Consider the following 230686-nt stretch of genomic DNA (forward strand, 5'->3'; position numbering starts at 1 on the left):
CTTGCATGTGTTAAGCACGCCGCCAGCGTTCGTCCTGAGCCAGGATCAAACTCTCCGTAGATGATTTGATCGCAGCTGAGAACCGAGAACTGGACGCTCTCGATATCAATCAACCAAAGGAATCCCAAACCAGAACCCCGAAAGGCCCCGGCACGGGGTATTACTTGGCACTGACTTTCGGCACGCTGTTGAGTTCTCAAGGAGCGGACGCGCACAAAGTCGACCCTCGCGGGCTTCCCTCGTGGCTGGATGTCCAACTCTACGCCGTGCATCGCAGCGGTTGAACCCGGGGGCTCATCCGGCTGGCCTTCCGGCCGCGCGGCGCATCGAGAACCATACACGAGTCCGAGGCTCCTCGCACAGGGGGTCCCGGGCCCGGCCCGGCCCCGGTTCAGAGGCCCAGCAGGCTCTCGATCCCCACGGTGAGACCCGGTCGGCGCCCGATCTCCCGCACCGCCAGGAGCACGCCGGGCATGAACGACGCGCGGTCGTACGAGTCGTGCCGGAGGGTCAGTGTCTCCCCCTCCGCACCCATGAGGACCTCCTGGTGTGCCACCAGGCCGGTCAGGCGCACGGCGTGCACGGGCACGCCCTCGATGTCGGCACCCCGGGCACCGGGCAGGGAGTCCGCCTCCTTGGTGGCGTCGGGAGCGGCCGGCAGGCCGGCGGCCCGGCGGGCCGCGGCGATGAGGCGGGCGGTGCGGACCGCAGTGCCCGAGGGCGCGTCGACCTTGTTGGGGTGGTGCAGCTCGACGATCTCGACGGACGGGAAGAAGCGCGCTGCCTCCTGGGCGAAACGCATGAGCAGGACGGCGCCGATGCCGAAGTTCGGGGCGATGACCACGCCGAGGTCGGGCTTGGGCTCGAGCCATTCGGCGATCGTCGCGAGCTTGGCCTCGTCGAAGCCGGTGGTGCCGACCACGCAGTGGATGTTCTGGTCGATGCAGAACCGGATGTTGTCCATCACGACGTCCGGCCGGGTGAAGTCGACGACCACCTGGGCGCCGGCGTCGGCGACGTTGAACAACCAGTCGCCGTCGTCGACCATGGCGACGAGCTCGAGGTCGGCCGCGGCGTTGACCGCCTTCACGACCTCGGTGCCCATCCGCCCGCGGGCGCCCAGCACACCGACGTTGATCACGGGTTCCTCCCGCTCGGGAACGAGAGAGTCCTGCTGGGCCGGGGTGGAGGTGCTCGTCGTCACGCGGTCAGGCTTCCTGGCGCACCGTCCCCGCGCAACACCGCCCGGGCCGACCCGCCGGGCGATCAGCCGGGTGGTGCTCCGCGCTCGGTCAGCCGCCAGAGCAGCAGGCCGGCGAGGATCCCGACGACGTCTGCCAGCCAGTCGGCCACCGACATCGTGCGCGCCAGCGGCGTGAGCCCCTGCGCGAGCTCGCTGACGACGGCGTAGCCGACCAGGGCCCCACCCAGCAGCGCCTGCCCGATCCCGGCCCACCGCCCGGTCAGCGCGAGCGCGAGGAACAGCAGGGCGTGGACGACCTTGTCGACGCCGGGTGGCGCCGTCGGCACATCGGAGGCCGGGGCGAACAGCACGGCCAGCGAGACCAGCACCATGACCGCGAAGGCGCCCCGCGCGAGGGCGCCGTGCACCTGCAGAGCCGGTCTCACAGCCGGTCGAGGTCGGACTCGCGGTAGGGGCCGACGACGGCGAGGCAGGTGTCGCGGGTGAGCAGCTCGGCCGCGACCGCGCGGACCTGCGTCTCGTCCACGGCCTCCAGCCGGGCGAGCACCTCGCGCACGGGGAGGTACTCCCCGTAGGACAGCTCGCTCTTGCCCAGCCGGCTCATCCGCGAGCCGGTGTCCTCGAGCCCGAGCACCAGGTTGCCCTTGAGCTGGCCGCGGCCGCGGACCACCTCCTCGGTGGTCAGCCCCTCGGCCGCCACCCGTGCGAGCTCCTCGCGGACCAGCCGCAGCACCTCGGGAACGCGCTTCTTCGAGCACCCGGCGTACACCGAGAAGGAGCCCGTTCCTGCGTAGTGGGTGAGGGCGGACCCGACGCTGTAGACCAGGCCGCGCTTCTCGCGGATCTCCTGGAACAGCCGCGAGCTCATGCCGCCGCCGACCGCGGCGTCGAGCACGGCCGCGGCATACCGCCGGTCGTCCAGCCGGCCCATGCCGGGCAGGCCGAGCAGCAGGTGGGTCTGCTCGGTCCGGCGAGCGATCAGGCCCGCGGGGCGGGCCGGCTTCTCCGGCGCCACGTCACCCAGCCGCAGCGGGGCGGGGCGCGCGTCCCCCGCCAGCCGGCTCCCGAACGCGGCGGTGACCAGGTCGAGCACCTGTTGGTGCTCGACGCGCCCCGCGGCGGTGACCACGATCGAGGGCATCGCGTACCGGGCGCGGTACCACCCGTCGACGTCGTCCCGGGTCAGGCCTTCGATCGACTCGACCGTCCCGAGCACCGAGCGACCGAGCGGGGTGTCACCGAAGAGCGTCTCGGAGAACAGGTCGTGCACCGCGTCGGAGGGCTCGTCGTCGCGCATGGCGATCTCCTCGAGCACCACCGTGCGCTCGGACTCCAGGTCCTCGGCGGTGTTGCACGCCTCGGTGACCAGGTCCGACAGCAGCGTCACGGCCAACGGCAGGTCGCTGGCCAGGACGTTGGCGTAGTAGCAGGTGTGCTCCTTGGCGGTGAACGCGTTCATCTCACCGCCGACGGCGTCCATGGCCGTCGCGATCTCCAGGGCGCTGCGGCTCGTCGTCCCCTTGAACAGCAGGTGCTCGAGGAAGTGCGACGACCCGGCGACGTCGGGGCTCTCGTCGCGCGAGCCGACGCCCACCCAGATGCCGAGGGTCGCCGAGAGAACGCCGGGCATCGTCTCGGTCAGCACGCGCAGGCCGCCCGGGAGCTCGGTGCGCTCCACCCGGCCGCCGAACTCGTCGACGTCGAGGAGCTGCGTCTGCCCGACCGGAACGGGAACCGGGGCGGACGCCGCAGCGCCCACCCCGGTCCCGATCACGCTCGAGCTGGATTCAGCCGTGTTCACTCACCCGCGGGGGCAGCAGCGGCGTCGGCCGGAGCCTCGGCAGGAGCACCCTCGGCGGCGCCCTCGACCGGCACCAGGCTGATCTTGCCCCGGGCGTCGATGTCGGTGATCTCGACCTGCAGCTTGTCGCCGACGTTCACGACGTCCTCGACCTTGCCGATGCGCTTGCCGCCACCGAGCTTGCTGATGTGCACCAGCCCGTCCTTGCCCGGGAGCAGGGAGACGAAGGCGCCGAACGGCGTGGTCTTGACGACCGTGCCGAGGAAGCGCTCGCCGACCTTGGGCATCTGCGGGTTGGCGATCGCGTTGATCCGGTCCACGGCGGCCTGGGCCGAGGGGCCGTCGGAGGCGCCGACGTAGATCGTGCCGTCGTCCTCGATGGTGATGTCGGCGCCGGTCTCGTCCTGGATCGCGTTGATCATCTGGCCCTTGGGGCCGATGACCGCGCCGATCTTGTCGACCGGGATGCGCACCGTGGTCACCCGCGGGGCGTACGGGCTCATCTCGTCGGGACCGTCGATGGCCTCGCCCATGACGTCGAGGATGTGCAGGCGGGCGGCGCGGGCCTGGGTCAGCGCCTGGGCCAGGACGTCGGAGGGGATGCCGTCGAGCTTCGTGTCCAGCTGGAGGGCCGTGACGAAGTCCTTGGTGCCGGCGACCTTGAAGTCCATGTCACCGAAGGCGTCCTCGGCGCCGAGGATGTCGGTCAGCGCGACGTACTCGGTCTTGCCGTCGACCTCGTCGGAGACGAGGCCCATGGCGATGCCGGCGACCGGGGCGCGCAGCGGCACACCGGCGTTGAGCAGCGCGAGGGTCGAGGCGCAGACCGAACCCATCGACGTCGAGCCGTTGGAGCTCAGCGCCTCCGACACCTGGCGGATCGCGTAGGGGAACTCCTCGCGGTCGGGGAGCACCGGCAGGAGCGCACGCTCGGCGAGCGCGCCGTGGCCGATCTCGCGACGCTTGGGCGAGCCCACGCGGCCGGTCTCACCGGTCGAGTACGGCGGGAAGTTGTAGTTGTGCATGTAGCGCTTCTTGTTGTCCGGGCTCAGCGTGTCCAGCTGCTGCTCCATGCGGAGCATGTTCAGCGTGGTGACGCCGAGGATCTGCGTCTCGCCGCGCTCGAACAGCGCCGAACCGTGGACGCGCGGGATGACCTCGACCTCGGCCGACAGCGGCCGGATGTCGGTGACGCCGCGGCCGTCGATGCGGACCTTGTCGCGGAGGATGCGCTGGCGGACGACCTTCTTGGTCACCGCCCGGAAGGCACCGGAGATCTCCTTCTCGCGGCCCTCGAACTGGCCGGAGAGCGCGGCCTTGACCTCGTCCTTGAGGGCGTCGGTCGCGGCCTCCCGCTCCTGCTTGCCGGCGATCGCCTGCGCGGCGGCGAGCTTCTCGGCGGCGTGGGCCTCGACGGCGGCGTAGACGTCGTCCTGGTAGTCGAGGAAGCGGGGGAACTCCTGGACCGGCTTGGCGGCCTTCGCGGCCAGGGCGCTCTGCGCCTCGCACAGCGCCTTGATGAACGGCTTGGCGGCCTCGAGACCCTGGGCCACGACCTCCTCGGTGGGCGCGGGGGCGCCGCCGGCGATCAGCGCGATCGTCTTCTCGGTGGCCTCGGCCTCGACCATCATGATCGCGACGTCGCCGTCGGGCAGGACCCGGCCGGCCACGACCATGTCGAAGACGGCGTCCTCGAGCTCGCTGTGCGTCGGGAACCCGATCCACTGGCCGTCGACCAGCGCGACGCGGGTGCCGCCGACCGGACCGGAGAACGGCAGGCCGGACAGCTGCGTGGACGCCGAGGCGCCGTTGATCGCGAGCACGTCGTAGAGGTGGTCGGGGTCCAGCGACAGGACCGTGATGACGACCTGGACCTCGTTGCGCAGGCCCTTGGCGAACGTCGGGCGCAGCGGGCGGTCGATGAGCCGGCAGGTGAGGATCGCGTCCTCGGACGGGCGGCCCTCGCGGCGGAAGAACGAGCCGGGGATGCGCCCGGCGGCGTACATCCGCTCCTCGACGTCGACCGTCAGCGGGAAGAAGTCGAACTGCTCCTTGGGCTGCCGCCCGGCCGTGGTGGCCGAGAGCAGCATGGTGTCGCCCATGCTGGCGACGACGGAGCCGGCGGCCTGACGGGCGAGCCGGCCGGTCTCGAAGGTGACGGTGCGGCTGCCGCGGCTGCCGTTGTCGATGACCGCGGTGGCGGTGTAGACGCCGTCCTCGGCGTCGAAGTCGGTGGTGTCTGTGGTGGGTGCGGACATGTGTCCTTCTCTCTTCTCGTCGCATCGGCCTCGTGCCGGTCTGCGACTCCTCTGACGGCCAGTTCTTCTGGTGCTGTGCCGTCCTGCGTCCGGGGCGACCGGTGCTCGATCGAAGCCCTCGGGCGGCGCCGTTCCCGTGCTGGGCCCGGGCGTCCCGGGGGCCACTACCGAGGACCGGCCCTCGAGGGACGCGGCCGGCGGGTGGCCGGTGACCCGTGCGGCGGGTGCCGCACGGGAGAGGGGACCGTCCCGGGTTCTTCCGGGAGCGGCCCCCTCGACGTGCTAGCGGCGCAGGCCGAGCCGCTCGATCAGCGAGCGGTACCGCGTGATGTCGGTCTTCGCCAGGTAGTTCAGCAGCCGGCGACGCCGGCCGACCAGCAGGAGCAGGCCCCGCCGGCTGTGGTGGTCGTGCTTGTGCATCTTGAGGTGCTCGGTGAGGTCGCTGATCCGACGGGTCAGCATCGCGACCTGGACCTCGGGCGAACCGGTGTCGTTCTCGACCGTGGCGTACTCGGTCATGATCTGCTTCTTGACTGCGCTCTCGAGCGCCATGGATCGCCTCCGGGGCGGGTCACGTGTGGCCCTCGGTCTGAATCACGAGGGCAGCTCTCACACATCGTCGGGTGACCGACGACCCCACGAGGCTACATGCCGAGGATCTGGCGGGTGTCGGAGACGTCCTGGGCCATGGCGGCCAGGAGCCCCTCGACGTCGGGGAACGCCGCCATCGGACGCAGCCGCTGCACGAACTCCACTCCCACGTGCTCGCCGTAGAGGTCGTCGTCGTAGTCCAGCACGAACGCCTCGACCGTGCGCCGACTCCCCTGGAAGGTCGGGTTGGTCCCGACCGAGATCGCGGCCGGGAAGCGATCCCGGCTGGCGCCGCTACGCGGGTCGCGGGTCACCAGGTGCCCGGCGTACACGCCGTCGGCCGGGATGGCGGTGAACGGCGGGCTCTCCACGTTCGCCGTCGGGTAGCCGAGGTCCCGGCCCCGGCGGTCGCCGCGGACGACGACGCCGTCGACCCGGTGCGGGCGGCCGAGCGCGCGCGCCGCCGACACCATGTCCCCCGCCGCGACGCAGGCCCGGATGTAGGTGGAGGAGATCGTCACCGCGCCGTCGTCGGAGGTGTCCTCGGCCAGCGCGACCGGCTCCACGGCGAACCCGAACCGCCGTCCCTCGACCTCCAGCGTCTGCACCGTGCCGGCGGCGCGGTGGCCGTAGGTGAAGTTCTCCCCCACCACGACCTGCGCGGTGTGCAGGTGCTCGACGAGCACGGTGTGCGTGAACGTCTCGGGCGAGAGCCGCATGAAGTCCGGCGTGAACGGCAGCACGCACATGGCGTCCACCCCGAGCTCGGCGACCAGCTCGGCCTTGCGGTCCATCGAGGTGAGGATGGCCGGGTGCGAGCCCGGGCGGACGACCTCGGCCGGGTGCGGGTCGAACGTGAGCAGCAGGCAGGGACGGCGCATCGCCCGCGCGCGCGCCACCGCGGCGCCGATCAGGGTCTGGTGACCGAGGTGGACGCCGTCGTACATCCCGATGGTGACCACCGTCCGGCCGAGGTCACCCGGGGTCGCCTCCAACCCCCGCCAGCGCAACACCGTGTCTGTCCCCGCCCGCCCCGTCAGGAAACGCGGTGCAGCCAGCCGTGGGTGTCGGCCACCCGCCCGTGCTGGATGTCGAGCAGCGACTCGCGCAGCTTCATGGTCAGCGGCCCGGGGGTGCCGTCGCCGACGGTGAAGTCACCGGTGCGCGCCTTCACCTCGCCGACCGGCGTGATCACCGCGGCCGTGCCGCACGCGAAGGTCTCGGTGACGGTGCCGTCGGCCACACCGGCGCGCCACTCGTCGACGCTCCAGCGGCGCTCGGTGACGGTGTGCCCGAGCTCGCGGGCCAGCGTGATCAGCGAGTCACGGGTGATCCCGGGCAGCAGCGTGCCGGTGAGCTCGGGGGTGACCAGCTCGGCGTCGGCGCCGGAACCGAGGACGAAGAACAGGTTCATCCCGCCCATCTCCTCGACGTAGCGCTTCTCCACCGCGTCGAGCCACACCACCTGGTCGCAGCCGGCCTCGATGGCCTGCTCCTGGGCGAGCAGGCTGGCCGCGTAGTTGCCGGCGCACTTGACGTCGCCGGTGCCCCCGGGCGCGGCGCGGATGTAGTCCTCGGAGAGATAGACCGACACCGGCTGCACGCCCCGGGGGAAGTAGGCACCGGCCGGGCTGGCGATGACCAGGAACAGGTACTCGCTGGCGGGGCGCACGCCGAGGAACGGCTCGGTCGCGAGCTGGTAGGGCCGCAGGTAGAGCGTCTGGTCGGCGCCGGTGGGCACCCAGTCACGGTCGGCGTCGACGAGGGCGTCGACGGCGTTGAGGAAGCCGTCCTCGGGCACCGGCGGCATCGCCAGGCGCCGGGCACCGCGGGCGAACCGGGCGGCGTTGGCCTCCGGCCGGAAGGTGGCCACGCTGCCGTCGGGCTGGGCGTAGGCCTTGAGCCCCTCGAAGATCGACTGCGCGTAGTGCAGCGCCGCGGTGCTCGGGTCGAGCTGAAGCGGGCCGTAGGCCGTCAGGCGGGCGTCGTACCAGCCCTTCCCGGTCTGGTAGCGGGCCACGAACATGCGGTCGGTGAAGTACCGCCCGAAGCCGGGGTCGGCGAGCATCGTGGCGCGCTCGGTGGACGGCCTGCCCTGCACGTCCTCCACCACGAGCGGCACGTCCTCGGTGAACATTCGAGAGGAGGTGCGGCTGTCGGCGAGCGTGTCGGTCATGTCTCCCACCTGGGCGTGCGACGGATCGGCACCGGCCCCGCCCCGGGGGCCGATGCCGTCACACTAGCCGCCGTTCGTAGGACGTCCTCCTACCCGGCGTGCGGCCCGGTGGACTCGATCACCGCGTAGGACCACAGGTGGTGCGAGTCGCTCGCCGCCGGCGCGAGGTCGTCGCCGCCGCCGCCGTGGGAACGCGCGAAGTCCTGGCTGGACTCCCACGCCCGGTACGCCTCCTCGCTGCTCCACCGGGTGTAGACCAGGTACTGGTCGGTGCCCTCGAGCGGCCGGAGCAACTCGAACCACTCGAAGCCCGGCGTCCGCTCGACGTGCCCGCCCCGACCGCGGAAGCGCTCCTCGAACCGCTCCTGCCTGTCCGGCGGGACGACGATCGCATTGATCTTGACGATGCTCATGTCGTTGCCCTTCCCGCTGGGACCGGCGGCCAATCCCGCATGCTTGACCGGTGAGCACGCACCGCATCGCCGACATCGGGTTCGCCCGGCTGGACCTGGACCGGGCGGCACGCACCGGCGCGCCGGAGGTCGTCTACGCGGCCGGCAAGACCCCGGCCGAGACCGTGGCCTGCCTGGCGGCGCTGCTCGACGGCGGAGCGCCGCTGGCCTTCGCCACCCGGGTGGACGACGCCACCGCCGCCGCCGTCCGGGAGCGCTGGGCCGGGGCGCGGGCCGACGAGGCGGCCCGGGTGGTCTACGTCGGCGACCTGCCCGAGCCCGTGGGCGAGGTGCTGGTGGTCGCGGCCGGCACGTCGGACGGACCGGTCGCCGCGGAGGTGGCCGCGACGCTTGCCGCCCTGGGCATCGGAAGCCGCCGGGTCGACGACGTCGGGGTCGCCGGGGTGCACCGCGTGCTGGAGGTCGCGGGCGAGCTCGCCGCCGCGGACGCGGTCGTCGTCGTGGCCGGCATGGACGGGGCGCTGCCCGGGGTGGTGGCCGGGCTGACCGACCGGCTGGTCGTCGCGGTGCCGACGTCGGTCGGCTACGGCGCGGCGTTCGAGGGGTTGGCGCCGCTGCTGACCATGCTCACCGCCTGCGCGCCGGGCGTCGTCGTCGTCAACATCGACAACGGCTTCGGGGCCGCCGTGGCCGCAGCCAAGGTGGTGCGCACTCTTCACCGATAGCGGCGGCCACAGTGGTGGTCGGGTTCAGCGGTAGCGGACCGGATCGGGCAGCAGCTCGTTCATCGAGCCCGACCGGAACCCGCGCGGGTCCACCTCGACCCGGGCGAAACCGCGCACCGCCGCGAGCAGATCGGGCCGGTCGGTCAGCTCCGCCACCCGGGTCGCGTCCACCTCGATCCGGGCGGTGTCGGCACCCAGGTCGCGCACCCGCAGGTCGCGCACCGGCAACCCGGCGGCCTCCAGCGCCGCGCGCAGGTCGGCCTCGGCGTGCTCGACACGGGCCAGCCCCTCGGCGCTCACCGGGACCCCGTAGGCGATCCGGCTGGCCAGGCACGCCGCGGCAGGCTTGTCGGCCAGCGGCAGCTCCCAGCGGCGGGCGGCGGCCCGGACGTCGTCCTTGGTCAGGCCGGCCCGGGCCAGCGGAGCCCACGCCCCGCGGGCGGCGGCCGCCGCGATGCCGGGGCGGAAGCCCGCCGTCAGATCGTCGGCGTTGGTGCCGGTGACGACGTCGGCGATCCCGAGCCGCGCCGCCAGCGGGGTGAGGACGTCGACCAGTTCGGACTTGCAGAACGCGCAGCGGTCCCCCGCGTTGGCGACGTACCCCTCCCGGGAGAGCTCGTCGGTGCGCGGGAACTCGTGACGGACGCCGAGGGAGGTGCCGAACTCCGCAGCGGCGGCGCGCTCGGCGGCGGGCAGGCTCGGCGAGACCGCGGTGGCGGCGACGACGCGGCCGGCACCGAGGGCCCGGACCGCCGCGGCCAGGACGACGCCGGAGTCGACCCCGCCGGAGAACGCGACCAGGACCCCCGGCAGCGGGGCGAACTGCGCCGCGAGAGCGTCGAGGCGGTCGTCGAGGGAGCTCACGTACCGCAGGCTATGACGCGGGCGGGAAGCCCACGGCCACCCGGGCGGTGGCGCCGGCGTCCTCGACGAGTGCGACCAGCCGGCCGGCCGGGTCCACGGCCGCGTGCGGCCCGGCGATCCCGGTGGCGGTGATCCGTTGCCCGTAGGCGAGCGCGGTCGCCTCCTCGGTGGAGACGGCCCGCACCGGGAAGACGGTCGCGGCCGCCTCGGTCAGCGGGAGCACGCCCGGCCCGCCGCCCGCGGCGAGCGCTGCTGCGGCCTCCTCGACGGGGGCCGCGCGGGTGACGTCGAACGGGCCGGAGGCGGTGCGCCGCAGGGCGGTGAGGTGGCCCCCGACGCCGAGGGCGGCCCCGGCGTCACGGGCGATGGCGCGGATGTAGGTGCCTGCGGTGCAGTCGACCGTGACGTCCACGTCGACCAGGTCGGGGGTCGGCCGGGTGATGCCGCGCACCTCGAGCCGGTGGACGGTGACCGACCGGGGGGCGAGTTCGACCGTCTCGCCCGCGCGGACCCGGTCGTAGGACCGGCGGCCGGCGACCTTCACCGCGCTCACCGACGACGGCACCTGCTGCAGCGGGCCGGTCTGCGCCGCGAGCGCCGCACGGACGGCGTCGTCGTCGATCCCGGCGGCCGACGTCGTGGTGAGGGTCTCCCCCTCGCGGTCGTCGGTGACCGTCGTCTGCCCGAGGCGGATCGTGGCCTCGTAGGTCTTGTCGTGGCCGCCGACCAGGCCGAGCAGCCGGGTCGCGGCCCCCACCCCGAGGATCAGCAGGCCGGTGGCCATCGGGTCGAGCGTGCCGGCGTGGCCGACCTTGCGGACCGAGAGCACCCGTCGGGCGCGCGCGACGACGTCGTGCGAGGTCATGCCGGGCGCCTTGTCGACGAGCAGCAGACCGGGCGGGACGTCGGCGTCGGGCTTCCGGGGGCTCACCCGGTCACTCTCACAGGTGCCGCCAGCCAGCGATCACCCGCCACCCGCCACAGCACCGCGACCAGCCGCAGGGCGATGAAGAGCACCAGTCCGGTCCAGATCCCGGCCAGTCCCCAGCCCATCGGCGCGGCGAGCAGCGACAGCGGCAGGAAGCCGACGACGGCCGCACCGATGGTGACCGTGCGCAGGTAGCCGACGTCGCCGGCGCCCATCAGGACGCCGTCCAGGGCGAACACCACCCCGGCGAGCGGTTGCATCCCGGCGAGGAACCACCAGACCAGCCCCGCTCCGGCGAGCACCGCGGGGTCGCTGCTGAACAGCGGGGGCAGCACGTCGCGCAGGGCGACGAGCACGGCGGCGACCACCACCCCGGTGCCCAGCCCCCACCCGGCCACCCGGCGCGCGGTGGCGCGGGCATCGGCCGGGTGGCCGCCGCCGAGTGCCCGGCCGACGAGGGTCTGGGCGGCGATGGCGAAGGCGTCGAGCACCAGCGCGAGGAAGAAGAACAGCTGCAGGGCGATCTGGTGCGCGCCGAGGTCCGCCGCCCCGGCCCGGGCGGCCACGCCGGCGGCGACCAGGAACGACAGCTGCAGGACGGCGGCGCGCAGCAGCAGGTCGCGGCCGATGACCAGCTGGGAGCGGAGGGCGGGCAGCCGGGGACGCCAGTCGGCGCCCTCGCGCACGAGCGCGCGCAGGAACAGACCGGCGGTGAGCGACTGCCCGACCACGTTGGCGATCGCCGACCCGATCAGGCCCAGCCCGACGGGGTGCACCAGCAGCGGGCAGAGCACCAGGCTCAGCAGCGCTCCGGCGAGCACGAAGTGCACCGGCCGTCGCAGCTCCGCGACCCCGCGCAACCAGCCGTTGCCGGCGAGGGAGACGAGCAGGAGCGGGGCGCCGAATCCCGCGACGCGCAGCCACTGCTCCCCCGCCGCGGCCACCGGACCCGCCCCGCCGGCGAGCAGCCGGGTCAGCGGCCCGGCCAGGAGCTGGAACAGCAGGAGGACGGCGACGCCGAGGGCGAGCGCCAGCCAGGTCGCCTGGACCCCCTCGGCGACGGCGCCGGCCCGGTCGCCGGCGCCGGCCCGCCGCGCGGCGCGGGCCGTGGTGCCGTAGGCGAGGAAGTTGAGCAGGGCGGCCGACCACGCGAGCAGTCCCCCGCCCACGGCGAGCCCGCCGAGCGGGACGGTGCCGAGGTGGCCGACGACCGCGGTGTCGACCAGGAGGTACAGCGGCTCCGCCGCCAGCACGACGAGCGCCGGCACGGCCAGACCGACTATGGACGGGCCGCGGCGCGGGGGCCGGAGGCCTCCCGACGCGGAGCCGTGGTCCGGCTCAGCGCCCGTGGGGGACGGCACCTGGACGCGGTGGTCGGCCGGAGGCCGCCAGTTCACAGAGCTCCCGGCGCAGGGCCTCGACGGTCTTCTCGCGGTCGAGGTAGGAGCTGTAGCCGGCGGCGAGCACGTGGCCCCCGCCGCCGAGGGCCGTCGCGACACGGGCGAGGTCGGTGCCGCCCCGGGAGCGCAGGGACACCGACCACGAGCCGTCGTCCTGACCCTTGAGGACGCAGGCCACGTCGGCCTCCTCGGTGGAGCGGACGACGTCGACCAGCGCCTCGAGCTGCTCGCCGGCCAGGCCGTGCTCGCCCGCCTCGGCGGTGCTCGACCAGGTCCAGACCAGGCCAGCACCGACCTCCGGCTCCAGCACGGCGCGACCGGTCACCACCGACAGCAGCCCGAGCCAGCCGAACGGAGCGGTGTCGAACAGGCGCCGGCTGATGTCGGAGTGGTCGATGCCGGTCGCCAGCAGGCGGGCGGCGAGCTCGTGGGTGTCGGGCCGGGTGTTGCCGAAGCGGAAGGACCCGGTGTCAGCGGCCAGCCCCGCGTACAGCAGCGTGGCGAGCTGGTGGTCGACGGTCACGCCGAGCTCGTCGAGCAGGTCGGCGACCAGGGTGACCGTGGCCGGGGCATGACCGTCGATGAGCCGGACGTCGCCGAAACCCGGGTTGCTGGCGTGGTGGTCGACGACGACCGACGTGCCCGCGTCGTCGAGGAGCACGGCGAGCTCGCCGAGCCGGCCGGGCGAGGCCGCGTCGAGGCTGACGAAGACGTCGGGCGAGGCCGGGACCATCGACGACGCCACCAGCCCCTCGGCTCCGGGCAGCCAGCCCAGCGACGCGGGCAGGGTGAACGGGTCGGGGAACGTGGTCAGGACGCGGGCACCCCGGCGCCGGAGCCCCTCGGCGAGTGCCAGGGTGCTGCCGAGTGCGTCGGCGTCGGGCTGGACGTGCCCGGAGAGGACGACGGTCGCGTGCGCGTCGGCAGCCTCGGCGAGGACGCCGGCCGCGGTGCGGGCGGACGAAGCGCTCACGGGTTCAGGCGTCCGGTCCGGGGTCGGCGACCGGCACGGCGTCGGACTCCTCGCTCACGTCCCCGCCACCGACCGGGTACCCGGGGCCCGCGGCGTCGGGCTCGTCGGAGGCGATGCTCGGCGCGGCGCCGATCTCGCCGTGCTTGCCTCCGTCGGTGGGGTCACCGGGGGAACCCTGCTCGCCCGCGGGCTCGTACGGGTCCGGGTCCACTTCGCTCATGATGCGCTCCTGCTCCGGACGGCGACGTCGTCGACATCCTCATCGGCAGTCGCGACGGCGTCCGTGCCGTCTTCGTCGTCCTCGTCCTCCGCGGGCTTGCGGTAGGGATCCGGCTCGCCGGCGAAGGCGGCGCCCTCGCGGGCGCGGGCGAGCTCGGCGTCGGCCTGCCGGGCACGCTCGAGCGCCTCCTCGAGCTCCCGGGCGGTGTCCGGGACGATGTCGGCGACGAACGTCAGGGTCGGGACGAACTTGATGCCGGTCTGCTTGCCCACGGCAGAGCGCAGCACGCCGGTCGCGCTGGCCAGGGCCTTGGCCGAGTCGGCGATCTGGGTCTCGTCGCCGTAGACGGTGTAGAAGACCGTGGCCTCGCGGAGGTCGCTGGTCACGCGGGCGTCGGTGACGGTCACCATGCCCAGTCGAGGGTCCTTGATCTGCATCTCGATCGTGGCGGAGACGATCTGACGGATGCGCACCGCCAGCTTGCGTGCGCGGGCCGGATCGGCCATCGAAGGACCTCCTGAGTCGGGGCGTCGCGAGGACGCCGGGTGGACGGCGGGCGGGGTCCGGGACGGGGACCCTTCTTAATCGGTGTCGCTGAAGAGCTGCCGATGCGTCGAGAGCAGCGTCACCTCCGGATGCTCGGCCAGCAACCGCTCGCAGGCGTCGAGGACGTCGGACACCTGCCCGGCGTCGCCGGCGACCGTGGCGACGCCGACCTGCGCACGGCGGTGCAGATCCTGGTCACCGACCTCGGCGGCGGACACGGCGAAGCGACGCCGCAGTTCGGCCACGATCGGCCGCACCACGGCGCGCTTCCCCTTGAGCGAGTGGACGTCGCCCAGCAGCAGGTCAGCGGTCAGCGATCCGACGAACACCGGATCACTCCCCTGCTGCTGGGCGACCAGTCACTTATGTGCGCGGGATCTCGCGCATCTCGAAGGTCTCGATCACGTCGTCGACCTTGATGTCGTTGAACGACCCCAGGCCGATACCGCACTCGTAACCCTCGCGGACCTCGGTCGCGTCGTCCTTGAAGCGACGCAGCGACTCGACGGTCAGGTTGTCGGCGACCACGGCACCGTCGCGCATCAGCCGGGCCTTCGAGTTGCGGACGATCGTGCCGCTGCGGACCAGCGAACCGGCGACGTTGCCGATCTTGGGCACCCGGAAGACCTCGCGGACCTCCGCCGTGCCCAGCTGGACCTCCTCGTAGACCGGCTTGAGCATGCCCTTGAGCGCGGCCTCGATCTCGTCGATGGCCTGGTAGATGACTGTGTAGTACCGGACGTCCACCCCCTCGCGGTTGGCCAGCTCGGTGGCCTGACCCTCGGCCCGGACGTTGAAGCCCAGGACGATGACGTCGTCGGCCAGCGCGAGGTCGATGTCGCTCTTGGTGATGCCACCGACGCCGCGGTGGATGACCCGCAGCGAGATGTCGTCGTCGACCTCGATCTTCATCAGCGCCTCTTCGAGCGCCTCGACGGTGCCCGAGTTGTCGCCCTTGATGATCAGGTTGAGCTGACGGGTCTCCTTGAGCGCCGCGTCGAGGTCCTCGAGGCTGATCCGCTTGCGCATGGAGGCGTTCTGCGCGTTGCGGATGCGGGCCTGGCGGCGGTCGGCGATCTGCCGGGCCACCCGGTCCTCCTCGACCACGAGGAACGTGTCACCGGCGCGCGGCACCGAGGTGAGCCCGACGACCTGCACGGGGCGGGCCGGGAGGGCTTCCTTCAGCTTGTTGCCGTGCTCGTCGAGCAGCGACCGGACGCGACCGTAGGCGTCGCCGGCCACGATCGAGTCGCCCTGACGCAGGGTTCCGCGCTGGACCAGCACCGTGGCGACGGGGCCGCGGCCCTTGTCCAGCTTGCCCTCGATGACGACACCCTGCGGGTCCTGCTCGGTGTTCGCGCGCAGGTCCAGCGAGGCGTCGGCGGTCAGCAGGACAGCCGTGAGGAGCTCGTCGAGACCCTGCCGGGTGATGGCCGAGACGTCGACGAACATCGTGTCACCGCCGTACTCCTCGGCCACCAGGCCGTACTCGGTGAGCTGCTGGCGGACCTTGGCGGGGTTGGCCCCCTCCTTGTCCACCTTGTTCACCGCGACCACGATCGGCACCTCGGCGGCCTGGGCGTGGTTGAGCGCCTCGACCGTCTGCGGCATGACGCCGTCGTCGGCCGCGACGACCAGGACGACGATGTCGGTGACCTTGGCCCCACGGGCACGCATCGCGGTGAACGACTCGTGACCCGGGGTGTCGATGAACGTGACCGGCCGCTCGTTGCCCTCGAGCTCGGTGACGATCTGGTAGGCGCCGATGTGCTGGGTGATGCCACCGGCCTCCTTCGACACCACGTTGGTGTCGCGCAGGGCGTCCAGCAGCTTCGTCTTCCCGTGGTCGACGTGACCCATCACGGTCACGACCGGCGGACGGGCCTCCCAGTCGCCCTCCTCGCCCTCTTCGTCGCCGAAGGTCAGGTCGAAGGTCTCGAGCAGCTCGCGGTCCTCGTCCTCGGGGCTGACCACCTGGATGACCCAGTCGATCTCGGCACCGAGCAGCTGCAGCGTCTCGTCGTTGACCGACTGGGTCGCCGTGACCATCTCGCCCAGGTGGAACAGGGCGGTGACCAGGGCGGCCGGCTGGGCGCCGATCTTCTCGGCGAGGTCGGTCAGCGACGCACCTCGCGGCAGGCGGACGGTCTGTCCGTTGCCGCGCGGCAGCGAGACGCCACCCATGCTGGGCGCCGCCATCGAGTCGAATTCCTGACGCCGCTGCTTCTTGCTCTTGCGACCGCGGACCGGGCCACGCCCGCCGGGACGACCGAAGGCACCGGCCGTACCGGCACCGGAGCCGCCGCGACCGCGACCGCGGCCACCGCCGCCACCACGGAAGCCACCGCCGGCCGGGGCGCCGCCACCGCCGGGGGCACCGCCGCCACCACCGGGTCGGAAACCTCCGCCGCCGCCGCCACCGCCACCGGGACCACCGGGACGACCACGGCCGCCGGGACCACCGGGACCACCGCCGCCGGGACGGCCGCCGGCCGCCGGACGCGGCGGCATCATGCCGGGCGAGGGACGCTGCGGCATCATGCCCGGGTTGGGGCGGGGCCCACCGGGGCCGGCCGCCGGGCGGGGACCGCCGGGACGCGGACCGCCGGCACCGGGTGCCGGACGGGGGCCACCGGAGCCGGGGGCCGGACGCGCACCGCCAGGACCGCCGGGGCCGGCGGGACGGGCGCCGGGGGCGGCCGGACCGGGACGGGCACCGCCGGCCGGAGCCGGACGCGGCGTGCTGCTGAAGGGGTTGTTGCCCGGGCGGGGCGCCGGACGCGGGCCGGGCCGGGGACCGGCCGCACCGGGGGTCGCCCCACCGGCCGGACGCGGAGCCGCCGGCCGCGGGGCCGACGGGGCCTGCGGGGCAGCGCTGGCCGCCGGAGCCTGCGGCGCCGGAGCCTGCGGCGCGGGAGCCTGCGCCGCCGGAGCCTGAGGTGCCGGAGCCTGGGGCGCACTGGCCGCCGGGCGCGGGCCGGGAGCCGGAGCTGCCGGACGGGTGGGCGCGGCCGGAGCGGATGCCGCCGGAGCAGGAGCCGCGGCGGCGGGAGCCGGGGCGGCGGGCTTGGCTGCGGGGGCGGGACGGGCGGGCGCGGCGGCACCGTTGCCGGCACCGGTGGCCCCGCCGAGGGCCTCACGGAGCCGCCGGGCCACGGGGGCCTCGACGGTGGAGGACGCGGACTTCACGAACTCGCCCTGCTCCTTGAGCTTGGCGAGCACGGTCTTGCTGTCGACACCGAACTCCTTGGCGAGTTCGTGTACGCGGGCTTTGCCTGGCACGGGTCTCCTCTTTGTGAGGCCGGCGGCTTGCCCGCTCGACCTCGTCGTTAGTGGTGCATGGTCATCGTGGGAACTTCACGGCTGACTCATCCGACGGTGTCCTGTCGACGTGCGGACCGGCCTGGTGCCGGTCCGACTGGGAACTGCGGTTGCTCGCCCGCTCCGGCTCGCACCCGGATTCCTCCGAGGAGGACCCGAGCACGTGGTGCCAGAGCGGACCGGCCTCCAGCGGCGCACCGCCTCCGGGGAGGCGGAGCGCTCGTGGGAAGGCCCGGCGTCGTTCGGCTGCGCGCAGGCACTCCGGTGTGGGGTGCACGGAGGCTCCCCGACCGGGGAGCCTTCGACGTGGATCCGGGACCAGGGCCCCGGACCGGACGACGACTCGCAGCAGTTCATCGGCCGGCGCGCGCTTCCGGCACCCCACGCACGTGCGGACCGGAGAAGACGTTTCGACCACCGAGCAGTCTAGCGCGTGGCCGGTCCCGGATGTTCCGCACGGCGTGGTGGCGGCCGGTGCGCGGGCGGACGCCCCCCCGACGGGGGGAGCGGCGCACCCGATCGCAGCGGCGGGCGCCCGACCCCCGGAGAGGGGGTTGCGGCGTCGTCCTCGGTCTGCGCGTCGCTGCGGATGTCGATCCGGCATCCGGTCAGGCGCGCGGCCAGGCGGGCGTTCTGCCCTTCCTTCCCGATGGCCAGCGACAGCTGGTAGTCGGGGACGACGACCCGCACGGCCTTCGCCTGGGGGTCGACGACCCGGGCGCTGCTGACCCGCGCCGGGCTCAGCGCGGACGCCACGAACGTCGCCGGGTCGTCGGACCAGTCGACGATGTCGATCTTCTCGCCGTGCAGCTCGCTCATGACGTTGCGCACGCGCTGGCCCATCGGGCCGATGCAGGCGCCCTTGGCGTTGAGCCCGGGCACCTTCGTCCGGACGGCGATCTTCGAGCGGTGCCCCGCCTCGCGCGCCACCGCGACGATCTCGACGCTGCCGTCGGCGATCTCGGGCACCTCGAGGGCGAACAGCTTGCGCACCAGGTGCGGGTGGGTGCGCGAGACGGTGACCTGCGGGCCGCGGAAGGTGCGGGCCACCGAGACCACGTAGGCCTTGATCCGGCTGCCGTGGGTGTACTCCTCCCCCGGCACCTGCTCGGCCTGCGGCAGGACGGCCTCGACCTTGCCGATGTCGATGAGCACCGTGCCCTGCACGTTGCGGCGGTCGTGGGCCTGCACGATGCCGCTGACGATGTCGCCCTCCTTGCCGGAGTACTCGCCGAAGGTCTGCTCGTGCTCGGCGTCGCGCAGCCGCTGGACGATCACCTGCTTGGCGGTGCTGGCGGCGATCCGGCCGAAGTCGGAGGGGGTGTCGTCCCACTCGCGCACGACCTCGCCGTCGGGCCCGAGCTCCTGGGCGAGGACGGCGACCTCGCCGCTCTTGCGGTCGACGTGCACCCGGACGTGCTTGGCCGCGCCGTCGGCGTGCCGGTAGGCGGTCACCAGGGCGGACTCGATGGCCTCGATCACCGTGTCGGCGGGGATGCCCTTCTCCCGCTCGACCGCCTTCAGCGCGGTGACGTCGATGTTCACAGTTCTCCTCCGTCGTCGTCCGCACCCTCGGGCAGGCCGTCCGACCCCGTCTCGGCGCGGCCGAACTCGACCTGCACCCGCCCGGCGCCCAGCTCCGCCCACGGCACCTGCCGCGATTGGGGCGGCCGCTTCTTCGCCCCCGGCTTGCCCTTCGTCTCCACCGCGAGGGTCACCCCCTCGCCGGCGACGGCGGTGACCCGGCCGGTGACCGTCTCGGCCGAGCCGGAGGGGCCCACGGCCACGGTGACCAGCCGGCCGGTGTTGCGCCGCCAGTGCCGCGGCTCGGTCAGCGGGCGGTCGACGCCCGGGCTGGTCACCTCGAGCACGTAGGGCGCGCGACCCATGCCGTCGTCGTTCGCGTCGAGGACGTCGGAGACCGCGCGGCTGACCTCGGCGATGTCGTCGAGGGTGACGCCCTGGTCGCGGTCGACCACCACCCGCACCACGCTGCGGCGGCCGGCGGGGGTGACGACGAGTTCCTCGAGGTCGTACCCCGCCGCGCCGACGACCGGCTCGATCCACCCCGCGAGCCGCGCGGTGGCCGGGTCGGTGCGCTGGGTGCCGCGAGAGGCGGACACGGTTCCTCCTCCAGGCTCGGTCGTGCGCACCGTCCGGTGCGCACGCCCCTCGTCGATCACGCGCCGGCCGTTGCCTCCGGCGCTGGTCGGACCCGGGATCGGGGGGAAGACGTCAGGCTACCGCCCGACCGGAGCCGCCGAGACCGGGCACCGGGGCGGCTGCCGGCCGCCCGACGCGGACGCGCCCTCGGTCGCGCCTGGCGGCCGGGGGCGGCCCCGGCTGAGAGGATGGGGCCGATGTCTCCGACCGCCCTTCCCGTCCCGCAGGGGTTCACCCGGCGCACCCTGCTGGCCGCCTCGGCGGCCGGCCTGGCCCTGCTCGTGGCCGGGTGCACCGAGGAGCCGGCGGACCCACGGGAGCAGGTGACCAGCGAGCAGGCCGACGAGCTCGCCGCGCAGGTGGCGGTGCAGGAGGCACTGGTCGCCGCGTTCGCCGCGGCGGGAGCCGCCGACCCGGCGCTGGCGGCCGCGGTCACCGCGCAGGCGGAGCAGGCCCAGGCGCAGCTCGACCGCCTGCGGGAGGCGTCCCCCGGCTCGTCGTCGGCCACTTCGTCGTCGGCGTCGTCGTCGCCTGCGGCCCCGGCCGGCCCCGAGGCGCGGGCGTGGCTGCGCAGCCGCGTGGCGGAGGCGGCGGAGTCGCACGCGGCGGCGTGCCTGGACCAGTCGGGGGCCCGCGCGGCGCTGCTCGGCTCGATCGCCGCAGGCCTGCGCGGCCAGGACGGAACGCTGGCGTGAGGGGACACGGCCGTGGCTGACGACACCGAAGGCTCCGGAGGGCTGGACGCCGGCACCGAGACCGCGGCGCTGCGCGAGGCGCTGGTCGCGGAGCACGCGGCCGTGTGGGGGTACGGCGTGGTCGGCGCCGCGCTCGACGAGGGGGCGCGGGATCCCGCGACGGAGGCGGAGACCGCGCACCGCGACATCCGCGACCAGCTGACGGCGCTGCTCGACGACCGGGACGCCGAGCCGGTGCGCGCCGAAGGTGCCTATGCCCTGCCCTTCCCGGTGCTCTCCGCGGTGGACGCCGCGAGGCTGGCCGTCGTCCTGGAGGACGGCGTCGCGGCGGCGTGGGTGCGGGTGCTGGACCAGGCCGCCGAGCGGCCGGCCCGGGAGCTCGCCGTCGGTCAGCTCAGCGCCGTTGAGCGACGCGCGGTCGCCTGGCGCACGACGGCCGGTCAGACGCCGGTGACGAGCGCGTTCCCCGGCCTCCCCGAGGACTGAACCGGTCCCCGAGCGGGCCTCCAGTCGTTTCCAAGTACGCCGCAAGCACGCGGTCCGACGCTGTCGGCACCGGAGGACACCCCGTCCTCCGAGCCACGCGAGAGGACCGCCTTCGATGAGCACCACCACCTCCCGGCCGGCCACCGGACACCTGCTCGACCTGCCCGGCCAGGCGCACGTGGCCGAGGGGCCGCTGGACCTCAACGGCATGTACATGGCCCACCACGCCTTCCGCCGCGACCTGGTGCGCTTCGCCGTCGCCGCCCGGCAGACCCCGCTGGAGGACGCCGAGGTGTGGCGTGCGCTCGCGGTCCGCTGGGAGCAGTTCAGCGGGATCCTGCACCACCACCACACCACCGAGGACGACGTCCTGTGGCCGCAGCTGCTCGAGATCGTCGACGCCCGCGGGGACGCCGCCGGTCGGGCCACCCTCGAGGCCATGGAGGCCGAGCACTCGGTCATCGACCCGATGCTGGCCGGCTGCGCAGCCGGTTTCGCCGCCATGGCGCAGACGCCGGACGCCGCCACCCGGGACCGGCTCGCGCAGACGGCCGAGACCGCCCGCGACACCCTGTCCGACCACATGGCTCACGAGGAGCGGGAAGCGCTGCCGCTGGTCCAGGAACTGCTGCCGGTCGAGGGGTGGCAGCGGGTCGAGAAGGCCGCCGGCTCCGGCAAGGGCCTCAAGGACCTGATGTTCCTCGTGCCCTGGGTCGCCGACGGGCTGACCGCCGAGCAGCTGGAGACCGCCTTCCGCTCGGTCGGGAAGCCCTTCAAGTGGCTGCTCGCGCTCACCCGGGGCGGCTACACCCGCCGCGAGGCGATCGCCTTCCGCTACGTCTGAATCAGGCCGGAGAAACCGCAGCCATGCGCATCAGCGCGGGTATCCGCGCCGGATAACCGCAGCCATGCGCATGAGCGCGGCGACCGGGCCCCGAGCTCAGCCGATCCCGCCGAGGAACGCGTCGGTGACGCCGACGGCGACGCTGCTGGAGCCGCCGCCCTCGACCAGCACCGCGAACGCGATGTCGCCGGACCCGCCACCCAGCCGGTAGCCCATGAACCAGCCGTGGGCCTCCGGCGGGGTCGCGTCCCCGAACTCGGCCGTGCCGGTCTTGCCGTAGACCTCGCCGCGGTCGGACAGTGCGGTGGCCGTCCCCGAGAGCACCACCTGACGCATCATCGGCCGCAGCGCGTCGAGCACGGCCGCACCGGGGCCCGCCGGCACGTCTCCGGCCGGGTCCGCGCCCACGACCTCGACCGGCGGGGCCGGCGTCCCACTGGCGATGCCCGCCGCGACCAGCGCGAGCTGCGCCGGGCTGATGAGCACCTGCCCCTGCCCGATCGCGTCGGCGGCCTTCGTCGTCCCGGTGGAGTCGGCGGGAACGCTGCCGCCGAAGATCCCGACCGGCAGCTGCCACTCGCTGCCCACCCCGTAGGACGCCGCGGCCTCGGCGAGGGCCGGGTCCGGCAGCTCCAGCGCCGCCTGGATGAAGGTCGTGTTGCACGACTGCGCGAAGGCCTCGATGAACGGCACCGTGCCGAGGTCGAACTGGTCCTCGTTCTCGAACTCACGGCCGTCGACGACCGTCGTCCCCGGGCAGGGCAGCGCGGTGTCCGGCGTGACCGCTCCGGCGCTCAGCAGCGCCGTCGCCGTCATCGTCTTCATCGCCGATCCGGGCGGGAAACGGCCGGTCAGCGCGTTGCCGGGATCGGCAGCCTCGTTGGACGAGACCGCGAGGATCTCCCCCGTCCCGGGCCGGACGACGACGATGTGCGTGGGCAGCGGCTGCGCCGCGACGGCGGCGTCGGCGGCGTTCTGGATCGCCGGCACGATCGGCGTCTGCACGGGCTCGCCGGGCACCGGCTCGACCGCATCGATCTCCCGGCCCTCGTCGGCGGTGTTCTCGTCGGTGCTGACCACCCGCACGGTGAAGCCGGGCGTGCCGGTGAGCTGCTCCTGGAAGGCCCGCTGGAGCCCGGACAGGCCGAGCTGGTCGGTGGCGGCGTAGCGCGGCGCGCCGTCCTCGCTGCTCTCCTCGATGACCTCGGCGGTGGCCGCACCGACCCGGCCGAGCAGGGCGACGGCGAAGCGGGCGCTGGGGGCGAGCAGCCGGGTGTCGGTCGGGAAGACGGCCCCGGGCAGGTCGAAGACCTGGGCGCGGATCGCCTCGAAGTCGGGCCGGCGGAGGGTGATGACGGGCACGAACTGTCCCGCGGGGGCGGCCTGGACGTCGGCGGTGATCTCCTCGGCCGGGATGCCGGTGGCGGCCGAGAGCGCGGCGGCCAGCGCCGGCAGGTCGGTTACCTGGGCCGGGTCGACGCCGACGTTGACCACCTCGGTGGGCGTGAACAGCGGTGCCCCCGATGCGTCGGTGATCGCGGCCCGCTCGGGCAGGCTCCGGGCCAGCTCGAGGTGCTGGCCCTCCCCCAGCTCCGGATGCACGAGGGCCGGCTCGGCGACGACCGCCCAGCCGTCCTCGCCCTCCCGCAGCTGCAGGCTGGCGTCGTAGGACCACTCGGGCGCGGCCGCGAGGTCCCAGGTAGCGGTCCAGGCGAGGGTCGCCGTGGCGTCCTCGATCGTCGGCGTGCCCGAGTAGGCGGAGAGGACCGCATCGGGCAGATCGTCGGCCGCCTGCTGCAGCAGGGCGGTGGCCAGCTCGGGATCGGTCGTCTGCGCCGCGGCCGCCTCGAGGTCGCCGGCGGCCCAGTCGGCGAGGAACGCGTCCGCCGCCTCGATCACGTCGTCCTCGGCGCTGCCGGAGCACCCGGCGAGCATGGGCACCGCCATCAGGAGCGAGGCGAGCAGAACAGGTCCCCGACGAGTCACGTCCTCAGGTTGTCAGACGGACCGGACGGTTTCAGAACAGCACGCTGGCGTACTGCCCGACATCGCGAAACCCGACCCGGCGGTAGGCGGCGCGCGCGGGCGCGTTGAAGTCGTTGACGTACAGGCTCACCACGGGCGCGATCGACGCGCGGGCGTACTCGACGACCGCGGCGGTGCCGGCCGCCCCGATGCCACGCCCCCGGAACGCCGGGTTCACCCAGACGCCCTGCACCTGGCAGGCGGCCCGCGACACGGCGCCGATCTCGGCCTTGAAGATCACCTCGCCCTGCTCGATCCAGGCCAGCGACTGGCCGGCCCGCACGAGCTCGGCGACGCGGGCCCGGTAGCCGGCTCCGCCGTCGACCCGCAGCGGGCTGACGCCGACCTCCTCGGTGAACATGGCGACGGCGGCCGGGAGCAGGGTCTCGAGCTGGTCGGGGCGCACCGGGTGCACGCGCGGTTCCGCGGGAACGGCCGGCGGGCCGTCGATGGCCAGCAGCGGCTGGCGCGGTCGGTGGTCGCGGGCCGGTCCCCAGACCGGCGCGAGCAACTCCCAGAGCGGGGCGACCGCCGGGGCGGGACCCACGATGGTCGAGCAGCGCCGCCCGGCGCGGCGGGCCCGCTCGGCGAACGCGGCCGCCGACGCCCGCTCGGCGCCCGGCAGCGCGAAGGGGATGAGGTTGGCACCCGCCAGGCACACCGCGTCGAGCGTGCTGCCGGCCCCGAAGCCCCACAACGGCGCTCCGAGCGCGGCCGCGCCGGTGCCGGCGGACTCGACCCGGCCGGCCAGGACGCACGCGGCGACCGGATCGGTCGCGAGCAGGCGCGCGACGGCCCGCTCGTCGCCGTCGTCGAGGACACGGGCGGTGGGAGTGCGGAGCATGGCCGTGCGGCGTGGGGGTCAGCCGACGCTGACGACCGGCGGGCCCGACGGCTCGCCGGCGTCGACCTGCTCGGCGGCGATGCGCATGGCTTCCTCGATGAGGGTCTCGACGATCTGCGACTCGGGCACCGTCTTGATCACCTCGCCCCGGACGAAGATCTGTCCCTTGCCGTTGCCCGACGCCACGCCGAGGTCGGCCTCGCGGGCCTCGCCGGGGCCGTTGACGACGCAGCCCATGACGGCGACCCGCAGCGGCACCTCCATGCCCTCGAGCCCGGCGGTGACTTCGTCGGCGAGCTTGTAGACGTCGACCTGCGCCCGCCCGCACGACGGGCAGCTGACGATCTCCAGGCCGCGCTGGCGCAGGTTGAGCGACTCGAGGATCTGGGTGCCGACCTTGACCTCCTCGACCGGCGGGGCCGAGAGGGAGACGCGGATGGTGTCGCCGATGCCCTGGGAGAGCAGCGCGCCGAAGGCGACGGCGGACTTGATCGTGCCCTGGAACGCCGGACCGGCCTCGGTGACGCCGAGGTGCAGCGGGTAGTCGCACTGGGCCGCGAGCAGCTCGTAGGCCCGGACCATGACCACCGGGTCGTTGTGCTTGACCGAGATCTTGATGTCGCGGAAGTCGTGCTCCTCGAACAGCGAGCACTCCCACAGCGCCGACTCGACGAGGGCCTCCGGCGTCGCCTTGCCGTACTTGGCCAGCAGGCGCTTGTCGAGGGAGCCGGCGTTCACGCCGATCCGGATCGGGATGCCGGCGTCCTTCGCGGCCTTGGCGATGTCGCCGACCTTGTCGTCGAACTTCTTGATGTTGCCGGGATTCACCCGCACGGCCGCGCAGCCGGCGTCGATCGCGGCGAAGACGTACCGCGGCTGGAAGTGGATGTCGGCGATCACCGGGATCTGCGACTTCTTGGCGATCGCCGGCAGCGCCTCGGCGTCGTCGGTGTCGGGGACGGCGACGCGCACGATCTGGCAGCCGGCCGCGGTGAGCTCGGCGATCTGCTGGAGCGTGGCGTTGATGTCGGCGGTCTTCGTCGTCGTCATCGACTGGACGCTGACCGGGTGGTCGCTGCCGACACCGACGCCGCCGACGTCGAGCTGCCGGGTCTTGCGACGGGGAGCGAGCACGGGAGGGGGCGCAGCCGGCATGCCGAGACTGACGGGGATCGCCATGGCTCCCAGTATCCCTTGATCGGCCGAACGCGCCGCAGAGCCGGCTGTGACCCGCGTCAGGACGCCGCCGTGCTGGCAGGCCCCGCGAATGCGACGAACTCGTGGTGATCAGCTGCTGATGGCCACGAGTTCGTCGCACTCGGGGTCGGGGTGACGGTCAGCCGAGGGTGATCGGGTTGACGATGTCGGCGACGAACAGCAGCGCCGACAGCGCCAGGAACAGCCCGGCGACGACGTAGGCGACCGGCATCAGCCGGGCGATGTCGAACGGGCCCGGGTCGGGGCGCCCGCGCAGCCTCGCCACCGTCGAGCGCGCCTTCTCGTAGAGCGCTCCGGCGATGTGCCCGCCGTCGAGCGGGTAGATCGGCAGCAGGTTGAACAGGAACAGCACCAGGTTGACGCCGGCGAGCAGCTGGAAGAAGTAGCTGATCTTCTCGGTCGTGGTGAAGGACTCGAACGCGAACACCTCGCCGGAGATGCGGCTGACGCCGACGACCCCGATCGGCCCCTGCGGGTCGCGCTCCTCGCCGAGGAACGCGGCGCCGAACAGCGCCGGCACCCGCTGCGGGATCTCGACCAGCTTGTCGACCGACCGGGCGACGACGTCGCCGAGGAACGCCGGCACCTCGGTGATCGACTGCTGCACGTAGGTCTGCGCCGGGCTGATCCCGACGTAGCCCACGACGCTGGTCTGCTCGCTGTCGGCCGACAGGTAGACCCGGTTCTCGATCGGCGTGACGGTGAGGTCTCGCTCCTCTCCGTCGCGCTCGATCGTGAAGACCACCCGCGTGTCGGCGCTCCGCCGGATCGCGTCCTGCACCTGCTGCCAGCCGACGTCGGTCTCGCGGGAGATCGGCTCGCCGTCGAGGGCGAGGATCGTGTCGCCGGCGCGCAGGCCGGCCCGCGACGCGGGACTCTCGGCCGGCAGTGCGCAGTCCGGTTCGCCCTCGGTGCAGATCTGCCCGGCGTCCGCGCCCGTGGTCACGATCGGGACCTCGCACGCGTCGGCGCGCCCCGCGCTCTCCGCGCCGGCCGGCAGCACGCAGTCGGGCACGCGGGCCAGCGTCGTCGTCGACTCGGGGACGCCGAAGCCCACGAGGACGACGGTGAAGAACAGCACCGCGAGGATCAGGTTGTGGAAGGGCCCGGCGAACATCACGATGACCCGCTGCCACCACGGCTTGGCGTAGAACACGCGGCCGCCGTCGTCGGGCCGGACGTCGTTGAGCGCCTGGCCGCGCACCTCGGCGATGAACTTCCGCATGCGGGTGGCCCGCTTGCTCTCGCCCTCCTCGGCCGGCGGGATCATGCCCACGATCCGGATGTAGCCGCCCAGCGGCACGGCCTTGAGGCCGTACTCGGTCTCCCCGCGGGTGCGCGACCAGATGGTGGGCCCGAAGCCGACCATGAACTGCGGCACGCGCATGCCGAACTTCCGGGCCCAGAAGAAGTGCCCGGCCTCGTGGAAGCCGATCGAGAACAGCAGACCGAGCGCGAAGGCGACGATCCCGAGGATCGTGAGAAGGATCCCGCTCAGTTCAGGCCTCCGGTGATCACGCCGCGGGCGTGCTCCCGGGCCCACTTCTCCGCGGCCAGCACGTCCTCGACGCAGGTCGGTGCGCCGAGGTCCGGCGCGTCGTCGAGGGTACGCGCGACGAGGTCGACGATGGCCCGGAACGACAGCCGACCCGCCACGAACGCCGCCACGGCCTCCTCGTTGGCGGCGTTGAAGATCGCCGGCGCGACCCCGCCGGCCTCCCCCGCGCGTCGGGCCAGCCGCACCGCCGGGAAGGCGTCGTCGTCGAGCGGGGCGAACTCCCAGGTGCTGGCCGTCGACCAGTCCAGCGCCGGCTGCACGTTCGGCAGCCGGTCGGGCCAGGCCAGGGCCAGGGCGATCGGCAGCCGCATGTCGGGCGGGCTGGCCTGCGCGATCGTCGCGCCGTCGGCGAAGGTGACCATCGAGTGCACGATCGACTGCGGGTGCACCACCACGTCGATGTCGGCATAGGGGACGTCGAACAGCAGGTGCGCCTCGATCAGCTCGAGACCCTTGTTCATCAGGGTCGCGGAGTTGATGGTCACGACCGGCCCCATGTCCCAGGTGGGGTGAGCCAGCGCCTGCTCCACGGTGACGCCGTCGAGCTCGGCGGCGGACCGGCCCCGGAAGGGGCCGCCGCTGGCGGTGAGCACCAGCCGGGCGACCTCACCCCGGGCGCCGCCGCGCAGGCACTGGGCGAGCGCCGAGTGCTCGGAGTCGACCGGGACGAGCTGTCCGGGTGCCGCGGCCGCCGTGACCAGGTCGCCGCCGGCGACCAGCGACTCCTTGTTGGCCAGCGCGACGGTGCGCCCGGCCTTCAGCGCGGACAGCGTGGGGCCGAGGCCGATCGAGCCGGTGATCCCGTTGAGGACGACGTCGGCCGGGCGGGCGGCGAGCTCCTCGGCGGCCCGCGGGCCGGCCAGGATCTCGGGCAGGTGGTACTCGCCCTTCGCCCAGCCGCGCTTCGAGGCCTCCGCGTAGAACGCCAGCTGCAGGTCCTGCGCGGCGGTGGCGCGGGCCACGGCCACGGTGCGGACGCCGAGGGTGAGCGCCTGCTCGGCCAGCGCGGCGACGTCGGACCCGCCGGCGGCCAGGGCCGTGATGCGCAGCCGGTCGGGGTTCTGCCGGGCCACCGCGATCGCCTGCGTGCCGATGGAGCCCGTGGAGCCGAGCACGGTGACCTCGCGGGGGACGGACATGCACGACATCCTCCCCGACGCGCCCGCGCTCCCTCGTGCGGTGCCTGAAGGCGGGGCCTGCCAGAATGCGGGACGTGAGCACTCAGCGGGTCAACCAGCCTGGTCGCGAGGAAGCCCTCGTCCGTGACGACGCCCACCCCGTCGAGCACGAGCGCCCCGAGGACTGGGGCTGGCACGGGGAGACGGGCAAGCTGGGCCGCGCGGGCGCGTGGTTCGCGATCCTGATCCTGCTGGCCTACCTGGTCGGCAACCACGAGGGCCGGGTCGAGGACCTCTGGATCATCGGCATCGCCGCCGTCATGGTGATCATCCTGCTGTGGGACATCCGCCGACGGAAGAACGCCTGGCGCAGCCGCTGACGCGGTCGGCGGCTCAGCTGCCGCCGCAGACCGACGACCGGAATTCCTGAACGGTCCGCCGGTCCACGATCACTTCTCTGGAGCCGCCGAAATCTCGGTGGAGCAACTCCCCCGGCTCCAGCTCGGTCAGGAGAGTCCCCGGAAATGCGAACGCGCTGGAGACCGGGGACCTGAAGTCGATGCCGCGCTCGTCGCTGGTGAGCTGCCCGGCCCGGAGGTCGTAGCCGTACGTCTCGTCCTCGACGCCGCTCCACGCGGCGACCACGGTCCACTCGTCGCCGGGGTCAGCCGCCGTCAAGGGGAGGGACGTCGCGTCGTCGATGTCCCCCTCGTGCCTCCACGTCGCGGTTTCCTCGTCATCACTCCTGGCCAGAGGGCCGGCTCCGAGTTGGACGCCCTCGTATTCAGCCCCGCACGTGGCGAAGACGACCAGCAACTCCCCGTCTCCACTCCGGGTCACAGCGAGAGCTCCTCGAACGTCCGGGGAGCAGCCAGCGATGGACGCAATGGCGAAGACCGCGGCAATGAGCACCCCTCCGCGCGCAGCAAGACATGCGATCAACCCGAAGTCACCATTCCAAGAGCAGTCGGCGTCCGATCGAGTCGCCATTTCGACAGCAATGCTACTGGCCTGCCGATTTTCGAGCATTGTGTCGCATTGTCCGAGGATGAGCGTCCGTTGTTCTTCGGCTGAACAACGGGACCGAGCAAGGACCCGGCAACTGGGATCTGACTGGTAGCCTCATCCCATGAAGGCCACGATCGACTCCGTCGGGCGCATCGTGCTTCCGAAGGCACTGCGCGACGCGCTCGGGCTCGCTCCCGGCTCCACGGTCGACATCTCTCGTTACGGCAGCGGGTTGCAGGTGGTTCCGTCCGGACGCACCGCTCGACTGATCCGGGAAGCCGGAGTCCTCGTCGCCACCGGCGACACCGAGATCGACGACGACGACGTCTTCGCCCTCATCGACGCCGGCAGGAGATGACCCTCCTCGCCCTGGACACGAGCGTCGCCGTGCCCCTCCTGGTGAGCCGGCACCGGGCCCATCGTGAGGTGGTGCGCTGGTGGGGCGGACGCGAGATCGCGCTGTGCGGGCATGCGCTGGCCGAGACGTACTCCGTGCTCACGCGACTGCCTGGCGATCTCCGACTGACGCCGGCCGACGCTGCTGAGCTGATCACCCAACGCTTCGCCCCGCCACTGCTGCTCGGCGCGGAGAGGACGAGCGACCTGCCGCGGTCGCTCGCGCGGCTGGACGTCGCCGGTGGGGCGGTCTACGACGCGCTCGTCGCGCTCGCAGCGGTGGAGCATGCCGCCGAACTCGCCACGCGCGACGGACGAGCGGTCGCGACCTACGAGGCCGTCGGGGCGAGCACGATCATCGTCTCGTGACCGTCTACCCGGGGCCGGGCTGGGGTGCCGCAGGTCAGGCGACGCTGACCCCGATCAGCGCCCCGATCGCGTAGGTGATCCCGGCGGCAGCAGCGCCGAACAGCAGCTGGCGCAGGCCCGAGAACCACCACGGCTTCGGCGTGAACCGTGAGGACAGCGCCCCCGCGAGCACCAGCCCGATGCCGCCCGCGACCAGCGCCGCCCAGAGCACCGAGAAGCCCAGCAGGTAGGGCACCAGCGGGAACGCCGCCCCGACCGAGAAGGTGAGCAGGGACGAACCCGCCGCCACCCACGGCGACGGCTTGTCGTCGGGGCTGAGCCCCAGCTCGTTGATCACGTGCGTCCGAAGGGCCTGCTCCGGGTCGCGGGACAGCTGGGTGGCGACCTGCCGGGCGAGGTCGGCGTCGAGCCCGCGGGCCCGGTAGATCTCCGCCAGCTCGGCGAGCTCGCCCTCCGGGTTGCGCTGGAGCTCCCGGCGCTCCCGGTGGACCTCGAGGTCGAGCTGCTCGTTCTGCGTCTTCACCGACGTGTACTCGCCCATGGCCATGGAGATCGCGCCCGCGATCAGGCCGGCGACGCCGGACAGGACGATGGTCCGCGGCGCGGCCCCACCGCCGCCCACGCCGGCGACCAGCGCGGTGTTGCTGACCAGCCCGTCCATCGCGCCGAAGACCGCCGCGCGGAGCCAGCCGCCGGACACGTCGCCGTGCGTGTGGTCGTGCGCCTCGGCCGTGTCGGTCGCTTCGCTCATCTCAGTCGTCCCCTTCCGCGCCCAGCTCGACCGGAGGCTCCACCGACGGGACCGGGACGGCCACGCTGGGCACGCCCTCGACCCGATCGGCCGCCGCGAGCTGGCCGCACGCCCCGTCGATGTCCTGACCGCGAGTGTCGCGCACCGTCGTCGCCACGCCCGCGGCGCGCAGCCGGGCCACGAACTCCCGCTGCGCAGGCAGCGGGCTCGCGTCCCAGGGGCTGCCCGGCGTGGGGTTCAGCGGGATCAGGTTGACGTGCGCCAGCCGCCCGGCCAGCAGCTTGCCGAGCAGGTCGGCGCGGTGCGGCTGGTCGTTGACGTCGCGGATCAGCGCGTACTCGACGGAGTAGCGGCGGCCGGTGCGGGCGGCGTAGGCGTCGGCGGCCTCGACGACCTCGCCCACGTTCCAGCGGGTGTTGATCGGCACGAGCGTGTCGCGCAGTTCGTCGTCGGGGGCGTGCAGGCTGACCGCGAGGGTGACGTTGCGACCCTCCTCGGTGAGCCGGCGGATCGCCGGGACCAGGCCGACCGTGGAGACCGTCACCGAGCGCTGCGAGAGTCCCAGCCCGTGCGGCGCCGGGGTGAGCAGCGCGTCGAGGGTCTTGCGCACGCGGGCGTAGTTGGCCAGCGGCTCGCCCATGCCCATGAAGACGACGTTGGACAGCCGTCCGGGGCCGCCGTCGATCTCCCCGTTCGCCATGGCTGCCGCGGCGGCGACGGCCTGGCCGATGATCTCGGCGGCCGACAGGTTGCGGGTCAGCCCCGCCTGCCCGGTCGCGCAGAACGGGCAGGCCATGCCGCAGCCGGCCTGGCTGGAGATGCAGACGGTGGCGCGGTCGGGGTAGCGCATGAGCACGCTCTCGACCAGCGCGCCGTCGTGCAGCCGCCACAGCGTCTTGCGGGTGCGCCCGTTGTCGGCGGTCTGGTGCCGGACGACGGTCAGCAGGCCGGGCAGGAGCGCCTCGGTGAGCGTGTCGCGGACGCCGGCGGGCAGGTCGGTCATCTGCGCCGGGTCGGTGACGCCGCGGAAGTAGTGCCGATAGAGCTGGTCGGCCCGGAAGGGCGGCTGGCCGAGCTCGGCGACCGCCGCGCGGGCCTCCTCGCGGGTCAGGTCGGCGAGGTGGCGCGGGGGTGTGCCGCGGCGCGGGGCGTCGAAGACGAGGGGCAGGGCAGTCATGTCGCCGTCCATGGTCCCACTACCGTGCGGCGGGTGACCGACCCCGAGACCGAGCTCACCCCGCTCGACACCGTCGGGGTGGGCCCGTGGGCCGGTCCGTGGCCGGAGGACCCGCGCTACGACCCCGAACTGCTCGAGCACGGCGACCGGCGCAACGTCGTCGACCGGTACCGCTACTGGACGGTCGACGCGATCGTCGCCGACCTCGACACCCGGCGGCATCCCTTCCACGTCGCGATCGAGAACTGGCGGCACGACCTCAACATCGGGACCGTCGTCCGCACCGCCAACGCCTTCCTGGCCGAGGCGGTGCACGTCGTCGGTCGCAAGCGCTGGAACCGGCGCGGAGCGATGGTCACAGACCGGTACCAGCACGTGCGGCACCACGCCGACGTCGCCGGGCTCGCGGCCTGGGCCCAGGAGGCCGGACTCCCCATCCTGGCGATCGACAACCTGCCGGGCGCCGAGCCGATCGAGACCGCCGCCCTCCCCCACGCCTGCGTGCTGCTCTTCGGGCAGGAGGGCAGCGGGCTGAGCGCCGAGGCCCGGGACGCCGCCGACGGCGTCCTGTCGATCGCCCAGTTCGGCTCCACGCGCTCCATCAACGCCGGTGTGGCCGCCGGGATCGCGATGCACGCCTGGATCAGACTCCATGCACTGTCATCCTCCGGATGACACCGCGACCAGGTGCCGTCCCCGGTGAGCTGAGCCGCTGAGTCGTCCCTGCGCGGGACCCTCCGGGCCCCACTCGGGACGACGGCGCTTTCAGCGCCTCCGCGCGGCCACCGTCAGCAGGGCGAGCAGCACCAGGTCGACGGCCATGAAGCCGAGCGCCTCGGGCTCGTCGTAGACGAACAGCTTCACGAAGCTGAAGGCGATCTCGACGACGAGCAGCCCGGCCGTGATGCCGGCGATCCTCCGGTCACCGGCGCGCAGCCGGAAGGCCGCGACGATCAGGGCCGTCGCCAGCGCGAACGACCACGCGGCCACCAGCCAGTCGCCGACGCCCTGCGGGTCGCCGCCCTGCGCGGCGGTCGCCAGGAACGTGAAGTAGAGGGTGCCGTAGAGCTTGAAGGCACCGAACAGGCCGAGCAGCACGCGGATGCCGATCATCAGCGGGTCGCGGCGGGTGGTGGCGGGAGCGGTGGCGGTCACGGGGTCCTCCGGGTCGTGGGAATTCGGTGCCGGGGACGCTAGGAACGGCGATACCGGCCCGGCATCGACCCGAGGGCTGTTTCCTCGCTCAGCCCGTGGGTTGATGTCAGGACCGCATCGCGGCCCTACATTGCGCGTTCGTGGCCACTCCCCCGACCCGTCCGCCGCAGGCCGACGTCGTCCTGGCGGCCGTGTTCCTCGGCCTGTCGCTGGGCCAGGTCGTCATCGCCCCCCTCACCACCCCGGCGCTGTCGGTGCTGATCGCGGTCGGCTCGACGGTCCCGCTGGCGTGGCGGCGGGTGTACCCGGTCGCCGCCGCCCTCGTGATGACCTCGGTCTGGCTGATCCCGACCACGGGCTTCCTGTTCCTGGGCTACGTCATCGCCGCCGTGATGTTCTTCTCCGTCGGCGCCTACAGCCGCCGGACGTGGGTCGTGGTGGCGGCGTCCACGGTCTGCGCGACGGTCGGCGTGGTGATGACGCTGCTGGGCCCCGAGCCCGAGCCGGCCGCGATCGGCGCGGCCCTCGTCGTCGTCGGGCCGGTCGTGGCCGGGCGCCTCGTGGCCCGCCAGCGGCGTCAGACGGCCCTGCTGGAGGAGCTGACGGGGCGGCTGGTGCAGGAACGGGCCACGGCCGAGCGGGCCGCCGTCGCCGAGGAACGCGCGCGGATCGCGCGCGAGCTGCACGACGTCATCGGCCACGAGGTCACCGTGATCGCGCTCCAGGCCGACGCCGCCGCGGCCGCGCTGGCGAAGGCCCCGGAGCGGGCGGCCGCCCCGGTCGCGGCGATCCGCCGGTCGGCCACCGAGGCGCTGGCCGAGATGCGCCGCGTCGTCGGGATGCTGCGCGCCGCCGAGGAGGACGACCTGCACCCCCAGCCCGGGCTCGACGACCTCGCCGACCTGGTCGAGCAGTCCCGCGCCGCCGGCGCGCAGGTCGATCTCACGCTGCGCCCGCCGGTACGGGCGACCCACGCGAGCGTGGAGCTGGCCGCCTACCGGCTGGTGCAGGAGGCCCTCACCAACGCCCGCCGCCACGCGCCGGGCGCGCCGGTCGACGTGCGCGTGGTCGGCGACGAGGCCGCGGTCGTCGTCGAGGTGGTCAACCCGCCCGCCGGGGCCATCCCCGCTCCCCGGGCCGGTGGCTCCGGGTTCGGGCTCGTCGGCATGCGGGAGCGGGTCAGGATGCTCGGCGGCCGGCTGGACGCGGGGCCGACCGCCCGCGGCGGGTACGCCCTCACCGCCCGGCTCCCGCTCGACCTCCCGGGCGCGCCATGACCTCCGTGGTCCTGGTCGACGACCAGCAGCTGGTCCGCGACGGCCTGCGCCTGATCCTGGAGCTCGCGGGCATCGACGTGGTCGGGGAGGCCGCCGACGGGGCCGAAGGTGCCCGGCTGGTGCTGGAACTGCGACCCGACGTCGTGCTGATGGACCTGCGCATGCCGCACGTCGACGGCATCGAGGCCACCCGCCGGATCGTCGCGGCGGGCAGCACCACCCGCGTGCTCGTGCTGACGACCTTCGAGGGCGAGGAGCTGACCTTCCGCGCCCTGCAGGCCGGGGCGTCCGGCTACCTGCTCAAGGATGCCGGCGGCGCACGGCTGGTCGCCGCCGTGGAGGCCGCGGCCGCCGGCGAGCGCCCGCTGGCACCCGAGGTGGTGGCGCGCCTGGTGGCTTCCTACGTGCAGCGGCCGCCGGCCGGTCGGGACGACGGCGCCCGGCTGGCGGCCCTGAGCGACCGGGAGCGCGACGTCCTCGCGCTCATCGGCGCCGGCCGCTCGAACACGGAGATCGCCGCCGAGCTGTACATCTCGCTGGCGACGGTGAAGAGCCACGTCCGGCACATCCTCGCCAAGCTCGACCTGCGCGACCGGCCGCAGGCGATCGTGCTCGCCCACGAGTGTGGTCTCGTGGCCGACGGCGCGCCACGCTGAGCGAGACCTGCCAGGCTCGTGCCCATGAGCCGCCTCCGGGACGTCGACCTCAGCGTCCGGCTGTCGAAGAAGGAAGCCAAGCACCAGCTCAAGGAGGCCCAGGACCGCCTGGTCCACCTGCGGCTGCTGCTCGGCGGCCTGATCGGCTCCGGCGAGATCGGGCCGCCGCTGTGCGTGCTCTTCGAGGGGTGGGACGCCTCCGGGAAGGGCGGGGCGATCCAACGCCTGGTCGCCGAACTCGACCCCCGGCACGTGCGGGTGGCCCAGTTCGGCGCGCCCTCCTACCACGAGAAGCGGCACCACTTCCTCTGGCGGTTCTGGCCGTCGCTGCCCGGGTGGGGCGGGATGGCCGTCCTCGACCGCACCTGGTACGGCCGGGTGCTCGTCGAGCGGGTGGAGGGCTTCGCCCCCGAAGCGGACTGGCAGCGGGCCTACAGCGAGATCGTGGATCTGGAGACGACGCTGGCCGCCGAGGGCATGATCATCGTCAAGTTCTGGATGCACGTCTCGTCGAAGGAGCAGCTGCGCCGGTTCGAGGCCCGGCGCGACGACCCGTACAAGGCCTGGAAGCTGACCGACGAGGACTGGCGCAACCGCCAGAAGCGGGCGGCCTACCGGCAGGCGGTCGAGGACATGCTGGAGCGCACCGACCACCCGGCCGGACGCTGGCACGTGATCGCCGGCGACGACAAGGGCTGGGCGCGGGTGGCCGTCGTCCGGACGGTCTGCGAGGAGATCGAGAAGGCGCTGGCGGCCCGGGGCATCGACGCCGACCCGCCCCTCACGCCGGCACCGTGATCCCGTCGGTCTACGTCCACCTGATCGAGCCGGCGGACTGGCGCGCCGCGCTGACCGCGGGCGCGGTGCGCCCGCCGTCGCTGGCGTCCGCCGGGTTCGTCCACCTGTCCACCCCCGAGCAGGTGCACCTGCCGGCCCAGGCGCTGTTCCCGGGCCGGCGGGACCTCGTGCTGCTCGTCGTCGACCCGGCCCGGCTGACCGACCCGGTGCGGTTCGAGCCGGGGATGCCGCACGACCCGGAGAGCATGCGCTTCCCGCACCTCTACGGTCCGCTGCCGGTGACCGCGGTCGTCGCGGTCGTGCCCTACCGCCCACCTGCGCCGGTCGTGCTGCCCGCGCCGGACGATGCGCTCGGGCGGGCCCTGGCGTTCTTCACGTCCCTGCCGATCCGGCGCGCGGTCGGCCTCGGCGACGTCCCGGGCGGGGTGGCGGTGCTCGACCCCGACTTCCCGCACTCCCGCGACAACAACCGGCTGCTGGTGACCGCGCCGGTCGATGCGGCGACCGTCGAGGCCGCCGCGGCCGAGGTCGCCGGGAACGCGGGCTGGCTGCACCGGGCGGCCGGCCTGATGTGGCCCGGCGCCGACGACGTGGCCGCCGAGCTGGCCCGGCGCGGCTGGGAGACCGAGCAGCTCGTGGTCATGGCGCGGCCGACGGGCGGCGCCCCGGACGGTCCGCGCGCCGAGGTGGTCGACCAGGGCGAGGTGCACGGCTTCTGGGCGGAGTCGTGGCGGGAGGCGCTGGCCGCCGAGCCGGGCCCGCGGCTCGACGCGGCCGTGGAGCAGCTGGTGGGCCGCGAGCACCTCAACGACCGCGTCGTCGCCGTCACCGACGTCGTCGTCCGCGAGGAGGGTCGGGTCGTGGCGGCCGGTCAGCTGCGGGTCGACGGCGCGACCGCGGCGATCGACTCGGTGCTCACCCACCCGTCCGCCCGGGGCCGCGGGCATGCCGACGCCGTCCTGGCGCGCGCCCTGGACCTGGCCACCGACGCCGGCTGCGACCTCGTCGTCCTGGAGGCGGCGGCGCAGGACTGGCCCCGGCACTGGTACGACCGGCGAGGCTTCGAGGTCGTCGGGTCGGTGTGGAACGCGGTGCGGGAACCCTGACGCCGGATCAGGCCGGGACGAGGACGGCGAGCAGCAGGTAGGCGACGGCGGCCGAGGGCAGCAGCGAGTCCAGCCGGTCCATGAGGCCGCCGTGCCCGGGCAGCAGGTGCCCCATGTCCTTGATGCCGAGGTCGCGCTTGATCAGCGACTCGGCGAGGTCGCCCAGCGTCGCCGACACCGCGATCGCGGCGCCGAAGATCAGCCCGGCCCACCACGGACCGTCCAGCCAGAGCGTGATGATCAGCGTGGCCATGCCCATGCAGGCCGCGACCGACCCGGCCATCCCCTCCCACGACTTCTTCGGGCTGATCGACGGGGCCATCGGGTGCTTGCCGAAGAGCACGCCGGCGGCATACCCACCGACATCGCTGCAGACCACGGTCGCGATGAAGGCGAACACCCGCGCGGAGCCGTCGTCGGGGGCGAGCAGCAGGGCCGCGAACCCGGCCAGCAGCGGCACGTACAGCGCGACCAGCACGCCGGCCGACGCGTCCCGCAGGTACCCCGCCGGCCCGTCGGCCAGCCGCCAGAAGACGACCGCCAGCGCGGTGGCGAGGAAGCCGGTCACGAGGCCGGTGGGCCCCCGGCTCCAGGCCAGGGCCAGCATCGCCACCGCCCCGACCAGCAGCGGGACCAGCGGCGCCTGGAACCCTCCGGCGCGCAGGGCACGGGTCAGCTCGATGACGCCGACGAGCACGGCCGCACCGAGCACCCCGAGGAACGCCTGCCGCCAGATCAGCAGCGAGGCGACGATGACCGCGCCGAGGGACAGGCCGACGACGATCGCGGCCCCGAGGTTGCGCCCGGCCCGGCCCGCCGCGGGGGCCACCGGGGCGTCGGTCGTGGGCAGGTCGGCGTCGGCGATCTCGGGGCGCGCCGCCGGCGGCGGCGGGAACGGGCGGTCGCCGACGATCGGCACCGGGCCGGTGTCGCCGTCGGGATCGCCGGTCCGGACGCCGGGCCGCGGGGCGGGTGAGGAGGTCATGAGCGCAGCGGGTCGTCGGGTCAGACCTCGAGCAGCTCGCTCTCCTTGTTCTTCATCGCCTCGTCGACGCTGTGCACGTGCTGCTCGGTGAGGTGGTCGAGCTCCTTCTCCGCGCGACGCACGTCGTCCTCGCCGGCCTCGCCGTCCTTGGCGATGCGGTCGAGTTCTTCCTTCGCCCGGCGGCGGATGTTGCGGATCGCGACCTTGGCGTCCTCACCCTTCGCGCGGGCCTGCTTCACCAGGTCGCGGCGGCGCTCCTCGGTGAGCTGCGGGAACACCACGCGCAGGATCTGGCCGTCGTTGGTCGGGTTGACGCCGAGATCGCTGTCGCGGATGGCCTTCTCGATGGCCGACAGCTGACCGCTGTCGTAGGGCTTGATGACCGCCATGCGCGCCTCGGGCACGGTGATCGAGGCCATCTGCGGCACCGGCGTGTAGGCGCCGTAGTAGTCGACCATGATCTTGTTGAACATCGACGGCGCGGCGCGGCCGGTGCGCACGGAGCCGAGGTCCTCACGGGCGACCGACAGGGCCTTGTCCATCCGCTCCTCGGCGTCGAGCAGGGTGTCGTCGATCACGGGTCTTCCCTCCGTCGGCGGCGGGAACTCCTCCCGCCGTCGTGTCTCGTCCGGCTGCCGATCCGTCGTCCGTCGGTCAGGACGGCTGGCTGATCAGCGTGCCGATCCTCTCACCTGCGACGGCGCGCGCGATGTTGCCGTCACGCAGGAGGTTGAACACGACGATCGGCATCTGGTTGTCCATGCACAGGCTGATCGCCGTCGCGTCGGCCACCTTGAGCTGCTTGGCGAGCACCGTGGCGTAGTCGAGGTCGTGGTACATGACCGCGTCGGGGTTGGTGCGCGGGTCGTCGTCGTAGACACCGTCGACCCCGTTCTTGCCCATGAGCAGCACCTGGCACTCGATCTCCAGGGCGCGCTGGGCGGCCACCGTGTCGGTGGAGAAGTAGGGCATGCCGGCCCCGGCGCCGAAGATGACCAGCCGGCCCTTCTCCAGGTGCCGGATGGCCTTGCGCGGGATGTAGGGCTCGGCGACCTGACCCATGGTGATCGCCGACTGCACGCGGGTCTCGAGGCCGGCCTTCTCGCAGAAGTCCTGCAGGGCCAGGCAGTTCATGACGGTGCCGAGCATGCCCATGTAGTCGGCCTTAGTGCGGTCCATGCCGGCCTGGGAGAGCTCCGCGCCGCGGAAGAAGTTGCCGCCACCCATGACCACCGCGACCTGGGTGCCCTTGGCCACGACCTCGGCCAGCTGCTCGGCGATGCCGCGGACGATGTCGGCGTCGACACCGACCTTGCCGCCGCCGAAGGTCTCACCGGAGAGCTTGAGCAGCACCCGGTGGTAGCCGCTGTGGTCGGCCGGCCGGAACGCGGTGGGCGCGGACAACGGTGGGGTGGTGTCGGTCAACGCGTCATCCCTCGTTCGGTGTCTGGGCTGGGGGTGATCCTGCCGCACGGACGAACGGCCCCGCTCCCGGTGACGGGAACGGGGCCGCTCGGCACTGCTGCGGTTCCGGGCTCAGGCCTGGCCGACCTCGAAGCGGGCGAACCGCTCCACGGTCAGACCGGCCTCGTCGATGATCTGCTTGACCGTCTTCTTGGGCTCGGTGATCGACGGCTGCTCGAGCAGGACGAAGTCCTTGTAGTAGGCGTTGACCCGACCCTCGACGATCTTGACGATCGCCTGCTCGGGCTTGCCCTCCTCCTTGGCCGTCTGCTCGGCGACCCGACGCTCGGTCTCGACCGTCTCGGCCGGGACCTCGTCGCGGGTGAGGAACTTCGGCCGCGCGGCAGCGATGTGCATCGCCAGGCTGCGGGCCGCCTCCTCGCCGCCACCGCTGTACTGCACGGCGACACCGATGGCCGGGGGCAGGTCGGTGGCGCGCTTGTGCAGGTAGATCGCCGTGGTGCCCTCGAAGGCGGCGAACCGGCTGAGGACGAGCTTCTCACCGATCCGGGCGGACTCGGACTCGACCAGCGCGGCCACCGTCTGGCCGTCGACCTCGGTGGCGAGCAGGGCCTCGGCGTCGGCCGGCTTCTTCTCCAGCGCGATGTCGAGCAGGCGCTCGGCGAGCTTCACGAAGTCGGCGTTCTTGGCGACGAAGTCGGTCTCGCAGTCGAGCTCGAGCAGCGCGCCGTCCTTGCTGACGACGACGCCGTTGGTGGTGGAGCGCTCGAGGCGCTTGCCGACGTCCTTGGCGCCCTTCACCCGCAGGAACTCGACGGCCTTGTCGTAGTCGCCGTCGGCCTCGGTGAGGGCCTTCTTGCAGTCCATCATGCCGGCGCCGGTGGCGTCGCGGAGACGCTTGACGTCGGCAGCGGTGAAGTCAGCCATGTCTCTTCCTCTTGGTCTGTCGGTGGATCGAGTTCGGGGTGCGGGCGTGCCGCGGCGCCGTCCCCAACCGGCTCGGGCGGGGACGGCGCCGGCGGATCAGGCCTGGGCCGGGGTCTCGCCCGCGGCGGGCTCGGCCGGGGTCTCCGCGGCCGGGGTCTCCGCGGCCGGGGTCTCCGCGGCCGGGGTCTCCGCGGCCGGCGCCTCGGCGGCCGGGGCCTCGACGTTCCCGGCGCCACCGGTCAGCAGCTCGCGCTCCCAGTCGGCCAGCGGCTCGTCGCCGCCGATGACCGGCTCGGCGCCGTCCGCACGGCCGGCGTTGGCCTGCGACGCCGAACGGGCCATGAGGCCCTCGGCGACCGCGTCGGCGATGACGCGGGTCAGCACCGTGATGCTGCGGATCGCGTCGTCGTTGCCCGGGATCTTGTAGTCGACCTCGTCGGGGTCGCAGTTGGTGTCGAGGATCGCGACGACCGGGATGTTCAGCTTGCGCGCCTCGCCGACGGCGATGTGCTCCTTCTTGGTGTCCACGATCCAGATGGCGCTGGGCACCTTCTGCATGTCGCGGATACCGCCCAGGCTGCGCTCGAGCTTGGCCTTCTCGCGGGACAGGACCAGCTGCTCCTTCTTGGACAGGCTGACCAGCACGCCGGTCTGCTCCATGTCCTCGAGCTCCTTGAGCCGCTGGAGGCGCTTGTGCACGGTCTGGAAGTTGGTGAGCATGCCGCCCAGCCAGCGCTGGTTGACATAGGGCATGCCGACCCGCTGGGCCTGCTCGGCGACGACTTCCTGCGCCTGGCGCTTGGTGCCGACGAAGAGGATCGAGCCACCGTGGGCGACCGTCTGCTTGACGAACTCGTAGGCGTTGTCGATGTACCCGAGCGTCTGCTGCAGGTCGATGATGTAGATGCCGTTGCGCTCGGTGAAGATGAAGCGCTTCATCTTCGGGTTCCAGCGACGGGTCTGGTGCCCGAAGTGGACGCCGCTGTCGAGCAGCTGCTTCATGCTGACGACTGCCATTGCAGCCTCTCTCGTTCTGCGCGCGCCCCTGGGGGCGCGCTGTTCGGTTGTCGCGGTGACCGGGGTGGTGCACCGCCCTGGCGTCCGAGCGGCGCCACGCACCCGGCGGTTGCCCGTCGGGACCGAGGTGGCGACTGCCCCGCGTTGGCGGGAGGAGGACGCGCGAAGTCGACCCGTCGGAACGGGCCGCACCGGACAGCATACGCGAGGTGCGGAGCGGGTTTTCCCCAGCGGTCCGGGCATCCACAGATCACGGCCGGCCGCCCCACCGACCGGTCCTCTCCCCCAGTGTCCCGGGCATGCGCGTCGCGGTTCTCGTCGTCCTCTCGGTCCTGTTCCTGACCGTCCCGGCCCCGGCGACGGCCGAGCCGTCCGGCCCACCGCCGGCGGTCGCGCTGTGGGCCTCACCGGTCGGCGAACCCACCGTGACCCGGGCCTTCGACGCGCCCTCGTCGCCCTACGGTCCGGGGCACCGCGGCGTGGACCTCGCCGGCGCCCCGGGGGCGGCGGTGCTCGCGGCCGGCGACGGCGTCGTCGTCTTCGCCGGGATGGTGGCCGGGCGGCCGGTCGTCAGCATCGACCACGCCGATGGCCTGCGGACGACGTACGAGCCGGTGGACCCGTCGGTCGCGGCGGGCCAGCAGGTGACGCGGGGCTCCCCCATCGGCACCCTGCTCGCCGGCCATCCCAGCTGCATGGCCGCCGCCTGCCTGCACTGGGGCCTGCGCCGTGGCGAGACCTACCTCGACCCTCTCGCGCTCCTGCGACCGCCGCGGGTCCGTCTGCTGCCGATGGGCAGGTCGGTCCCGCGCGGCCGGGGCCCACCGCCACGGCCCTGACCTGGGCCTCGCCCGCTGGCCGGCGTCCCACTAGCCTCCGGCCATGCCGGACGACGACGCGACGACCGCCCGCTGGCCCCGGTTGCGTGCCGGCCGTGGTCACTACGAGAGCTGGTACCTGCGGGCGGTCCACCCCACCGAGCCGCGCGGGCTGTGGATCCGCTACACGGTGTCCGTCCCTCCGGGCGGCACGCCGACCGGCCAGCTGTGGTGCACCTGGTTCGACCGCTCGGTGCCCCACCCCCGGGCTGTCCGCATCGACGCCGGCCCGCCGGCATCCGGGAACGACGCCTGGATCCGGTTCGGCGAGAACGTGTTCGGCCCGGACGGTGTCGTCGGGGAAGCCCGGTCGGCGGAGTGTGCGGCCCGCTGGTCCCTGCGGTTCACCGGCGGCGCCGAGCCGCTGCGCCACCTGCCCAAGCCGTGGATGTACACGGCCAGGCTGCCGCGCACGAAGCTGCTGTCGCCGCTCCCGACGACGGTCTTCGACGGCACCCTCGAGATCGACGGCGAGACCGTGGACATCGCCGGGTGGCCCGGGATGGTCGGGCACAACTGGGGCGAGCAGCACGCCGAGCAGTGGATCTGGCTGCACGGGCTGGGCTTCGCCGACCGTGGGACGGACACGTGGCTGGACCTAGCGGTCGGCCGGATCCGGGTGGGCCCGGTGACCACGCCCTGGGTCGCCAACGGGGTGCTCAGCCTCGACGGCGAGCGGATCCGGCTGGGCGGGCTGGGCCGGCGCGTCGCGGTCACGGCGACCGACGACCGGTGCGTCGTCCGCGTGCCCGGCGCCGGGGCCACCGTGACGGCGTCGGTCGCGGCTCCGCCGGAGGCCTTCGTGGAGTGGGACTACGCGAACCCCGACGGGTCGATGCACCGGGTGGTGAACTGCTCGGTCGCCGACCTCGACCTTCGCGTGGAGCGGCGCGACGGGACACCGGTGGCGCTCACCGCCGCCGGTCGGGCCGCCTACGAGCTGGGCCGGCCCGACCACCGTTCATGACGCCAGGCTCTCCCCCGAACCTGCTCAGGCGATGTCGGCGAGCTTGGTGCGCAGGTGGAGGACGGCCTTGGTGTGCAGCTGGCAGATCCGGCTCTCGGTGACGCCGAGCACCCGGCCGATGTCGGCCAGCGTCAGACCCTCGAAGTAGTAGAGGCTGACCACCACCTTCTCCCGCTCGGGCAGCTGCTCGACGGCGCGGGCCAGGAGCTGGCGGGCCTCGCCGTGCTCGGCCATCGCCTGCGGGTCGAGCGCGGTCGAGTCCTGCAACGTGTCGCCCAGCCGCGGGGAGCCGCCGCCGTCGTCGTCGGTGAGCAGCTCGTCGAGGGCCACGACGTTGACCAGCGACAGCTGGCCGAGGAACTTGCGCACCTCCTCGACGTCCATCTCCATGTGGTCGGCGACCTCTTCGTCGCTCGGCGTGCGCTGGAGCCTGGCCTCGAGCTCGGCGACGGCCCGCTCGAACTGCCGGGCCTTCATGCGCACCGACCGCGGGATCCAGTCGGTGTTGCGGAGCTCGTCGATGATCGCGCCGCGGATGCGGGCCATCGCGTAGCTCTCGAACTTCACCTCACGGGTGGGCTCGTACCGCGTGATCGCGTCGATCAACCCGAACGTCCCGTAGGACACCAGGTCGGCCTGCTCGACGTGCGCCGGAAGACCGCTGCCGACGCGGCCGGCGACGTACTTCACCAGCGGCGCGTAGTGCAGGATCAGCCGGTCGCGGAGGCCGGGATCACGGCCGGCCACGTAGTCGGTCCAGAGCTGGGCCAGCAGCGCGTCGGCGTCGTCCCCGGATTCGTCGAGCTCGTAGATGGTCGCCTCAGACACTCAGCCGTCCTCTCAGGCCCGGGGATGCGCTTGCGCGTGGACCGCACGGAGCCGCTCGACCGTCACGTGCGTGTAGATCTGGGTCGTCGCGAGGCTAGCGTGACCCAGCAACTCCTGGACCGACCGGAGGTCCGCGCCGCCCTCCAGGACGTGCGTCGCCGCCGAATGGCGCAGCCCGTGCGGTCCGATGTCGGGGGCGCCGGGAGCCGCGGCCACGGCCCGGTGCACGACCCGGCGCGCCTCCCGCGCGTCGAGGCGGTGCCCCCGGACCCCGAGCAGCAGCGCCGGACCGGAATCGGGCCCGGCCAGGGCAGGGCGGCCGCGGGTGAGCCACGCGTCGATCGCCTGCTCCGCCGGGACGCCGTAGGGCACGCTGCGCTCCTTGCGGCCCTTGCCGAGCACGCGCAGCAGCCGGCGGGAACGGTCGACGTCATCGACGTCGAGACCGACGAGTTCGCTGACCCGGATGCCGCTGGCGTAGAGCAGTTCGAGGACGACGGCGTCGCGCAGCCCGGCCGGCTCCTCGGCGCCGGCAGCCGACTCGACGACGGCGCGCGCCTGATCCGGGGCGAGGACGTCGGGCAGGGTCCGGTGGGCCTTCGGGCTGACCAGCCGCTGACCCACGTCGTCCGGGGTGAGCCCGGAGCGGCGCAGCCAGCCGGTGAAGGACCGAGCGGCGGCCGCGTGGCGGGCGGTCGTGGCCCGGCTGTGGCCGCGGGTGCGCCCCTGGGCCAGCCAGCTGCGCAGGGTCGCCAGGTCGAGGTCGTGGACCTGACCGCCACCGCGACGAGCCAGGTGGTCCAAGAGCATCACCACGTCGGTGACGTATCCGCGGACGGTGTGGGCGGAAAGGTCCCGCTGGGCCAGCAGATGCTCCTCGTAGCCGGCCAGCGCCTCGGCGAGGGGTGCCGGCAGCGCCGCACGCACGTCTGCTGTTCCGGCGACCACCCGCGCACCGTCCGATGCCGCCCGTCCGGCGTCAAGCCGCCGCGCCGCGCATCAGCCCCTCCCTGCCCCCTTCGGTGGCGGTGCGAGCCGCCACCCCTCGCCGGTCCACTGCACCAGCTCGGCCAGCTCCAGGGCCGGCAACACCTTCAGGACGTCGAGGACCTCGCACCCGGCGACGGTGGCCAGCCGCTCCGGGCCGACCCCGAGCCGGACCGGGCAGGCGTCGAGCACCCGGATGGCCACGTCGGACAGCCCGTCCCGCGGGTTGGACGGCCGCTCGAGCGTGTCGGCCAGGTCGTCGCCGAGCCGGCCGACCACCTCCAGCACGTGCGCCGCCGAGGTGACCAGGTGTGCCCCCGACTTCTCGTCGGTCCCGCGCAGGAGTTCGTGACAGCCCACCGACATCGCCGAGGTCACCGGCCCGGGAACGGCCATCACCTGCTTCCCCAGCTTGCGGGCCCGGTTGGCGGTGGCCGTCGCACCCGAGCGTGCGGCGGCCTCGACCACCACGGTGCCGCGGGTCAGACCGGCGATGAGGCGGTTGCGGACGAGGAAGCGGTGCTGGTGCGGGGCGGCGCCCGGCGGCCACTCGCTGACGACGAGCCCGCCCTCGGCGATCCGGTGCAGCAGGGCGCCGTTGCCCGCGGGGTAGGGACGGTCGACGCCGCACGCGAGCACCGCCACGGTCGGCCCGTCGGCGGCCAGCGCCCCGCGGTGAGCTGCGGCGTCGATGCCGTACGCACCACCCGACACGACGGTCCAGCCCCGCTCGGCGAGCCGGAAGCCGAGCTCGCCGGCGACGTGCTCGCCGTAGGCGGTCGAGGCCCGCGAACCGACGATCGCCACCGACCGGTCGGCCAGGACGTCGAGCCGGCCCGGGCCTCGGACCCAGAGGGCCAGCGGTGGGACGGGGGCCAGCGTCCGCTCCGACTGCTGCTTCGGGTCGTCGGGCTCCTCGGCCGTCGCCACCGTGAGCGCGTGCAGCGGGAACGCCGGCCACTCGTCGTCCTCGGGCACGAGCAGCCTGGCATCGCAGCGCTCGGCCCGGCGCAGGTCGGCCAGGGTCTCGTCGCGCTGTGCGCGGGCGCCGACGAGGCGCAGGATCCGGGGCGGCGCCGCGCCCGACCGGATCAGGCGGGCGGCGTCGACGGGGCCGTGCCGGTCGACGAAGCGCCAGAAGTCGACCACCCCGGGCTCCACCGCGCGGCTGAGCCAGGCCCTGGCCCGCCGGAGGCCCGGGTGGACCGGCTGCGAGGAACCCGCTCGGGCGGCGTCCTCGAGGTCGTCGTCGAGGTTCACGCCGCCACCCGCTGCAGCCGCATGCCCAGGACCTCGGCCACCCGGCCGCCGGGCAGCGCGAGACCGTACGACGACAGCAGGTCGTCGGGCAGGTGCGATGACCTCAGACGCTGCGGAGGCTCGCCACGGCGACCGGGAGCCGCAGGCCGAGTTGCATCAGCACGAACTCCGTCATGATCGGCACGACGGTTCCCGCCGCTTCGCCCCAGGCCTCCCCGCGCTGAACCCGCAACCACGCCACCGCGAAGACGACCGTGTTGGAACAGGCGACGCAGACGACCGCAACCGTGATGGCCGTCCCGGTCGTATCGGACAGCGCCAGGACCGTCAGCCAGCCCGACACCCACACGGTGAAGGCGACGAGGTAGACCCAACTGTACGTCCGGCTCACGGTTGGTGATCCTCGCCCATCGGCCCCCAGGGAGACCGGAGGACTCGACGATCGAGCCGGCGAGGTTCATGCCGCCACCCGCTGCAGCCGCATGCCGAGGGCCTCGGCGACCTCGTCGGAGCCGGGGACGGTTCGGCCGGCCAAGTCGCTCAACGTCCACGCCACCCGCAGCACGCGGTCGAAGCCCCGGACCGACAGGGCGCCGCGTTCGAGCGCACGTTCCACGAGGCCGAGCGACGCCCGCGGGACGGCGAACCGCTCGCGCAGCATCCGCCCGGGCACCTGGCTGTTCGTCGACAACCCTGTCCCGGCCAGTCGAGCGGCCGCCGCCCGGCGGGCCGTCGCGACCCGCTCGGCAACCACGGCCGTCGGCTCGGGATCGTCGAGGCCGTCGAGCCACGCCGCCCGGGTGACCGGCGGCAGCGTGACCCGCAGGTCGATGCGGTCGAGCAGCGGGCCGGACAGCCGTGACTGGTACCGGCGTCGTTCGAGAGGGCTGCAGATGCAGGCGGTGTCGCCGGCAGCGCTCGCACAGGAGCAGGGGTTGGCCGCCAGCACCAGGAGCGCGCGGCAGGGGAAGGTCGCCGACCCGGCCGCCCGCTGGATGGTCACCGACCCGCGCTCCAGGGGCTGGCGGAGCGTGTCGAGGACCGCGCGCGGGAACTCGGGGGCCTCGTCGAGGAACAGCACGCCGCGGTGGGCGCGACACAGCGCGCCCGGGCGGATCTGGCCGGAGCCCCCGCCGATGAGTGCGGCCATCGTGGCTGAGTGGTGCGGCGCCTCGAAGGTGGGCAGGGTGACCAGCGGGGCACCGGCCGGCAGCGTGCCCGCGATGGAGTGGATGGCGGTCACCTCGAGCGCCGCCTCGTCGCCGAGCGGGGGCAGCAGCCCCGGCAGCCGCTCGGCGAGCATGGTCTTGCCCGCGCCGGGCGGGCCGGTCATGAACAGGTGGTGGCCGCCGGCGGCCGCCACCTCCAGTGCCCGCCGGCCCGCCGCCTGGCCGACGACGTCGCCCAGGTCGGGCGGGGGCGCCGGCTCCGGCAGGGGGCCGCGGACGTGCCGGGTCAACCTGCGCCGCCCGGAGAGGTGCTCCACCAGGTCGGAGAGCGTGCCGACGGGGAGCACCTCGATGCGCTCGACCAGCGCCGCCTCCGCCGCGTTCGCCGCGGGCACGACCACGTGCCGATGCCCGGCCCGGGCGGCCGCCAGCACCGCGGGGAGCACACCCCGGATGGCCCGGACCGAGCCGTCGAGCCCGAGCTCACCGAGGAGCACCAGCCGGTCGACCGCGGCCGCCGGCACGGTGCCGGCCGCGGCCAGGACACCGGCCGCCAGGGCGAGGTCGAACCCGCTCCCCTGCTTGGGCATGGACGCCGGCGAGAGGCCGATGGTGAGCCGCCGCTTCGGGAACTCCCCGCCGGCATTCGCCACGGCGGCGCGCACGCGGTCCACCGACTGCCGCACCACGGCGTCGGGCAGGCCCACGAGCACGACACCCGGCAGGCCTGCGGCCATGTCGACCTCGACCTCGACCATCGCGCCCTGGACCCCGGCCAGGCCGACCGACCAGGTGCGGGCGAGCGTCACTGGAACGCCGCCCGCAGGTGAGTGACCAGCGCCGGGCGGGAGGGGCGCACGAGCACCCCGACGACGTCGAACCGCAGATCGGGCGCGTGCTCGTCGTGCGCGGCCAGCCAGCGCTGCGCCAGCGTGCGCAGCCGCCGCTGCTTGGTGGGCGTCACCGCCTCGACCGGATGACCGAAGCCAGTGCCCCGTCGCGTCTTGACCTCGCAGAAGACGAGCGCGGAACCCTCCCGGGCGACGATGTCGAGCTCGCCGTCGCGGCACCGCCAGTTGCGGTCGAGGACCTGCAGGCCTGCGCGGGTCAGGTAGGCGGCGGCGATCCGCTCGCCGTGGACACCGAGCTCGATGGTGGTGGGCACGGATCGACCATCGCGGCCCGGCGGGCGCGGGGACAGCGGTGACGCCGTTCTGTGGACGGACGCCGTGGCTGTGGACGGTGCGCCCGCCCGGCGGGGCTACCGTGCCGAGGATGTACGTGGAGACCGTCGTCCAGGTGAACGACCACGACACCTATCAGGCCAGCGTCCGCCTGCGGTCGGCGGCGGCCAGCAGCCGCCCGCCGATCGACGCGCTGGTGCGCTTCTCCCCCGCCGGCTGGTTGACCATGAAGCCGCTGGCCGGGGGCCGGGTCACCGTCGTCTCCGCTGCGGAGGTCTTCGACGTCAGCAACATCGAACGCGTGCAGGCCGGCGAGGAGCCGCTCAGGTGATCCGCGGGTTGTCCGGCAGCTCGAGATCGGGCTTGTCGAGCTCCTCGACGTTGACGTCCTTGAACGTCAGCACGCGCACGTTCCGGACGAAGCGCGCCGGGCGGTACATGTCCCACACCCAGGCGTCGGAGAGCTTGAGCTCGAAGTAGACCTCGCCGCCGGCCTCGCGCACCTGCAGGTCGACGGAGTTGGCCAGGTAGAAGCGCCGCTCGGTCTCGACCACGTAGGTGAACTGCCGGACGATGTCCCGGTACTCGCGATAGAGCTGCAGCTCCATCTCGGTCTCGTACTTCTCGAGGTCCTCGGTGCTCATCGAAGCTCTCCGGGCAGAAGCTCTCCGGGCACGGGGCTCAGCGAGGGGGACATGACCCCATCATCGACCATGCCGGGCACCTCGGTGACATGGAGGCCTCGCGCGGCGTGCGCATCCCGGGCGCTGCGCACGTTGACGAAGCGCATCCGGTGCTCCGGGCAGGGGCCGTGCCGCTCGAGCGCCGCGCTGTGCACGTCGGTGATGTAGCCCTTGTGGCCGGCGAAGTCGTACTCGGGCCACCGCTCGTGCAGGCCCTGCATGATCCGGTCCCGGGTCACCTTGGCCAGCACCGAGGCCGCGGCGACGCAGGCGGCCACCCGGTCGCCCTTCCAGACGGCGAGGCCGGGCTGGGCGAGACCGGACACCGGGAACCCGTCGGTGAGCACGTAGTCGGGGGCGGGGTCGAGGGTCGAGACCGCCCGGCGCAGCGCCTCGATGTTGGTCACGTGCATGCCGCGGGCGTCGAGCTCCTCGACCGGGATGACGACGACCGACCAGGCGACGGCCCGCTCGACCACGTCCGCGTAGACGCGCTCGCGCGCGGCGGCGGTGAGCAGCTTGGAATCGGCCAGCCCGGGGACGCGGCCCCGGCGGCCGACCGGCAGCACGCAGGCGGCGGCCACCAGGGGCCCCGCGCAGGCACCCCGGCCCGCCTCATCGGCCCCGGCGACGGCGCTGAAACCCCGTCGGCGCAGCGATCGCTCCATGTCCCAGAGCGCGTCGGGACGGTCGTCGTCGACGATCGTGCGGCGGGTCCGCGCAGCCGGGGCGGCGCGGGTGTGGGTCGGTCGGGCAGCCATCGCGCACCGACACTACGACGGCGTGCGGACACCGCCGCGGCGGGACACCGGACCGGGAACGCACGACGGGCCGGCCCCCGTACGGGGACCGGCCCGATGTGCCGGAGCTGGAGGGCGGAGCCGGGTCAGACCTCGGAGGAGCCGATCTCCGCCGAGGACAGGCTGTGCGCGCCGCAGGTGCACTGCGGGCTGCGCGAGGACAGCACCAGCGAGACGGCGTGCGCCCGGTCGCGGGCACCCAGCTTGCGCAGGATGGCCTTGACGTGGGACTTCACGGTGTCCTCGCTGATGAACAGATTGCGGCCGATCTGCCGGTTCGACTGCCCCTGCAGCAGCTCGTCCAGCACGTCCTGCTCCCGCCGCGTGAGCGGGACCTCGGGCGTGAAGGGCTTGGCTGCGGGGGTGGCCGACGGCTCGACCCGGCGGATCTGCGGGTCGACGACGGTGCGCCCGGCGCGGGCGGCCAGGATGGCCCAGCCCAGCAGGGTCGGCGAGGTGTTGATCATGAGGTAGCCGGCGACACCCGCGGCCAGCGCCTCGTTGACGACGGCCGGGTCCTCGGACGTGGCCAGCGCGACGATCGCGACACGGGGGAAGCGGCGCCGCAGGTCGCGGCAGGCGTTGAGGGTCGCGGCGCGGCCGGAGCCGAGCTCGACGACGACCGCATCGGGCCGGGCCGACTCGGCCAGCGTGAGAGCGCGGCGCAGCTCGCCGGGCGTGCCCACCGACTGCATGCCGGCGGTCTCGTTGATCATGCTGACCAGACCGCGGCGCAGCACGGGGGCGTCGGCGAGGAGGAGCACGCGGGTGACTCCGCGGGCGGTGCTCGCCATGGGTGCAGACACAACTGACTCCGTTTCGACTCCGGGAACGTGCAATTGCTCCATCGGAAGGGTGAAACGGTTACTTGAATACTTTCCTGGACATTTTTCCGCTGTTATCAGTGTGTCCCCGATTGGTCCACCGGTGTCACACGAGTAACAAGATGTCGAGAAAGTCCAGGTAGGACGCCCGTGGAATGGTCAGCCGGTGCGGCGTTCGCGGCGCCACAGCGCCACCGGCACGGCCCCGGCGAGGCCTATCGCCAACGGCGCCACCGAACCGACGACGCCTGCTGCCGCCGCCTCGACGCCCTGGATGTCGGGTGAATCGAGGGTGCCGAACCGGCTGATCGGCCACACGATCAGCGCCGCTTTGCCGATGACGTCGTCGACGGCGATGGTGCCGGCGTAGCGGTCACCCATGTGCTGCTTGGAGTCGGCCGAGGCGGAGCGGTGATCCCCCATCACCCACAGCCGGCCCTCGGGAACCGTCACCGCATCGAACGCGCGCTGCTCGATGGGCGTGTTCTCGAAGATGTAGGGCTCGTCGAGCGGCTCTCCGTCAACGGTGACCCGCCCCTCGGCATCGCAGCACTGGACGGTCTGGCCCTCGGTCGCGATGACCCGCTTGACGAAGTCGTCCTCGCTCGGCGGCGCGACCCCCACGGTGCGGCCCAGCCAGAGCAGCGCACCGGTGAACCAGTTGGAGGGCTCGTCGACCGTGACCTCGGGAGTCCAGGTGTCGGGCCCCTTGAACACCACGATGTCACCGGGCTCGGGCTCGCCGAACCAGTACGGGATCTTGTTGACGAGCACGCGGTCACCGGTGCAGCCCGGGCAGCCGTGCAGCGTCTGCTCCATGGATCCCGACGGGATGAAGAAGGCCTGCACGAAGAACGTCTTGACGATCAGCGCGAGGACGAAGGCCACGAGCAGCAGGACCGGCAGCTCGCGCAGCAGCGACCCCTTCTTGGGTCGGTGCGCGCGCCGCCGGCCGCGGCGGGCTCCCTCGGCGGGGGTCGACGCGGCGGCGCCGTCCCGCGTGCTGCGCGCGCCCTCGCTGGGCTCACGGTCCTCCGGAACGACCTCGGCGGGCCCCCCGGGCCGATCGTTGCTCATCGAGAGCAGCGTACGGCGCGGGAGACCCGCCGTGGTCACGCCGGTCCGAACCGGCGCCGCGGACGTGTCAGCGAGCGATCGGCTCGCGCTTCTCCTTGATCTTGGCGGCCTTGCCGCGCAGCTCGCGGAGGTAGTACAGCTTGGCGCGGCGGACGTCACCGCGGGTGACGACCTCGATCTTCTCGACGACCGGGGTGTGCACCGGGAAGGTGCGCTCGACGCCCACGCCGAAGCTCACCTTGCGGACGGTGAAGGTCTCGCGGATGCCACCGCCCTGCCGGCGGATGACGACGCCCTGGAAGACCTGGATGCGCGAGCGGTTGCCCTCGACCACGCGCACGTGGACCTTCACGGAGTCGCCGGGGCGGAACTCGGGGATGTCGTTCCGCAACGAGTCGGCGTCGAGCGCGTCCAGGGTGTTCATCTCGGCAGTCCTCAGTCCTAGCAGTGGCTCATTCGGTGCAGACAGCGGAAAACCCGGCCGTCCGAATCTGTGGCTGCGGCACCTCGTCGGAGCCACCGTCGACCCACGCCGACGGTCTGCAGCAGCTCTCTACTGTGCCACATCGTCAGTCGACGATGCGCGGCGGCCCCGACCATGGCCCGCACAGCAGCTCCGGGAGCAGGCCCGGCAGCTCGGCGGGCACGAGCTGCTCGCCGCCGGTCAGCTCGTCCAGCGCCCACCAGCGGTGCGGTTCGTCGGCCAGCAGCTCGAGCTCGGTCAGCGCCACAGGCGCCACCTCGTGCACGACGTCGCGCAGCACGAAGAACGTCTCCCGGGAGTCGAGCGAGGTCCCGGCGAACGTCCAGACGTGCCGGCGGAACCAGACCGGGCCTTCCAGCCGGTTGGGCTCCACGACCAACCCGATCTCCTCAGCCAGCTCGCGGACGGCGGCAGCCCGCAGGCTCTCGCCGTCCTCCACTCCCCCGCCGGGCGTGTACCAGAACTGGACGTCACCCGGCGGCTTCCCGGAATCGACGAGCCGGGAGCCGAGCAGGAGCACCCGCCCGTCGGGGTCGAGCACGAGCACGCGGGCCGCGGGCCGGACGATCGGCCGATCAGGCATCGCCGAGCACATCTCTCTCGGCGTCGGTGAGCGCGTCGGCCGGCAGCGCGGCGAGCAGGTCGGGACGACGGGACGCGGTGCGCCGCAGCGACTCCGCGCGCCGCCAGCGGGCGATCGCGGCGTGGTCGCCCGACAGCAGCACCGGCGGCACCTCGTGGCCGCGCCAGGTCGCCGGCCGGGTGTAGGAGGGCCCCTCGAGCAGGCCGTCGGCGTGCGAGTCGTACTCCACCGACTCCCGGTTGCCGACGACGCCGGGCAGCAGCCGGGTCACCGCCTCGACCATCACCAGGACAGCGGACTCCCCGCCGGCGAGCACGTAGTCGCCGATCGAGACCTCCGACACCGGCCCCGCGTCGGCGGCCCAGTCGGCCACCCGCTGGTCGATGCCCTCGTACCGGCCGCAGGCGAAGACCAGCCCCGGCTCGGCGGCCCACGCCGCGGCCATGCGCTGCGTGAACGGCTCCCCCGCCGGGGTCGGGACGACGAGGCGCGTGCCCGCGGGCCGGACGGCGTCCAGGGCCTGCCCCCACGGCTCGGGCTTCATGACCATGCCGGCGCCACCGCCGTAGGGGGCGTCGTCGACCGTGCGGTGGACGTCGTCGGTCCACTGCCGCAGGTCGTGGACGCCCACCTCGACCAGGCCCCGCTCGACCGCCTTGCCCAGCAGCGACTGGCGCAGCGGGGCGAGGTACTCGGGGAAGATCGTGATGACGTCGATGCGGAAGGACATCAGAGGTCCAGCAGACCCTCGGGCGGGTCGACCACGAGGAAACCGCCCGCGACATCGACGGTGGGCACGATGGCCGCGACGAACGGGACGAGCGCCTCACCGCCGTCTGGGCGGCGCACGACCAGCAGGTCCTGGGCCTCGTGCCGGACCGCGGTCACCTCGCCCAGCACGCTGCCGTCGGCGTGCCGCGCGGCCAGGCCCACCAGCTGGTGGTCGTAGAACGAGTCCGGGTCGTCGATCTCGGGCAGGTCCTCGACGGCGACCACGAGCTCGGTGTTGCGCAGCTCCTCGGCCGCGGTGCGGTCCGTCACGCCCTCGATCCGGAGCAGCAGGGTGCCGCTGTGCCAGTGCACGCCGGCGATCGTGAGGGGCCCCCGGGACGCCGGGTCGGTGGCGAGCACGGCACCGGGGACGAACCGCAGGTCGGGGTCGTCGGTGCGCACCTCGACGGTCACCTCACCACGGACACCGTGGGGCCGGCCGATGCGGCCGACCACCACGGTGTCGGTGGAGGAGTTGCGGGGCGTGCTGGTGCTCAACGCCCGTCGGTGTCGACGACGTCGACCCGCAGGCCGCGGCCGCCGACGCCGGTCATCACCTGACGCAGGGCCTTGGCGGTACGACCGCCCCGGCCGATGACCTTGCCGAGGTCGTCGGGGTGGACCCGGATCTCGAGGGTCTTTCCGCGGCGGTTGGTGAGCAGGTCGACCGTCACGTCCTCGGGATGGTCGACGATGCCCTTGACCAGGTGCTCGAGCGCGTCTTCGAGCACGTCTTACTCGGCGGGCGTCTCGGCGGGGGCCGGGGTCTCCTCGGCGGGAGCCTCGGCAGCCGGGGCCTCCTCGGCAGGAGCCTCGGCCGGGGCCTCGGCAGCAGCCTTCTTGGGGGCGGCCTTCTTCTTCGCGGTGGTGGCGCCGGCAGCCGGCTCCTCGCCCATGGCGTTGCGGACGGCCTCCTCGTAGATGGCCTTCTTGTCCGGCTTCGGCGCGGCGACCTTCATGGGCGGCGGCGCGGCCTCGCCCTTGAACTTCTGCCAGTCACCGGTCACCCGGAGGATGGCGGCGACGGCCTCGGTCGGCTGCGCGCCGACGCCCAGCCAGTACTGCGCCCGCTCGGAGTCGACCTCGATGAAGGACGGCTCCTCCTTCGGGTGGTACTTGCCGATCGTCTCGATCGAGCGGCCGTCCCGCTTGGTGCGGGCGTCGGCCACGACGATGCGGTAGTACGGCGCGCGCATCTTGCCCAGGCGCATGAGCTTGATCTTCGTTGCCACGGTGGGTGGTGTACTCCTCGAACGCGTATGTCGTTTGCTCGCCGGAGCGACGTGTGGGGGTACGCCGGGGCGGAGCCAGGGACACGGTCAGCGACGGTGAGAGGGCCGTCGGAGCCGTGTTCGACCGCTCATTGTGCCAGAAGGCGCGAGGACGCCGTCACCGCGGGATCAGACCCCGGGAGCCGCCTCGGGATCACCGGTCACCACGAACCCGCCCCACCCGTCGTAGACCCCCTGGTGGCGGTCCAGGATGCCGATGACCTCCCGGGTGAAAGCGGCCGCGTGCTCGTGGTCGACCGGGGTCACGGCGCTGAACTCCAGCCACACCGTCAGGAGCCGACGACGCACGGAGTCGATCCGGTAGCCGGCGACCTCGAGGTCGGCGGCGGCGGCTCGCGCGGCCGCGCGGGAGCGGAACGCCGCGAGGTGGTCGATCTGCCTCGGCCGGTCGACGTGGTCGCCCACGGTCAGGTTCTGCTCGACCACCTGCGCGGTGAGCGCCAACTGCTCGTCGATGTCATGGGGCACCGCCCGAGTCCACCATGCATCGAGCGGGTCAGCCGGGAGGCGGGCCGCCGGGTTCAGCCCCGGACGGCCGTGAGCACCGCGGCGGCGGCCTCGGCGACCGGGACCTCCTCGCGCTCGCCCGTCGCCCGGTCGCGCACCTCGATCGTGCCCTCGGCCAGGCCGCGCCCGACGGTCACGATGGTCGGCATCCCGAGCAGCTCGGCGTCCTTGAACTTCACCCCGGGCGAGACCTTCGGGCGGTCGTCGTACAGGACGGTCAGACCGGCCGTGACGAGCTCCTGCGACAGCGCCTCCGCGGCCTCGAAGATCGCGGGGTCCTTGCCGGTGGCGACGACGTGGACGTCGGCGGGGGCGACGGCGCGGGGCCACACCAGGCCCAGCTCGTCGTGGGTCGACTCGGCGATCGCCGCCACGGCCCGGGACACCCCGACGCCGTAGGAGCCCATGGTCACCGTGACCAGCTTGCCGTTCTCGTCCAGGACCTTCAGGTCGAGGGCCTCGGCGTACTTGCGGCCGAGCTGGAAGATGTGCCCCATCTCCACACCGCGCGCCAGCTCCAGCGGACCGGAGCCGTCGGGCGCGGGGTCGCCGGGGAGCACCTCGGCGGCCTCGATGACGCCGTCCCAGGTGAAGTCCCGCCCCGCCACCAGGTCGAACACGTGCTTGCCGGGCTCGTTGGCGCCGGTGATCCAGCGGGTGCCGGCCACGACCCGCGGATCGACCAGGTAGCGGATCTTCGCCTCGTTGGTGCTGCCGAGCACCTGCGGGCCGATGTAGCCCTTGACCAGCAGCGGGTGCTTCGCGAAGTCGTCGAAGGGCGCCACCTCGGCCGGGGCGACCTGCGCCTCGAGCCGCTTGGCGTCGACCTCGCGGTCGCCAGGGAGCCCGATGACCAGCGGCTCGCGCGTGCCGTCGGGGTGCACGAGGGTGACGACGACGTTCTTCAGCGTCGACGCGGCGGTGTACCCGGCCTCGGGGAACAGCTGCTGGGCGACGGCGACCAGCGTGTCGATGGTCGGGGTGTCGGGGGTGTCCTCGACATGGGCGGCCGGCAGCCCGTCGAACGGGATCTCGTCGGGGACGACGGTGGTCACGGCTTCGACGTTGGCCGTGTACCCGCCCGGCGAGCGGACGAAGGTGTCCTCGCCGATCGGGGTCGGGTGCAGGAACTCCTCGCTCTTGGAGCCGCCCATGGCGCCCGACATGGCCGAGACGATCACGTAGTCCAGGCCCAGGCGGTCGAAGATCTTGATGTAGGCCTCGCGGTGCGCGGCGTAGCTGCGGTCCAGCCCGGCGTCGTCGACGTCGAAGGAGTAGCTGTCCTTCATCGTGAACTCGCGGCCGCGCAGCAGGCCCGCGCGGGGCCGCGCCTCGTCCCGGTACTTGGTCTGGATCTGGTACAGCGAGAGCGGCAGGTCCTTGTACGACGAGTACAGGTCCTTCACCAGGAGCGTGAACATCTCCTCGTGCGTGGGGCCGAGCAGGTGGTCCACGCCGCGGCGGTCCTTCAGGCGGAACAGGTTGTCGCCGTACTCGGTCCACCGGCCGGTCGCCTCGTAGGGCTCGCGGGGCAGCAGCGCCGGGAAGTGCACCTCCTGGGCGCCCATCGCGTCCATCTCCTCGCGGACGACGCGCTCCACGTTGCGGAAGACCCGGTAGCCCAGCGGCAGCCACGTGAAGCCGCCCGGGGCGGCCCGCCGGATGTAGCCGGCACGCACGAGCAACCGGTGACTGGGGACCTCGGCGTCGGCCGGGTCGTCACGCAGGGTCCGGAGGAACAGGGTCGACATCCGCAACAGCACGATGACATTGTCGGCCTACCGGCCAACACCGCGATCAGGTGCCCCCTTGCGCTGCCCTGAGCGCGCCTGCGCCTCTGGATGGGCTGGTCAGTCGTCGGAGCCGTGGCCGCCGCCGTCGCGACCGGACGAGTCGTCATCGACGTCGTCGTCCGTTGACCCGGGCGACGTCGTCGGGCCGGGCGTGACCTCGATGCCGTCGTCGTCCCCGCCACGACCACCGCCGTCGTCGGCGCGCGGGCCCTCGACCGAGAACTGCGGACCCCCGGGACCGCAGACGACGTGCACCTCGAGCTTCTGCGTGCCGTTCTCGAACTCGACCTCGCCGGGGTCGTCGGAGTCGTCGATCCACCAGCCGGCCGCCGGCGCCCCGGCGAGGACGGGCTGCCCACCGGTGCAGTTGGCGAAGACCGTGCCCGCCTCGGTGGCGTGCTCCCCGGTGGCCGAGCCGGCGGACGGCGTCGCCGTGGGCGTCACACCGGGCGGCGTCACGGTGGCCGAGGCGGCGACGCCCGTGGTGCCCGGGGAGGCGGACGCGTCGACGAGGGAGATCGCGAGGAAGCCCAGCCCGACGGCCGCGGCGGCCGAGGCGATCCAGACGGCTCCGAGTGCGAGGGTTCGCTTCATGGGGCGCAGCGTGCCCTCGGCCGGGTTAAGGGGACCTCAAGACGGGGTCAAGACCCGGCTCGGGTCCTTCGCGGGGACCGCTCGCGCGGTTAGCGTCGCGGCGTGGCCCAGCTCCTGGTCGTCGAGGACGACGAGCGCATCCGCACGGCGCTCATCCGGGCCCTGCGCGAGCGGGGCCACGCCGTCAGCTCCGCGGGCACGGCCCTGGAGGGGCTGCGGCAGGCGGTCGAGGACCGTCCCGACCTCGTCGTCCTCGACCTGGGCCTGCCCGACCTGGACGGCCGGGAGATGCTGCGCATGCTCCGCGCGGTCTCCGCCGTGCCGGTCATCATCGCCACGGCCAGGGACGACGACGACAGCGTGGTGCAGGCCCTCGACTCCGGCGCCGACGACTATGTGCTCAAGCCCTTCCAGGCCGGCCAGCTCGAGGCGCGCATCCGGGCCGTCCTCCGCCGCGCGGCCGGTGGCGCCGACGCCGCCTCGGCGGCGGTCACCGTCGGCGAGCTGAGCGTGGACCCGCGCAGCCGCCGGGTGACACAGTCCGGCCGGCCGGTGGACCTCTCCCCCAAGGAGTTCGACCTGCTGGCCTACCTGGCCGCGCGCGCCGGCACCGTCGTCACCAAGCGCGAACTGCTCGCCGAGGTGTGGCAGCTGCCGTACGGCGGCTCGGACAAGACCGTCGACGTCCACCTGTCCTGGCTGCGCCGCAAGCTCGGCGAGACCGCCGCGGAACCCCGGCTGCTGCAGACGGTGCGCGGCGTGGGGGTCCGGCTGGCCGAGCCCGAGCCGTGAGGCGCCGCATCACGCTGCTGGTGGCCGCGACGACCTCGATCGTGCTGCTGGCGTTCCTGCTGCCGGCGGCGTCGCTGGTCGCCCGGGTCGCCGAGGCACGCGCCCTGGACGCGGCGCAGGCGCAGCTGCAGTTCCTCACCCCGTCGGTCGGCCTCGACGATCCGGAGCAGGTGGCCGCCAGCCTCATCGGCACGTCGAACGACCTGCGCACCGGCGTCCGCCTGGCCGACGGGACGTGGCTGGGCGACCCGCAGCAGCCCGACATCGAGGTGCCGGCCAGCGCGGAGGAGATCCGGTCCGACGCGGGCATCCTGCTGCTCCAGCCGGTCCGCCGGGAGGGCGACACCGCGCTGATCGAGGTCTTCGTGCCGTCCGAGGTGCTGCGGGCCGGCGTGACCCGGACCTGGCTGGTGCTCGGCGGGCTCGGCCTCGTCCTGCTGCTCCTGGCCCTGCTCGTCGCCGACCGGCTGGCCCGGTCGCTGACCCGGCCGGTGACCGAGCTGGCGAACACGGCGCACCGCCTGGGCGCCGGCGACCTCTCGGCCCGGGTGCAGCCCGCCGGACCGCGGGAGGTGCGCGAGGTGGGCACTGCGGTCAACCAGCTGGCCCGGCGGATCGGCGAGCTGCTGGCCGCCGAGCGCGAGGGTGCGGCCGATCTCGCCCACCGGCTCCGGACGCCGCTGACCGCCCTGCGGCTGGACGTGGAGGGCCTGCCGCCCGGTGACCGCGACCGCCTGATGGACGACGTCGACGCGCTGAGCCGAGGGATCGACGAGGTGATCAACGAGGCGCGCCGTCCCGTCCGCGAGGGCGTGGGCGCGGAGTGCGACGCGACCGCCGTCGTCGTGGAGCGGGCCGAGTTCTGGACCGCGCTGGCCGCCGACGAGGGCAGGAACCTGCAGATCGAGTGGCAGGCGACCCCGCTGCCGGTCCGCGTGCCGGCGGCCGACCTGACCGCGGCGGTCGACGCCCTGCTCGGCAACGTCTTCGCCCACACGCCGGAAGGCACCGGGATGCTCGTCGACGTCCGCGCGCGGGACGGCGGCGGTGCGTCCATCGCCGTGTCCGACGAGGGGCCGGGCATGCCGGAGGACGCCGTCGAGCGCGGCCGAAGCGGCGGCGGCTCCACCGGCCTCGGCCTCGACATCGCCCGCCGCACGGCCGAGTCCTCGGGCGGGTCGATGCGGATCGACACGTCGCCGCGCGGGACCACGGTCACCCTGGATCTCGGCCCCCCGGCCTAACCCACCACTCGCCCGCGCAGGATCATCCGCTGGGGCCGCTGCAGGACGTCGAGGTCCGCGCGCGGGTCGGCGTCGTAGACGACCAGGTCCGCGGGCGCACCCTCCTCGATGCCGCCCAGCCCGAGCCAGGTCCGCGCCGACCACGACGCCGCAGCCAGCGCCGCCTCGGCGGGCAGGCCCGCCGCGTGCAGCGCCCGGACCTCCGCGGCGATCGACCCGTGCGCGACGCCCCCGCCGGCATCCGTGCCCGCGTACACCGGCACCCCGGCGTCGAACGCGGCCCGCACCACCGCGCCGGCCTGGGCGTACAGCCGCCGCATCGTGCTCGCGTAGGCGGGGAACTTCTGCTCGCCGGCGGCCGCGAACGCCGGGAAGTTCTCCACGTTGATCAGCGTGGGGACGACGGCGGTGCCCCGGGCGGCCATCTCGCCGATGAGCTCCTCGGTGAGCCCGGTGCCGTGCTCGATGCAGTCGATGCCGGCGCGGATCAGCCCGGGGAGCGCATCCGTGCCGAACGTGTGCGCCGTGACCCGGGCGCCCTCGTCGTGGGCGGCCGCGATGGCGGCGGCCAGTGCGTCGTCGGGGAACTCGGGAGCCAGATCGCCGCGGCCGCGGTCGATCCAGTCGCCGACCAGCTTCACCCAGCCGTCGCCGCGGCGGGCCTGCACCCGCACCTCGGCGGCCAGGTCGGGCGGCTCCACCTCGACCGCCATGCCCGGGATGTAGCGCCGCGGCGCACCGATGTGCTGGCCCGCCCGGATGATCCGCGGGAGGTCGGGTTGGTCGTCCAGGAAGCGGGTGTCCACCGGGGAGCCGCAGTCGCGCAGCGCCAGCACCCCGACCGCCCGGTCGTCGAGCGCCTGCTGCCGGAGGTCGGCAGGGTCGTCGACGTGCGCCCCACCGGGCCCGACCCCCACGTGGCAGTGCGCGTCGACCAGCCCCGGGACCAGCCAGCCGCCCCGGCTGACCGTCTCCGCGCCGGGTACCGGCTCGAACGTGAACCGCCCGGCCCGCACCCAGACGTCGCGGTGCTCGCCCTCGGGCAGCACCACCCCCGCCAGGTGCAGCGACTCCCCCGCCGCAGCGGTCACCGGCCCGGCCGCTCGTCCTTGAACTGGTCGAAGTTCAGCTTCGAGAGGTCCGGCAGCGCCTGACCGGGCGGCAGCCCGGGCATCCCGCCCGGCAGGCCGCCACCGGGGAAGCCGCCGCCGGGGAAGCCTGCACCGGGGGGCAGGCCGGGCGCGCCCGTCGGGCGGCGGGCGGGGCCGCCCTTGCCCTTCCCCTTGCCCTTCTTGCCCTTCTTCGACTGCGCCTGCATCTGCCGGCCGCGGGCCTTCTTGGACATCGGGCCCATGCCGGGCAGACCCATGCTGCCGGCCATCTGGCCCATCATCTTCTGGGCCTGCGCGAAGCGCTCCAGCAGCTGGTTGACGTCGGTGACGCTCACGCCGGAGCCGTTGGCGATCCGGACCCGCCGCGAGGCGTTGATGATCTTCGAGTTGACCCGCTCGGTCGGCGTCATCGAGCGGATGATCGCGGCCGTCCGGTCGAGGTCGCGGTCGTCGATCTGCTTGAGCTGCTCCTTCATCTGCCCGGCGCCCGGGAGCATGCCGAGCAGGTTGGCGATCGGGCCCATCTTGCGGATCGCCATCATCTGCTCGAGGAAGTCCTCGAGGGTGAAGCCCTCGCGGCTGGCCAGCTTGCCGGCCATCCGCTCGGCCTGCTCGGCGTCGAAGGTCTTCTCGGCCTGCTCGATGAGCGTGAGGACGTCGCCCATGCCGAGGATGCGCGAGGCCATGCGCTCGGGGTGGAAGACGTCGAAGTCGCTGAGCTTCTCGCCGGTGGACGCGAACATGATCGGCTGGCCGGTCACGTACCGCACCGAGAGCGCGGCGCCACCGCGGGCGTCGCCGTCGAGCTTGGTGAGGACGACGCCGGAGAAACCGACGCCCTCCTGGAAGGCGGTGGCCGTCGTGACCGCGTCCTGGCCGATCATCGCGTCGACGACGAACAGCGTCTCGTCGGGCCGCACGGCGTCGCGGATCGACGCGGCCTGCGCCATCAGTTCCGCGTCGATGCCGAGCCGTCCGGCGGTGTCGACGACGACGACGTCGTGCATGGTGCGGCGCGCGTGCTCGATCGAGTCGGCGGCCACCCGGACCGGGTCGCCGATGCCGTTGCCCGGCTCGGGCGCGTAGACGTCGACCCCGGCCTGGCCGGCGACGACGGAGAGCTGCTGCACGGCGTTGGGGCGCTGCAGGTCGGCCGCCACCAGCAGCGGCGTGTGGCCCTGGCTCTTCAGCCAGCGGCCGAGCTTGCCCGCGAGCGTCGTCTTGCCGGAGCCCTGGAGGCCGGCGAGCATGATCACGGTCGGCGACTGCTTGGCCAGCCGGATGCGCCGGGTCTCGCCGCCGAGGATGGCGATGAGCTCCTCGTTGACGATCTTGATGACCTGCTGGGCGGGGTTCAGCGCCTGGGAGACGTCGGCCCCGCGGGCCCGGTCCTTGACGGCGGTGATGAACGACCGCACCACCGGGAGCGCGACGTCGGCCTCCAGCAGCGCGATGCGGATCTCGCGCGCGGTGGCGTCGATGTCGGCTTCGGTCAGCCGGCCCTTGCCACGCAGGCCGGTGAAGACCTTGTCCAGGCGGTCGGAGAGGGTCTCGAACACAACACGTCCTCAGCAGTCACGGGCGCGAGACGAGTCGCGCCACCTGACCGCCAGCCTAACGAGCCTTCAGGCAGCGATGCCGACGCGCGCGGGTTCGGCCGGCGCACCGGCGTCACCGATCACGAACGCGGTGCCGCAGTCGGCGCACGCCCACTCCGGGCACTCGCCCCCGTCGCCGGTGTGCCCGTCGGTGCAGGGCGGCTGCACGAACACGCGCACTTCGTCACAGGCCGGGCAGGGCCACAGGCGGCTGTCCACGGGTGGGGCTCCTCTCGTCAGGCGGGACCGGTCCGTCCCCTCCACCTGACGGTGGCACGGGCCACTGACAGAACGGAGGACCTCACCCCGGCGTGTCGACGGCGACGGGGGGTGTCGCACCCCGGGTCGCCTCGACGAGGGCCGCCTCCACCCGCCGGCGCTGGCCGTCGTCGACCGGCGTCCCGGAGGGGTTGCAGACGTAGAAGGAGTCGACCGCGTCCCCGCCGAGGGTCTCGATCCGCGCGGAGGTGACGTCGAGGCCCTCGCTCGCCAGCGCCGCGGTCAGCCGGTAGAGCAGGCCGGCCCGGTCGGCGGCCCGCACCTCGACGATGCCGGTGTCGGCGCCGCTCACCTCGCTGTCGTGCCAGGAGATGCGCGGCGGCGCCGTCCGGACGCCGCCCTGCTGGTAGTCCGCCTCGCGCTGCCGGAGCCGGTCGACCAGCGGCAGCGTGCCCTCGAGGGCCGCCCGCACCGCGTCGGCGAGAATCTCCGGCACCGGGGGCCGCCCGAACCGGGGGCGGACCGCGAAGACGCCCGTGGCGTAGCCGGCCTCGATCGACATCTTGGCGGCCCGGACGTCGAGCTGGTTGAGGGCGAGCACCCCCGCGAGGATGCTCAGCAGCCCGGCCCGGTCCGGTGCCCCGATGGTCACCTGCTGGCCGTCGGCGACGTCCTCGACCCCCACCGTCACCGCTCCCCCGGCGACGTCCAGGGGTGCCGCGGTGACCTGCGGCTGGGTCGGGCTGAGCACCGGCTCCGGCGCCGCCGACGGCGCCGACCCGAGCTTGGTCTGGACGCGGGCGACGAGGGCCGCGACCAGGTGTGCCTTCCACGGCGACCACGCCGACGTACTCGTCGCCGCGCCGTCGGCCTGGGCCAGCGCGTGCAGCAGCTGCAGCACCGCCGGGTCGTTCCCGATGGTGGCCGCGACCCGGTCGACGGTCGCGGCGTCGTCGATGTCGCGGCGGGTGGCGGTGTCGGGCAGGAGCAGGTGGTGGCGCACCAGCGTGGCCAAGGTCGCGACGTCGGGCTCGGAGAACCCCATGCGGGCACCGATCGCCGCCGCCACCGGCTCCCCCACGACGCTGTGGTCGCCGGGCCAGCCCTTGCCGATGTCGTGCAGCAGCGCGGCGACCAGCAGCAGGTCGGGCCGGTCGACGTCGCGCGTGAGTTCCGCGGCCGCCGCGGCCGCCTCCACCAGGTGCCGGTCGACGGTGTACCGGTGCCAGGGGTGGCGCTGCGGCAGCGAGCGCACCGAGTCCCACTCCGGCAGCAGGCGGGAGAGCAGCCCCTCCTGGTCCAGCTGCTCGAGGACGGCGACCGCCGACCGACCGCTGGCCAGCAGCCGGAGGAACGACCAGCGGACCTCCGCCGGCCAGGGCTCCGGCACCGGCGGCGAGTGCACGGCGAGCACCTTGAGCGTGTACGGCGACAGCAGCAGGTCCGCGCGGGCCGCGGCCGCCGCGGCGCGCAGCAGCAGCCCGGGGTCGGCGGCCGGCTTGGCGCCCTGGGCCAGCACGACCTCGTCGCCCTGCCGGACGACGCCCTCGGCCAGCGGCTCCCGGCGCACCCGGCGGTAGCGGCCGCGGGGCCGGCGGACCAGCGACGACTCGACCCGGCGCCACGTCTCGTCGGCGACGAACGCCAGCTTGCGCCCGGCGAGGCTGACCTCGCGGAGCAGGGCGTCCTCGTCGGCCAGGCCGAGAGCCGCCGCGACCGGCCGCTGCTCCTGGCGGACCAGCACGTCGACCGGGCGACCGGCCCGGCGGCGCAGCTCGTCGCGCACGTCGAGCAGGAACGCGTAGGCCTCCTCGACCTCGGCCGAGGGCTCGTCGGCGAGCTGTGCGGCGGCGGCGGCGCGCAGCACCTGCCCCTCCCGCAGGCCGCCGTAGGCCTCCTTCAGATCCGGCTCCAGCAGGAACGCCAGTTCCCCCACCTGACGGGCGCGGGCGCGGCGCAGGTCGCGCAGCTGCGGCAGCAGGCGGGAGGCGGCCTGGCGCCAGCTGGCGAGGGTCGCCGTCCGGAGCCGCGCGGCCAGGTCGGCGTCCCCGGCCACCAGCCGGGCGTCGAGCAGACCCAGGCCGGCCTTGACGTCGGTGGAGGCGACCGACACCGCCTCGGGGATCGAGCGCACCGAGTGGTCCAGGCGCAGGCCGGTGTCCCACACCGGGTACCAGAGCGCGTCGGCGAGGGCGGCGATCTCCGGCCGCCCCTCGTGCACGAGCACCAGGTCCAGGTCGCCGTAGGGCGGCATCTCGCGGCGGCCCAGGCTGCCGACGGCGACCAGCGCGAGACCGTCGGTGCCGCGGCGGGGTGGCGACCCGCCCCGGCGCTGGCGGGGCGGTGGGGTGCCGGCCACGGCGTCGGCGAGCAGGCCGGTCAGCCACGCGTCCAGCGCCGCGACCCGCTCCGCGCGGGACATCGCGGGCAATGCCTCGAGGTCGAGCACCCATCCCCCTCGCACAGTCAGCCGTCCGACCGGAAGCGCACCGGCCGGGGCAGCGGTCGAGCCGCTCCCCCGGCCGGTGGGCGTACGTGCAGAACTACCGGGCCGGTCAGCTACAGCGCGTCGTCCCCGCGCTCACCGGTACGGACCCGGACGACCTCGTCGATCGTGGTCACCCAGACCTTGCCGTCGCCGATCTGGCCGGTCGAGGCGGCCTCGACCACGGCGTCCACCACGCGGGCGGCGTCGAGCTCGCCGACGACGACCTCGATCCGGACCTTGGGCACGAAGTCCACCTGGTACTCCGCCCCGCGGTAGACCTCGGTGTGGCCCCGCTGGCGGCCGAAGCCCTGGACCTCGCTGACCGTGAGGCCGGCGATGCCGATCAGCTCGAGGGCGTTCTTGACGTCGTCCAGCTTGAACGGCTTGACGATCGCGGTGACGAGCTTCATGCCCCAACCCCTTCAGTACTCCGGGCCTCGGCACGCGCCTGGCCGGCCAGTGGTGCGGTGGAACCGCTGCTCCCGAGGGAAGCGAAGTCGTAGCCCGACTCCGCGTGGACCACGTTGTCGATGCCCGTGACCTCGTCCTCCTCGGTGATCCGGAAGCCGATCGTCTTCTGGATGATCGTCCCGATGATGTACGTCGCCACGAAGGAGACCACGAGGACGGCCAGCGCACCGACCACCTGGCGCCACAGCTGGTCGACGCCACCACCGTAGAAGAGACCGTCGACACCCGCCGGGGCCTCGGCCGTGGCCAGGAAGCCGATCAGGATCGTGCCGACCAGGCCGCCCACCAGGTGGACGCCGACGACGTCGAGCGAGTCGTCGTAGCCGAACCGGTACTTCAGCCCCACGGCCAGCGCGCAGAGCGCCCCGGCGATGGCCCCGATCACGATCGCGCCGATCGGCGAGACCGAGGAGCAGGACGGCGTGATGGCCACCAGGCCGGCGACCACACCGGACGCGGCGCCCAGCGAGGTCGAGTGACCGTCGCGGATCTTCTCCACCAGGAGCCAGCCGAGCGTGGCCGCGGCCGTGGCGACCAGCGTGTTCACCCAGGCGACCGCGGCGGTGTTGTTGGCCGCCAGCGCGGAGCCGGCGTTGAAGCCGAACCAGCCGAACCACAGCAGCCCTGCGCCGATCATGACCAGCGGCAGGTTGTGCGGCCGCATCGCCTCGCGGCCGAAGCCGCGGCGCTTGCCGAGGACGAGGGCGAGCGCCAGGCCCGCCGCGCCGGCGTTGATGTGCACCGCGGTGCCACCGGCGAAGTCGATGGCCGCCAGGTTGTTCGCGATCCAGCCGCCGGTGTGGGTGACCGTCCCGTCGTCGTCGGTGAGGGTGAAGTCGAAGACCCAGTGGGCGATCGGGAAGTAGACCAGCGTGGCCCACACGCCGGCGAAGAGCATCCACGAGCCGAACTTGGCCCGGTCGGCGATCGCGCCGGAGATGAGCGCCACGGTGATGATCGCGAAGACGGCCTGGAAGCCGACGAAGGCCATCGTGGGCAGGCCGCCCTCCTCGCTGGTGACGTCGGCCATCAGTCCGTCGAGGCCGAAGAACTCGCCCGGGTTGCCGAGCAGGCCGCCGCCGATGTCGTCGCCGAAGGCGACCGAGTAGCCGTAGATGACCCAGAGGACGCTGATCAGCGCCAGCGCCCCGAAGCTCATCATCATCATGTTCAGCACGCTCTTCGCGCGGACCATGCCGCCGTAGAAGAGCGCGAGCCCGGGGGTCATCAGCAGCACGAGCGCCGCGCTGGTGAGGATCCAGGCGGTGTCGCCGGTGTTGACCACGGCAACCTCCTGAGGGGGTCGTCGGCCGGGGGCCGCGTCGGTGGGGTGTCGATCGGGAACACGGCGCCGCTCCGGGGGCGGAACGACGCGGTGTTCACGGTGCCGTCGCCGTGTTTCCACCCGCGGCCCCGAGACGTTTCGGGACGGTGAACTCCGGCCCGCGTGTCCCCCTGTTGCATTGCGCGCGTGTTGCGCGGGCCCCGGTCCGTGGCGCGGTTCACAGGAAGCGGTAGCGTTCCGGCGTTGTTGCGAATAACTTGCAACAAGCCCGCGCTCCACCCGACCGAGCCGACGAGGATGCATGGTCTCCCAGGTGTCACCGATGGTCCGTCCGGCCGTCGCGCCCCCGCGGGGCGGTTTCAGCCGTCGCGAGTGGCGCTCCATCGGCGGGATGAGCGCCTTCGTCGTGCTGCTCCACGTCGTCGGCTGGGGCGTGCTGGTCTTCGCCGTCGCCCCGCACGACTACCAGCTCGGGAGCACCGGGGTCCTCGGCGTCGGCGTGGGTCTCACCGCCTACATGCTCGGCGTGCGGCACGCCTTCGACGCCGACCACATCGCCTCGATCGACAACACGACCCGCAAGCTCGTCGGCGAGGGCAAGCCCTCGGTCAGCGCCGGGTTCTGGTTCTCCCTCGGCCACTCGTCGGTCGTCTTCTTCGCCAGCCTGCTGCTCGTGGCCGGGGTCCGCTCCATCGCCGGCGTGTTCCAGGACGAGAACTCCCAGGTCGGCCAGACGCTCGGGCTGATCGGCACGCTCGTCGCCGGCACCTTCCTGGTGGCCATCGGCCTGATGAACCTCGGGGCCGCGATCGGCATCGCCCGGATCTTCCGCCGGATGCGGGCCGGCGAGTTCGACGAGGCCGAGCTCGAGCACCACCTGCACAACCGCGGCTTCCTCGCCCGGCTGCTGGGGCGCGTGACCCGCCGGGTCAGCAAGGCGTGGCACCTGTACCCGGTCGGCCTGCTCATGGGGCTGGGCTTCGACACCGCGACGCAGGTCGCCCTGCTGGTGCTCGCCGCGGGCTCGGCCGCGTTCGTGCTGCCCTGGTACGCGATCCTCGTGCTGCCCGTGCTGTTCGCCGCCGGGATGAGCCTGTTCGACACCGCCGACGGCGTGCTGATGTCGCGCGCCTACGGCTGGGCGTTCCTCAAGCCGATCCGCAAGGTCTTCTACAACCTCACGGTCACCGTCCTGTCGGTCACCGTCGCCCTGGTCATCGGCGTGCTGGTGCTCACCGGCCTGCTGGTCGACCGCCTGGAACTCCACGCCGGCCCCCTGGTCTGGATCGCCTCGCTCGACCTGGAGCTCGTCGGCTTCGCCGTCGTCGGGCTGTTCGCCGTCACCTGGGCGGTCGCCGTCGCCGTGTGGCGCTTCGGACGCATCGAGGAGCGCTGGGCCCCCGACGTCCGCTAGCCGGCGGGCCTACTCCTGGCCCACCAGGCCCTCGGCGAACGCGCGCGGCTCGAACGGCGCCAGGTCGTCGGGCCCCTCGCCCAGCCCGATGAGCTTCACCGGGATGCCGAGCTCGCGCTGCACGGACACGACGATGCCGCCCTTCGCGGTGCCGTCGAGCTTGGTCAGCACGATGCCGGTGACCTCGACCGCCTCGGTGAACACCCGCGCCTGGACGACGCCGTTCTGCCCGGTCGTGGCGTCGAGGACCAGCAGCACCTCGGTGACCGGCGCCTGCTTCTCGACCACCCGCTTGACCTTCCCGAGCTCGTCCATGAGGCCGGACTTCGTGTGCAGCCGCCCCGCGGTGTCGACGACGACGGTGTCGACCTCGGCCTCGTTACCGGTCTTCACCGCCTCGAACGCGACCGACGCCGGGTCCCCACCCTCGCGCCCCCGCACGGTGAGCACGCCGACCCGCTCGCCCCACGTCTCGAGCTGGTCGGCGGCGGCCGCGCGGAAGGTGTCGGCGGCCCCGAGGACGACGCTCTTGCCGTCGCCGACGAGCACGCGGGCGATCTTGCCGACCGTCGTCGTCTTGCCCGCGCCGTTGACGCCGACGACGAGGACGACGCCGGGGTGCCCGTCGCGCCGGTCGGTGCCCAGCGTGCGGTCCAGATCGGGGCCGAGGACGGCGGTGAGCTCGCGGACCAGCAACTCGCGCAGCTCGGCTCCGGAGGCGGTCGCGAGCACCATCGACTGGGTGCGCAGCCGCTCGACGATCTGCGTGGTGGCGGTGACGCCGACGTCGGCCGCCAGGAGGGTCTCCTCGATCTCCTCCCAGTCGTCCTCGGTCAGCTTCTCGCGAGCCAGGACGGTGAGCAGCCCGCGGCCCAGCGAGGACTGCGAGCGCGCCAGCCGCGAGCGCAGCCGGACCAGCCGGCCGGCCGAGGGCGGCGGGGTCTCGAAGACGAGGCCGGGCTCCGGCTCCGCCGGCGGCAGCTCCACCGCCGGTGGCGCCTCGGGGACGACGGCATCGGGCTGCTCGACCGGGGGCGCGGTCGGCGGTGCGGTCGGCTGCGGGGGACGCGGCCGGGTGAGGGTCGTGCCGCCGAGGGCGTCGTCGTCGAGGCGGGTGGTGCGCTTCCCGCGGCCCACCAGCAGGGCCGCTCCCACGACGAGCGCGAGGACGAGGATCGCGACGGCGATCAGCACGAATTCCATGCCCGCAGTCTCCCAGCCGCCGCTCCAGCTCACAGGGGCGACACAGGCGCCGCCCAGGCTCGTGCGGAAGTGTGTCCCCCATGCCCCCGTCGTCGCCCGCTGAGCCCGCCCTCGTCCTCGGCCCGCTGCTACGGCACGTCGACCCCGTGTCGGCGACCGTCTGGGTGGAGACCGACCGTGCGTGCGAGGTCGACGTGCTCGGTCGCCGGGCGCGCACCTTCTGCGTCGGCGGCCACCACTTCGCGCTGGTCCTGGTCGAGGGGCTCGAGCCCGGCAGCACCACGCCGTACCAGGTGCACCTCGACGGGACCCCGGTCTGGCCGCCGCCGGAGAGCGAGTTCCCCCCGAGCCGCATCCGGACGCCGGGCCGCCCGGTGCCCTTCCGGCTGGCGTTCGGCTCCTGCCGCTACGCCAGCCCGCGCACCGTCGAGGACTCCGAGGGCATCCCGCCCGATGCGCTGGACCTCTACGCGAGCCGGGTCGCGGCGCTGCCCGAGGACGAGTGGCCCGACGCGCTGGTCCTGCTCGGCGATCAGGTCTACGCCGACGAACTGACCACGGAGACGAAGTCCTGGCTGCACCGCCGCAGGCACCGCCGGCAGGCGGACGAGATGCCGGACGAGCAGGTCGCCGACTTCGAGGAGTACACCCGGCTCTACGCCGAGTCGTGGGCGGATCCGCAGGTGCGGTGGCTCCTGTCGACCATCCCGTCGTCGATGATCTTCGACGACCACGAGATGATCGACGACTGGAACACGTCGGCCGCCTGGCGGGCCACGATCACCCGCGAGCCCTGGTGGCGCGGCCGCATCACCGGCGGCCTGGTCAGCTACTGGGTCTACCAGCACCTGGGCAACCTCAGCCCGCAGGAGCTGGCCGAGAACAAGACCTGGCAGGCCGTCCGAGGGCTGGGCGAGGACAGCGACGACGCGGAGCCGCTGCTGCGGGAGATGGCCCGACAGGCCGACGAGGACCCGGCGAGCATCCGGTGGAGTTACGTGCGGCACTGGGGCGAGGCGCGGTTGATCATGATCGACAGCCGGGCCGGGCGGGTGCTGGAGGAGTCCGAGCGCCGCATGGTCGACGACGCCGAGTTCGAGTGGATCGAGGCGGCCATGGCCCGCGCCGCCACCGACGGCGTCGAGCACCTGATCCTCGGCACCTCCCTCCCCTGGCTGCTCCCGCACGCCATCCACAACCTCGAACGCTGGAACGAGACCCTCAACGTCCGCCACCTGGGCCGGTGGCGGGGACGCCTCGCCGAGACGCTGCGGCAGGCCTCCGACCTCGAGCACTGGGCGGCGTTCGGGCGGTCCTTCGAGCGGCTGGGGGCGGCGGTGACCGACATTGCCCGCGGTGCGCGCGGCCGACCCCCGTCGACGGTGCTGGTGCTCTCCGGCGACGTGCACCACGCCTACGCGGCGGAACTGGTGCAGCCCGGCGACCTCGCCTCCCGGGTGCACCAGCTCACCGTCTCCCCCCTGCACAACCAGGCGCCGCACCCGATCCGGGTCGGGTTCAAGATCGGCTGGAGTCGGCGCGCGCGGAGGTTCACCGAGCGGCTGGCCCGGTTGGCGAAGGCGACGCCCAGCACGCTCGAGTGGGAGAAGCAGGCCGGCCCGTTCTTCGGCAACCAGATCGGCGAACTGGTCCTCGACGGCCGGTCCGCCCGCTTCCTGCTGTCGGTCAGCGAGAAGGGGGCCACGCGGCTGGAGCAGGTCCTCGACATCCCGGTGTCCGCCGCCTGAGAGGCTGCAGGCCGTGACAGGCGCCCACGGCACCAAGCCCTCCCCCGGCCCCGACCAGCCGCCGATCCCGGTCCGGCTGGTCACGTTCAACACCCACCACGGCGTGGGCGAGGACACCAAGCACGACCTCGCGCGGCTGGCCACGGTGCTGGCCGCCGCCGACGCCGACGTCATCTGCCTGCAGGAGGTGGACCGGCACTTCGGCGACCGCAGCGAGGGCGTCGACCAGGCTCTCCTGCTCTCCCGTGCGCTGGACATGCAGCTCGCGTGGGGTCCCGCGATCGACGAGTCACGGCCCGACGGAGGACCCGACCGCGAGTACGGCAACGCGGTCCTCTCCCGGCTGCCGATCCTGGTCAGCGACGTCCACCGGCTGCCCGGCAAGGGCGAGCCCCGCAGCGTGCTGCGCACGATGATCGAGCTCGACGGCGGCACGCTCTGGGTCATGAACACCCACCTGAGCACGGGCAACCCCGAACGGCGGGGGCACCAGGTGGCTGCCCTCGCCGGGCTGCACACCGACTCGATGGGGGCCGGTGTCCTCGTCGGCGACTTCAACGCCAACCCCGACGCACCCGAGCTGGCCGCGCTGCGCGGGCGCTTCGCCGACGCCTGGGAGCTGGCCGACGAGCGCGACGACCGGTCCGGGTGGCGGTTCTGGCAGCACGACGAGGGCCTGACCCACCCCGCCCACTCCCCGCACCGGCGCATCGACCAGGTGTGGGTCACCCCGGGCGTCGGGGTCCGCGGCGCTCGGGTGCTCGACGCCCGGGGCGCGTCGGACCACCTGCCGCTGCGCGTCGACCTCGCCGTCCCGAGCGGCGTCTAAGGGTCCCGATGTGTGGCCCCTAGGAGGCCTCGAGCTCCCGCAGCCGCTGGCTGATGACGCCGGTGATGCCGTCGCCGCGCATGCTCACCCCGTAGAGGGCGTCGGCGATCTCCATCGTCCGCTTCTGGTGCGTGATGATGATCAGCTGCGACGTCGACCGGAGCTGCTCGACCAGCGTCAGCAGCCGGCCCAGGTTGACGTCGTCGAGAGCCGCCTCCACCTCGTCGAGGACGTAGAACGGCGAGGGGCGCGCCCGGAAGATCGCGACGAGCAGGGCCACGGCGGTCAGCGAGCGCTCGCCGCCGGAGAGCAGCGAGAGCCGCTTGACCTTCTTGCCCGGCGGGCGGGCCTCCACCTCGACGCCGGTGGTCAGCAGGTCGTCGGGCTCGGTGAGCACCAGCTTCCCGTGTCCGCCGGGGAACAGGGTGGCGAACACGGCCTCGAACTCCCGCGCCACGTCGGCGAAGGCGGCGGCGAACACGTCGTGGATGCGCGCGTCCACCTCGCGGACGACGGTGAGCAGGTCGCGGCGGGTGGACTTGAGGTCCTCGAGCTGCGTGGCGAGGAAGCCGTGCCGCTCCTCCAGCGCCGCGAACTCCTCCAGCGCGAGCGGGTTGACCTTGCCGAGGGTGGCCAGGTCCCGCTCGGCACGGGCGGCCCGCCGCTCCTGCACCGCGCGGTCGTAGGCGACCGGCTCGGGTACCGGCTCCCCCGCCGCCTCGGCGGCCGCGACCTCGGCCGGCGACGGCGGGACGGCCGCGCCGGGCCCGTACTCGGCCAGCAGGGTGGGCAGGTCGACGCCGTACTCCTCGGCGGCGCGGCCCTCCAGGGCCTCGATGCGGTAGCGCTGCTCGGCGCGGGCCACCTCGTCGCGGTGCACCTCGTCGGTGAGCCGCTCGAGCTCGGCGGCGGCGGCCCGCACGCGGGTGCGGACCTCCAGCAGTTCGGCCTCCGCGGAACTGCGCGCCGTGGCGAGAGCGTCCCGCTCGGCGGCGGCCCGGGCGACGGACGTGGCGACGGCGGCCAGCGCGGCCTCGGCGACGCGACGGACGGACGCCGCGACCGCGGCCCCCCGTTCCCGGGCCACGCGGGCCGCTGCGGCCCGCTCGCGGGCGGCACGTTCCTGCCGGGCCTGGCGGCGCAGCGACTCGGCCCGGCCGTGCAGGGCCCGGGCGCGCTCCTCCGCCGTCCGGACGGCCAGCCGGGCCTCGGTCTCGGCCTGGCGGGCCGCGGCGACCTCGGCGCGCAGCCGGTCGCGCTCCTCGGTGGGCGGCTCCTCGTCCACCGGCGCGGCCTCGGCGTCGGCCAGCCGGCGCTCGAGGTCGGCCAGCCGGACCTCGGCCTGCTCCACGTCGCCCTCGGCGCGCACCCGCGCGGCGACGTGCCGCTCGGCCTCGGCCTCGGCCGAACGAGCGGCCGCCCCGAGCGAGGCGAGCTCCGCGGCCACCGCGGAGCGGCCCTTGTCGGCCGCCTGGCGGGCGGCGAGCGCGGTCTCGACGTCGGCGGAGCGCTCGCGGGCGACGTCGCGGGCGGCCGCGAGCCGCTCGGCCAGGTCGGACGCTCGGGCGACCGCGGCGGTCAGCTGCGCCTCGGCGTCGTCGACCCGTGCCCGGACCTCGAGGTTCGACGGCGGGTTCGCCTGGCCGCCCGCGGCCCAGTCGGCGCCGATCAGGTCGCCGGCCGCGGTGACGGCCCGCACCCGCGGGTGGGTGCGCACCAGCGACACCGCGGCCTCGAGATCGGGGACGACGGCGACGCGCTCGAGCGCCCGCGCCAGCGCCGGCTGCAGCGCCGCGGGACCCTCCACGACGTCCAGGGCCCAGCGCAGCCCCTCGGGCAGCGCCGGCCAGCCGTCGCGGGGCACGGGGGGCAGCCCGCCGGTGACCAGCAGGCCGGCCCGGCCGCCGTCGGTGTCCTTCAGGTGGGCCAGGGCAGCGGCGGCCTCCGCGACACCGGCGACGACGACCGCGTCGGCCATGCCTCCCAGCGCGGCCGCCAGCGCCACCTCGTCGCCGGGCCGGACGGCGAGCTGCTCGGCGAGCGGGCCGACGACGCCGGCGAGGTCGGCGCCCAGGACCGCGGCTGCTCCGTCGGCCGGCGCCAGCCCGAGGGCCAGGGCGTCCCGCCGGGCCTGCCAGGAGGCGCGGTCCCGCTCGGCGGCCCGCTCGGCCTCGGCGAGCTCGGTCACCGTCCGCGCGGCGGCGGCGTGCGCGGCGACGGCGTCCTCGTGCGCGGTCACCAGGGCGACGTCGGAGTCCTCCTGGTCGCTGACCTGGCCCCGCCGCTCCGCCAGCCGCTCGGCGGCGACCTCGGCGCGCTCGGCGGCCTCCCCGGCGGCGGCGGCCAGCCGGTCGATCTCGCTGCGGCCCGCGGTCACCCGCGAGCGCGCGGCCGCGACCTCGCCGGAGAGGCGGGCGAGCCCCTCGCGGCGGTCGGCCAGGGCCCGCGCCGCGGCCACCCACGCCCGCTCGGCCTCGGCCAGAGCCGTCTCCAGCTCGCCGCGCGACGCGACGGAGGACCCGAGCCGCGCGCGCTCGGCCTCCAGCCCCGCGGCGAGCTCGGCCTCGGTGGCGGCGACCCGCTCGGCCTCGGCGTCCAGCTGGTCGGGATCCCGGCCCGGCGCCGACGAGGGAGCCGCGGCCGAGAGGTGCCGGTGCCGCTCGGCGGCGAGCTGGGCGATGCCGCGGAACCGCTCGGTGAGCGCCGAGAGCCGGTACCAGGTGTCCGAGGCGCCCTGCAGGACGGGCGCGGACTCGGCGAGGCCGCGCTCGAGCTCCGCCTCCCGCCGCGAGGCCACTGACAGGTTCTGCTCCACCTGGGCCCGGAGGGCGCGCGCGGCCGTCTCGTCGGCGACCTCGCGGTCCAGCGCGTCGCGCAGCTGCACGAGGTCGTCGGCGAGCAACCGCAGCCGGGCGTCGCGCAGGTCGGCCTGGACGCCCGCGGCCCGGCGGGCGACCTCGGCCTGGCGGCCCAGCGGCTTGAGCTGCCGGCGCAGCTCGGCGGTGAGGTCGGCCAGCCGGTCGAGGTTGGCCTGCATGCCGTCGAGCTTGCGGAGCGCCTTCTCCTTGCGCTTGCGGTGCTTGAGGACGCCGGCCGCTTCCTCGATGAAGGCGCGACGGTCCTCCGGGCGGCCGGAGAGGACGGCGTCGAGCTGCCCCTGGCCGACGATGACGTGCATCTCGCGGCCGATGCCGGAGTCGCTGAGCAGCTCCTGCACGTCGAGCAGGCGCACCTTGTCGCCGTTGATCTCGTACTCGCTCTCCCCGGAGCGGTACATGCGTCGGGTGATCGACACCTCGGTGTACTCGATCGGCAGGGCGCCGTCGGAGTTGTCGATGGTGAGGGTGACCTCGGCGCGGCCCAGCGGCTGGCGGCCGGCCGTGCCGGCGAAGATGACGTCCTCCATCTTGCCGCCGCGCAGGCTCTTGGCGCCCTGCTCCCCCAGCACCCAGGAGATGGCGTCGACGACGTTGGACTTGCCCGAGCCGTTGGGGCCGACGACGGCGGTGATCCCGGGCTCCAGCCGCAGGGTCGTCGCGGACGCGAAGGACTTGAAGCCCTTGAGCGTCAGGCTGGACAGGTGCACAAGACAGGCACGCTAGTCGAGGAAAGGCTCCCGGCCCCGCATCTGCGGGACATCAGGGGACCTTGTGACGGACGAGTTCAGGCCAGCGCGGGCTCGGCGGTGTCGCCGGCCATGGACAGCAGCTCGTGGGCGATCGCGGCGTCCCGCTGGGCACGCAGCTCCTGGAGTTCCTGCTCCAGCCGGCGCACCTTGGCCCGCAGGATCGCGTTCTCCTCGACCACTCGGAGTTCCGCGGGTGCTACGACGTGACCGAACAGGGCCTTGGCCATGACTGCAACGGCCTTTCCTGGCGAGATGGTGAGCCCGGCGCCCCGGTTGCGGTCGGCGCGAGCTGTTGTATGTCACAGGGTGACAGGCCCCGACACGCAGGTCAACGCCAACGTCCCAGCCCCCCGTTCCGGGGTGATGTCGCGTTCGTCACGCCACCGTGAAGCCGCTGCTCCCCTGCGCCGGCTCGTCCCGGACGTCGACGCGCGTCACCGAGCCCGGGGCGTCGCGGCCGTCCAGCGCGGCGACGACGGAGCGCACCGCGGGGTCGTCCCCCTCGAGCACGACCTCCACCCGGCCGTCGGGCAGGTTGCGGGCGGAGCCGGCCAGGCCGGCCGCCGTCGCCAGGCTGCGGACGAAGTACCGGAAGCCGACGCCCTGCACGTGCCCGGAGACGACGGCGACCACGCGAACGCTCACGACCGTGCTCGCGGGCGGGGCTGGCACTTTGGGCAGCTGTAGCTCGACCGGTTCATGAACGACTCCCGGCGGATCGCCGTCCCGCAGCGCGGGCACGGCCGGTCCCCCTGTCCGTACACGGCGAGGAAGCGGGAGAAGTACCCGCTCTGCCCGTTGACGTCGACGTAGAGCGAGTCGAAGGAGGTACCCCCCTGGGCCAGGGCCTCGCCGAGGACGTCGCGGACGCCGTCGAGCAGGTCGGCCACCTGGCCGCGGGTGAGCTTGTCGGTGGGGCGGGCCCCGTGCAGCCGGGCCCGCCACAGCGCCTCGTCGGCGTAGATGTTGCCGACCCCGCCGATCAGGGTCTGGTCGAGCAGCGCGCGCTTGACCTCCGTGCGGCGGCGCCGCAGCGCGGCGGTGAAGGCGTCGACGTCGAAGGCCTCGTCGAGCGGGTCGATCGCGATGTGCGCGAGCCGCGGCGGGATGCCCCCGTCGGAGCCGAGTTCCTCGACGGCGAGGCCCCCGAAGGTGCGCTGGTCGACGAAGCGCAGCTCGCGGCCCCCGTCGGTGAAGGTGAACCGAGCGCGCAGATGGGTCTCGTCGGGGGCCGAGGGCTTCTCCACGAGCAGCTGCCCGCTCATGCCGAGGTGTCCCACCAGGGCGCGGCCGGCCGGCGCACCGTCCCCGTCGTCCAGCGGCAGCCACAGGTACTTGCCGCGCCGGTGGGCGGCGGTGACCGTGCGGCCGGTCAGGGCCTCGACGAAGTGGTCGACGCCCTCGAGGTGGCGCCGGACGGCCCGCGGATGCCGGACCTCGACCGCGGCGACGGTCCGGCCGGCGACCCACTGCTCGAGGCCCCGCCGCACCACCTCGACCTCGGGAAGCTCGGGCATCCGGTCACTCCTTCGCCGACAGCGCCCGCCAGGCGGCCTCCGCGGCCTCCTGCTCGGCGGCCTTCTTCGTCCGCCCGGTGCCCCGCCCGTGCACGGCGCCACCGAGGACGACGGCGGCGGTGAAGGTCTTCGCGTGGTCGGGGCCGTCGTCCTCGACCTCGTAGCTGGGGGCGCCGAGCCCCTTCGCGGCGCCCAGCTCCTGGAGGCTGGTCTTCCAGTCCAGGCCGGCGCCCCGGGTCGCCGCCTCGACGAGCATCGGGTCGAAGAGCCGGTGCACGATCGCGGCCGCGGCGTCGAGGCCGCAGCCGAGGTGGATCGCGCCGATGAGCGCCTCGAGCGCGTCGGCCAGGATCGAGTCCTTCTCCCGGCCGCCGGTGGTCTCCTCGCCGCGGCCGAGCAGCAGGTGCGGGCCGATGCCGCCGGTGCCCAGCCGGCGGGCGACACCCGCCAGCGAGGTCATGTTGACCACCGAGGCGCGCAGCTTGGCCAGCTGGCCCTCGGGGAGGTCCGGCTTGCTGCGGTACAGCTCGTCGGTGACGACCAGGCCGAGCACCGAGTCGCCCAGGAACTCCAGGCGCTCGTTGGTCGGCAGGCCGCCGTTCTCGTACGCGAAGGACCGGTGGGTCAGCGCGAGGACGAGCAGGTCGCCGGGCAGGGCGACGCCGAGGGCGTCGTCCAGCCACGACGCCGCACGGGTCGCGTGGTCCTCACCGGCGGCGACCACCGCGGGGACGGCGGCCGTCAGACCGAGAGGACCTGGCGGCCGTCGTACTGGCCGCAGTTCGGGCAGGCCTGGTGCGGGGGCTTGAGCTCGCCGCAGGCCTTGTTGGGGCACGGCGACAGGGTCGGCGCCGTGGCCTTCCACTGCGACCGGCGGGAGCGGGTGTTGGAGCGCGACATCTTCCGCTTCGGAACGGCCACGGTCAGTTCTCCTCTGGGGTGGGGTTCTCGCCGGGGGTGCCCGGCGAGGAAGTAGTTGCGAACCGCTCGGTGAGAGCGGCCCAGCGCTGGTCGAGCACCTCGTGCGCGTGGTCGGCGGGCAGGTCGTCGAGCCGCTGGCCGCAGTCGACGCACAGGCCCGCGCAGTTCTCGGTGCAGACCGGCGCGAGCGGGAGGCTGAGGACGACGGTGTCGCGCAGCAGCGGCTCCAGGTCGAGGAAGTCGCCCTCGACGCGGCGCACCTCGTCCTCCTCGCTGGTCGCCTCGGTGGTGCTGCCCTCGTAGGCGAACAGCTCCTGCACGTCGAGGGACAGCCTGTCCTCGACCGGCTCGAGACAGCGTGCGCAGGAGCCCGTGACCGGTACGTCGAGCTCGCCGGTGACCAGCACGCCCTCCATCACCGACTCCAACCGCAGGTGCAGGTCGACGCCGGCGCCCTCGGGCACGCCGATCAGCTCCACACGCCAGTCCGCGGGCGCCGGGATCGTCCGGTCCAGCTCCTGCAGCGCGCCCGGACGCCGGCCGAGCTCCCGGAGGTCGATCTTCCAGGGGTTGGCTGCGGGACGCCGGGCATCCGCGGGTCGGTGACCCGGGGAGCCGGCGCCGGAGCGGTGCGGAACGGCGGCAGGCATGTCAGTACTCGCGGTAGGCAGTGGGAGAACCCGGCCGGGGCGGGAAGCCTCCGGCGGTCGGGCTGGAGGTCGAGACTACCCGATCCCCGGAGAGCGACGGTCGGGGCGGCTCAGGGTCGGCTCACGGCTCGCGCAGCGTGATCCGCGCCTTCTCCACCGAACGCAGCATCCGCTCCAGGGTCGTGCCGAACTCGGCGAGCCGGCTGTCGACGTACTCGTCGACCTCACCCCGCATGCGCGCGGCGTCGGCGTGCGACTGCGCACCGAGCTCGTCGGCGCGCGAGACGGCCCCGCGGTAGACCTCGGTCTCGGTGATCAGCCGCTCGTGCTCGGCCTGCGCCGCAGCGACCATGTCGGCCTGCTGCCGCTGCCCGTCGGTGATCAGGGCGTCGCGGTGGCGGCGGCCCTCCTCGACCAGCCGCGCGACCTCCGCCTCGGCATCGGCGAGCAGCTGTTCGGCGTCCGCCTGGGCCTCGGCGAGGAGCTCGTCGCGCTGCCGGCGGGCCGTGCCGAGGATCTCCTCGCGCTGCCGCCGGGCCTGCCCGAGCAGTTGCTCGCTCTCGCCGCGGATCCGGCCGGTCAGGCTCTCGGCCTCGGCCTGCGCCTGCTGCAGGATCTCGGTCCGCTGCTCGACGATGGCCCCGGCCGCCTGGACGTCCTCGGGGAGGGACTCGCGCAGATCGTCGAGCAGGTCCAGCAGGTGGTCGCGCGGCACCATGCAGGAGCCCGACATCGGGACGCTGCGGGCGTTCTCGATGACGGTCGTGAGCTCGTCGACGGTCTCGTAGAGCCGGTAGACGACCTCGTTGTTCGCCGTCCTGGTCGGCCTGGTCACGACGTTCCCCGCTCGGCGCGCACCTGCAGCAGCCGTTCGTGGACCGCCTTGGGCACGAGCCGGGACACGTCGCCGCCGAACATGGCGATCTGCTTCACCAGGCTCGAGGACAGGTGCCCCACCTGCGGCGCGGTCGGCACGAAGAGCGTCTCGATGCCGGCCAGCTCGCGGTTCATCTGCGCCATCTGCAGCTCGTACTCGAAGTCGGAGACCGCACGCAGGCCCTTGACGATCACCGGCAGGTCGTGCGCGCGGCAGTAGTCGACCAGCAGGCCCTCGAAGCTGTCGACGGTGACGTTGGTCAGGTCGGCGACGCTCTCGCGCAGCAGGTCCATGCGCTCGGAGACCGAGAACAGGCCCGCCTTGCCGGGGTTGACCAGGACGGCGACGACCAGCTCGTCGTACAGCCCGGCGGCGCGGTTGATCACGTCGACGTGGCCGTTGGTGACCGGGTCGAACGAACCGGGACAGACGGCGCGTCTCACGGAGAGCGACCGTACCGGAGCAGAGCCTCTCCGTACCGGCGGTCGCGCAGCCCGGTCAGGGGTGTCGGCCACTCCCAGGCCGGCTCGCGGCTGCTGCGCTCGACAACCAGCACCGCGCCGGGCGCCAGCCAGCCGCCCTCGGACAGCGCCGAGAGCACGCCCAGCACCTCGTCGACCGGCGTGGCGTACGGCGGGTCGGCGAGCACGAGGTCGAACGCCGCCGGGGAACGTCCGGCGACCACGGTCGGGACCGAGCCGGCGACCACCCGCCCGCCGGGCAGCCCGACGGCGGCGACATTGGCCCGCAGCACCGGGAGGACCTTCGGCGAGGACTCGACGAACACGACGCTGCCGGCACCGCGCGAGAGCGCCTCGAGACCCAGGGCTCCCGAACCGGCGTAGAGGTCGAGGACGGTGGCGCCCTCGAGGTCGAGCAGCGCGCCGAGGGAGTTGAACAGGGCCTCGCGGGCGCGGTCACCGGTGGGCCGCACGCCGGACGCCGGCACCTTCAGCCGCCGCCCTCCGGCGGCGCCGGCGATCAGCCTGGTCATGGACGGCTCACGCCTTCTCCAGCCACTCCGCGCGCTCGTCGGTGGCCAGCGCGGCGACCTCGGCGGCCAGGCCCGGGTGGTCGGCGAGGCCGCGCTCGGTCGCCAGGATCGCGGTGGTCTCGGCCCGCGCGGTGGCGATGAGCTCCTCGTCCTCCAGCAGCGACAGCAGCCGGATGCCGGAGCGGCGTCCCGACTGGGCGGCCCCGAGGACGTCGCCCTCCCGGCGGGTCTCCAGGTCGAGCCGGGCCAGCTCGAACCCGTCGGAGGTGGCCGCGACGGAGGCGAGCCGCTGCCCGGTCGTCGAGTCCACCTTCGCCTCCGTGACCAGCAGGCACAGCCCGGCGTGCTTGCCGCGGGCGACCCGGCCGCGGAGCTGGTGCAGCTGGCTGACGCCGAAGCGGTCGGCGTCCATGACCACCATGACCGTGGCGTTGGGCACGTCGACGCCGACCTCGACGACGGTGGTGGCGACCAGGACGTCGATCTCGCGGGCGGCGAAGGCCCGCATCCGGGCCTCCTTCTCCTCGGGGGTCAGGCGGCCGTGCAGCACGTCGAGCCGCAGCCCGGCGAGCGGGCCGCTCGCGAGCATCTCCGCGACGTCGAGCACCGCCAGCGGCGGGCGGCGGTCGTCGGTCGGCGGCGCACCGTCGGCGTCCTCGGGCTCGTCGTCGGCGCCGGTGGTCTCGCCGATCCGCGGGCAGACCACGTAGGCCTGCCGGCCGGCGGCCACCTCCTCGCGCACCCGCTGCCAGGCGCGGTCGAGCCAGGCGGGCCGGTCGTGCAGCGGGACCACCGAGCTCGAGACGCCGCCGCGGCCGCTGGGCAGCTGTCGGAGCGTGGAGACCTCGAGGTCGCCGTAGACGGTCATGGCGACGGTGCGCGGGATCGGGGTGGCGGTCATGACCAGGACGTGCGGGGGGCGGCTGCCCTTGGCCCGCAGCGCGTCGCGCTGCTCGACGCCGAAGCGGTGCTGCTCGTCGACGACGACGAGGCCCAGGTCGGCGAACTCGACACCTTCCTGCAGCAGCGCGTGCGTGCCGACGACGATGCCCGCCCGGCCCTCGGCGACGTCGGCGCGCGCCTCGCGGCGGGGACCGGCCTTCAGCGAGCCGGTGAGCAGGGTGACCCGGGTGCCGGCCGGGTCGCCGTCGAGCTCGCCGGCGCGGCCGAGCGGCCCGAGGAGCTCGCGGATGCCGCGCGCGTGCTGGGCGGCCAGCACCTCGGTGGGGGCGAGCAGCGCGGCCTGCCCGCCGGCGTCGACGACCTGCGCCATCGCGCGCAGCGCCACCACGGTCTTGCCGGAACCGACCTCGCCCTGCAGGAGGCGGTGCATCGGCTGGTCGCGGGACAGCTCGGCGGCGAGCTCCTCCCCCAGGTCGCGCTGCCCCTCGGTGAGCGTGAACGGGAGGGCGGCGTCGACGGCGTCGAGCAGCCCGCCGGCGCGGCGCGGCCGGGCCGTGCCGGGTTCCAGCGCCGCGGCCCGGCGACGGGCGGCGAGGGTGAGCTGGAGGGTCAGCGCCTCGTCCCACTTGAGCCGGTGGGCGGCGCGCTCGACGTCCTCGGTCGTGGTGGGCCGGTGGATGTCGAGCAGTGCCGCCGGCAGCGACAGCAGCCCGTGGCGGGAGCGGATCTCCTCGGGCAGCGGGTCCTCGACCAGCTCGGCCAGGCCCCCGCCGGCACCCAGGAGCGTCTTCACCGACTTCTGGATCACCCAGCTCGAGACGTCCTTGCTCGCCGGGTAGATCGGGATCAGCGCCCGCGCCCAGTCGTCCTCCTCGGTGTCACCGCTGATCAGGTGCATGTCGGGGTGGGTGAACTGGAGCTTGCCGTTGTAGGTGCCGACCGTGCCGGCGAACATGCCCCACGCGCCCTCGACGAGCCGGGCGTGCTTGTAGTTGAAGAAGACCAGCGACATGGAGCCGGCGCCGTCGCCGACCGTGACCTCGGTGATGGTGCCGTGGCGCTGCTTCATGCGCCGGCTGCTCACGCGGGTGACCTGGGCCAGGATCGTGACGCGATCGCCCTTCTGCAGGTCGTCGAGGCGGGCCATCTCGCCACGCCGGGCGTAGCGGCGCGGGTAGTGCCGCAGCAGGTCGCGGACGGTGTGCAGCTCGAGCTGCTCGGCCATCCGCTCGCCCGTCTTGGGCCCCAGCACCCGGGTCAGCGGGGTCTGCATGGTCACCGACATCACTCGACCCCGATCTGCAGCGGCACCCCGCCCGGGCCGCCGGCGTAGCGGGCGACCTCGATGGTGGGGTGGGCGGTGGCCAGGTGCGCGCACACGGTGTCGGCGAGCGCGGCGTCCTCGCCGACCACGAGGGTCGCCATCTCCCCGCCGGCCGAGAGCAGCCGGTCGAGCAGGTCGCAGCACACGGCGGCCAGCTCGCTGCCGATGACCACGACGTCGCCCTCGGCCGAGCCCAGGACGTCGCCGGGGCGGCAGCGGCCGGCCGAGGTGAGGGCCTCCTGGTCGGCGACGAACACCTCGGCCCAGCGGGTGGCGGCGGCGGCCTCGGCCATGGCCACGACGTCGTCACCGAAGCGGGTCGTCGGGTCGGCGACGGCGATGGCGGCCAGGCCCTGCACCGGCGAGCGGGTCGGGACGACGCCGACCTCGCGGCCCTCCGCGCGGGCGCGGGCCGCGGCGCGCGCGGCGATCGGGATCAGGTCGCCGTCGTTGGGCAGCACCATGCACTCCAGTGCCCCGGAGGCGAGGATCTCGCGCAGGACGTCGTCCTCGCTGACACCGCCGGGGCCGCAGGTGACCACGCGCACCCCCTCACCGCTGAACACCTCGGCGAGGCCGTCGCTGGGCACCACCGCGACGATCGCGCGGCCCCCCGCCTCCGGCGCGGGTGCGGGCAGCGGCGCGAGCGGGGAGACCGAGATGCGATAGGGCCGGCCGGCCTCGATGCCCGCCTCGATCGCGGCGCCGACGTCGGCGACGTGGACGTGGACGTTCCACTCGCGGCCGGTCGGGGTGTCCACCCCCACCACGACGAGGCTGTCGCCGAGCTCGGCCAGCCGGACGTGCAGCCGGGCGACGGACTCGTCGTCGGCATCGGCGAGGAGGTACTGGACCTCGCTGCCCGGGCCCGGCGGCGGCTGGTGCGGGGCGTGCTCGCCGCTGTGGTCGTGGGCGGCGTGCCGGCGGGCGAGCGCCGGCCGCACGGGTTCGACGCCGGTCACCGTCGTCACCAGCGCGTCGAGCACGAGGCAGAGCCCCGCGCCGCCGGCGTCGACGACCCCGGCGTCGCGGAGGGCGGCGAGCTGGCCGGTCGTCTGGTCCAGGGCCACGCGGGCGCCGTCGGCGGCAGCGCGGACGACGTCGGCGAGCGCGGCGCGCCCCGCGTCGACCGACGCGACCGCGGCGTCGGCACCGGCCCGGGCGACGGTGAGGAAGGTGCCTTCTTCCGGGTCGGCGACCGCCGTGTAGGCCGTGTCGGCCGCTTTGGCCAGGGCCGCGGCCAGGGCCGGACCGTCGGTCGCCGGCTGCCCGGCGAGCTGGTCGGCCAGGCCGCGCAGGAGCTGGGCGAGGATCGTGCCCGAGTTGCCGCGCGCCCCCAGCACCGCGCCGCGGGCGAGCACCGACCAGGCGGACTCGGTCGTGCGGGCGCCCTCGGCGTCGAGCGCCGCGACGGCGGCCTGCGCGGTGAGCAGCAGGTTGGTGCCCGTGTCTCCGTCGGGCACCGGGAACACGTTGAGGTCGTCGAGCCGGGCACGGGCCTCGGACAGCGCCTCGACCGCGGTGCGGTACCACTGACCGACCGCGGCATCGTCCAGCGCCGGCAGCACGGGCGGAGGGTACCCACCGGGGCCGACAACGGGACCGTTCCAGGGGCAGAGCGACGTCCCGCGCCGGGAACGGTTAGACTGCTGGACGGTCTTGATGCGGGTGCTGTCCGTACCCCGCCTTTGTGAACGATTCTCTGGGAGTGATCAACCGTGGCTGCCGTGTGCGATGTGTGTGGCAAGGGGCCCGGTTTCGGTATGTCGGTGTCGCACTCGCACCGCCGCACGCCGCGCCGTTGGAACCCGAACATCCAGTCCGTGCGGGCGCTGATCGCCCCCGGCAACCGTCGCCGGATCAACGCGTGCACCTCGTGCATCCGCGCCGGCAAGGTCGTGCGCGCATAGTCCGCGCATAGTCGGAGCGCGCAACCGAGCGACGCAGAACCCCGGAGGTCACCGACCTCCGGGGTTCGTCGTCTGCGCCGGGTCCAGGCGGCGCTCCAGCAGGGTCACCGGGTGCCGGCCGCCGTCCCGATCGGACCGGCCGACCTCCTGGAATCCCTGCTCGCGGTAGTACCGCCGCAGGCGCTGGTTGGTCTCGACGCAGTCCAGCCGCAGGTGGCTGCGGCCTGACCGGGCCGCCCGCGCCCCGGCCCACCCGAGCAGCCGGCCCCCCAGGCCGGCCCCGCGCAGCGACCGGTCGACCGCCAGGCCGTGGACGTACAGGGCGTCCGGCGGCCGAGGACCCCAGACCTCCTCGTCGGCGTCGATGACGCGCAGGGTGCCGCGGACGACGCCGTCCACGCGGTGGACGAACCACTCGCCCGCCTCGATCTGGTGCCGGACGGCCTCGACGCGCACCTCGCCCGGCGCCCACTGGACGATCTCGCTGTCGACCATCCACCGCGCCGCGGCGTCGCGGAGCGCGACCACGGCCGCGGCATCGGCGGGCCCTGCCACCTCGACCACGGTCAGGCGCCCCCGATCCCCCGGTCCCGGGCCGCCGTCACCACCAGTTCCACCACCGTGTCGACGGCGAAGGCCGTGCTGTCGACCACCAGGTGGTAGTGCGCCGCCTCGGCCGGATCGCAGCGGTAGAAGTGCCGCACGTAGGCCTCCCGGGCGCGGTCGTTGGCCTCCATCTCGCGGCGCACCTCCTCCCGCGGCCGCCCGGACCGGGCGGCGGCGAGCTCGAGGCGGCGCTCGAGCGGGCCGTCCAGGCGCAGGTGCAGCGCGTCCGGCCGGTCCTTGAGCACCAGCGCCCCCGCACGGCCGAGCACCACGCCCCCGGCGCCGTCGGCGATCTCGGCGAGCACGCGCTCGGTCTGCTGCCGGTAGGCGCGCGCGTCGGGCAGCGTGGCGGTCGGCAGGACGCCCCCCACCGGGTCGGGCATGGTGCCGAGCGAGGCGACCAGCCGCCACAGGCCGCGGACCACGGTCTCGTCGTTGGCCTCGGCCTCGGCGACGGACACCCCGAGCCGGCCGGCGACCTGCGCCGGGATCGCCCGGTCGTGGAACGGGAGGCCGAGCCGATCGGCCACGGCGCGCGAGATCTCCGCGCCCGCCGCCCCGTAGGCGGCCGACACCGTCACGATGCCCATGACCGCTCCTTTCCCTCGCCCGGCCCCGCGGCGTCCTGACCGGGGGCCGGTGCCAGATCCTTGCCCAGGAACACCGCTCCCGGCGAGCAGGCGTAGACGCCGTACCCCTGAACGGGCGAGTAGCCGAGGTCGGCGTAGAGGGCCAGCGCCTCGGGCTGACGGTCACCGGTGTTCAGGACCACGCTGCGGTGGCCGGCCGCCACGGCGCTGCCCTCGAGCGCGGCCACGATCAGCTGCGCCAGGCCGCGCCGGCGGAAGCCGGGCTCGACGTACACGCGCTTGATCTCGATCCCACCCGGCGGGTACACCCGCCACGCGCCGCAGCCGGCCGGCTCCCCGGCCACCTCCGCCACCAGGAACAGCCCCTCCGGCGGGACGAACTCCGCCGGGTCGACGGCGGCCTCGTCGGGCCCGCCGTAGCGCGTCACGTACTCCTGCTGCACCCGCCCGACCAGCAGGGTGGCCACCGGGTCGTCGTAGGGCACCGCCCGGAGGGTCACCGCGGACCCGTCCCGCAGCTCAGCCGAAGTGGACATGCCCGGCTCCCTCCGCCCCGACCGCCCGCACGACGTCGGCCGCCGGCTCCCCGCCCACGAGCACCCCGGTCCGCTTCCCGCCCGGCCGCACCGACCCGATCACCGACCAGCCCGGCGGCAGCACGGCCGTCGGGCGGAACGTGGCGACCAGCGCGTGGTCCTCCCCGCCGGTGAGCACCCACGCCAGCGGATCGGCCCCGAGCGCGGACGCGACCTGCTGCAGCGGGCCGGCCGGCTCGAGGAAGGTGCGCACCAGCGCGGCGCGGTCGAGGTCGATCAGCACCCGGCTGGCGGTCGCCACGTGCCCCAGGTCGGCCAGCAGTCCGTCGCTGACGTCGCACATCGACGTCGCCCCCGCCTCGGCGGCGGCAGGTCCGGCCGCGTACGGCGGCACCGGGCGCCGGTGCGCCGACACGACGGCCAGCGGGCTGGTGAACCCACGGCGCAGCACCGCCAGCCCGCAGGCGGCCCACCCGAGGCGCCCGGCGACCGCGACGACGTCACCCGGGCGGGCCCCGGAGCGCAGCACCGGGGCGCGGCCGCCGAGGTCGCCCAGGGCGGTCACCGAGAGCACCACCGAGGCGCTGTCGGTGGCCGCTGCCACCAGGTCGCCCCCGACGACCGCGGCACCCAGCGGGGCGCACTCCTCGGCGAGCCCGGCGGCGACGCCCTCGAGCCAGCTCGTCGGCGTGGTCGGCGGGCAGGCCAGGCCCACCAGCAGCGCGGTCGCCGTCCCGCCCATCGCGGCCACGTCGGCGAGGTTGGCCGCCGCGGCCTTGTGCCCGATGTCCTCCGCCGACGACCAGTCCCGGCGGAAGTGCCGGCCCTCCACGAGGACGTCGACGGTGGCGACCACCCGCCCGTCGGTGGTCCGGAGCACCGCGGCGTCGTCACCGGGCCCCACCTCGGCGGCCCGCGAGGTCCCGGCGTGGGCGAGCACGCGGGCGATCACCCCGAACTCGCCGACGACGCGGACGCTGTCCGCCGGGTCCCCGCGCGGCACCAGTGGGCGGGGGCGAGTCATCGGTTCCCTCCGGCGGCTGAGGTAGGTTCGCTCCCTGTCCGCCACCCGGCGGGGACGACGTTCCGGCAGCGCTGCCCGAGGAAGGGTCTTCCGTGGTCCACGCCTACATCCTCATCCAGACCGAGGTCGGCAAAGCCGCCCAGGTCGCCAAGACCATCAGTGAGATCACCGGCGTGACCAAGGCCGAGGATGTCACCGGTCCCTACGACGTCATCGTCCGGGCCGAGGCCGAGAGCGTCGACGAGCTCGGCCGCCTGGTCGTCGCGCGCGTCCAGTCGGTCGACGGCATCACGCGCACGCTGACCTGCCCGGTCGTCAACCTCTGAGCGACGTCGAGCTGAGCGACGACGCCCCCGCGCCCGATCGGGCACCGGAGAGCCCCGAGGAGCGCGCTCCCGAGGACCCGCTGCGGAGGGTCGCGATCATCGCGACCGCCGTCCTGGTGCCCGTGGTCGTGGCGGTGGTCGTCCTCGTCAACGTGCTCGGCGGTTCCTCCGGCGACGACCCGCCCGCCCGGGTGGACGCCTCGACCCCGCAGCGGGCCGAGCTCCCCGTGCTGCCGCTGGAGGTCCCGCCGGTCACGCCGGAGGCCGACGCCTCGTGCCCGGCCCTGATGGAGCAGCTGCCCCTCGAGCTCGCGGGCGAGCAGTCGCGGCGTGTGCGGTCGGACTCGCCGTTCGCCTACGCCTGGGGCGACCCCGCCGTCACGCTGATCTGCGGCGTCGACCGACCGGCCGGGTTCGCACCGGATTCGGCGCTCTACCAGATCAACGGGGTCTTCTGGCTCGTCGACGACTCCGACCCCGACACGACCGTCTGGACGGCCGTCGACCGGCCGGTCTACGTGGAGCTCCGGGTGCCGGCCACCATCGACAGCGGTCCGGCGACCGTCCTGTCGACGACGATCGCCGCCACCCTCGCCTACCAGGAGCCCGACCCGAGCCCGTAGGTCCTCAGCGCGGCGGCAGCAGCTCGAGCTGGCGCGTCACGACCTCGCGGACCTCGGCCTCGGCCGCGTCCACCGAGTCGGAGACGGCGGTCACCGCCACGCTGAACACCCCGTGCCCGCACCAGGCGAACGCCGCCGGGCCGCCCAGCCCCAGGTCGGGGTCCGGGTCGTCGACGGTCAGCGACCAGCAGTTGCCCGGCAGGCCCGCGGGGTCCTGGCGCAGCATCCCCCGGTAGTGCTCGGTGTCGTTGCGGGCGAGGTCCGCGGCGTACGCCCCGGCTCCCGCGCGGTGCTCGAACTGGTCGACGAAGACCCCCGTGACCGGTCCGCTGCCGTTCGCGTTGCCCCAGAAGCGCTCCCAGCCGTACCGGTACCCGTAGTCCGCGAGCACCTCGCGCTCCCGGTACGGGTCGTCGGCGTACGCGGCGACGTCGTCGACCGTCTTGGCCCCGGCCGGAGGGTGCAGCTCGTCGTCGGGCAACCGGGCCAGCCCCGAGGGCACCTCCGCGACGATCAGCGCCTCGAGGTCCGACGCTGACGACGGCGTCGCGGTCACCGCGGCGGCCGTCGCCACGCCGTCCACGGAGCGCGTGCAGCCGCAGGCGGCCAGCGCGGCGGGGACGAGCAGGACGAGCAGCCGCCCCGCCCTCACCGGACGGGCCGGGAACCGGTCGTCAGGGCGCTCGCGATCAGCCGGTCGACCAGCTCGGGGTAGCTCACCCCCGAGGCGGCCCACATCCGCGGGAACATCGAGATCGGCGTGAAACCGGGCATCGTGTTGACCTCGTTGATGACCAGCAGGTCGCCCCCGTCGGGCGACGTCCCGAGGAAGAAGTCCACGCGGGCCAGGCCGCGGCAGTCCAGGGCCAGGTACGCCCGTCGGGCCGCGTCCTGCACGGCCGCGGTCTGCTCGGGGCTGAGGTCGGCGGGCACGTCGAAGTCGACGGCGTCGTCGAGGTACTTGGCCGCGAAGTCGTACCAGTCGGTGCCCGGGCGCAGCCGGATCTCCGCGGGCAGGCTCGACTCCGGCAGCCCGTTCCCCCGCGCGGCCAGCACCCCGCACTCGATCTCGCGACCGGGCACGGCCGCCTCCACGATCACCTTCGGGTCGACCGCCGCCGCCGTCGCCACCGCCTCGGGGAACTGGGCCCAGTCGGTGACCTTCGTGATCCCGATGCTCGACCCGGCCCGCGAGGGCTTCACGAACACGGGGAGCCCGAGCCGCTCGCGCGTGGCCCCGTCCAGGACGCCGGGATCGGGGCAGACCGCGCCCGACGCGTCCCGGAGCACCACGTGATCACCCTGCGGCAGGCCGGCCGCGGCGAGCAGCTTCTTGGTGAACTCCTTGTCCATCGAGGCCGCGCTGGCGAACACGCCCGACCCCACGTAGGGCAGGCCGGCCATCTCCAGCAGCCCCTGGATCGTGCCGTCCTCGCCGAACGTGCCGTGCAGCACGGGGAACACGACGTCGACCTCGGTCAGGGCCCGGCCGACCGCGGCGCCGGGTTCCAGGACGGCGAAGCCGCGGCCCTCGGGATCGCCGACCAGCGACACCGCCGTCCCCCCGGTGACCTCCGGCAGCGTTCCGTCGCTGATGGCCATCCGCTGGTCGCCGTCGGCCAGCACCCACCGGCCGTCGGTGGCGATCCCGACGGGCACGACCTCGTAGCGGTCGGGATCCAGGGCGGCGATCACGCTGCCGGCCGACACGCAGGAGATGGCGTGCTCCGCGCTGCGACCCCCGAACACGACCGCCACGCGCAGCTTGTCTGCCTTCCCGCTCATCGTCGCGACCCTAGCCGAGCCGGTCGGCGCGCCCTGATGTGACAGCCTCAGCGCGTGCACCAGGACACAGCCACCCCCTCGTTCTCCCGTGGGTTCCGGCTGGCCGGGGCCGCCGTGCACGTCTACACCGCTGCGGGCACCGTCGTCGGGCTGCTCATCGTGCTGGCCGCGATCGAGGGCGAGACCGTCACCGCGCTGTGGCTGTTCTTCGTCGCGCTGTTCATCGACGGCACCGACGGCACGCTGGCGCGCCGGTTCCGCGTCAAGGAGACGATCCCCTGGTTCGACGGCGCCCTCCTCGACAACATCGTCGACTACCTGACCTACGTCTTCGCGCCGATCGTGCTGCTCTGGACCACCGATGCCCTGCCCGACGGAGCGGTCGGCTGGGTGGTCGCCGCGCTGCCGCTGCTGGCGTCGAGCTACCAGTTCTGCCGGGTCGACGCGAAGCTCGTCGGCGGCACGGGGGACGACCACTTCTTCCTGGGGTTCCCCAGCTACTGGAACGTCCTCGCGTTCTACGCGATCGTGCTCGACGCGTCGCCGACCGTCGTCGCCGTCGCGCTGGTCGTCTTCTCCGTGCTGGTCTTCGTGCCGGTCCGCTACCTCTACCCGTCGCGGATGACGACGCTGCGCACGACGACGCTGGCGCTCAGCGCCGTCTGGGCGGTCACCTACGTCGTGCTCCTGGTGCAGTACCCCGACCCGCACCCAGGGGTGGTGGCGGTCTCCCTGGCCTACCTCGTCTACTACAACGGCCTGAGCGTGTGGTTCACGGTGACCGGCGCGCGCGCCCGCAGGAGATCAGGCGAGGACGGCGAGCGCGCCGGCGAGGTCTGAGACCAGGTCGTCGGTGTCCTCGATCCCGCAGGACAGCCGGACGAAGCCCGGCGCGACGGCGTCGGCGCCCCACTGCGCCCGCCGATCGATGGTGCTGTGCACGCCGCCGAAGCTGGTCGCGGCCGTCCACAGCCGGCTGCCGGCCACCAGCCGCTGCACCGCGTCCGCGGAGGCCAGTTCCGCCGACACCACCCCGTTGGGGCGCAGCATCTGCCGGGCGGCCAACTGGTAGGACGGGTCGGACTCCCGCCACGGCCACCGGACGCCGGTGACGGCGGACGACGCGGCCAGCACCTCGGCCACCGCCGCCGCGTTCGCCGCCTGCCGGGCCAGCCGGAGGTCGAGCGTGCTCATCGAGCGGTGCCCCAGCCACGCCTCGAACGGCCCCGGTGTGCTGCCGCTGTGCCCGCGCCAGGCCGCCAGGCGGGCGAACAGCGCGTCGTCGGTCGTGCTCACGTGGCCGAGCAGCAGGTCGCTGTGCCCGGTGAGCGCCTTGGTGTCACTGGCGACGGCGAGGTGCGCACCGAGCTCCAGCGGCCGCTGCCCCAGCGGCGTGGCGGTCGTGTTGTCGACGGCGACCAGCGCCCCGGCCGCGCGCGCGGCGCGGGCCACCGCCGCGATGTCGCAGACGTCCAGCAGCGGGTTGCTCGGGGTCTCCAGCAGCACCAGCCGCACGCCCTCGAGCCGGCCCGCGGCCGCGTACGCCTCGATCTCCGTCGTCGCGACGTACTCGGCCGCGATGCCGAACCGGGCCATCTCCTCGGCGGCCAGCAGCCGGGTCGTGTAGTAGCCGTCGGACGGCAGCACGACGCGGTCGCCGGTGCCCGCGCAGGCCAGCAGGACGGCGGTCAGGGCGGCCATCCCGGTGGCGAAGGACAGGCACCGGCCGCCGTCGAGCTCGCCCACCGCGCCCTCGAAGTCGCGCAGCGTGGGGTGCTCGGTGCGGGCGTAGGCGTCCGCACCGCCGGCCCGGGGAGGGAGGTCGCCCAGGTGGAAGGGCGCGGCGAACACCGGGGAGGGCCGCAGCGGCGCGCCCGCCACCGCGGGCTGCTCCCCCGCACGCACGGACCGGGTGCCGTCTCCCCAGCTCACTCCGGCATCCTCACTCCGGCTTGGCCTCGCGCGACATGATCTCCTTCACCAGCCGGCCCGGCGCCGCGCCCTCGTGGCAGACCCGGACGACGGCCTCGGTGATCGGCACGTCGATGTCGTGCGCCCGGGCGAGATCCAGGACCGAGCGGCAGCTCTTCACACCCTCCGCCGTCTGGCGGGTGCTCTCCTGGACCTCCTCCACCGTCATGCCCTTCCCGAGCTTCTCGCCGAAGGTGCGGTTGCGCGACAGCGGGGAGCTGCAGGTGGCCACCAGGTCACCGAGACCGGCCAGCCCCGCGAACGTGGTGAGCTCCGCGCCCAGCGCCAGGCCCAGGCGCGCGGTCTCGGCCAGCCCGCGGGTGATCAGCGAGGCGCGCGTGTTGTCGCCGAAGCCCAGCCCCTCGGCGATGCCGGCCGCCAGCGCGATGACGTTCTTCACCGCCCCACCGAGCTCGCAGCCGACCATGTCGGGGTTGGTGTAGGGCCGGAAGTACGCCGTGTGGCAGGCGGCCTGCAGGGCGGCGGCGCGGTCGGTGTCGGCGCAGGCGATCACGGTCGCCGCCGGCTGCTCCTCGGCGATCTCGCGGGCCAGGTTGGGCCCGGAGAGGACGGCGATCCGTTCGAGTCCGGCGCCGGTGACCTCGCAGATGACCTCGCTCATCCGCTTCGTCGTGCCCAGCTCGATGCCCTTCATCAGGGAGAGCAGCGTGGCGTCGTCGGGCAGCAGCGGGGTCCAGCGCTCGAGGTTGCCGCGCAGCGACTGCGACGGCACGGCGAGGACCACGATCTCGGCCCCCTCGAGGGCCTCGCCGGGGTCGGTCGTGGCCCGGACCGCCGAGGGCAGCGTGATCCCGGGGAGGTAGTCGGGGTTCTCCTTGGTGTCGGTGATCGCCGCCACCAGCTCGGCGCGCCGCGCGTGCAGGGTGACCTGGCAGCCTGCGTCGGCGAGCACCTTCGCGAACGTCGTCCCCCAGGAGCCGGCGCCGAGCACCGCCGCCCGCGTCATCTGGCTCATGCCGCGCTCCCCGGTGCCCCGGAGGCGTCCCCGCGGAGCTCGCGCGCCGGGCGCGGGTGGAAGGTGGTGGGCGGGGTCTCGCCCCGCAGCTCGCCGAGCTGGTCGCGCACCCGCGCCATGATCTGGTCGGTGGTCTGCCGCAGCAGTTCCACGCTCAGCGGCCGGCCGGCCCGCACCTCGGCCCGCAGGGCGGAGAGATCCACCGGCTCGCCGACCAGGTAGTCGGCCGGAGCCCGGAAGCGCAGCCGGAGCTTCTTGCGGTGGTAGTCGTGCACCCGGTGCGGCCCCCACTGGGCGACCGGCAGGACGACGGCGTCGGAGGTCAGCGCCAGCCGGGCGACGCCGGTGCGGGCCTGCATGGGCCACCAGTCCGGATCGCGCGTGACCGAGCCCTCGGGATAGATGACGACGACGTTCCCCCGGTCGAGGTCGGCCTTCGCGGCGTCGAGTGCACCGTGCGCCTCCGCCGAGAAGCGGGCCACGGGGATCTGGCCGGCGCTGCGCAGCAGGGTGCCGGCGAAACCCTTGAACACCGACTGCTTGGCGAGGAAGTGCGGCAGCCGGCCGTTGTCGAACACGAGCCGGGCGCAGGCCAGGGGGTCGAGGACGGAGACGTGGTTCGCGACGAGGAGCACCGGCCCGGTCGGCGGGATGCGCTCACCGTGCCGGTAGCGCAGCCGGAACAGCAGCGAGGCCGCCGGGTAGATGACCACGATCGCCGCGACCATGCCGTAGGTGAGGCGACCGCGCGTCCGCCACCTGGCCGGGCGGGTCGCGGGCCGGCCCTCCACCGCCGCGCTGTGCGCGGACGACTTCTCCGCCACGGGCCCCCTTCCCCTTGCCACGGGACGGCGGTCGCCGTCGTCCCTGCCTGTGACCGTCTGCTGTGATCCTGCCCATGATCGACCCTGGCCACCTCCGCGGACGGCACCGGGGTCCCGGCGTGTGCTCACATGGGTCGGTGCACAGGTGGTCGGTGGTCGTCCCGGCGAAGCGGCTGGCCGTCGCCAAGACGAGGCTGCGCCCGGTGACGGCCGGCGACGCCGCCGCGCACGCCGGCCTGGTGCTGGCCCTGCTGGCCGACACGGTCGCCGCCGCCGTGGCCTGCCCGGTGGTCGACGCCGTCCTGGTGGTCACCGACGATCCCGATGCCGCGGCCGAGGTGTCGCGGCTCGGCGCCCGCATCGTCACCGACGAACCGGACAGCGGCCTGAACCCGGCCCTCGAGCACGGGGCCCGGGCCGCCGGGGGCCCGGCGGTCGCCGCGCTGTCCTCCGACCTGCCCGCCCTGCGACCGGCCGAGCTGGCCGCGGCGCTGACCGCCGCGGCCGCCGCGCCGCGCTGCTTCGTCGCCGACGCGCACGGCACCGGCACCACGCTGCTCACGGCGGTCGGGACCGGGCTGCGTCCGTCGTTCGGGACGGGGTCGGCGGCGGCGCACCGGGCCGGTGGCGCGGTTCCGCTGACCGGCGCCTGGCCCGGCCTCGTGCAGGACGTCGACACGGAGGCCGACCTGCGTGCCGCGCTCCGGCTCGGGACCGGCGCGCGCACGAGCGCGCTCACCGTTCACCTCGGTGCGGCACCATGAGCCCGTGGCCACCGAGAGCGCGCCCCGGACCCCGCCCCTGCCGGCCGACCGCTTCCTGAACCGGGAGCTGTCCTGGCTGGACTTCAACGCCCGGGTCCTGGAGCTCGCGGAGGACGCGTCGCTCCCGCTGCTCGAGCGGGTCAAGTTCCTGGCGATCTTCGCCAGCAACCTCGACGAGTTCTACATGGTCCGCATCGCCGGGCTCAAGCGCCGGCACAGCACCGGCCTGACCGTCCGCTCCCCCGACGGCCTGACCATCCGCGAGCAGCTCGAGCTGATCACCGCCCGGACCCAGGACCTGGTGCAGCGGCACGCGGAGACGTTCCTCAAGGACGTCACGCCGCGGCTGGAGGACCAGGGGATCCGGATCGTGCACTGGGAGGACCTCGGCGACGAGGACGCCCGACGGCAGCGCGAGTACTTCCGCGACCAGGTGTTCCCCGTGCTGACGCCCCTCGCGGTGGACCCGGCCCATCCGTTCCCGTACATCAGCGGGCTGTCGCTGAACCTGGCGGTCATGGTCCGCGACCCCGCCGACGGCTCGTCGCACTTCGCCCGGGTGAAGGTGCCCAACAACGTGCCCCGGTTCATCCCGGTGGGGGCGGGTGGGGCGAACGACAGGGACCCGACGGCGACGTTCCTGCCGCTCGAGGACCTCATCGCCGCCCACCTGCCCCAGCTCTTCCCCGGGCTCGAGGTGCTCTCCCACCACCTGTTCCGCGTGACCCGCAACGCCGACATGGAGGTCGAGGAGGACCGCGACGAGGACCTGCTGCAGGCCCTCGAGCGGGAACTCGCCCGCCGCCGGTTCGGCCCGGCGGTGCGGCTCGAGGTCACCGAGTCGATGGACCAGCAGATCCTCGAGGTGCTGCTGTCGGAGCTGGAGATGAAGCCGCACGACGTCCTGCACGTGCCGGGCCTGCTCGACCTGGCCTCGCTCTGGGCGCTCTACGACCTCGACCGGCCCGAGCTCAAGGACGAGCCGTTCGTCCCGTTGACGCACCCGCGGCTGTCGGAGGGCGAGACGCCCAAGAGCGTCTTCGCCACGCTGCGGGAGGGCGACGTGCTGGTCCAGCACCCGTACCACTCGTTCGCGACCAGCGTGCAGCGCTTCATCGAGCAGGCCGCGGCCGATCCGCAGGTGCTGGCGATCAAGCAGACGCTCTACCGCACGTCGGGTGACTCCCCGATCGTCACCGCGCTGATCGAGGCCGCCGAGGCGGGCAAGCAGGTCGTCGTCCTGGTCGAGATCAAGGCGCGGTTCGACGAGGAGGCCAACATCACCTGGGCGCGCTCGCTGGAGCGGGCCGGCTGCCACGTCGTCTACGGCCTGGTCGGGCTGAAGACGCACTGCAAGACGGCTCTGGTGGTGCGCCGCGAGCAGGGCGTGCTGCGCCGGTACTGCCACATCGGCACCGGCAACTACAACCCGAAGACGGCGCGCCTCTACGAGGACCTCGGCATCCTCACGGCGGACCCGCGGGTCGGCGCCGACCTCACCGACCTGTTCAACACGCTGACCGGGTATTCGCGGCAGACCAACTACCGCACGCTCATGGTGGCCCCGCACGGCATCCGCACTGGGCTCATCGAGAAGATCCGTCGGGAGGCACGGCACGCCGCCGAGGGCCGGCCGGCGGGGATCCGCATGAAGATGAACTCCCTGGTCGACGAGCGGATCATCGACGCGCTCTACGAGGCCTCCCGGGGCGGCGTCCCCGTCGAGCTGCTCATCCGCGGCATCTGCGCCCTGCGGCCCGGCGTCCCCGGGCTGTCGGAGAACATCCGCGTCCGCTCGATCGTCGGGCGCTTCCTGGAGCACAGCCGGGTCATGTCGTTCGTCAACGGCGGGGACCCGGAGTGGTGGCTGGGCAGCGCCGACCTCATGCACCGGAACCTCGACCGCCGCGTCGAGGTGCTGCTGCGCGTCTGCGACGAGACCGCCCGCCGGCAGCTGCACGAGGCCCTCGAGCCCGCGCTGGCGCCGGGGGTGCGCAGCTGGGAGCTGGGCAGCGACGGCTCCTGGACCTTCACCGACGGGCGCGACTACCAGGCCGAGCGGCTGCGCCAGGTGGGTGAGCTCGCTGGCTGACCCGGCCGTCCTCGCGGCCGGCGGTGTGCTGTGGCGCACCGAGCCCGGCGGCGGTCTCGAGACCGTGGTGGTGCACCGGCCGAGGTACGACGACTGGTCGCTGCCCAAGGGGAAGCCGGAGGACGGCGAGCACCTGCTGGAGACCGCGATCCGCGAGGTCGTCGAGGAGACCGGCCTGCGTGGCGTCGTCGGCCGGCGCGGGGTCCGCACCACCTACGCGGTCCCCGAAGGGCGCAAGCGGGTCGACTACTGGCTGATGCGGGCCGCCGGCGACGACTCCCCCGACCGGTTCGTCCCCAACGACGAGGTGGACGACCTGCGCTGGCTGCCGGCCGACGACGCGGCGGCGCTGTGCACCCACCCGCACGACCGCGCGGTCGTCGCCGACCTCGCCCGGACCGACGTCCCCCGCGCGCCCGCGCTGCTGCTGGTGCGGCACGGGCGGGCCGGTGACCGGTCGGAGTGGGACGGCCCCGACGAGCTGCGCCCGCTGGACCACCGCGGCCGGGCGCAGGCCCGGCGCCTCGCCGAGGTGCTCCCCCTGTTCGGCCCCACGACCGTGCTGTCCGCGGAGCGCACGCGCTGCCAGGAGACGGTGCAGCCGCTGGCCGATGCGCTCGGGCTCCCCGTCGAGCCGCTGCCGGAGCTCGGCGAGGAGGAGTTCGCCGACGATCCCCAGGCCGGGCTGGCCGTCGTCGACCGCCTGCTCGCCGGCCCCGGGGTCACCGTCGTCTGCAGCCAGGGCGGCGCGATCCCCTCGGTGCTGATGGCCCTCGGGGTCCGCTGGGACGGCCTTCCCGGCCGGCTCTGGCCGCCGTGCGCCAAGGGCAGCGTCTGGGCGCTCGGCGGCCGGCCGGGCGGGCTGTCCGCCGACTACTACCGGAACTTCGAGACCTAACCGCGCGCCGGGAGCGCCGTCGGCTTCCAGGACGGCCGGGACGCCTCGTACGCCTCGATGTCGGCCAGGTGGCGCTCGGTGAGCCCGACGTCGTCGAGCCCCTCGAGCAGCCGCCAGCGGGTGTAGTCGTCGATCTCGAACGGGACGCTCCGTTCTTCCCCCGCCCGCGCCGCCCCCCAGGACACCTGCTTGGCCTGCAGGTCGACGGTCACCGGGGTGGTCGGGTCGGCCTCCACCGCGGTCCAGAGCGCCTCGACATCGGCCTGCGGGAGGACGACGGTCAGCAGACCGGCCTTGGTCGAGTTGTTGCGGAAGATGTCGGCGAACCGGGAGCTGATGACCACCCGGAAGCCGCCGTCGAGCAGCGCCCACACCGCGTGCTCGCGGGAGGAGCCGGTACCGAAGTCGGGGCCGGCGACGAGGATCGAGGCGTCGGCGTACTGGGGCTGGTTGAGCACGAAGTCGGGCTCGTTGGTCCGCCAGGCGACGAACAGGCCGTCCTCGAAGCCGGTGCGGGTGATCCGCTTGAGGTACTCGGCCGGGATGATCTGGTCGGTGTCGACGTTGGTGCGCCGCAGCGGGGCGGCCGTGCCGGTGTGGGTGGTGAAGGCGTCCATCGTCAGACTCCAGCCATCTCGAGGTCGGCGGGCGCCGTCAGGCGACCGGTGAGGGCGGTGGCGGCCGCGACGGCCGGCGACACCAGGTGGGTGCGGCCGCCCTTGCCCTGGCGGCCCTGGAAGTTGCGGTTGCTGGTGGAGGCCGACCGCTCGCCGGGCTGGAGCTGGTCGGGGTTCATGCCCAGGCACATCGAGCAGCCCGCGCCGCGCCACTCGGCGCCGGCGTCGAGGAACACCCGGTCCAGGCCCTCGGCCTCGGCCTGCGCCTTGACGGCCACCGAGCCGGGGACGACGAGCATCCGGGTGCTCGGGTCGATGTGCTTGCCCTTCAGCAGCTCCGCGGCCACCCGCAGGTCCTCGATCCGGCCGTTGGTGCACGACCCGAGGAAGACGGTGTCGACCTCGATCTCGCGGAGCGGGGTGCCGGGCGTGAGGCCCATGTAGGCCAGCGCCTGCTCGGCCGCCCGGCGGTCGCCCTCGTCGGCGAACTCGGCCGGGTCGGGCACGGAGGCCCCGATCGGCAGGCCCTGGCCCGGGTTGGTGCCCCAGGTGACGAAGGGGGTCAGCGACGCGGCGTCGATGTGCACCTCGCGGTCGAAGACGGCGTCGTCGTCGGTGCGCAGGGTCTGCCAGTACTCGACGGCGGCGTCCCAGTCGGCCCCCTCGGGCGCGTGCGGGCGCCCCCTCAGGAAGTCGAACGTGGTCTGGTCGGGGGCGATCAGACCCGCCTTGGCCCCGGCCTCGATCGACATGTTGCAGATCGTCATGCGGCCCTCCATCGAGAGCTTCTCGATGGCCGGCCCGCGGTACTCGATGACGTAGCCCTGGCCGCCGCCGGTACCGATCTGGGCGATGACGGCGAGGATGACGTCCTTGGCCGAGACGCCCGGCGGCAGCTCGCCGTCGACGGTGACCGCCATCTGCTTGGGCTTGTACTGCGGCAGCGTCTGGGTGGCGAGCACGTGCTCGACCTCGCTGGTGCCGATGCCGAACGCCAGCGCGCCGAACGCCCCGTGGGTGGACGTGTGGCTGTCGCCGCACACGATCGTCATGCCGGGCTGGGTGAGGCCCAGCTGCGGCCCGATGACGTGCACGATGCCCTGGTCGCGGTCGCCCATCGGCGCCTCGCGGATGCCGAACTCCTTGGCGTTGCGCCGCAGCGCCTCGACCTGGGCGCGGCTGACCGGGTCGGCGATCGGCGCCAGGATGTCGAGGGTCGGCACGTTGTGGTCCTCGGTCGACATCGTCAGGTCGGGACGACGGACGGTGCGCCCGGCCGCCCGGAGACCGTCGAACGCCTGCGGACTGGTCACCTCGTGCACGAGGTGCAGGTCGATGTAGAGCAGGTCCGGCTCGCCGGCTGCGCTGCGCACGACGTGGGCGTCGTAGACCTTCTCCGCCAGGGTCTTCGGCACGACTGGTCCTCTCGGGGGAGTCTCACTGGCCATCCCACTATCTGGGATGCGAGTATTGCTGTGTGGGACAGCCTAACCCCGTCGCCGTGCTGGACAAAGCGGTTGCGATCCTCCGCTCCGTCGCCGAGGAGCCCGCGACGCTCGCCGAGCTCGTCGCGCGCACCGGCTTGCCCCGGGCCACGGCGCACCGCCTGGCCGTGGCGCTCGAGGGTCACGGCCTGGTGCGACGCAGCGACGCCGGCGCCTGGGAGCCCGGCCCGACGCTCGCGGAGCTGGGACGTGGCGGCACCGACCTGGCCGAGATCGCCGGGCGGCACCTGGTCGCGCTGCGGGACGCCAGCGGGGAGAGCGCCCAGTTCTACGTCCGCGACGGCGCCACGCGCGTGTGCATCGCGGCCGCCGAGCGGGCCAGCGGGCTGCGCGACACCGTGCCGGTCGGTGCCCGCCTCCCCATGACCGCCGGCTCGGCCGCCCACGCGCTGCTCGCGTTCACGCCGGTCGAGGAGGTCAACCGGCTGCTGCCGAACGCCAGCTTCACCGCGCGGACGCTGCTCGAGGTCCGCCGTCGCGGGTGGGCGCACAGCATCGCCGAGCGCGAGCCCGGGGTCGCCTCGCTGTCGGCGCCGGTGCGTGACGGGGCGGGGACGGTCCTGGGCGCGGTGTCGATCTCCGGCCCCGTCGAGCGACTCGGCCGCCGGCCCGGCCCGCACGTGATCGGCGCCGTGCTCGACGCCGCGGTCGCGATCGGCCGCGCCGCCCGCTAGCCGTCCCCTCGTCAGGCGATCCGGCGGGCGCCGGCCGAGGGCACGACGTCGAAGGTGCGCGGCTCGGCGAAGCCCTCGCGGTCGAACCGTTCCCGGACCGCATCCGCGACCGCGGGGGCCCGGTCCCGGTCGACGAGCACGACGGCGCTGCCGCCGAAGCCGCCGCCGACCATGCGGGCCCCGTGTGCGCCGGCGCCGACCGCGGCCGCCACGCAGGCGTCGAGCTCGACGGTGGAGATCTGGAAGTCGTCGCGCAGGGACTCGTGCCCGGCCACCAGCACGGGCCCGATCTCCCGGGGATCACCGGCGCCGCGCAGGATCTCGACCACCTGCAGCACGCGCGCGTTCTCGGTCACGATGTGCCGGGCCCGGCGCAGCAGCACCTCGTCGTCGAGGGCCGCCAGGGACGCCACGTCGGCGACGTCCCGCAGTGCCGGCACGCCGAGCCGGGCGGCGGCCTCCTCGCACTCGCGCCGGCGGTCGCCGTACCCCCCGTCGGCGTGCGTGTGGGACGTGCCGGTGTCGACGACGAGCAGCTCGAGCCCCGCCGCGGCCATGTCCAGCGGCACCTGCTCGGTCCGCTTCGCGCGGGTGTCGAGGAAGAGCGCGTGGCCGGCGGTGCACAGCAGGGAGGCCGACTGGTCGAGGATCCCGGTCGGCGCCCCGACGAAGTCGTTCTCCGAGCGGCGGGCCAGGTCGACGAGGTCCTCGCGGGTGAGCTCCGGGGCCACGAGGTCGCGCAGGGCCAGCGCCACCGAGCACGTCAGGGCGGCCGACGAGGACAGCCCCGCCCCGACCGGGACGTCGGTGTCCACGAGCACGCTCACGCCCCCGGCCAGCCGGTCGCGGAGCCCGTCGACCACCCCCGCGGGGTAGCCGGCCCATCCGGAGGGCTGCCCGGGCGCCAGTTCGGCGACCGCCAGCTCGACGACGTCCCCGTCACCCTGCAGCGACGCGAACGCGAGCCGGCCGTCGGAACGCCGGGCCACCGCCGCGCGCGTGGTGTGCGGCAGGGCCACCGGCAGCACGTAGCCGTCGTTGTAGTCGGTGTGCTCCCCGATCACGTTCACGCGTCCCGGCGCCGCCCACACACCCTCGGGGGCCCCGCCGAACCGCTCGGCGAACGCGGCCTGAGCTCGAGCCGCCGCCTCGACGTCGTTCACTCCACGACCACGCTTCGGAGTGCCTCGGCGATGTCCTCCGGGTTGGTGTCGGTGATGAAGACACCCATGCCCGACTCCGACCCGGCCAGGTACTTGAGCTTCCCGGGGGCGCGGCGCAGCGAGAACAGCTGCAGGTGCAGCCACCAGTCCTCGCGGCCGGCGTGCACCGGGGCCTGGTTCCACGACGCGATGTAGGGCATCGGGGTGTCCATGCGGCGGGCGAACCGGGCGAGCACGTCGAGGTAGAGCTCGACGAACGCGTCGCGCTCGGCGTCGTCGAGGGCGGGCAGGTCGGGCACCTTGCGCACCGGGAAGAACTGCACCTCGTAGGGCCAGCGACCGGCGGCCGGGACGAACGCCGTCCAGTGCTCGTTGGCCGCGACCACCCGCGGTCCGGTGCGCTCCGCGGCGACGACGTCGGCGAACAGGTCGCGCCCCGTCGCCTCCCGGTGGCGGGCCACCGACGCCAGCAGCTTCTCGGTGCGCGGCGTGACGAAGGGGTAGGCGTAGATCTGGCCGTGCGGGTGCGAGAGCGTCACCCCGATCTCCTCGCCGTGGTTCTCGAACGGGAAGACCTGCGCCACCCCGTCGATGCCCGACAGCTCCGCCGTCCGCTCGGCCCACACGTCGACGACCAGCCGGGCGCGCTCGGTGCCCAGCTCGGCGAAGACCCGGTCGTGCTCGCTGGTGAAGCAGACGACCTCGCAGCGGCCGAATCCCGGCCGCAGCTCCGCGAACGGCGCACCCGGGGCCGCGGCCGGCACGTCCTCCGAGACGGCGGTGGCCAGCGACGGGAAGCGGTTCTCGAAGACGACGACCTGGTAGTCCCGCTCGGGGATCTCGGTGGCGCGGTCGGGCGTCGAGGGGCACAGCGGGCACTGGTCGGCCGGCGGCAGGAACGTCCGGCTCTGCCGGTGCGACGCGACCACGACCCACTCCCCCAGCAGCGCGTCGTAGCGCATCTGGGAGAGGGTGCTGACCGGCGGGAGGTCGCGGGAGTCGACGGCGTCCCGGGGTACGGGCCCGGCGTCGAAGTAGAGGATCTCGCGTCCGTCGGCGAGTCGTCGGCTGGAGCGGATCACGCCCGGACGCTAGCGCCGGGGCATGATCACCGGCCATCCGGGGTGGGCCCCCGGGGAACGACGAGAGCCCCCGACCGGGGAGGTCGGGGGCTCTCGCTGCCGTAGCCCCGAAGGGATTCGAACCCTCGCTACCGCCGTGAGAGGGCGGCGTCCTAGGCCGCTAGACGACGGGGCCGTGCGCCGGACAGTCTGCCACGCGAACGACGAGAGCCCCCGACCGGGGGGTCGGGGGCTCTCGGATCGCGTAGCCCCGAAGGGATTCGAACCCTCGCTACCGCCGTGAGAGGGCGGCGTCCTGGGCCGCTAGACGACGGGGCCGTGCGGCGAACCGCGGTGAGAAAACGATGTTCCTCGCTGGGGTACCAGGACTCGAACCTAGACTAACGGAACCAGAAACCGTCGGGCTGCCAATTACCCCATACCCCATGGGTGGCACCTCGCGGCGCCTCGGAGAACTCTACCCGACGCTCCGGGCGGGGGTCGCACCACCCCACGGTCGGCGGGTCCGCAGGTCCAGCGCCGCGGTGCGCATCTCGGGCCGGAGCGTGGTCCGGGCCCGGGCCACCAGCAGCGCGTAGGCCGACAGGGCCACGGTCATCAGTGCGACCTCCGTCCAGCTCGCGGCCTCGGTCGCGGCCTCGGTCGGCCCGCCCCCGCCCAGGACCCCGAACAGGCCGAGGACCAGCACGTTGTTCACGGCGTGCAGCACGATCGCCGCCTCCAGCCCTCCGGTCAGCCACACCACGGCCGACGCCGCCAGGCCGACGGCGAAGCGGGTCACGAACGTGGGCAGGTCCGGCGGCAGATGGAGCAGCGAGAACACCGTGGCCGTGACCAGCGCGGCCACGAGGGCGCCCGCGGCCGGTGCGCGGATCCAGCCGGCCACGGCCTGGCTCAGGTAGCCCCGGAACAGGTACTCCTCCGCAGCCGACTGCAGCGGCGTGGTGAGCAGGACCACCGCGAGGAACCAGCCGAGGCCGGCGACCGGCTCGACCACGTCCGCATCGAGCAGCACGGGCAGCAGGGCGAGACAGATCACCGGACCCAGCGCGACGAGCGCGAGCCCGGTGAAGGTCGGCAGCATCCGCCAGCGCAGCCGGGCCAGGACCGACGACGACCAGCCGATGCGCATGCCGTGCGCCACCGCCCACACCATCCACACGACCGGGATGGCCACGATCGTGGCGACGTTGGTGAGCAGCAGGATCCCGGGGTCGGAGACGTCGACGTCGCCCCGGGTGCCCTTGGCCAGCAGGCCGACCACGCCGAACAGGAGGCTGACCACGACCGCCACGGCGTAGACGACCGCGAACAGCAGCAGCCCCACCGCCGGTCGCCACCACGCCCAGTCGCGCGACCGCATCGCCAGCAGGAAGGGCTGCGGGACGTCGTGCGGCGGCGTCCCGGGCGGCGGAGCCCAGCGCATCCCCGGGGGCAGCGGCGGCGGCGCCCAGACCGGCGGCTGCCACACGGACGGCTGCCAGGGGTGGGGCTGCCAGGGGTAGGGCGCCGGCCGGCGGGTCTCCGGTGGCCCGCCGTACGGCTCCTCCGACCCCGGGCCGGTCATCCCGCCGCGACGTCGCGGGCGGCCGTCAGCCGGTGCAGCGTGCGCTCGCGCCCGAGCAGCTCGATCGACTCGTACAGCGGCGGGGAGACCGTGCGCCCGCCGATCGCCACCCGGACCGGTCCGAAGGCCTGGCGCGGCTTGCGACCCAGGCCCTCGACGAGCGCCGTCTTCAGCGCCTCCTCGATCGCCGGCGTGGTGAACTCCGGGAGGTCGCGGAGGGCCGCGGCTGCCGCGTCCAGCACCTCGACAGCCTCCGGCCCGGCCAGCTGCTTCTCCGCCGCGGCCGGATCGATCTCGACGTCCTCGACGAACAGGAAGGCCAGCAGGCCGACCGCCTCGGAGAGCACGATCATCCGCTCCTGGGCCAGCGGGGCGATCACCCGCAGGACGCGGTCCTGCTCCGGCGTCGGCGGTTCGCTGATCAGCCCCGCACCGGCGAGGAAGGGCACGACCCGCTCGACGAACTCCTCGACCGGCAGCGCCCGCAGGTGCGTGGCGTTGATCGCCTCGGCCTTCTTCAGGTCGAACCGGGCCGGGTTGGCGCTCACCCGCGTGACGTCGAAGGCCTCGACCATCTCGGCGGTGGAGAAGATGTCACGGTCCTCGGCGATCGACCACCCGAGCAGGGCCAGGTAGTTGGCGAAGCCCTCGGGCAGGAAGCCGCGCTCGCGGTAGATGTCGAGGTTGGACTGCGGGTCCCGCTTGGAGAGCTTCTTGTTGCCCTCACCGGTGACATAGGGCAGGTGTCCGAACCGCGGCGTCCCCTTCGCCACCCCGATGTCGGTCAGCGCCGCGTAGAGCGCCAGCTGCCGGGGCGTCGAGGGCAGCAGGTCCTCGCCGCGCAGCACGTCGGTGATCTCCATCAGCGCGTCGTCGACGGGGTTGACGAACGGATAGAGCGGGGCGCCGTTGCCCCGGACGAGCACGAAGTCGGGCACCGAACCGGCGGCGAACCGCACCTCGCCGCGGACCAGGTCGGTCCAGACCAGGTCCTCGTCGGGCATCGCCAGCCGCAGCACGGGCTCGCGGCCCTCCGCCCGGAACGCCGCCTTCTGCGCGTCGGTCAGGTGGCGGTCGGCGTTGTCGTAGCCGAGCTTCGGGTCCTGCCCGGCGGCCATCCGGCGGGCGGCGACCTCGTCGTTGGTCGAGAAGGACTCGTAGGCGTGCCCCGACGCGACCAGCTTGGCGGCGACGTCGGCGTAGATCTCCCGCCGCTCCGACTGCCGGTACGGGCCGTGCGGACCGCCGACCTCGGGCCCCTCGTCCCAGTCGAGGCCGAGCCAGCGCAGGCAGTCCAGCAGGTGCCGGTAGGACTCCTCGGAGTCGCGCGCGGCGTCGGTGTCCTCGATGCGGAAGACGAAGGTGCCGCCGGTGTGCCGCGCGTGCGCCCAGTTGAACAGGGCGGTGCGCATCAGGCCGACGTGCACCATGCCCGTCGGCGACGGGCAGAAGCGGGTGCGCACGGTCACCGGGCGGCCGCCGTCGAGACGTCGTCGGCCTGGGTGACCGGGTTCGACAGCGTCCCCAGCCCCTCGACGGTGCACTCGCACACCTGCCCCGGGGCGATCGGGCCGACGCCCGAGGGGGTGCCGGTGAGGATCACGTCGCCGGGCAGCAGCGTCATGACCTTCGAGATGTAGGAGATCAGGGTCGGCAGCCCGAAGAGCAACTGGCTGGTGCGGCCCTCCTGCCGGAGCTCGCCGTCGACGCGGCAGCTGATCGCGAGATCGGCCGGGTCCAGACCCAGGGCACCGAGGTCGGTCTCGATCCACGGACCGAGCGGGCAGAACGAGTCGAAGCCCTTGGCGCGGGTCCACTGCCCGTCGGCCTTCTGCATGTCCCGCTCGCTCACGTCGTTGCCGATCGTGTACCCGAACACGCTGGCCAGCGCCTGCTCCTCGGTCACGTTGCGGGCCCCGCGCGCGCCGATGACCACGGCGAGCTCGACCTCGTGGTGCACGTTCGTGCTGCCCGGCGGGATCCGGATCGCATCACCGGGGCCGATGACCGACGTGGAGGGCTTGAGGAAGATCAGCGGCGCCTTCGGGGCGTCGCCGGTGTTCATCTCGGCGACGTGCGCGGCGTAGTTCTTGCCGATCGCGACCACCTTGCTCGGCAGGATCGGCGACAGCAGCCGGACGTCGGCCTGCGCGAAGCGCTGGCCGGTGAAGGAGATCTGGCCGAAGGGGTGCCCCTCGATCTGGGCCACCTGGCCGTCTCCGTCGAGGACGCCGAAGGACATGCCCTGGGGGGAAGCGAAGCGGACGATGCGCACAGCGCGAGGTTAGTCGGCGGCGCTGCTGCCTATCGTGCGCCCATGGCCTGCCGCATCAGCGAACTCGTCATCAACTGCCGCGACCCCGAGACCCTGGCCCGGTTCTGGTCCGACGTCCTCGGCTACCGGGAGCTCGCGCGTGAGGACGGCGCCATCGAGATCGGTCCCGCCGCCGGGTTCGGCGGCCCCGCCCCGACGCTGGTCTTCGGTCCGGTCGACGACCCGACCCCGGGCAGGCTGCGCCTGCACATCGACGTCAGCCCGACCGACCGCGACCAGGCCGCCGAGCTGCAGCGGCTCCTCGACCTCGGCGCGGTCCCGGCCGACGTGGGCCAGACCGGCGAGGAGAACTGGCACGTCCTCGCCGACCCCGAGGGCAACGAGTTCTGCCTGTTGGCGCGCCGGCTCGAGCCCTGACTCAGGGGTTGAACTCGGGCTCCGGGGCCACGTCGATGTCGAGCAGCAGGGGCGCGTCCATGTCGCGGAGGCGGGGCAGGACGTCGTCGAGGGTCGCGACCAGGTCCTCGTAGCTGCTGATCCGGCGGGCGGCACACCCGAGCGCGGTGGCCAGTGCCGAGAGCCGCACCTCGGGGAAGCCCGGCCAGGGGGCCTTGCCCCCGGCCCGCTCGGCGAGCTTGTCCATGATCGCGTAGCCGCCGTTGGCGAAGACGACGAACAGCGCGCCCACGCCGTAGTTGGCCGCGGTCCACAGCGACTGGACGGCGTACATCGAGGAGCCGTCGCCGAGGATGGCGATGACCGGCCGGTCGGGGCGGGCCATGCGGACACCGATCGCCGCCGGCATGCCGAACCCGAGCCCGCCCATGGCGACGCCGAGGTACCCCAGCGGCTCGCGGGACGGGAGCATCTCCTCGAGCGCCTGGCGGGTCGAGGGCGTCTCCTCGACGACGACGGTGTCCCGATCGGTGCGCTGCGCCAGCAGGGCGTAGACGTGCGGCGCGCGCAGCGGCTCGCCGGGGGCCGGCGGCGGCACGGTGGGCACCGCCCGCGGCGGGCGGCCCGAGGGCTCCCGCGCCGTCACGCGCTCGGCGAGCGCGGCGCAGAAGACCTCCGGGTCGGTGAGCACGGCGAGATCGGCCGGGCTGCGGTGCACCTCGGCGGGGTCCTGGCTGACCTCGACGACGGTCACCCCCTCCTCGACGAAGGGGCCCGGCTCGTAGGGGTACTGCCGGAAGACCGGCGCGCCGACGACGAGGACGACGTCGTGGCCGGCGAGCGCGCCGCGCAGCCGCCCGCGGGCGGCCGGCAGCAGGCCCTGGTAGTTCGGGTGGTCCTGGGGGAAGCCGGCGCGGGCGCCGAACGCCTCCTGCCGGACCGGGGCGTCGAGCCGCTCCGAGATCGTCACCAGCGCCGCGCGGGTGCCGGCGGTGTCCGCGCCGGCACCGACGACGAGCAGCGGCGACCGCGCGCCGTCGAGCAGCGCGGCGACCTCCTCCACCGTGGCGTCGTCCACCCCCACGGGCCGGCGCACCTGCGCCGGCGCGGCCGCGGGGCCGGTGCCGGTGACCGGCTGCGCCCAGTCGTCCATCGGCACGATCACGATCGCCGGGCCGCGCCCGGTGACCGCCTCGTGGTAGGCCCGGGCGATGGCGCCGGGGACGTCCTGGGCGGTGGCCGGCTGGTTCACCCAGACCGGGTAGTCGCCGGCCAGGCCCTCGAGCCGTCCGGTGAGGAACGGCTCGAGGGCCAGGTGCCGGCGGTCCTGCTGTCCGACGAGCACGACCAGCGGTGCCCGGTTGACCCGGGCGGTGGCCAGCGCGCCGACCGCGTTGCCGAGGCCGGCCGTCGTGTGCAGGTTGACCAGGGCGGGGCGGTCGTGGGCGATCGCCCAGCCGGTGGCCACGCCGACCACCGACCCCTCGTGCAGCGCCAGGACGAACGCGATGTCGTCCGGGAGCCCGGTCAGGAAGGGCACTTCCGTCGATCCCGGGTTGGCGAAGATCGTCGTCAGGCCCAGCCGCCGGAAGACGTCGAAGGTGACGTCCCGCACGGTGGGGGTCGGTGCGTCGGCCACGGATCAGTCGGTCGCGTCGAGCGCGTCGACGTCGGCCTGCTCCTCGGTGATGCCGAACTCCTGCATCAGCTCGGCGACGGTCGTCACCGAGTCCCAGTTGATCTCCTCGGGGAACGACGGCAGCGCGATCTCGGCCGCCGCCGCCTCGGGCACCTGGGTGTAGGTGAGGATGATCCGCCGGACCTCGTCCGGGTTGTCGTTCGCGTAGGCCAGCGACTCCTGCATCGCGGCCTGGAAGTTGTCGACGAGCTCGGGGTCCTCCTGGAGAACCTGCTCCGTGGTGAAGTACGTGGCCACCGTCAGGTCGGGGATCGGCTCGGCGAAGTTCGCCAGGACCGAGCGACCGCCCTGGCCCTTGATCACCGTGACGAACGGCTCGACGACCCACGCGGCGTCGACGTCGCCGGCCTCGAGCGCGGCGGGCATGTCCGGGAAGGGCAGCTCGACGAACTCGACGTCGGTCGGGTCGCCGCCCGCGTCCTCGATGGCCTTGCGGATGGTCACCTCGCCGATGTTCTTGAGGTTGTTGACCGAGATGGTCTGGCCCTGCAGGTCGGCCGCGCTCTGGATCGGGCTGTCGGCCTGGACCATGACGCCGGAGAAGTCGGTCTCCGGGTCGCCGGTGGAGGCGACGCCGTTGGCCACGACGCGCAGCGGCAGGCCCTCGGAGCTGGCCAGCAGGATCGAGGTCACGTTGCCGAACGCGAGGTCGTAGTCGCCGGAGACGACACCGGGCACGGCCGCGGCACCGCCGGAGCCGGGGACGAGCTCGACGTTGAGGCCGCGGTCCTCGAAGAAGCCCTGCTCCACGCCGAGGTAGATGGGGGCGACGTCGACGATCGGGATGACGCCGACGCGGATGTCGCGGACCTCGTCCGCGCTGCCGCCGCCATCTCCACCCCCGTCGTCGGAGCTGTCGCCGCCACAGGCGGCCAGTGCGGTGATCATCGCCACCACGGCGATCGGTGCGAGCAGACGACGCATGAAAGTGGCTCCTTTGCCAACGGAGAACAGCCCGTTGCACCCGCGATGCGATTGTTCGCATCGCGAACACTTGTTCTCGGTATGAACGTTAGCTCAGGAGGCGTGGGGCACGTCAACGACCGTGATGGGGATGTGACATGCCGCGGACCGGTCGGGCCGGCGCTACAGCGCCGCGTAGGTCAGCGCGTCGACGAGGGCGTGCCAGGAGGCCTCGACGATGTTGTCGTGCACCCCGACGGTGGTCCACTCGCGCTCGCCGTCCGTGGTGGTGATCAGCACCCGCGTGGTGGCGCTGGTACCGCCCTTCCAGCCGAGGATGCGCACCTTGTAGTCGGCCAGCGACACGCGGGCCAGCTCCGGGTGGCGGTGGACCAGCGCCTGGCGCAGTGCGTTGTCCAGCGCGTTCACCGGGCCGTTGCCCTCGGCGGTGGTGATGATCCGCTCCCCGTCGAGGTGCACCTTCACCGTCGCCTCGCTGACCACGACGCCGTTGCCCCAGTGCTCGACCGAGGTCTTGTAGCTCTCCAGCTCGAACAGCGGGGACGGGGCGTTCGGCAGCTGGGCCCGCAGCAGCAGCTCGAACGAGGCGTCGGCGGCCTCGAAGGACCACCCGTCGGCCTCCAGCACCTTGACCTGGTCGACGACGCGGCCGATCGCGTCGCCCTGTCCGGCGAGGTCGACCCCGAGCTCCCGGCCCTTGAGCTCCACCGAGGCGCGGCCGGCCATCTCGGTGACCAGGATGCGCATGTCGTTGCCGACGACGGCCGGGTCGAGGTGGTTGTAGAGCTCGGGGCTCACCTTGATGGCGCTGGCGTGCAGGCCGGCCTTGTGCGCGAACGCCGAGGCGCCGACGAAGGGCTGGTGCTCGTCGGGCGCGATGTTGGCCAGCTCGGCGATCGCGTGGCTGACCCGCTGGAGCTCCGGGAGGCACTCGGGCGGCACGACCGGCAGACCCATCTTCGTCACCAGGTTGGCGACCAGCACGAAGGTGTCGGCGTTGCCCGCGCGCTCCCCGTAGCCGTTCGCCGTCCCCTGGACGTGGGTGACCCCGGCCTCGACGGCGGCGAGGCTGTTGGCCACCGCGCACCCGGTGTCGTCCTGGCAGTGGATGCCGAGCTTGCCGTCGACACGGGCGCGGACCTCGGTGACGACCCGGCCGACGCCCATCGGGAGCATCCCGCCGTTGGTGTCGCACATGACCCCGACCTCGGCGCCGGAGGCGAACGCCGTCCGCAGCACCTCGACGCCGTAGTCGCGGTCGGCGGCGTACCCGTCGAAGAAGTGCTCGCAGTCGAGGAACACCCGGCGGCCGTGCCGGACGAAGAACGCGACGGTGTCCGCCACCATCGCGAGGTTCTCCTCCAGCGTCGTCCGCAGCGCCTCGCGCACGTGCCGGACGTCGGACTTCGCGACCAGGCAGACCACCGGCGTCTCCGCGTCGAGCAGCGCGCGCACCTGCGGATCGTCCTCGACGGCGACGCCGGCCTTGCGGGTCGCGCCGAAGGCGACGAGCTGGGCGTGCTTGAGGTCGAGCTCGGTGCGGGCGCGGGCGAAGAACTCGGTGTCCTTGGGCAACGCGCCCGGCCAGCCACCCTCGATGAAGCCGACACCGATCTCGTCCATGAGCCGGGCGACGGCCAGCTTGTCCGCGACGGAGTAGCTGACCCCCTCGCGCTGGGCGCCGTCGCGCAGGGTGGTGTCGAAGACGTGGAAGTCAGTGGTCATGGTCTCTCCCGGGAGGAGCACCGCCCCGACAACGAAAAAGACCCCCCGGGTACGGGAGGTCTGCGCGCGGTCGGGAGGTGACTGCGCGCTAGCTGAGAATGATCGTGCCGGTGAGGTACATCGCCGCCAGTAAAGCACGGAGCCGAAAATCCGTGGGGCACGCGTGGCCGTGCCCTGGTTCCCTACGTCGGTGATCCCGACCCACTGGACGCCCGTGCACCGCCCCGACGACGGCGAGCACGTCGGCTACCTGGCCGCCGAGTCTCCCGACCGCGCGGTCCCCCACCTGCTCGTCGGCGCCGCGCTTGGTCCCGCCCGCTCGCGGGAGGACGCCGCGGCCCTGCTCCGGCAGCACGGACTGCGCGCCCTGGACCGGCGCTGGTGGTGCCGGCTGCCGGACCTGCTCCCCGGCGGGCTCCTGCCCGCGGGCGAGCCGGAGCCCGAGTGGTCGTGGCGCCCGGTCGTCGTCGTGGAGGCCTCCCCGGAGGGCTGCACCGTGCGGCCGGAGTGGCCGGCACCCGAGGAGCTCACCGGCCGGGCGAGCCTGCCCACCCCCGTGGGCGACCTGCTGCTCGAGGAGCCTCCGTGAGCTCAGCCGCCGGCGAGGGCGGCCAGCCGGTCGCCGACCTCGGCCGTGCGCACCGGGCCCTGCGGTGATCGCGTCGAGAGGTCGAACGCCACCGCCGCGTTGACCTTCTTCGCCTGGTCGGTGCGGCCCAGGTGCTCGAGCAGGAGACCGACCGAGAGCACCGTCGCGGTGGGGTCGGCGATGCCCTGCCCGGCGATGTCGGGCGCCGACCCGTGCACCGGCTCGAACATGCTCGGGTTGGTGCCCGACGCGTCGAGGTTGCCGCTGGCCGCCAGCCCGATGCCCCCGGTCACCGCCGCGGCGATGTCGGTGACGATGTCGCCGAAGAGGTTGTCGGTGACGATGACGTCGTAGCGGCCCGGGTCGGTGATGAAGAACATCGAGGCGGCGTCGACGTGCTGGTAGGCGACGGTCACCTCGGGGAACTCCGCGGCGACCTCCTCGACCGTGCGGGACCACAGACCGCCGGCGTGGGTGAGCACGTTGGTCTTGTGGATCAGGGTCAGGTGCTTGCGCGGGCGGGCCACGGCCCGCTCGAACGCGTACCGCACCACGCGCTCGACGCCGAAGGCGGTGTTGAGGCTGACCTCGGTGGCCACCTCGTGCGGGGTGTCCTTGCGCAGCACGCCCCCGTTGCCGACGTAGGGCCCCTCGGTGCCCTCGCGGACGCACAGCATGTCGATCGGGCCGGGGTCGGCCAGCGGGCTGGTCACGCCGTCGTAGAGCTTGGCCGGCCGCAGGTTGACGTGGTGGTCGAGCTCGAACCGGAGGCGCAGCAGAAGGCCACGCTCGAGGATGCCCGGCGGCACGCTCGGGTCACCGATCGCCCCGAGCAGGATCGCGTCGTGCTGGCGCAGCTCCTCGACGACGGTGTCGGGCAGCAGCTCGCCGGTGCGCTGCCACCGCATCGCGCCGAGGTCGTAGGGCGTGCTCTCGATGTCGGGAGCGATCTCCCGGAGGACCTTCAGGCCCTCGGCCACCACCTCGGGTCCGATGCCGTCGCCAGGGATCACAGCCAGCCGCATGGGCACGAACCCTAGGTCAGAGCGGGGTGAGATCCGCCGACCGGGCCTCGCGCGCGCCGATCCGGGTCGCGATGTCGGCCAGCAGGTCGGGGCTGACCCGGCTGTCCACGACCACCGCCATGAGCGCCTCGCCGCCACGGGTGGTGCGGCTGACCTGCGCGCCGGCGATGTTGATCCCGGCCTCGCCGAGCGCGGCCCCCACCGTGCCGACGACGCCCGGCCGGTCGGTGTAGACGAAGAACAAGAGGTAGCCCGACAGGTCGAGGTCCATGTCGAAGCCGTCGACCTCGGTCAGCTTGGGCACCTGGTTCTTGCCGAACAGCGTGCCCGACACGGTCACCCGGGTGCCGTCGGCCATGGCGCCGTGCACGGCGATCAGGTTGCGGTAGTCGGGGCTGTCGAGGTCGGTGGCCAGCTCGACCTCCAGTCCGCGCTGCTCGGCGAACAAGGGGGCATTGACGTAGGTGACCTGCTCCTCGACGACGTCGGAGAACACGCCCTTGAGCACGGCCAGCTGCACGACCGAGACGTCGAACTCGGCGATCGAGCCGCGCACCTCGACGGTGACCGACTGCGCCAGACCGCCCGCGACCGCCGTGAACACCCGGCCCAGCTTCTCGGCCAGCGGCAGGCCGGGGCGCACGTCCTCGGCGACGACCCCGCCGGCCTGCACGTTGACCGCGTCGGGGACGAACTCGCCCTGCAGCGCCAGCCGCACGGAGTGGGCCACCGCGGTGCCGGCCTTGTCCTGGGCCTCGCCGGTGGAGGCCCCCAGGTGCGGGGTGACGACGGCCGTGGGCAGGCCGAACAGCGGGCTGTCGGTGCAGGGTTCGGTGGCGTAGACGTCGATGCCCGCGGCGCCGACCTGGCCCGACCGCAGCGCCTCGGCCAGCGCCTGCTCGTCGACCAGCCCGCCGCGGGCGGCGTTGACCAGGATCACGCCGCGCTTCGTCGTCGCCAGTTCCTCCGCGCCGATCAGGCCGAGCGTCTCCGGCGTCCGGGGCAGGTGGATCGTGATGAAGTCCGACTCCCGGAGCAGCTCCTCCAACGGCACCAGCCGGACGCCGAGCTGCGCGGCGCGGGCGGGCTGGATGTAGGGGTCGTGGGCGATCAGCCGGACGTCGAACGCCGCGAGCCGCTGGGCCACCAGCACGCCGATCCGGCCGAGGCCGACCACGCCGACGGTCTTGCCGGCCACCTCGACGCCGGTGAACCGCGACCGCTCCCACCGGCCGGCGCGCAGCGACGCGTCGGCCGCCGGGACGTGGCGGGCGGCGGCGAGCAACAGGGCGACGGCGTGCTCGGCGGCGCTGACGATGTTCGAGGTGGGGGCGTTGACCACCATCACCCCGCGTTCGGTGGCCGCGGTGACGTCGACGTTGTCCAGGCCGATCCCCGCGCGGGCGACGACCTTCAGGTTCGGTGCCGCGGCCAGCGCCTCGGCGTCGATCCGCGTCGCGCTGCGGATCAGCACGGCCGCGGCGTCGGCCAGGGCCGGGAGGAGGGCGGCGCGGTCGGCGCCGTCGACATGCCGGATCTCCACCTCTCCCCCGAGCACCGCCAGGACGCTGGGCGCCAGCTCCTCGGCGATCAGGACGACGGGCGCGGTCACGGTCGCGGGCACGGTCACGCGCCGGAGCCTAGGGAGCGGCGCGCCCCACGGCAGGGGGAGCCTCCTTGCCCCTGAGCACCGGCACCGACATCCTGTCCGCTCGAGAGTCGGCACAGCCGGCGCCGACGGAGGAGATCATGAGTACCGACCCGAACGACCCGACCCGCCAGGAGAACCCCTACGGGCAGCAGCAGGCCTGGGGCCAGCAGCCGCCGCAGCAGCCGGCTCCATACGGGCAGCAGCCGCAGTACGGCCAGCAGCCCGCCCCCTACGGGCAGCAGCCCGCGTACGGCCAGCAGCCGGCGTACGACCAGCAGCAGTACGGCCAGTACGGCGCCACCGCGGTGCCGGCCCGTCCCGCCGGCGTCACGATCGCCGCGGTCTTCGGCTTCATCTTCGGCGCCCTCGGGGTGCTGACGACGCTGGCCTTCATCATCCTCGGGGCCATCTCCGGCGGTGCCGCGAGCGACCTCGAGGACGCGATCCCGGGCTTCGGCGGCTTCGCCGGGGCGTTCGCCGGCATCCTCATCGTCCTGGGCCTGCTCGCGCTGGCCTGGACGATCGTGATGATCATGGGCTCGGTCCGCGCCCTCTCGGGCCGCAGCCGCGTCCTGCTGATCGTCGGCGGATCGATCGCCATCTTCACGACCGGCATCTCGTTCTTCGGCAGCCTCGGCGACGAGAACTCGACGGCCGGCGGCGTGATCCTGTCGCTGATCTTCTTCGCGATGTCGATCGCGATCGTCGTCCTGCTGTCGATGAAGCCCGCCGCGGCGTTCTTCGGCGCCCACCGGGCCCGCCGGGGCCGCTGACCCGAGGGAGTGACGGCGCGTCACAGGTCCCCCCACGGACCTGTGACGCGCCCTACACTCCGCCACCGTTCCGCCACACCGGCGGAGTGCACGACGAGGAGGAAGCCGCCCCATGTCCAGCCCCACCCCCGGTTCTGACCCGAACTACCCCCAGGGGGGTGCTCCGCAGGGCCAGCCCGCGTGGGGTGCGCCCCAGCAGCCCGTCCAGGGCTACGGCGCTCCCGGCTCGCCCGCCGGCTACGGCGGCGCTCCGGGCCAGCGGCCCGGCATGGTCACCGGCGCGGCCGTCGTCGCCATCGTCTGGGGTGGCCTCGGCGCCCTGTTCGGGCTCCTGGCCCTGTCGGTCGCCTTCATCCTCGGCGCCCTCTACGGCCTGATCATCCTGATCAGCATCGCCATGTCGGTGGCGCTGCTGGTCGGCGGGATCTTCGTCCTCCAGGGCAAGAACCCCAAGCTGCTGCTGATGGTCAGCTACATCGCCATCGGCGTCAGCGTGCTGTCGCTGATCATCGGCATCATCCAGAGCGGCGGGAACGCCTTCAGCGGCGTCCTCGGGATCATCGTCCCGGGTGTCATCGTCGCCCTGCTGATGCAGCCGCAGTCGAAGCAGTACTTCGCCTCGCGCGGCATGGCCTATTGATCCACCGCACGAACCAGAAGGGCCCCGCAGCCGATGGCTGCGGGGCCCTTCTGTCGTCGTCTCAGTTGCGGGCGGCGGTGCCGGTGTAGTCGTCCGCGGCCGACACCCAGCTCATCAGGCCGCGCAGCTTGCGCCCGGTCTCCTCGATCGGGTGCGCCTCGGCCTCGGCCCGGCGGCGCTTGAAGTCCGGCGCCCCGGAATCCTGGTCGGCGATGAAGGCCGCGGCCCAGGAGCCGTCCTTGATGGCGGTCAGGACGTCCTTCATCGACTCCTTCACCCGCGCGTCGATGATCTTCGGACCCGAGGTGTAGTCGCCGTACTCGGCGGTGTCGGACACCGACCAGCGCTGCTTGGCGATGCCGCCCTCGTACATGAGGTCGACGATCAGCTTGAGCTCGTGCAGGCACTCGAAGTAGGCGACCTCGGGCTGGTAGCCGGCCTCGGTGAGGGTCTCGAACCCGGCGGTGATCAGCGCGCTGGCGCCACCGCACAGCACGGCCTGCTCGCCGAACAGGTCGGTCTCGGTCTCCTCGGCGAAGGTCGTCTTGATGACGCCGGCACGGGTGCCGCCGATGGCCTTCGCGTAGGACAGCGCGAGGGCCAGCGCGTTGCCGCTGGCGTCCTGCTCGACGGCGACCAGGCAGGGCACGCCCTTGCCGTTCTCGAACTCGCGGCGCACCAGGTGCCCGGGGCCCTTCGGGGCGACCATGGCGACGTCGACGCCGGCCGGGGGCTTGATGTAGCCGAAGCGGATGTTGAAGCCGTGGCCGAAGAACAGCGCGTCGCCGTCCTGCAGGTTGGGCTCGACGGACTCGGCGTACAGCGTCCGCTGCACGTGGTCCGGGGCCAGGATCATGATCAGGTCGGCCTCGGCGGCCGCCTCGGCGGGCGTGACGACCCGCAGGCCCTCGGCCTCGGCCTTCGCCCGGCTCTTGCTGCCCTCGGGCAGTCCGACGCGGACGTCGACCCCGGAGTCGCGCAGCGACAGGGCGTGCGCGTGGCCCTGGCTGCCGTAGCCCAGGACGGCGACGGTGCGCCCCTGGATGATCGAGAGGTCGGCGTCGTCGTCGTAGAAGATCTCGGCGGCCATGCTGGTGGTTGTTCCCTTCGGTTGTCGTGCCAGCGGAAAAGTTCAGGCGGTCCGCTCGACCGGGCGCAAGGTACCCGCGCCCGACATCGAGCGCGGTCCCCGCCCCAGGGCCACGGTGCCCGACTGCGCCATCTCCTTGATGCCCAGGGGGGCGAGCACGGCGAGCAGCGCCTGGAGCTTGTCGGGGGTGCCGGTGGCCTCGAGGGTCACCGTGTCGGGGTTGACGTCGACGACCCGGGCCCGGAACAGCTCGGCGGTCTGCAGCACCTGGGTGCGCTCGGCCATCGGCGAGCGCACCTTCACCAGCAGCAGTTCCCGCTGGACCGCGGCTCCCCCGTCCAGCTCCACGATCTTGATGACCTCGATCAGCTTGTTCAGCTGCTTGGTGATCTGCTCCAGCGGCGCGGTGTCGGCGTCGACCACGACCGTCATCCGGGACAGGTCGGGGTTCTCCGTCGGCCCGACGGCCAGCGACTCGATGTTGAAGCCCCGGCGGCTGAACAGCGCGGCGACGCGGGTCAGGACACCGGACTTGTTCTCGACGAGGACCGAGAGCGTGTGCCTGCTCATGTGACTGCCCCTACACCTGTCCGTCGCCGAAGACCGGGCGCACGTCGCGCGCGGCCAGGATGTCGTCGTTGCTCGCGCCGGCGGCCACCATCGGCCACACCTGGGCGTCGTGGCCGACGACGAAGTCGATGACCACGGGGGCGTCGGTGATCGCCATCGCCTTCTCGATCACCGAGTCGACGTCGTCCTTGGTCTCGCAGCGCAGCCCGACGCAGCCCAGGGCCTCGGCCAGCGTCACGAAGTCCGGGATCCGCACCGGCTTGGGCGTGCCGTCAGCGTTCTGCGCGTGCAGCTTGGTGTTGGAGTAGCGGCCCTCGTAGAACAAGGTCTGCCACTGGCGCACCATGCCGAGGTTGCCGTTGTTGATGACGGCGACCTTGATCGGGATCCCCTCGATGGCGCAGGTGGCCAGCTCCTGGTTGGTCATCTGGAAGCAGCCGTCGCCGTCGATGGCCCACACGGTGGTGTCCGGCCGGCCGTACTTGGCGCCCATCGCGGCCGGGACGGCGTAGCCCATCGTCCCGAGCCCGCCGCTGTTGAGCCAGGTGCCGGGCTTCTCGTACTTCACGAACTGGGCCGCCCACATCTGGTGCTGGCCCACGCCGGCCGCGTAGATGGCGTCGGGGCCGGCGATGGCGCCGAGCCGCTCGATGACGTACTGCGGGGACAACGAGCCGTCCTCGGGCCAGTCGTACCCGAGCGGGTACCGGGCGCGCCAGTCGTCGAGCTGCGCCCACCAGGCCGAGAGGTCGGGCGTGCGGCCGGCCTCGTACTCACCGCGCAGCGCGTCGAGCAGGGCGCTGATGGTCTCCTTCGCGTCACCGACGATTGGCACGTCGGCCCGGCGGTTCTTGCCGATCTCCGCGGGGTCGATGTCGGCGTGGACGACCAGGGCCTCCGGCGCGAAGCTGGCCAGGTCGCCGGTGACCCGGTCGTCGAACCGGGCACCGAGCGCCACGAGCAGGTCGGCCTTCTGCAGCGCGGTCACCGCGGTGACGTTGCCGTGCATGCCGGGCATACCCAGGTTCTGCGGGTGGCTGTCGGGGTAGGCGCCGCGGGCCATGAGCGTGGTGACGACGGGCGCGCCGGTCAGCGCCGCGAGCTGGGCGAGCTCCTCGGTGGCGTCGGCCTTGAGCACCCCGCCGCCGACGTAGAGGACCGGACGGCGTGCCGCGGCGATCATCGTCGCCGCCTCCCGCACCTGCTTGCCGTGCGGCCGGGTGGTCGGCTTGTAGCCGGGCAGGTCCAGCCGGGGCGGCCACGCGAAGTCGGTGCGCGCCTGCAGCACGTCCTTCGGGATGTCGACCAGGACCGGGCCGGGGCGGCCGGTGGCAGCCAGGTGGAACGCCTCGGCGATCCGCTGCGGGATCTCCTCGGCCCTGGTGACCAGGAAGTTGTGCTTGGTCACGGGCATCGTGATGCCCCGGATGTCGGCCTCCTGGAAGGCGTCGGTGCCGATCGAGCGGCTGGGCACCTGACCGGTGATCGCCACGATCGGGACCGAGTCCATGTGCGCGTCGGCCAGCGGGGTCACCAGGTTCGTCGCGCCCGGACCGGAGGTGGCCATGCAGACCCCGACCTTGCCGGTGGCCTGCGCGTACCCGGTGGCGGCGTGCCCGGCGCCCTGCTCGTGGCGGACCAGGACGTGGCGCACCTTCGAGTCGAACAGCGGGTCGTAGGCCGGGAGGATCGCGCCGCCCGGGATGCCGAAGATCACCTCGACGCCGACGGCCTCGAGCGAGCGGACGAGGCTCTGCGCGCCGGTGATGCCGGTGGCCGGTTCGACCGCCTCGGCGCCGGCGGGTCGGACGGTCGTCTCGACGCCGGCCAGCGAGGCGGCGGCCTCGCGCGTGGCCGCCTCGTGGGCGGCTGCCTCGGTCGGGGTGGTGGTCATCGCGGTGTTCTCCTGGGCCGTGCGGGTGACGTCTGGAGCAGGGCAACAAAAAACCCCTCGTGCCGCAGGCACGGAGGGGTCAGCGCGTCGGTCGGAGGACCGACGCGCTAGGCGACTACGAGGGGCATGCAGGCACGGGGCACTCGCACACTGTGCGCCCTGTCCGGTGAGGACGTCAACCAAGCCGTCTCACGATGTGGACAGCGTGTCCATCAGGGTGGGACGCGGACCGTCGAGGAGACCGGCGTCGAACGAGTCGATGGCGGCCGGCAGCTCCTCGACCGTCATCGGCCGGCCGAACAGGTAACCCTGCAGGTAGCGACAGGCCATCCCCTGCAGCAGGCCCGCCTGCCCGACGCTCTCCACGCCCTCGGCGACGACGTCCATGCCCATCGAACGGCCGATCTCGATGACCCCGGCCACCAGCGCCGCGCCGCGGTGGTCCCGCTCGATCTCGGCCACGAACTCGCGGTCCATCTTCAGGATGTCGACCGGCAGCCGGGCGAGGTAGGCCAGCGACGAGTAGCCGCGCCCGAAGTCGTCGAGCGCCAGGACGCACCCCATCTCGCGGAGGGTGGTCAGGTCGTTCTCGAGCCGGTCCTGCGCGTCGAGCATCACCGACTCGGTGATCTCGAGGACGAGGTTGCCCGGCGGCACCCCGGTCACCGCGAGGGCGCGGGCGACGTCGGGGGCCAGGCAGCCGGCCTGCAGGTGCCGCACCGACACGTTGACGCCCAGCTGCAGCTCCCGCCCCTCGGCGAGCAGGCCCGACAGGTCCGTCAGCGCCGCCCGCAGCACCCACTGCTGCAGCGGGACGATCAGGCCGTCGTCCTCCGCGAGGGAGATGAACTCGTCCGGCGCCACGGTGCCGAGCACCGGGTGCTCCCACCGGACCAGGGCCTCCAGCCCGAGGATCCGGCGGTCGGAGACGCCCACGACGGGCTGGTAGACCAGCCGCAGCTGGCCCTGGGCGAGCGCCGCCGGCAGGTCGCGGGCCAGCCGGGCACGGCGTCCCATGGCGCTGTCGAGGGCCTGGCCCGAGGACCGGACGCAGGCCTTCCCGGCCGCCTTGGCCGCGCGCAGCGCCAGGTCGGCCTGCCGCACCGCGGCCGCGGCCTCGTCCCCGGGCTGGAGGCGGGCCACCCCGATGCTGCCGGAGACGGGGAAGACCGGGCCGAGCCCCACGCCGCCCGGCGCGGGGACGCGGAAGGGCCGATCCAGCAGGGCGACCAACCGCTCGGCCAGGCCGGTCGCCTCGTCCGGCTCCCCCGGCACGAGCAGGGCGAACTCGTCGCCGCCGAGGCGGGCCACGAGGTCGCCCTCGCGCGCGCCGTCGCGGAGGACGTCGGCGACCTCGCACAGCAGGTGGTCCCCCGCCTCGTGGCCGGCGACGTCGTTGACCGTCTTGAACCCGTCGAGGTCGATGAGCAGGACGCAGGCGGTCTCGCCGTCGGCCGCGCGGGTGCGGGCCGCGTCCAGGGCGGCCATGAACCGGGCCCGGTTGGGCAGCCCGGTGAGGTAGTCGGTGTAGGCCATGCGCTCGAGCTCGAGCTCGGTGCTGCGCCGGCCGGCGACGTCGCGCAGGTGCAGCACGACGCCGTCGCCGGAGCCGGGCAGTCCCGCGGGCGACGCCGTCCGGACGGCCTCGAACCTCCGCCAGGCGCCGTCCCGGCTCCGCAGCCGGAAGACCGCCGGCCGGTCGTCGGCTCCGTACCGGAGCGCCCGGTGCAGTTCGTCGCGATCCTCGGGGTGCACGACGTCGGCCAGCCGCCGGCCCTCGAGCTCGCGCGGTGACAGGAGGTCCGCGGCCTGGTCGGCGCTGGAGACCCAGGTGACCTGGCCGGCGTCGTCGAGCAGGAGGGTGCAGTCGGCCGACCGGTGCACGAGGGTCCGGAAGTAGGCCTCGGTGCGCAACACCTGGCGGGTCAGGCGGGCGCCGTCCCGGGCCCAGACGAGGGTGCGGGCGAAGGTGACCACCATGACGAGCGCGACCGTGGCCGCCTCCACGGCGACCACCGGCCGTCCGGCGGCCCAGCCGCCCAGGAGCAGCACGACCACGCCGAAGACCAGGCAGTAACTGACCACCACTCCGACCAGGGGCACTGCGGCTGCGGGCCGCTCGCTGCGCGCCCGCGGTCCGGGGTCGCTCACCAGCGCCAGCGCGGCGGTCGCCAGCATGGCGAGGTAGGCGGTGCTCGTCACGACGTCGAGGCCGGGTGAGGGCGCCCCGGCCGCGACGGCACCCGCGGCCATGGCGATCGCCAACGAGCCGAAGCACACCAGCAGCCACGCCGCGGCGGGGCGCCGGGGCGCGGACACCGCGGAGAAGGTCACCAGACCCACCGCGCAGAGCAGCGCGCTGACGATCGGGTAGCCGACCGTGAGCACGAGGTCGGTGTTCCCCGCGCCGGCCGTGAGCGGGACGAGCATCTCCAGCAGGACGGCGAGGGCCCCGAGCGCGACCAGCGCGTCGAGCACGACCTGGTGCCGGATCCGGCCACCGGTCGAGCGCACCAGCCGGACGCACACCACGATCGCGACCGGGCCGGTGGCCGCGAGGAACAGGTCCGCGACGCCCGCCGACGCGGGGTTCATGCCCTGCCCGGCGACGGCGCGGGCGAGTTGGCCGACGCCGAGCAGACCCGCGATGACGGCGAAACCCCGCCAGGTCGACGCGAGCGCCGGGGCCGAGCGAGCGCTCTGGCGGAGTACGAGCCCGCCGACCACCAGGGTGGCCAGCCCGAGCAGCGCCGGCGCCGCGTGCCCGGTCCACGCCGGACGCAGCAGTTCCTGCGCGGCGACCACGAGGGCCAGACCCGCGAGGGCGGCCGGCACCGCGGCACGCGGCCACGGCGGCCGCCCGGTCACCGGATGCCGACCAGACCCGGCCACAGCTCGGCCCCGCTGGCCAGCATCGCGCCGAGTGCGGCCGCCGACACCGGGCGGGCGATGTGGAAGCCCTGCGCGTAGTTGCAGCCGAAGGTGCCCAGCGCGGCGAGCTGCGCCGGGGTCTCGACGCCCTCGGCCACGACATCGAGTCCGAGCGCGCGGCCGATTCCGATGACCGACTCGCACAGCGCGCGGCTCTGCGGGTCCCGGTCGATGCGGCTGATCAGCGAGCGGTCGAGCTTGACGATGTCGATGGACAGCTTGGTGAGGTGAGCCAGCGCGGAGGAGCCGCTCCCGAAGCCCTCCAGGGCGACGTGCACGCCCATGAGCCGCAGCGTGGAGACGTCGAGACCGGTGCGCTCGTCGTCGGCGGCGACGGTGGGCGAGCTGATCTGGAGGACCAGCCGCTCGGCGGGCAGCCCCGAGCGTCGCAGGGCCTCCTCCACGTCCGGGACCAGCGTGCCCGTGGCGGCGTAGCCGGGGGGGACCTTCAGCCCGATCCGCAGGGGCTCGTCACCGGCGGGCAGACCCATGGTGACGGCGGCGGCCTCGCGCAGCGCCCACCGCATGAGCTCCCCGATCAGGCCGGCGCGCTCGGCGAGCGGCAGGAACTCGGCCGGGGGCACCTCGCCCAGCTCGGGGTGCTTCCAGCGCAACTGGGCCTCCAGGCCCGTGATGCGCTGCTCCCCGAGCGCGACGATCGGCTGGAACATCAGGAACAGCTGGCCGTGGGCGCGCGCTCCCTGGAGCCCGGTGCGGAGCATCTCGCGGCGGGCCGCGGCATCACCCAGAGATGCCTCGTAGCGACGGGCCGAGCCCGGTCCCGCCTCGTGGGCGGCGCGCACAGCCAGTTCGGCCCGGCGGAGGACCTCCTCGACCGAGTCCCCGTCCACCGGGGCCAGGCCGACGCCGGCGGTCAGGTCGACCACTCCGTCGGCGGTGATCACGGGCTGCTCGACCACCGAGAGGCAGCGGGACGCCAGCCGGTCGGCGTCGGCGCTGCCACCGCGGCTGAGGACGGCGAAGGCGCCACCGCCCAGCCGCGCCACGACGTCCTCGCCGCGGACCGTCGCACGCACGCGGCGACCGACCTCGGCCACCACGTTGGTGACGGCCTCGCGGCCCACCTGGTCCCGGGCCTCCGCGATGCCGTCGAGCTCGATCAGCAGCAGCGTCGCGGGGCCCTCGTCCGCGCCGCCGATCTCCTGCTGGAGGGCCTGGAGGAACCCCGCACGGTTGGGCAGCCCGGTCATCGGGTCGGTGTAGGCGACGCCCAGCAGTGCCTGCTCCCGGGCGTGCCGGTCGGTCATGTCGCGGCAGTGGAGGACGACCGCGCCCACGTCGGGGTCCGAGCGCAGGTCGGTCACGCCGGCCTCGAAGTAGCGCCACTCCCCGCTGTCGTCCTGCAGCCGCAGCAGGGTCAGGGCGGTCGGGCCCTCCTCCGGCGCGGGGGCGTCGGCCAGCACCGCGGCGAGCGCGGGGCGGTCCTCGGCATGCACGACGTCCAGCAGCGGGCGCCCGACGAGGCCGGTGGCCACCGGGCCGAGGGCGCGCTCGAGCGCCGCGGTGGCGGCGGTGATCCGCAGGTCGCCGCCGAGGATGACGACGGCGTCGCTGCTGGAGCGCACGAGCGAGCGGAAGTAGGCCTCGCGACGGCGGAGACGGGCGGCCATCACCCGCACCTCGCGGATGGTGATCCACCGGTGGACGACCGAGAGCGCGACGCACGACACGATGCCCGCGATGGCGGGGACGGTCGGCCGGGTGCCGCTCATCGAGAACGCGCCGGTGACGCCGACGGCCGCGAGCATCGCCAGGTGCGGCAGCACCTGACCGAGTTCGGTCGACCGCCCCGGCACCGGCTGCCGGCCGGTGCCGTCGCACCGCCCGGGGTCGACGAGCACGGCGAGGGCGAGCAGCCACAGGCCCGAGCAGACGAGGAACCGGCTGACGTCGGCGGCCACGGGGGCGCTGCCCAGGACGGCCGCGGTGCCGAGGCCGCGGCCGGCGGTCAGGAGCGCGGCCCCGGCCAGCAGCGCCAGCGCCATCGGCTGGCGCCGGGCCTCGATGGCGCCGAGCAGGGTCAGCGCGGCCGCCGTCGTCACGGACGTGACCACGACCGCGGCGGCGAGCACGACCAGCTCGCGGGTGCCGAGGACCGACCAGGCGCCGATCGGGCCGGCGACGAGGAACTGCACGATCACGAGGCTGGCCGCGGTGAACAGCGCGGCCTCGACGGCCAGCCGCCACCCTGCGGCGAGCAGCCGGCGCCGCTCGACCAGGCTCAGGATGCCGATGCTGGCCACGAGGTAGCCGGGCACGGTGGGCGCCCAGCGGAGGACGAGATCGTCCATGGGGTCCGCGGGGGCGAGGACGGCGGCCAGCACGACGCCCAGCACGGGGAACAGCGGGGCGACGGCGAGCAGCCGCCAGCTCGTCCGGCTGCGCCCACGACGACCGCCGATCACCCAGACGAGGGCAGCGACGACCAGCCCGCTGACGGTGACCGCGAGGTCGCCGAGCGGGCGCAGCTCAGGGGAGCTCGCGGCGAGCGTGCAGGCGATTGCGACCGGCACGACGCCCGCGAGCAGCCACCATCGGCGCGGGTCCACACCCCGTGATTCGGCAGGCGGGACGCCACTGCCAAGCCGGGGTGCAGGGCACGTCACCCGTTCGGGGGGTGTCCCCCGAACGGCCTACATCGCGGCGCTCAGCCGCAGATCGCGCCCTGCGCCGCCGAGCCGACGAGCTTGGCGTACTTGCCGAGGACCCCGGTCGTGTACCGCGGGGGCAGCGGCGACCAGCCCTCGCGCCGGGCGGCGAGCTCGTCCTCGTCGACCAGCAGGTCGAGGGTGCGGGCGGCCAGATCCAGGCGGATCCGGTCGCCGTCGCGCACGAACGCGATCGGGCCGCCGTCGGTGGCCTCGGGCGCCACGTGCCCGATGCAGAGGCCGGTCGTACCGCCGGAGAACCGGCCGTCGGTGAGCAGCAGGACGTCCTTGCCGAGGCCGGCACCCTTGATCGCGCCGGTGACGGCGAGCATCTCGCGCATCCCCGGGCCACCCTTGGGTCCCTCGTACCGGATGACGACGACGTCGCCGGGCTGCAGCGTGCCGTGGGTGACGGCGTCCATCGCGCCCTGCTCGCCGTCGAAGACCCGTGCGGTGCCCTCGAAGACCTCGTCCTCGAACCCGGCCGACTTCACGACGGCGCCGTCGGGCGACAGCGAGCCGCGCAGGATCACCAGGCCGCCCGTCTTGTGGATCGGCGCGGTCATCGCGTGGATGATCGTGCCGTCGGGGTCCGGCGGGGCGATCTCGGCGAGGTTCTCGGCCATCGTCTTGCCCGTGACGGTCAGCGCGTCGCCGTGCAGCAGGCCGGCGTCGAGCAGGGCGCGGAGCACGACCGGGACGCCGCCGATGCGGTCGACGTCGGTCATGACGTACCGGCCGAACGGCTTGACATCGGCCAGGAGCGGGGTGCGGTCGCCGATCCGGTTGAAGTCCTCGAGCGTGAGGTCGACCTGGGCCTCGTGCGCGATGGCCATCAGGTGCAGGACGGCGTTGGTGGAGCCGCCCAGCGCCATCACCACGGTGATCGCGTTCTCGAACGCCTGCTTGGTCATGATCTGCCGGGCGGTGATCCCGTGCCGGAGCAGGTTGACGACGGCCTCGCCCGAGGCGACGGCGAACGCGTCGCGGCGGTGGTCGGGCGCCGGCGGGGCGGCGCTGCCGGGCAACGCCATCCCGAGGGCCTCGGCGACGCTGGCCATCGTGTTGGCGGTGTACATGCCCCCGCAGGAACCCATGCCGGGACAGGCGGCCTTCTCGATGGCGTCGAGCTCGTCACGGGTGATCAGCCCGCGGGCGCACGCCCCGACGCCCTCGAAGACGTCGATGATCGTGAGGTCGCGGTCGCCGAGCCGACCCGGCAGCGTGGAGCCGGAGTAGAGGAAGACGCTGGCCAGGTCGAGCCTGGCCGCGGCCATGAGCATGCCGGGCAGGGACTTGTCGCAGCCGGCCAGCAGGACCGAACCGTCGAGGCGCTCGGCGAACATGACCGTCTCCACCGAGTCGGCGATGACCTCGCGCGACACCAGGGAGGCGCGCATGCCCTCGTGCCCCATGGAGATGCCGTCGGACACCGAGATCGTGCCGAACTCCAGCGGGTAGCCACCGGCGACGTGCACGCCCTCCTTGGCCCGCTTGGCCAGCCGGTCGAGCGACAGGTTGCAGGGCGTGATCTCGTTCCAGGAGGAGGCGACGCCGATCTGCGGCTTGTCCCAGTCGTCGTCGCCCATCCCGACCGCACGGAGCATCGCGCGGGCGGGCGCCTTGGTGTCGCCGTCGGTCACCTCCCAGCTGCGCGGCTTCATCGTGCTGCTGCCGGTGGGGCGATCCTCGACGGTGCTCACGATCGGCGATGCTAGGCGCAGGCCATCACGAGGTCAGCACGCACGGGGTCAGTAGCGGTCGACGACGTTGACCAGCGGCTCTCCCGCCAGCACGCGCGCGAGCTGGTCGGTCACCGCGGCCGCCGCGCGCTCGTCGGTGTCCGGGATGGCGCCGGCGACGTGCGGGGTGAGCAGCAGGCCCGGCGCCGACCACAGCGGGTGCCCTTCGGGCAGCGGCTCGGGATCGGTGACGTCGAGCGCCGCGCGGAGTCGCCCGCTGGTGAGTTCGGCGAGCAGCGCGTCGGTGTCGACGACCACCCCGCGGGCGGCGTTGACGAGCAGGGCGCCGTCCGGCATCGCGGCGAGGAACGCCGCGTCGACCATGCCGACCGTCTCGGGGGTCACCGGGACGAGCAGCACGACGACGTCGGCGTGCGGGAGGAGGTCGGGCAGTTCCGCCGTCGACCGGACCCCGGCGCGGGCGGTCCGCGCCACGTGGGTGAGCTCGACGTCGAATCCGGTGAGCATCGCGCCGACGGCCTGCGCGATGTCCCCGGCGCCGACCACCAGCACCCGGGCACCGACGAGGCTGCGCTGGGTGCCGAACGACCACCGACCCGCGTCCTGCTCCCGCACGAAGAACGGGATCCCGCGCTGCGCGGCGAGCATCGCCGTCATGACCCACTCCGCGGTCGCGGGCGTGTGCGCACCGCGCGCGTTGCACAGCACGACACCCTCGGGCAGCCTTCCGACGAATCGCTCCGCGCCGGCGCTGAGCAGCTGGACCAGCCGCAGCCGGGGCAGCGCCTCGAGGAATCCCGGCGGGATCGCGGTGCCGCCACCGGGCACCCACACCTGCGCCTGAGCGGCCTCCCCCGCCGGCGGGCCGTCGGTCGGCGTCACCCGGTGGGCACGCACCCGCGGGGAGACCGCCTCGGCGGCGGCGGCCAGTGCGGTCGACGGGACCAGCACGTGCAGCGGCTCGTCGGAGCGCAGATCCAGGGTGGGCACGGGCACCGACTGTAGGCGGCAGGGCGCAGGTCGCACGTACTGTGATCGGGGTGAGCGGGCGAGTGCGGGTCGGAGTCGTCGCGCTGCTGGCGAGCGTGACGATCGCCGGCTGCGGGACCGATGGCTACCAGCCCAGCGGACCGTTCCGCCCCCTGCCCGAGGGTGCTCCCCCGCAGGTCGGTCCGCCGACGTCCAGCGCCCCGCAGCCCGGCCGGCCGGCCGAACCCGGCTCCGAGGGCGAGGGCGGGGATCCGAACGTGGTCGCCTCCGGCCTGGAGGTCCCCACCCCGCTCGTGCTGATGGCCGACGGCACCGCCGTCGTCGGGGAGCGCGACACCGGGCGCCTGGTGCAGGTCTTCCCCGACCGGTCGCCGCCCCGCGAGCTGATGACCGTGCCCGGGCTCGACACCACCGGCGACGGCGGCCTGCTCGGGCTGGCGGTCTCCCCGACGTACGCCGAGGACGGGCTGTTCTACGCCTACGTGACGACGCCGACCGACAACCGCGTCGTCCGCTTCCCGCTCGGCGGCACCCCCAACCCGGTGTTCACCGGCATCCCCCGCGGCCAGGTGCACAACGGCGGTGGGCTCGTGTTCGGCGTCGACGGCGACCTCTACGTCGGCACCGGGGACACCGGCAACCCGGCGCTGGCCGGCGCACCCGGCTCGCTGGCCGGTGTGGTGCTGCGGATCGACGTCTTCGGCCAGGCCGTCGGCGGCACGGACCCCGTCTACACGCGGGGGCACCGCGACGTCACGGCGCTCTGCCAGGGCGGGGACCTCTCGCTGTTCGCCACCGACGAGGGCAGCGACGGTCCCGACGAGCTGAACCAGCTCGTCGCCGGCCACGACTACCGCCCCGGCGGCAAGGCGCCGGTGGCCGAGATCCTCGCCGAGGAGGGCGGCCTCGGCGGCTGCGCCATCGGCGGCGACGCGGAGTCGGGGATCGCGTTCGTCGGCGCGCTCGACGGCGAGCGCGTCCACGTGCTCCCGCTCGGGGAGCAGCCCGAGGACGGCAGCACACCCGAACTGCCGGAGGAACTCCTCGGCGGTCAGTACGGGCGGCTGCGCACGGTCGTCCTCGACGTCGAGGGCGCGCTGTGGATCACCACGTCCAACCGGGACGGCGTGGGCACCCCCGGCGAGGGCGACGACAAGGTGCTGCGCATCCTCCCGCCGAACTCCGGCCAGGAATCCCCGCTATGACTCTGTCGTCCTCCGGACGACACCGCGGCCATGACCCTGTCGTCCTCCGGACGACACCGCGGCCAGGTGCCGTTCCCGGCGTGAGCTGAGCCCATCAGTCGTCCTCGGCGGGAACCCTCCGGGCCCCACACCGACGACGACCAGAGCCTCAGCTGACCAGGCGCTCCTCGAGCATCCGCTTGACGGTCGCCGCGTCGGCCTTGCCGCGGGTGGTCTTCATGACGGCCCCGACCAGGGCGCCGATCGCCTGCACCTTGCCGCCGCGGACCTTGTCGGCCACGTCGGGGTTGCTCTCGATCGCCGCGTCGACGGCGGCGACGAGCTCGTCCGAATCGCCCATGACGGCCAGCCCGCGCGCCTCGACGACCTGTGCCGGGCCGCCCTCACCGGCCAGCACGCCGTCGAGCGCCTGACGGGCCAGCTGGTCGTTGATCGTGCCGGCGGCGACGAGCCCGACCAGCTCGGCCACCTGCGCCGGGGTGACCGCGAGCTCGCCCAGCTCCACACCCGCGTCGTTGGCCCGGCGGGCCAGCTCGCCGAGCCACCACTTGCGGGCGTCGGCGGGCGAGGCGCCGGCCGCGACCGTGTCGCTGACCAGTTCGACGGCGCCGGCGTTGACCAGCCAGGCCATCTCGGTGGGCGCGATGCCCCACTCGTCGGTCAGCCGGGCGCGGCGGGCGGCCGGCAGCTCGGGCAGCGTGGCAGCCAGCTTGGCCACCCACTCCTCGTCGGGGGCGACCGGCACCAGGTCGGGCTCGGGGAAGTACCGGTAGTCGGTGGCCTCCTCCTTGCTCCGGCCGGGCGACGTCGTCGCGCTGTCCTCGTGGAAGTGCCGGGTCTCCTGGACGATCCGCTCGCCCGCGTCGAGGACGGCGGCCTGCCGGCGCATCTCGAACCGGACGGCGCGCTCCACCGACCGCAGCGAGTTCACGTTCTTGGTCTCGGTCCGGGTGCCCCACTCGAGGCTGCCGATGGGCGCCAGGGAGGTGTTGACGTCGCAGCGCAGGTTGCCCTGCTCCATGCGGACCTCGGAGACCCCGAGCGCGAGCAGGATCTCGCGGAGCTCCGTCACGTACGCCCGGGCGACCTCCGGCGCCTTGCCCCCGACGTTCGGGATCGGCCGGGTGACGATCTCCACCAGCGGGATCCCGGCCCGGTTGTAGTCGATCAGCGAGTGCGAGGCGCCGTGGATGCGCCCGGTGGAGCCGCCGACGTGGAGGTTCTTGCCCGTGTCCTCCTCCAGGTGCACGCGCTCGATCTCGACGCGGTACGTCTCGCCGTCGACCTCGACGTCGAGGTGCCCCGCGGTGCAGAGCGGTTCGTCGTACTGGGTCGTCTGGAAGCCCTTGGGGATGTCCGGGTAGAAGTAGTTCTTGCGGGCGAACCGGCACCAGGTGGCGATCCGGCAGCCCAGGGCGAGGCCGATGCGGATCGTCGCCTCGATCGCGGCGGCGTTGGCCACGGGCAGCGAGCCGGGCAGGCCCAGGCAGACCGGGCAGGTCTGGGTGTTGGGCTCGGCGCCGAAGGTGGTCGAGCAGCCGCAGAACATCTTCGAGGCAGTGCCCAGCTCGACGTGCGTCTCGAGGCCGATCACCGGCTCGTAGCGGGTGAGGACCTCGTCGAAGTCGACCAGCGGATCGGGGCTCACGGGTTGTGCTCCTCCTTCGTGGCGGCTCGCTCGCTGCGCCCGGTGAGCAGGGCGCCGACGGCGGTCAGCACGCCCAGGACGATGAAGACGGCGAAGACGGCGCGGCCGGTGATCAGCCAGCCGGCGGCGCCGGCGAGGATCACGAAGGCGGTGAGGCCCCACGCGGCCTTCAGCGCCCCGCTCACGCGGCAGCCCCCGTCAGGCGGTCGATCAGCGGCCCGCCCGACGCCGCCTCCAGTGCCGCCGCGACCTGGTAGCAGCGGTCGTCGGCCAGCGCCGGGGCCATGATCTGGAAGCCGACCGGCAGGCCGTCGGACAGTCCGCAGGGCACCGAGATCGCCGGCACCCCGGCCAGACTCGCCGGCAGGGTGCACAGGTCGGCGGCGTACATCGCCACCGGGTCGTCGACGCGCGACCCCAGGGGGAAGGCCACGGTCGGCGTCGTCGGGCTGACCAGCACGTCCACGTCGGCGAAGCCGGCGGAGAAGTCGCGGCTGATCAGCGTGCGCACCTTCTGCGCCTGGCCGTAGTAGGCCTCGTAGTAGCCGCTGGACAGCGCGTACGTGCCGAGGATGATCCGGCGCTTCACCTCGGGGCCGAAGCCCTGTTCCCGCGTCAGCGCCATGACCTCGTCGAGGTCGCGGTCGCCGTCGTCGCCGACCCGCAGGCCGTACCGCACCCCGTCGAACCGGGCCAGGTTGGAGGAGGCCTCGCTGGGGGCGATCAGGTAGTACGCCGGCAGGGCGAGGTCGAAGGCGGGGCAGGAGACCTCGCGGACCTCGGCGCCCATGCCCTCGAGCAGCGCGACGGCCTCGGCGAACCGGTCGAGCACGCCCTGTTCGTAGCCGTCGCGGTGGCCCTCGCCGCCGAGTTCACGGACGACGCCGACCTTCAGGCCGGACAGGTCGCCGTCGGCGCCGCGACGGGCGCACTCGGCGAGCACGGGGACCGGCGAGTCGATGCTCGTGGAGTCCAGCGGGTCGTGACCGGCGATGGCCTCGTGCAGGAGGGCCGCGTCGAGGACGGTGCGGGCCATGGGACCGGCCTGGTCCAGGCTCGAGGAGAAGGCGATCAGCCCGTAGCGGGAGACCGAGCCGTAGGTGGGCTTGTGGCCCACCAGGCCGGTGAGCGCGGCCGGCTGCCGGATCGAGCCGCCGGTGTCGGTGCCGATCGCCCACGGGGCGAGGCCGCCGGCCACGGCGGCGGAGGAGCCGCCGGAGGACCCGCCGGGGATGCGCTCGGGGTCCCACGGGTTGCGCGTCACGCCGTAGGCCGAGTTCTCGGTGGAGGAGCCCATCGCGAACTCGTCCATGTTGGTCTTGCCCAGCAGCACCGTGCCCGCGGCCTTGAGCCGGGCGGCGACAGTGGCGTCGTACGGCGGCCGCCAGCCCTCGAGGATCTTCGAGCCGCTGGTCGTCGGCACGCCCTCGGTGACGACGACGTCCTTCAGGGCGACGGGGATGCCCGCCAGGCCGTCACCGGCGGACCCGGCCGCGTCGATCTCCTCGGCGCGAGCCAGCGCGACGTCGGCGTCGACGTGCAGGTAGGAGCCCAGCCGGCCGTCCTCGGCCGCGATCCGGTCGAGGTAGGCGCGGGTCACCTCGACCGACGAGAGCTCCCGGGCCTTCAGGGCGCGGGCGAGATCGGCCGCGGAGGTGGTGGTCAGGTCGCTGCGCTCGGGGGCGCTCATTCCTCCTCCCCCAGGATGCGGGGGACGCGGAAGCGGTCGTCCTCGGCGGCGGGGGCGCCGGCCAGGACGACGTCGCGGGGCAGGCTCGGCCGCGTGACGTCGGGGCGCATCACGTTCGTCATGGGGACGGCGTGCGTCGTCGGTGGCACGTCCGCGACGGGGGCCTGCTGCACCTGGGCCACCGCGTCCAGGACAGCGGATAGCTGGCCGGCGTAGAGGTCGAGCTCCTCGTCGGTGACCGCCAGGCGGGAGAGCCGCGCCAGGTGGGCTATCTCCTCGCGGGTCACGCGGACATTCCGGGAGAGCGTGCTCACTGGGGTGCGGACTCCATTTCGGTGCTGCTCGACGGCTGGTTCTCGACGGCGGTGCCCGACGGCGTCGTGCTCGGCCGTCGCTGCGGGCGCGCCCGCGGACCCTGCCACTCTACGTGGGGCAGCGCGGCGGGCAGCCGGCCTTCCGGCGCGTGAGAAGCTGGACGCACACGATCGACGGAGATCGGCCGCATCTTTCGAGGACGACCCGGAGGAACCGTGTCCTATCTCCTGCGTCTGGTGGTTCCCGACCGGCCCGGCATCCTGGGCGCCGTGGCGACCGCCCTCGGCGACGCCGGCATCGACATCGTGTCGGTGGACGTGCTGGAACGCGGGGGCGGTGTCGCCGTGGACGACGTCGTGGTCGACCTGCCCCGTGACCGGCTGCCCGACAGCCTGATCACCGCCGTCCGGGCCGTGCCCGGGGTCGAGGTGGAGGCGCTGCGACCCTTCGCCGGTCCCCTGGACACCCACCGCGAGCTGGAACTGCTGGAGGCGCTGGCCCGGGCGGGCGAGGGGACCTCGGTGAAGCTGCTCGCCGCCGAGCTGCCGCGGGTGTTCCACAGCGGCTGGGCGGTGGTGCTCTCCGCGACGGGCGCCGGCGCGTGGGAGGTGGCGGCGGCGTCCGACGCCGCGCCGGGCTTCGATGGCCTGACCGTGCCGTGGATGCCGCTGTCCGGCCCGAAGCTGCTGCCCAGCGAGGACGACTGGATGCCCGAGCGCTGGCGGGAGATGGCCCTGGAGATGATGGTCGCCCCGTTCGGCGGGCCCGGTTGCGCGGTCGTGCTCGGCCGGTCGGGCGGCCCCGCCTTCCGTCGCTCGGAGCTGCTGCGCCTGGCGCACCTGACCGGCATCGCGACCACCGTGGCGTCGCTGCCCCCGGCTTAGCTGCCGTCGGCCTGGCTGCCGTCACCGATCGTCGCCACCTCCCGGGCGGCGTCGGGCCCGGCCTCCAGCAGGACGCGGAACCCGTCGTCGTCGAGGATCGGTGCCTTCACCTGCACGGCCTTGTCGTACTTGCTGCCCGGGTCGGCGCCGACGACGACGAAGCCGGTCTTCTTCGACACCGAACCGGTGACCTTGCCGCCGCGCTCCTGGATCGCGGCGGTGGCCTGATCGCGGCTGTAGTCGCGCAGCGAACCGGTGACGACGACGGTGACGCCGGTGAGCGGACCGGGGCCGGTGTCGGCGCTCTCGTCGACCATGCGCACGCCGGCGCGACGCCACTTCTCGACCACTTCGCGGTGCCAGTCGACGGCGAACCAGTCACGGATCGACCGGGCGATCGTGGGCCCGACCCCGTCGGCGGCGGCCAGGTCCTCCTCGCTCGCCTCGGCGACCCGGTCGAGGGAGCGGAAGTCGCGGGCCAGTGCCTGCGCGGCGGTCGGGCCCACGTGGCGGATCGAGAGGCCGACCAGCACCCGCCACAGCGGGACGTCCTTGCGGGTCTGCAGATTGGCCAGCAGCTTGGTGCCGTTGGCCGAGAGCGTGCCGTCCTTCTTCGTGAAGAAGTCGGTCCGCTCGAGCTTCTCCGCGTCGAGGAAGAAGATGTCGCCCTCGTCCTGCAGCAGCCCGCCCTCCAGGAGCGCGATCGCCGCCTCGTAGCCGAGCACCTCGATGTCGAAGGCGCCTCGGCCGGCGACGTGGAAGACGCGCTCGCGCAACTGCGCCGGGCAGGACCGCGAGTTCGGGCAGCGGATGTCGGCGTCGCCCTCCTTCTCCGGCCGCAGCTCGGTGCCGCACTCGGGGCAGTGGGTCGGCATGACGAACTCGCGCTCGGAGCCGTCGCGGTCGGCGACGATCGGGCCGAGCACCTCGGGGATCACGTCACCGGCCTTGCGGATGACGACGGTGTCGCCGATCAGCACGCCCTTGCGCTTGACCTCGCTGGCGTTGTGCAGCGTCGCGAGCTGCACGGTGGAGCCGGCCACCTTCACCGGCTCCATGAACGCGAACGGCGTCACCCGGCCGGTGCGCCCGACGTTGACGCGGATGTCGAGGAGCGTGGTGGTCGCCTCCTCCGGGGGGTACTTGAAGGCGATCGCCCACCGGGGAGCGCGCGAGGTGGAGCCCAGCCGGCGTTGCAGCGCGATCTGGTCGACCTTGACGACCACGCCGTCGATCTCGTGCTCGACCGAGTGCCGCTGCTCGCGGTAGCGCTCGATGTAGGCCCAGACGCCCTCGAGGTCGTCGACCACCTCGAACCGGTCGCTCGTGGGCAGGCCGAGCTGCCGCAGCCGGACGTACGCCTCGGACTGCTGCTCGGGCTGCCAGCCGTCGTGGGAGCCGATCCCGTGCACGATCATCCGCAGCGGCCGGGAGGCGGTGACCCGCGGATCCTTCTGCCGCAGCGAGCCGGCGGCGGCGTTGCGCGGATTGGCGAACGGCGCCTTGCCCTGCTCGACCATGGCGGCGTTGAGGTCGGCGAACGCGGTGACCGGGAAGTAGATCTCGCCGCGGACCTCGAGCTGGGCGGGCAGATCTCCGTCCACGTCGCTCGCATCCAGCTGGTGCGGGATGCCCTCCAGCGTGCGGACGTTGGCGGTGACGTCCTCTCCCGTCGTCCCGTCGCCGCGGGTGGCGGCGCGGACCAGACGGCCGTGCTCGTAGAGCAGCGCCACTGCCAGCCCGTCGATCTTCAGCTCGCACAGGAACCGCGCACCGGTGCCGGCCTCGCGTTCCACGCGGGCGGCCCAGGCCGACAGCTCGTCGCTGGAGAAGGCGTTGTCGAGGCTCTGCATGCGCTCGAGGTGCTGGACCGGCGAGAAGGTCGCCGCGAACCCGCCGTTCACCTTCTGGCTGGGTGAGTCGGGCGTGACCAGCGCCGGGTGGGCCGCCTCGAGCGCCTTGAGCTCGGCCATCAGCGCGTCGTACTGACCGTCGCTGATGGTCGGCTGGTCGAGCACGTAGTAGGCGAAGTTGTGCCGGTCGAGCTCCTCGGAGAGGTCCCGGTGCCTGGTCCTGGCGTCGTCGGGGACCTCGGTGACGTCCTCCTGGTCGGCGACGGCCGCGACCGTCGGTTCGTCGAGTTCGGCGCTCACGGACGAAACGGTATCCGGCGATGACGACATGATCAGAAGGGCGGCGGATCGGTGGACGCGACCATCCCGGTGGGGGTGGTGACGGTGAGGGTGCCCTCGGCCGAGAGGTCGTAGCGCCAGCCCGGTGCCTGGTGCTTGCCGCGGTGGTGACCGGTGCAGAACCCGACCATGCCCTGCGCCGCCGTCGGGCCGTCGGGATAGGCGACGTTGTGGTCCAGCTCGCCACCCCGCGGCACCCGGCCGCGGCAGCCGGGCTGGCGGCACCGGCGGTCGCGGGCGCGCAGGAACCGGTCGAGGGCTGCCCCGGGCCGGTAGGTGTCGCACTCGGGCGGTGGGCCGAGACCGGGACGACCGGTCAGGTCGTGATCGCACACTCGCCGCCCGGTGCGACAGGCCCGCGCCCCGCAGGTTGCCGCGGCTCGCAGCCCCGGGGCGTCGGTCAGGGCGAGCAGTGCACCGGTGAGGGCGTCGGTCAGCGCGATCCGCGGCCGGTCGGCCAGCCCACCACCCGCGGTGCGTTGCAGGAGAGCGCCCAGCGCAGCACGCCGGTCGGCGGTGGCATGCGCCAGCGCCGTCAGCGCGTCGGGAGCGGCCGAGATGCGGGCCGCCGCAGACTCCTCCCAGGCGTCGCGATCGGCCCGGTCGGCCCGTTCCGCGGCGTCGACGGCCCGCTGGGCACGGTTCAGGGCCCGGTCCACCGCCAGCTGCGCGGCCCCCGCCGCGTCGACGGCGGCGTCTGCGGCCGCCCACCAGGAAGGCTCGGCCGCTGCCGCTGCCGCTGCCCCGCCGTCGTCGGCCGCTGCCACGGAGGTGTCGCCGGGGGACGGCCCCCGCGCAGACGTCTCCCCCGGTGCTCGACGCATCGGCACCGGCTCGTCGTCGTCCTCGACGAAGCCGAACAGGAGGGCCCAGTGCGGGTCATCGGCCAGCTCCCGGGCCGTCTCGGCCCACAACCGCTCGAGTTCGTCCGGGGGTGGGTCGTCCTCGCCGCCCCACTCCCCGCGCGCCACCCGGGCCTCGACCTCGGCCCACCACGCCTCGTCGGCGGCGGCCAGCAGGCTGTCGTGGGTCGCGGGGTCGGCGTCGAACTCGAGGTCGTCGAAGCTCCCGGCCGGACACGCGCCGTCGGGAGGACCATCGTCGGCGGGGGCAGGCAGGAGGCCCAGGCCTTGGGCGAGTGCGCGGGCCATCTCCGCCGGGACCGGATCGCCGCCGACCTCCGCCGGCTGGTCCCCACCCACCATCGTGGCCACCGGTGCGACCACGGTGACGTCGGCCCGGACCACCGGCAGGTCGGACTCCCCCGGGCGCAGCACCAGGTCCAGCAGGCAGTCGGCCATCTTCTGCTGCCGGCTCCGGGGCGGCCCGGCGGCCGGATCGTCGACGAGTGCGTCGGCGTAGGCACCCAGCGCCTCGACCAGCGCTGCCGCCTCGGGCACCGTCAGCAGCGCACACAGGGTGGCCATCCCGTCGACCCGATCGGCTTGGACGTACACGCCTCGACGGCGCAGCTGCTCCTCCAGGTCCCGCGCCGCGTCGCGCACGTTGCGGGCCAGCAGCTCACGGCGGATCTTCGCGCCCAGCTGCGCCGGGGTGGTGACATGCCGCCTGCCCACCCACGCGAGCAGGTCGGCCTCCAGCCGGGCGCGGATGGCGGCGTCGGCGACCGTGGCCACCTTGTCGAGCATCGGCCACAGGTGACCCTGGTGCAGCAGACCGGACTCCAGCGCCTCCAGTGTGCGCGGCAGCCGCCGCACGACGGTCAGCGCTCGCGCCAGCTCGATCTCCGCCGTGCGCGTGGGGATGGCGAACGCGATCGCGACCTCCTGCGCCGCCCACTCGCTCACGTCGGCGAGCACCTCCGGCCGCGCGGCGCGCCGGTCGGCACTCATCGCGCCCTTCTCCCCGGGACGGCGGTCGGCCGAGGCCGGGCGGGTGGCGGCGAAGGCGGCCAGCTTCCGGAACCGCGCAGCGGTCTCCCGCGCGATCCTGCGATGCGCGACCTGCGCCTCACCCAGTGGGCCCGACGCCCAGCCGACAGCCGGCGGCGGGAACCCGTCCCCCTGGCCGTGCGGCGCGTCGTCGTCCATGCGTTCGATCATACGTTCGATCACCGACAGAAACGCGCCGTCCACAGCCCGAATCTCGGGGGGCCGATCAAGTGGAACGGCTGCCCGGCGGGATGCCGGCCAGGAGCGGGCGAACCGGACCGACAGCCCGTCACTCCGGCTGCAGGTACTTCGCCGCCTCGCGCAGGTGGGTCATCGCCGACCTCGCGTAGCCCGGCGTCGCCCCGGCCAGGCCGCACGCAGGCGTGAGGGTCACGGCACCGGCAAGGTCGTCGGCCGCGAACCCGAGTTCGTTCCACCAGGCCTGCACCCGCGAGGCCGTCGCCTTAGGCGCCGGCAGCGCCGCATCGACGCCGGGCACGACGCCGACCAGCAGGTGCACTCCCGCGTCGACCGACTCCCCCACGGCGTCGAGGTCCTGCACCAGCCCGAGGTCGAAGGAGACCGCGGCGGCCCCGGCCCGGCGGAACAGGGCCAGCGGCATGCGCGGGGCGCAGCAGTGCAGCACGACCGGCACGGACGACCCCGCGACGACGGCCGCGAGTTCCTGCTCGGCGACAGACTCCTCGACCGCCGCCAGCCGACCGAACCCGCTCGCCGTCGGCAGCGCGCCCTGCAGCACGGCGGGCATCGACGGCTCGTCGAGCTGCACCACGATCTGGGCGCCGGGCACCCGCGCCGCGACGTCGGCCACGTGGACGGCCAGCCCCTCGGTCAGCGACTGGGCGAGATCGCGGCGTGCGCCGGCGTCGACGACGGCGCGGTCACCCCGAGAGCGCTCCAGCGAGGCGGCCAGCGTCCAGGGGCCGGCGGCCTGCAGCTTGAGCGGCCCGGCCCACCCGTCGGCGACGTCGGTGAGCGCGTCCAGATCGCGGGCGAGGAACTCCCGGGCCCGCCGAAGGTCGATCCCCGATCGCGGGACCAGGCGCCAGCCGGCCGGTGTGATGTCCACGGCGAGGTCGACCAGCAACGCCGCCGTCCGGCCGATCATGTCGGCACCCGCACCGCGGCCGGGCAGCTCGGGCAGGTGCGGGAATTCGGGCAGCTCGCCCAGCACCAGCCGCATCGCCTCGATCGGGTCGGCGCCGGGCAGCGAACCGACGCCGGTCGCGCCGCCCCGGGGAAAGGTCACGCGGCCGCCAGGACGGCGCCCTGGCCGAGCACCCGGTCCCCGGCGGCGGGGTCGGGCGCGTAGAGCACCGCGGACTGGCCGGGAGCGACGCCCCGCTGCTGGGAGTCCAGCCGGATCACCAGGCCGTCGCCGTCGGCGGAGACCTCGCAGCCCACCGGCGTCCCGTGGGCCCGCAGCTGCACCTCGGCACGGAACGGCAGGGACGGCGCCGGACCGGTCCAGGACGGGACGCCGGTACGCACCTCGCCCACCCCGGCGAGCTCCGCCGTCCCGATCGTCACCGTCCGGGACACCGGCTCGATGCCGAGGACGTACCGCGGCCGCGAGTCACCGACCGCGACGCCCAGCCCGCGGCGCTGGCCGACCGTGAACCCGTACGTGCCGTCGTGCTCGCCGACCGTGGCTCCCGTGGCGGCGTCGACGACCGGTCCGGGCAGGCTGCCCAGCCGCCGCGCCAGGAAGCCGCGGGTGTCGCCGTCGGGGATGAAGCAGATGTCGTGCGAGTCGGGCTTGGCCGCCACAGCGAAGCCGCGGGCCGCCGCGATCTCGCGCACCCGGTCCTTGGTCATCCCGCCGAGGGGGAACCAGGCGCCCGCGAGCTGCTCGGCGGTCAGCACGCCGAGCACGTACGACTGGTCCTTGGCCGCGTCGACCGACCGGCGCAACGAGCCGTCGGCCAGCCGGGCATGGTGGCCGGTGACGACGACGTCGAAGCCGAGCGCCTGCGCGCGATCGAGCACGGCCGAGAACTTGATCTTCTCGTTGCAGCGCAGGCACGGGTTGGGGGTGCGGCCGGCCGCGTACTCGGCGACGAAGTCGTCGACCACGTCCTCGGTGAATCGCTCGGCGAGGTCCCACACGTAGAAGGGGATGCCGAGCTCGTCGGCGACCCGGCGGGCGTCGTGCGCGTCCTCGACGCTGCAGCACCCCCGGGCGCCGCTGCGCAGCGTCTGGCGGTCCGGGGAGAGGGCCAGGTGGACGCCGGTGACGTCGTGCCCCGCGTCGACGGCCAGGGCGGCGGCGACCGCGGAGTCCACTCCCCCGCTCATCGCGGCGAGCACCCTCATCGGGACCCCAGCCCCGCGCGCCGGGCCCGCTCGACCACCGGGCCGATCACCTCGAGCACCGCGTCGACGTCGGAGTCGCCGGTGGTGTGGCCGAGGGTGAACCGCAGGGAGCCGCGGGCCCGGGCGGTGTCGGCGCCGACGGCGAGCAGCACGTGGCTGGGCCGGGCGATGCCGGCGTTGCACGCCGACCCGGTCGAGCACTCGATGCCCTTGGCGTCGAGGAGCATGAGCAGGGCGTCGCCCTCGGCGCCGGGGAAGGACAGGTGCGCGTTGCCGGGCAGCCGGCCGGGACCACCGGCGAGCACGTCGTCGAGGGGCGCGCCGTTGAGCTGGGCATCGGGCACCACGCCCTGGATGCCGGCGACCAGCCGGTCGCGCAGGGCGGCGAGCCGCGGCGCCCGGTCGGCCCGCGCCGCGACGGCGCTGGTCGTGGCCACCTGGAGGCCGACGATGGCCGCGACGTCGAGGGTGCCCGAGCGCACGTCGCGCTCCTGGCCACCGCCGTGCAGCAGCGGCGTGCAGTCGGCGTCGCGGCGCAGGAGGAGCACTCCGGCGCCCATCGGGCCGCCGAGCTTGTGACCGGTCATCGTCAGGGCGTCCACCCCGCTGGCGGCGAAGTCGACCGGCACCTGGCCGACCGCCTGCACCGCGTCGGTGTGCATCGGCACGCCCACGGCGTGCGCGACCTCCGCCAGGGCGGCGACGTCGCTGACCGTCCCGATCTCGTTGTTCGCCCACATCACGCTGACGAGGGCGACGTCGGAGCCGTCGCCGAGCGCGTCGGCCAGGGCGTCCGGCACGACCCGGCCGGTGGGCTCGACCGGGAGCCAGGTGATCTCCGCGCCGTCGTGCTTGGCCAGCCACTCGACGCTGTCGAGGACGGCGTGGTGCTCGGCCGGGCTGACCACGATGCGGCGGCGCGCGGCATCGGCCTGCCGGCGCGCCCAGTACAGGCCCTTCACGGCGAGGTTGTCGCTCTCGGTGCCGCCGCTGGTGAACAGGACCTCCGACGGCCGCGCACCCAGGGCGGCGGCCAGCCGCTCCCGCGACTGCTCGGCGACCCGCCGCGCGGCCCGGCCGCTCGCGTGCAGCGAGGAGGCGTTGCCCACGCGGCCCAGCTGCTCGGTCATGGCAGCCAGCACCTCGGGGAGCACCGGCGTGGTCGCCGCGTGGTCCAGATAGGTCATGACGCCGCCAGGGTAGTCGCGCCGGGCAGGGGTGCCGGAGGCGTCACTCCGGCACCGGCCCGCGGCGCGACGACGGCACCGAGGGCGGCCACCGCGGTGAGGACGACGACGGCCACCAGTACCGCGGTCGTCAGCGCCATCAGTCCGGAGGCGGCGGCAGCCACCAGCACACCGATCGCTCCGATGCACAGGGCCGAGCCGGTGACGTCGGCGATCTGGAAGGCCGCGGAGTCCGCGCCCCGCCGGTGCTCGGGCGACTGGTCGAGCAGAAGCACCCCGACGCTGGGCATGCCCAGCCCCATGCCGAGGCCGGCGACCCCCCAGGTCAGGTACGCGGGCCAGCCACCGAAGCCCGGGACGGCGACCAGCGCCGTGCCGGCCACGCCGAGGGCGAGGAGCACGAAGCCGGCTCGCAGGAGGACGACGCGGGCGATGTCGGGCCGCCGGCCCTGCAGCTGCGAGGCAGCCGCCCATCCCAGCGCGCCGGCGGTCAGCGGGATGCCCGCCGTCGTCGGGCTGTACCCGTGCAGCTGGGTGAGGGTCAGCGGCAGGAGCGCGTCCATGCCGAAGAAGGAACCGGCCAGCAGGCCGCGGGCACCGACGACGGCGGGCAGCCCGCGACGGATGCGCACGGTCCCGGGCGGCAGCAGCGCACGCAGGCCGGCCGCCAGCGCGAGGAGCCCGGCCGCCCCGACGGCCACCGCCACCAGGTCGAGCCGCTGACCCGCGTACTGCAGGGCCCCGATGCCGACACCGGTGAGCGCCGCCCACCACCGCCGCGCCGGAACGGGTGGGGCCGCGTCGGCGGGAGCGGTGAGCGCGCGGAGGGCCGGCAGCACCAGCGCGAGGCCTACCGCGATCAGCGGCAGCAGCCCGAGGAACACCAGCCGCCAGGTCAGGTGGGTGGTCACCAGGCCGGCGATCACCGGACCCACCAGCGCGGGCAGCACCCACGCGGCGGAGATGGCGCCGAACAGCTTGGGCCGCAACGCCGGCTCGTACGCCTGCCCGGCGACGACGTACAGCGAGACGGCGATCATCCCGGCGCCGACGCCCTGCACCGCGCGGGCCGCCACGAACAGGGCCATGTGCCCGGCCAGCCCGCCGCCGAGCAGGCCGGCGGCGAACACGCCGACACCGACGAGCAGCGCGGTGCGCGGTCCGCGGCGGTCACCCGCGTCGCCGCCCACCACCATCCCGACGACGGAGGCCACGAGGTAGGCGCTGAACGGCCACCCGTACCAGGCCAGACCGTCGAGCTCGGTGACCGCGGTGGGCATCGCCGTCGCCACGGCCATGGACTCGAACGCGATGAACGTGACGAGCATCAGCAGCCCGGCGGTGGTCAGCCGGTGGGCCTTGTCGAAGACCCCCGACGGGGTGCCGGCCTGCACCCTGTTCCCCACCACACGGTCCTCCAACGCACGTCGAGCGCCGACCCTTCCGGGCCGGCGCTCGACAGTAGTGCGGTGCGGTGTCAGCCTTTTCGGGCGGTGATCTGCTCGGTCGCCTGCGGGACGACGGTGTTCAGGTCACCGACGACGCCGAAGTCGGCCAGCTCGAAGATCGGGGCCTCGGGGTCCTTGTTGATGGCCACGATGGTCTTCGAGGTCTGCATGCCGGCGCGGTGCTGGATCGCGCCCGAGATGCCGACCGCGACGTAGAGCTGCGGCGACACGGTCTTGCCGGTCTGCCCGACCTGGAAGGTGTGCGGGTAGAAGCCGGAGTCGACCGCGGCCCGGGAGGCACCGACGGCGGCACCCAGGGAGTCGGCCAGGCCCTCGATGATCGAGAAGTTCTCGGCCGACGCGACACCGCGCCCACCGGAGACCACGATCGAGGCCTCGGTCAGCTCGGGGCGGTTGGACTTCTGCTCCACGACCCGGTCGACGACCTTGACCTGCTTGGCCGCATCGGAGATCGCGACCTCGACCGGCTGCTCGGTGCCCGCCGCCGGGGCCGGCTCGGGGGTGACCGAGTTACCGCGCAGGGTGTAGATCGGCGTGCCGGTCGTGACCTTCGAGTGCACGATCGTCTGACCGGCGAACGCGACCTGGGTCGCGGTGCCGTCGGCGGCGATCTCGGTGACGTCGGTGAGGAAGCCCGAGTTCGTCTTGATCGCCAGGCGGCCGGCGATCTCCTTGCCCTCCGGGGAGGACGGGATGACGACGGCGGCCGGCGACTTCTCCTCGACCAGCTTCGCGAGCACCTCGGCCTTGGGCGCGACGAGGTAGTCGTCGACGTCGGGCGACTCGGCGACGTAGACCGTCGCCGCGCCGTACTCGGCCAGGGCGTCCTTGACGCCGGCCGCGGTGCCCGGGGCGCCGAGGACGACGGCCGAGGGTTCGCCGAGCGCGCGCGCCGCGGTGAGGGCTTCCAGGGTGGTCTTGCGGACGCCGCCGCCGGCCGGGTTGAGCTCGGCCAGGACCAGGACCTCTGCCATGACTGCTTCTCCTCTACTGGTTCCGGGACCGGGCTCAGACGATCTTCTGGCTGACGAGGTACTCGACGAACTTCTGGGCGCCGTCGCCCTCGTCGGTGACCTTGACGCCCTCGCCCTTGGGCGGGCGGCCGGCGAAGTCGAGGACCTGCGTGGTCGCGTTGGCCAGGCCCACCGACGACGCGTCGACGCCGATGTCGGCCAGCGACTTGGTCTCGACCGGCTTCTTCTTCGCGGCCATGATCCCCTTGAACGAGGGGTAGCGCGGCTCGTTGATCGTGTCCCAGGTCGACACGATCGCCGGCAGCGAGGCCTCCAGGGCCCAGTAGCCGCCGTCGGTCTGCCGCTCCACCTTGGCGGTGCCGCCCTCGACGGTGAGCTTGCGGGCGCCCGACAGCTGCGGGATGCCCAGCCGCTCCGAGAGCAGCGCCGGCATCACCGACACCTGCCCGTCGGTGGACTCGGCACCGCAGAGGATCAGGTCGTACTCCAGTTGCTGCAGGGCCGCGGCGAGCACGGCGCTGGTCTGCACGGCGCAGGACCCGTGGATGGCCTCGTCGACGACGTGCACGGCCTTGTCCGCGCCCATCGACAGCGCCTTGCGGATCGCGTCGGTGGCCGAGTCGGGGCCGACCGTCAGGACGGTGACCTCCCCGCCCTGCGCGTCGCGCACGGTCAGGGCCTCCTCGATGGCGTACTCGTCCATCTCGTTGATGACGTTGTCGGCCGAGGCGCGGGCGACGGTGTTGTCCGCCGGGTCCAGCTTGCGCTCGGTGCCCGAGTCGGGGACCTGCTTGACAAGAACGACGATGTTCATCGCGCTGACCTTCCTCAGGACGCGTTCAGGACGCGGACATGGGTCCGCCTGGCTCCGATCATGGATGTTACTGGCTGGTAACGCCGGGCCGCCCCCGGGAGGGTCGGTGACGCCGGTCACGCAGCAGAGCTACGCCGGGCAGACACAGCCCCGCGTGATCGCCGCCGCCCGGGTCGCGGCGCAGAAGCGCAGCGAGATGGCGTCGTGGGCGCGGAGCGCGTGGGGGCACATCTCGCAGGCCCCCTCGACGGCGGGGACGGGGAGGACGGGAGTTGCGGTGGGAGTGGTCATGGGACGACCTGACTGAGCCGGAGCTACCGGCACGCTGAAGGCGTGCTCCCGGCCCGGCACCGGCAGCGGGGCCGGCGCGCGACGTGAACCAGAACATCCCCGACGCTACGCCTGCCCCCCGCGGACGGAGTCCTTTACCGCGCCACCCGCGCGCTCCTACGCTGCGCCCTCGGGGGCCGGTCCGGCCCACCGAGGGGGCGCATGGCATGACCGCGCGACAGTTCGGGCACTACGAGCTCGAAGCCCTGATCGGTGTCGGCGGCATGGGCGAGGTCTGGCGCGCCACGGACACGCGTCGCGACCGCGTCGTCGCGCTCAAGCTCCTGCCCGAGGCGCTGGGCAACGACAAGGACTTCATCAACCGGTTCCGGCGGGAGTCGCACGTGGCTGCCCGGCTCCGCGAACCGCACGTCGTCCCGATCCACGACTACGGAGAGATCGACGGGCGCCTCTACATCGACATGCGTCTGGTCGACGGCCGCGACCTCGGCGACCTGCTGAAGGACGGCCCGATCCGGCCGGCCCGCGCGGTGGCGATGCTCTCCCAGGTCGCCGACGCCCTCGAGGCGGCGCACGCCGACGGCCTGGTCCACCGCGACATCAAGCCGTCCAACGTCCTCGTCACCGCCAACGACTTCGTCTACGTCGTCGACTTCGGCATCGCCCGCTCCATGGGCAGCACCCGGACGTCGCTCACGATGACCGGGGCGACGGTGGGCACGCTCGACTACATGGCCCCGGAGCGGTTCACCAACCAGCCCCTCGACGGGCGGGTGGACGTCTACTCGCTGGCCTGCGTCCTGGCCGAGTGCCTCACAGCCACCCGTCCGTTCCCGGGAGAGGACCTGGCGTCCCTGCTGTACGCCCACCTCTACACCGACCCGCCACGGCCGAGCCGCATGGTCGAGGGGATCCCGCCGGCGCTCGACGAGGTCGTCAGCCGGGGCATGGCCAAACGGCCCGAGGACCGCTACGCCACGCCGTGCGATCTCATCACCGCGGCACGGGAAGCGCTGGAACTCACCCCGGCGGACGTGCCCACCCCGCGCAGCCCGACCACGGGGGCGGCCCCCCTGCCCGCCGTGCCGGTGGCGGGGGCCGGCGCGCCGGCGGTCGGCGATCAGCGGCCGATGCCCGCGCCGGTCGAGCTCGGGCTGCGGACCCAGGACGGCGCCCACCGCTCGATCGACCCCCTACCGGCGCCGCACCTCCCGGCGACCCCCTGGGGACCGGGCGGACCCGGTGGGCCGGGCGGACCGGGCGGACCGGGTGGGCCGGGTGGGCCTGACGGGCCGTCGGGCCCGGGGTGGAACGGCGCACCGGGCTGGTCCGGCGGGGCGGTGCCGCCGCCCGGGCCGCCGGGCACCGGATCGGGGCGGTCGGGGCGGGGCCGCCGGCTGGCGCTGGCCGGTGCGCTCGTGCTCGTCCTGGTCGCCGCGGTGGTCACCTACCTGCTCTGGCCGGACGGCTCGGACTCGGTGGCGACCGACTCCTCGCCCGGGACGACCGCCGAGAGCAGCGCGCCGGGGACAGGGCGACCGTTGCCCTCCGGCGGCGCCGCACCGGCCGAGGTGGCGGAGAGCATCGCCGTCCCGACGATCTTCGGGGAACCGGTCCCGGTGAACCCGACGCCGGGGTTCATGGCCATCGCGCCCAACGGCCGGTACGGCTACATCGCCAACCGGGACGAGGGCATCGTCACCGTCCTCGACACGACCAGCAACGCGGTGACCGCGACCATCCCGATCCCGGCCGGTCCCCCGCAGTTCATCACGTTCTCGCCCGACGGCCGGACCGCGTACGTGACCATCTACAACGCCGACTACACGTACAACGCCGTCGCGTTCGTCGAGACGAGTTCCAACACGGTGACCGCCACGGTCCCGGTGGGTTTGCGCCCGTTCGCGCCGACGACCTCCCCCGACGGCGCTCTGCTCTACGTCCCGCTGCACAACGAGGGCAGGGTGGAGGTCCTCGACACGGCCACGGCCGAGGAGGTCGACTCCTACGAGGTGGTCGCGAACCCGCACTGGATCGCCGTCAACGCCGACGGCACCGTGGGATACACGGCCAACCACGAATCCGGCGTCGTCTCCGTCCTCGATCTCACCGACGGCGGTTCGGTGATCACCACCATCCCGACGGGCCTCGCGCCGCACAGCATCGAGGTCTCCCCCGACGGGACCCGGGTGTCGGTGGTCAACTTCGAGAGCAGCACCGCCTCGGTCATCGACACGGCGACCAACACCGTCGTCGCCACGATCCCGGTGGGCCTCAAGCCCCAGGACCTCACCTACGCCCCCGACGGCCGGCACTTCTACACGGCCAACGTCGACGGCGACACCGTCTCGGTGATCGACACGACGACGAACCAGGTGACGGCCACCATCCCGACCGGGGACGGTCCGACCAGCGTCTCGGTGACGCCCGACGGGCGACGGGCCTACGTGACCAACCTCAACGACGGGACGGTCCGCATCCTCGACATCGCGGCGGTGTGACCCGGGGCGGTCAGGTCTCGGCCGGGGCGACCAGCACGGGTCGCTCGGCGGGTGCGACCGTGACCGCCGTGCCCGGGGTGAGGTCCGCGCTGGCCGCGCTGGCCACGTCGACCCGGACCTCGATGTCGTCGGGGAGCGCGATGGCCAGCCGGGTGACGGCGCCGGAGAACGTGCGGGTGATGACGCGGCCGCTGCCCTGCGGATCGGCGTGCGCGAGCAGTGCCTCGGGGCGGACGAGAGCGACCACGGCACCGTGCTCGGGTGCCGAGCCGGTGACCGGACGGCGGGTGCCGAGGAGCTCCACCTCCCGCCCGGTCATGGTCGCGGGGATCCGGTTCATCGTGCCGACGAACTCCGCGACGAACGCCGTGGCCGGCCGCTCGTAGAGCTCGTCGGGGCTCGCGACCTGCTCCAGCCGGCCCTCGCGCATGACGCCCACCCGGTCGGCGACCGAGAGCGCCTCGGCCTGGTCGTGGGTGACGAAGACGGTGGTGATGCCGAGCTCGAGCTGGATCCGCCGGATCTCCTCGCGCAGCTGCACCCGCACCCGGGCGTCGAGGGCCGACAGCGGCTCGTCGAGCAGCAGCACCTGCGGGGCCACGGCCAGCGCACGGGCCAGCGCCACCCGCTGCTGCTGCCCGCCGGAGAGCTGATGGGGGTAGCGATCCCCGCGGTCGGCCAGCCCGACCAGCTCCAGCAGTTCCCGGGCCCGACCGCTCCGCTCGGCCCGGCCGCGCCGGCGCACCCGGAGCCCGAAGGCCACGTTGTCGGCGACGGTCAGGTTCGGGAACAGGCTGTAGGCCTGGAAGACCATGCCCATGTCGCGCTTGTTCGCCGGGGTGCCGGTGATGTCGCGCCCGTCGAGCAGCACCCGCCCCTCGTCGGGGCGGTCGAACCCGGCGATCGCCCGCAGCGCCGTCGTCTTGCCGCAGCCCGACGGTCCGAGCAGCGCGAGGAACTCCCCGCCGGAGATGTCGAGGTCCAGCCGGTCGAGCGCGACGACCGAGCCGTAGCGGCGGGTCAGCTGCTCCAGGCGGATGGGCACGCCCGGCCGCTCGCGCAGCTCGTCCGGGCCGGTGGACCGGGCGGACACGGCAGTCATGAGCTCTCCTTCGCGCCCCGCTGGCGGTCCAGCGCGGAGATCATCAGCAGCAGCACCCAGGTCACCAGCAGCGAGAGCACCGAGACGGCGACCGACAGCTGCGGCTGCGAGCCCCCGATCCGGAGGATCCACGTCGGGAACGTCTCGAAGCCCAGGATGTTGGCGACGGTGAACTCCCCCAGCACGAGCGCGACGGTGATGAACGAGGCGTTGAGCACCGACGTCCGCAGCACCGGCAGGACCACCGAGACCAGGACCCGCGGCCACGATGCCCCGAGGTTGCGCGCGGCCTCGCTCAGCGTTCGCAGGTCGGCGCCGCGCACACCGGCGTCCAGCGCCCGGTACACGAACGGCAGCGCCAGGACCACGTAGACGAAGACCAGGATCCACGGCAGGGCGGGCTCCTGGAGCGCGAAGAAGACCTCGGCCAGCGGGGTGTTGAGGAAGTAGTCCGGCGCCCACGACAGCACGCTGCGCACGCCGACGACCAGGGCGATCGGGGGCAGCACGAGCGGCATGAGGGTGAGCAGCTCGACCGTCGTCCGCAGGCGTGGCAGGCGGAGGTTCACCAGCACGACCGTCGGGACCATGAGCAGCAGCGCCAGGACGACGGTCAGCCCGGCCAGGGCGAGCGACCGGGTGAGGGACTCCGCGAAGCCCTCGGCGCCGGGTATCTCCGCGTAGGTCTCCAGCGAGACGCCGTCGCGCTCGCGCACGGTGAACCACACCGACGCGGCGATCGGGACGAGGAAGTACACGCCGAGAACGGCGAGGACGGCGTACCGCCAGGCACCCGCACCCCGGCGCCCCGGGCGGACCGGGGTCTCGGGGGCGACCCCGCCGGCGCCGGCCACGCTCTCCGCGAGCGCGGTCACGCCAGCCACCGCTGGGTCCGGCGCTGCACCCACGCGTAGAAGATCATCACCAGGCCGATGAGCAGCACCATGCCCAGCGCCAGGGCCTTGCCGAGGTTCTCCGACCCGATCACCACGTTGCTCGACAGCGCATCGGCGATCTGCAGGGTGACCAGCGGGACACTGCTGCCGACGAGCGCACGGGCCGTGGCGTAGGCGGCGAACGCCGAGGCGAACAGCAGCATCGTCGCGCCGATCACCGGCGGGGCGAGCACGGGGCCGCCCACGTGCCGCCAGTACTGCCAGCCGGTGGCACCGAGGTTGTCCGCGGCCTCCCGCCACTGCGGCCGCAACGCCTCCAGCGCCGGGACGATCGTCAGCACCATGAGCGGGATCAGGAAGTACAGGTAGACCACCGCCAGCCCCGCCATCGAGTACAGCGAGAACCCACCGAGGCCGAGGCCGAGAGTCTCGGTCAGCAGGGCGGTGACGACGCCCTGGCCGCCGATCGTCGCGATGAAGGCGAACGCCAGGGGGATGCCGCCGAAGTTGGCCAGCACCCCGGAGGCGGTGAGGACGAGCCGGCGCAACAGCCTGCCGCGCTTCGCGCGGAGGATCGCGACGGCCAGGGCGAGTCCGAGGACGGCACCGAGGAGGGCGGTGATCGCCGAGAGCTGGAGGCTGCCGAGGTAGGCCCGCCGGTAGGCGCCCTCGGTGACCGCCACGATCGAGTCGGTGGACCAGCTCTCCTCGAACGTGACCGGGTCGGTCGCACGGAACGCCTCGACCGCCAGCACGCCGATCGGCAGCAGCAGGAACACCGTGACGTAGAGGAAGAACGGCAACGCGCCGAGCACGGTGAGCACGGCGGCGCGCCGGCCCCTCCGGCGAGGGGCCGGCGCGCCCGTGCGCTCGGCTGCCGTGCTCAGCCGGAGATCTCCGCGTTCCAGCGTTCCGCCACCACCTGCTGCGCGGCGGTCTCCTGCTCCTGGGTCGGGAACTCGGCGGTGCCCTCCACCGGCGGCAGCGCCGACAGCGACTCCTCGTCGGCCGTACCCGCCTCCTGCATCGACGGCAGGCGGACCGGCCGGGCCCCGCCCGCGAGCCAGATGTTCTGGCCCTCGTCGCTGTAGAGGAACTCCTGCCAGAGCCGCGCCGCGGCCGGGTGGGGGGCGAACGCGCTGATGGCCTGGCTGTAGTAGCCGCCGAAGAGACCGTCGCTGGGCACGTTGACCTGCCATTCGACGCCCTGCTCGGCGAGGGTGTCGGTGAGGCCGGCGTTGAGGTAGTCCCAGTCGATCGCCAGCGGCGTCTCACCGCTCTGGATCGTGGCCGGGGTGATCTCGACCGGGTTGAAGTTGCCGATCTCCTTCACCTGGGCGAAGAAGTCGATGCCCGGGCCGATGTCGTCGAGGTCGCCCCCGTTGGCCAGCGACGCCGCCCACACGCCGGCGAACGCGGCCGCGGCCTGCGTCGGGTTGCCGTTGAGCGCGACCTGGCCGGCGTACTGCGGGTCGAGCAGGGCCTCGAAGCTGGTGGGGCACTCGGCGATCACCGAGGCGTTGCAGCCGATGGAGATGTAGCCGCCGTAGTCGTTGTACCAGTAGCCGTCGGGGTCCTTCTGGCCCTCGGGGATCTCCTCCCAGGTCTCGACCTGGTAGGGCGCGAGCAGGTCCTGGGCCTGGGCCTGGCGGGCGAACGCCGTGCCGAGGTCGAGGACGTCGGGGGCCCGGTCCTGGCCGCGCTGGCTGGTCACGGCGTTGAGCTCGTCCTGGCTGGAACCGTCGGGGCTGGCGCTGTTGATCTCGATGTCGTACTTCTCGCTGAAGGTCTCGAGCATCTCGCCGTAGTTGGCCCAGTCCGGGGGCAGCGCGATGACGTTGAGGACGCCTTCCTCCTGCGCGGCCTCGATCAGCGCGTCCATGCCGCCGAAGTCCTCCGCCGACGTGGCAGTGGCGGCGTCGGAACCACCACCGCCGTCACCGCCCCCGTTCCCGTCGCCGGACCCGCAGGCGGTCAGGGTGATCCCGGCCGTGACGACCGCGAGCGCGGTCCGCAGGGTGCCCGTCCTCAGGGTGGGTCGCACGTGTCCTCCAGGTGTGATGCCGCGCCGCGCCAGTGCCCCGTCGACGCTGGGCGGACGGCTCCGCGATTCTGTCGGAACCGCGCCGTCGCGGGGCGGTTCGGTGCACGAACGTGTGACGACCGTTACCTCACCGGCCGGTGAACTCCGCCTTGCCGGGTCCGCTCTCCAGGAAGGACCGCATGCCGGTCTTCTGGTCCTCGGTGTCGAAGAGCTCGGCGAACAGCCGGCTCTCCAGCTCCAGCCCCTGCTGCAGCGGCAGGTCCAGGCCGTCGTCGATGGCGCGCTTGGCCGCGGCCAGCGCCAGCGGGGGGCCGGCGGCGAACTTGCGGGCCATCGCCATCGCGGTGTCGTAGACCTCGGCGTCGGGGACGACGGCGTCGGCGAGCCCGATCTCGAGGGCCTCCTCGGCGCCGACGTGCCGGCCGGTGAAGACCAGGTCCTTCGCTTTCGCGGGGCCGACGAGCCGGGCCAGCCGCTGCGTGCCGCCCGCGCCCGGGATGACCCCCAGCAGGATCTCCGGCTGGCCGATCTTCGCCCCGGCACCCAGCACCCGGAAGTCGGCGCAGAGTGCCAGCTCGTAGCCGCCGCCGAGGGCGTAGCCGGTCACCGCCGCGATCACCGGCTTCGGGATGCGGGCCACCTCGGTGAAGGAATGGGTCAGCTCCCGGCCCCACGCCACCATGGCGGTGCCGTCGAGCTGGGACATCGCCTTGATGTCGGCGCCGGCGGCGAACACCCGCTCGCCCCCGTAGATCACGACGGCGCGCACGTCGGCGTTGCGGCCGGCCTCGAGGGCCGCGGCCCGCACCTCCCGGTGCAGCTGCTCGTCGATCGCGTTCATCTTCGGGCGGTCGAGGCGGATGGTGCCCACCCCGTCCTCGACCTGCAGGGTCACGAACTCCGGCTCTCCCATGGACCGCACCCTAAGGCCCCGTCCGGAGGCTCGCCGCGAGCCTGCGAGTGGTGAGGGGGACGGGGTCCTGCTTCAGGACGCTCGGCGGGCGGTGAAGCGGCCGTCGGTGCGGGTGAGCGCGAGCTTCACGCCGAAGGTCTCCGAGAGCGCGTCGTCGGTGAGCACGTCGTCAGCGGGACCCGCAGCGACCACCTCGCCGGCCCGCAGCAGGAGCGCGTGGTCGTAGCCCTGCGGGATCTCCTCGACGTGGTGCGTGACCAGCACCTGGGCCGGGGCGTAGTGGTAGCGCGCCAGGTCGGACAGGCGCGTGACCAGGTCTTCCCGGCCACCGAGGTCGAGACCGGCACCGGGCTCGTCGAGCAGCAGCAGCTCCGGGTCGGGCATGAGCGCGCGGGCGATCTGCACCCGCTTGCGCTCGCCCTCGGACAGCGTGCCGAAGGGCCGGTTGGCGAACGCGGCCACACCCCACTGCTCCATGAGGATGCCGGCGCGGGTCAGGTCGTGGACGTCGTACTGCTCCCGCCACCGGCCGACGACGGCATACCCCGCGGAGACGACGATGTCGCCGGTCTTCTCGGCGGTCGGGATGCGCTGTGCCAGCGCCGCGCTGGTGATCCCGATGCGGGGACGCAGCTCGAAGACGTCGACCGCGCCGAGGGTCTCGCCGAGCAGCCGCACCTCACCGCGGGTCGGGTGCATGTGTGCGGAGGCCAGCGCGAGCAGCGTCGTCTTCCCGGCCCCGTTGGGGCCCAGGACCACCCAGCGCTGGTCGGCCTCGACGGCCCAGTCCACCCCGCGCAGGAGGTACGTCTCCCCCCGGACGACGTCGACCCCGGTCATCCTGACGACCGCCCCGTCGGAGGCGACTGCGCTCGACACGCCCCCATCCAACCAAGCCCGGCGCAGCGGCACCGGGTGCGGGCTTGACACGATGCGTGGTGTGACCTCGCACACGGTGCCCGATCGCCGCCCTCCCGATCGCCCCGCCGGTGTGCTGCTGCCGGGCACCCCCGCTCCGCTGGGCGCGCACTGGGACGGCTCGGGCACCAACTTCGCGGTCTGGTCCGCCGGCGCGCAGGCGGTCGACCTCTGCCTCTTCGACCCCGACGGCACCGAGCACCGGCACCGCATGGAAGAGACCACCCACCAGGTGTGGCACGGCCGGCTCGGCGGCGTCGGCCCGGGGCAGCGCTACGGCTACCGGGTGCACGGCCCCTACGACCCCCAGAACGGCCAGCGCTACAACCCCGCGAAGCTGCTGCTGGACCCCTACACCCGGGCGGTCGACGGCGGTCTGGCCCTGCACCCGTCGCTGTTCGGCTACTCCGACAGCGCGGTCGACACCCCGCTGGCCGATCCGCACGACTCCGCGCCGTACGTGCCGCGCGGGGTCGTGGTGCACGACCCGTTCCCCTGGGACGGCGACCGTCCGCGGCACACCTCGTGGTCGGACACCGTCATCTACGAGGTCCACGTGAAGGGCGCGACCGCCCGGCACCCCGACGTCCCGCCGGCGCTGCGCGGCACGTACGCGGGGCTCGCGCACCCGGCGTTCGTCGCGCACCTGCAGGCGCTGGGCGTGACCGCGGTCGAGCTCCTTCCCGTCCACCACTTCGTGTCCGAGCCGCACCTGCTGCGCCGGGGGCTGACGAACTACTGGGGCTACAACACCCTGGGCTACTTCGCGCCGCACGCCGGCTACAGCTCCGCGGGCAGCGGCGGCGGCCAGGTCACCGAGTTCAAGACCATGGTCAAGGAACTGCACGCGGCGGGCATCGAGGTGATCCTCGACGTCGTCTACAACCACACCGCCGAGGGCGACCACACCGGCCCGACCCTGTCGCTCAAGGGCATCGACAACGGCGGCTACTACCGCCTCGACGGCGGCAACCGGGCCCGGTACACCGACTACACCGGCTGCGGGAACACCCTCGACGTCCGCCGTCCGGCCGTGCTGGCGCTGCTCATGGACTCGCTGCGCTACTGGGTCACCGAGATGCACGTCGACGGCTTCCGCTTCGACCTCGCCTCGGCCCTGGCCCGCTCGATGCACGACGTCGACCGGCTGTCGGCCTTCTTCGACGTCGTCCACCAGGACCCGGTCGTCAGCCAGGTCAAGCTCATCGCCGAGCCGTGGGACGTCGGCGAGGGCGGCTACCAGGTGGGCAACTTCCCGCCCCCGTGGACGGAGTGGAACGGCAAGTACCGCGACACCGTCCGCGACGTCTGGGCCGGCGCGCACGTCGGCGTCCGCGACCTCGCCTACCGGCTCACCGGATCCTCGGACCTCTACCGCTCCGACGGCCGCCGGCCGTTCGCCAGCATCAACTTCGTGACCGCGCACGACGGGTTCACCCTGACCGACCTGGTCACCTACGAGCACAAGCGCAACGAGGCCAACGGCGAGGAGAACCGGGACGGCGAGAGCCACAACCGGAACTGGAACTGCGGCGTCGAGGGCCCCTCCGACGACCCGGAGGTGCGCGCGCTGCGGGCCCGGCAGGTGCGCAACCTGGTGACGACGCTGCTCGTGTCGACCGGGGTGCCGATGCTCACCGCCGGTGACGAGCTGGGCCGCACCCAACTCGGCAACAACAACGCCTACTGCCAGGACAACGAGATCTCCTGGATCGACTGGGACGCCGTCGACGAAGACCTCTTCGCCTTCGTGGCCCGGCTCGTGCGGCTGCGGCGGTCGGCGCCGGTGCTGCGCCAGGAGGCGTTCTTCGAGGGACACGAGATCGCCGGCTCCGGCGGCACCCGCGACCTCGCCTGGTTCGCCCCCGACGGTGGCCAGCTGACCACCGCCGACTGGTTCGACACCGGGCTGCAGACGCTGGGCATGTACCTCGACGGCCGCGGCATCCGGCACCGCGACGAGCACGGCCACCCCGTGGTCGACGACTGCTACCTGGTCCAGCTGCACGCGGGGCCAGAGCCGGTCACGGTGCAGCTGCCCGGGCCCCCGTGGGCCGACGGCTACGAGCTCGTCGTCTCCACCGAGTACCCGACCGGCGCGCCGCCGCGGATCACCGTGCTCGCGCCAGGGCCGGTCGACCTCCCCGGCCGCACCGTCTGGGTGCTGCGGGTGGTCCGGAGGCCCTAGCGGGCCGGGTAGGCCGCGACCAGGACGGTGAGTTCCCGGCCGTCGACCAGGACCTGCTCCGTCGGCAGCTGTGACTCGGCCGGGAGTCGGGCCCGATCGACGGCGAGGACGACGCGGTAGGCGTTGTAGTCGTCGGTGCAGCCGTCCCCCGGCACGTGGCGGCCCTCGGTGATCTCCACGGTGGCGCCCTCGAGATCGAAGTCGGCGGGCCAGCCGGGGCAAGCGCCGGACTGGCCGGACGAGTAGACGACCAGCACCTGATGCTCGAAGTCGACGTCGCCGAGGTCGCCGTACCGGCCGACGTCCCGCGGCTCCCCATCGCGCTCCGCCAGGCCGGTGGGGACCGCGTCCCCCCACGCTGCGCGGGCGGTGGCCTCGTCGTAGGCGACCTCGACGACGGCGAAGTAGGCGCCCATCGACTCGTCCGTCGACAGCGCGTCGCGCCAGCCCGCGGCCTTCGCGAGCACGACCGTCCCACCCGACGACCCGCCGTCCGTGCCGCAGCCGGCCAGCAGGACGACGAGGGCCGCAGCCACCCACTGAACGCCAGAGGCCCAGAACCTCGTGGATTCCGGGCCTCTGGCGTTCAGCGGGTGCTCAGTCCTGCGGCTGCTCGAAGGTGATGACGGTCCAGCCGAGGAGCAGGCGGTCGCCGTCGGAGAGCGGGTGGGCGACGCCGGGCTCGAGCTGGGTCCACTCGGTGGCCTCGGGGCCGGCGACGTGGGTGCCGTTGAGCGACCCCAGGTCGACCAGCGAGACCTCGCGGCCCGACCGCTGCAGGGCGGCGTGCGCCGAGGACAGCACGTTCTGGGTGTCGGCTATCGGCACCGCACGCGCCCCACCACTGGTGACCATCTCGTGGTTGTCGGGCCGGCGGCCGAGGACGAGGTCCTCGTCGACGGTGACGACCATCCCGTCGTCGAAGCGGAGGATCGGCGCCGCCGTCTGCTCGGGCCGCCAGAAGGCGGTCTGCTCACCCGACGCCGGCTCGGCGGGCTCCGCCTGCGGACGGGCGACGGACGCACCCGAACCGAAGCCCGCGTCGGACCCGGAGGTGAACGAGGCCGGGGCGGCGGTGGCCGGCGGGGCCGCGGCCACGGGGGCCGGTGCAGCGACCGACAGCAGCGCGCCGGAGCCCGGAACCGTGCCCTCGACGAGGTCGTACGCGACGCCCGGGGGCATCTGCGGCGCGGCCTGGCCGGGGCCCACGTAGACGGTCTGCCCCAGGGGGAAGCCCGAGGCGAGGGTGCCGCCGTCGACGGAGGACCCGGAGAGCGGGACGCCGTCGACCGCGGGCTGGCCCTTGCCGGCCCACACCGCGACCCCGGTACCGGAGTCGTCGGCGATCACCAGGGCGAACGACGCGCCCCCGTGGCCGAGCGATCCCACCTGGCCGGCGACGGCCGCGAGCACGCGGTCGGCCCCGGGGCCCGAGACGCCGAGGCAGGCGTGGAGGGCGGCGACGAGGGCCGGCGAGCCGGGCGCGTCGACCCACAGCAGACCACCGCCGCGGCGCGCGACGACAGAGTCTCCGGGGAGGACTTCACAGCGGTCGGGCATGGCCTACAGCCTAGTGATCTGCGGGCGTTCCGCGCGGTCCCCCGACGTCGCCACGCCGGGCCACGACCAGGTCACACGGGGTCGCTGAGGCCGGCGTGACGGACGAGTCACGTGCGGTGACCTCATGCGCTGGTCACCACACCGAGCTCGGCCGGATCGGCCAGGTGCGCCGAGTGCGGGAGCACGCGCACGGTGTAGCCGAACGCGCCGGTCCGCTCGAGCGGGACGGTGGCGGTGAACCAGTGCCGGGAGCCGTCGGTCTGCTCGTGCTTCATCGGCACCGTGGTGACGTCGTGCAGCCCGTCGGCGTCGTCGACGCGGCCGTAGGCGGCCTGCACCTCGACCTCCTCCGGTGCGAGACCGGGCAGCTCCACCTCGGCACGCAGGTCGAGCGTCGACCCGATCTGCGGGGTGTCGCTGCCACCGGTGGCCTCGACGTGCGCCACCCGGACGTCGTGCCAGTGCGAGAGCACGTGGGTCCGCCACGCCGCCTCGCCACGGGCCGGCGAGTAGCCGTCGGCGGCCATCGAGCGCGCCGAGCCGGCCGCCGGCACGTAGAGCGCCCGCGTGTAGTCGCGCACCATCCGCGTGGCCAGCACCTTCGGGCCGGTCTCGCGCAGCGTGTGCCGCACCATCTCCACCCAGCGCCCGGGGACGCCGTTGCGGTCGCGCTCGTAGAAGCGCGGCAGCACCTGGTTGCTGAGCAGGTCGTAGATGGCGCGGGCCTCGACCTCGTCGCGGCGGTCGTGGTCGGTGACGCCGTCGGCCGTCGGGATGGCCCAGCCGTTCTGGCCGTCGAACCACTCGTCCCACCAGCCGTCACGGATGGAGAGGTTCAGCCCCCCGTTGAGCGCGGCCTTCATGCCCGAGGTGCCACACGCCTCCAGCGGCCGCAGCGGGTTGTTCAGCCAGACGTCGCAGCCCCAGTAGAGGTAGCGGGCCATGCCGATGTCGTAACCGGGGAGGAACGCGATCCGGTGGCGGATCTCGGGGTCGTCGGCGAAGGCCACCATCTGCTGGATGAGCTTCTTGCCGCCGTCGTCGGCCGGGTGGCTCTTGCCGGCGATGACGAGCTGGATCGGCCGCTCGGGGTCGAGCAGCAGCGCCTTGAGGCGGTCCGGGTCGCGCAGCATCAGCGTCAGCCGCTTGTAGGACGGCACGCGGCGGGCGAACCCGATGGTGAGGACGTCGGGGTCGAACGCCGTCTCGGTCCAGCCGACCTCGGCCTCGGTGGCGCCCCGGCTGAGCGCGGTGTCGCGGATGCGCCGGCGCACCTCCTCGACCAGGCGGGTGCGCAGGGTCCGGCGGATGCTCCACAGATCGGACGCGGGGATCTTGTCCACGCCGTCGAAGTGCTCGACGTCCTCGCCGTCGTACCGGTCGCCCTGACTGGAGCTCTGGGTGCCCATCTCGACCAGCTCGCGGGCGGTCCACGTCGGGGCGTGCACGCCGTTGGTGATCGAGCCGATCGGCACGTCGCTCTCGTCGAAGCCGGGCCACAGGTCGCTGAACATGCCGCGGCTGACGTGCCCGTGCAGCTGGCTCACACCGTTGGCGCGCTGGCCCAGCCGCAGGCCCATGTGCGCCATGTTGAACTTGGTCGGGTCCTCCTCGGCGCCGAGCACGAGCAGGTCGTGCAGGGGCACGCCGAAGCCGGCGAAGTAGCGCTCGATGAGCGCCTTCGGGAAGCGGTCGATGCCCGCGGGCACCGGCGTGTGTGTGGTGAACACCGTGCCGGCACGGACGGCCTGCAGCGCCTCGGCGAAGGACAGCCCGTGGGCCTCGGTGAGCTCGCGGATGCGCTCCACGCCCTGGAAGCCGGCGTGGCCCTCGTTGGCGTGGAAGACCTCCGGCGCGGGGGTGGCGGTGCGCCCGCAGTAGGCCCGCAGGGCCCGGACGCCGCCGATGCCGAGCAGCATCTCCTGGCGCAGCCGGTGGTCCTCGTCGCCGCCGTAGAGCCGGTCGGTGACGACCCGCTCGGACGGCGCGTTCTCCTCGATGTCGCTGTCGAGCAGCAGCAGGGAGACCCGACCGACCTGGGCCCGCCACACGTGGGCGTGCAGCGTGCGGCCCTCGGGCAGCGGGACGGCGATGACCACCGCGGAGCCGTCGGGCTGGCGCAGCAGCTTCAGCGGCAGGCCGTGCGGGTCCATCGAGGGGTAGTGCTCGAGCTGCCAGCCGTCGGCCGACAGGCCCTGCGTGAAGTAGCCGGCCCGGTAGAGCAGCCCGACGCCGATCAGCGGCAGCCCGAGGTCCGAGGCGGCCTTGAGGTGGTCGCCGGCGAGGATGCCCAGGCCGCCGGAGTACTGCGGCAGCACCTCGGTGATCCCGAACTCGGCCGAGAAGTACGCGATGCTCGCCGGCGCCTCCGCGCCCAGCGACTGGTACCAGCGCGGCGTGCTGAGGTATTCCTCCAGGTCGTCGACGGCGTCCTGGAGGCGCCGCACGAACTTGCGGTCCTTGGCCAGGGCCGCCAGCCGCTCGGCCGAGACCTCACCCAGGACCTTGACCGGGTCGCCGCCGCAGCGCTGCCACAGGTCGGGGTCCAGGGTCTCGAAGAGGTCCCGGGTCTCGGCATGCCACGACCAGCGGAGGTTCATGACGAGCTGGGACAGGGGGGCGAGGGGCTCGGGGAGTGCCGCGCGAACGGTGAACCGGCGAAGTGCTTGCACCCGGACGAGAGTAACGATCTGGCAAACCCCCGCCAGGCGAGCGCCTCACTTCTCCCATCGGCCCCAAGGAGTGAGACGGACGGGGCAGGACGGGAGCCGAGGTGCCCGTGGGGCAGGACCTCGATAGCGTGATCGGGATGACTGGCCGCGCTGACCTCCGTCTCGGCATCACCGATGTCGCCCCCGTCGTGTCCTGCGGGTCGTTCTCGGCCCGTGCGGTGGTGGGCGAGCACGTGCCGATCACCGCCACCGTCTTCCGCGAGGGGCACGACGCGGTCGCCGCCAACGTTGTCTGGAGCCCGCCCACGGAGGCCGGCTCGGCCCCAGCGCGCACCGGCCCCGACGGCAGCCCAGGACCGCTGAACCGCATGGCGAAGCTGCCCCCGGAGCCCGACCGCTGGCTGGCCACGGTCGTGCCCGACCGCGAGGGCCGCTGGACGTTCCGCGTCGAGGCGTGGAGCGACCCGCTGGCCACCTGGCACCACGCCGTCGAGGTCAAGGTCGCCGCCGGCCAGGGGCCCGAGGACCTCGCCAACGACCTCGAGGAGGGCGCGCGCCTGCTCGACCGGGTCGCGGGCGAGGCCGATCCGGAGCACAAGGACGCCGTCCTCGCCGCCGCGGCAGCGCTCCGGGACACCTCGCTGGAACTGACCGCCCGCATCGCCCCCGCCTTCGCGGCGTCGCTGCAGGAGTACCTGCACGAGCACCCCGTGCGCGAACTGGTCACCCGCACGCCCGAGTACGAGGTCTGGGTCGACCGTCCCCGCGCCCTCTACGGCTCCTGGTACGAGTTCTTCCCGCGGTCGGAGGGCCCCGTCGTCGGCGGCATCGCGACCCACGGCACGTTCGCCCAGGCCGCCGAGCGGCTGCCGGCGATCGCCGACATGGCCTTCGACGTCGTCTACCTGCCGCCGATCCACCCGATCGGCAAGGTCAACCGCAAGGGGCCGAACAACACCCTGACGCCCGGCCCGGACGACGTCGGCTCGCCGTGGGCGATCGGCAGTGACGAGGGCGGGCACGACGCCGTCCACCCGCAGCTCGGCACGATGGAGGACTTCCGGGCCTTCGTCGCGCGCACCCGCGAGCTGGGCATGGAGGTGGCGCTGGACTTCGCGCTGCAGGCCGCGCCGGACCACCCGTGGGTGGCCAGCCATCCCGAGTGGTTCACCACCAAGCCCGACGGCACCATCGCCTACGCGGAGAACCCGCCGAAGAAGTACCAGGACATCTACCCGATCAACTTCGACAACGACCCCGAGGGCATCTACGCCGAGTGCCTCCGGGTGATCCGGGTCTGGATCGACGCCGGGGTGAAGATCTTCCGCGTCGACAACCCGCACACCAAGCCGCTGAACTTCTGGCACTGGCTGATCTGGGAGGTCAAGAAGACCGACCCCGACGTGCTGTTCCTCGCCGAGGCGTTCACGCGGCCGGCGATGATGCACCAGCTGGCCCGCATCGGGTACACGCAGTCCTACACGTACTTCACCTGGCGGACCGAGCGCGGCGAGCTCGAGGACTACGGCCGCGAGCTGGCCACCAACTGCCACTACATGCGGCCGAACTTCTTCGTGAACACCCCCGACATCCTCCACGAGTCGCTGCAGTTCGGCGGCCCGCCGATGTTCAAGATCCGCGCGGTGCTGGCCTCGATGATGAGCCCGACCTGGGGGGTCTACTCGGGGTTCGAGCTGTTCGAGCACGTCGCCGTCCGGCCGGGCAGCGAGGAGTACCTCGACAGCGAGAAGTACCAGCTGCGGCCGCGCGACTGGGCCGCCGCCGAGGCGTCGGGCCGCAGCCTCGCGCACTACCTGCGCCGGCTCAACGAGATCCGGCGGGCGCACCCCGCCCTGCAGCAGCTGCGCACGCTGCACTTCCACTCCGTCGACAACCCGAACCTGATCTGCTTCTCCAAGACCGACCCGGGGTCGCAGGACGCGGTGGTCGTCGTCGTCAACCTCTCCAGCCACAACACCCAGATCGGGACGACGGCGTTGGACATGCCGGCGCTCGGGCTCGACTGGCACGAGCGGTTCGCGGTCAGCGACGAGATCGGCGGTGGCCATTACGACTGGGGCCAGTTCAACTACCTCGAGCTCGACCCGTACCGGGAGCCCGCGCACGTGTTCTCGGTGAGCCTGCCCCGGCCGGTGCGCTTCCCGCCGCCGGTCTCCTGATCTCCTGCCCGCCCACCACACCCTCGAGGGCTGTCTGCACCGATGACCGTTCCCGTCCCCGACCAGCCCGCCCACCGCTCCGCGCTGCCCCCGCCGGGCACCGATCCGGAGTGGTACAAGCGCGCCGTCTTCTACGAGGTGCTCGTCCGCGGCTTCGCCGACAGCAACGCCGACGGCATCGGCGACCTGCGCGGCATGATCGACAAGCTCGACTACCTGCAGTGGCTCGGCGTCGACTGCCTCTGGCTGCCGCCGTTCTTCGCCTCCCCGCTGCGCGACGGCGGCTACGACGTCAGCGACTACACGGCAGTGCTGCCCGAGTTCGGCGACATCGAGGACTTCCACGAGTTCCTCGACGCGGCTCACTCGCGGGGCATGCGCGTGATCATCGACTTCGTCATGAACCACACCTCCGACCAGCACCCGTGGTTCCAGGCCAGTCGCAGTGATCCCGACGGCGAGTACGGCGACTTCTACGTCTGGGCCGACGACGACAGCGGCTACGCCGACGCGCGGATCATCTTCGTCGACACCGAGAGCTCGAACTGGACGTTCGACCCGGTGCGCAAGCAGTACTTCTGGCACCGCTTCTTCTCCCACCAGCCGGACCTCAACTTCGAGAACCCGAAGGTGCAGGAGGCCATCATCGATGCCCTGCGCTTCTGGCTGGACCTGGGCATCGACGGCTTCCGGCTCGACGCCGTCCCCTACCTCTTCGAGGAGGAGGGGACCAACTGCGAGAACCTCCCGAAGACCCACGAGTTCCTCAAGCACGTGCGCAAGGTGGTCGACGCCGACTACCCCGACACGGTGCTCCTCTGCGAGGCCAACCAGTGGCCGGCCGACGTCGTCGAGTACTTCGGTGAGAACGGCGACGAGTGCCAGATGGCCTTCCACTTCCCCGTGATGCCGCGCCTGTTCATGGCCGTGCGGCGGGAGCAGCGGTTCCCGATCTCGGAGATCATGGCCCAGACGCCGGAGATCCCCGACAACTGCCAGTGGGGCGTCTTCCTCCGCAACCACGACGAGCTGACCCTCGAGATGGTCACCGACGAGGAGCGCGACTACATGTGGGGGGAGTACGCGAAGGACCCCCGCATGAAGGCCAACATCGGCATCCGCCGGCGGCTGGCCCCGCTGCTGGACAACGACACCAACACCCTGGAGCTGTTCAACGCGCTGCTGCTCTCGCTGCCCGGCTCGCCGGTCCTCTACTACGGCGACGAGATCGGCATGGGCGACAACATCTGGCTCGGTGACCGCGACGGCGTCCGCACGCCGATGCAGTGGACCCCGGACCGCAACGGCGGGTTCTCCACCGCCGACCCGCAGCGGATGTACCTCCCGCTGAACCAGGACCCGGTCTACGGCTACCAGGTGACCAACGTCGAGTCCCAGCTGCGCAACACCAACTCGATGCTGCAGTGGATCCGCCGCATGATCCAGGTGCGCAACCAGCACCCGACCTTCGGCCTGGGCTCCTACGCCGAGGTGGGTTCCCGCAACCCGACGGTGCTGTCCTTCGTCCGGGAGTTCGGCGACGACGTCGTCCTGTGCGTCAACAACCTGTCCCGCTTCCCGCAGCCGGTGGAGCTGGACCTGCGCCAGTACGAGGGCTACACCCCGGTCGAGCTGACCGGGCGGGTGGAGTTCCCCCAGATCGGCGTCTTGCCCTACATGCTCACCCTCGCCGGGCACGGCTTCTACTGGTTCGAGCTGGCCAAGCCCAGCGAGGCGCCGGCCGACCACGAGGACTGGGAGGCCGCGACCTCCAGCGCCGTGGCCGACTCGCTGCTCGCGGCCGGGGTGGTCACCGCGACGGAGGAGATCCCGGGCGACAGCGACACCCGCGGGGAGGAGGACCGATGAGCACGCTCGGCGAGCTGTTCCGCGACTGGATGCCGCATCAGCGCTGGTTCGGCAGCAAGGGCCGGGAGTGGGCCGCCGTGACGGAGGACGGCTTCCTCCTCGACCGCGGCAACCCCGTGCTCTCCGTGCACCGGGTGCGCGTGGAGTACACCGACGGCGGCCGCGAGACCTACCTCGTCCCGCTGTCCTGGCGCGACCACCCGGCCGAGGAGCTCACCTCGGCGTTCGTCGGGGCCGTGCCCAACGACGGCCGGGAGACCTACGCCTACGACGCCATGCGCGACCGCGAGTCCACCGCGCCCTGGCTGATCCACCTGGTCAACGCCTCGACGATCGGTCCGATGCACTTCCACCCGGCCGGCGTCGCCTACATCCCCGAGGGGCTGCCCGGCGACATCGTCTCCGGGGAGCAGAGCAACACCTCGCTCATCTACGGCAACGAGGCGATCCTGAAGCTCTTCCGGCGGCTCGAGCCGGGGCTCAACCCCGACGTCGAGGTGCACGCCGCACTGCGGCGCACCGCGAACGAGCACATCGCGCCGCTGCTGGGGCACATCGAGATCGACGACCCCGCCGACCCGGACGCGCCGCCGGCCACGGTGGCGATGCTCCAGACGTTCGTGCCCAACGCCAGTGACGGGTGGCGACTGGCCACGGCCAGCGTGCGCGACCTCTACGCCGAGGGCGACCTGCACGCCGACGAGGTGGGCGGTGACTTCGCCGCCGACAGCGAGCGGCTGGGCGCGGCCACCGCCTCGGTGCACGCCGACATGGCGAAGGTCCTGCCGACCGAACCGGCCGACGCCGGCTGGTACGCGACCGTCGCGGGTCAGATGAACGAGCGGCTGGACGCCGCGATCGAGATCGTGCCCCAGCTGGCCGAGCACGCCGAGGGCATCCGCGCGCTCTACGCCTCGGTGGCGGCGAGCACCGAACCCGTCGTCCGCCAGCGCGTGCACGGCGACCTCCACCTGGGTCAGGTGCTGCGGACGGCGACCGGCTGGATCGTGCTGGACTTCGAGGGTGAGCCCGCCCGCCCGCTGGCGGCCCGACGCGAGCTGGACAGCCCGTTGCGCGACGTCGCCGGGATGCTCCGCAGCTTCGACTACGCGGCCCGCCACATGCTCGTCGAGCAGCCCGAGGACGCGCAGCGGGCCTACCGGGCCCAGGAGTGGGCCGAGCGGAACCGCGACGCGTTCTGCACCGGCTACTCCACCGCCAGCGGGCTCGACCCGTGTGGCGGATCACCACTCCTTCGGGCGTTCGAGGCGGACAAAGCGGTTTACGAGTGCGTCTACGAGGCACGGAACCGTCCGCACTGGCTGATGATCCCGCTCACCTCCCTGTCCCGGCTGACCGGTCGCGATTGACGCGCCGCCACCCGACCGACCCGGTATCCGAGCAGGCACACGAGCACGCAGAGGACGGCGAGACGATGACCCCCGACGACAAGGAAGACCTGCAGCGAGCCGTGGAGCAGAAGGTCGAGGCGGCCGCCGCAGCGGCCGGCACCGAGCCGGTGGTCAACGCCGAGCCTCCCGCCAAGCGCACGCGCAAGGCAGCGGCCAAGAAGGCGCCGGCGGCGAAGAAGGCCGCCACCAAGGCCCCGGCGGCGAAGGCACCGGCCAAGCGGACACCCGCGAAGAAGGCCACACCCCAGCCCACGGCCACGCCCGAGCCCACGGTCACTCCCCAGCCCGTCGTCGCCCCCGCGCCGATCGCCGAACCCGGCGACGGCACCGGCGCACCCGTGAACGCCCCGTCCGGGCACTCGGCACCGTCGGAGACCGTCCGAGAGGCCAGCGGGGACGAGCTGCGCGCCGTCGTCGAGGGCTGGTCGCACGACCCGCACGCGGTCCTGGGCACCCACCGCACGGGCGAGGGCTGGGTCGTGCGCACGCTGCGGCCCGACGCCGTGAGCGTCGCCGTCGTCGACCAGGACGGCTCCCGGTACGAGGCGCGCCAGCTGCACGGCGGGGGCATCTACGAGGCGCACCTCCCCCAGCAGCCGGGTGACTACCGGATCGACGTCACCTACGGCGACGGCCAGGGCGGCACGACCAGCCACACCGTCGACGACCCCTACCGCTGGATGCCGACGCTCGGCGAGCTCGACCAGCACCTGATCGGCGAGGGCCGGCACGAGCGGCTGTGGGATGTGCTCGGCTCGCACGTCCGCCGGTACGACACCTCCCGCGGCACGGTAGAGGGCGTCTCGTTCGCGGTGTGGGCGCCGAATGCCCAGGGCGTGAAGGTCACCGGCGACTTCGACTACTGGGAGGCGCGCGCCTACCCGATGCGGTCCCTCGGGTCCTCGGGGGTGTGGGAGATCTTCATCCCCGGCGTCCAGGTCGGCAGCCGGTACCGCTACCACGTCCTCGGCCGCGACGGCTCGTGGCGGGAGAAGTCCGACCCGCTCGCGTTCGCGACCGAGGTGCCGCCGCTCAACGCCTCGGTGGTGACCGAGTCGGTGTACGAGTGGGCCGACGACGCCTGGCTGGCCGAGCGGGCCGAGGCCGGCTGGCACGAGCGGCCCATGAGCATCTACGAGGTGCACGCCGGCTCGTGGCGGCAGGGGCTGTCCTACCGCGAGATGGCCGACGAGCTCATCGACTACGTGGTGGCCGCCGGCTTCACCCACATCGAGTTCATGCCGCTGGCCGAGCACCCCTTCGGGGGATCGTGGGGATACCAGGTCACCTCCTACTACGCGCCGACGTCCCGCTTCGGCACGCCCGACGACCTGCGCTACCTCATCGACCGCGCCCACCAGGCCGGCATCGGCGTCATCGTCGACTGGGTGCCCGCCCACTTCCCCAAGGACGAGTGGGCGCTCGCCCGCTTCGACGGCACCCCGCTGTACGAGCACGCCGACCCGCGGCGCGGCGAGCAGCTGGACTGGGGCACGTACGTCTTCGACTTCGGCCGCTCCGAGGTGCGCAACTTCCTCGTGGCCAACGCCCTGTACTGGTGCAAGGAGTTCCACGTCGACGGGATCCGCGTCGACGCCGTGGCCTCGATGCTCTACCTGGACTACTCCCGTGACGAATGGGAGCCCAACATCCACGGCGGGCGGGAGAACCTGGAGGCGGTCGCCTTCCTGCAGGAGATGAACGCCACAGTGTACCGCGAGGTCCCCGGCGTGGTCACCATCGCCGAGGAGTCGACGGCCTGGCCGGGCGTCACCCGGCAGACGCACCTGGGCGGCCTGGGCTTCGGCTTCAAGTGGAACATGGGCTGGATGCACGACTCGCTGGGCTACATGCAGCGGGCGCCGGTCCACCGCAGCTACCACCACGGTCAGCTGACGTTCTCGATGATGTACGCCTACTCCGAGAACTACGTGCTGCCGATCAGCCACGACGAGGTCGTCTACGGCAAGGGCTCGCTGCTGCGGAAGATGCCGGGTGACCGGTGGCAACAGCTGGCCAACCTGCGGGCCTACCTGGCCTACATGTGGGCCCACCCCGGCAAGCAGCTGCTGTTCATGGGCGCGGAGTTCGGGCAGGACGCCGAGTGGGCCGAGAGCCGGTCGCTGGACTGGTGGCACCTCGAGGACCCGGCGCACCGCGGGATCCTGCAGCTGGTCACCGACCTCAACAACCGCTACCGGGAGCTCGACGCGCTCTGGTCGCTCGACGTGGACCCGGCCGGTTTCCAGTGGATCGACGCCAACGACGCCTCGGGCAACGTGCTGTCCTTCCTCCGGTACGGCAAGGCCGCCGGAGAGGGCATCGTGGGCTCGGCACTGGCCTGCGTCGTCAACTTCTCCGGCACCCCGCACCACGAGTACCGGATCGGCCTGCCCCGCGCAGGGCACTGGCGCGAGGTCCTCAACACCGACTTCGAGGGCTACGGCGGCTCCGGTGTGGGCAACCTCGGCGGGGTCGAGGCGGTGGAGGAGCCGTGGCACGGGCAGCCGTACTCGGCGACCGTGGCCGCCCCACCGCTCGGCACCGTCTGGTTCCTGCACGAGGGCTGACGGAAGGCCCGCGAGGGGCACGATCGGGCGGCACGGCGCGGCGGATCCTCCCGGAACTGGTTCGGACCAGGCATTCTGTCCCGGCTCCTGATCGTGCCGGTTCGTCCGGCCTTCCCGCAGACAAGGTGACGAGCCCCCATGAGGCAGGTCCTGCGCCGCACGCTGCCCACGCTCGCCGTGGGCATGCTGCTCGCCGGTTGTTCCACCACGGTCGTCGGCACGGCATCGCCCGGCCCGGGCGAGCCGGTCGACGTCTCCGCTGAAGAGTTCCCCATCACGGGGGTCAGCGACAGCGAGATCGACCAGTTCGCCCGCAACGCCCTCGCCGACCTCGACACGTTCTGGACACAGGCGTACCCCGACTTCTTCGGCGAGGAGTACCAGCCACTCCAGGGCGGCTACTTTTCCGTCGACTCGAACAACATCGATTCCTCGGCCTACCCGCAGACGGGCATCGGCTGCGCGGGCGACCCGATCCCGCCGGACGCCGTCGCCGGCAACGCCTTCTTCTACGGCGGGTGCGACCTGATCGCCTACGACCGGGCGCTGATCGAGGAGCTCTCGACCGACTACGGCCGCTTCCTCGGCCCGGTCGTCATGGCGCACGAGATCGGCCACGCCATCCAGTTCCGCTTCGACGGGCTGGACGCCGCGCAGATCATCGTCGAGACGCAGGCCGACTGCCTCGCCGGCGCCTGGACGCGGTGGGTGGCCGACGGGAACGCCGAGCACGTGTCCATCCGCGTGCCGGAGCTCGACGACGTCATCCGCGGGTTCCTGCTGCTGCGCGACCCGGTCGGCAGCGACCCGAACGACGACTCGGCGCACGGCTCGTACTTCGACCGCGTCTCCGGCTTCTACGCCGGCTTCGACGGCGGCGTGGCCTCGTGCCGCGACAGCTTCGGCGACGACCGCCTGTTCACCGCGGAGTCCTTCGACCCCGAGGAGTACGACAACGAGGGCAACGCGCCCTACGCGGACATCGTCGACTGGATCACCCAGACGCTGCCGGCGTTCTACGACTCGTTCTTCCCGGCCGCCTTCGGCTCGGAGTTCCAGGCCCCGACGGTTCAGGCCTTCGACACGACCGCGCCGCAGTGCGGTGACATGGGCAACGAGGACCGCGACCTAGGTTACTGCCAGTCGGACTCGACGGTGTACTACGACGAGACCGAACTGGCCGAGCCGGCCTACGACATCGGCGACTTCGCCGTCGGGACGGCGATCTCGCTGCCCTACGCGCTCGCCGCCCGCGACCAGGCCGGGCTCTCGGACGACGACGGGGCCGCCACCCGGTCCGCCGTCTGCCTGAGCGGCTGGTACACGGCGCAGTGGTACAACGGCGCGTTCCAGGACACGCTCGAGGTGGTGCTGAGCCCCGGTGACGTCGACGAGGCCGTCATCTTCCTGCTCCAGTACGGCATCGACCCGAAGGTGTTCCCGAACGTCGACGCGTCGGGCTTCGAGCTGGTGGGTCAGTTCCGCAACGGGTTCCTGCAGGGCGGCAGCGCCTGCGACATCGGGGTCTGAACCGGGAGGGGGCCGCGGCGCGCGGCCCCCTCCCGATCAGTACAGCGCGGTGGCGAGCTTGCGCCGGGCGGCGCTGACACGCGGATCGGCGTCGCCGACGATCGAGAACAGCTCCACGAGGTGGGTGCGCGCCCGGTCGCGGTCCTCCCCCGCCGTGCGCTGGACGACGTCGAGCAGCCGGTCGAACGCCGCCTCGATGTTGCCGGTGCCGAGCAGGAAGTCGGCGGCCCGGGTCTGCGCCGCGACGTCGTCGGGCGCCACGTCGGCGGCGGCGAGCGCGTCGGGCCCCGCCTCCTCGGCCCGCCGGAAGAGCTGCACCTGCTTGAGCGCGAGCCCGGCCTCGGGGTGGTCGGGCTCGGCGTCGAGGATCGCCTGGTAGGCGGCCTCCGCGGCCGCCAGGTCGCCCCGCTCGAGCGCAGCCTCGGCCTCGTCCAGTCGCGGGTCCTCCGCCACGGCCGGCTCGTCGCCGGCCCCCGCGGGCACCGCGCCACCGGTCGTGGCGTTGACCAGCTCGGTGACGAACTGCCGCGCCTGCTCCTCCGGGATGGCGCCGGTGAACTCGGCCACGAGCTGGCCCTGCCAGACGGCCTTGACCGCCGGGATCCCCTGCACCCGCAGGCCCTGGGCCAGCGCCGGGTTGGCGTCGACGTCGACCTTGGCGAGCACCCACGAGCCGCCGCCCTCGGCGGCCAGCCGCTCCAGCACCGGTGAGAGCTGCTTGCACGGCCCGCACCACTCGGCCCACAGGTCGAGCACGACCGGCACCTGGAAGGACCGGTCGAGCACCTCAGCCTGGAACGTCGCCTCACTGACGTCGACGACCGCCGCTCCCGGCGCGCCCACCGGGGCAGAGGCGTCGGGCGGCGGGGCGGACTGGGCGCGCTGCGCGGCCTCGGACCGCGCCTTCACGGCGGCGAGGTCGACGGCGCCGGCCATGGCAGCGGCCATCTGGGCCTGCTGCGCCTGCGCCCGCGGATCGGGACGTGCGGGACGAGTGGGCTGCATGGGACCGATCATCCCACTTCGCTCATGAGCGCCCGTCCGTGAAGGCCACCACCTGCTGGAACGTCGGGCGGTTCTGCCAGTCGATGGCGCGCACGCCGACCACGCCGGCCGTCGTCGCCCGGATGTCGTCGATGTGCTTGTCGTAGGTCAGCTCCGACACCGACGCGACGCCCTGCTCGGCGAGCACCCGGTCGACGGCGGCCTGCAGGGACGTGCGCAGGTCGGCCTGGCAGGCCGCGAGGTCGCCGCCGCCGCAGTAGGCCTGCGACCAGGCGCCCGGGTCGGTGCCACGCACGCGGTCGAGGTCCTTGACCACGTAGCCGTACCAGGCGACGCCGTTCCACGCCGAACCCAGGCCCTGGCGCGGGTGGTCGTCGAGCCGCTGCGGGATCTCGGCGACCAGGTCTCCCAGCGTGCCGCGCAGCAGGTCCTGGGCGACGGGCTCCCACCACGCGTCGAACAGCGCGATGGCCGCCTGCTCCTCGTACGCGCCGTCCCGGTCCTGGTCGAGCCGGTGAGCGCCGCGGTCGGCCCAGCCGCGCAGCAGCGTGGTGGCCTCGGCGAGCGCGGGGTCGTCCCCGATCACCTCCAGCAGCGACGGCAGGGTGTAGAAGGCGCGCGAGTCGACGGTGGCGGCGTCCTGGACGGCGACCACGAGGTCCGTCGTCGTCACCCCGCCGCGGTCGGCGAGCACCGCGAGCCGGTCGGAGAGCGCCTCGCTGCGGTGCACCGGCCCGTAGCCCCACTGGTCGTCGGCGGCGCCGAACTCCGGGGCCTGCTTGTTGTTCCACGACACCAGGTAGCCCGAGGGCGGGTTGACCTGCTGCGGGTGGTCCTCGACCGCCAGCCAGCCCTGCCAGTCGTAGGCGGCGTCACCCCACCGCGGCAGGTGCGGGTCGACCCCGGCCGGGCGCAGCGGCAGGCGGCCCGAGGAGTAGTAGGCGATGTCGGTGTCGTCGACGTAGAACCAGTTGAACGTGTAGTCGATGGCGGCCGTGGCGTCGCGGAACCCGTCTGCGTCGCTGACGAAGTCCGGGTTGCCCAGGCGCTCGAAGCCGAGCGCGGAGTCGAGCTCCCGGCCGTAGGTGCTGCGCTGGGTGACGATCGCCACCGGCGCGCCGTCCACGGTGGTGCGCAGCTGGACGATGCCGTGTCCGGTGCGCAGCACCAGGAAGCTGTACTGCTGCGGGAGACCGGGCGTCGCGGCGGTCGGCGTCGCGAGTTCCTCGTGCACGTCGCGGTCCATGGGCACGCACTCGTCACCGACGAGGTAGCCCTCGGACTCGACGGTGGCCTCCCCGCCGCCGGGCTCGCAGAGCCGCTCCACGACGGTGTCGACCAGGTCGCTGCCGGCACTGGTCGCCGACCAGGCGTAGTCGACCCCGCGCCCGAGCTGGACGACGAGGCTGGTGCCGGCGAAGGAGACCCCGCGGGCCCGGATGCCCGGGGCGACGACGGCCTGCTCGGTGAGCAGCTGCGGCGCGAAGTAGCCGGTCTGCGGGCCGAACACCACCCGCGGGTGACCGTCCTCGGTGCGGTCGCCGGCCACCAGCGCCGCGTTGCTCATCATGTCGGGCACCGCACCGAGGTCGATGGGGCCGTACGGGCCGTCGACCACCATCGGCCGCTCACCGAGGCCCCCCTGCAACGCGGCGTCGGTCGGCGAGGGGATGCCCCCGGAGCCCGCGTCCGCGCCGGTCCCGGGTGCCGTCGGGCCGTCCAGGTCGGGCAGCGCGACGCCGGGCAGCGTGGGGTCGACCGGGCCGCCACCGTAGGGCGCCGGGGTGCTGGCAGTCGTCGGCGCCTGCGGGTCGTCGGCGAGCCGGAGGTCGTCGAAGACCCGCCGGGCCTCCTCCGGACCGAACTGGGCCTCGAGCTGCTGCAGCAGCCGGGCGTTCTCGAACTCGGCGCCGCCGCCCTTGCCGAAGATGCCGCCGACGAGCGAGGCGACGTAGACGACGTCGGCCCGGTCCCACGGCTCCGGGGCGCGGCCCAGCGCGGCGTACTCGACGGGGCAGTCGGGCCCGACGACGAGGCCGGGGCACATCTCCTCCTGCGCGGCGTTGATGCCGGCCAGGTAGGCGTCCAGCGCCGCGACCAGGCGCACGCCCTCCTCGCCGAACCGCTCGGCCGCCTGCTCGATCTGCGCCGCGGCCTCCTCCTCGGTGTAGTACGCCGCCCGCAGCTGCTCCTGGTCCATGGCCACGTTGGCCTCGGAGGGGCCGAGGAACTCCGCCGCCCGGGCCGCGCCGACGTGCCGGAGCAGGTCCATCAGGAACATGCGGTCCTTCGTGCCGGCGTAGCCCGAGCCGAACGCGGCGTCCTCGCGGGTGGCGCCCTCGATGTAGGGCACGCCGAAGTCGTCCCAGCGGATCGTCACGCCGTCCTTGGGCCGGTCGACGGTGACCGCGTCGGCGTCGCTCAGCGTCAGCGGCGCGTCCTTGTAGTAGCTGCTGAGGTCACCCTCGGTGAGCGCGCCGAGGTCGGCGTGGTTGAGGGCGTCGTACATCTCGAGCTGATCGTCGAAGTTCTCCGGGGGGCTCCCCGCCTGCGCGGCCGCGGCCTCGGCGACGTTGATCGAGCCCGACTGCCCCGGCGGCAGGATGTTGAGGACGCCGCCGTAGTCGCCGTACTCCCCCGCGCTCCCGTCAGGGCTGGCGCCCGCGGGCGCCGCCAGGCCGGCGATGACGACCGCGCTCGTGAGCAGGACAGGAACGGATCGGCGCACGACAGACCTCCACCGGAGCAGGGAGCTTTGTCGTGGGAACGACGAAGTTACTGACGAGTTACGTGCGCGGGGTCACACCGTCCGGACGTCCTCGTTCCGGGTCGTCAGAAGCGGGCGGGCTCGGTGTAGCTGCCCCACTCGGCGCGCAGCGCGTCGCAGATCTCGCCCAGCGTGGCCTCGGCCCGGACCGCGTCGAGCATCGCCGGGACCATGTTCTGCTCGGTGCGGCCGACCTCGACCATCCGTTGCACGGCAGCGCGGGCGGCCTCGTCGTCCCGGGCGTTCCGGCGCTCGGCGAGCTCCGCCTTCTGGTCGAGCTCGACCTGGTGGCTGACCCGGAGGATGTCGAGCTTGTCGTGGGCCTCGACCGAGCCGGTGAGGGTGTTGACCCCGACGACCTTCTTGTCGCCCTTCTCGAGCGCGCGCTGGTAGACGAATGCGGCCTCGGCGATCTCGCCGGTGAACCACCCGTCCTCGATACCGCGCAGGATGCCGCTGGTCATGCTCCCGTCGGTGCCCATGTCCTTGATGCGGGCGAAGATCTCCTCGGCCTGGCGCTCGATGTCGTCGGTGAGCGCCTCGACGTACCAGGAGCCGCCGAGCGGGTCGGCGACGTTGGCGACCCCGGTCTCCTCGGCGATGACCTGCTGGGTGCGCAGGGCGATCTGGGCGGCCTTGGCGCTGGGCAGCGCGAGCACCTCGTCGAGGGCGTTGGTGTGCAGGGACTGGGTGCCGCCGAGGATGGCCGCGAGGGCCTCGACCGCCGTCCGGACGATGTTGTTGTCCGGCTGCTGGGCGGTGAGGCTGACGCCCGCGGTCTGGGTGTGGAACCGCAACTGCTGGGCCTTCTCGGTCTGCGCGCCGTACACGTCGCGCAGCCAGCGGGCCCAGATCCGGCGGGCGGCCCGGAACTTGGCGATCTCCTCGAAGAAGTCCAGGTGGGAGTCGAAGAAGAACGACAGGCCGGGGGCGAACTGCTCGATGTCCAGGCCGCGGGAGAGCCCGAGCTCCACGTACGCGAACCCGTCGGCCAGGGTGAAGGCGAGCTCCTGCGCGGCCGTCGAGCCGGCCTCGCGGATGTGGTACCCGGAGACGCTGATCGGCTTGTACGCGGGGATGTGCTCGGCGCAGTACTCCATGAGGTCGCCGATCAGGCGCAGGTGCGGCTCGGGAGCGAACAGCCACTCCTTCTGCGCGATGTACTCCTTGAAGATGTCGGTCTGCAGGGTGCCGTTGAGCGTGCCGACGTCGACGCCCTGGCGCTCGGCGGCGACCAGGTACATGCAGAACACCGGGACGGCGGGGCCGCTGATCGTCATCGACGTCGTCGTGCCGCCCAGGTCGATGCCGTCGAAGAGCACGTCCATGTCGGCGGCGGAGTCGATCGCGACGCCGCAGTGGCCGACCTCGCCGAGGCTGCGTGGGTCGTCGGAGTCACGACCCATGAGGGTGGGCATGTCGAAGGCGACAGACAGGCCGCCACCACCCTCGGCGAGGATCATCTTGTAGCGCTCGTTGGTCTGCTGGGCGTTGCCGAAGCCGGCGAACTGCCGGATGGTCCACAGCCGGCCGCGGTAGCCGCTGGCGTGCAGGCCCCGGGTGAACGGGAACTCGCCCGGGTAGCCGATCCGCTCGAAGCCCTCGACCGCGTCCTCGTCGGCCGGGCCGTAGACGGGCTGGACCTCGACGCCCGAGAGCGTCGTGTAGTCGACGTCGCGCACCTTGCCGGCGGCCAGCGCCGCATCGAACCGCTGCTGCCACCGCTGCCGTGCGTCGTCACCCATGGCCAGATAGTAGGACGTCCAACTATCTGGCGTCGACCTCCACGCCGGCCACGTCCCCCGCGCCGAGCCGCACCCGCTTGAGGACGTCGAACAACTGGCCCCGCTCCGCCTCCGGCAGGTCACCCAGGCCGAAGTCGAGATCGGTCAGCGCCAGAGTCGCGGTCTCCACGACGGCGCGCCCGTCGGCGGTGATCGCGGCCAGGACGCCACGACCGTCGGCCGGATTCGGCCGGCGGGCGACGTAGCCGGCCGTGGCCAGCCGGTCGATCGCATTGGTGACGCTGGTCGGGTGGACCATCAGCCGGCTGCCGATCACCTTCAGCGGGAGCTCACCGGTGCGGCTGAACGTGAGCAGCACGAGCACCTCGTAGCGGGCGAACGTCAGCCCGAGCGGCTTGAGCACCTCGTCGAAGCGCGCCAGCAGGATCTGCTGGACCCGGAAGACCGAGGTCGCCGCGCGCATCGCCGAGGCGGGGCCGAAGCGCTGTTCCCAGGTCTCCGCGGCCCTCTCGATCGGGTCGAAGGGCAGCCCCAGCGGTCGCACCATGCGCGAAACGCTACCGGGACGCCCGACACCCGTTCGGCGGTGCGCCACCACCGAGATGCGCACGAGCGCGGTCATGGGTGCCCCAGAACCGCGCTCATGCGTATCGCGGCGCGCGCAGGGCCGCAGCGATGCGGGCGATCACGGCAACTGGGTGGCGGAGATCGGCCGCGGTCACGAAGATCACCGTCCAACCGGCCGCGGTCAGCCGGTTCAGCCGCCGACGGTCCTTCCCGACCTGCTGCACCTCGCCGTGCCAGACGCCGTCGTACTCGACCGCCACCTTCTGCTCGGGCCAGCCGAAATCGACCGCGGCGAGGAACTGTCGGCCGTCACGGACCTCGTACTGGGCGACCGGACGGGGCAGCGACGACCGGTGCAGCAGCAAACGCAGCCGGGTCTCCTGCGGCGACCCCGCCAGCCCGTCCGCACGCTCGACCGCCCGGCGGATCGAGCGGCAGTCCGGCCCGGTGATCGCCGCGGCCGCCGCGCGCAGCTGGTGGAGGGTGAGCAGGCGCGAGCGCAGGAACTGGTCGACAGCGACCACTGCCTCGTCGGGCGGCTGGATGCGGGCGAGGTCCAGCGCCGTCCGCAACGGAGAGGTGACCAGCACGCCGTTCCGCCGCACCACGTCCTCCTCCGGCAGGCGACGGCGGGTCACCTGGACGCCACGCACCGCCCCGGCTCGCCTGTCCGCGGCCAGCGTGCACTCGACCGCGTCGTCGGAACCGGCCAGGTCGACGCCCCACAGCACCGCGGCGCTCCGCCCACTGAGCACCGCACCCGGGAGCAGCAGTGCCCCCACGGCTCGCGCCCGCCGCAGGTGGGTGACCGGCAACGACGAGCAGGCGTACACGTCGGGGAACAGCCGCCGCCAGGCCGAACTGCGCAGCTGCGCCGGGGTGAGCCGGCCCAGCGCGACTTGCTGAGATCCACGGAAGACCTTGCCACGCAGCTGCGTCGGCCGGGTGGGAAGTCGAGTCACCCCGGCACTGTGCCGCCACCGGCCGGGGCGCGCGGGCGCTGTCCACAGGCTGCCGCGACCCGGCTTCAGCCCCGGATCGCGCCTCGATGCGCACCCCTGCGGTTCTGCGGCCTCCAGAACCGCAGGCTTGCGCATATCGGCGATCCCGCGGCCTGCTCAGCCCAGGGCCGGCTTGAGCGGCGGGGCCTCCCGGACGCCGAACACGTCGCGCAGCGCCACCCGCGCGGCGTTGTCGCCGCACTGGCCGTGCACCGCGGGCCCCGGCGGGGTCGCCGCCGAGGCGAGGTACACCCCGCGGGCCGGCGTCCGGTACGTGTTCCAGCGGGGCACCGGCCGCGCGAGCATCTGCCGGAAGGACGCCTCCCCGTTGGAGATGTCGCCGCCGACGTGGTTGGGGTTCCACTGCTCCATCTGCACGGCGTTCTTCGTCACCCGCTCGACGACGGTGTCGCGGAAGCCCGGCGCGAACCGCTCGACCTGGTTCTCGATCGCCTCGGTCATGTCGGCGTCGGAGCCGTGCGGGACGTGCACGTACGCCCAGAAGACGTGCCCGCCCTCGGGCGCCCGCGTGGGGTCGGCGACGGTCGGCTGGACGGCGAGGACGTAGGGCTTGTCGGTGAGCCGGCCCGCCGCCGGGGCGGCCTCCCCGGCGAGGGTCTCCTCGAGCGTGCCGGCCAGGTGGAGGGTGCCGGCGCGGCGGACGTCGGAGTTCGTCCAGGGCACCGGTTCGGAGAGCACCCAGTCGATCTTGAACACCCCGGGGCCGTGCTTGTAGCGCGCCACCCAGCGGCGGTAGCCCTCGTTGACCCGGTCGCCGGCCATCGCCACGAACGCGCGGGGCGTCGTGTCGAGCAGGACCGCCGGCACGCCGTCGAACTCCCGCAGGTCGGTCACCTCGTGGCCGGTGACCAGCTCGCCGCCCTGTTCCTCCAGCGCCCGCACCATCGCGTCGGCCAGCGCCTGCGAGCCGCCCTCCACCAGCGGCCAGCCCACGTGGTGGGCGAGCATGCCGAGGATCATCCCGAGGCCGGCCGTGAGCGGCCGGGACAGGTCGAGCATCCCGTGCGCGGCGGCACCGGCGAGCAGCGCCTGCCCCTCCTGGGTGTCGAAGTACCGGCGGGCCAGCCAGCGCACGTTCGGCAGCGCATTGAGCGCGAACTGGGTCACCTGGAGGACGCTCTTCGTCGGCGGCCGGCGCAACTGCGACGTGAGGAAGAAGTCGATGACGTCGTCCCCGTGCTCGACCAGCGGCTCGAACAACCGCCGGTAGGCGGCCGCGTCGGGGCCGAGGCCCGCGGCGGTCGCCTCCAGCGAGCGCTGGGAGACCGCCGCGCGGCCGCCGTCGAGCGGGTGGGCGTAGCAGATCTCGGGCTGCACGAGCCGCACGCCGCGGCTGGGCAGGTCGAACTCGCGGAAGAACGGCGCGGCCGCGGCCATCGGCTGCACGGTCGAGCAGACGTCGTGGCGGTAGCCGGGCCGGGTCAGCTCCTCGGTCCGCATGCCGCCGCCGGGCCGGTCCGCGCGCTCGACCACCTGGACCCGCAGCCCGGCGGCCGACAGCCGCAGGGCGGCCGCCAGCCCGTTCGGGCCCGATCCGACGACGACCGCGTCCGGCTTGCCGTTCAGTGCCACAGCCCGCTCACCCGCCCATCCTCGCCGCGCGGGGGCGCGCCTGCCCGTTCAGAGCTCGGCGAGCAGCTCGTCCGCCGCGCGATAGGGATCGGTGTCCCCCGCGACGACCTTCGCGGCGAGCGAGGCCAGGGCCGCCGAGCCGTGCACGTCGCCCATCCGCCCGCGCAGGCTGGCCACCGCGATCGCCTCGATCTCGCGCTCGGCCCGCTCGGCCCGCCGCCGGTGGCCCTCGCCCGAGGACTCCAGCCACTGCCGGTGCTCCTCGACCTTCTCCAGCACCGCCTCGATGCCGCTGTCGGTCTCCCGGGAGGCGACGGTCTTGCAGATCGGCGGCCGCCAGTGCCCGGCCTCGGAGTGCCGCCCCCCGAGGGACAGCATGTAGCGCAGGTCGCGCACGGTCTGGTCGGCGCCGTCGCGGTCGGCCTTGTTGACGACGAAGACGTCGGCGACCTCGAGGATCCCGGCCTTGGCCGCCTGGATGCCGTCGCCCATCCCGGGCGCGACGAGCACCAGCGTGGTGTCGGCCAGCGACGCGATCTCCAGCTCGGACTGACCGACGCCGACCGTCTCGATCAGCACCACGTCGCACCCGGCGGCGTCGAGCACCCGCAGCGCCTGCGGCGTGGCCCAGGCGAGCCCTCCGAGGTGCCCGCGGGAGGCCATCGAGCGGATGTAGACCCCGCTGTCACCGGCGTGGTCCTGCATGCGCACGCGGTCGCCGAGCAGCGCGCCCCCGGAGAACGGCGACGACGGGTCGACGGCGAGGACGCCGACCCGCTTGCCGGCCTGGCGCAGGGCCCGCACGATCGCCGTCGTCGTCGTCGACTTGCCGACGCCGGGCGACCCCGTCAGGCCCAGGACCTGGGCGTGACCGGTGTGCGGCGACAGCGCGGCCGCGACCTCGCGCAGCGCCGGGCTGGCATCCTCGACCAGCGAGATCAGCCGGGCGACCGACCGTGCGTCACCCTCGCGGGCGCGCTCGACCAGCGCGGGGACGTCGGCGGCGCGCCTGCCTCGGCGCCCGGTCGCAGGTGCGGTGGCCGTCTGGACCGCGGTGCCCTCGCTCAACGAGCGGGGACGTGCAGGACGAGCGCGTCGCCCTGACCGCCGCCACCGCACAGCGCGGCCGCACCGACGCCGCCACCACGGCGGCCCAGCTCGAGGGCCAGGTGCAGCACGATGCGCGCGCCGCTCATGCCGACCGGGTGGCCCAGCGCGATCGCACCGCCGTTGACGTTGACCTTCTCGGGGTCGATGTCGAGCTCGCGGGTGGAGACGATGCCGACGGCGGCGAAGGCCTCGTTGAGCTCGACGAGGTCGAGATCCTTCGGGTCGATGCCCTCGCGCTCGCACGCCTTCGCGATGGCCCGCGACGGCTGGCTCTGGAGCGAGGCGTCGGGCCCGGCGACGACGCCGTGCGCGCCGATCTCGGCGAGCGGGGTGAGCCCCAGCTCGGCGGCCTTCTCCGCGCTCATGACGACGACCGCGCAGGCGCCGTCGGAGATCTGCGACGCGGTACCGGCGGTGATGGTGCCGTCCTTCGCGAACGCCGGCTTGAGCTTCGACAGGCTCTCGGTCGTGGTGTCGGCGCGGATGCCCTCGTCCTCGCGGAACTCGATCGGCTCGCCCTTGCGCTGCGGGATCAGCACCGGGGTGATCTCGTCGTCGAACAGGCCGTTCTTCTGCGCGGCGGCCGCCTTCTGGTGCGAGCCGGCGGCGAAGGCGTCCTGCTCCTCGCGGGTCAGGTCGTAGCGGCTGTTGGCCTGCTCGGTGAGCGTGCCCATGGCGACCTGGTCGAAGGTGTCCGAGAGCCCGTCGTGGGCCATGGAGTCGATCAGCTTCGTGTCGCCGTACTTGGTGCCGGTGCGCGAGTTGGCGAGCAGGTGCGGGGCCTGGGTCATCGACTCCATGCCACCGGCGACGACGATCTCGAACTCGCCGGCGCGGATGAGCTGGTCGGCCAGCGCGATCGCGTCGATGCCCGACAGGCAGACCTTGTTCAGCGTGAACGAGGGGACCGACATCGGGATGCCGCCCGCGACCGCGGCCGGCCGGGCCGGGTTCTGCCCGGCGCCGGCCTGGATGACCTGGCCCATGATCACGTAGTCGACCTGGTCGCCGGAGATGCCGGCGCGCTCCAGCGCCGCCTTGATCGCGACGCCGCCGAGGTCGGCGGCCGAGAAGTCCTTCAGCGAACCGAGGAGCCGGCCCATCGGGGTGCGGGCGCCGCTGACGATGACCGAGCGGGACATGCTGCCTCCAGTGCCGGGCCGCCGCCGTTGGCGACCCCGTAGTCGGGCCGGACCGGGAACCGGCTGGTGCGGGCACACGATCTCGGATAGGTCCTTGCGGGAAGGATAGGACGGCGGTACCCCGCCCGGCACCGGGGAGACGTGGTCCTGATCACGCGGGCCGATCACCCGCGCGCGGTCCGGCGTGCCGCCGACCGGCTGGAGCGGCAGGATGCGGCCGTGACCGAGAACGCCAGCACCGGCCTCCCCGCGGACCTGTTCACCACGATCGACCACGTGGGCATCGCCGTCCCCGACCTCGACGAGGCGATCGCCTTCTACGCCCAGGCCTTCGGCGTGCAGTCGGTGCACGAGGAGACCAACGAGGAACAGGGCGTCCGCGAGGCGATGCTCGCCGTCGGCGACGGCGAGACGCGCATCCAGCTGCTCGCGCCGCTCACGCCGGAGTCGACCATCGCCAAGTTCATCGGCCGCTCCGGGCCGGGCCTCCAGCAGCTCGCATTCCGGGTAGCCGACGTCGAAGCGGTCAGCGCCACGCTCCGCGAGCGCGGGCTGCGCCTGCTCTACGACACCCCCAAGCGGGGCACGGCCGACAGCCGGGTCAACTTCGTGCACCCGAAGGACGCCGGCGGCGTGCTGGTCGAGCTGGTCCAGCCCGCGGCGACCGCGCACTGAGTCCCGGACTCGCGGTACCTGTTACCCACGGGTAACATCCGCGCCGATTGCACCGCCCTCCGAGCCGACGAAGACCCGGGAGTACGCGTGAACGAGATCAGGGACGCCATCCTCGCCGACCAGCTCGATGCCGTCGGCGGACTGGACGTGCCGGAGTCCTACCAGGCCGTCCTCGTGCGCAAGGACGAGCAGGACATGTTCGAGGGCCTGCCCACCAAGGAGAAGGACCCGCGCAAGTCGCTGCACGTCGAGGACGTCGCCACCCCCGAGCTGGGCCCGGGTGAGGCGATCGTGGCTGTGATGGCGTCGTCGGTGAACTACAACACCGTCTGGACGTCGATCTTCGAGCCCGTCTCGACCTTCGGGTTCCTGGAGCGCTACGGGCGCCTGTCGGAGCTCACCAAGCGGCACGACCTGCCCTACCACGTGGTCGGCTCCGACCTCGCCGGCGTCGTCCTGCGGGTGGGCCCGGGCGTGAACAAGTGGAAGCCCGGCGACGAGGTCGTCGCGCACTGCCTGTCGGTCGAGCTCGAGGACCCGGCCGGCCACGACGACACGATGATGGACCCCCAGCAGCGCATCTGGGGCTTCGAGACGAACTTCGGCGGCCTGGCCGAGCTCGCCCTGGTGAAGAGCAACCAGCTCATGCCCAAGCCGGGCCACCTCACCTGGGAGGAGGCGGCGGCCCCCGGGCTGGTCAACTCCACCGCCTACCGGCAGCTGGTCAGCCACAACGGCGCCAACATGAAGCAGGGCGACGTCGTCCTGATCTGGGGCGCCTCGGGCGGCCTGGGCTCCTACGCGACCCAGATGGCGCTGAACGGCGGCGCCATCCCGGTCTGCATGGTGAGCAGCCCGGAGAAGGCCGAGATCGTCCGCTCGATGGGCGCCGACCTGGTCATCGACCGCTCCGCCGAGGGCTACCAGTTCTGGAAGGACGAGAACACCCAGGACCCCAAGGAGTGGCAGCGCCTGGGCAAGAAGATCCGCGAGCTCACCGGCGGCGACGACGTCGACATCGTCTTCGAGCACCCCGGGCGGGAGACCTTCGGCGCCAGCGTCTACGTCGCCAAGAAGGGCGGCACGATCGTCACCTGTGCCTCGACCAGCGGCTACATGCACCAGTACGACAACCGCTACCTCTGGATGAACCTCAAGCGGATCATCGGCAGCCACTTCGCCAACTACAAGGAGGCGTGGGAGGCCAACCGGCTGATCGACAAGGGCCTGATCCACCCGACGCTGTCGAAGGTCTACTCGATGGCCGACGTCGGGCAGGCCGCCTACGACGTCCACCACAACGCGCACCAGGGCAAGGTCGGCGTGCTCACCCTGGCCCCCGAGGAGGGCCTCGGCGTCCGCGACCAGGCCAAGCGCGAGAAGCACCTCGACGCGATCAACCGATTCCGCGGCCACTGAGAACCGGCCACCCCGACTCCCCCGGCGGGCCTTGCCCCGCGCACCGGCCGCCGGGGGATACTCGGGGAGCCGGGGGCTGCCCGGTGCGTGGCGGACGGGACGGCCGGGACGACTGTGACGGGTTGCCCGCCGACACGCGGACGAGCGATTTCCCTTCTGCGAGGATGAGCGCATGACCGACCCCCGCCACGATCCGCTCTCGATGCACGAGGCTCAGCACTCGTTCGACGTGGTCCTACGGGGGTACGACCGCAGTCAGGTCGCGGACACGATCGAACGGCTCGAGGCCGACTTCCGCATCGCCCTCGCCGACCGCGACGCGGCCGCCGCCCGCTCGGCGGAGATGGCCAGCCAGCTCTCGGCGATGCACGGCGAGATCGAGTCGCTGCGGCGGAAGGCGGCCAGCGCGGCCCAGCCCACCTTCGAGAACATCAGCGAGCGCATCCAGCACATGCTGCAGCTGGCCGAGGAAGAGGCGGCGGAGATCCGCCGCGCCGCCGAGGCCGACGCGATGGCGGTGCGCGAGCAGACCGCGGCCGAGGAGCGCGCGCTGCTCGAGCGGCACGCCGCCGGCCAGGCCGAGGTGGAGCGGATGCTCGCCGAGGCGCGGCAGAACGCCGAGCAGATCGCCCAGAAGGCGCAGATCCGGGCCGACGAGCTCGTGGCCAAGGCGCAGGAGCGGGTTGCCCGCCTCGACGCGGAGTCGCAGGCCCGCCGCGCCAAGGTCGAGGAGGACTTCGACATCGCCCAGCGCGCTCGCCGCGCCGAGGCCGCCCGGGTCGAGGAGGAGCGCGAGCGCGTCTCCACGCAGGCCGCCCGGCAGCGCATCGCCGCGGCCGAGCAGCACGCCGCACAGCTCGTCGCCGAGGCCGAGGCGAAGGCGGAGGCGATCCGCGACGTGCGCGACGAGCTCACCAGCCGCCTGCAGCAGGTGCGCCAGCTCCTCACCGGGCTGCCCGACCTCAGCGACCGGCCGCAGGCGCCGGCCGAGCCGAAGAGCACTCCTGCCCCGGCTGCACCCGCTGCCCCGGCGGCCCAGCAGGCCCAGCAGGCCCCCGCCAGCGCGCCGGCGACCACGGTGCAGCCGGCCGTCCAGCCCGCCGAGCAGGCCGCGCCGGCCCCCGCCGCGGAGACCCCGGCCCGCCGGCCGTCCCCGACCCCGCACGCGCCGGCCACGCGCCAGCTGCCCATGCCCCCTCGGCCGGGCACGACGGGCTCGACGGCCACCGGCGCCTCCCCCGCCCCGGTCGGCGGTCCGTCCACCCAGGCGATCGACCAGCCGTCGAGCCAGGGACGGCACTGAACCCAGCGCGACGACGAGGACCCCGGGCAGCCCTGCTGCTCGGGGTCCTCGTCGTCGCGCTGCTCGCCGGCACCGGATGGCCCGCGAGCGCCGCGGAGCCGGCCCGGCTCCGGATCGCGCACCTCTCCCCTGACTCCCCCGCCGTCGACGTAGCCGTGACCCCGGTGCCTCCCGGCGGCGGCCCGATCACCGACCCCGGCCCCGACATGACCTCGGGGTCGGCCTACGGCGACGTCGGCGAGTACACCTCGCTGGCGCCCGGCAGCTATGCGGTCAGTGTGCGGCCCGCCGATAGCCCGCCGGACACCCCGCCGGCGCTGTCGGTACGGGTCGACCTGGCCGCCGGCTCGGCGCACACGGTGGGGCTGACCGGGCTCTTCTCCGACCTGGCGCTGACGGTGCTGACCGACGACCTCTCCGTCCCGCCGCCGGGGACGGCGCGGGTCCGGGTGATCGCGGCCGCCGCGGGCATCGAACCGCTCAGCGTCGTCCTGCCCGACGGCACGACGCCGGCCGAGGGCCTGCGCTTCCCCGAGGCAGGTCGCTACATCGCCGTCCCTGCCGGGCCGGCCACGCTCGCCGGGACGGCGGGCGACGTGTCGGTCGATCTCCCGGCCGGCTCCGTGGTCACCCTGGTCGTCCTCGACGGGCCCGGCGGCGTGCCGCAGGTGCGGGCGGTCGTGGACGCGACCGGCGCGGCCGCGATCCCCTCCGGCGGCGTCGACGCGGGCGGCGGGCCCGTCCCGGTTCCCGCTCCGGCCGTGCTGGCCGTCGTCGCCGTCGCCGGGCTCCTGGCCCTCGGCCGGGTCCGGGCGCTCGGTGCCCTCCCGGCTGTCGTGGCCCTGGCGGTCGCACTCGTGCCCGTCCTCCCCGCGCCGACGCCCGCAGCGCGCCCGGTGACCCTGGCCGCGGCGGCCGCCCCCGAGCCGCTGGCTCCGGACCTGCCCGCCCCGGTGCGGCTCCTCGTCCCCGCGGCCGGGGTCGACGCAGCGCTCGGCCCCGTGGGCATCGACGCGACGGGGGGCCTGGCGGCCCCCCGCGATCCGGCCCGCGCGGGGTGGTTCGCCGGTGGGCCGACCCCGGGCGGGAACGGCCCGGCCGTCGTCGCGGGGCACGTCGACTGGGCCGGCGCGCCGGCGGTGTTCTCCCGCCTGGGCACCCTGCTCCCCGGCGACGGGATCGCCGTCGAGCGGGCCGACGGGTCGGTAGCCCGGTTCACCGTCACGCGCGTCGAGCGGGTCGCCAAGGACGCGTTCCCGACCGCCGCCGTCTACGGGCCCACACCGGGCCCCGAGCTGCGGCTGGTCACCTGCGGCGGCGAGTTCGACCGCGCGGCCGGGAGCTACCTCGACAACGTCGTCGTCTTCGCGACGGCGGTCTGAGCGCTACTTACGGCGGTCGCGCGCCTGCCAGCAGGCCGTGTGCCAGTGCCGGCGCTGGTCAGCGGCCGACGCGGTGTCCCACGGCTCGAGGTCGGAGTCCCGGGCGTACGCGGGCCAGGTCACCAGGTGCGGCGTCGCCGGCCGGATCTCCTGGTCGCAGCCCGGGCACCGGTAGGGCTTCGACGTCGCCGAACCGGTGAGAGCACGGACCACCCAGTCGCCGTCTGCGGCCTCCTCGACCCGCTCGGGCCGGGGTGCGGCCGGTCGGGCTGCGGGGCGGGGGCGGCGCCGGGGCACTCAGCGGCTGGCGTAGTCGCGGAATCCGCGGCCGGTCTTGCGGCCCAGGTAGCCGGCGGTGACCAGGTGCTCGAGCAGTGGCGCGGGGGCGAACCCGGGCTCCCGGAACTCGATGTAGAGCTCCCGCTCGATCGCCAGCGACACGTCCAGACCCACGACGTCGAGGAGCTCGAAGGGCCCCATCGGGTAGCCGCAGCCGACCTTCATGGCGGCGTCGATGTCGTCGGCGGTGGCGTAGTGCGCCTCCAGCATCTTCACCGCGTCGTTGAGGTACGGGAACAACAGCGCGTTGACGATGAACCCGGCGCGGTCGGTGCAGCTCACCGGGTGCTTGCCGAGCGCGAGCGAGACCGCGTGCGCGGTGGCGGCCACGTCGGGCGCGGTGGAGATCGTGGAGACGACCTCCACCAGCTTCATCACCTGGGCCGGGTTGAAGAAGTGCATCCCCACCACGTCGGCGGGGCGGCCGCTGGCCTTGGCGCACTCGATCACCGGCAGGCTCGACGTCGTGGTGGCGAGCACGGCACCGGGCTTGGCGAGCTCGCCGAGGTTGGCGAACAGCGCCTCCTTGACCGGCAGCGACTCGACGACGGCCTCGACGATGAGGTCACGGTCGGCGAGCTCGTCCAGCGACGTCGTGCCGCTGACGCGCGCGAGCACCTCGTCGCGGGCGAACTCCTCGAGCCGGCCGCGCTGCACCTGCTTCTCCAGCGACTTGGCCAGCGCCTTCTGCACCGCTTCGACCTTCTCCGGCGCGCGGGCGACGAAGCGGACGTCGTAGCCGCCCTTGGCGAAGACCTCGATGATCCCGGTCGCCATCGTGCCGGAGCCGACGACGCCCACGGTCGACACCGCGCGGGCCCCCGCGGTGGCCCCCTCGGCCGACGGCGTCGCGGCGTCGGGCACCACCTGGGCCGAGTCGCGCTCGGCGTAGGTGTAGAAGCCCCGGCCCGACTTCCGGCCCAGCAGCCCCGCGGTCATCATCTGCTTGATGATCGGGCTCGGTGCGTGCAGCCGGTTGCGCGACTGCTTGTACATCGTGTCGAGGATCTCGTAGGCGGTGTCGATGCCGATGAGGTCCATCAGCGCCAGCGGGCCCATGGGCAGGCCGCAGCCCAGCCGCATCGCGGCGTCGATGTCCTCGCGCGAGGCGTAGCGGTTCTCGAACATCGAGACGGCGTGGTTGAGGTAGCCGAACAGCAGCGCGTTGGCGATGAAGCCCGCGCGGTCGCCGATGGTGACGTCGACCTTGCCCAGCCGCTCGGCGAGCGCCTCGACGTCGGCGACGACCTCCGGCTCCGTGACGACGGTCTGCACGACCTCGACCAGCTTCATGACCGGTGCGGGGTTGAAGAAGTGCATCCCGATCACCTTGCTCGGCCGGCCGGTGACGACCGACAGCTCGGTCACCGACAGGCTCGACGTGTTCGTCGCGAGGATGGTGTCCGGGGGGCAGATCTTGTCCAGCGCCGCGAAGATCTCGGCCTTCAGCTCCATCCGCTCCGGGATGGCCTCGATGACCAGCTCGGCCGAGGCGAGGTCCTCCAGCGAGGTGCTGAAGCGGATCCGCTCGAAGATCTCGTCCCGCTCGGCGGCCTCGAGCTTGCCGCGGCTCACGGCCCGGTCGGTCGAGTGCTCGAGGTGGCCGCGACCGCGGGCCAGCGCCTCGTCGTTCACCTCGACGGCGGTCACCCGCAGGCCCGCCCGGGCGAGCACCTCGGTGATGCCGGCACCCATGGTGCCCAGCCCCACGACGCCGACCTCGTTCAGTTCCCTGGCCACGCTGCCATCTCCTCACGACGGTGATCGCGGGGAAGTCTCTCACCGTGCGCGGCGCGGCGCTCGGGAGGGGCTACCCGCCGGTAACCCGCCGCGCCCTCGGCGACCGCCGTCCGCCTGCGTCGCCTCCATCGGCCGCACATGCTCCTTGCCCGATCCGGACACGCCGGGCGGGTACTCCCGGTACCGCAACGACGCCGCGGACGGCACCGCCGGCGACCCCCGCGCCCTACCCTGACCCTCGTGGACGAGCGCCTTCGCCGGCCACGCCTCGTCGGCCGCACCTCCGAGCTCACCCTGCTGGGCGAGCGGCTGGCGACGGCCTCGGCCGGCCACGCCACGGCGGTGACCATCGGCGGGGACGCCGGTTGCGGCAGGACGCGGCTGCTGCACGAGTTCCTCGACCACCTGCCCCGGCCGGCGACGGCGCTGCTGGGCACCTGCTACGACGGCAGCGAGCCGCCGGTGCCCTTCGCCCCGCTGCGCGAGGCGTTCCGTGACCTCCCCGACGACGGGGCGGACGTGCTCGCCCCCACCGACCTGCTGCACCGCTCGCGGGCCGAGGTCTTCGACCGGCTGGTGACCCGGCTCGAGCGGCTCGGCCGGGTCGAGCCGGTGGTCCTCGCCGTCGAGGACGTGCACCTGGCCGACCGGTCCATGCTGGACCTGCTGGCCTTCCTCGTCTCGAACCTCCGGGCCACCCGCACCCTCCTGCTGATCACCTGGTGCAGCGAGAAGCTGCCGGGCACGGCCGACCTGCGGCCCTACGTGGCCGGGCTGACCGGGGACGCCGGCGTCACCCGGATCGACCTGGCCCCCCTGTGCCGGGACGATCTCGCCGTCCTGCTCGCCGACGCGGCCGGCGGGGCGATCGACGACGCACTGGAGACGGCGTGCTGGGAGCGGTCGGAGGGCAACCCCTGCTACGCGCTGGAGCTGCTCGCGGCGGCCCGGGCCGGCGACCGGGCCGACCCGCGCTGCCCGTTGCCCGACACCCTCGCCGACCTGATGCTGGCCCGGCTGGACACGCTGGGCTGCCGGGCGCGCCACGTGGTCCGCGTGGCCGCGGCCGCCGGACGGCGGGTGGACCACCGGCTGCTGGCCGCCGCCGCGGGTCTCCCGGCCGAGGCCCTGTTCGCGGCGCTGCACGAGGCCGTCGACGCGCAGGTGCTCGTCCCGAGCGGGAACGGCGAGGACTACCGGTTCCGGCACGCTCTCCTGCACGAGGCCGCGTACGCCCAACTGCTGCCCGGCGAGCGCCGGCACATCCTCGGCCGCTACGCCGAGGAGCTGTCCGGCCCCTCGCCGGCGCGGATCGGGGTGCCGAACGGCGTCCCCACCCCCCGGCTCCCCCGGCTCACCCCCCGCGAACTGCAGGTGCTCTCGCTGGTCGCCTCCGGCGACAGCAACCGCGACATCGCCCGGGAGCTGTTCATCAGCGAGAAGACGGCCAGCGTGCACGTCTCGAACATCCTGGCCAAGCTCGGCGCCCACAGCCGGACGGCGGCCGCCGCGACCGCGCACCGGCTCGGCGTCCTCCGCTGACTGCACCGACCTCCGCCGAACACACCCCTCGCCCCGATCTAAGGCTTTCTCCCGATGCCCCGGCCGACGGGTGCGGCCCAGGCTGGACGTTCGGTGACAACTCGAGCCCTGTGGGGGAACGAAGGGGACGGCGAGGCACATGACCGGTAGCGATGACATGCGGTCCGACGGCGCGGCAGGGATGGGCGGCGACGCCATGTCGGGGGCGGGCGGGGACGCCATGACCCCCGGCGCGCGCGACGCGATGGGGCAGGGATCGGGTGGCGGGCCCGGCGGCGACACCCCGCAGGGTTCGCCGGGGCGCCGCTGCGCCGCGATGGACGTCCACCACCGGCTCATGGCCGAGTCCGCGGAGTACCGCGAGGCCAGGGCGCAGATCGAGAACGCGACCCTGTCCTTCCTCGCCGCCGACGAGGCCGGTCGCTTCCCCGGGGTCGCCTACATCCCGGTGGTCGTCCACGTCGTCTACAACACCGATGCGCAGAACATCTCCGAGGCGCAGATCACCAGCCAGATCGACGTGCTGAACCGGGACTTCCGGGCCACCAACCCCGACGTGTCGATCGTGCCGCCGGCGTTCGCGCCGTTGATCGCCGACAGCCGGGTGGAGTTCTTCCTCGCCAGCACCGACCCCTCCGGCAATCCGACCAACGGGATCACCCGCACGAAGACGTCGGTCGCGTCGTTCGGCTCCGACGACAAGGTCAAGCGGGCATCGACCGGCGGTCACGACGCCTGGCCGGCCGACAAGTACCTCAACCTGTGGGTCTGCCAGCTCGGCGGCGGCCTGCTCGGGTACGCGCAGTTCCCGGGCGGCCCCGCGGTGACCGACGGCGTGGTGTGCACGCACAGCGGCTTCGGCACCGTGGGCACGGCGGCCGCGCCGTTCCACCTGGGCCGGACGGCGACGCACGAGGTCGGCCACTACCTCAACCTGTTCCACATCTGGGGCGACGACGGCAGCGGATGCGGCGGCACCGACGAGGTGGCCGACACGCCCAACCAGGGCGGCCCGAACACCGGCGTCCCGACGTTCCCGCACGTCTCATGCAGCAACGGGCCCAACGGCGACCTGTTCTACGACTACATGGACTACAGCGACGACGCCGTCCTGGTGATGTTCACCCGCGGCCAGGCGGCCCGCATGGAGGCGTGCCTGGACGGCGTGCGCCGCTCGCTGATCCAGAGCGCACCGGCGACCCGGCGGCGGCCGTCGGGTTCGGTGGTCGCCTGGGATGCCAACCGGCTCGACGCGTTCGTGCTGGGCACCGACCGGGCGCTGTACCACAAGTGGTGGAACGGCTCGGCCTGGGGACCGTCGGTCACCGGCTACGAGTACATGGGCGGGATCTGCCAGAGCCCGCCCGAGGTGGCCACCTGGGGCCCGAACCGGCTCGACGCGTTCGTCCTCGGCACCGACCGGGCGGTCTACCACAAGTGGTGGAACGGCTCGGCCTGGGGACCGTCGGTCACCGGCTACGAGTACATGGGCGGCGTCTGCATGAGCCAGCCCAAGGTGGCCACCTGGGGGCCCAACCGCCTGGACGTGTTCGTCCTGGGCACCAACCGCGCGATGTTCCACAAGTGGTGGAACGGCTCGGCGTGGGGTCCCTCGGTGACCGGCTGGGAGTCGCTGGGCGGTATCTGCCAGAGCCCGCCGACGGTCGTCTCGTGGGGCCCGAACCGGCTCGATGCGTTCGTGATCGGCACGAACGGCGCGCTGTTCCACAAGTGGTGGAACGGCTCGGCCTGGGGCCCGTCGGTCACCGGCTGGGAGTCGCTGGGCGGCGTCTGCAGCAGCCCGCCGACCGTCGTGGCGTGGGGCCCGAACCGGCTCGACGTCTTCGTGATCGGCACCGACTCGGCGCTGTACCACAAGTGGTGGAACGGGTCGTCCTGGGGACCGTCGGTCACCGGCTGGGAGTACATGGGCGGGGTCTGCACGAGCACCCCGGCCGCCGTCTCCTGGGGGCCCAACCGGCTCGACGTCTTCGTCACCGGCACCGACTCGGCGCTGTACCACAAGTGGTGGAACGGGTCGGCCTGGGGACCGTCGGTCACCGGCTACGAGGCGATGGGCGGACGGATCATCGGCGACCCGCGGGTGGTGGCGTGGGGCCCGAACCGGCTCGACGTCTTCGTCGCCGGCACCAACGGCGCCCTGTTCCACAAGTGGTGGAACGGGTCGGCCTGGGGTCCCTCGCTCACCGGGTACGAGTCGCTGGGCGGGGTCATCAGCTCCTTCCGGGAGGGAGACGGCACACCGGCCGCCATGCCACCGCTGCCGGTGCAGCAGGTCGGTGAGATGACGGTCTCGACGGCGAAGGTCTGACGAAGCCGGTGTCCGAAGCGACGGTGACCGGGCGCTGGATGCACTCGTTCGAGGAGGACCACGACGACGTGCTCGTCTACCGGCCCCCCGAGCACGACTTCCCGCGCGCCCGGGGTCGGGACGGGATCGAGTTCGGGCCCGACGGCACCTTCACCGAGTGGGCCATCGGCCGGGGCGACGCCCAGGAGGCGCGCCCCGGGCGGTGGCGCACCGCCGACACCGGCGGGGCGGTGGAGGTGTCCACCGAGCGCGGCGGCGAGCAGGTGCTGGAGATCCTGACGGCGACCCCGGACCGGCTCGAGGTACGTCGGAGGGCGGCGCCATGACGACCGACGCGGGACCCGGCGGAACCGGCACCGGCCGCCGGATCACGTTCGGCGACCAGGTGTTCGAGTGGGACGAGGCAACGGCTGCCCGGACCGGCCGGCCCGCGCTGGTGACCCAGGTCGGCCGGTCGTTCCAGCAGCAGCACCCGGAGGTCCCCGTGCTGCTGGACCACGGCCGGCACCTCGTCGTCGCGCTGCCGGATCCGGAACTGCCGCACATCGTGCTCCCGGAGGCGGCAGCGGAGGCCGGGACGACGCCGGCCGACGTGGACTGGCGGGTCGACCCCCTCCCGGCCGACGGCGCCGTCGTCGTCTCCCGGCCGACGACCGCGGCACGGGCGCTGGACCCGCTGACGTCGGAGCTGCTGGGGCTGCTGTCGCAGGACTCCTTCGTCGCGACCCTGACGTTCCTCAGCGGCCTGCCGACCCGGCACTCGCTGAGCGCCGGGTTCCGGCAGGCGGCCGACCACGTGTCCGCCGTCCTGGCCGACGGGGGGTTCGCGGTGAGCCGGCCGTCGATCACCGTCGGGTCGGGGTCGAGCAGCAACGTCGTCGCCGACCTGCCGGGCACGGGCGAGGGTGGCCGCGGCGTCGTGCTCATGACCGCGCACCTGGACTCGATCAACATCGCCGGTGGGCCGTCGGCGCCCGCGCCGGGCGCCGACGACAACGGCAGCGGCTCGGCCGGCGTGCTCGAGATGGCCCGGGTGCTCCGGGGCCGGCCGTGGCGGCACGACCTGCGGGTCATCCTCTTCGGCGGCGAGGAGCAGGGCCTGCACGGCAGCCGTCAGTACGTGGCCGCGCTGCCGGCGGTCGAGCGGGCGCGCATCCGGGCCGTCCTCAACCTCGACATGGTGGGGAGGCTCAACACCGCCGCGCCGACGGTGCTGCTCGAGGGGGCGCCGAGGTCGGCGGCGATGATCAACGACCTGGCGACGGCGGCGGCCACCGCGACGACCCTGGTCGTGGAGACCTCGCTGAACCCGTTCGCCAGCGACCACGTGCCGTTCCTGGACGCGGGGATCCCGGCGGTGCTCACCATCGAGGGCGCCGACAGCGCCAACCAGGACACCCACAGCGACCGCGACGTCCTCGCCACGGTCACCCCCGCGCTGGCGATGCAGATCCTGCGGATGAACGTCGCGGCGTTGGTCGGCTGGCTGGAACCGGGGGCGACCGTGCCGCGCCCGGCGGGATCGGTCGTGAGCTGGGGGCCGGGCCGGATCGACGTGTTCGGGGTCGGTTAGAACAGGCGGGCGCTCGGGTCGTCGGTGCCCTTGAGGACGGCGTAGTCGACGGTGACGCAGTCGATGCCGCGGTCCTGGGCGAGCACGCGCGCCTGGGGCTTGATCTCCTGCGCGGCGAACACGCCCTTGACCGGGGCCAGCAGCGGGTCGCGGTTGAGCAGCTCCAGGTAGCGGGTCAGCTGCTCGACGCCGTCGATCTCACCGCGCCGCTTGATCTCGACCGCGACGACGCCCCCCGAGGCGTCGCGGCAGAGCAGGTCGACCGGGCCGATCGCGGTCGGGTACTCCCGGCGCACCAGCGACCAGCCCGCCCCGAACGTCTCCACGTGCAGCGCCAGCAACCGCTGCAGCTCGGCCTCGACGCCGTCCTTCTGCAGGCCGGGGTCGACGCCGAGCTCGTGGGAGTGGTCGTGGTGGACGTCCTCGATGGTGATGATCAGCTGCTCGCCGGCCTTGTTCGTGACCGTCCACGTCCCCGAGCCGTCGGCGAGCTCGTCCTTGAGCGTGCAGGGCGGCGTCATCCAGTTCAGCGGCTTGTAGGCGCGGTCGTCGGCGTGGATGGACACCGAGCCGTCGGCCTTGACCAGCAGCAGGCGGGTCGCCATCGGCAGGTGGGCCGTGAGCCGGCCGATGTAATCGACGGAACAGCGGGCGATGACCAGGCGCACGGACGCCGACGGTACCGGGCGGGGGGAACCACCTCGGCGCCCCCGTCGTCCTGCTGGCATGTCGATCACCGGCGTGGCCCGGCTCGTCCTGGCCGTCGCGCTCCTCCTCGGGACGGCGGCCTGCGCCGAGCGGGCCGGATCCCCGCGGCCCCCGTCCCCGTCGTCCGCCGTGGCCCTCCCCGACGGCGGGGAGGGCACCCTCGTGCTGCTGGCGGAGCTCACCGGCGGCTTCGTCACCCCGGAGTCGACCCCGAGCCGGCTGCCGCTGGCCAGCGTCTACGCCGACGGGCGGGTGATCGTCGAGGGGCCGGTCGCGGCGATCTACCCCGCGTTCGCCTGGCCCAACGTGCAGGTCCTCGACATCGGCCCGGACGGCGTGCAGCGGCTCGCCGACCGAGCGCTCGCCGCCGGCGTCGCGGAGACCGACGACCTCGGCAGGCCACCGCTGGCCGACGCGTTCACCACCCGGTTCACCCTCGTCACGGCCGACGAGACGTACGTCCGCGAGGTCTACGGCCTCACCGAGACCCAGGGCATGCCCGACACCGGCCTCACCGACGAGCAGCTGACCGCCCGCGGCGACCTGAGCGGGCTGCTGGACGAGCTCACCGGCCTGGCCGTGTCGGAAGACGGTGCACCGGCCCCGGAGTCGTGGACACCGGCCGCCGTCGCCGCGGTCGTCCGCCCGTGGACCCCGTCGGAGGAGGACATCGCGCAGGGCCTCACGCCGGAGCCGCAGGAGTGGCCCGGCCCCGCACTGCCCGGCGAGCCCCTCGGTTCGTTCCCCGGCCTCACCTGCGTCACCGCCACCGGCGGAGAGGCCACTGCGGTGATCGGCGCGGCGCAGGACGCGAACGTGCTGACCCCGTGGCTGTCGACCGACGGCTCGCGCTGGTCCCTGGTCTTCCGCCCGGTGCTGCCGCACGAGACCGGCTGTGCCGACCTGGTCGACTGAACGTCGGACGGCCCGGTCCCCCTCGAGGGGACCGGGCCCTCGGGCCGGCTATGCCGTCGCGGGCTCCGGACGACGCAGGTCGGCGTCGACGCCACCGTGGTCGTCCACCCGGGCGAGCGGGTCGACGGTCGACGTCGACCGGTAGCGCTCGAGGTCGAGGATGCCCTCGCGCTTGGCGACGATCGTCGGCACCAGCGACTGGCCGGCCACGTTCACGGCGGTGCGGCCCATGTCGAGGATCGGGTCGATCGCCAGCAGCAGGCCGACGCCGGCCAGCGGGAGGCCGAGGGTCGACAGGGTGAGGGTCAGCATGACCACCGCGCCGGTGACGCCGGCGGTCGCGGCCGAGCCGACGACCGACACCAGCGCGATCAGCAGGTAGTCGGTGATCGACAGGTCCACCCCGAAGAACTGGGCGACGAAGATCGCGGCCAGCGCCGGGTAGATCGCGGCGCAGCCGTCCATCTTGGTCGTGGCCCCGAGCGGGACGGCGAACGAGGCGTAGGACCGCGGGACGCCGAGGTTCTGCTCGGTCACCCGCTCGGTCACCGGCAGCGTGCCGATCGACGAGCGGGATACGAAGGCCAGCTGGATGGCCGGCCAGGCACCGGCGAACCACCGCAGCGGCGAGAGGCCGTGCGCCCGCAGCAGCACCGGGTAGACGACGAACAGCACGAGGGCCAGGCCGGCGTAGACCGCGCCGGCGAAGACGCCGAGGGAACCGAGGGACTCCCAGCCGTAGCTGGCGACGGCGTTGCCGATGAGGCCCAGCGTGCCGATCGGGGCCAGCAGGATGACCCACCAGAGCACCTTCTGCACGATCGCCAGGGCCGCGCGGACGAACCCGAGGAACGGCTCGGCCGGCTCGCCGACCTTGAGGGCCGCGATCCCGACGGCCACCGCGATCACGATCAGCTGGAGGACGTTGAACGACAGCCCGCCCTCCGGCGAGGACTGCAGCCCGAAGACGTTCCCGGGCACCAGCCCGGTGAGGAAGTCCCACCAGCCGCCGGCCTTCTCGGGCGCGGCCGCGGACGCGGCGTCGACCGAGCTGGTGCGGCCGGGCTCGGTGAGCAGGCCCAGGCCGATCCCGATCGAGACGGCGATCAGCGCGGTGATCGCGAACCAGAGGAGGGTCTGGCCGGCCAGCCGCGCGGCGTTGGAGACCTGCTTGAGGTTGGCGATGCTGACGATCACCGCGGTGACGATCAGCGGCGGGACCAGCACCTTCAGCAGGGTGACGAACGTGGAGCCGATGGTGGCCAGGGTGCTGGTCAGCCAGTTGGGCGTGCCGTCGGCGACGGGGCCGAGGTCACGCGCGACCAGGCCGAGGGCGACGCCGAGGACGAGAGCGACGAGGACCTGCGCCGCGAACGGGACGCGACGGAGACGTGCGAGCACGAGAGGGGGCCTTTCGGAGTTCGGATCGGATGACGAGGAATGCCGGCGGGTCAACAGCCGGCGGTCGTCACCACTCCGAAGTCCAGGGCACGCCGACGCGTGAGCCCCCACAGGTTCTGCACGGCAGGGTCAAGGCGACGACGCCGCTCCGTCATCCCCGATGTGCGCAGGGTCACCCCGGGGCGGCAATTCCCGTCCCCCGCGTGGGCACGTCGCCGTGGTGTCGCGCGGATACGCATCGATGCGGTCATCGGGCCCGGATAACCGCGTTGATGCGTCTGAGCGTGCTGTACGCGGCCCGGCTAATCGGTCCAGACCGGCTTGCGCTTCTCCAGGAACGAGGCCATGCCCTCGCGCGCCCCGGGCAGCTGGCTGGCCGCGGCCATGACCTCGATGGCAGTCGTGTAGGCGTCCCGCTCGGGGCGGTCCAGCTGCGCGTACAAGGTCTGCTTGCCCCAGGCCTTGCTGGCCCGGGAGCCCCGGGTGGCCCGGCCCATGAGGTCGGCGACGGCATCGTCGAGCTCGGCGTCGGGCACCACCCGGTTGACCAGGCCCCAGTCCAGCGCCGTGGCCGCGTCGATGACGTCGCCGGTCAGCGCCAGCTCCATCGCCCGCTTGCGTCCCACGTTGCGGGCGATGGCGACCATCGGGGTGTGGCAGAACCAGCCACCCTTGCCGCCGGGGGCGGCGAAGCCGGCCGATTCGGCCGCGACGGCCAGGTCGCAGGACGCCACCAGCTGGCAGCCGGCGGCGGTCGCGAGGGCGTGCACGCGCGCGAGGACGACCTGCGGGACCTCCTGGATGGTCTGCATCAGCTCGGTGCAGAGCAGCAGGAGGCTGCGGACCTCGGGCAGCGAGGCGCCGGCGACGTCGGCGAAGTCGTGGCCCGCGCTGAACACCGGCCCGTCGCCGGCCAGCACGATCCCCGTCGCGTCGGTCTGCCCGGCCTCGCTGAACGCCGCCAGCAGCTGGGTCAGGTGCTCGCGGGACAGCGCGTTGCGTCGCTGCGCGCGGGCCATCGTGATGCGGATCGTGTCGCCGTCGCGCTCGACCTTGGGGGCACCGTCACCGTTCATGGGTCGACGCTAGCCGAGGCGCGGCGGGCAGGACATGATCCCGGGATGGAACCGGTGCGGATCGGCCTCGTCGGGTACGGCTTCGGCGGCCGGTGGTTCCACGCCCCGCTGCTGGGCGCGGCGCCGGAGTGCGACTTCCTCGGCGTCGTGACCTCCTCGCCCGACCGGCGCGACCTGGTGGGCCGCGAGCACCCCGACGTCGCGCTGTTCGGCTCGCTCGAGGAGCTCGCCGCGGCCGGGGCGGAGGCGGTCGCGATCTCGACCCCCGCGGCCACGCACAGCGAGCTCACCGACCGGGCGCTGGGTCTGGGGCTGGCCGTGGTGTGCGACAAGCCGTTCGCGCTCGACGCGGCCGCCGCCCGCGGCTCGGTGGAGCTCGCCGAGCGGCTCGGCCTGCCGCTGGCGCCGTACCAGAACCGGCGCTGGGACTCCGACTTCCTGACCGTGCGTGCACTGGTCGAGCGCGGCGCGCTGGGCACCGTGACCCGGTTCGAGTCGCGCTTCGAGCGGTTCGACCCCGAGCCCGGCCCGCCGGCCGCCGGAGGGGGCACGCTGCTCGACTTCGGGGCGCATCTGGTCGACCAGGCGCTCGTCCTGCTCGGCCCGGCCGAGTCGGTGTACGCCGAGCTGCGGATCCGCGACAGCGGCCTGGACGACGACGTGTTCGTGGCGCTGACCCATGCCTCCGGAGCCCGGTCCCACCTCTGGGGCAGCTGGAGCCAGGCCGCTCCGGGCTCGCGCTTCCGGGTGAGCGGGACGCAGGCCGCCTACGAGGTCGGCGGCCCCATGGACGGCCAGGAGCAGGCCCTGCTCGCCGGGCGTACCCCCGCGACCGAGGGCGAGGGCTGGGGCGCCGAGCCCCGCGAGCGCTGGGGGGCGCTCACCCGCGGGAGCGAGGGCGAGCCGGTGCCGACCGAGCGGGGCCGGTGGGACACCTTCTACCCGGCGTTCGCCCGCGCCGTCCGCGGCGCGGGCGCCGTCCCGGTGGACCCGCGCGACGCCGTCGCCACGGCGACCGTGCTCGACGCCGCCCGCCGCGGCGCGACGGACGGCGTCGTCGTCCAGCTCTGAGTCAGGCCGGCTCCGGCACCTTCTGGTCGAGGCCGTTGGCCTCGCGGATGACGTCGACGACGTGATCCATGATGTCGGTCAGGCCGAAGTCCTTCGGCGTGAAGACGCGGGCGACGCCCTGCTCGCGCAGCCGGCGCGCGTCGCTGTCGGGGATGATCCCGCCGACCACCACGGGGACGTCGTCCAGCCCGGCGTCCCGCAGGCCCTGCAGCACCGCGGGCACCACCTGCAGGTGCGAGCCGGAGAGGACCGACAGCCCGACGACGTGCACGTCCTCCTCGACCGCGGCCGAGACGATCTGGGCGGGCGTGAGCCGGATGCCCTGGTAGATCACCTCGAACCCGGCGTCGCGCGCGCGGACGGCGATCTGCTCGGCGCCGTTGGAGTGGCCGTCGAGGCCGGGCTTGCCGACCAGGAACCGCAGCCGGCCGCCGAGCTCCTCGCCGGTCTCCCGCACCCGCTCCCGGACGTCGGTCAGCGACGAGTCGGCCTCCCCGCCGCCACTGGCGGCAGCGACGCCGGTGGGCGCCCGGTACTCGCCGAAGACCTCGCGCAGCACCCCGGCCCACTCCCCCGTCGTGACGCCGGCGCGGGCGCAGTCGAGGGTCGCCTCCATGAGGTTCTCGTCGGTGCCGGCGGCCTCGCGCAGCCGCTGGAGGGCGCGCTCCACGGGCTCGGGGTCCCGCTCGGCCCGCCACTTCTTCACCGACTCGCAGGCGGCGGCCTCCACGGCCGGGTCGACGACCATGATCGCGGTGTCGAGGTCGGCGGTCAGCGGGTTGGGCTCGGTGCCCTCGAACTTGTTGACACCGACGACGACGTCCTCGCCGGTCTCCATCTTCCGGCGCCGCTCGGCCAGCGAGGCGACCAGCTGGCCCTTCATGTAGCCCGACTCGACGGCGGCCACGGCGCCGCCCATCTCCTGCACCCGGGCCATCTCCGCGCGGGCACCCTCGACCAGCTCGGCGACCTTCTTCTCGACCACGACGGAGCCGGTGAACAGGTCCTCGTACTCGAGCAGGTCGGTCTCGAAGGCCAGCACCTGCTGCAGGCGCAGCGACCACTGCTGGTCCCAGGGCCGCGGCAGACCGAGGGCCTCGTTCCAGGCCGGCAGCTGCACCGCCCGGGCCCGGGCGTCGCGGGAGAGCGTGACCGCGAGCATCTCCAGGACGATCCGCTGGACGTTGTTCTCCGGCTGCGCCTCGGTCAGCCCCAGCGAGTTGACCTGCACGCCGTAGCGGAACCGGCGGTGCTTGGGGTCCTCGACCCCGTAGCGCTCCTTCGTCAGCTCGTCCCAGAGCTGGGTGAAGGCGCGCATCTTGCACATCTCCTCGACGAAGCGGACGCCCGCGTTGACGAAGAAGGAGATGCGCGCGACGACCTCGCCGAACTTCTCCTGCGGCACCTGGCCCGAGTCGCGCACCGAGTCGAGCACGGCGATCGCGGTGGACAGCGCGTAGGCGATCTCCTGCTCCGGCGTCGCCCCGGCCTCCTGCAGGTGGTAGCTGCAGATGTTGGTCGGGTTCCACTTCGGCATGGCCGTGACGGTGTAGGCGACCATGTCGGTGATCAGCCGCATCGACGGAGCCGGCGGGAACACGTAGGTGCCCCGCGACAGGTACTCCTTGATGATGTCGTTCTGCGTCGTCCCCGCCAGCTTGCTGACGTCGTGCCCGTGCTCCTCCGCGACCGCCTGGTAGAGCGCGAGCAGCCACATGGCGGTGGCGTTGATCGTCATCGACGTGTTCATCTCGTCGAGCGGGATGCCGTCGAAGAGCGCCCGCATGTCACCGATGTGGGTGACCGGCACCCCGACCTTGCCGACCTCGCCGACGGCGAGCTCGTCGTCGGGGTCGTACCCGGTCTGCGTCGGGAGGTCAAAGGCGACCGAGAGGCCGGTCTGGCCCTTCTCCAGGTTGCGCCGGTACAGCTTGTTCGACTCGACCGGCGAGGAGTGGCCGGCATAGGTACGCATGACCCAGGGACGGTCGCGCTCCGACGGCTGCGAAGGGAACGGCATGCCCGCGGAGTCTAGGGCGGTTACCGGCCGGTAGCAGCCCGGGATCCGGGGCTCTCGCGGGGACCATGACCGATGGCACACTCGACCGTGTCGGGACGGAGGTGCGCCCATGCCGATCGGGGCGGGCAGCAGCCTGCACTACCTGGTGGGGCCGGCGATCGCGTTCGCCGTCCTGGGCCTGCTCGCGCTGTTCATGCGGTGGGCGTTCGGCACCGGATCGGCCCCGACGGCATCGCCGCCCGCCGACGACGGCCTGCTCACCCGGATCGCCACGCTCTCCCAGCGCGAGGCCGCGCTCGCCCTGCGGGCCGTGCTGTCCGACGCCGGGATCCGCTCGACGATCCGGTTCCCGGCTGCGCACCGCGCCGACGTGCTGGTCTTCCCGGAGGACGCCGAGCGCGCCCGCACGCTGGCGGCGTCGTTCGCGCCGCCGGAGTGACTCAGTCGCGCTCGATCCGCTTCACCTGGGCGCCGAGGCCGCGCAGCTGCTCGACGAAGTCGGGGTAGCCGCGGTCGACGTGGTGCACGTCCTGCACCTCGGTCACGCCGTCGGACACCAGGCCGGCCAGCACCAGGCCGGCCCCGGCCCGGATGTCGGTGGCGACGACCGGGGCGCTGGAGAACCGTTCCCGACCCCGGACGACGGCATGGTGGCCGTCGATGCGGACGTCGGCGCCGAGCCGCACCAGCTCGTTCACGAACATGAACCGGCCCTCGAACACGTTCTCGGTGATCAGCGCGGTGCCGGTCGACACGGCGGCCAGCGCGACGGCCATCGGCTGCAGGTCGGTCGGGAAGCCGGGGAACGGGAGCGTGACGACGTCGACGCAGCGCGGCCGCTCGTCCATCGAGACCCGGATGCCGTCGGGCAGCACCTCCACCTGCGCCCCGGCGTCGGTGAGCTTGTCCAGGGCGACGGTCAGGTGCGCGGCGACCGCCCGCTCGATGACCACGTCGCCGCGGGTCATGACCGCACCGATCGCCCACGTCCCGGCGACGATCCGGTCCGGGACAGTGGTGTAGTCGACCGGGGAGAGCGACTGCACGCCCTCGACGGTGAGGGTCGAGGTGCCGGCCCCGTCGATGCGGGCGCCCATGAGCGACAGCATCGAGCAGAGGTCGACGATCTCCGGCTCGCGGGCGGCGTTGTCGATGACCGTCGTGCCCTCGGCCAGGACCGCCGCCATGACCAGGTTCTCGGTGGCACCGACCGAGGGGAAGTCCAGCCAGATCGACGTGCCGGTCAGGCGGGGCGCCGTCGCGACGAGGAAGCCGTGCTCGCTGACGATCGTCGCCCCGAGCCGCTCCAGGCCCGAGATGTGCATGTCCAGGCCGCGGGAACCGATGGCGTCACCGCCCGGCAGCGCGACCCGCGCCGATCCGCAGCGGGCCACCAGCGGGCCCAGGACGCTGATCGAGGCGCGCATCCTGCGCACCAGGTCGTAGTCGGTTTCGGTCGACGGCGACTCCGGCACGTCGATGACGAGCCGGCCCCCTCCCCCGCCGTCGCCGGTGCGCTCGTAGGTGACCGCGCAGCCCAGCCGGCGCAGCACCTCGCTCATGATCGACACGTCGAGGATGTCGGGGACCTCGTCGATCGTCGACCGGCCGGGGGCGAGCAGCGCCGCGGCCATCAGCTTCAGCGCGCTGTTCTTGGCGCCCGTGACCCGGACGCGGCCGGTCAGCGCGGTGCCGCCGGTGACCTCGAAGCACTCCACCGGCTCACCCTACGAGTCGGCTCCCCCGCGCGATCGCTACTCCACGACTCGCAGGGTCGCCGGGATGTCCATGTGCCCCAGCCGGCGCACCGTGAGCAGCGGCGTCAGCGCGACCGCCCCGACGCCGACCGCGAGCGCCACGACGACCGTGCCGAGCGAGACGGTGGCCGGCATCCCGAACTCGGGGAGGGTCCGGTGCAGCTGCACCTCCACCGTGTACCGGGTGAGCAGGAAGCCCAGCACCACCCCGATGACGGTGCCCAGGAAGCCGATCACGGCGTTCTCCGTCATGCCCATGGCGACGACGACGCGGCGGGGCAGGCCGAAGGCGAACATCGTGGCGTGTTCCCGGGCCCGCTCGTCGGTGGCGATGCTGGTGGCGTTGAACGCGATCAGGAGCGCCAGCAGCAGGGTGATCGCCGCCGCGATGCCGAGGATGCCCGTGAACGCGTCCAGCGCGCCCCGGAAGCTGTCGGTGAGCGCGGTCGCCGCCTGCACCGAGGCGACGCCGGGCACGTCGAACAGCGCCCGGGTGAGCTCGTCGCGGCTCACGCCGTCGGCGGGGGTCGCCTCGACGCTGTTCACCAGCCCCGCCGCCCCGAAGGCGTCGGCCTGGGACCGGTCGAGGTAGCTCACCGCGCGGATCGGGCCGGGATGGGTGCCGGCGACGACGATCGGCGTGGTCACCTGCGTCGCGCCCTGAGCGGTGCGCTGCGGATGCTCGAGCATGATCCGGTCGCCGGGAGCGACGCCCAGGTCCCGCGCCGCGACCTCGCTGAGCACGATTCCGGTCGCCGTGTCCGCCGGCTCGCCCCCACTGATCGAGGGTTGCCAGAGGCCGCCGTCGATGTCCCGGACCGACAGGACCAGCGGCACCACCGCACCGTCGCTGCGCGCGGTGGCCTCCAGGACCAGCGTCGTCGCGGACTCGCCGACCTCGTCGGCGCCGGTGACCGCGGCCACCTGCGGTGACGCCTCCGGCAGGACGTCGGCGAACTGCACCGTCACCCGGTCGGGGGCCGACCGCGTCGTCTCCGCGTCGAAGTCGTCCAACGTGCTGGTGAACGAGTCGAGGATGCCGAAGACCGCCACGAGCGTGGCGATGGCCGCGCCGATGCCCAGCGCCGTGAGCGCCGTTCGCCGCGGGGTCCGGACGACGTTGCGCAGCGGCATCTGGTGGTACGAGCGCCCCGGCAGCGACACCCGCCGCAGCAACGGCGTCAGCCGCGAACCCTTGGCCGCGAGGTGTCCCACCCGGATGGCCTCCACCGGCTCCACGCGCACCGCCCGCCAGGTCGGCCAGGCGACCCCGAGCAGCGGCAGCACGAAGCCCAGCGCGGCCGCCTGGAGGTAGGTGTCGTACGGGAACGCCTGCACCCACACGGGCAGCGGGAGGAGCGTGCGGAACAGCCCGCCGAACAGCCGGCCGGTGATGACACCGACGCCGACCCCGAGCAGCACCCCGAGGACGGCGATCTGCACGCCCAGCGCCAGCGGACGCACGGCCATGCGCCACCGCGGCAGGCCCAGCGCCATGCCGATGCCGATCTCGCGCCGCTGCGCCTCGACCACGCGGGTGGTCAGGTTGAACGTCGCGAAGGCGGCCCCGGCCAGGAGCAGACCCGCGATGATCCGCCAGAACTGCTCGTCCCCCTCGATGTCCTCGTACAGGGTGCGGTAGACGATCTCGTCCGCCTTCACCACGGCCGTCCCGGCCAGCTCCTCGGCGGCGAGCTCCTCCTCCACCGCCGTCGCCGTGGCCCCGACGTCCGCGCCGGGTGCCAGGCGGAGCACGACCTCGTTGACCTGCCCCGGGGCGCCGGCGAGCTGCTGCGCGGTGGCCAGCGGAGCGAAGACGACGGCGAAGCCGGCCTCGGTCGTGAACGATCCCCCGCTCCCCCCGGCGATGGCGAAGTACTCGGGCACCTGACCGTGGCCGGAGTAGGACACGGTCCGGCCGCCGGCCACCTCCAGCGTCCCCGCGTCGGGGAGCTCGTAGTAGTCGGCGAAGGTCCGCTCGAGGACCACCGCCGGATCTCCCTGCGCGAAGCCCCGCCCGCTGCTCACGTGCAGCCGGTCGACCGTCGCGTCGACCGGCATCCCCACGATGCGCCCGGGGACCAGCACGTCGCGCCCGGGCACGGACACCAGCGTGGGCACCACCAGGCGCTCCTCGACGGCCTCGACCTGCCCGGCCTGCGGGATCCTGCCCAGGACGGCGGCGAGCGCACCGGCGTCGGCGGTGAGCCCCTCGCTGAGCGTGACCCGGACGTCGTGCATCAGCAGCAGCTCGAAGCTGCGGTCGTTGGACACCCGCCGCCAGTCCGAGGAGCCCAGCAGCGCCGCGTACGTGCCGGTGCCCAGGGCGAGGACGAGCGCGATCGCGGCGACCAGCACCCACCGCCCGCGCAGGTCGCGCAGCGTCCAGCGCAGCAGCAGACCGCGGATGGCCACGGTCGGCTACCAGTGCAGCTCGGAGACCGGTGCCCGCCCGCCGGCCGGCGGACCGTCCCCGACGATGTGGCCGCTGGAGAGCTCGATCACCCGGTCGGCGACGCGGGCGATCTCCCGGTTGTGCGTGACGACGAGCACGGTCATGCCGGCGGCGGCCTGCTGCTGCAGCAGCTCCAGGATCGCCACCCCGGTCCGGAAGTCCAGCTCGCCGGTCGGCTCGTCCGCGAGCAGCACCGGGTTGCCGGTGGCCAGCGCCCGCGCGATCGCCACCCGCTGCTGCTCGCCGCCGGAGAGCTGGTGCGCGAAGTGGTTCTCCCGGCCGGCTAGCCCCACCTGCGCCAGCGTCTCGGCGGCCACCTCGCGCGCGTCGGCCCGCCCGGCCACGTCCGCGCCGAACTGGACGTTCTCCAGGGCGGTGAGGCCGGGAAACAGGTTGAAGCTCTGGAAGATGAAGCTGACGGTGTGCCGCCGCAGCCGGGCCCGCCCGGTGCTGGAGGCGGCCGTGATGTCCTGGCCCGCCACCCGTACCCGACCCTCCGAGGCGACGTCCAGCGCGCCGATGAGGTTCAGCAGCGTGGTCTTGCCGCTTCCCGACGGGCCGAGGATCACCACGAAGGCGGCCTCGTCGACGTGCAGGTCGACCTGCTCGAGTGCGGTCACCGTCACGTCGCCGACCCGGTAGCGGCGGCTCACGCCGTCGAGGTCGATCCGCGTGCCCTGGGCCGAGCGGGACGCGTCCACCACCGGCTGTGCGCTCGACATGCGCCCACTCCACCGGACCCGGCCCGCAGGGCGAACGGGAGATCGTCACCGCCGGCCAGGGACCAACGAACCGCGTGCGACTCGTCCGCCTAGGCTCGGCGCATGGTCCGGCTCACCCGCATCTACACGAAGACCGGCGACGCCGGCCAGACGCACCTCGGCGACATGAGCCGGGTCGCGAAGACCGACCCGCGTCTGGTCGCCTACGCCGACGTGGACGAGTCCAACACGGTCCTCGGCGTCGCGGTGGCGCTCGGCGGTCTGCCCGACGACGTCGCGGACCTCGTCCGGAGCATCCAGAACGACCTGTTCGACGTCGGCGCCGACCTCTGCACGCCGATCACGCCCGACCCGGAGTTCCCGCCGCTGCGCATCACCCCGGCCTACACCGAGCGGCTGGAGGCGGCCTGCGACGCCCACAACGAGGCGCTGCCCAACCTGACCAGCTTCATCCTGCCCGGCGGCACGGCCGCGGCGGCTCTGCTGCACCAGGCGCGGGCCGTCGTCCGCCGGGCGGAGCGCAGCGTCTGGGCGCTGCTGACGGTCGATGTGGAGCGGACCAACCCCGAGACCGCCCGCTACCTCAACCGGCTCTCGGACCTGCTGTTCATCCTGGCCCGCGTGGCCAACCCCGGCGGCGACGTGCTGTGGCAGCCCGGTGGTGGGGAGAAGCCGGCCGGCTGAGCCGGCTCACCGCACCGGCGGGGCCGATTCCACCCAGGAGAGGAAGCCGGTCACGGTCGAGCGGTCCATCGCCAGTTCGCGCGGGCCCTCGCTGGTCGTGCACTCCAGGACCACCACGTCCGAGGGCAGGGCCAGGTCGTCGCGGCCCGGGGCCCGGCGGGACCCCACCACCAGCTCGGCGCGGCACAGCCGCTCCTGCGGACGGACCGACAGCGACAGGCCGCGGTACCAGAGCAGCACGTCGCCCCCGTACCAGGCGACGCCGACCGACCAGCGGGGCGAGCCCACCGGCCGCAGCCACATGGTGACCGCACCCAGGCCGGTGAGCAGGAACCGGCGGCGCAGCAGGAAGACCACCGCGACGAGCACCACGAGGGCGACCAGGACGACCAGCAGCAGCGTGGTCATGGCGCGGGGACCCGGGGGTTCGGCGGTCGGGAGGTCAGGCGCTCTCGCCGGCCGCCCGCAGCCGCGACTGGGCGCGGCGCGCCGCGGCGAGGGCCTCGGGGTCGTCCCCCTCGTCCTCGGCTCGGCGCAGCGCCTCGCGGGCGCGCTCGACGTCGATCTCGGTGGAGATCTCGGCGGTCTCGGCGAGGATCGAGACGCCGCCCTCGGTGACGGACAGGAAGCCGCCGTGGGCGGCCACGACCAGGTCGTCGCCCGACTCGGTGCGGATGGTCACCACGCCGCCCGGGGCCAGCTCGCCCAGCAGCGGTGCGTGCCCGGGCAGCACGCCCAGCTCACCCTCGGTCGTGCGGGCGATGACCATCGTCGCCTCGCCGGACCAGATCTTCCGCTCGACGGCCACCAGCTCGACCTGCAGGGTCGCCACGACACTCCTCGGGATCCACGGAACGGAACCCCCACTCTAGCGGCGTGTCGCAGGCGCCTCGCCGGGGGTGCGTGGAAGCCGGTGCGCGGAGGGGGTTAGGCGGCCCGGCGGTAGAGGAGGGTCCAGCGGCCGACCCGGACCCACGGACGGCGGACCGTCGAGGCCGGAGCCCACTCCTCGATGCAGAACCGGGGCACCTCCGCCGGCTCGAGCGGGGCGTAGGGCGGCCACGACCAGTCGGCTGTCCGGTCCCCGGTCCCATCGCCGGCGCAGGCGGGCTCGGCGCTGGTCGGTGTGGCGGCGGTCGGTTCCACGTCGTTCCTCGTCACGGCGCCCGACGGCTGGGCGCATCTCCTGGATGGTCGGCACCAGGAGCACCGACCCGCAGCACGATAGTCGCGAACCACCCGAACAGGTGACCCGCCCGTCCTCGTCCCGCACCGGACGGGTGAGAAAAGGCCGAACGGCCGGGCTCCCCCAGGGGAGTCCGGCCGTCCGGGCCGTGCTGGAAGACCTGCGATCAGGCCTTCTTGAGCTTGTCCGCGTTCTTCTCGAGGTCCTCGAGACCACCGCACATGAAGAACGCCTGCTCGGGAACGGCGTCATACTCGCCGTCGGTGATCGCCTTGAACGCCTGCAGGGTCTCGGCCAGCGGCACGAACGACCCCGGCTGACCGGTGAAGGCCTCGGCCACGAACATGTTCTGCGAGAGGAAGCGCTCGACGCGCCGGGCCCGCTGGACGGTGACCTTGTCCTCCTCACCGAGCTCGTCGATGCCGAGGATCGCGATGATGTCCTGCAGCTCCTGGTAGCGCTGCAGGACCCGCTTCACCGTCTGCGCGACGTCGTAGTGCTCGTTGCCGACGTACTGCGGGTCGAGGATCCGGCTGGTCGAGTCCAGCGGGTCCACGGCCGGGTAGATGCCCTTCTCCGAGATCGGCCGCGAGAGCACGGTCGTCGCGTCGAGGTGGGCGAAGGTGGTGTGCGGCGCCGGGTCGGTGATGTCGTCGGCGGGCACGTAGATCGCCTGCAGCGAGGTGATCGACCGGCCCCGCGTCGAGGTGATCCGCTCCTGCAGCTCGCCCATCTCGTCGGCCAGCGTGGGCTGGTAGCCCACGGCCGACGGCATGCGGCCGAGCAGGGTCGACACCTCGGACCCGGCCTGGGTGAACCGGAAGATGTTGTCGATGAAGAGCAGCACGTCCTGGTTCTGCTCGTCACGGAAGTACTCGGCCATGGTGAGCGCGGACAGCGCCACGCGGAGGCGGGTGCCCGGCGGCTCGTCCATCTGGCCGAACACCAGCGCGGTCGCCTCGATGACCCCGGACTCGGTCATCTCCGTGATGAGGTCGTTGCCCTCACGCGTGCGCTCGCCGACGCCGGCGAACACCGACACGCCACCGAACTCCTGGGCGACCCGGCGGATCATCTCCTGGATCAGGACGGTCTTGCCGACACCGGCACCGCCGAACAGGCCGATCTTCCCGCCGGCCACGTACGGCGTGAGCAGGTCGATGACCTTGATGCCGGTCTCGAGCATCTCGGTGCGGCCCTCGAGCTGGTCGAAGCGCGGCGCGTGCCGGTGGATCGTCCAGCGCTTCGCGTCGGCGCCGTAGCCGGGCTCGTCGAGGCATTCGCCGAGCGCGTTCCAGACGTGACCCTTGGTGACGTCGCCGACCGGCACGCTGATCGCGCTGCCGGTGTCGGTCACCTCCGCACCGCGGACGAGGCCGTCGGTGGGCGCCATGGAGATGGTGCGCACGACGTTCTCGCCCAGGTGCTGGGCGACCTCGAGGGTCAGGGTCTTGCTCAGGTCGGCCAGCTCGACGTCGACCTTCAAAGCGTTGAACAGGTCGGGCATCGCGTCGCGCGGGAACTCGACGTCCACGACCGGGCCGGTGACCCGCACGACGCGGCCGGCGGCCGTGGTCTGCGAGCTGGTCGGACGGTCCTCGGTGACGGTCATCTGTAGTGCTCTCCTGCCCTCGGGCTGTGTGCTCTGTGGGGTACGTCTCGCGCAGTCAGGTGGTGCATGTCGGGATCAGTCGCCGGCACCGGCGGAGACCAGCGCGTCGGCGCCGCCGACGATCTCGCTGATCTCCTGGGTGATCTCGGCCTGGCGGGCCTGGTTGGCCTGCCGCGACAGGTTCTTCGCCAGCTCCTCGGCGTTGTCTGAGGCCGACTTCATCGCGCGCCGCCGCGACGCCGACTCCGAGGCCGCGGCCTCGAGCATCGCCGCGTAGATCCGCGTGGTGATGTACTTCGGCAGCAGCGCGTCGAGCAGGCCCTCGGCCGACGGCTCGAACTCGTACGACGTCGGGACTCCGCTGTCGCCGGTCTGGCCGGACTCCCGGTCCTCGCGCTCGTAGTCGAACTCCTCGACCTCCTCGACCTCCAGCGGAGCCATCCGCTTGGCGACCGGGACCTGCGAGAGCAGCGACCGGAACTCGGTGTAGACGATATGCAGCTCGTCGACGCCGAGAATGCCATCGGCACCCGCGCCGCCGCCCTCGTCGTCGTCCTCACCGGCGGTGAAGGCGGCGATGAGCTCCTCCCCCACGCGCTGGGCGTCGGGGTAGGTCGGCTGCTCCGAGAACCCGGTGAAGGTGTCGACCATGTCGCGGTGCCGGAAGGAGTAGTAGGTCTCGCCCTTCCGGCCGACGACGTAGAGCAGCGGCTCCTTGCCCTCCTTGCGCAGCAGGGAGAGCAGCTCCTCGGTGCGCCGGAGCACGTTCACGTTGTACGAGCCGGCGAACCCGCGGTCGGACGTGATCACCAGGACGGCGGCCCGCTGCGGGTTCTGCCGCTCGGTGAGCAGCGGGTGGTCCAGCGACGCCGACGACGCCAGCGCCGACAGCACACGGGTGATCTCCCGGGCGTAGGGCTTGGACGCCTCCACCCGGGCCTGGGCCTTGACGATGCGAGCACCGGCGATCAGCTCCTGCGCCGAGAAGATCTTCTTCGTCGACTGCGTGGAACGGATGCGGCGCCGCAGCGCGCGGAGCGAGGCTGCCACGGGTCAGGCCTTCTTCTTGACCTGGACGCGCTCCTGCCCGCGCTCCGAGGCGTCCATGGCCTCGGCCTCGGGCTCGTGCAGCTGGAGCGACTCGCCCTCGTGGGTCGTGAACTGTCCATAGAAGTCCTCGACGGCCTTCTCCAGGCTCTGCACGGCGTCGTCGCCCAGGGCCTTGGAGGTGCGGATCTCGTCGTAGACGCCCTCGTGGTTGCGCGCGATGTGGTCGAGGAACTCGGCCTCGAAGCGCCGCACGTCCTGCACCGGCACCTTGTCGAGCTTGCCGGTCGTGCCCAGCCACAGGCTGACGACCTCGCGCTCGACCGGGAACGGCGAGTACTGCCCCTGCTTGAGCAGCTCGACGAGGCGCTGGCCGCGGTCGAGGGTCGCGCGGCTGGAGGCGTCCAGGTCCGACGAGAACGAGGCGAAGGCCTCGAGCTCGCGGTACTGGGCGAGGTCCAGGCGGAGACGGCCGGCGACCGACCGCATGGCCTTGATCTGCGCCGACCCACCGACGCGCGACACCGAGACGCCGACGTTGATGGCCGGGCGGACCCCGGAGTTGAACAGACCGGTCTCGAGGAAGATCTGGCCGTCGGTGATCGAGATGACGTTGGTCGGGATGTAGGCCGACACGTCGTTGCCCTTGGTCTCGATCAGCGGCAGGCCGGTCATCGAACCCGCGCCCAGGTCGTCGGAGAGCTTCGCGCAGCGCTCCAGGAGCCGGGAGTGGAGGTAGAAGACGTCGCCCGGGTAGGCCTCGCGGCCCGGCGGGCGGCGCAGCAGCAGCGAGACGGCGCGGTAGGCCTCGGCCTGCTTGGACAGGTCGTCGAAGACGATGAGGACGTGCTTGCCCTCGTACATCCAGTGCTGGCCGATGGCCGAGCCGGTGTAGGGGGCGATGTACTTGAAGCCGGCCGACTCCGACGCGGGGGCGGCGACGATGGTCGTGTACTCCATCGCGCCGGCCTCCTCGAGGGAGGCGCGGATGGCCGCGATCGTCGAGCCCTTCTGGCCGACGGCGACGTAGATGCAGCGCACCTGCTGCTTCGGGTCGCCGGTCGCCCAGGCTTCCTTCTGGTTGATGATCGTGTCGGTGACGATCGCCGTCTTGCCGGTCTGGCGGTCGCCGATGACCAGCTGGCGCTGGCCGCGGCCGATCGGCGTCATGGCGTCGATGGCCTTGATACCGGTCTGCAGCGGCTCCTTGACCGACTGCCGCTGGACGACGGTGGGCGCCTGCAGCTCCAGGGCGCGGCGACCGGTGGTCGTGATCTCGCCCTGGCCGTCGATCGGGTTGCCCAGCGGATCGACGACGCGGCCGAGGTAGCCGTCGCCGACCGGTACCGAGAGCACCTCGCCGGTGCGGCGGACCTGCTGGCCCTCCTCGATGCCCGAGAAGTCACCCAGGATGACGACACCGACCTCGCGCACGTCGAGGTTCAGGGCCAGGCCGCGGACGCCGCTCTCGAACTCGAGCAGCTCGTTGGTCATGACCGAGGGCAGGCCCTCGACCCGGGCGATGCCGTCACCGCACTCGGTGACCGTGCCGACCTCCTCGCGGGTGACGTCGGGGCTGTACTCGGTGACGTAGCTCTGGATGGCACTGCGGATCTCGTCCGCTGAGATCGTCAGCTCGGCCATGGGGTGTGTCCTCTTCCCTGCGGGGCTTGTGGGGTCTGGGGGCTCGGGCTGGTCAGCCGACGTGTCAGCCGACGAGACGTCGGCCGGCGGCTTCCAGCCGGTGGGCGATGCTGCCGTCGATGACCTCGTCGCCCACCTGGACGACCAGTCCACCGAGCACGCCCGGGTCGACGGTCACCTGCAGGCCGATGGTCCGGCCGTAGATCCGGCCGAGCACCTCGGTCAGCCGCTGTTCCTGCGCGGCGGTGAGGGGCACGGCGGTCGTGACACGCGCCACCGACTGACCGCGGCGGCGGCTGGCCACCTCGGACAGCCGCTCGATCGCGTTCTCGGCGTGGCCGGCGTGCGGGCCGGTCAGCACGTTGCGGACCAGCTGCGCGGTGACGGGACTGACCTTGCGGGACAGCAGGCTGTCCAGCAGGGCCGACTTCCCCTCGGCCGAGGCCGAACGGTCGCTGAGGATGCGGGCCAGCGCCCGGTCCCCGCCGACGATGCGGCCGAACCGGAAGAGCTCGTCCTCGACGCTCTCGAGCTCGCCACGGGCGTCCGCGGCGTCCAGCGCCGCCTCGATGCCCAGCGCCATGAACGCCTCGACGAGGTCCGGGGGCCTCGACCACCGCTGCCGCGTCACCGTCTCGACGAGGTCGAGCGCGGCCGGCGACAAGCGCGAGGCGAAGAGCCGGTTCGCCAGCCCGGCGCGCTCGTCGGGCTTCCCGGCCGGGTCCGACAGGGACCGGCGCAGCGAGATCTGCCCGTCGAGCAGCCGCGCGACGGCGAACAGCTCGTCGGCGACGGCGGCCAGCTCGTCGGGCGTGGTCGCCCGGGGCTGGCCCGTGAGCCGGTCCTTCGTCCGCTCGAGCAGGCCGGAGGGACCACGGGTGAGCTCGGCCAGGCGCTCGCGCACCCGGACCAGCGACTCCCGGCTGGATGCCTCCATCAGCGGCTGCTCCGCCCGTCGGGGCTGCCGGCAGCCATGCCGTCGAGCTGGGCGAGGAAGCGGTCGACGGTGCCGCTGCGCCGGGCGTCGTCGGCCAGGGACTCCCCGACCACGCGACCGGCGAGGTCGACGGCCAGCGTGCCGATCTGACCCCGCAGCTCGTTGACCACCTGCTGGCGCGCGGTGGTCAGCTGCTCCTCACCGCGCGCGACGATCCGAGCCGACTCCTCCTGGGCCTGGGTGCGCAGCTCCTCGAGGATCTGCTGCCCCTCGGCCCGGGCCTGGTCGCGGATCTGCGCCGCCTCGTTCCGTGCCTCGGCCAGCTGTGCCTTGTACTGCTCCAGCGCAGCCTTGGCCTCGGCCTGCATCGCCTCGGCCCGCTCGATGCCGCCCTCGATCGCTTGGCGGCGGGCCTGGAAGACCTGCTCGAAGCGCGGGGCGACGAACTTGAACATCACGAACAGGACGATCGCGAAGGCGATCAACCCGATGATGATCTCGCCCACGGGCGGAAGGAGCGGGTTAGCGCTCTCCGCAGCGAGAATGCTCATGCTCTCAGTGTCCCTGTCTGGAGTCGGTGACCGTACTCAGGAGGAGGTACGGGTCAGGTGCCGAAGACGAAGGGGACGACGAAGCCGATCAGGGCCAGCGCTTCGGAGAGCGCGAAGCCGAGGAACGCGTAGGTACGGGTGAGACCGGCGGACTCGGGCTGCCGGGCGGTGGCCTGGATGTAGGCCGCCCAGACGATGCCGACACCGATGCCGGGGCCGATCGCGGCGAGGCCGTAGCCGACCGAGCCGATGCTGCCGGTCAGTTCTGCCAGAACGTCCATTGCGGGGTGTTCCTCCTCTGTCGTCGCCCGGCGGGTGCCGGGCGGCTGGCGGGGTGGTGCGGGGTGGTGCAGTTCAGGGGGTGGTCGGCGTCAGTGCTCGGCCTCGATCGACCCGTTGAGGTAGGTCCCCATCAGGACGGTGAAGACGTAGGCCTGCAGGAAGATGACCAACAGTTCGAAGAAGGTCATGACGATGGCCATCAGCGCCGAGATGGGCCCGAAGACCATCGAGAAGTTGCCGACCTGGAACAGGTAGACCGCGCCCAGGGCGAACACGACCAGCAGCATGTGGCCGGCGAACATGTTCGCGAAGAGTCGGACGGCGAGGGTGAACGGCCGCACGACGAAGTTCTGCAGGATCTCGATCGGCGTCACCAGGATGTACATGGGCTTGGGGACGCCGGGCAGGAAGAGGATGTCCTTGAAGTACTTCCCGGCCCCCTGCTCGCGGATCCCGATGTAGATGTAGAGCACCCAGCAGATCGCGGCGAGGACCAGCGGGAACGCGAACTTCGACATCGGCGAGATCTGGGCGAACGGCACGATCGCCATCAGGTTGTTCGCGAGGATGAAGAAGAAGAGCGAGGCCAGGAAGGGCGCGAACGGCAACCCCCTGGGGCCGACGACGTCCCGCGCGATGCCGTCGCGGACCAGCGAGTAGCCCGATTCCCCGACGAACTGCAGCTTGCCGGGCACGATCTGCGGGTTGCGCACGGTGGCGATCAGGAAGGCGACCACCGCCAGGGTGGCCACCCAGAGGATCAGCGTGATCCGGGTGATCTCGAAGTCGATGCCGAGCAGAGAGAAGCTCGCGATCACCTCGGGGTAGAACTCGCCGAGACCGGGGGCCTGGAAGCCGTCGCCGGATCCATCGACAGCGAGCACGCTGCCGAGCCCGTGGGCGCTGGAGGTCACCGTTGTCCCTTCTGCGTCTGCCCTGCTCCCCGTGGCCGGCTCCGTCGTCCGCCCGGGGTCGTGCCTGTGGGCCGCCGACCCGGCACCGGGGCCGCGGCTCCGTACCGGGCGACCACCAGGTAGATGGCCACCCCCATGCCGAGGATGATGCCGACCGGGAAGAACACCCGCGTGTCCCACCACTGGTCGAGCAGCCATCCGGCCCCGCCCCACACGGCCATCCCGGAGATCAGGGTGCCGATGACCGCGTAACCGGTCTCGGCACCGCTGCCCTGCCGGGCCGGACGTGCGGGTCGAGGTCGAGCGTCCCCGCGAGCAGGGCTGTCCTCGGCCATCGGCCCGGACACTATCTCAGCCGCGCGGTCCGGGCTTTTCCGGGTCCGGACGAGCCGCCCCGACGTCGGCACGTGGAGGCGCCGGGGGCTGCACGTAGTAGAGCTGCCGGGTCCACACCCAACGCAGCTGGATGCCGCTCCAGAGCAGAGCCCCGCCGATCACCGCCCACGCCAGCGTCAGTCGGTCGAGCCAGCCCTCCTCGGGCAGCGCGTCCAGGATCGCGAACAGCACCAGCGCCTTGACGAAGAACGCGCCGAGGGCCGCCGGCAGCGTGAAGGCGTCGTTGATCCGGCCCGCCCAGGCCACGACCACACCCGAGACGACGAAGAACGCCGTCACCAGGGCGGCTCCCACCAGGACGCCCACCGCGTCCGACCAGCCACCGATCACGCCGGTCACGCCGGCTCCCACGCCCGCGGCCACGGCGGTGACGGCCGCCCCCACCCACAAGAACGAAAGATCCCAGCCGGGATCGGTCGAGTGGCTGCTCTGCGCGGTCATCGGACGGGCTCCTTGGCGCCAGGGGCGGGAGGCGACGGCACCTGGTCGCCGGCCCGACCCGGCTGGGGGACGGCGGAGTCCGACCGCACGGCCCGGGCTGTCGGATGGTCGGCCCGGCTCTTCTCGCGCTGCGCGACGAGTTCGGCGGCCCGGGCCTCGCGGGCGGCGCGACGGGCACGCGGGCCGAGGACGACGACGATCCCGACGACGAGCAGCACCGCGATGGCGACCAGGAGCTCCGCCGTCCCTCCGCTGATCGACAGCGCGACCGCGCCGAACGAGAGCAGCGCCGCCCAGAAGTACATGACCAGCACCGCCCGGCGGTGCGAGTGACCGATGGACAGCAGCCGGTGGTGCAGGTGCATCTTGTCCGGCGAGAACGGCGACTGGCCGCGCAGGCTGCGCCGGATCACCGCCATGACCAGGTCGACGAACGGGATGAACAGGATCGCGATCGGCACCAGGAGAGGCAGGGTGAGCGGCAGCAGGCTGGCCGCGGAGTCGAACGTCTGCGGGTCGACGCCTCCGGTCGCCGTGACCGCCGCCGCGGAGAGCATGAGCCCGACCAGCATCGACCCGGAGTCGCCCATGAAGATCCGCGCCGGGCTGAAGTTGTGCGGCAGGAAGCCCAGACAGGCACCGGCCAGCACCGCGGTGATCAGCGCGGGTGCGCTGGCGACCTGGTCGTAGCCGACCAGGCCGAGGTTGTAGCTGTAGGCGAAGAAGGCCAGCGCGGCGATCGCCGAGACGCCGGCAGCCAACCCGTCGAGCCCGTCGATGAAGTTCAGCGCGTTGACCGTCAGGACGGTCAGCAGGATCGTCATCGGGACCCCGAGCTGGGGGCCGAGGGAGATGGTCCCGATGTCGGCCACCGGCAGGAACAGGAAGGCCAACTGGACGCCGAGCAGCACCATGACGCCGGCGGCCGCGATCTGCCCGGTCAGCTTGGTCAGGGCATCGAGGCCCCACTTGTCGTCCAGGACGCCGAGCAGGCAGATCAGCCCGCCGGCGACCAGGACGGCGTAGGTCTGCGAGTCGTCGAACGTGCGCTGCAGGGCCGGCAGCCGGGAGGCCACCAGCACCGCCGCGGCGACGCCGAGGTACATGGCCACGCCGCCGCCCCGCGGGGTCGGGATCACGTGCACGTCCCGCTCCCGGGGCGCCGCCATCATCCGCAGCCTGGTGGCGACCATCCGCACCACCGGCGTGGTCAGGAAGGTGACCAGCGCGGCGGTGAGGAGGACGACGGCGTACTCGCGCACGGGGGCTCGGCGATCAGCCGGCGTGGTGCGGCTCGGGGTACGCGGGGTGCGCGCCGACCAGGTCGCGGACACCCGCGGCGACCTCCGCCGTCCGGCTGCCCGAGGAGTCGCGGATCGCGGTGCCGATCAGCGAGGCGATCTCCTTCATGTCCGACTCGGTCATGCCCTGGGTGGTGACGGCGGGGCTGCCGACCCGGATACCGGACGCGATGGACGCCGGCTGGGGGTCGAAGGGGATCGCGTTCTTGTTCAGCACGATGCCGGCGGCGTCGCAGCGGGCCTCGGCGACCGTGCCCGTGACGACCTCGCCGGTGTCGTCGCGGACCTCACGGAGGTCCAGCAGCGCGAGGTGGGTGTCGGTGCCCCCGGCCACCGGGCGCAGGCCCTCGGCGGCCAGGCCCTCGGTGAGCGCCTGGGCGTTGGTGATGACCTGGCGGGCGTAGGTCTGGTACTCCGGCTGCAGGCACTCCTTGAGGTTGACCGCCTTGGCCGCGACCGCGTGCATGAGCGGGCCGCCCTGCATCATCGGGAACGCCGCCTTGTCGATGGCCTTGGCGTGCTCCTCCTTGCAGACGATCGCGCCGCCGCGCGGGCCCCGCAGCACCTTGTGGGTGGTGAAGGTCACCACGTCGGCGTAGGGCACCGGGCTCGGGATCGCCTTGCCGGCCACCAGGCCGATGAAGTGCGCCGCGTCGACCATGAGGATCGCGCCGACCTCGTCGGCGATCTCCCGGAACGCCGCGAAGTCGATCAGCCGCGGGATGGCCGAGCCGCCGCAGACGATCAGCTTGGGCCGGTGCTGACGGGCGAGGTCGCGGACCTGGTCGTAGTCGATGTGCTCGGTCTTCTCGTCGACGCCGTACTGCACGGCGTCGAACCACTTGCCCGAGAAGGACACCTTCGTGCCATGGGTCAGGTGGCCGCCGTGCGGCAGCGCCATGCCCAGCAGCGTGTCGCCCGGCTTGAGGAAGGCGCCGTAGGCGGCCAGGTTCGCGCTGGCGCCCGAGTGCGGCTGGAGGTTGGCGTGGTCGGCGCCGAACAGCTCCTTGGCCCGCTCGATGCCGATCGACTCGGCGCGGTCGACGACCTCGCACCCGCCGTAGTACCGCCGGCCGGGATACCCCTCGGCGTACTTGTTCGACAGCGTGCTGCCCAGGGCGGCGAGCACGGCGGGGCTGGTGAAGTTCTCGCTGGCGATCAGCTGGAGGCCGCTGCGCAGCCGGGCCAGCTCGTCGAGGACGACGTCGGCGATGTCGGGATCGAAGGCGGCCAGGGCGTCGAAGTCCGGGCCCCAGTAGGGGGTGCTCATCTCAGGCGCACTCCTGATGAGTCGGTACGGGCGCCCGCAGGGCCCGGGCTCGGGCGACGCGGCGGTCACACCACGGTATCTCTATGACCCCGCGGTCCTCCGGACCACATCGCTTTTCCGGCCCCGTCTCGGGCACCGCCCTGAGCTTGCGAAGGGTGGGGAGGACGGGGTCCTTCGTCAGTCCGTGAGCTCCGGCACGACCTTCCTCAGCTCGTCGACGCCGATCGCTCCGACGCGGAGGACGCGGGGCGTAGGGGCGGTGCAGTCGACGATGGTGCTGGCCGCCGAGCCGTCGCGGGCGCCCCCGTCCAGGACGACCGCGGCATGGGCGCCGAGCTGCTCCATCGCCTGCTGGGCCGTGGTCGCGGCGGGGCGACCGGACCGGTTGGCGCTGGAGACCGCCAGCGGGCCGGTGCGTCGCAGCAGGTCGCGGGCGAGGTCGTCGTCGGGCAGCCGGACGGCGACGGTGCCCTCGGCGTCGCCGAGGTCCCAGGCCAGGGACGGCGCGTGCTCGAGGACGAGGGTCAGCCCACCCGGCCAGAACTCCTGGGCCAGCCGGTTGGCGACCGAGGGCAGGTTCACCACCAGCCCGGCCAGCGTCGACGCCTCCCCGATCAACACCGGCACCGGCATCGCGCGCCCCCGGTTCTTGGCCGCGAGCAGGCCGGTGACGGCCGCGGGGGTGAAGGCGTCGGCGGCCACCCCGTACACCGTGTCGGTGGGCAGCAGCACCAGCTCGCCGCGCCCGATCGCCGCCGCGGCGGCCTCCAGGCCTGCGGTGCGGGCGTCGGGGTCGGAGCAGTCGTAGAGGTCGGCCACGACAGAGAAGTCTCTAGGACGCCCGGCGGGCGGTGGTGAACCGGGGGCGGCCGGCGAGATCGCGGTGGTCGGCGACGTCGGTGAAGCCGCCGTGGGCGCGGACCAGCGCGGGCAGGGACTCGCCCTGCTGGTCGGCGTGCTCGATGCCGAGCCAGCCCCCGGGCACGAGCAGCCGGGCGGCGGTCACGAGCAGACCGCGCACGACGTCGAGGCCGTCCGGCCCGCCCCACAGCGCCAGCGGCGGGTCGTGGTCGGCGACCTCCTGCGGCACCCGGGCGTCGTCGGGCACGTACGGCGGATTGGAGACGACGACGTCGACGATGCCGTCGAGGTCGCGCAGCAGACCCGGGTCGGTCATGTCCCCGGAGACCACCTCGAGCGGGGTGTCCCCCGCCGCCGCGCGCAGCCCCGCGTTGTGCCGGGTCCACTCGATCGCGCCGGGGTCCCGCTCGACGGCGGTGACGCGCGCGCCCGGGTGCTCGTGCGCGATGGACAGGGCCAGCGCGCCGGAGCCGGCACCGAGGTCGACCACGACCGGGCCCTCCAGGCCCGACAGCCGCTCGAGGACCCACCCGGCGAGCAGCTCGGTCTCCGGCCGCGGCACGAACACGCCGGGGCCGACGGCCAGCTCGAGCTGGCGGAACGGCGCGCGGCCGGTGAGGTGCTGGAGCGGCACCCGGTCGGCGCGCTGGTCGACCAGGGCGGTGAAGCGGCGGGCGGCCCCGTCGTCGACGTCGTCGGCGGTGATCAGGCCGGCGCGCGAGAGGCCGAGGACGTGACCGAGCAGCAGTTCGGCGTCCACGCGGGGCGACTCGACGCCGGCGTCGGCGAGACGACGAGCGGCCTCGCCCAGCAGCGTCCGGACGTTCAGGAGCCGGCCGCCAGCAGCTCGGCGGTGTGCGCCGCGCTGAGCGCGTCGATCACCGCGTCGAGGTCGCCGTCGACGACCTGGTCGAGGTTGTAGGCCTTGTAGCCGACCCGGTGGTCGGAGATCCGGTTCTCCGGGAAGTTGTAGGTGCGCACCCGCTCGCTGCGGTCGACCGTGCGCACCTGACTGCGCCGCTGGTCGCTCGCGGTCGCCGCGGCCTCCTCGCGGGCGGCGGCCAGCAGCCGCGACCGCAGCACCCGCAGGGCGGACTCACGGTTCTGCAGCTGGCTCTTCTCGTTCTGCGAGCTGACCACGATGCCGGAGGGCAGGTGGGTGATGCGGACGGCGGAGTCGGTGGTGTTCACGCTCTGCCCGCCCGGGCCCGAGGACCGGAAGACGTCGATGCGCAGGTCGTTCGGGTCGACCGTGACGTCGACCTCCTCGGCCTCGGGCAGTACCAGCACACCGGCCGCCGAGGTGTGGATCCGCCCCTGGCTCTCGGTGGCCGGCACCCGCTGCACGCGGTGCACGCCGCCCTCGAACTTCAGCCGGGACCAGATGCCCTCGTCCGTGCGCGACTTGATCGCCACGGCGACGTCCTTGTACCCGCCGAGCTCGGCGTCCACGGCGTCGAGCACCTCGGTGGACCACCCACGACGTTCGGCGTACCGCAGGTACATGCGCAGGAGGTCGCCGGCGAACAGCGCGGACTCCGCGCCGCCCTCCCCCGCCTTGATCTCGAGGATGACGTCCTTGTCGTCGTCGGGGTCCTTGGGCAGCAGCTGCTCGCGCAGGCGATCGGTCAGCTCCTCGATGCGCCGCTCGAGGGCGGTCGCCTCGGCGCCGAAGGAGGCGTCCTCCTCGGCCAGCTCCCGGGCGGCGGCGAGGTTCCCGCGCGCCTCGTCGAGGGCCCGGGCGGTCTCGACCAGCGGGGCGAGCTGCGCGTACCGGCGGCCGAGCCGCCGCGCGCGCGACTGGTCGGCGTGCACGGCCGGGTCGGCCAGCTCCTGCTCGAGCGAGGCGTGCTCGGCGAGCAGGCCGGACAGCCGGTCGGGGCTGCTCATCGGAGGACACCTCTCACGGATGCGGGCGGACATGCGAACGGCGCCCGCCCCACCGCGAGGTGGGAGCGGGCGCCGTCGGCCGTGCTACTTGTCGGCTGCGGTACCGGCGGTCCGCTTGCCGAACCGCTTCTCGAAGCGGGCGACGCGGCCACCGGTGTCCAGGATCTTCTGCTTGCCCGTGTAGAAGGGGTGGCAGGCCGAGCAGACCTCGACGGTCAGCTGACCGGTCGTGGACGTGCTGCGGGTGGTGAAGGTGTTGCCGCAGCCACAGGTCACGGTGGTGACGTTGTAGGCCGGGTGGATGTCGGGCTTCATATCGCCTCTTCTGCGGAAGTCTCTGTGGTTCACGTCGTCGAACGCCGGCGGCCGGCCGATGATTCCGGCCGCACAGCGGGGCTCGGTCGACCAGTCTCCCAGACGGGGAGACCGGCCGACTCCACCGGGTTCCTACTCCTGGCCGGGGCCCAGAGTCGTCTTCTGGATCTGCATCAGGAACTCGATGTTGTTGCGAGTCTTCTTCAGCTTGTCCAGCAGCAGCTCGAGGGCCTGCTGCGGCTCGAGGGCCGCCAGCACCCGGCGGAGCTTGATCACGATGGCCAGCTCGTCGGGCGACATGAGGATCTCCTCCTTGCGCGTGCCCGACGCGTTGACGTCGACCGCCGGGAAGACCCGCTTGTCCGCCAGCCGGCGGTCCAGCTTGATCTCGGCGTTACCGGTGCCCTTGAACTCCTCGAAGATGACCGTGTCCATCGTGGAGCCGGTCTCGACCAGCGCCGAGGCGATGATCGTCAGCGAGCCGCCGTTCTCGATGTTGCGGGCCGCGCCGAGGAAGCGCTTGGGCGGGTAGAGCGCCGTGGAGTCGACACCACCGGAGAGGATGCGCCCGCTGGCGGGGGCCGCCAGGTTGTAGGCACGGCCCAGCCGGGTGATCGAGTCCAGCAGGACGACGACGTCGTGGCCCATCTCGACCAGGCGCTTGGCCCGCTCGATCGACAGCTCCGCGACCGTGGTGTGGTCCGACGGCGGCCGGTCGAAGGTGGAGGCGATGACCTCGCCCTTCACCGAGCGCTGCATGTCGGTGACCTCTTCGGGCCGCTCGTCGACGAGCACGACCATCAGGTGGCACTCGGGGTTGTTCGTCGTGATCGCGTTCGCGATCGACTGCAGCACCATCGTCTTGCCGGCCTTCGGCGGGCTGACGATCAGGGCGCGCTGCCCCTTGCCGATCGGCATGACCAGGTCCATGACACGGGTGGTCAGCAGGTGCGGCTCGGTCTCCAGCCGCAGCCGCTCCTGCGGGTAGAGCGGGGTCAGCTTGGTGAAGTCGGGCCGGTGCTTGGCCTGCTCGGGGTCGAGCCCGTTGACCGTGTCCAGCCGGACCAGCGCGTTGTACTTGTCCTTGCGCTCGCCCTCGCGGGGCTGGCGGACGGCGCCGGTGATGGCGTCACCGCGGCGCAGGCCGTAGCGGCGCACCTGCGACAGCGACACGTAGACGTCGTTCGGCCCGGTGAGGTAGCCCGACGTGCGGACGAACGCGTAGTTCTCGAGCACGTCGAGGATGCCGGCGACGGGCAGCAGGACGTCGTCCTCGCTGACGGTCGGCTCGCCCTGGTCGAAGCGCTCGCGGCCACCGCCGGCGTTGCCGCCACGACGGTTGCGGTCGCGGTAGCGCCGCCCCCGACGGCCGCGGCCGCCCTCGAAGTCGTCGTCGTCCTCGTCGTTGGGGTTCGGGCCCCGGCCACCGCCGTCAGCCCGGTTGTCGTTGCGGCCACCGCCGTCGCGGTTGCTGCCGCCACGCTCGGTGCGGTCCGGACCGCGGTTGCCGCCGTCGGCCCGGTTGTCGCTGCGGCCGCCGCCGTCGCGGCCGCTGCCGCCGTCGCGGTTGCCGGCACCGTCACGGTTGCTGCCGCCACGGTTGTCGTCGCGGTCGCCACGGTTGCGGCCGCCGCGGTCGCGGTTGCGCTGCCCCCGGTCGCCGTCGGTGCGCTGGTCACCGTCGGTGCGCTGGTCGTCCTCGGCGGGAGCGGAGGTCTCGGCGGGAGCCGAGGTCGAGATCTCGGGGCGGGTCTCGGTCGAGGCACCCGTCGAGGGGGTCTCGGCGTCGACGACCGGGGCGCCGGCCGGACGGCTCGCGCCACGGCGGGTGCGGACCGGACGGCCCTCGGTGACGACCGGGGCCTCGGTGACGACGGGGGGCCCGGTGACGGCGGAGGGCTCGGTGACGGCGGAGCCCCCGACAGGGCCCTCGACCGCACCGTTCAGCGGCCCGCTGTTGGCGCCGCCGGTGATCGGCGCCTCGAGGGGCGCCGCGGTCGCGGGGGCAGCGCTCTCGGCGCCGCCCACCTGGCGCGCGGAGATGGCGGCGACGAGGTCGCCCTTGCGCATCCGGCCGGTGCCGGAGATGCCCAGTTCGGCCGCGAGACGCTGCAGCTCGGGCAGCAGCATCCCGGACAGGCCGTTGCCGCGGCGGCGGGGGCTGCCCGTCGTCCCAGAAGCGGCAGGCGCCTCGGTCGAACCGGCGGCATCCTGCGCGCCGGTCGCGACGAGGTCGGTGGTTTCGCTCACGTACAGGTCCTTCCCTGCTGTGACCTGCGCGTTCCAGCGCAGGGGGTCCCCGGTCCCTGTCGGTCCGGCCGGGGGCGGGAACGCACAAGGATCAGGTGGAAAAGATGCGAGGCGGATCAGCGGCGAAGAGAGATCGTCTGCTTCGGCCCCGCGCGAGGCTCGCCCTCGTGGGCGGCTACGCCGTGAGCCTAGACGCAGCTCACGGACTGGACAACACCGGTTGGTACCGGTGTGTTCCTCGTTACGAAGACGATACCTGAACCGTCCCGTGCAGCACTCGCGCCCCGGAGGAATCGACCTCCAGCGGCAGCACCGACCACCCCTCCGGGGTGAGCTCGCTCACCGCCGCGGCGTCGTCGGATCGGGTCGCGAGCACCAGCAGGCTCGGCCCCGCGCCGGACACGACGGCCGCGAACCCGGCGTCGCGCAGCCGGTCCATCAGCGCGAGGGACGCCGGCATGGCCGACGCGCGCTGCCGCTGGTGCAGCCGGTCGTCGGTGGCCTCGAGGAGCATCCGCGGCTCGGTGGTGAGCGCGTGCACGAGCAGGCCGGTGCGGGCGGCGTTGTGCGCGGCGTCGGCGTGCGGCACGACGTCGGGCAGGAGTCCGCGGGCGACGTGGGTCGCGAGGGTGGCCTCGGGCACCAGGACCACGGGCCGGACGTCGGGGTCGACCTCGAGCCGGACGGCCCGCGCGCCGGTCGCCTCCGTCCACGACAGGGTGGCGCCGCCGAGCAGGCAGGCGGCGACGTTGTCGGGGTGGCCCTCGAGCTCGCTGGCCAGCCGGAGCACGGCGGCGTCGTCGCGGATCTCGACGTCGGGACACAGGGCCCACGCCCCGACGACTCCGGCGACGACGGCCGCGGCCGAGCTGCCCATCCCCCGCCCCTGCGGGATCCCGTTCTCCGTCACCAGCCGCAGCCCGGGCGGCGTCCAGCCGAGTTCGGCGCACGCCGCCCGGAAGGCCCGCACGACCAGGTGCGATTCGTCGGTGGGCAGCTCGCCGGCGCCCACCCCGGAGACCTCGACCTCGAGCCCCGCGGGCAGGACGGAGAAGTCCAGGACGTCGTACCGGCCCAGCGCGAGGCCCGCGCAGTCGAACGCGGGGCCGAGGTTGGCGCTGGTCGCCGGGACCCGCACGCGCACGGCGGAGGTCATAGACCGAGCTGGGCCGCCGCGGCGGCGGCGTCCACGGGGATCGTCGTCGGCGCGGGCGCGCCGGAGATCGCCCACTCCGGGTCCTTGAGCCCGTTGCCGGTGACCGTGCAGACCACCCGCTGGCCCGGCTCGAGCTCCCCGGCGGCGGCCACCTGCAGCAGACCCGCGACCGAGGCCGCCGACGCCGGCTCGACGAACACGGCCTCGCTGCGGGCCAGCAGCCGGTAGGCGGCGAGGATCGCGCGGTCGGTCACGGCGTCGATGCGGCCGCCGGACTCGTCGCGGGCGGCCAGGGCCTTGGTCCACGACGCCGGGTTGCCGATCCGGATCGCCGTGGCGATCGTGCTCGGGTTCTCCACGACCTTGCCGGTGACGATCGGCGCGGCGCCGGCGGCCTGGAAGCCCCACATGCGCGGGGTACGGGAGGCGGTCCCGTCGGCGGCGTACTCGCGGTAGCCCTGCCAGTAGGCGGTGATGTTGCCGGCGTTGCCGACCGGCAGGCAGTGGATGTCGGGGGCGTCACCGAGGACGTCGACGATCTCGAACGACGCGGTCTTCTGCCCCTCGATGCGGAACTGGTTGACGCTGTTGACCAGGCTCACCGGGTAGTCGATGGCGAGCTTGCTGGCCAGGGCGAGGCAGTCGTCGAAGTTGCCCTGCACCTGCAGCAGCTTGGCGCCGTGCACCAGGGCCTGGGCCATCTTGCCGGTGGCGATCTTGCCCTGGGGGACGAGGACGGCGCAGACCAGACCGGCGCGGGCGGCGTAGGCCGCAGCGCTCGCGCTGGTGTTCCCGGTCGAGGCGCAGATGACCGCGCGGGCGCCCTCCTCGACGGCCTTGGTGATGGCCATCGTCATGCCGCGGTCCTTGAACGACCCGGTCGGGTTGGCACCCTCGACCTTGAGGTAGACCTCGCAGCCGGTGCGCCGCGACAGCTCCGGCGCCGGCAGCAGCGGCGTCGCGCCCTCCTGCAGCGTCACCACCGGCGTGCTGTCGCTGACCGGCAGCCGGGAGCGGTAGGCCTCGATCAGTCCGGGCCACCCCGGCGACACGGCGTACCGGACGGTCATGAGAGCCCCTCGACGCGCAGCACGCTGGTGACCTCGCGGACGGCGGACATCTCCCGGAGCGCGGCCACGGTGGCCGACAGCGCCGCGTCGGGCGCGCTGTGCGTGACGATCACCAGCGTCGCGGCGTCGCCGTGGCCGTTCTGCCGCACCGTGGAGATGCTCACGTCGTGGTGGGCGAACTCCTGGGCCACGGCGGCCAGGACGCCCGGTTTGTCCGCGACGTCGAGGCTGACGTGGTACTGCGTGGGCGTCTCGGCCATGGGGCGGATCGGCAGGTCGGCGTAACCGCTCGGCCCCTGGCCCGCGGCCCCGACCAGGCGGTTGCGGGCGACGGCGACCAGGTCGCCGAGCACCGCGCTGGCGGTCGGCTCACCCCCGGCACCCTGGCCGTAGAACATCAGCTCGCCGGCGGCCTCGGCCTCGACGAACACGGCGTTGAACGCCCCGCCGACCGCCGCCAGCGGGTGCGAGGTGGGGATCATGGCGGGGTGCACGCGCACGGCGACCGAGTCCCCCTCCTCGTCGCTGACGCGCTCGCAGATGGCCAGGAGCTTGACCGTGCAGCCGATCTCGGCGGCCCGGGCGACGTCGGTGGCGGTCACGGCCGAGATGCCTTCGCGGTACACGTCGGCGGCGGTGACCGGGGTGTGGAAGGCCAGCGAGGCGAGGATCGCCGCCTTCGCCGCGGCGTCGAACCCGTCGACGTCGGCCGTCGGGTCTGCCTCGGCGTAGCCGAGGTCGGTCGCCTCGGCCAGCGCCTCGCCGAAGCCGGCGCCGGTCTCGACCATGCGGGAGAGGATGTAGTTGGTCGTCCCGTTGACGATGCCGACGACGCGGCGGATCTGGTCACCGGCCAGCGACTCGCGCAGCGGGCGCAGCAGCGGGATGGCGCCGGCGACCGCGGCCTCGTAGTACAGGTCCACGCCGGCCTTCGCGGCCGCGGCGTGCAGCGCGACGCCGTCCTCGGCCAGCAGCGCCTTGTTGGCGCTGACCACCGACTTGCCCGACTCGATCGCGGCCATGAGCAGGGTGCGGGCCGGCTCGATCCCGCCGATGACCTCGACCACCAGGTCGACGTCGTCGCGCCGGACGAGGGCCTCGGCGTCGGTCGTGAGCAGCGCGGCGGGGACGCCGGGGTGATGGTCGGGACGGCGGACCGCGATGCCGGCCACCTCGATGCGCCGCCCGACGCGGGCGGCGAGGTCGTCGGACTGCTCCTCGAGCAGCCGCAGCACGGCGCTGCCCACCGTGCCGCAGCCGAGCAGCGCCACCTTCAGAGGCTTCACGAACGGACTCCCACGGGGTGCTCGGGGGCGGGTTGCGACGGCGCCGGGGAGGGTGCCGGCCGCTCGGCGAGGACGGCGTCGAGGGCGAACACGTCGGACAGTGTCTGACGGCGGACGATCTCGGTGGCCGCGCCGTCACGGACGGCGACCACCGGCGGCTTGAGCAGGTAGTTGTAGTTGCTCGCCATCGACCAGCAGTAGGCGCCGGTCGCGGCCACCGCGAGCAGGTCACCGGGGACGACGTCGGCGGGCAGCCACAGGTCGCGGACCAGGATGTCGCCGCTCTCGCAGTGCTTGCCGACGACGCGGCACAGCGCGGGCGGGGCATCGGAGGCCCGGTTGGCCAGCACGCACGTGTAGGACGCGTCGTAGAGGGCGGTGCGGATGTTGTCGCTCATCCCGCCGTCGACCGACACGTAGTTGCGCACCAGCGGCGTGCCCGGCGCCCCGCTGGCGCCCAGGCGCACCGGCTTGATCGTGCCGATCTCGTAGAGGGTCACCGTGCCCGGGCCGGCGATGGCCCGGCCGGGCTCGATCGCGAGACGGGGCACGGGAAGGTCGAGCTCGCGGCACTCCGCGGCCACCACCGCACGCAGCCGCGTGGCGATGTCGGCGGGGCTGACCGGGTCGTCCTCCGACAGGTAGGCGATGCCGAAGCCGCCGCCCAGGTTGAGCTCGGCGAGGACGTGCCCCGTGGCCTGGCGCAGCTGGCCCATCAGGCCGACCACCCGGTGCGCGGCCGCCTCGAAGCCCGCGGTGTCGAAGATCTGCGAGCCGATGTGGCTGTGCAGCCCGGTCAGCTCGAGGTTCGGCTCGCGGATGACCCGGACCGCGGCGGTCAGCGCGTCACCGGTGGCCAGGGAGAAGCCGAACTTCTGGTCCTCGTGCGCGGTCGCGATGAACTCGTGGGTGTGTGCCTCGATCCCGACCGTGGCGCGGATCAGCACCGGGACCGGCGCGCCGCCGGCCTCCACCCGCGCCGCCGCCATGGGCACCAGCCGGTCGATCTCGTCGAAGGAGTCGACGACGACGTGGCCGATCCCGGCGTCGACGGCGAGCTGCAGCTCGACCAGCGACTTGTTGTTGCCGTGCAGCGCGATCCGCTCGGCCGGGAAGCCCGCGGCCAGCGCCAGGGAGAGCTCGTTGCCGCTGCAGGCGTCGAGGTGCAGGCCGTCGTCGGCGATCCACCGGGCGACCTGCCCGCACAGGAACGCCTTCGAGGCGTAGTGCACGTCGGCGTCCTCGAAGGCGGTCGCGAAGTCGGCGGCCCGGCCGCGGAAGTCGGTCTCGTCCAGGACGAACAGCGGGGTGCCGTGCTCGCGGGCCAGCTCGGTCACGGGCCGCCCGCCCAGGTGCAGCTCGCCGTCGATGCGCTGCGCCGATCGCGGCCAGACGTGCGGGTCGAGCGCGCCCAGGTCGGCCGGCGGGGCGCCGGCGGCCGTCGGCTGGGCGATGTTCCCGTGCAGGGGACCCGCGGGGTGCGCTCTCACATCCGCTCCGGGGCGTGCACGCCGAGCACGTCGAGACCGTTGCGCAGCACGGTCGCGGTCGCCGCGCACAGCCACAGCCGCGCGGTGGTCAGCGGGGTCGCCTCCTCGTCGCCGCGCGGGAGCACCCGGCACGAGTCGTAGAAACGGTGGTACGTGCCGGCCAGTTCCTCCAGGTACCGGGCCACCCGGTGCGGGGCACGCAGCTCCGCCGCCGCGGTGAGAACCCGCGGGAACTCGCCGATCGCGCGCAGCAGGTCGCTCTCCCGTTCGTGGCCGAGCAGGGCGGTGTCGACGTCGGCCGCCTCGCCCAGGCCGAGCCCCAGATCCGCCGCGTTGCGCAGCACGGAGGAGATGCGGGCATGGGCGTACTGGACGTAGAAGACCGGGTTGTCGTTGCTCTTCCGGCTCCACAGGTCCAGGTCGAGATCGATCTGCTGGTCGATCGACGCCCGCGCCAGGGCGTAGCGGGCGGCGTCGGCACCGATCGCCTCGACGAGGTCGACCAGGTTCACCACCGTGCCGGCCCGCTTGCTCATCCGCACCGGCTCACCGTTGCGCACGAGGTTGACCAGCTGGCCGATCAGGATCTCCAGGTGGGTGTCCGGATCGTGGCCCATGGCGGCGACCAGCGCCTTGTAGCGACCGACGTAGCCGGTGTGGTCGGCGCCGAGCATGATCACGACCTTGTCGAAGCCACGCTCACGCTTGTCGAGGTAGTAGGCACAGTCGGCGGCGAAGTAGGTGACCTCGCCGTCGCTCTTCACCAGGACCCGGTCCTTGTCGTCACCGAAGTCGGTGGTGCGGAGCCACACCGCGCCGTCGGACTCGTAGACGTGACCCTCTTCCCGGAGACGAGCGATCGCCTTCTCCAGGGCACCGGACTCGTGCAGGGTGCGCTCACTGAAGTAGACGTCGAAGACCACGCCGAACTCGGCCAGCGAGCTGCGGATCTCGTTCCACATCAGCTCGACGCCGCGCGTGCGGAAAACCCGCTCCTGCTCCTCGTCGTCCCGCTCGAGCAGGCCGGGCTGCGCCGCGAGCACCTGGGCGGCGATGTCGTTGATGTACGTGCCGGCGTAGCCGTCCTCGGGGACCGGGTCGCCCTTCGCCGCGGCCTGCAGGCTGCGGGCGAACCGGTCGATCTGCGCCCCGGCGTCGTTGAAGTAGTACTCGCGCGTCACGGAGGCGCCGCTGGCCTCGAGCAGCCGGCCCAGGGCGTCGCCGACGGCGGCCCAGCGGGTGCCGCCGATGTGCACCGGCCCCGTGGGGTTGGCCGAGACGAACTCCAGGTTGAGCTTCTGTCCCGCCAGCGCGTCGGTCCGGCCGTACGCCGGACCGTCGGTCACCGCGTTCACGGCGATCAGCCCGAGCGCGCCCTGGGCGAGGGTGATGTTGAGGAAGCCCGGGCCGGCGACGTCGACCCGGTCGATGCCGGCGTGGGCGCGCAGCTGCGCGGCGAGCAACTCGGCCACCTCGCGCGGCGGCCGGCCGGCCGGCTTGGCCAGCCGGAGCGCCACGTTGGTGGCGTAGTCGCCGTGCTCGGGGTTCTTCGGCCGCTCCACGACGACCTCGGCCGGGACGTCGACGGGCAGCTCGCCTCGCTCCACGACCGCCGCGACGGCGGTGCGAACGACGTCCTGCAGCTGCTCCGGTGTCACCGCACGAGCGTACTGATCGCCCACGCCGCGCCCGGCGGGGCCGCCCGACCGCCCGGGCACGCTCAGCTTCCCGACCTAGACTCGCGCCCGGCACGGGTCGGATAGGTGCTCCGCAGGGACACGGCCCCGCAGCCAGAACAGCATCGTGAACCAGCATCGAGGAGAGGCCTTGGCCAAGGACCGCACGCCCGCACGTCCCGGCGCGACCGGGAATCGCGCGAAGGGCGGACGCACCCGTCCGGTGGCCAACGTGGTCGCCCCGCAGCGGCCGTGGGGCCTGATCGCGGGGGCGCTCGTCGTCGTCCTGTTCGCCGCGGCCGTCATCACCTACGCCGTCGTCAAGGTCAACGAGGCCAACGCCAACAAGGTCGAGTCGCCCGACGACATCTCCGGCCTGCAGGCCTACGAGTACGCCGCGGGCCAGGAGCACGTCACCACGCCCGTCGAGTACACCGAGTCCCCGCCGGTCGGCGGGGCGCACGACGCCTTCTGGGCCGACTGCACCGGCACCGTCTACGACGTCGACATCCGGCACGAGAACGCGGTGCACAGCCTCGAGCACGGCGCGGTCTGGGTCACCTACGACCCCGACGCGCTCTCCGACGGCGATGTGGAGAAGCTCGCCGACCTCGTCGACGGCGTCTCCGGGCGGATGCTGTCCCCCTACGCGGGGCTCGACTCCCCCATCAGCGTCCAGTCCTGGAACCACCAGCTGAAGGTCGACAGCGCCGACGACGAGCGCCTCGCGCAGTTCGCCGACCTGATGACCCGCAACTCCGACTTCCACCCCGAGGTCGGTGCCAGCTGCGAGAACCCCGACTTCCTCGCCTCCCCCATCCTCGCCGGCGAGGACAGCGCGCCGGTCGGTCAGAGCGACATGCCGACGACGACGACGCCCGGCGCGACGGAGACCACGGAGCCGTGACCGAGGCGCCCGCCACCCCGGTCCCGCCGGCCCGTCCGGGCGGGCTGCGCACCGCGCTGCTGGCGGTGATCGGGCTCGGACTGCTCCTGCTCGGCGGCGGCCTCGCCGTCGCCCTCGGGATCGGGCAGGACGGCGGGCCGGCGACCCCCACCGCGGACTCCGTCGACGCCGGCTTCTCGCGGGACATGGCGATCCACCACCTCCAGGGCGTGGAGATGGCCAACCTCGCCCTGGAGCGCAGCGAGGACGCGGAGGTCCGCCAGCTGGCGTTCGACATCTCCTCGACGCAGACCAACCAGACCGGGCGGATGCAGGGCTGGTTGTCGTTGTGGGGCGTCCCGCCCACCGGTGGCGAGCGGATGGCGTGGATGGCCGACGGGCACGGCTCGATGGTCATGGACGGCCTGATGCCGGGCATGGCCACCGAGGACGAGCTCACCGACCTGCGCGGCCTGTCCGGCGCGGAGTTCGACGTGCAGTTCCTGCGGCTCATGATCCGCCACCACCAGGGCGG

General features: G+C 73.4%; 217 protein-coding genes, 3 tRNA genes, 1 rRNA gene and 1 pseudogene (1 of these 222 cut by a window edge). 55 read left to right on the plus strand and 167 right to left on the minus strand.

Going from position 1 to position 230686, the window contains the following annotated elements; genetic code table 11:
- From ABD644_RS14915 to ABD644_RS14955, 9 genes are all read right to left on the minus strand, one after another.
- Window positions 1-61, minus strand: a 16S ribosomal RNA gene (locus tag ABD644_RS14915); the annotation flags it as partial.
- 330 nt (window positions 62-391) lie between these two features.
- Window positions 392-1204: a 4-hydroxy-tetrahydrodipicolinate reductase gene (gene dapB / locus ABD644_RS14920; RefSeq protein WP_344689738.1), complete on the minus strand. Its 813-nt coding sequence runs from the start codon at window positions 1202-1204 to the stop codon at window positions 392-394.
- A 62-nt stretch (window positions 1205-1266) separates the two neighbouring features.
- Window positions 1267-1629 (minus strand): VanZ family protein, encoded by a 363-nt coding sequence (locus tag ABD644_RS14925; RefSeq protein ID WP_344689739.1) that lies wholly within the window; start codon window positions 1627-1629, stop codon window positions 1267-1269.
- Entirely contained in the window at window positions 1626-2978 is a 1353-nt protein-coding gene (locus ABD644_RS14930) for a M16 family metallopeptidase (protein WP_344689740.1), read from the minus strand. Before ABD644_RS14930 ends, ABD644_RS14925 begins: the two co-directional genes overlap by 4 nt.
- A gap of 23 nt (window positions 2979-3001) precedes the next feature.
- Complete coding sequence (locus tag ABD644_RS14935; protein ID WP_344689741.1) at window positions 3002-5263, minus strand: polyribonucleotide nucleotidyltransferase; 2262 nt, start codon at window positions 5261-5263, stop codon at window positions 3002-3004.
- A 282-nt stretch (window positions 5264-5545) separates the two neighbouring features.
- The gene (rpsO, locus tag ABD644_RS14940; protein ID WP_344689742.1) at window positions 5546-5815 is read right to left on the minus strand and encodes a 30S ribosomal protein S15; all 270 of its coding nucleotides are present in this window, start codon (window positions 5813-5815) and stop codon (window positions 5546-5548) included.
- A 92-nt stretch (window positions 5816-5907) separates the two neighbouring features.
- Window positions 5908-6867, minus strand: a complete 960-nt coding sequence (locus ABD644_RS14945; protein WP_344689743.1) for a bifunctional riboflavin kinase/FAD synthetase — start codon at window positions 6865-6867, stop codon at window positions 5908-5910.
- A 23-nt stretch (window positions 6868-6890) separates the two neighbouring features.
- Window positions 6891-8030 (minus strand): branched-chain amino acid aminotransferase, encoded by a 1140-nt coding sequence (locus ABD644_RS14950; RefSeq protein WP_344689744.1) that lies wholly within the window; start codon window positions 8028-8030, stop codon window positions 6891-6893.
- Between the two features lie 89 nt (window positions 8031-8119).
- Complete coding sequence (locus tag ABD644_RS14955) at window positions 8120-8443, minus strand: antibiotic biosynthesis monooxygenase family protein (RefSeq protein WP_344689745.1); 324 nt, start codon at window positions 8441-8443, stop codon at window positions 8120-8122.
- 50 nt (window positions 8444-8493) lie between these two features.
- Here ABD644_RS14955 and larB point away from each other — a divergent pair, with 50 nt between their 5' ends.
- A complete protein-coding gene (gene larB, locus ABD644_RS14960; RefSeq protein ID WP_344689746.1) occupies window positions 8494-9168 on the plus strand; it encodes a nickel pincer cofactor biosynthesis protein LarB in 675 nt (224 codons plus the stop codon).
- 24 nt (window positions 9169-9192) lie between these two features.
- On the opposite strand, the gene larE is transcribed toward larB, so the two are convergent.
- The 12 genes and pseudogenes from larE to rimP all read right to left on the minus strand — a co-directional run bounded on the left by larE (window position 9193) and on the right by rimP (window position 19543).
- Window positions 9193-10032 carry an ATP-dependent sacrificial sulfur transferase LarE gene (gene larE, locus ABD644_RS14965; RefSeq protein WP_344689747.1) on the minus strand — a complete coding sequence of 280 codons (840 nt, stop codon included), beginning with the start codon at window positions 10030-10032 and terminating at the stop codon, window positions 9193-9195.
- Between the two features lie 10 nt (window positions 10033-10042).
- Window positions 10043-10963 carry a tRNA pseudouridine(55) synthase TruB gene (truB, locus tag ABD644_RS14970; protein WP_344689748.1) on the minus strand — a complete coding sequence of 307 codons (921 nt, stop codon included), beginning with the start codon at window positions 10961-10963 and terminating at the stop codon, window positions 10043-10045.
- Entirely contained in the window at window positions 10960-12228 is a 1269-nt protein-coding gene (locus ABD644_RS14975) for an MATE family efflux transporter (protein ID WP_344689749.1), read from the minus strand. The genes truB and ABD644_RS14975 overlap by 4 nt, the downstream gene beginning before the upstream one ends.
- A gap of 70 nt (window positions 12229-12298) precedes the next feature.
- A complete protein-coding gene (locus ABD644_RS14980; protein WP_344689750.1) occupies window positions 12299-13333 on the minus strand; it encodes a DHH family phosphoesterase in 1035 nt (344 codons plus the stop codon).
- Between the two features lie 4 nt (window positions 13334-13337).
- Window positions 13338-13553: a hypothetical protein gene (locus ABD644_RS14985; RefSeq protein ID WP_344689751.1), complete on the minus strand. Its 216-nt coding sequence runs from the start codon at window positions 13551-13553 to the stop codon at window positions 13338-13340.
- Window positions 13550-14059: a 30S ribosome-binding factor RbfA gene (gene rbfA / locus ABD644_RS14990; RefSeq protein WP_344689752.1), complete on the minus strand. Its 510-nt coding sequence runs from the start codon at window positions 14057-14059 to the stop codon at window positions 13550-13552. Before rbfA ends, ABD644_RS14985 begins: the two co-directional genes overlap by 4 nt.
- Window positions 14060-14134: 75 nt before the next feature.
- Window positions 14135-14428, minus strand: coding sequence for a DUF503 domain-containing protein (locus tag ABD644_RS14995; protein ID WP_344689753.1), 294 nt, complete (start codon window positions 14426-14428; stop codon window positions 14135-14137).
- Between the two features lie 34 nt (window positions 14429-14462).
- Window positions 14463-16298, minus strand: coding sequence for a translation initiation factor IF-2 (infB, locus tag ABD644_RS15000; protein WP_344690003.1), 1836 nt, complete (start codon window positions 16296-16298; stop codon window positions 14463-14465).
- A 939-nt stretch (window positions 16299-17237) separates the two neighbouring features.
- A pseudogene (locus ABD644_RS15005) lies at window positions 17238-17381 on the minus strand (translation initiation factor IF-2 N-terminal domain-containing protein); the annotation flags it as partial.
- 61 nt (window positions 17382-17442) lie between these two features.
- Window positions 17443-17838 (minus strand): YlxR family protein, encoded by a 396-nt coding sequence (locus tag ABD644_RS15010; RefSeq protein WP_344689754.1) that lies wholly within the window; start codon window positions 17836-17838, stop codon window positions 17443-17445.
- An 8-nt stretch (window positions 17839-17846) separates the two neighbouring features.
- A complete protein-coding gene (gene nusA / locus ABD644_RS15015; RefSeq protein ID WP_344689755.1) occupies window positions 17847-18965 on the minus strand; it encodes a transcription termination factor NusA in 1119 nt (372 codons plus the stop codon).
- Window positions 18962-19543 (minus strand): ribosome maturation factor RimP, encoded by a 582-nt coding sequence (rimP, locus tag ABD644_RS15020; protein WP_344689756.1) that lies wholly within the window; start codon window positions 19541-19543, stop codon window positions 18962-18964. The genes nusA and rimP overlap by 4 nt, the downstream gene beginning before the upstream one ends.
- A gap of 237 nt (window positions 19544-19780) precedes the next feature.
- On the opposite strand from rimP, the gene ABD644_RS15025 reads away from it, so the two are divergent.
- The 3 genes from ABD644_RS15025 to ABD644_RS15035 all read left to right on the plus strand — a co-directional run bounded on the left by ABD644_RS15025 (window position 19781) and on the right by ABD644_RS15035 (window position 21608).
- Window positions 19781-20278, plus strand: a complete 498-nt coding sequence (locus ABD644_RS15025; RefSeq protein WP_344689757.1) for a hypothetical protein — start codon at window positions 19781-19783, stop codon at window positions 20276-20278.
- Window positions 20279-20290: 12 nt separating this feature from the next.
- The gene (locus tag ABD644_RS15030; protein WP_344689758.1) at window positions 20291-20764 is read left to right on the plus strand and encodes a ferritin-like domain-containing protein; all 474 of its coding nucleotides are present in this window, start codon (window positions 20291-20293) and stop codon (window positions 20762-20764) included.
- Between the two features lie 115 nt (window positions 20765-20879).
- Complete coding sequence (locus ABD644_RS15035) at window positions 20880-21608, plus strand: hemerythrin domain-containing protein (protein WP_344689759.1); 729 nt, start codon at window positions 20880-20882, stop codon at window positions 21606-21608.
- A gap of 96 nt (window positions 21609-21704) precedes the next feature.
- Here ABD644_RS15035 and ABD644_RS15040 read toward each other — a convergent pair whose 3' ends face one another.
- The 5 genes from ABD644_RS15040 to dxr form a co-directional block, all read right to left on the minus strand.
- Complete coding sequence (locus ABD644_RS15040; RefSeq protein WP_344689761.1) at window positions 21705-23594, minus strand: penicillin-binding transpeptidase domain-containing protein; 1890 nt, start codon at window positions 23592-23594, stop codon at window positions 21705-21707.
- A 31-nt stretch (window positions 23595-23625) separates the two neighbouring features.
- Window positions 23626-24477, minus strand: coding sequence for a GNAT family N-acetyltransferase (locus ABD644_RS15045; RefSeq protein WP_344689762.1), 852 nt, complete (start codon window positions 24475-24477; stop codon window positions 23626-23628).
- 18 nt (window positions 24478-24495) lie between these two features.
- The gene (gene ispG, locus ABD644_RS15050) at window positions 24496-25656 is read right to left on the minus strand and encodes a flavodoxin-dependent (E)-4-hydroxy-3-methylbut-2-enyl-diphosphate synthase (protein WP_425547443.1); all 1161 of its coding nucleotides are present in this window, start codon (window positions 25654-25656) and stop codon (window positions 24496-24498) included.
- A 157-nt stretch (window positions 25657-25813) separates the two neighbouring features.
- Window positions 25814-27238, minus strand: coding sequence for a M50 family metallopeptidase (locus ABD644_RS15055; RefSeq protein ID WP_344689763.1), 1425 nt, complete (start codon window positions 27236-27238; stop codon window positions 25814-25816).
- A complete protein-coding gene (gene dxr / locus ABD644_RS15060; RefSeq protein WP_344689764.1) occupies window positions 27190-28392 on the minus strand; it encodes a 1-deoxy-D-xylulose-5-phosphate reductoisomerase in 1203 nt (400 codons plus the stop codon). Before dxr ends, ABD644_RS15055 begins: the two co-directional genes overlap by 49 nt.
- A gap of 65 nt (window positions 28393-28457) precedes the next feature.
- Here dxr and ABD644_RS15065 point away from each other — a divergent pair, with 65 nt between their 5' ends.
- On the plus strand, window positions 28458-28751 hold the full coding sequence (locus ABD644_RS15065) for a DUF2631 domain-containing protein (protein WP_425547444.1): 294 nt from the start codon (window positions 28458-28460) through the stop codon (window positions 28749-28751).
- Between the two features lie 13 nt (window positions 28752-28764).
- On the opposite strand, the gene ABD644_RS15070 is transcribed toward ABD644_RS15065, so the two are convergent.
- A complete protein-coding gene (locus ABD644_RS15070) occupies window positions 28765-29211 on the minus strand; it encodes a hypothetical protein (RefSeq protein ID WP_344689766.1) in 447 nt (148 codons plus the stop codon).
- Between the two features lie 289 nt (window positions 29212-29500).
- Between ABD644_RS15070 and ABD644_RS15075 the strand changes: the two genes are divergently transcribed.
- Window positions 29501-29737, plus strand: a complete 237-nt coding sequence (locus tag ABD644_RS15075) for an AbrB/MazE/SpoVT family DNA-binding domain-containing protein (RefSeq protein WP_344689767.1) — start codon at window positions 29501-29503, stop codon at window positions 29735-29737.
- Window positions 29734-30144 carry a type II toxin-antitoxin system VapC family toxin gene (locus tag ABD644_RS15080; RefSeq protein WP_344689768.1) on the plus strand — a complete coding sequence of 137 codons (411 nt, stop codon included), beginning with the start codon at window positions 29734-29736 and terminating at the stop codon, window positions 30142-30144. Before ABD644_RS15075 ends, ABD644_RS15080 begins: the two co-directional genes overlap by 4 nt.
- Before the next feature lie 34 nt (window positions 30145-30178).
- Here the strand turns inward: ABD644_RS15080 and ABD644_RS15085 are convergent, their stop codons facing one another.
- On the minus strand, window positions 30179-30895 hold the full coding sequence (locus ABD644_RS15085) for a VIT1/CCC1 transporter family protein (RefSeq protein ID WP_344689769.1): 717 nt from the start codon (window positions 30893-30895) through the stop codon (window positions 30179-30181).
- Window position 30896: 1 nt separating this feature from the next.
- Window positions 30897-32072, minus strand: coding sequence for a dual-specificity RNA methyltransferase RlmN (rlmN, locus tag ABD644_RS15090; RefSeq protein WP_344689770.1), 1176 nt, complete (start codon window positions 32070-32072; stop codon window positions 30897-30899).
- A gap of 33 nt (window positions 32073-32105) precedes the next feature.
- Between rlmN and ABD644_RS15095 the strand changes: the two genes are divergently transcribed.
- Window positions 32106-32747, plus strand: coding sequence for a TrmH family RNA methyltransferase (locus ABD644_RS15095; protein ID WP_344689771.1), 642 nt, complete (start codon window positions 32106-32108; stop codon window positions 32745-32747).
- Window positions 32748-32837: 90 nt separating this feature from the next.
- On the opposite strand, the gene ABD644_RS15100 is transcribed toward ABD644_RS15095, so the two are convergent.
- Window positions 32838-33227: a hypothetical protein gene (locus ABD644_RS15100; RefSeq protein ID WP_344689772.1), complete on the minus strand. Its 390-nt coding sequence runs from the start codon at window positions 33225-33227 to the stop codon at window positions 32838-32840.
- 140 nt (window positions 33228-33367) lie between these two features.
- Here ABD644_RS15100 and ABD644_RS15105 point away from each other — a divergent pair, with 140 nt between their 5' ends.
- Genes ABD644_RS15105 through ABD644_RS15120 form a run of 4 tightly spaced genes read left to right on the plus strand, consistent with a single transcriptional unit; the run spans window position 33368 to window position 37064 of the window.
- Complete coding sequence (locus tag ABD644_RS15105) at window positions 33368-34504, plus strand: sensor histidine kinase (RefSeq protein WP_344689773.1); 1137 nt, start codon at window positions 33368-33370, stop codon at window positions 34502-34504.
- Entirely contained in the window at window positions 34501-35160 is a 660-nt protein-coding gene (locus tag ABD644_RS15110) for a response regulator (RefSeq protein WP_344689774.1), read from the plus strand. Before ABD644_RS15105 ends, ABD644_RS15110 begins: the two co-directional genes overlap by 4 nt.
- 24 nt (window positions 35161-35184) lie before the next feature.
- A complete protein-coding gene (locus ABD644_RS15115) occupies window positions 35185-35958 on the plus strand; it encodes a polyphosphate kinase 2 family protein (RefSeq protein ID WP_344689775.1) in 774 nt (257 codons plus the stop codon).
- Complete coding sequence (locus tag ABD644_RS15120) at window positions 35955-37064, plus strand: GNAT family N-acetyltransferase (RefSeq protein ID WP_344689776.1); 1110 nt, start codon at window positions 35955-35957, stop codon at window positions 37062-37064. The genes ABD644_RS15115 and ABD644_RS15120 overlap by 4 nt, the downstream gene beginning before the upstream one ends.
- Before the next feature lie 7 nt (window positions 37065-37071).
- On the opposite strand, the gene ABD644_RS15125 is transcribed toward ABD644_RS15120, so the two are convergent.
- The 5 genes from ABD644_RS15125 to rpsB all read right to left on the minus strand — a co-directional run bounded on the left by ABD644_RS15125 (window position 37072) and on the right by rpsB (window position 41418).
- On the minus strand, window positions 37072-38049 hold the full coding sequence (locus ABD644_RS15125) for a phosphatidate cytidylyltransferase (protein ID WP_344689777.1): 978 nt from the start codon (window positions 38047-38049) through the stop codon (window positions 37072-37074).
- A gap of 20 nt (window positions 38050-38069) precedes the next feature.
- A complete protein-coding gene (gene frr, locus ABD644_RS15130; RefSeq protein ID WP_344689778.1) occupies window positions 38070-38627 on the minus strand; it encodes a ribosome recycling factor in 558 nt (185 codons plus the stop codon).
- Window positions 38628-38703: 76 nt separating this feature from the next.
- Entirely contained in the window at window positions 38704-39474 is a 771-nt protein-coding gene (gene pyrH, locus ABD644_RS15135; RefSeq protein ID WP_425547445.1) for a UMP kinase, read from the minus strand.
- Window positions 39475-39585: 111 nt separating this feature from the next.
- On the minus strand, window positions 39586-40401 hold the full coding sequence (gene tsf / locus ABD644_RS15140; RefSeq protein WP_344689779.1) for a translation elongation factor Ts: 816 nt from the start codon (window positions 40399-40401) through the stop codon (window positions 39586-39588).
- Between the two features lie 96 nt (window positions 40402-40497).
- Window positions 40498-41418 carry a 30S ribosomal protein S2 gene (gene rpsB, locus ABD644_RS15145; RefSeq protein WP_344689780.1) on the minus strand — a complete coding sequence of 307 codons (921 nt, stop codon included), beginning with the start codon at window positions 41416-41418 and terminating at the stop codon, window positions 40498-40500.
- Window positions 41419-41717: 299 nt separating this feature from the next.
- Between rpsB and ABD644_RS15150 the strand changes: the two genes are divergently transcribed.
- Both ABD644_RS15150 and ABD644_RS15155 read left to right on the plus strand, forming a co-directional pair.
- Window positions 41718-42257 carry a murein hydrolase activator EnvC family protein gene (locus ABD644_RS15150; protein WP_344689781.1) on the plus strand — a complete coding sequence of 180 codons (540 nt, stop codon included), beginning with the start codon at window positions 41718-41720 and terminating at the stop codon, window positions 42255-42257.
- Between the two features lie 43 nt (window positions 42258-42300).
- Window positions 42301-43263 carry a hypothetical protein gene (locus tag ABD644_RS15155; protein WP_344689782.1) on the plus strand — a complete coding sequence of 321 codons (963 nt, stop codon included), beginning with the start codon at window positions 42301-42303 and terminating at the stop codon, window positions 43261-43263.
- A 24-nt stretch (window positions 43264-43287) separates the two neighbouring features.
- Here the strand turns inward: ABD644_RS15155 and whiG are convergent, their stop codons facing one another.
- From whiG to ABD644_RS15185, 6 genes are all read right to left on the minus strand, one after another.
- Window positions 43288-44091, minus strand: coding sequence for an RNA polymerase sigma factor WhiG (gene whiG / locus ABD644_RS15160; protein WP_344689783.1), 804 nt, complete (start codon window positions 44089-44091; stop codon window positions 43288-43290).
- A 12-nt stretch (window positions 44092-44103) separates the two neighbouring features.
- Window positions 44104-45018 carry a tyrosine recombinase XerC gene (locus ABD644_RS15165; protein WP_344689784.1) on the minus strand — a complete coding sequence of 305 codons (915 nt, stop codon included), beginning with the start codon at window positions 45016-45018 and terminating at the stop codon, window positions 44104-44106.
- 72 nt (window positions 45019-45090) lie between these two features.
- Window positions 45091-46338, minus strand: coding sequence for a DNA-processing protein DprA (gene dprA, locus ABD644_RS15170; RefSeq protein ID WP_344689785.1), 1248 nt, complete (start codon window positions 46336-46338; stop codon window positions 45091-45093).
- Window positions 46339-46441: 103 nt separating this feature from the next.
- On the minus strand, window positions 46442-46729 hold the full coding sequence (locus ABD644_RS15175; RefSeq protein ID WP_344689786.1) for a hypothetical protein: 288 nt from the start codon (window positions 46727-46729) through the stop codon (window positions 46442-46444).
- Between the two features lie 66 nt (window positions 46730-46795).
- Window positions 46796-48316 (minus strand): YifB family Mg chelatase-like AAA ATPase, encoded by a 1521-nt coding sequence (locus ABD644_RS15180; RefSeq protein ID WP_344689788.1) that lies wholly within the window; start codon window positions 48314-48316, stop codon window positions 46796-46798.
- Window positions 48313-48672 (minus strand): YraN family protein, encoded by a 360-nt coding sequence (locus tag ABD644_RS15185; RefSeq protein WP_344689789.1) that lies wholly within the window; start codon window positions 48670-48672, stop codon window positions 48313-48315. The genes ABD644_RS15180 and ABD644_RS15185 overlap by 4 nt, the downstream gene beginning before the upstream one ends.
- 110 nt (window positions 48673-48782) lie before the next feature.
- On the opposite strand from ABD644_RS15185, the gene ABD644_RS15190 reads away from it, so the two are divergent.
- Window positions 48783-49022, plus strand: coding sequence for a hypothetical protein (locus ABD644_RS15190; protein WP_344689790.1), 240 nt, complete (start codon window positions 48783-48785; stop codon window positions 49020-49022).
- Here ABD644_RS15190 and ABD644_RS15195 read toward each other — a convergent pair.
- From ABD644_RS15195 to ABD644_RS15255, 13 genes are all read right to left on the minus strand, one after another.
- Window positions 49015-49335: a DUF2469 domain-containing protein gene (locus ABD644_RS15195; protein ID WP_135099203.1), complete on the minus strand. Its 321-nt coding sequence runs from the start codon at window positions 49333-49335 to the stop codon at window positions 49015-49017. The two genes, ABD644_RS15190 and ABD644_RS15195, sit on opposite strands and share 8 nt — an antisense overlap.
- Entirely contained in the window at window positions 49332-50135 is an 804-nt protein-coding gene (locus ABD644_RS15200; RefSeq protein ID WP_344689792.1) for a ribonuclease HII, read from the minus strand. Before ABD644_RS15200 ends, ABD644_RS15195 begins: the two co-directional genes overlap by 4 nt.
- A gap of 125 nt (window positions 50136-50260) precedes the next feature.
- On the minus strand, window positions 50261-50980 hold the full coding sequence (locus ABD644_RS15205) for a LuxR C-terminal-related transcriptional regulator (RefSeq protein ID WP_344689793.1): 720 nt from the start codon (window positions 50978-50980) through the stop codon (window positions 50261-50263).
- Window positions 50981-51157: 177 nt separating this feature from the next.
- A complete protein-coding gene (gene lepB, locus ABD644_RS15210) occupies window positions 51158-52075 on the minus strand; it encodes a signal peptidase I (RefSeq protein WP_344689794.1) in 918 nt (305 codons plus the stop codon).
- 67 nt (window positions 52076-52142) lie between these two features.
- Complete coding sequence (gene rplS / locus ABD644_RS15215; protein ID WP_344689795.1) at window positions 52143-52499, minus strand: 50S ribosomal protein L19; 357 nt, start codon at window positions 52497-52499, stop codon at window positions 52143-52145.
- Window positions 52500-52644: 145 nt separating this feature from the next.
- Window positions 52645-53142, minus strand: a complete 498-nt coding sequence (locus ABD644_RS15220; protein WP_344689796.1) for an NUDIX hydrolase — start codon at window positions 53140-53142, stop codon at window positions 52645-52647.
- On the minus strand, window positions 53135-53872 hold the full coding sequence (gene trmD, locus ABD644_RS15225; protein ID WP_344689797.1) for a tRNA (guanosine(37)-N1)-methyltransferase TrmD: 738 nt from the start codon (window positions 53870-53872) through the stop codon (window positions 53135-53137). The genes ABD644_RS15220 and trmD overlap by 8 nt, the downstream gene beginning before the upstream one ends.
- Window positions 53872-54411: a ribosome maturation factor RimM gene (gene rimM, locus ABD644_RS15230; RefSeq protein WP_344689798.1), complete on the minus strand. Its 540-nt coding sequence runs from the start codon at window positions 54409-54411 to the stop codon at window positions 53872-53874. The genes trmD and rimM overlap by 1 nt, the downstream gene beginning before the upstream one ends.
- Window positions 54408-54644, minus strand: coding sequence for an RNA-binding protein (locus ABD644_RS15235; protein ID WP_089336030.1), 237 nt, complete (start codon window positions 54642-54644; stop codon window positions 54408-54410). Before ABD644_RS15235 ends, rimM begins: the two co-directional genes overlap by 4 nt.
- A 3-nt stretch (window positions 54645-54647) precedes the next feature.
- Entirely contained in the window at window positions 54648-55145 is a 498-nt protein-coding gene (rpsP, locus tag ABD644_RS15240; RefSeq protein ID WP_344689800.1) for a 30S ribosomal protein S16, read from the minus strand.
- A 168-nt stretch (window positions 55146-55313) separates the two neighbouring features.
- Window positions 55314-55673 (minus strand): ribonuclease E inhibitor RraB, encoded by a 360-nt coding sequence (locus tag ABD644_RS15245; RefSeq protein WP_344689801.1) that lies wholly within the window; start codon window positions 55671-55673, stop codon window positions 55314-55316.
- 53 nt (window positions 55674-55726) lie between these two features.
- On the minus strand, window positions 55727-57475 hold the full coding sequence (locus ABD644_RS15250) for a proline--tRNA ligase (RefSeq protein ID WP_344689802.1): 1749 nt from the start codon (window positions 57473-57475) through the stop codon (window positions 55727-55729).
- A gap of 87 nt (window positions 57476-57562) precedes the next feature.
- Window positions 57563-58099, minus strand: coding sequence for a hypothetical protein (locus ABD644_RS15255; protein ID WP_344689803.1), 537 nt, complete (start codon window positions 58097-58099; stop codon window positions 57563-57565).
- A 102-nt stretch (window positions 58100-58201) separates the two neighbouring features.
- On the opposite strand from ABD644_RS15255, the gene ABD644_RS15260 reads away from it, so the two are divergent.
- On the plus strand, window positions 58202-58891 hold the full coding sequence (locus ABD644_RS15260; protein ID WP_344689804.1) for a response regulator transcription factor: 690 nt from the start codon (window positions 58202-58204) through the stop codon (window positions 58889-58891).
- The gene (locus ABD644_RS15265; protein ID WP_344689805.1) at window positions 58888-60135 is read left to right on the plus strand and encodes a sensor histidine kinase; all 1248 of its coding nucleotides are present in this window, start codon (window positions 58888-58890) and stop codon (window positions 60133-60135) included. The genes ABD644_RS15260 and ABD644_RS15265 overlap by 4 nt, the downstream gene beginning before the upstream one ends.
- Here the strand turns inward: ABD644_RS15265 and ABD644_RS15270 are convergent.
- The 6 genes from ABD644_RS15270 to ABD644_RS15295 all read right to left on the minus strand — a co-directional run bounded on the left by ABD644_RS15270 (window position 60132) and on the right by ABD644_RS15295 (window position 67308).
- Window positions 60132-61226 (minus strand): amidohydrolase family protein, encoded by a 1095-nt coding sequence (locus tag ABD644_RS15270; protein ID WP_344689807.1) that lies wholly within the window; start codon window positions 61224-61226, stop codon window positions 60132-60134. The genes ABD644_RS15265 and ABD644_RS15270 overlap by 4 nt on opposite strands.
- The gene (gene ffh / locus ABD644_RS15275) at window positions 61223-62806 is read right to left on the minus strand and encodes a signal recognition particle protein (RefSeq protein ID WP_344689808.1); all 1584 of its coding nucleotides are present in this window, start codon (window positions 62804-62806) and stop codon (window positions 61223-61225) included. Before ffh ends, ABD644_RS15270 begins: the two co-directional genes overlap by 4 nt.
- A 66-nt stretch (window positions 62807-62872) precedes the next feature.
- The gene (locus ABD644_RS15280) at window positions 62873-63064 is read right to left on the minus strand and encodes a hypothetical protein (RefSeq protein WP_344689809.1); all 192 of its coding nucleotides are present in this window, start codon (window positions 63062-63064) and stop codon (window positions 62873-62875) included.
- Between the two features lie 82 nt (window positions 63065-63146).
- On the minus strand, window positions 63147-65513 hold the full coding sequence (locus tag ABD644_RS15285) for a [protein-PII] uridylyltransferase (RefSeq protein ID WP_344689810.1): 2367 nt from the start codon (window positions 65511-65513) through the stop codon (window positions 63147-63149).
- 110 nt (window positions 65514-65623) lie between these two features.
- Entirely contained in the window at window positions 65624-65962 is a 339-nt protein-coding gene (locus tag ABD644_RS15290; protein ID WP_091933655.1) for a P-II family nitrogen regulator, read from the minus strand.
- The gene (locus ABD644_RS15295) at window positions 65959-67308 is read right to left on the minus strand and encodes an ammonium transporter (protein WP_344689811.1); all 1350 of its coding nucleotides are present in this window, start codon (window positions 67306-67308) and stop codon (window positions 65959-65961) included. The genes ABD644_RS15290 and ABD644_RS15295 overlap by 4 nt, the downstream gene beginning before the upstream one ends.
- Before the next feature lie 322 nt (window positions 67309-67630).
- Here ABD644_RS15295 and nicT point away from each other — a divergent pair, with 322 nt between their 5' ends.
- The gene (gene nicT / locus ABD644_RS15300; protein WP_344689812.1) at window positions 67631-68722 is read left to right on the plus strand and encodes a Nickel transporter NicT; all 1092 of its coding nucleotides are present in this window, start codon (window positions 67631-67633) and stop codon (window positions 68720-68722) included.
- 9 nt (window positions 68723-68731) lie between these two features.
- Here nicT and ftsY read toward each other — a convergent pair whose 3' ends face one another.
- Window positions 68732-69925 carry a signal recognition particle-docking protein FtsY gene (ftsY, locus tag ABD644_RS15305; protein ID WP_344689813.1) on the minus strand — a complete coding sequence of 398 codons (1194 nt, stop codon included), beginning with the start codon at window positions 69923-69925 and terminating at the stop codon, window positions 68732-68734.
- Between the two features lie 80 nt (window positions 69926-70005).
- On the opposite strand from ftsY, the gene ABD644_RS15310 reads away from it, so the two are divergent.
- Both ABD644_RS15310 and ABD644_RS15315 read left to right on the plus strand, forming a co-directional pair.
- Entirely contained in the window at window positions 70006-71673 is a 1668-nt protein-coding gene (locus ABD644_RS15310) for an alkaline phosphatase D family protein (RefSeq protein WP_344689814.1), read from the plus strand.
- Window positions 71674-71686: 13 nt separating this feature from the next.
- Window positions 71687-72502, plus strand: coding sequence for an endonuclease/exonuclease/phosphatase family protein (locus ABD644_RS15315; RefSeq protein WP_344689815.1), 816 nt, complete (start codon window positions 71687-71689; stop codon window positions 72500-72502).
- Between the two features lie 19 nt (window positions 72503-72521).
- On the opposite strand, the gene smc is transcribed toward ABD644_RS15315, so the two are convergent.
- The 12 genes from smc to ABD644_RS15375 form a co-directional block, all read right to left on the minus strand.
- Window positions 72522-76088 carry a chromosome segregation protein SMC gene (gene smc, locus ABD644_RS15320; RefSeq protein WP_344689816.1) on the minus strand — a complete coding sequence of 1189 codons (3567 nt, stop codon included), beginning with the start codon at window positions 76086-76088 and terminating at the stop codon, window positions 72522-72524.
- 77 nt (window positions 76089-76165) lie between these two features.
- Window positions 76166-76357 (minus strand): hypothetical protein, encoded by a 192-nt coding sequence (locus ABD644_RS15325; protein ID WP_344689817.1) that lies wholly within the window; start codon window positions 76355-76357, stop codon window positions 76166-76168.
- Window positions 76358-76505: 148 nt separating this feature from the next.
- On the minus strand, window positions 76506-76775 hold the full coding sequence (locus tag ABD644_RS15330; protein WP_344689818.1) for an acylphosphatase: 270 nt from the start codon (window positions 76773-76775) through the stop codon (window positions 76506-76508).
- Complete coding sequence (mutM, locus tag ABD644_RS15335; RefSeq protein ID WP_344689819.1) at window positions 76772-77647, minus strand: bifunctional DNA-formamidopyrimidine glycosylase/DNA-(apurinic or apyrimidinic site) lyase; 876 nt, start codon at window positions 77645-77647, stop codon at window positions 76772-76774. Before mutM ends, ABD644_RS15330 begins: the two co-directional genes overlap by 4 nt.
- A gap of 4 nt (window positions 77648-77651) precedes the next feature.
- Window positions 77652-78371, minus strand: coding sequence for a ribonuclease III (gene rnc, locus ABD644_RS15340; protein ID WP_344689820.1), 720 nt, complete (start codon window positions 78369-78371; stop codon window positions 77652-77654).
- Window positions 78372-78388: 17 nt separating this feature from the next.
- A complete protein-coding gene (gene rpmF, locus ABD644_RS15345; RefSeq protein ID WP_344689821.1) occupies window positions 78389-78568 on the minus strand; it encodes a 50S ribosomal protein L32 in 180 nt (59 codons plus the stop codon).
- A gap of 2 nt (window positions 78569-78570) precedes the next feature.
- Complete coding sequence (locus tag ABD644_RS15350; protein ID WP_344689822.1) at window positions 78571-79218, minus strand: YceD family protein; 648 nt, start codon at window positions 79216-79218, stop codon at window positions 78571-78573.
- 121 nt (window positions 79219-79339) lie between these two features.
- Window positions 79340-80053: an ATP synthase subunit B family protein gene (locus tag ABD644_RS15355; RefSeq protein ID WP_344689823.1), complete on the minus strand. Its 714-nt coding sequence runs from the start codon at window positions 80051-80053 to the stop codon at window positions 79340-79342.
- Window positions 80050-80538 (minus strand): pantetheine-phosphate adenylyltransferase, encoded by a 489-nt coding sequence (gene coaD / locus ABD644_RS15360; RefSeq protein ID WP_344689824.1) that lies wholly within the window; start codon window positions 80536-80538, stop codon window positions 80050-80052. The genes ABD644_RS15355 and coaD overlap by 4 nt, the downstream gene beginning before the upstream one ends.
- On the minus strand, window positions 80535-81089 hold the full coding sequence (rsmD, locus tag ABD644_RS15365) for a 16S rRNA (guanine(966)-N(2))-methyltransferase RsmD (RefSeq protein ID WP_344689826.1): 555 nt from the start codon (window positions 81087-81089) through the stop codon (window positions 80535-80537). Before rsmD ends, coaD begins: the two co-directional genes overlap by 4 nt.
- Window positions 81090-81096: 7 nt before the next feature.
- The gene (gene recG / locus ABD644_RS15370; protein WP_344689827.1) at window positions 81097-83277 is read right to left on the minus strand and encodes an ATP-dependent DNA helicase RecG; all 2181 of its coding nucleotides are present in this window, start codon (window positions 83275-83277) and stop codon (window positions 81097-81099) included.
- Window positions 83277-84884, minus strand: a complete 1608-nt coding sequence (locus ABD644_RS15375) for a DAK2 domain-containing protein (RefSeq protein ID WP_344689828.1) — start codon at window positions 84882-84884, stop codon at window positions 83277-83279. Before ABD644_RS15375 ends, recG begins: the two co-directional genes overlap by 1 nt.
- Window positions 84885-85043: 159 nt before the next feature.
- Here ABD644_RS15375 and rpmB point away from each other — a divergent pair, with 159 nt between their 5' ends.
- Window positions 85044-85226 (plus strand): 50S ribosomal protein L28, encoded by a 183-nt coding sequence (gene rpmB / locus ABD644_RS15380; RefSeq protein WP_425427062.1) that lies wholly within the window; start codon window positions 85044-85046, stop codon window positions 85224-85226.
- Between the two features lie 48 nt (window positions 85227-85274).
- Here rpmB and ABD644_RS15385 read toward each other — a convergent pair whose 3' ends face one another.
- The 4 genes from ABD644_RS15385 to ABD644_RS15400 are packed head-to-tail and all read right to left on the minus strand — an operon-like array spanning window position 85275 to window position 87982.
- On the minus strand, window positions 85275-85781 hold the full coding sequence (locus tag ABD644_RS15385) for a GNAT family N-acetyltransferase (RefSeq protein ID WP_344689830.1): 507 nt from the start codon (window positions 85779-85781) through the stop codon (window positions 85275-85277).
- A gap of 11 nt (window positions 85782-85792) precedes the next feature.
- Window positions 85793-86422: a cytidylate kinase-like family protein gene (locus ABD644_RS15390; RefSeq protein ID WP_344689831.1), complete on the minus strand. Its 630-nt coding sequence runs from the start codon at window positions 86420-86422 to the stop codon at window positions 85793-85795.
- Window positions 86410-86958 (minus strand): GNAT family N-acetyltransferase, encoded by a 549-nt coding sequence (locus tag ABD644_RS15395; RefSeq protein WP_344689832.1) that lies wholly within the window; start codon window positions 86956-86958, stop codon window positions 86410-86412. Before ABD644_RS15395 ends, ABD644_RS15390 begins: the two co-directional genes overlap by 13 nt.
- A complete protein-coding gene (locus tag ABD644_RS15400; protein WP_344689833.1) occupies window positions 86942-87982 on the minus strand; it encodes a thiamine-phosphate kinase in 1041 nt (346 codons plus the stop codon). Before ABD644_RS15400 ends, ABD644_RS15395 begins: the two co-directional genes overlap by 17 nt.
- Before the next feature lie 92 nt (window positions 87983-88074).
- Here ABD644_RS15400 and ABD644_RS15405 point away from each other — a divergent pair, with 92 nt between their 5' ends.
- Entirely contained in the window at window positions 88075-88308 is a 234-nt protein-coding gene (locus ABD644_RS15405) for an Lrp/AsnC ligand binding domain-containing protein (protein ID WP_344689834.1), read from the plus strand.
- A gap of 116 nt (window positions 88309-88424) precedes the next feature.
- The gene (locus tag ABD644_RS15410; protein ID WP_344689835.1) at window positions 88425-88931 is read left to right on the plus strand and encodes a DUF3515 domain-containing protein; all 507 of its coding nucleotides are present in this window, start codon (window positions 88425-88427) and stop codon (window positions 88929-88931) included.
- Window positions 88932-88935: 4 nt separating this feature from the next.
- Here the strand turns inward: ABD644_RS15410 and ABD644_RS15415 are convergent, their stop codons facing one another.
- Window positions 88936-89583, minus strand: coding sequence for a hypothetical protein (locus tag ABD644_RS15415; RefSeq protein WP_344689836.1), 648 nt, complete (start codon window positions 89581-89583; stop codon window positions 88936-88938).
- A complete protein-coding gene (locus tag ABD644_RS15420; RefSeq protein ID WP_344689837.1) occupies window positions 89580-90716 on the minus strand; it encodes a D-alanine--D-alanine ligase family protein in 1137 nt (378 codons plus the stop codon). Before ABD644_RS15420 ends, ABD644_RS15415 begins: the two co-directional genes overlap by 4 nt.
- Before the next feature lie 54 nt (window positions 90717-90770).
- Between ABD644_RS15420 and ABD644_RS15425 the strand changes: the two genes are divergently transcribed.
- Window positions 90771-91556, plus strand: coding sequence for a CDP-alcohol phosphatidyltransferase family protein (locus tag ABD644_RS15425; protein WP_344689838.1), 786 nt, complete (start codon window positions 90771-90773; stop codon window positions 91554-91556).
- Here the strand turns inward: ABD644_RS15425 and ABD644_RS15430 are convergent.
- Genes ABD644_RS15430 through ABD644_RS15440 form a run of 3 tightly spaced genes read right to left on the minus strand, consistent with a single transcriptional unit; the run spans window position 91521 to window position 94487 of the window.
- Window positions 91521-92648, minus strand: a complete 1128-nt coding sequence (locus ABD644_RS15430; protein ID WP_344689839.1) for a cystathionine gamma-lyase — start codon at window positions 92646-92648, stop codon at window positions 91521-91523. The genes ABD644_RS15425 and ABD644_RS15430 overlap by 36 nt on opposite strands.
- Window positions 92649-92658: 10 nt before the next feature.
- Window positions 92659-93663 carry an NAD(P)H-dependent glycerol-3-phosphate dehydrogenase gene (locus ABD644_RS15435; protein WP_344689840.1) on the minus strand — a complete coding sequence of 335 codons (1005 nt, stop codon included), beginning with the start codon at window positions 93661-93663 and terminating at the stop codon, window positions 92659-92661.
- Window positions 93660-94487, minus strand: a complete 828-nt coding sequence (locus ABD644_RS15440; protein WP_344689842.1) for a lysophospholipid acyltransferase family protein — start codon at window positions 94485-94487, stop codon at window positions 93660-93662. Before ABD644_RS15440 ends, ABD644_RS15435 begins: the two co-directional genes overlap by 4 nt.
- Before the next feature lie 152 nt (window positions 94488-94639).
- Between ABD644_RS15440 and cofC the strand changes: the two genes are divergently transcribed.
- The 3 genes from cofC to ABD644_RS15455 are packed head-to-tail and all read left to right on the plus strand — an operon-like array spanning window position 94640 to window position 98241.
- A complete protein-coding gene (gene cofC, locus ABD644_RS15445) occupies window positions 94640-95251 on the plus strand; it encodes a 2-phospho-L-lactate guanylyltransferase (RefSeq protein WP_344689843.1) in 612 nt (203 codons plus the stop codon).
- A gap of 4 nt (window positions 95252-95255) precedes the next feature.
- Window positions 95256-97343 (plus strand): RNA degradosome polyphosphate kinase, encoded by a 2088-nt coding sequence (locus tag ABD644_RS15450; protein ID WP_344689844.1) that lies wholly within the window; start codon window positions 95256-95258, stop codon window positions 97341-97343.
- Entirely contained in the window at window positions 97327-98241 is a 915-nt protein-coding gene (locus ABD644_RS15455) for an NUDIX hydrolase (RefSeq protein WP_344689845.1), read from the plus strand. The genes ABD644_RS15450 and ABD644_RS15455 overlap by 17 nt, the downstream gene beginning before the upstream one ends.
- Here ABD644_RS15455 and leuD read toward each other — a convergent pair.
- Together leuD and leuC are read right to left on the minus strand one after the other, a co-directional pair.
- On the minus strand, window positions 98238-98858 hold the full coding sequence (leuD, locus tag ABD644_RS15460; protein WP_344689846.1) for a 3-isopropylmalate dehydratase small subunit: 621 nt from the start codon (window positions 98856-98858) through the stop codon (window positions 98238-98240). The genes ABD644_RS15455 and leuD overlap by 4 nt on opposite strands.
- A gap of 2 nt (window positions 98859-98860) precedes the next feature.
- Window positions 98861-100273, minus strand: a complete 1413-nt coding sequence (leuC, locus tag ABD644_RS15465; protein WP_344689847.1) for a 3-isopropylmalate dehydratase large subunit — start codon at window positions 100271-100273, stop codon at window positions 98861-98863.
- 86 nt (window positions 100274-100359) lie between these two features.
- On the opposite strand from leuC, the gene ABD644_RS15470 reads away from it, so the two are divergent.
- Window positions 100360-101037 (plus strand): IclR family transcriptional regulator, encoded by a 678-nt coding sequence (locus ABD644_RS15470; protein WP_344689848.1) that lies wholly within the window; start codon window positions 100360-100362, stop codon window positions 101035-101037.
- 11 nt (window positions 101038-101048) lie between these two features.
- On the opposite strand, the gene galK is transcribed toward ABD644_RS15470, so the two are convergent.
- The 8 genes from galK to ABD644_RS15510 form a co-directional block, all read right to left on the minus strand.
- The gene (gene galK, locus ABD644_RS15475) at window positions 101049-102200 is read right to left on the minus strand and encodes a galactokinase (protein ID WP_344689849.1); all 1152 of its coding nucleotides are present in this window, start codon (window positions 102198-102200) and stop codon (window positions 101049-101051) included.
- Entirely contained in the window at window positions 102197-103282 is a 1086-nt protein-coding gene (galT, locus tag ABD644_RS15480; RefSeq protein WP_344689850.1) for a galactose-1-phosphate uridylyltransferase, read from the minus strand. Before galT ends, galK begins: the two co-directional genes overlap by 4 nt.
- 102 nt (window positions 103283-103384) lie before the next feature.
- Window positions 103385-103457, minus strand: a tRNA-Glu gene (locus tag ABD644_RS15485).
- Window positions 103458-103527: 70 nt separating this feature from the next.
- Window positions 103528-103600: transfer RNA gene (locus tag ABD644_RS15490), tRNA-Glu, on the minus strand.
- A gap of 36 nt (window positions 103601-103636) precedes the next feature.
- Window positions 103637-103708, minus strand: a tRNA-Gln gene (locus ABD644_RS15495).
- Window positions 103709-103739: 31 nt separating this feature from the next.
- Window positions 103740-104849 carry a CPBP family glutamic-type intramembrane protease gene (locus tag ABD644_RS15500; RefSeq protein WP_344689851.1) on the minus strand — a complete coding sequence of 370 codons (1110 nt, stop codon included), beginning with the start codon at window positions 104847-104849 and terminating at the stop codon, window positions 103740-103742.
- Window positions 104846-106318 (minus strand): glutamate--tRNA ligase, encoded by a 1473-nt coding sequence (gene gltX, locus ABD644_RS15505; protein ID WP_344689852.1) that lies wholly within the window; start codon window positions 106316-106318, stop codon window positions 104846-104848. Before gltX ends, ABD644_RS15500 begins: the two co-directional genes overlap by 4 nt.
- On the minus strand, window positions 106315-107124 hold the full coding sequence (locus tag ABD644_RS15510; RefSeq protein WP_344689853.1) for a fumarylacetoacetate hydrolase family protein: 810 nt from the start codon (window positions 107122-107124) through the stop codon (window positions 106315-106317). Before ABD644_RS15510 ends, gltX begins: the two co-directional genes overlap by 4 nt.
- A 42-nt stretch (window positions 107125-107166) precedes the next feature.
- Between ABD644_RS15510 and ABD644_RS15515 the strand changes: the two genes are divergently transcribed.
- On the plus strand, window positions 107167-107541 hold the full coding sequence (locus tag ABD644_RS15515) for a VOC family protein (protein ID WP_344689854.1): 375 nt from the start codon (window positions 107167-107169) through the stop codon (window positions 107539-107541).
- Window position 107542: 1 nt separating this feature from the next.
- On the opposite strand, the gene ABD644_RS15520 is transcribed toward ABD644_RS15515, so the two are convergent.
- The 3 genes from ABD644_RS15520 to cimA all read right to left on the minus strand — a co-directional run bounded on the left by ABD644_RS15520 (window position 107543) and on the right by cimA (window position 111868).
- Window positions 107543-109159 (minus strand): thiamine pyrophosphate-dependent enzyme, encoded by a 1617-nt coding sequence (locus ABD644_RS15520; RefSeq protein WP_344689856.1) that lies wholly within the window; start codon window positions 109157-109159, stop codon window positions 107543-107545.
- 3 nt (window positions 109160-109162) lie between these two features.
- Window positions 109163-110143, minus strand: a complete 981-nt coding sequence (locus tag ABD644_RS15525) for an ABC transporter substrate-binding protein (protein ID WP_344689857.1) — start codon at window positions 110141-110143, stop codon at window positions 109163-109165.
- Window positions 110144-110305: 162 nt separating this feature from the next.
- Complete coding sequence (cimA, locus tag ABD644_RS15530) at window positions 110306-111868, minus strand: citramalate synthase (protein ID WP_344689859.1); 1563 nt, start codon at window positions 111866-111868, stop codon at window positions 110306-110308.
- A gap of 190 nt (window positions 111869-112058) precedes the next feature.
- Between cimA and ABD644_RS15535 the strand changes: the two genes are divergently transcribed.
- The gene (locus ABD644_RS15535) at window positions 112059-112457 is read left to right on the plus strand and encodes a hypothetical protein (RefSeq protein WP_344689860.1); all 399 of its coding nucleotides are present in this window, start codon (window positions 112059-112061) and stop codon (window positions 112455-112457) included.
- Window positions 112458-112459: 2 nt separating this feature from the next.
- Here ABD644_RS15535 and ABD644_RS15540 read toward each other — a convergent pair whose 3' ends face one another.
- Window positions 112460-113482, minus strand: a complete 1023-nt coding sequence (locus tag ABD644_RS15540; RefSeq protein WP_344689861.1) for a 3-isopropylmalate dehydrogenase — start codon at window positions 113480-113482, stop codon at window positions 112460-112462.
- 16 nt (window positions 113483-113498) lie between these two features.
- Entirely contained in the window at window positions 113499-115112 is a 1614-nt protein-coding gene (serA, locus tag ABD644_RS15545; protein WP_344689862.1) for a phosphoglycerate dehydrogenase, read from the minus strand.
- 119 nt (window positions 115113-115231) lie between these two features.
- Between serA and ABD644_RS15550 the strand changes: the two genes are divergently transcribed.
- Together ABD644_RS15550 and ABD644_RS15555 are read left to right on the plus strand one after the other, a co-directional pair.
- A complete protein-coding gene (locus ABD644_RS15550) occupies window positions 115232-115906 on the plus strand; it encodes a hypothetical protein (RefSeq protein ID WP_344689863.1) in 675 nt (224 codons plus the stop codon).
- A 112-nt stretch (window positions 115907-116018) separates the two neighbouring features.
- Window positions 116019-116546, plus strand: a complete 528-nt coding sequence (locus ABD644_RS15555) for a hypothetical protein (protein WP_344689864.1) — start codon at window positions 116019-116021, stop codon at window positions 116544-116546.
- A gap of 61 nt (window positions 116547-116607) precedes the next feature.
- Here ABD644_RS15555 and ilvC read toward each other — a convergent pair whose 3' ends face one another.
- The 7 genes from ilvC to ABD644_RS15590 form a co-directional block, all read right to left on the minus strand.
- The gene (gene ilvC, locus ABD644_RS15560) at window positions 116608-117669 is read right to left on the minus strand and encodes a ketol-acid reductoisomerase (RefSeq protein ID WP_344690006.1); all 1062 of its coding nucleotides are present in this window, start codon (window positions 117667-117669) and stop codon (window positions 116608-116610) included.
- Window positions 117670-117678: 9 nt separating this feature from the next.
- Window positions 117679-118206, minus strand: coding sequence for an acetolactate synthase small subunit (gene ilvN / locus ABD644_RS15565; protein ID WP_344689865.1), 528 nt, complete (start codon window positions 118204-118206; stop codon window positions 117679-117681).
- 10 nt (window positions 118207-118216) lie between these two features.
- Window positions 118217-120100: an acetolactate synthase large subunit gene (locus ABD644_RS15570; RefSeq protein ID WP_344689866.1), complete on the minus strand. Its 1884-nt coding sequence runs from the start codon at window positions 120098-120100 to the stop codon at window positions 118217-118219.
- Window positions 120101-120289: 189 nt separating this feature from the next.
- Window positions 120290-122968 (minus strand): putative bifunctional diguanylate cyclase/phosphodiesterase, encoded by a 2679-nt coding sequence (locus ABD644_RS15575; protein WP_344689868.1) that lies wholly within the window; start codon window positions 122966-122968, stop codon window positions 120290-120292.
- A complete protein-coding gene (locus ABD644_RS15580; protein ID WP_344689869.1) occupies window positions 122965-125601 on the minus strand; it encodes a putative bifunctional diguanylate cyclase/phosphodiesterase in 2637 nt (878 codons plus the stop codon). Before ABD644_RS15580 ends, ABD644_RS15575 begins: the two co-directional genes overlap by 4 nt.
- Before the next feature lie 98 nt (window positions 125602-125699).
- A complete protein-coding gene (gene ilvD / locus ABD644_RS15585) occupies window positions 125700-127403 on the minus strand; it encodes a dihydroxy-acid dehydratase (protein WP_425547446.1) in 1704 nt (567 codons plus the stop codon).
- A 48-nt stretch (window positions 127404-127451) separates the two neighbouring features.
- Complete coding sequence (locus tag ABD644_RS15590) at window positions 127452-128393, minus strand: 2-hydroxyacid dehydrogenase (RefSeq protein ID WP_344689870.1); 942 nt, start codon at window positions 128391-128393, stop codon at window positions 127452-127454.
- Window positions 128394-128443: 50 nt separating this feature from the next.
- Here ABD644_RS15590 and ABD644_RS15595 point away from each other — a divergent pair, with 50 nt between their 5' ends.
- Window positions 128444-129598: a PQQ-dependent sugar dehydrogenase gene (locus tag ABD644_RS15595; protein WP_344689871.1), complete on the plus strand. Its 1155-nt coding sequence runs from the start codon at window positions 128444-128446 to the stop codon at window positions 129596-129598.
- 148 nt (window positions 129599-129746) lie between these two features.
- Here the strand turns inward: ABD644_RS15595 and gatB are convergent, their stop codons facing one another.
- Genes gatB through gatC form a run of 4 tightly spaced genes read right to left on the minus strand, consistent with a single transcriptional unit; the run spans window position 129747 to window position 133250 of the window.
- Window positions 129747-131246 carry an Asp-tRNA(Asn)/Glu-tRNA(Gln) amidotransferase subunit GatB gene (gatB, locus tag ABD644_RS15600; protein ID WP_344689872.1) on the minus strand — a complete coding sequence of 500 codons (1500 nt, stop codon included), beginning with the start codon at window positions 131244-131246 and terminating at the stop codon, window positions 129747-129749.
- Window positions 131243-131431, minus strand: coding sequence for a hypothetical protein (locus tag ABD644_RS15605; protein ID WP_344689873.1), 189 nt, complete (start codon window positions 131429-131431; stop codon window positions 131243-131245). Before ABD644_RS15605 ends, gatB begins: the two co-directional genes overlap by 4 nt.
- Complete coding sequence (gene gatA, locus ABD644_RS15610) at window positions 131428-132936, minus strand: Asp-tRNA(Asn)/Glu-tRNA(Gln) amidotransferase subunit GatA (RefSeq protein ID WP_344689874.1); 1509 nt, start codon at window positions 132934-132936, stop codon at window positions 131428-131430. The genes ABD644_RS15605 and gatA overlap by 4 nt, the downstream gene beginning before the upstream one ends.
- Entirely contained in the window at window positions 132933-133250 is a 318-nt protein-coding gene (gene gatC / locus ABD644_RS15615; protein WP_425547447.1) for an Asp-tRNA(Asn)/Glu-tRNA(Gln) amidotransferase subunit GatC, read from the minus strand. The genes gatA and gatC overlap by 4 nt, the downstream gene beginning before the upstream one ends.
- 216 nt (window positions 133251-133466) lie before the next feature.
- Between gatC and ABD644_RS15620 the strand changes: the two genes are divergently transcribed.
- Window positions 133467-134135, plus strand: a complete 669-nt coding sequence (locus tag ABD644_RS15620) for an ACT domain-containing protein (RefSeq protein ID WP_344689875.1) — start codon at window positions 133467-133469, stop codon at window positions 134133-134135.
- Here ABD644_RS15620 and ligA read toward each other — a convergent pair.
- From ligA to ABD644_RS15665, 9 genes are all read right to left on the minus strand, one after another.
- Window positions 134132-136288, minus strand: coding sequence for an NAD-dependent DNA ligase LigA (ligA, locus tag ABD644_RS15625; RefSeq protein ID WP_344689876.1), 2157 nt, complete (start codon window positions 136286-136288; stop codon window positions 134132-134134). The genes ABD644_RS15620 and ligA overlap by 4 nt on opposite strands.
- A 32-nt stretch (window positions 136289-136320) precedes the next feature.
- A complete protein-coding gene (locus ABD644_RS15630; protein WP_344689877.1) occupies window positions 136321-138378 on the minus strand; it encodes a DUF222 domain-containing protein in 2058 nt (685 codons plus the stop codon).
- Window positions 138379-138508: 130 nt separating this feature from the next.
- The gene (locus ABD644_RS15635) at window positions 138509-139489 is read right to left on the minus strand and encodes a methionine synthase (protein WP_344689878.1); all 981 of its coding nucleotides are present in this window, start codon (window positions 139487-139489) and stop codon (window positions 138509-138511) included.
- Complete coding sequence (gene mnmA, locus ABD644_RS15640) at window positions 139486-140538, minus strand: tRNA 2-thiouridine(34) synthase MnmA (RefSeq protein WP_344689879.1); 1053 nt, start codon at window positions 140536-140538, stop codon at window positions 139486-139488. The genes ABD644_RS15635 and mnmA overlap by 4 nt, the downstream gene beginning before the upstream one ends.
- Window positions 140539-140552: 14 nt before the next feature.
- A complete protein-coding gene (locus ABD644_RS15645; RefSeq protein WP_344689880.1) occupies window positions 140553-141743 on the minus strand; it encodes a cysteine desulfurase family protein in 1191 nt (396 codons plus the stop codon).
- Window positions 141740-143149, minus strand: a complete 1410-nt coding sequence (locus ABD644_RS15650) for an MFS transporter (protein WP_344689881.1) — start codon at window positions 143147-143149, stop codon at window positions 141740-141742. Before ABD644_RS15650 ends, ABD644_RS15645 begins: the two co-directional genes overlap by 4 nt.
- Window positions 143150-143220: 71 nt before the next feature.
- Window positions 143221-144186, minus strand: coding sequence for an electron transfer flavoprotein subunit alpha/FixB family protein (locus ABD644_RS15655; RefSeq protein ID WP_344689882.1), 966 nt, complete (start codon window positions 144184-144186; stop codon window positions 143221-143223).
- Between the two features lie 34 nt (window positions 144187-144220).
- Window positions 144221-145000, minus strand: coding sequence for an electron transfer flavoprotein subunit beta/FixA family protein (locus tag ABD644_RS15660; protein ID WP_344689883.1), 780 nt, complete (start codon window positions 144998-145000; stop codon window positions 144221-144223).
- Window positions 145001-145129: 129 nt separating this feature from the next.
- Window positions 145130-145291, minus strand: coding sequence for an RGCVC family protein (locus ABD644_RS15665; RefSeq protein ID WP_344689884.1), 162 nt, complete (start codon window positions 145289-145291; stop codon window positions 145130-145132).
- A gap of 206 nt (window positions 145292-145497) precedes the next feature.
- On the opposite strand from ABD644_RS15665, the gene ABD644_RS15670 reads away from it, so the two are divergent.
- Window positions 145498-147792: a protein kinase domain-containing protein gene (locus tag ABD644_RS15670; RefSeq protein ID WP_344689885.1), complete on the plus strand. Its 2295-nt coding sequence runs from the start codon at window positions 145498-145500 to the stop codon at window positions 147790-147792.
- 10 nt (window positions 147793-147802) lie between these two features.
- Here the strand turns inward: ABD644_RS15670 and ABD644_RS15675 are convergent, their stop codons facing one another.
- The 6 genes from ABD644_RS15675 to ABD644_RS15700 form a co-directional block, all read right to left on the minus strand.
- Window positions 147803-148894, minus strand: a complete 1092-nt coding sequence (locus ABD644_RS15675) for an ABC transporter ATP-binding protein (RefSeq protein WP_344689886.1) — start codon at window positions 148892-148894, stop codon at window positions 147803-147805.
- Window positions 148891-149769, minus strand: coding sequence for an ABC transporter permease (locus ABD644_RS15680; protein ID WP_344689887.1), 879 nt, complete (start codon window positions 149767-149769; stop codon window positions 148891-148893). The genes ABD644_RS15675 and ABD644_RS15680 overlap by 4 nt, the downstream gene beginning before the upstream one ends.
- Complete coding sequence (locus tag ABD644_RS15685; protein WP_344689888.1) at window positions 149766-150614, minus strand: ABC transporter permease; 849 nt, start codon at window positions 150612-150614, stop codon at window positions 149766-149768. The genes ABD644_RS15680 and ABD644_RS15685 overlap by 4 nt, the downstream gene beginning before the upstream one ends.
- Before the next feature lie 59 nt (window positions 150615-150673).
- Window positions 150674-151834: an ABC transporter substrate-binding protein gene (locus tag ABD644_RS15690; RefSeq protein ID WP_344689889.1), complete on the minus strand. Its 1161-nt coding sequence runs from the start codon at window positions 151832-151834 to the stop codon at window positions 150674-150676.
- 127 nt (window positions 151835-151961) lie between these two features.
- The gene (locus ABD644_RS15695; RefSeq protein WP_344689890.1) at window positions 151962-152747 is read right to left on the minus strand and encodes an enoyl-CoA hydratase/isomerase family protein; all 786 of its coding nucleotides are present in this window, start codon (window positions 152745-152747) and stop codon (window positions 151962-151964) included.
- A gap of 72 nt (window positions 152748-152819) precedes the next feature.
- Window positions 152820-153626 (minus strand): ABC transporter ATP-binding protein, encoded by an 807-nt coding sequence (locus ABD644_RS15700; RefSeq protein ID WP_344689891.1) that lies wholly within the window; start codon window positions 153624-153626, stop codon window positions 152820-152822.
- Between the two features lie 61 nt (window positions 153627-153687).
- On the opposite strand from ABD644_RS15700, the gene glgX reads away from it, so the two are divergent.
- Window positions 153688-155853, plus strand: coding sequence for a glycogen debranching protein GlgX (gene glgX, locus ABD644_RS15705; protein ID WP_344689892.1), 2166 nt, complete (start codon window positions 153688-153690; stop codon window positions 155851-155853).
- Here glgX and ABD644_RS15710 read toward each other — a convergent pair.
- From ABD644_RS15710 to glgP, 3 genes are all read right to left on the minus strand, one after another.
- Window positions 155850-156389, minus strand: coding sequence for a hypothetical protein (locus ABD644_RS15710; protein WP_344689893.1), 540 nt, complete (start codon window positions 156387-156389; stop codon window positions 155850-155852). The two genes, glgX and ABD644_RS15710, sit on opposite strands and share 4 nt — an antisense overlap.
- Before the next feature lie 61 nt (window positions 156390-156450).
- A complete protein-coding gene (locus tag ABD644_RS15715; protein ID WP_344689894.1) occupies window positions 156451-157413 on the minus strand; it encodes an FHA domain-containing protein in 963 nt (320 codons plus the stop codon).
- 122 nt (window positions 157414-157535) lie between these two features.
- Window positions 157536-160085: an alpha-glucan family phosphorylase gene (gene glgP / locus ABD644_RS15720; RefSeq protein WP_344689895.1), complete on the minus strand. Its 2550-nt coding sequence runs from the start codon at window positions 160083-160085 to the stop codon at window positions 157536-157538.
- Window positions 160086-160222: 137 nt separating this feature from the next.
- Here glgP and ABD644_RS15725 point away from each other — a divergent pair, with 137 nt between their 5' ends.
- From ABD644_RS15725 to ABD644_RS15745, 5 genes are all read left to right on the plus strand, one after another.
- Entirely contained in the window at window positions 160223-162265 is a 2043-nt protein-coding gene (locus ABD644_RS15725) for an alpha-1,4-glucan--maltose-1-phosphate maltosyltransferase (RefSeq protein ID WP_344689896.1), read from the plus strand.
- Between the two features lie 42 nt (window positions 162266-162307).
- Entirely contained in the window at window positions 162308-164134 is a 1827-nt protein-coding gene (gene treS / locus ABD644_RS15730) for a maltose alpha-D-glucosyltransferase (RefSeq protein ID WP_344689897.1), read from the plus strand.
- Window positions 164131-165504: a maltokinase N-terminal cap-like domain-containing protein gene (locus ABD644_RS15735; protein WP_344689898.1), complete on the plus strand. Its 1374-nt coding sequence runs from the start codon at window positions 164131-164133 to the stop codon at window positions 165502-165504. The genes treS and ABD644_RS15735 overlap by 4 nt, the downstream gene beginning before the upstream one ends.
- Window positions 165505-165569: 65 nt before the next feature.
- A complete protein-coding gene (glgB, locus tag ABD644_RS15740) occupies window positions 165570-168116 on the plus strand; it encodes a 1,4-alpha-glucan branching protein GlgB (protein WP_344689899.1) in 2547 nt (848 codons plus the stop codon).
- A 138-nt stretch (window positions 168117-168254) separates the two neighbouring features.
- Window positions 168255-169646, plus strand: a complete 1392-nt coding sequence (locus tag ABD644_RS15745) for a neutral zinc metallopeptidase (RefSeq protein WP_344689900.1) — start codon at window positions 168255-168257, stop codon at window positions 169644-169646.
- Between the two features lie 36 nt (window positions 169647-169682).
- Here the strand turns inward: ABD644_RS15745 and ABD644_RS15750 are convergent, their stop codons facing one another.
- The 8 genes from ABD644_RS15750 to ABD644_RS15785 form a co-directional block, all read right to left on the minus strand.
- On the minus strand, window positions 169683-170651 hold the full coding sequence (locus ABD644_RS15750) for a tetratricopeptide repeat protein (RefSeq protein ID WP_344689901.1): 969 nt from the start codon (window positions 170649-170651) through the stop codon (window positions 169683-169685).
- A gap of 22 nt (window positions 170652-170673) precedes the next feature.
- Window positions 170674-173379, minus strand: coding sequence for a penicillin acylase family protein (locus ABD644_RS15755; protein WP_344689902.1), 2706 nt, complete (start codon window positions 173377-173379; stop codon window positions 170674-170676).
- A 104-nt stretch (window positions 173380-173483) separates the two neighbouring features.
- Window positions 173484-175163, minus strand: coding sequence for a coenzyme B12-dependent isobutyryl-CoA mutase large subunit (icmA, locus tag ABD644_RS15760; RefSeq protein WP_344689903.1), 1680 nt, complete (start codon window positions 175161-175163; stop codon window positions 173484-173486).
- Window positions 175164-175185: 22 nt separating this feature from the next.
- Window positions 175186-175710, minus strand: coding sequence for a MarR family winged helix-turn-helix transcriptional regulator (locus tag ABD644_RS15765; protein ID WP_344689904.1), 525 nt, complete (start codon window positions 175708-175710; stop codon window positions 175186-175188).
- 94 nt (window positions 175711-175804) lie between these two features.
- Window positions 175805-176692 carry a DUF559 domain-containing protein gene (locus tag ABD644_RS15770; RefSeq protein WP_344689905.1) on the minus strand — a complete coding sequence of 296 codons (888 nt, stop codon included), beginning with the start codon at window positions 176690-176692 and terminating at the stop codon, window positions 175805-175807.
- Between the two features lie 156 nt (window positions 176693-176848).
- Window positions 176849-178324: a phytoene desaturase family protein gene (locus ABD644_RS15775; protein ID WP_344689906.1), complete on the minus strand. Its 1476-nt coding sequence runs from the start codon at window positions 178322-178324 to the stop codon at window positions 176849-176851.
- A gap of 48 nt (window positions 178325-178372) precedes the next feature.
- Entirely contained in the window at window positions 178373-179392 is a 1020-nt protein-coding gene (gene meaB / locus ABD644_RS15780) for a methylmalonyl Co-A mutase-associated GTPase MeaB (RefSeq protein WP_344689907.1), read from the minus strand.
- Window positions 179389-180576, minus strand: a complete 1188-nt coding sequence (locus ABD644_RS15785) for an acetyl-CoA C-acetyltransferase (RefSeq protein ID WP_344689908.1) — start codon at window positions 180574-180576, stop codon at window positions 179389-179391. The genes meaB and ABD644_RS15785 overlap by 4 nt, the downstream gene beginning before the upstream one ends.
- Before the next feature lie 219 nt (window positions 180577-180795).
- Here ABD644_RS15785 and mce point away from each other — a divergent pair, with 219 nt between their 5' ends.
- The 4 genes from mce (at window position 180796) to ABD644_RS15805 (ending at window position 185355) form a co-directional block, all read left to right on the plus strand.
- On the plus strand, window positions 180796-181251 hold the full coding sequence (gene mce, locus ABD644_RS15790) for a methylmalonyl-CoA epimerase (protein WP_344689909.1): 456 nt from the start codon (window positions 180796-180798) through the stop codon (window positions 181249-181251).
- Window positions 181252-181338: 87 nt separating this feature from the next.
- Window positions 181339-182670: a crotonyl-CoA carboxylase/reductase gene (gene ccrA, locus ABD644_RS15795; protein ID WP_344689910.1), complete on the plus strand. Its 1332-nt coding sequence runs from the start codon at window positions 181339-181341 to the stop codon at window positions 182668-182670.
- Between the two features lie 172 nt (window positions 182671-182842).
- Complete coding sequence (locus ABD644_RS15800) at window positions 182843-183973, plus strand: hypothetical protein (RefSeq protein ID WP_344689911.1); 1131 nt, start codon at window positions 182843-182845, stop codon at window positions 183971-183973.
- Between the two features lie 113 nt (window positions 183974-184086).
- Window positions 184087-185355: a class F sortase gene (locus ABD644_RS15805; protein WP_344690009.1), complete on the plus strand. Its 1269-nt coding sequence runs from the start codon at window positions 184087-184089 to the stop codon at window positions 185353-185355.
- Window positions 185356-185358: 3 nt separating this feature from the next.
- Here the strand turns inward: ABD644_RS15805 and ABD644_RS15810 are convergent, their stop codons facing one another.
- Window positions 185359-185652 (minus strand): hypothetical protein, encoded by a 294-nt coding sequence (locus ABD644_RS15810; protein ID WP_344689912.1) that lies wholly within the window; start codon window positions 185650-185652, stop codon window positions 185359-185361.
- Window positions 185653-187434 (minus strand): 3-hydroxyacyl-CoA dehydrogenase family protein, encoded by a 1782-nt coding sequence (locus tag ABD644_RS15815; RefSeq protein ID WP_344689913.1) that lies wholly within the window; start codon window positions 187432-187434, stop codon window positions 185653-185655.
- A gap of 240 nt (window positions 187435-187674) precedes the next feature.
- On the opposite strand from ABD644_RS15815, the gene ABD644_RS15820 reads away from it, so the two are divergent.
- The 4 genes from ABD644_RS15820 (at window position 187675) to ABD644_RS15835 (ending at window position 192881) form a co-directional block, all read left to right on the plus strand.
- The gene (locus ABD644_RS15820) at window positions 187675-188976 is read left to right on the plus strand and encodes a helix-turn-helix transcriptional regulator (RefSeq protein WP_344689914.1); all 1302 of its coding nucleotides are present in this window, start codon (window positions 187675-187677) and stop codon (window positions 188974-188976) included.
- 139 nt (window positions 188977-189115) lie between these two features.
- Window positions 189116-191308 (plus strand): DUF8189 domain-containing protein, encoded by a 2193-nt coding sequence (locus ABD644_RS15825; RefSeq protein ID WP_344689915.1) that lies wholly within the window; start codon window positions 189116-189118, stop codon window positions 191306-191308.
- A gap of 8 nt (window positions 191309-191316) precedes the next feature.
- Window positions 191317-191634, plus strand: a complete 318-nt coding sequence (locus ABD644_RS15830) for a hypothetical protein (protein ID WP_344689916.1) — start codon at window positions 191317-191319, stop codon at window positions 191632-191634.
- On the plus strand, window positions 191631-192881 hold the full coding sequence (locus ABD644_RS15835; protein ID WP_344689917.1) for a M28 family metallopeptidase: 1251 nt from the start codon (window positions 191631-191633) through the stop codon (window positions 192879-192881). Before ABD644_RS15830 ends, ABD644_RS15835 begins: the two co-directional genes overlap by 4 nt.
- Here the strand turns inward: ABD644_RS15835 and nucS are convergent.
- Window positions 192878-193549 (minus strand): endonuclease NucS, encoded by a 672-nt coding sequence (nucS, locus tag ABD644_RS15840; protein WP_344689918.1) that lies wholly within the window; start codon window positions 193547-193549, stop codon window positions 192878-192880. The genes ABD644_RS15835 and nucS overlap by 4 nt on opposite strands.
- Before the next feature lie 58 nt (window positions 193550-193607).
- Between nucS and ABD644_RS15845 the strand changes: the two genes are divergently transcribed.
- Window positions 193608-194504 (plus strand): hypothetical protein, encoded by an 897-nt coding sequence (locus tag ABD644_RS15845; protein ID WP_344689920.1) that lies wholly within the window; start codon window positions 193608-193610, stop codon window positions 194502-194504.
- 48 nt (window positions 194505-194552) lie between these two features.
- Here ABD644_RS15845 and ABD644_RS15850 read toward each other — a convergent pair whose 3' ends face one another.
- A complete protein-coding gene (locus ABD644_RS15850) occupies window positions 194553-195905 on the minus strand; it encodes a dicarboxylate/amino acid:cation symporter (RefSeq protein WP_344689921.1) in 1353 nt (450 codons plus the stop codon).
- Window positions 195906-196207: 302 nt separating this feature from the next.
- Window positions 196208-196981 carry an enoyl-CoA hydratase-related protein gene (locus tag ABD644_RS15855; protein WP_344689922.1) on the minus strand — a complete coding sequence of 258 codons (774 nt, stop codon included), beginning with the start codon at window positions 196979-196981 and terminating at the stop codon, window positions 196208-196210.
- Between the two features lie 45 nt (window positions 196982-197026).
- Between ABD644_RS15855 and ABD644_RS15860 the strand changes: the two genes are divergently transcribed.
- Window positions 197027-198052, plus strand: coding sequence for a Gfo/Idh/MocA family protein (locus ABD644_RS15860; protein WP_344689923.1), 1026 nt, complete (start codon window positions 197027-197029; stop codon window positions 198050-198052).
- 1 nt (window position 198053) lies between these two features.
- On the opposite strand, the gene ABD644_RS15865 is transcribed toward ABD644_RS15860, so the two are convergent.
- On the minus strand, window positions 198054-200072 hold the full coding sequence (locus tag ABD644_RS15865) for a protein meaA (RefSeq protein ID WP_344689924.1): 2019 nt from the start codon (window positions 200070-200072) through the stop codon (window positions 198054-198056).
- A 109-nt stretch (window positions 200073-200181) separates the two neighbouring features.
- Here ABD644_RS15865 and ABD644_RS15870 point away from each other — a divergent pair, with 109 nt between their 5' ends.
- Window positions 200182-200511 (plus strand): hypothetical protein, encoded by a 330-nt coding sequence (locus ABD644_RS15870; RefSeq protein WP_344689925.1) that lies wholly within the window; start codon window positions 200182-200184, stop codon window positions 200509-200511.
- A 1-nt stretch (window position 200512) separates the two neighbouring features.
- On the opposite strand, the gene murA is transcribed toward ABD644_RS15870, so the two are convergent.
- Genes murA through ABD644_RS15885 form a run of 3 tightly spaced genes read right to left on the minus strand, consistent with a single transcriptional unit; the run spans window position 200513 to window position 205006 of the window.
- A complete protein-coding gene (gene murA / locus ABD644_RS15875; protein ID WP_344689926.1) occupies window positions 200513-201790 on the minus strand; it encodes a UDP-N-acetylglucosamine 1-carboxyvinyltransferase in 1278 nt (425 codons plus the stop codon).
- Window positions 201791-201826: 36 nt separating this feature from the next.
- A complete protein-coding gene (locus ABD644_RS15880) occupies window positions 201827-204244 on the minus strand; it encodes an ABC transporter permease (RefSeq protein WP_344689927.1) in 2418 nt (805 codons plus the stop codon).
- Window positions 204245-204250: 6 nt separating this feature from the next.
- Window positions 204251-205006 (minus strand): ABC transporter ATP-binding protein, encoded by a 756-nt coding sequence (locus tag ABD644_RS15885; RefSeq protein ID WP_344689928.1) that lies wholly within the window; start codon window positions 205004-205006, stop codon window positions 204251-204253.
- Window positions 205007-205108: 102 nt separating this feature from the next.
- On the opposite strand from ABD644_RS15885, the gene ABD644_RS15890 reads away from it, so the two are divergent.
- Window positions 205109-205690 carry a cob(I)yrinic acid a,c-diamide adenosyltransferase gene (locus ABD644_RS15890; RefSeq protein WP_344689929.1) on the plus strand — a complete coding sequence of 194 codons (582 nt, stop codon included), beginning with the start codon at window positions 205109-205111 and terminating at the stop codon, window positions 205688-205690.
- 6 nt (window positions 205691-205696) lie between these two features.
- On the opposite strand, the gene ABD644_RS15895 is transcribed toward ABD644_RS15890, so the two are convergent.
- From ABD644_RS15895 to argS, 24 genes are all read right to left on the minus strand, one after another.
- Entirely contained in the window at window positions 205697-206098 is a 402-nt protein-coding gene (locus ABD644_RS15895) for a DUF2550 domain-containing protein (protein ID WP_344689930.1), read from the minus strand.
- 34 nt (window positions 206099-206132) lie between these two features.
- On the minus strand, window positions 206133-206522 hold the full coding sequence (locus ABD644_RS15900; RefSeq protein WP_344689931.1) for a F0F1 ATP synthase subunit epsilon: 390 nt from the start codon (window positions 206520-206522) through the stop codon (window positions 206133-206135).
- Between the two features lie 95 nt (window positions 206523-206617).
- Window positions 206618-206836, minus strand: a complete 219-nt coding sequence (locus tag ABD644_RS15905) for a hypothetical protein (protein WP_344689932.1) — start codon at window positions 206834-206836, stop codon at window positions 206618-206620.
- Between the two features lie 206 nt (window positions 206837-207042).
- Window positions 207043-208488 (minus strand): F0F1 ATP synthase subunit beta, encoded by a 1446-nt coding sequence (gene atpD, locus ABD644_RS15910; RefSeq protein ID WP_344689933.1) that lies wholly within the window; start codon window positions 208486-208488, stop codon window positions 207043-207045.
- A 75-nt stretch (window positions 208489-208563) separates the two neighbouring features.
- Entirely contained in the window at window positions 208564-209538 is a 975-nt protein-coding gene (locus ABD644_RS15915; RefSeq protein WP_344689934.1) for a F0F1 ATP synthase subunit gamma, read from the minus strand.
- A 3-nt stretch (window positions 209539-209541) separates the two neighbouring features.
- On the minus strand, window positions 209542-211179 hold the full coding sequence (gene atpA / locus ABD644_RS15920) for a F0F1 ATP synthase subunit alpha (protein ID WP_344689935.1): 1638 nt from the start codon (window positions 211177-211179) through the stop codon (window positions 209542-209544).
- Window positions 211180-211243: 64 nt separating this feature from the next.
- Window positions 211244-212116: a F0F1 ATP synthase subunit delta gene (locus ABD644_RS15925; protein ID WP_344689936.1), complete on the minus strand. Its 873-nt coding sequence runs from the start codon at window positions 212114-212116 to the stop codon at window positions 211244-211246.
- The gene (locus ABD644_RS15930; RefSeq protein WP_344689937.1) at window positions 212116-212667 is read right to left on the minus strand and encodes a F0F1 ATP synthase subunit B; all 552 of its coding nucleotides are present in this window, start codon (window positions 212665-212667) and stop codon (window positions 212116-212118) included. The genes ABD644_RS15925 and ABD644_RS15930 overlap by 1 nt, the downstream gene beginning before the upstream one ends.
- A gap of 53 nt (window positions 212668-212720) precedes the next feature.
- Window positions 212721-212948, minus strand: coding sequence for an ATP synthase F0 subunit C (atpE, locus tag ABD644_RS15935; protein WP_014742489.1), 228 nt, complete (start codon window positions 212946-212948; stop codon window positions 212721-212723).
- Between the two features lie 90 nt (window positions 212949-213038).
- Window positions 213039-213863, minus strand: a complete 825-nt coding sequence (atpB, locus tag ABD644_RS15940) for a F0F1 ATP synthase subunit A (RefSeq protein ID WP_344689938.1) — start codon at window positions 213861-213863, stop codon at window positions 213039-213041.
- Entirely contained in the window at window positions 213860-214198 is a 339-nt protein-coding gene (locus ABD644_RS15945) for an AtpZ/AtpI family protein (protein ID WP_344689941.1), read from the minus strand. Before ABD644_RS15945 ends, atpB begins: the two co-directional genes overlap by 4 nt.
- A 16-nt stretch (window positions 214199-214214) precedes the next feature.
- Window positions 214215-214700 (minus strand): Cg1360 family ATP-synthase-associated protein, encoded by a 486-nt coding sequence (locus ABD644_RS15950; protein ID WP_344689943.1) that lies wholly within the window; start codon window positions 214698-214700, stop codon window positions 214215-214217.
- The gene (locus tag ABD644_RS15955) at window positions 214697-215962 is read right to left on the minus strand and encodes a glycosyltransferase family 4 protein (RefSeq protein WP_344689944.1); all 1266 of its coding nucleotides are present in this window, start codon (window positions 215960-215962) and stop codon (window positions 214697-214699) included. Before ABD644_RS15955 ends, ABD644_RS15950 begins: the two co-directional genes overlap by 4 nt.
- A gap of 13 nt (window positions 215963-215975) precedes the next feature.
- Window positions 215976-217271 (minus strand): serine hydroxymethyltransferase, encoded by a 1296-nt coding sequence (locus tag ABD644_RS15960; protein ID WP_344689945.1) that lies wholly within the window; start codon window positions 217269-217271, stop codon window positions 215976-215978.
- Window positions 217272-217448: 177 nt separating this feature from the next.
- Window positions 217449-218090 (minus strand): L-threonylcarbamoyladenylate synthase, encoded by a 642-nt coding sequence (locus ABD644_RS15965; RefSeq protein ID WP_344689946.1) that lies wholly within the window; start codon window positions 218088-218090, stop codon window positions 217449-217451.
- Between the two features lie 13 nt (window positions 218091-218103).
- Window positions 218104-218961, minus strand: a complete 858-nt coding sequence (gene prmC / locus ABD644_RS15970) for a peptide chain release factor N(5)-glutamine methyltransferase (protein WP_344690010.1) — start codon at window positions 218959-218961, stop codon at window positions 218104-218106.
- Complete coding sequence (gene prfA / locus ABD644_RS15975; protein ID WP_344689947.1) at window positions 218958-220022, minus strand: peptide chain release factor 1; 1065 nt, start codon at window positions 220020-220022, stop codon at window positions 218958-218960. Before prfA ends, prmC begins: the two co-directional genes overlap by 4 nt.
- An 84-nt stretch (window positions 220023-220106) precedes the next feature.
- Window positions 220107-220337 (minus strand): 50S ribosomal protein L31, encoded by a 231-nt coding sequence (rpmE, locus tag ABD644_RS15980; RefSeq protein WP_344689948.1) that lies wholly within the window; start codon window positions 220335-220337, stop codon window positions 220107-220109.
- A 132-nt stretch (window positions 220338-220469) separates the two neighbouring features.
- On the minus strand, window positions 220470-222587 hold the full coding sequence (gene rho, locus ABD644_RS15985; RefSeq protein ID WP_425547449.1) for a transcription termination factor Rho: 2118 nt from the start codon (window positions 222585-222587) through the stop codon (window positions 220470-220472).
- A 241-nt stretch (window positions 222588-222828) separates the two neighbouring features.
- Window positions 222829-223731, minus strand: a complete 903-nt coding sequence (gene thrB, locus ABD644_RS15990) for a homoserine kinase (protein ID WP_344689949.1) — start codon at window positions 223729-223731, stop codon at window positions 222829-222831.
- Between the two features lie 8 nt (window positions 223732-223739).
- Entirely contained in the window at window positions 223740-224813 is a 1074-nt protein-coding gene (gene thrC / locus ABD644_RS15995; RefSeq protein ID WP_344689950.1) for a threonine synthase, read from the minus strand.
- Window positions 224810-226099 (minus strand): homoserine dehydrogenase, encoded by a 1290-nt coding sequence (locus tag ABD644_RS16000; RefSeq protein ID WP_344689951.1) that lies wholly within the window; start codon window positions 226097-226099, stop codon window positions 224810-224812. The genes thrC and ABD644_RS16000 overlap by 4 nt, the downstream gene beginning before the upstream one ends.
- Window positions 226096-227589 carry a diaminopimelate decarboxylase gene (gene lysA / locus ABD644_RS16005; protein WP_344689952.1) on the minus strand — a complete coding sequence of 498 codons (1494 nt, stop codon included), beginning with the start codon at window positions 227587-227589 and terminating at the stop codon, window positions 226096-226098. The genes ABD644_RS16000 and lysA overlap by 4 nt, the downstream gene beginning before the upstream one ends.
- A complete protein-coding gene (gene argS, locus ABD644_RS16010) occupies window positions 227586-229247 on the minus strand; it encodes an arginine--tRNA ligase (RefSeq protein ID WP_344689953.1) in 1662 nt (553 codons plus the stop codon). The genes lysA and argS overlap by 4 nt, the downstream gene beginning before the upstream one ends.
- A gap of 169 nt (window positions 229248-229416) precedes the next feature.
- On the opposite strand from argS, the gene ABD644_RS16015 reads away from it, so the two are divergent.
- Window positions 229417-230172 carry a thioredoxin-like domain-containing protein gene (locus ABD644_RS16015; protein ID WP_344689954.1) on the plus strand — a complete coding sequence of 252 codons (756 nt, stop codon included), beginning with the start codon at window positions 229417-229419 and terminating at the stop codon, window positions 230170-230172.
- A protein-coding gene (locus ABD644_RS16020) for a DUF305 domain-containing protein (RefSeq protein ID WP_344689955.1) crosses the window boundary here: on the plus strand, window positions 230169-230686 show its 5' portion. Its footprint extends 151 nt past the window's final position; the window shows 518 of its 669 coding nt (coding positions 1-518); its start codon is at window positions 230169-230171; the stop codon falls past the right edge of the window. Before ABD644_RS16015 ends, ABD644_RS16020 begins: the two co-directional genes overlap by 4 nt.

Source organism: Blastococcus jejuensis (assembly GCF_039534705.1).
Taxonomy (GTDB): Bacteria; Actinomycetota; Actinomycetes; order Mycobacteriales; family Geodermatophilaceae; genus Blastococcus_B; species Blastococcus_B jejuensis.

Bases quoted from the DNA above. Each gene is read 5' to 3' on its own strand.
- ABD644_RS15715 (WP_344689894.1), bottom strand. From the start codon at position 157,413: ATGCCCGACCGCTGTGAAGTCCTCCCCGGAGACTCTGTCGTCGCGCGC.
- ABD644_RS15750 (WP_344689901.1), bottom strand. From the start codon at position 170,651: ATGCAGCCCACTCGTCCCGCACGTCCCGATCCGCGGGCGCAGGCGCAG.
- ABD644_RS15155 (WP_344689782.1), top strand. From the start codon at position 42,301: ATGCCGGACGACGACGCGACGACCGCCCGCTGGCCCCGGTTGCGTGCC.
- rpsB (WP_344689780.1), bottom strand. From the start codon at position 41,418: ATGGCAGTCGTCAGCATGAAGCAGCTGCTCGACAGCGGCGTCCACTTC.
- ABD644_RS15195 (WP_135099203.1), bottom strand. From the start codon at position 49,335: ATGAGCACCGAGGACCTCGAGAAGTACGAGACCGAGATGGAGCTGCAG.
- ABD644_RS15200 (WP_344689792.1), bottom strand. From the start codon at position 50,135: ATGGCTGCCCGACCGACCCACACCCGCGCCGCCCCGGCTGCGCGGACC.
- ABD644_RS15725 (WP_344689896.1), top strand. From the start codon at position 160,223: ATGACTGGCCGCGCTGACCTCCGTCTCGGCATCACCGATGTCGCCCCC.
- ispG (WP_425547443.1), bottom strand. From the start codon at position 25,656: ATGGCGATCCCCGTCAGTCTCGGCATGCCGGCTGCGCCCCCTCCCGTG.
- ABD644_RS15085 (WP_344689769.1), bottom strand. From the start codon at position 30,895: ATGAGCGAAGCGACCGACACGGCCGAGGCGCACGACCACACGCACGGC.
- ABD644_RS15945 (WP_344689941.1), bottom strand. From the start codon at position 214,198: ATGGCCGAGGACAGCCCTGCTCGCGGGGACGCTCGACCTCGACCCGCA.
- ABD644_RS15390 (WP_344689831.1), bottom strand. From the start codon at position 86,422: ATGGGCATCGTGACGGTGTCGGCCGCCTACGGGGCGGCGGGCGCGGAG.
- ABD644_RS15835 (WP_344689917.1), top strand. From the start codon at position 191,631: ATGACGACCGACGCGGGACCCGGCGGAACCGGCACCGGCCGCCGGATC.
- ABD644_RS15045 (WP_344689762.1), bottom strand. From the start codon at position 24,477: ATGCTCCGCACTCCCACCGCCCGTGTCCTCGACGACGGCGACGAGCGG.
- ABD644_RS15290 (WP_091933655.1), bottom strand. From the start codon at position 65,962: ATGAAGCTCGTCACCGCGATCGTCAAGCCGTTCAAGCTGGACGACGTC.
- ABD644_RS15825 (WP_344689915.1), top strand. From the start codon at position 189,116: ATGACCGGTAGCGATGACATGCGGTCCGACGGCGCGGCAGGGATGGGC.
- ABD644_RS15675 (WP_344689886.1), bottom strand. From the start codon at position 148,894: ATGACTGCCGTGTCCGCCCGGTCCACCGGCCCGGACGAGCTGCGCGAG.
- ABD644_RS15630 (WP_344689877.1), bottom strand. From the start codon at position 138,378: ATGGACGACGACGCGCCGCACGGCCAGGGGGACGGGTTCCCGCCGCCG.
- ABD644_RS15570 (WP_344689866.1), bottom strand. From the start codon at position 120,100: ATGACCACCACCCCGACCGAGGCAGCCGCCCACGAGGCGGCCACGCGC.
- ABD644_RS15110 (WP_344689774.1), top strand. From the start codon at position 34,501: ATGACCTCCGTGGTCCTGGTCGACGACCAGCAGCTGGTCCGCGACGGC.
- ABD644_RS15255 (WP_344689803.1), bottom strand. From the start codon at position 58,099: ATGAAGCGAACCCTCGCACTCGGAGCCGTCTGGATCGCCTCGGCCGCC.
- ABD644_RS15075 (WP_344689767.1), top strand. From the start codon at position 29,501: ATGAAGGCCACGATCGACTCCGTCGGGCGCATCGTGCTTCCGAAGGCA.
- ABD644_RS15800 (WP_344689911.1), top strand. From the start codon at position 182,843: ATGACCGACCCCCGCCACGATCCGCTCTCGATGCACGAGGCTCAGCAC.
- ABD644_RS15660 (WP_344689883.1), bottom strand. From the start codon at position 145,000: ATGAACATCGTCGTTCTTGTCAAGCAGGTCCCCGACTCGGGCACCGAG.
- ftsY (WP_344689813.1), bottom strand. From the start codon at position 69,925: ATGGAATTCGTGCTGATCGCCGTCGCGATCCTCGTCCTCGCGCTCGTC.
- ABD644_RS15035 (WP_344689759.1), top strand. From the start codon at position 20,880: ATGAGCACCACCACCTCCCGGCCGGCCACCGGACACCTGCTCGACCTG.
- ABD644_RS15950 (WP_344689943.1), bottom strand. From the start codon at position 214,700: ATGACCGCGCAGAGCAGCCACTCGACCGATCCCGGCTGGGATCTTTCG.
- ABD644_RS15865 (WP_344689924.1), bottom strand. From the start codon at position 200,072: ATGCCGTTCCCTTCGCAGCCGTCGGAGCGCGACCGTCCCTGGGTCATG.
- ABD644_RS15400 (WP_344689833.1), bottom strand. From the start codon at position 87,982: ATGACTCGCCCCCGCCCACTGGTGCCGCGCGGGGACCCGGCGGACAGC.
- ABD644_RS15925 (WP_344689936.1), bottom strand. From the start codon at position 212,116: ATGGAGGCATCCAGCCGGGAGTCGCTGGTCCGGGTGCGCGAGCGCCTG.
- ABD644_RS15115 (WP_344689775.1), top strand. From the start codon at position 35,185: ATGAGCCGCCTCCGGGACGTCGACCTCAGCGTCCGGCTGTCGAAGAAG.
- ABD644_RS15150 (WP_344689781.1), top strand. From the start codon at position 41,718: ATGCGCGTCGCGGTTCTCGTCGTCCTCTCGGTCCTGTTCCTGACCGTC.
- mnmA (WP_344689879.1), bottom strand. From the start codon at position 140,538: ATGAGCGGGGGAGTGGACTCCGCGGTCGCCGCCGCCCTGGCCGTCGAC.
- rsmD (WP_344689826.1), bottom strand. From the start codon at position 81,089: ATGACCAGGCTGATCGCCGGCGCCGCCGGAGGGCGGCGGCTGAAGGTG.
- ABD644_RS14955 (WP_344689745.1), bottom strand. From the start codon at position 8,443: ATGAGCATCGTCAAGATCAATGCGATCGTCGTCCCGCCGGACAGGCAG.
- rlmN (WP_344689770.1), bottom strand. From the start codon at position 32,072: ATGACTGCCCTGCCCCTCGTCTTCGACGCCCCGCGCCGCGGCACACCC.
- ABD644_RS15540 (WP_344689861.1), bottom strand. From the start codon at position 113,482: ATGCGGCTGGCTGTGATCCCTGGCGACGGCATCGGACCCGAGGTGGTG.
- ABD644_RS15435 (WP_344689840.1), bottom strand. From the start codon at position 93,663: ATGAGCCAGATGACGCGGGCGGCGGTGCTCGGCGCCGGCTCCTGGGGG.
- ABD644_RS14935 (WP_344689741.1), bottom strand. From the start codon at position 5,263: ATGTCCGCACCCACCACAGACACCACCGACTTCGACGCCGAGGACGGC.
- prfA (WP_344689947.1), bottom strand. From the start codon at position 220,022: ATGAGCAGCCCCGACCGGCTGTCCGGCCTGCTCGCCGAGCACGCCTCG.
- ABD644_RS15845 (WP_344689920.1), top strand. From the start codon at position 193,608: ATGTCGATCACCGGCGTGGCCCGGCTCGTCCTGGCCGTCGCGCTCCTC.
- ABD644_RS15555 (WP_344689864.1), top strand. From the start codon at position 116,019: ATGTCCAGCCCCACCCCCGGTTCTGACCCGAACTACCCCCAGGGGGGT.
- ABD644_RS15025 (WP_344689757.1), top strand. From the start codon at position 19,781: ATGTCTCCGACCGCCCTTCCCGTCCCGCAGGGGTTCACCCGGCGCACC.
- ABD644_RS15655 (WP_344689882.1), bottom strand. From the start codon at position 144,186: ATGGCAGAGGTCCTGGTCCTGGCCGAGCTCAACCCGGCCGGCGGCGGC.
- ABD644_RS15220 (WP_344689796.1), bottom strand. From the start codon at position 53,142: ATGCCTGATCGGCCGATCGTCCGGCCCGCGGCCCGCGTGCTCGTGCTC.
- ABD644_RS15695 (WP_344689890.1), bottom strand. From the start codon at position 152,747: ATGGGAGAGCCGGAGTTCGTGACCCTGCAGGTCGAGGACGGGGTGGGC.
- ABD644_RS15960 (WP_344689945.1), bottom strand. From the start codon at position 217,271: ATGAGCACCCCCTACTGGGGCCCGGACTTCGACGCCCTGGCCGCCTTC.
- ABD644_RS15670 (WP_344689885.1), top strand. From the start codon at position 145,498: ATGACCGCGCGACAGTTCGGGCACTACGAGCTCGAAGCCCTGATCGGT.
- ABD644_RS15765 (WP_344689904.1), bottom strand. From the start codon at position 175,710: ATGGTGCGACCGCTGGGGCTGCCCTTCGACCCGATCGAGAGGGCCGCG.
- rplS (WP_344689795.1), bottom strand. From the start codon at position 52,499: ATGAACACCCTGGACGCGCTCGACGCCGACTCGTTGCGGAACGACATC.
- atpD (WP_344689933.1), bottom strand. From the start codon at position 208,488: ATGACCGTCACCGAGGACCGTCCGACCAGCTCGCAGACCACGGCCGCC.
- ABD644_RS15735 (WP_344689898.1), top strand. From the start codon at position 164,131: ATGAGCACGCTCGGCGAGCTGTTCCGCGACTGGATGCCGCATCAGCGC.
- rpsO (WP_344689742.1), bottom strand. From the start codon at position 5,815: ATGGCGCTCGAGAGCGCAGTCAAGAAGCAGATCATGACCGAGTACGCC.
- treS (WP_344689897.1), top strand. From the start codon at position 162,308: ATGACCGTTCCCGTCCCCGACCAGCCCGCCCACCGCTCCGCGCTGCCC.
- glgB (WP_344689899.1), top strand. From the start codon at position 165,570: ATGACCCCCGACGACAAGGAAGACCTGCAGCGAGCCGTGGAGCAGAAG.
- nicT (WP_344689812.1), top strand. From the start codon at position 67,631: ATGGTCCGTCCGGCCGTCGCGCCCCCGCGGGGCGGTTTCAGCCGTCGC.
- ABD644_RS14950 (WP_344689744.1), bottom strand. From the start codon at position 8,030: ATGACCGACACGCTCGCCGACAGCCGCACCTCCTCTCGAATGTTCACC.
- ABD644_RS15745 (WP_344689900.1), top strand. From the start codon at position 168,255: ATGAGGCAGGTCCTGCGCCGCACGCTGCCCACGCTCGCCGTGGGCATG.
- ABD644_RS15895 (WP_344689930.1), bottom strand. From the start codon at position 206,098: ATGACCACGCTGCTGCTGGTCGTCCTGGTCGCCCTCGTGGTGCTCGTC.
- ABD644_RS15645 (WP_344689880.1), bottom strand. From the start codon at position 141,743: ATGACCTATCTGGACCACGCGGCGACCACGCCGGTGCTCCCCGAGGTG.
- ABD644_RS15665 (WP_344689884.1), bottom strand. From the start codon at position 145,291: ATGACCACTCCCACCGCAACTCCCGTCCTCCCCGTCCCCGCCGTCGAG.
- thrC (WP_344689950.1), bottom strand. From the start codon at position 224,813: ATGACCGTCCGGTACGCCGTGTCGCCGGGGTGGCCCGGACTGATCGAG.
- ABD644_RS15525 (WP_344689857.1), bottom strand. From the start codon at position 110,143: ATGCGTCGTCTGCTCGCACCGATCGCCGTGGTGGCGATGATCACCGCA.
- ilvN (WP_344689865.1), bottom strand. From the start codon at position 118,206: ATGAGCAGGCACACGCTCTCGGTCCTCGTCGAGAACAAGTCCGGTGTC.
- ABD644_RS15500 (WP_344689851.1), bottom strand. From the start codon at position 104,849: ATGACCGGCCCGGGGTCGGAGGAGCCGTACGGCGGGCCACCGGAGACC.
- rbfA (WP_344689752.1), bottom strand. From the start codon at position 14,059: ATGGCCGATCCGGCCCGCGCACGCAAGCTGGCGGTGCGCATCCGTCAG.
- recG (WP_344689827.1), bottom strand. From the start codon at position 83,277: ATGTCGGTGACCATGCAGACCCCGCTGACCCGGGTGCTGGGGCCCAAG.
- icmA (WP_344689903.1), bottom strand. From the start codon at position 175,163: ATGGGTGACGACGCACGGCAGCGGTGGCAGCAGCGGTTCGATGCGGCG.
- cimA (WP_344689859.1), bottom strand. From the start codon at position 111,868: ATGACCACTGACTTCCACGTCTTCGACACCACCCTGCGCGACGGCGCC.
- ABD644_RS15885 (WP_344689928.1), bottom strand. From the start codon at position 205,006: ATGTCGAGCGCACAGCCGGTGGTGGACGCGTCCCGCTCGGCCCAGGGC.
- ABD644_RS15125 (WP_344689777.1), bottom strand. From the start codon at position 38,049: ATGACCTCCTCACCCGCCCCGCGGCCCGGCGTCCGGACCGGCGATCCC.
- ABD644_RS15395 (WP_344689832.1), bottom strand. From the start codon at position 86,958: ATGTCCACTTCGGCTGAGCTGCGGGACGGGTCCGCGGTGACCCTCCGG.
- ABD644_RS15860 (WP_344689923.1), top strand. From the start codon at position 197,027: ATGGAACCGGTGCGGATCGGCCTCGTCGGGTACGGCTTCGGCGGCCGG.
- ABD644_RS15080 (WP_344689768.1), top strand. From the start codon at position 29,734: ATGACCCTCCTCGCCCTGGACACGAGCGTCGCCGTGCCCCTCCTGGTG.
- ABD644_RS15065 (WP_425547444.1), top strand. From the start codon at position 28,458: ATGCGGGACGTGAGCACTCAGCGGGTCAACCAGCCTGGTCGCGAGGAA.
- trmD (WP_344689797.1), bottom strand. From the start codon at position 53,872: ATGTCCTTCCGCATCGACGTCATCACGATCTTCCCCGAGTACCTCGCC.
- ABD644_RS15855 (WP_344689922.1), bottom strand. From the start codon at position 196,981: ATGAACGGTGACGGTGCCCCCAAGGTCGAGCGCGACGGCGACACGATC.
- ABD644_RS15785 (WP_344689908.1), bottom strand. From the start codon at position 180,576: ATGTCCCGCTCGGTCATCGTCAGCGGCGCCCGCACCCCGATGGGCCGG.
- ABD644_RS15515 (WP_344689854.1), top strand. From the start codon at position 107,167: ATGGCCTGCCGCATCAGCGAACTCGTCATCAACTGCCGCGACCCCGAG.
- ABD644_RS15325 (WP_344689817.1), bottom strand. From the start codon at position 76,357: ATGGCCAAGGCCCTGTTCGGTCACGTCGTAGCACCCGCGGAACTCCGA.
- tsf (WP_344689779.1), bottom strand. From the start codon at position 40,401: ATGGCTGACTTCACCGCTGCCGACGTCAAGCGTCTCCGCGACGCCACC.
- ABD644_RS15550 (WP_344689863.1), top strand. From the start codon at position 115,232: ATGAGTACCGACCCGAACGACCCGACCCGCCAGGAGAACCCCTACGGG.
- lepB (WP_344689794.1), bottom strand. From the start codon at position 52,075: ATGAGCAACGATCGGCCCGGGGGGCCCGCCGAGGTCGTTCCGGAGGAC.
- dxr (WP_344689764.1), bottom strand. From the start codon at position 28,392: ATGTCCGTCCCCCGCGAGGTCACCGTGCTCGGCTCCACGGGCTCCATC.
- ABD644_RS14985 (WP_344689751.1), bottom strand. From the start codon at position 13,553: ATGAGCGAAGTGGACCCGGACCCGTACGAGCCCGCGGGCGAGCAGGGT.
- ABD644_RS15310 (WP_344689814.1), top strand. From the start codon at position 70,006: ATGCCCCCGTCGTCGCCCGCTGAGCCCGCCCTCGTCCTCGGCCCGCTG.
- gatA (WP_344689874.1), bottom strand. From the start codon at position 132,936: ATGAGCGCCCCCGAGCGCAGCGACCTGACCACCACCTCCGCGGCCGAT.
- ABD644_RS15870 (WP_344689925.1), top strand. From the start codon at position 200,182: ATGCCGATCGGGGCGGGCAGCAGCCTGCACTACCTGGTGGGGCCGGCG.
- leuD (WP_344689846.1), bottom strand. From the start codon at position 98,858: ATGGACGCCTTCACCACCCACACCGGCACGGCCGCCCCGCTGCGGCGC.
- atpA (WP_344689935.1), bottom strand. From the start codon at position 211,179: ATGGCCGAGCTGACGATCTCAGCGGACGAGATCCGCAGTGCCATCCAG.
- ABD644_RS15350 (WP_344689822.1), bottom strand. From the start codon at position 79,218: ATGCCTGCCGCCGTTCCGCACCGCTCCGGCGCCGGCTCCCCGGGTCAC.
- ABD644_RS15420 (WP_344689837.1), bottom strand. From the start codon at position 90,716: ATGAGCGGGAAGGCAGACAAGCTGCGCGTGGCGGTCGTGTTCGGGGGT.
- atpE (WP_014742489.1), bottom strand. From the start codon at position 212,948: ATGGACGTTCTGGCAGAACTGACCGGCAGCATCGGCTCGGTCGGCTAC.
- ABD644_RS15930 (WP_344689937.1), bottom strand. From the start codon at position 212,667: ATGAGCATTCTCGCTGCGGAGAGCGCTAACCCGCTCCTTCCGCCCGTG.
- ABD644_RS15190 (WP_344689790.1), top strand. From the start codon at position 48,783: ATGTACGTGGAGACCGTCGTCCAGGTGAACGACCACGACACCTATCAG.
- mutM (WP_344689819.1), bottom strand. From the start codon at position 77,647: ATGCCCGAGCTTCCCGAGGTCGAGGTGGTGCGGCGGGGCCTCGAGCAG.
- infB (WP_344690003.1), bottom strand. From the start codon at position 16,298: ATGGCGGCGCCCAGCATGGGTGGCGTCTCGCTGCCGCGCGGCAACGGA.
- rpmE (WP_344689948.1), bottom strand. From the start codon at position 220,337: ATGAAGCCCGACATCCACCCGGCCTACAACGTCACCACCGTGACCTGT.
- ABD644_RS15890 (WP_344689929.1), top strand. From the start codon at position 205,109: ATGGTCCGGCTCACCCGCATCTACACGAAGACCGGCGACGCCGGCCAG.